Raw genomic sequence first — 209,440 nt, forward strand, 5'->3', positions numbered from 1 at the left:
ATCGTCGCGGAGGCGATGGTGGCTCTGGTGCTGGCCGACGCGGTCGTGGAGAAGTTCGGTGGCGACTCGGTCCCCGAGACCCGCCGCAACGTCCGCTCGTACCTCGACAACCTGCAGATCCGGTGACCGGCGGCCGCGCGACCGGACCCCTGGTGGTCCTCGTGGGCCCCATGGGGTCCGGCAAGTCCACCGTGGGCGAGCTGATCGCCCAGCGGCTCGGAGTTTCCTACCGGGACACCGACGCCGACATCGTCGCGGCCCAGGGCCGGGAGATCTCCGACATCTTCATCGACGAGGGCGAGCCCCACTTCCGTGAGCTGGAGCGGGAGGCGGTCGCCGCCGCCGTCGCCGGCCACGAGGGGGTCCTCGCCCTGGGCGGCGGCGCCGTCCTCGACGAGACGACGCGCGAGCTGCTGGCCGGGCTGCCCGTCGCCTACCTCTCGATGGACGTCGAGGAAGCCGTCAAGCGCGTGGGCCTCGGCGCCGCGCGCCCGCTGCTCGCCGTCAACCCGCGCCGCCAGTGGCGCGAGCTGATGGAGGCCCGGCGCCCCCTGTACACCGAAGTCGCGCGCGTCGTGGTGGCCACGGACGCCCGCACCCCCGAAGAGGTCGCCCAGGCGGTCCTCGAGGCTCTGGAGTTGAAGAACGCATGACAGACCAGGTGACGCGGATCCAGGTCGGCGCGAGCGCGGGGCACGACGCGTACGACGTGTTGGTCGGCCGGCAGTTGCTCGGCGAGCTCGGCTCCCTGATCGGTACGAAGGCCCAGCGGGTCGCCGTCATCCACCCCGAGGCCCTCGCCTCGACCGGTGAGGCGCTGCGGGACGACCTCGCCGCGCAGGGCTACGAGGCCGTCGCCATCCAGGTGCCGAACGCCGAGGAGGCCAAGACGGCCGAGGTGGCGGCGTACTGCTGGAAGGCGCTGGGACAGTCCGGCTTCACCCGCAGCGACGTCGTCGTCGGCGTCGGCGGGGGATCCACCACCGACCTCGCGGGCTTCGTAGCGGCCTCCTGGCTGCGCGGGGTGCGGTGGATCGCCGTCCCGACCACCATCCTGGCGATGGTGGACGCGGCCGTCGGCGGCAAGACCGGCATCAACACCGCCGAGGGCAAGAACCTCGTCGGCGCCTTCCACCCGCCGGCCGGTGTGCTCTGCGACCTGGCGGCGCTGGACTCGCTGCCGGTCAACGACTACGTCAGCGGTCTCGCCGAGATCATCAAGGCCGGATTCATCTCCGACCCGGTGATCCTCGACCTGATCGAGGCGGACCCCGCGGCGGCGCGCACGCCCGACGGACCGCACACGGCCGAGCTGATCTGCCGCTCCATCCAGGTCAAGGCCGACGTGGTCTCCAGCGACCTCAAGGAGTCGGGCCTGCGGGAGATCCTCAACTACGGGCACACCCTCGCGCACGCCATCGAGAAGAACGAGCGCTACAAGTGGCGCCACGGCGCGGCCGTTTCGATCGGCATGGTCTTCGCCGCCGAACTCGGCCGGCTCGCGGGCCGGCTCGACGACGCGACGGCCGACCGGCACAAGGCCGTCCTGGCTTCGGTGGGGCTGCCGCTGACCTACCACGGCGACCAGTGGCCCAAGCTGCTGGAGACGATGAAGCTCGACAAGAAGTCCCGCGGGGACCTGCTCCGCTTCATCGTCCTGGACGGGCTGGCCAAGCCGACCGTCCTGGAGGGTCCCGACCCGGCCGTCCTCGTGGCGGCCTTCGGCGAGGTCACGGCCTGAACCGGGTGCGGGCCGGTGCGAACCGGCCCGAACCGGCCGGGGCCGGCCTCCTCGCGACCATCGCGTGACCCGGCGAGCCTCCGGGGTCATATAACGTTCTCGTATCAGTCGTGATGGAACGAGACGGAGTGGCAGCGGATGCACCAAGGAGTGGGAGACGGGGGCTGGGAGCCGCCGGAGAGTCGACACCCGGCGGCGCCCGCGCAGCCGTCGGCAGCGCCGGTGACGGGCCGGCCCGCGCCTCCCGTGCCGCCCCTGCCCTCCCCGCCCGCGGCGCCCCGGACCGCGCCGGGTCCGCCGGACGGCTTCACCGGGCACGTCCCGCTGCCGCCCGTCGCCCCCGGCACCGGCGGCGCCACCCTCGCGGTCCTGCTGATCGGCCCCGCGGGTGCCGGCAAGACCACGGTGGCCCGCCACTGGGCCGGCACCCGGCCCGTCCCCACCGCGCACATCAGCCTGGACGACGTACGGGAATGGGTGTGCTCCGGCTTCGCGGATCCGCAGGCCGGCTGGAACGACCACTCCGAGGCGCAGTACCGCCTCGCCCGTCGCACCTGCGGGTTCGCCGCCCGGAACTTCCTGGCCAACGGGATCTCCTGCATCCTCGACGACGCCGTGTTCCCGGACCGGCCGGTGGTGGGCCTCGGCGGCTGGAAGCGCCATGTGGGGCCCGCGCTCCTGCCGGTCGTGCTGCTGCCCGGCCTGGAGATCGTCCTGGAGCGCAATGCCGCCCGCTCGGGGAACCGGCGCCTCTCCGACGAGGAGGTCGCGCGGATCCACGGCCGGATGGCCGGCTGGTACGGATCCGGGCTGCCGATCATCGACAACTCCCACCTCGACGTCGAGGGCACCGCACGCGCCCTGGACGAGACCCTGGCCCGCGTCATCTCGCAGCCGGCCTACTGAATCGTCCCACCGAATCCGTAGGGGGAATCGGCCTGCGGAATCGGCCTGCGGAATCGGTTTGGCGGACCCCTGCCCGCGGTGCCCGCCGGTCCGGTCCGGCCCCGTACGGCTGCGCTCACCGGGCCGGATGGGCGCAGCGCTCGTAGGCTCGGAAACATGTCAGACGTGTACGCGGCCCGCCGGGGCCTGCTTCGCGACCGCTGTGCGGCCGCCGGAAACGCCGCCGCACTCATCACGCGTCCGGCGAACGTCCGTTACCTCTCCGGGGCGTCGCCGCTGGGTGCCGTCCTGCTGGTCGGTCCGGGCGGCGAGGACATGCTGTTCTGCGCCGGACAGCCCACCGGGGAGGCCGAAGAGGGACGGCTCGACGAGCACCTGCGGCTCTCCGTGCTGGCCGGCCCCGGCGCCGATCCCGCCGTCGCGGCGGCCGACGCGGCATTCCTCGCCCGCGCCGATTCCCTCGCCGTCGAGGAACACCACCTCACCGTCGGCCGGCACCGCGCCCTGGGCTCGGTGGCGCCGGGGCTGCGCCTGGCGGACCTGGGGACCGCCGTGGAACAGCAGCGCCTCGTCAAGGACGAGGAGGAGATCGCCTGCCTGCGGATCGCCGCCGAGATCGCCGACCAGGCCCTCGGGGAGCTGCTGGAATCGATCCTGGTGGGCCGCACCGAACGGCACCTCGCCCTGGAGCTGGAACGCCGGCTCGTGGACCACGGGGCCGACGGCCCGGCCTTCCCGACCTCCGTCGGCACCGGGCCGCATTCCGGCCGCTCCCGGCACCGGCCCTCGGACAGGCGGGTCGAGGAGGGTGATTTCCTCTCCGTCTGCCTCGGCGCGAACTACCGGGGCTACCGCTGCGAGATCGGCCGCACCTTCGTGATCGGCACGACCCCGGCCGACTGGCAGATCGAGCTCTACGACCTGGTCTTCGCCGCCCAGCGGGCGGGCCGGGAGGCCCTGCTGCCCGGGGCCGCGTACCGCGATGTGGATCACGCGGCCCGCTCCGTCCTCGACTCCGCAGGTCACGGCGAGGCCCTCGCGGCGTGGACCGGACACGGAGTCGGTCTCGAAATCGACGAGGACCCGCAGCTTGCACCTACGGCCATGGGTAAACTGGACGCTTGCGTGCCGGTCACCGTCGAACCGGGGGTTCACCTCCCTGGCCGGGGTGGTGTCCGGATCGATGACACGCTCGTCGTACGCCCCGAGGCGGACGGCGGTCCCGAGCTACTCACCATTACGACCAAGGAGCTGCTCGCGCTCTAGCCCGCGTCGGCGGGCTGTGCGCGCACCCGTGGTCTTCCAGTGCAGGAGATTCCCACACCGTGGCTTCCACGAACGACCTCAAGAACGGCATGGTGCTGAAGCTCGACGGGGGCCAGCTCTGGTCCGTCGTCGAGTTCCAGCACGTCAAGCCCGGCAAGGGCCCGGCCTTCGTGCGCACCAAGCTGAAGAGCGTCATGTCCGGCAAGGTCGTCGACAAGACGTTCAACGCCGGCACCAAGGTCGAGACGGCCACCATCGACCGCCGCGACATGCAGTTCTCCTACATGGACGGCGAGTACTTCGTCTTCATGGACATGGAGGACTTCGACCAGCTGATGGTCGACAAGAAGGCCGTCGGTGACGCCGCCAACTTCCTGATCGAGGGCTTCACCGCCTCCGTGGCCCGCCACGAGGGCGAGGTGCTCTACGTCGAGCTCCCGGCCGCCGTCGAGCTGACCATCCAGCACACCGACCCGGGCGTCCAGGGCGACCGCTCCACCGGTGGCACCAAGCCGGCGACGCTGGAGACGGGCCACGAGATCCAGGTCCCGCTCTTCATCAACACCGGCGAGAAGATCAAGGTCGACACCCGCACCAGCGACTACCTCGGCCGGGTGAACAGCTAACCGTGGCTGCCCGGAGCAACGCGCGCAAGCGCGCTTTCCAGATCCTGTTCGAGGCCGACCAGCGCGGGGTCTCCGTGCGCGAGGTCCTCGCGGACTGGGTCCGCCACTCGCGGTCGGACACCGACCGTCAGCCCGCGGTGAACGAGTTCACCATGGAACTCGTCGAGGGGTACGCCGACAAGGTGGACCGCATCGACGATCTGATCGCCACCTACGCCGTGGACTGGGACCTCGACCGCATGCCGGTCGTGGACCGGAACATCGTGCGCCTCGGTGCCTACGAGCTGATCTGGGACGACGGCACCCCGGACGCCGTGGCCATCGACGAGGCCGTCGAGCTGGCCAAGGAGTTCTCCACGGACGAGTCGCCCTCGTTCGTGAACGGGCTGCTCGGCCGCTTCAAGGACCTCAAGCCGAAGCTGCGCCGCAGCGAGAGCTGATTGGCGCCGCCGGTACGGCGTGAACGGAGGGCCCGCAGCGCACGCGCGCTGCGGGCCCTCCGTCGTCGCGGGCCGGGCCGGCATGAAAAAACCGGTGGGTGCCGGGAGCCTGTCGGCTCCCGGCACCCACCGGTAAACGTTTCTGCTGAGGCCTCGGAGGACTCGGGGACTAGATGTCCTCGTGCGCCACCGCGCGACGCGCGTCCGCGTCCAGCACGCCCCAGCTGATGAGCTGCTCGGTCAGGACCGAGGGCGACTGGTCGTAGATGACGGCGAGGGTGCGCAGGTCGTCCTGGCGGATCGAGAGCACCTTGCCGTTGTAGTCGCCGCGCTGGCTCTGGATGGTCGCCGCGTAACGCTGCAGCGGGCCGGCCTTCTCGGCGGGGACGTGGGCGAGGCGCTCCAGGTCCAGGCGCAGCTTCGGCGGCGGCTCGGCCGCTCCGCCGGGGGTCGTACCGGGCAGCAGTTCCTGCACGGGCACCCCGTAGAAGTCCGCCAGCTCGGCGAGACGCTGGACGGTCACGGCGCGGTCTCCGCGCTCGTAAGAACCGACCACCACGGCCTTCCACCGGCCCTGGGACTTCTCCTCGACACCGTGGAGGGAAAGGCCCTGCTGGGTGCGGATGGCGCGGAGCTTGGCCCCGAGCTGTTTGGCGTATTCGCTGGACATAACGCTCCCGGACGCTGTGACGACATGACCACGTGCGGCTCCGCCGCGCGGCTGGTAACTCACTGTGAGGTTACGCAGCGTTACTTGGATGCGTCAAGCCGAATGGTGTCCGACGCCCACGTAAGAGGGGTCCTGGGCTGCCCCGATGTCGGGTCGCGGGAATCCCCCTGGTACCGTGGAACGCGTAGATCCGACGTCCTTTAAGGTCCGTCCCGTGAGGCGGAGAAGGAGGTCCTTTTCATGGACACTCAGCAGGACCAGTACGACCAGCAGGATCAGAAGGCCGCCGCCGAAGTCATGCGCCCCGTTCTCGAAGCGCAGGACATCGCCCGTGTTCTGACCCGTATCGCCCACGAAATCGTCGAACGCGCCAAGGGTGCCGATGATGTGGTGCTCCTCGGCATTCCCACCCGCGGCGTTTTCCTCGCCCGCCGGCTGGCCGCCAAGCTCGAAGAGATCACCGGTGTGAAGATCCCGGTCGGCTCCCTCGACATCACCATGTACCGCGACGACCTGCGGATGAAGCCCGCCCGGGCGATCGGCCGCACCGAGATTCCCGGCGACGACATCGACGGCCGCCTGGTCGTCCTCGTCGACGACGTTCTCTTCTCCGGCCGCACCATCCGGGCCGCCCTCGACGCCCTCGGCGACCTCGGCCGCCCCCGCGCGGTGCAGCTCGCGGTCCTCGTCGACCGCGGCCACCGCGAACTGCCGATCCGCGCCGACTACGTCGGCAAGAACCTCCCCACGTCGCTGCGGGAGAACGTCCAGGTCCAGGTCCAGGAGGAGGACGGCCGCGACGCCGTGCTGCTCGGCCAGCGGACCGACCGGGCAGCCGTCGGGCAGTAGCCCCCGCCGGTGGCCGGGCCCTCGGGGTCCGCGCCGGGGTCCGCCCTGCCCGCACCCCCAGCCAGCCCGTCTGCCCTCCCACGGTTTCGGCCTCACCACGGTTTCGACCTTCCACGGCATTGACCTCACCACGGCTTTGAACTCAACGACTTACGGAGCACCCGGATGAAGCGCCACCTCATCTCGGCCGCCGATCTCACGCGCGACGACGCGGTCCTGATCCTCGACACCGCCGAGGAGATGGCCCGAGTCGCGGACCGGCCGATCAAGAAGCTGCCCACCCTGCGCGGCCGCACGATCTGCAACCTCTTCTTCGAGGACTCGACCCGGACCCGGATCTCCTTCGAGGCCGCCGAGAAGCGCCTCTCCGCCGATGTCATCAACTTCGCGGCCAAGGGCTCCAGCGTCTCCAAGGGCGAGTCCCTCAAGGACACCGCCCAGACCCTCGAGGCCATGGGCGTGGACGCGGTCGTCATCCGCCACCACGCCTCCGGCGCCCCCTACCGCCTCGCCACCTCCGGCTGGATCGACGCACCGGTGATCAACGCCGGCGACGGCACCCACGAGCACCCCACCCAGGCCCTGCTCGACGCCTTCACCATGCGCCGCCGCCTGGTCGGCAAGGACGCCGGGCTCGGCAAGGACCTGAACGGCCGCCGGATCACCATCGTCGGCGACGTCCTGCACAGCCGGGTCGCCCGCTCCAACGTCCAGCTGCTCCACACCCTCGGAGCCCAGGTCACCCTGGTGGCCCCGCCCACCCTGGTGCCCGTCGGCGTCGAGGCCTGGCCGTGCGAGATCTCGTACAGCCTGGACGAGGTGCTGCCGAAGTCCGACGCCGTGATGATGCTGCGGGTGCAGCGAGAGCGGATGAACGCCGCCTTCTTCCCCACCGAGCGCGAGTACTCCCGCCGCTACGGCCTGGACGGCGCCAGGATGGCCCGCATGCCCGAGCACGCCATCGTCATGCACCCCGGCCCGATGGTCCGCGGCATGGAGATCACCGCCGAGGTCGCCGACTCCGACCGCTGCACGGTCATCGAGCAGGTCACCAACGGCGTCTCGATCCGCATGGCCGTCCTGTACCTGCTGCTCGGAGGCTCCGAGCCCGCCGTCACCACCACCAGTACGCCCCGCACCGAGGAGAGCAAGTAAAGATGAGCAAGATCCTTATCCGTGGCGCGAAGGTACTCGGTGGCGACGTCCAGGACGTCCTGATCGACGGCGAGACGATCGCCGCCGTGGGCACCGGCCTCGATGCCGGCGACGCGACCGTCATCGAGGCCGCGGGCCAGGTCCTCCTCCCTGGCCTCGTCGACCTCCACACCCACCTGCGCGAGCCCGGCCGCGAGGACTCCGAGACGGTCCTCACCGGCACCCGCGCCGCCGCCTCCGGCGGCTACACCGCCGTCTTCGCCATGGCCAACACCTTCCCCGTCGCCGACACCGCCGGCGTCGTCGAGCAGGTGTGGCGCCTGGGCAAGGAGTCCGGCTACTGCGACGTCCAGCCCATCGGCGCCGTCACCGTCGGCCTGGAGGGCAAGCAGCTCTCCGAGCTGGGCGCCATGCACGAGTCGGCCGCCCGCGTCACCGTCTTCTCCGACGACGGCAAGTGCGTGGACGACGCGGTCATCATGCGCCGCGCCCTGGAGTACGTGAAGGCCTTCGGCGGCGTCGTCGCCCAGCACGCCCAGGAGCCCCGCCTCACCGAGGGCGCCCAGATGAACGAGGGCATCGTCTCCGCAGAGCTCGGCCTCGGCGGCTGGCCGGCCGTCGCCGAGGAATCGGTGATCGCCCGCGACGTCCTGCTCGCCGAGCACGTCGGCTCCCGCGTCCACATCTGCCACCTCTCCACCGCCGGCTCCGTCGAGATCATCCGCTGGGCCAAGTCCCGCGGCATCGACGTCACCGCCGAGGTCACCCCGCACCACCTGCTCCTCACCGACGAGCTCGTGCGCTCGTACAACCCGGTCTACAAGGTCAACCCGCCGCTGCGCACCGAGGCCGACGTGCTGGCCCTGCGCGAGGCGCTCGCCGACGGCACGATCGACATCGTCGCCACCGACCACGCCCCGCACCCGCACGAGGACAAGGACTGCGAGTGGGCCGCCGCGGCCATGGGCATGGTGGGCCTGGAGACCGCGCTCTCCGTCGTCCAGCAGACGATGGTGGAGACCGGACTGCTCGACTGGGCCGGCGTCGCCGAGCGGATGTCCTTCGCCCCGGCGCGCATCGGCGGCCTCCCGAACCACGGACGCCCCGTCTCGGCAGGTGAACCCGCGAACCTGACCTTGGTCGATACCTCGTACCGTGGTGTCGTGGACCCCGCACACTTCGCCTCCCGCAGCCGCAACACGCCTTACGAGGGCCGTGAGCTGCCGGGGCGCGTGACTCACACCTTCCTGCGGGGCCGGGCAACGGTCGTGGACGGGACGCTGGCGTGACACCTGCAGTAATCCAACTGGCCGCCGAGGCCGCCGAGCGACAGTCGGCGGAGGTGACGGACTGGGGCGCCCGCATCGCGTGGGTGATCGGCCTGCTGGTCTTCATCGCCTTCGTGTACTGGCTGATGCGGCAGGGCTGGAAATGGCGCGGCACCCTGCAGAGCGATCTGCCGGAGCTGCCCGTCGCCCCCGGCGGTCTCCCCGAGCACCGGCTGGCCCTGACCGGCCGGTACCACGGGTCCACCACCGCCGGGCAGTGGCTCGACCGGATCGTCGCCCACGGACTGGGCGTCCGCAGCCGGGTCGAGCTCGCGCTCACCGACGCGGGCCTCGACGTGGTCCGTCCGGGTGCCACCGACTTCTTCGTACCGGCCGCGCAGCTGCGCGGCGCCCGCCTCGACAAGGGAATCGCGGGCAAGGTACTCACCGAGGGCGGTCTCCTCGTCGTCACATGGGCGCACGGCGACAGGCTGATCGACTCCGGATTCCGCTCCGACCGCGCGGCGGAACACGCCGCATGGGTCGAAGCGATCAACGACATGAACCACTCAATCACCACGACGGAAGGCGCCGAACGATGACGACCTCCACCAGGGGAGCAGCCAAAGCTCCCGCCGTACTCGTCCTGGAGGACGGTCGGATCTTCCGCGGCCGCGCCTACGGCGCTGTGGGGGAGACCTTCGGCGAGGCCGTGTTCTCCACCGGCATGACCGGCTACCAGGAGACCCTCACCGACCCGTCGTACCACCGGCAGGTCGTCGTGATGACCGCCCCGCACGTGGGCAACACCGGCGTCAACGACGAGGACCCCGAGTCCTCCCGCATCTGGGTCGCCGGCTACGTCGTACGCGACCCCGCCCGCGTCCCCTCCAACTGGCGCTCCGTGCGCTCGCTGGACGAGGAGCTCGTCAAGCAGGGCGTCGTCGGGATCTCCGGCATCGACACCCGCGCCCTGACCCGCCACCTGCGCGAGCGCGGTGCCATGCGCGTCGGCATCTTCTCGGGCGAGGCCTGGGAGGGCGTCCGCGACGAGGCGCTGCTGGCCAAGGTCCAGGCCGCCCCGCAGATGAAGGGCGCCGACCTCTCCGCCGAGGTCTCCACCAAGGAGGCGTACGTCGTCCCCGCGATCGGTGAGAAGAAGTTCACCGTCGCCGCCGTGGACCTCGGCATCAAGGGCATGACCCCGCACCGGATGGCCGAGCGCGGCATCGAGGTGCACGTACTCCCCGCCACGGCCTCCGTCGAGGACGTGTACGCGGTCGCCCCCGACGGCGTGTTCTTCTCCAACGGCCCGGGCGACCCGGCCACCGCCGACCACGCGGTCTCCGTCATGCAGGGCGTCCTCGCCCGCAAGACCCCGCTCTTCGGCATCTGCTTCGGCAACCAGATCCTGGGCCGCGCGCTCGGCTTCGGCACCTACAAGCTGAAGTACGGCCACCGCGGCATCAACCAGCCGGTGCAGGACCGCACCACCGGCAAGGTCGAGATCACCGCGCACAACCACGGCTTCGCCGTGGACGCGCCCCTCGACAAGGTCTCGGAGACCGCCTACGGCCGCGCCGAGGTCTCCCACGTCTGCCTCAACGACAACGTCGTGGAAGGCCTCCAGCTGCTCGACCAGCCGGCCTTCTCGGTCCAGTACCACCCCGAGGCGGCTGCCGGCCCGCACGATGCCGCGTACCTCTTCGACCGCTTCGTTAATCTGATGGAGGCCGAGCGTGCCTAAGCGCACCGATATCCAGTCCGTCCTGGTCATCGGCTCCGGCCCGATCGTCATCGGCCAGGCCGCCGAGTTCGACTACTCCGGGACCCAGGCCTGCCGCATCCTCAAGGCCGAGGGCCTGCGGGTGATCCTGGTGAACTCCAACCCCGCCACGATCATGACCGACCCGGAGATCGCCGACGCCACGTACGTCGAGCCGATCACCCCCGAGTTCGTCGAGAAGATCATCGCGAAGGAGCGCCCCGACGCGCTGCTCCCGACCCTCGGCGGCCAGACCGCGCTGAACACCGCCATCTCCATGCACGAGCAGGGTGTGCTGGAGAAGTACAACGTCGAGCTCATCGGCGCCAACGTCGAGGCGATCAACAAGGGCGAGGACCGCGACCTCTTCAAGGGCGTCGTCGAAGCCGTCCGCGCCAAGATCGGCTACGGCGAGTCCGCCCGCTCGGTCATCTGCCACACGATGGACGACATCATCCAGGGCGTCGACACCCTCGGCGGCTACCCCGTCGTCGTGCGCCCCTCCTTCACCATGGGCGGCGCCGGCTCCGGCTTCGCCCACGACGAGGAAGAGCTGCGCCGCATCGCCGGCCAGGGCCTCATGCTCTCCCCGACCACCGAGGTGCTCCTGGAGGAGTCCATCCTCGGCTGGAAGGAGTACGAGCTGGAGCTGATGCGCGACACCAAGGACAACGTCGTCGTCGTCTGCTCCATCGAGAACTTCGACCCGATGGGCGTCCACACCGGCGACTCCATCACCGTCGCCCCGGCGATGACCCTCACCGATCGCGAGTACCAGCGGCTGCGCGACATCGGCATCGCGATCATCCGCGAGGTCGGCGTCGACACCGGCGGCTGCAACATCCAGTTCGCGATCGACCCGGTCGACGGCCGCGTCATCGTCATCGAGATGAACCCGCGCGTCTCGCGCTCCTCGGCGCTCGCGTCGAAGGCCACCGGCTTCCCGATCGCCAAGATCGCCGCCAAGCTGGCCATCGGCTACACGCTCGACGAGGTCCCCAACGACATCACCGAGAAGACGCCGGCCTCCTTCGAGCCGTCCCTCGACTACGTCGTCGTCAAGGCCCCGCGCTTCGCCTTCGAGAAGTTCCCGCTGGCCGACGCCACCCTCACCACCACCATGAAGTCGGTGGGCGAGGCCATGGCCATCGGCCGCAACTTCACCGAGGCCCTGCAGAAGGCCCTGCGCTCGCTGGAGAAGAAGGGCTCGCAGTTCACCTTCGTCGGCCCCACCGGCGACAAGGAAGAACTCCTGGCCACCGCGGTCCGCCCCACCGACGGCCGCATCAACACCGTCATGCAGGCCATCCGCGCCGGCGCCACCCAGGAAGAGGTCTTCGAGTACACGAAGATCGACCCCTGGTTCGTCGACCAGCTCTTCCTCATCAAGGAGATCGCGGACGAGCTGGCCGCCGCCGACAAGCTCTACCCCGAGCTGCTCGCCGAGGCCAAGCGCCACGGCTTCTCCGACAGCCAGATCGCCGAGATCCGCGGCCTGCGCGAGGACGTCGTCCGCGAGGTCCGTCACGCGCTCGGCGTCCGCCCGGTCTACAAGACGGTCGACACCTGCGCCGCCGAGTTCGCCGCGAAGACCCCGTACTTCTACTCCTCGTACGACGAGGAGTCCGAGGTCGCCCCGCGCGAGAAGCCCGCGGTCATCATCCTGGGCTCCGGCCCGAACCGCATCGGCCAGGGCATCGAGTTCGACTACTCCTGCGTCCACGCCTCCTTCGCCCTCAGCGACGCCGGCTACGAGACCGTGATGGTCAACTGCAACCCGGAGACCGTCTCCACCGACTACGACACCTCCGACCGCCTGTACTTCGAGCCGCTGACGCTCGAAGACGTGCTGGAGATCGTCCACGCCGAGTCGCTCGCCGGCCCGATCGCGGGCGTCATCGTCCAGCTCGGCGGCCAGACCCCGCTGGGTCTCGCCCAGGCCCTCAAGGACAACGGCGTCCCCGTCGTCGGCACCCCGCCGGAGGCCATCCACGCAGCCGAGGACCGCGGCGCCTTCGGCCAGGTCCTCGCCGAGGCCGGCCTGCCCGCCCCCAAGCACGGCACCGCCACCACCTTCGCCGGCGCCAAGGCCATCGCCGACGAGATCGGCTACCCCGTGCTCGTACGCCCGTCGTACGTGCTCGGCGGCCGCGGCATGGAGATCGTCTACGACGAGGACCGGCTGTCCTCGTACATCGCCGAGTCCACCGAGATCTCGCCGACCCGCCCGGTGCTGGTCGACCGGTTCCTCGACGACGCGATCGAGATCGACGTCGACGCCCTCTACGACGGCACCGAGCTCTACCTCGGCGGCGTCATGGAGCACATCGAGGAGGCCGGCATCCACTCCGGCGACTCGGCCTGCGCCCTGCCCCCGATCACGCTGGGCGGCTACGACATCAAGCGCCTGCGCGCCTCCACCGAGGCCATCGCCAAGGGCGTCGGCGTCCGCGGCCTGATCAACATCCAGTTCGCGATGGCGGGTGACATCCTCTACGTCCTGGAGGCCAACCCGCGCGCCTCCCGGACCGTCCCCTTCACCTCGAAGGCGACCGCGGTCCCGCTCGCGAAGGCCGCCGCCCGCATCTCGCTCGGCACCACCATCGCCGAGCTCCGCGAAGAGGGCATGCTCCCCAAGACCGGCGACGGCGGCACCCTGCCGCTCGACGCGCCGATCTCGGTCAAGGAGGCCGTCATGCCGTGGTCGCGCTTCCGCGACATCCACGGCCGCGGCGTCGACACCGTGCTGGGCCCGGAGATGCGCTCCACCGGCGAGGTCATGGGCATCGACTCCGTCTTCGGCACGGCGTACGCCAAGTCGCAGGCCGGGGCCTACGGCCCGCTGCCCACCAAGGGCCGCGCCTTCATCTCCGTCGCCAACCGCGACAAGCGCACGATGATCTTCCCGGCGCGCGAGCTCGTCGCCCACGGCTTCGAGCTGATGGCCACCTCCGGCACCGCCGAGGTCCTGCGCCGCAACGGCATCAACGCCACCGTCGTGCGCAAGCTCAGCGAGGGCGAGGGCCCCGACGGCGAGAAGACCATCGTCCAGCTCATCCACGACGGCCAGGTCGACCTGATCGTCAACACCCCGTACGGCACCGGTGGCCGCCTCGACGGCTACGAGATCCGTACGGCCGCCGTGGCGCGCGGCGTCCCGTGCCTCACCACGGTCCAGGCTCTCGCCGCGGCCGTCCAGGGCATCGACGCGCTCAACCGCGGCGACGTGGGCGTCCGCTCGCTCCAGGAGCACGCGGAGCGGCTGACGGCGGCCCGCGACTAGCAGCCCGTACGAAAGGGGGGCACCGGCGACAGCGACCGGTGTCCCCCCTTTCATGAGCGCCAAAGGGATATTTCGGACGATGTACAAACTGTTCTTCAACCTCGTCTTCAAGCGGATGGACCCGGAGCAGGCCCACTACACGGCCTTCCGCTGGATCCGCCTCGCGGCCCGCACGCCGGTGCTGCGCACCTTCGTCGCCGCCTACCTGGCCCCCCGGTACGCGTCCCTGCGCACCGAGGCCCTCGGACTGCGGATGCACGGCCCCTTCGGGCTCGCGGCCGGCTTCGACAAGAACGCCGTCGCCATCGACGGGATGTCGATGCTCGGCTTCGACCACATCGAGATCGGCACCGTCACCGCCGAGGCCCAGCCCGGCAACCCGAAGAAGCGGCTGTTCCGGCTGGTCCCGGACCGCGCGCTGATCAACCGGATGGGCTTCAACAACGAGGGCTCGGCGGCCGTCGCCGAGCGCCTGTCGGCCCGCGTACCCGTCTTCAAGACGGTCGTCGGCGTCAACATCGGCAAGACGAAGGTCGTCCCCGAGGAGGAGGCCGTCGCCGACTACGTCGCCTCCACCGAGCGCCTCGCCCGGCACGCGGACTACCTCGTCGTCAACGTCTCCTCACCGAACACCCCGGGCCTGCGCAACCTCCAGGCCACGGAGTCGCTGCGCCCCCTGCTGAGCGCCGTGCGCGAGGCGGCCGACCGCGTCGTCACCGACCGGCGGGTCCCGCTGCTCGTCAAGATCGCCCCGGACCTCGCGGACGAGGACGTGGACGCGGTCGCCGACCTGGCCCTGGAGCTGGGCCTCGACGGCATCATCGCGACGAACACGACCATCGCCCGCGAGGGCCTCGGCCTGAAGTCCGACCCCTCGCTGGTCCAGGAGACCGGCGGCCTGTCCGGCGCCCCGGTCAAGGAGCGCTCGCTGGAGGTCCTGCGCCGGCTGTACGCCCGCGTGGGCGACCGCCTGGTCCTGGTCGGCGTCGGCGGCATCGAGAACGCCGAGGACGCCTGGCAGCGGATCCTGGCGGGCGCGAGCCTGGTCCAGGGCTACAGCGCCTTCATCTACGAGGGCCCCTGCTACGCCCGCGCCATCCACAAGGGCCTGGCCGCGCGCCTGGCCGCCAGCCCGTACGCGACGCTCGCCGAAGCGGTGGGCGCGGAAACCCGAAAGGCCGCCCTGTGACCTCTGCGACTCCCGTCATCCCCTTCGGCACGCGGCTGCGCGAGGCGATGGACACCCGCGGGCCGCTGTGCGTCGGCATCGACCCGCACGCCGCCCTGCTGGCCTCCTGGGGCCTGAACGACGACATCGCGGGCCTGGAGAAGTTCTCCCGCACGGTGGTCGAGGCGCTCGCCGACTCGGTCGCCGTCTTCAAGCCGCAGGCGGCGTTCTTCGAGCGGTTCGGCTCGCGCGGGATCGCCGTGCTGGAACAGACGGTGGCCGACGCGCGGGCGGCGGGCACGCTGGTCGTCATGGACGCGAAGCGCGGTGACATCGGCTCGACGATGGCCGCCTACGCGCAGACCTTCCTCTCGCCCTCGTCCCCGCTGTTCTCGGACGCGCTGACGGTTTCCCCGTACCTCGGCTACGGCTCGCTGAAGCCGGCCGTCGACCTGGCGCGGGAGTCGGGGGCCGGTCTGTTCGTGCTGGCCCTGACCTCCAACCCGGAGGGCGCGGAGGTCCAGCGGGCGGTGCGGTCGGACGGCCGCACCATCGGGGCGACGATGCTGGCCCACCTGGCGGCGGAGAACGCGGACGCCTCCCCGATGGGCTCCTTCGGAGCGGTGGTCGGGGCGACCCTCGGGGACCTGTCCTCCTTCGACCTGGACATCAACGGGCCGCTGCTGGCCCCCGGCATCGGTGCGCAGGGCGCCACCGCGGCGGACCTCCCGGCGGTGTTCGGCGCGGCCGTCCGCAATGTCGTCCCGAACGTGTCGCGGGGCGTGCTGAAGCACGGGCCGGACGCGGCCGCGCTGCGCGCTTCCGCCCGAGCGTTCGCGGACGAGATCCGCGCGGCCGTAGCGGCGTAGCCCGTCGGCGGCGCCGCTGCGCGGGAAACCGGCGTGCCGGCAGGGGCGTACGACCCGCGGGGTCGGGGCTTCGGACCGGTGCGGTGGAGGGGGCCGCAGGGTGATCATGGGGTGGGGGGTTACGCCCCCTACCCCCCGATCGGAGCGCCCCGCGTGCCCCCAGTGCAGACCGCCGCCACCATCCGGCGCATCGACCCCGTCGGGGCGTACCGCCACCTCGTCCTCGACGCCCCAGGCGTCACGGGAGTGCGCCCCGGCCATTTCGGCGCCCTGGCCATCGGCGGCCCCGACTCCGCGATGCTCCTCCGCCGCGCCTTCTCCATCCACCGCGCCGACCCCGCCACCCGCACCGTCGAGTTCGTCTTCGCCGAGGCCGGCCGCGGGACCAGGGCGCTGGCCGCGCACCGCCCCGGCGACGCCGTGGACCTCATCGCCCCCCTGGGCACCCCTTTCCCGCTCCCCGAGGGCCCGGTCGGCGCGGTCCTCGTCGCCGGCGGGTACGGCAGCGCCCCGATGTTCGCCCTGGCCGAGGAGATCCTCGGCCGCGGCGGCCGGGTCGCCTTCGTGCTCGGCGCGTCCACCGCCGACCGGCTGTTCGGGGTCGAGCGGGCCAAGGCCCTCGCCGAGCACGTGTACGTGGTCACCGACGACGGTTCCGCCGGCCGTCGGGGCCGGGTCACGGGACCCCTGCTCGAGGCCATCAACGGGATCGGCGCCACCGAGGTCCACTCCTGCGGCCCGATGGGCATGCTCAAGGCCGTCACGGAGATCGCCACCGCGGCCGGAGCCGCCAGCCACACCGCCGTCGAGGAGGCCATGGCCTGCGGGATCGGGATCTGCATGAGCTGCGTCCTGCCCGTCACCGGCCCCGACGGAGTCACCCGTTTCCTTCGCTCCTGCACATCCGGCCCCGTTTTCGACGGCACCACCGTCCGCTGGGACGACGCCGGAACACTCCCCGAAGACCTCGAAGGCGCGGCGGCCATGACCCCGAAGGCGAGCGGCGACCGGTGAACCCCCCGAGCCCCCTCCACCCCGAAGACGTCGACATGTCCGCGCCCCTCGGCGCCCACGTCACCCTCCCCAACCCCGTCTCCACCGCCTCCGGCTGCGCCGGCTACGGCCGTGAGCTGCACCGGTTCACCCCCCTGCACGAGCTCGGCACGATCACCACCAAGACCGTGATGCCGTACGTCCGCTCCGGCCGTGCCACGCCCCGGATGGCCGAGACCCCGAGCGGGATGCTGAACTCCATCGGGCTCCAGGGCTCCGGCATCGACCACTTCGTCGAGCACGAGCTGCCCTGGCTGGCCGAGCGCGGGGCGCGGGTGCTCGTATCGGTCGCGGGGGAGCGTACGGAGGAGTTCGCCGAGGCGGCCGCCCGGCTGACCGGGCAGCCCGGCGTGGTCGGCATCGAGGCCAACATCTCCTGCCCCAACGTCGCGAACCGCGGTCTCGTCTTCGCCTGTGACACCGACGCCTCCTTCGAGGTGGTCAGGGAGGTCAAGGCGGCGGCCGGCCCCGTTCTGCCCGTTTACGCCAAGCTGACCCCCGACGTGACGCGGATCACGGACATCGCGGCCGCCTGTACGGAGGCGGGCGCCGACGGGCTGTCGATGATCAACACCGTCCTCGGGATGACCATCGACACCGACGCCATGCGCCCGGCCCTCGCCGGGGTCACCGGAGGCCTCTCCGGCCCGGCGATCCGGCCCGTCGCCGTCCGCTGCGTCTTCCAGGTCCACGGGGCGATGCTGGCGGGCGCCGTCCGGCGGGTCCCCCTCCTCGGGATGGGCGGGATCGCCTCCGGCCGGGACGCACTCGAATTCGTCCTCGCCGGGGCTTCGGGCGTCGCGGTGGGGACGGCCCTGTTCAACGATCCGTCCGCGCCCCTGCGGATCCGCGACGACCTGCGCGCGGCGCTCGCCGCACGCGGGATCGGAGCGTTCGAGGACGCCGTCGGGCTCGCTCATCGCACTCCCTGACGAAATTCGAACGTCTTTCACCGGACAAATCCGGGGTGGTTTGTCCGTGATGTACGGTTCAGTGGAGGCTGACCAGGACTTTTCGTCCGTTCTCGCTGACTGGAGCGGTCATGGCCGCTAGTCTCCGAGCAGAGTGAACGAGCAGCGATCGAGCACCACCGCTGTTCGGGCGCTCGCCTGGTGTGATGCCTTCCGGCATTTCACTGGTCCGTATCCGACAGTTCGACATCCGAGGTGACGTAGGCGTGGCTCTTCCGCCCCTTACCCCTGAACAGCGCGCAGCAGCGCTCGAAAAGGCCGCCGCGGCTCGCCGGGAGCGGGCCGAGGTGAAGAATCGACTCAAGCACTCCGGCGCCTCCCTGCACGACGTCATCAAGCTGGGGCAGGAGAACGACGTCATCGGCAAGATGAAGGTTTCCGCTCTCCTGGAGTCCCTGCCCGGCGTCGGCAAGGTGCGCGCCAAGCAGCTCATGGAGCGCCTCGGCATCTCCGAGTCCCGGCGTGTCCGAGGTCTCGGTTCCAACCAGATCGCCTCTCTGGAGCGCGAGTTCGGCGGTAACGCCGCCTAAGGCGTCGTCCGAAGTTCTCCCGGCGTTCTCAGGCAGTCCCGAGAAGCTGGATAATCGCTCTATGGCAGCAGAGGTTCGTCCGCGGCTGACCGTGCTCTCCGGCCCTTCGGGGGTCGGCAAGAGCACGGTCGTCGCGCATATGCGCAAGGTTCACCCCGAGGTCTGGCTCTCGGTGTCGGCCACCACCCGCAAGCCGCGGCCCGGTGAGCGACACGGAGTCCACTACTTCTTCGTCAACGACGACGAGTTCGACAAGCTGATCGCCAATGGCGAGCTGCTGGAGTGGGCCGAGTTCGCGGGCAACCGCTACGGCACACCGCGCGGCGCAGTACTGGAACGCCTGGAGAACGGCGAGCCGGTCCTGCTGGAGATCGACCTCCAGGGCGCACGGCTCGTACGCGAGTCCATGTCCGAGGCACAGCTGGTCTTCCTGGCTCCTCCGAGCTGGGACGAGCTGGTCCGCCGGCTCACCGGCCGGGGCACCGAAACGGCGGAGGTCGTCGAGCGCAGACTCGGCGCCGCCAAGATCGAACTTGCTGCCGAATCCGAGTTCGACACCACCCTGGTCAACACCTCGGTCGAGGACGTCGCGCGCGAGCTGCTAGCCTTGATGAATGTCGTCTGATCGTTGACCGGTGTTCAACCGGTCCGGGCGGTCCGAAATCGACACTTCTAGGTCTTACCCCATCTTCGGAAGGTAGAGCGTGTCCTCTTCCATTACTGCGCCCGAGGGCATCATCAACCCGCCGATCGACGAGCTGCTCGAGGCCACGGACTCGAAGTACAGTCTCGTGATCTACGCGGCCAAGCGCGCGCGCCAGATCAACGCGTACTACTCGCAGCTCGGTGAGGGCCTGCTGGAGTACGTCGGCCCGCTGGTGGACACCCACGTCCACGAGAAGCCGCTTTCGATCGCGCTGCGCGAGATCAACGCGGGTCTGCTGACCTCCGAGGCCATCGAGGCCCCGGCTCAGTAAGGCACGAGTGTCCTTTCACCACAGGCCCGGCAGAACATCTGCCGGGCCTGTGGTGTGTCATAGAGGTGTCGTCGCAGTCAGTCGTCGCAGTCAGCCGAAGGGGCGTGTGTGGTGGGTAAGCCGAAGGTCGTGCTCGGAGTCAGTGGCGGGATCGCCGCTTACAAGGCGTGCGAGCTGCTGCGCCGGCTGACCGAGTCCGGGCACGACGTCCGCGTGGTGCCGACGGCGGCGTCGCTGAACTTCGTCGGGGAGGCCACCTGGGCCGCCCTCTCGGGGAACCCGGCCTCCACCGAGGTCTGGGAGAGCGTCCACGAGGTGCCGCACGTGCGCATCGGGCAGACCGCCGACCTCGTCGTCGTCGCCCCGGCCACCGCCGACATGCTGGCCAAGGCCGCCCACGGGCTGGCCGACGACCTGCTCACCAACACCCTGCTCACCGCACGTTGCCCCGTGGTGTTCGCACCCGCGATGCACACCGAGATGTGGGAGCACCCGGCGACCCGGGAGAACGTGGCCACGCTGCGCCGTCGCGGCGCCGTCGTCATCGAGCCCGCCGTCGGCCGGCTCACCGGCAAGGACACCGGCAAGGGGCGGCTGCCCGACCCCGAGGAGATCTTCGAGGTGTGCGCAAACGTCTTGAGAAGGCGCGGTCTCGCCCGCGGGGTGGCCGAGCCCGACCTCGCTGGGCGGCACGTGGTGATCAGCGCGGGCGGCACCCGCGAGCCGCTGGACCCGGTCCGCTTCCTCGGCAACCGCTCCTCCGGCAAGCAGGGCTACGCCCTCGCCCGGACCGCGGTCGCCCGCGGGGCCCGGGTCACCCTGGTGTCCGCCAACACCGCGCTCGCCGACCCCGCCGGGGTGGACCTCGTACGGGTCGGGACGGCCCTGCAGCTGCGCGAGGCCGTGCTCAAGGCCGCCGCGGACGCCGACGCGGTGGTGATGGCCGCGGCCGTGGCCGACTTCCGGCCGGCCGAGTACGCGGGCGGGAAGATCAAGAAGAAGGACGGGCAGGAGCCCGCGCCGGTCACCCTCGTACGGAATCCGGACATTCTCGCGGAGATTTCCACCGACCGGGCCCGGGAGGGCCAGGTGGTGGTGGGATTCGCCGCCGAGACCGACGACGTCCTCGCCAACGGGCGGAGCAAGCTCCTCCGCAAGGGATGTGACCTTCTCGTCGTGAATGAGGTGGGTGAGACGAAGACCTTTGGTTCCGAGGAGAACGAGGCGGTCATCCTGTCCTCCGACGGGAGCGAACTCGCCGTCCCCTACGGTCCGAAGGAATCGCTGGCGGACGTGATTTGGGACCAGGTGGCACCGCGCCTCGCGGCGCGACGCGCCTGAGCGGAGGCCCTTTCCGCAGGCAGTTCCTTGGGTAAGAATGGAGTGTCGCAGGTCACGCGGCTCCCATAGGGCGAGACGGGTGGTCCGGCGAACGGTGGCGACCGATAAACTGCAGCCGGAACGTGATCGGGCGCAGCCTCCGATGTCGTTCCACCAAAATTTCAGCCAGCAGCCGCTGCAACCCCAGGGAGCGTTGTGTCCCGTCGCCTGTTCACCTCGGAGTCTGTGACCGAGGGTCACCCCGACAAGATCGCTGACCAGATCAGCGACACCATTCTCGACGCGCTCCTCACCGAGGACCCGACCTCGCGCGTCGCCGTGGAGACCCTCATCACCACCGGTCTCGTCCACATCGCGGGAGAGGTGACGACGAAGGCGTACGCGCCGATCGCGCAGCTCGTCCGCGACAAGATCCTCGAGATCGGCTACGACTCCTCGAAGAAGGGCTTCGACGGCGCCTCCTGCGGCGTGTCGGTGTCCATCGGCGCGCAGTCCCCGGACATCGCGCAGGGCGTCGACACCGCGTACGAGAAGCGGGTCGAGGGCGATGAGGACGAGCTCGACAAGCAGGGCGCCGGCGACCAGGGCCTGATGTTCGGGTACGCCTGCGACGAGACCCCCGAGCTCATGCCGCTCCCGATCCACATCGCGCACCGCCTGTCCAAGCGGCTGTCCGAGGTCCGCAAGAACGGGACCATCCCGTACCTGCGCCCCGACGGCAAGACCCAGGTCACCATCGAGTACGACGGCGACAAGGCCGTCCGCCTCGACACGGTCGTCGTGTCCTCGCAGCACGCCGCGGACATCGACCTGGACTCGCTGCTCGCCCCGGACATCCGCGAGTTCGTCGTCGAGCACGTGCTGAACCAGCTCGTCGAGGACGGCATCAAGCTCGACACCGAGGGCTACCGCCTGCTGGTCAACCCCACCGGCCGCTTCGAGATCGGCGGCCCGATGGGCGACGCCGGCCTCACCGGCCGCAAGATCATCATCGACACCTACGGCGGCATGGCCCGTCACGGTGGCGGCGCCTTCTCGGGCAAGGACCCGTCCAAGGTCGACCGCAGCGCCGCGTACGCCATGCGCTGGGTCGCCAAGAACGTGGTCGCCGCCGGTCTGGCCTCGCGCTGCGAGGTCCAGGTCGCGTACGCGATCGGCAAGGCCGAGCCCGTCGGTCTGTTCGTGGAGACCTTCGGCACGCACAAGGTCGACGTCGAGAAGATCGAGAACGCCATCGGCCAGGTCTTCGACCTGCGCCCGGCCGCGATCATCCGCGACCTCGACCTGCTGCGCCCGATCTACGCCCAGACCGCCGCCTACGGCCACTTCGGCCGCGAGCTGCCGGACTTCACCTGGGAGCGCACCGACCGCGTGGACGCCCTGCGCACCGCTGCCGGCCTGTAGGACCCCGCAGCACCCGCTCGACGGACGGCCCCGGACCTTTGTGGTCCGGGGCCGTCCGCGTGCGGCGCCCGTCCGCCGCTGTCGGCGGGGTTTGGTAAGAATGCGGGTGTGAGCAGCACCGATGACGCGGGGGAGCCGAGCGGGCCGGGAGGTCCGCCGGAGCAGCTCGCGCTGATGAGGGAGATGGTCGCCGAGGCGAAGGCCAAGGCGCCCAAGGCCAAGCCGCGGACCTGGCGCGGGGCTTCCGTGGCCGAGGAACTGCCCGTGGCCCGGGTCCTGGTCAACAAGGGCGTGCTCCACCTCGACCGGCTCTTCGACTACGCCGTCCCCGCCGAACTCTCCGCGGACGCCCAGCCCGGCGTCCGCGTCCGGGTCCGCTTCGGCGCGGGCTCCCACCGGGTGCACGGCGGCCGCCGCGAGGGCGGCGGGCTCATCGACGGCTTCGTCATCGAGCGCCGCGCCGAGTCCGACTACAACGGAGCCCTCGCCGCCCTCGCCCAGGTGGTCTCGCCCGAGGTCGTGCTCGGCCCCCGCATGCTCGCCCTCGCCCGCGCCGTCGCCGACCGGTACGCCGGCAGCCTCGCCGACGTGCTCCAGCTCGCGCTGCCCGCGCGCAGCGCCCGCGCCGAGGCCAAGCCGTCCCCCGAACCGCTGCCCCCGCCCGCCGCGCCCGAGCCCGCCGGCTGGGAGCGGTACGGAGCCGGCCCCGGCTTCCTGCGGGCCCTGGCGGGCGGCGGAACCCCGCGCGCCGTGTGGACGGCCCTGCCCGGCCCCGGCTGGGCCGACGAGCTGGCCCGCGCCATGGCCGCCACCCTCGCCTCCGGACGAGGGGCCCTCGCCGTGGTGCCCGACGGACGCACCGCCGCACGCGTCGACGCGGCGCTCACCGCCCTCCTCGGCGAGGGTCGGCACGCGCTGCTGACCGCCGACTCCGGGCCGGAGAAGCGCTACCGCCAGTGGCTGGCCGTCAGCCGGGGGTCGGTGCGGGCCGTGGTCGGCACCCGGGCCGCGATGTTCGCTCCCGTACGGGACCTCGGGCTCGTCGCCGTCTGGGACGACGGCGACTCCAGCCACAGCGACGTCCACGCCCCCTTCCCGCACGTGCGGGAGGTGCTGGAACTGCGCGCGGTCACCGACGGCTGCGCCTTCCTGGTGGGCAGCACCAGCTGCACCGTGGAGGCCGCGCAGCTCGTCGAGTCCGGCTGGGCCCGGCCGCTGGCCGCCGACCGCGAGACGGTGCGCACGTACGCACCCCGCATCCGGACCGTCGGGGACGAGCTGCTGGCCCGCGACGGGGCCGCGCGGGCCGCCCGGCTGCCGAGCCTGGCGTGGGAGACCGTACGGGAGGGACTGAAGACCGGGCCGGTGCTCGTACAGGTGCCCCGGCGGGGCTACGTGCCGCGGCTGGCGTGCGAGCGGTGCCGGACGCCCGCGCGGTGCACGGTCTGCGCGGGGCCGCTGGAGGCGCCCGACCAGCGGGACCTGCACTGCGGGTGGTGCGGAAGGGCCGAGCCGGCCTGGCACTGCGAGGAGTGCGGGTCGTTCCGGCTGCGGGCCCAGGTGGTGGGAGCGCGGCGGACCGCCGAGGAGCTGGGGCGGGCCTTCCCGGCCGTACCCGTACGCACCTCCGGGCGCGACCACATCCTGGACGAGGTACCGGACCGGCCCGCGCTGGTGGTGTCCACGCCCGGCGCCGAGCCGGTCGCGGCGGGCGCCGGGTACGCGGCGGCGCTGCTCCTGGACGGCTGGGCCATGCTGAGCCGGCCCGACCTGCGGGCGAGCGAGGACGCGCTGCGGCGGTGGATCGCGGCGGCCTCGCTGGTACGGGGGGACGGGCAGGTGGTGGTGGTCGCCGAGCCGACGCTGCGGCCGGTCCAGGCGCTGGTGCGGTGGGACCCCGTCGGGCACGCGGTGCGGGAGCTCGCGGAGCGGGCGCAGCTCGGGTTCCCACCGGTGTCCCGGATGGCGGCGGTGGCCGCGGGCAGCGCCGAACTGGTGGAGGCCTTCCTGGCGGGGGCCGGATTGCCGCCGGACGCGGAGGTGCTGGGGCCCGTGCCGCTGCCCGGGCTCCGGGGTGAGCCGTCCGCGGGGGAGCGGGCGCTGGTCCGGGTCCCGCCCGGGAGCGGGGCCGCGCTGGCGGCCGCGCTGAAGGCCGCGCAGGTGGCTCGGCTCGCGCGGGGGGTTCCGGCGGCGGAGGCGGTGCGGATCCGGATCGACCCGCTGGACATCGGCTGATCCGCTGGACACCGGCCGATGGGTGGGGCGGCCCCGCGGGTAGGGGACCCCTGCTCCTCCCCAGTGCCGGAAACGACGGAGCCCCCGGCAAAGTCGCCGGGGGCGGGGTCGTCGGGGGTCGGCGTCCCGACGGGGAGGGTCAGCCCGTGCGGGGGCCGGGGAAGGCGCCGGGGCGGGACGCGCCCGCCTCCTCGCGCACCGGCTGCGGCGGCACCGAGCGGGCCGCCGGGACGGTGGGCAGGGGGCCCAGGGTCCGGGTCGTCGTCGTGGTCGTCGCGCCCTCCGCCAGCGGCTCCCGCTCGGCGGACTCGGCGCTCTGCGCCCGCCGGGCGCCGTAGCGCCGGTGGACGGCCTGCTTGGTGACGCCGAGCGCCGAGCCGACCGCGTCCCACGAGAAGCCGAGCGAGCGGTCGAAGTCCACCGCGGCGGTGACCAGCGTCTCGACGCTGTCCCGCAGCTCCTGGGCGAGGCGGACGGTGGGCGCGGGTGCCCGGCCGTAGACGACGAAGCCCGTGGAGGGGCCTGAGCGGCGCGGGCGATAGACGTTGCCGAGCTGGGCGGTGAGCGTACGCAGGGCATCCACCTGCCGGCGAACCCGCTCGATGTCCCGCACCAGGAGGTGCAGGCTGGCCCGTGCTTGGGCGTCGTGGGTGGCGTGGTCGGCCATGAAGAAGCCTCTCGAACCGGTGCTGAAGAGCGGATAGGGCCGCAGACACCGTTCTGTTTCGCGGCCCGTTTCGGTCAATCTCTTTTGACCAACGCGCTACCGGGTGGGCAGGTCACGCTGTGGGGGCGTGTCGGCATATGCGAGGAGCGCGCGTGTGTGCGTACGCCCCCTGGGGCGGGCGGTGCGACGCAGGTGGGACCGTGGGCGGACAGACCATAGACTGATGTGCTGCTGACAGCCGAGATAGCGAGGTAGACCCCAGTGAAGCTCGTCTTCGCAGGCACCCCCGAGGTCGCCGTGCCCGCCCTGGACGCTCTGATCGCCTCCGGGCGTCACGAGGTCGCCGCCGTCGTCACCCGGCCCGACGCCCCGGCAGGCCGGGGCCGTCGCCTCGTCGCCAGCCCCGTCGCCGAGCGCGCCGAGGAAGCCGGCATCGAGGTGCTCAAGCCCGCCCGGCCGCGCGACCCGGAGTTCCAGGCCCGGTTGAGGGAGATCGGGCCCGACTGCTGCCCGGTGGTCGCGTACGGCGCGCTCATTCCCAAGGGCGCCCTGGACATGCCCAAGCACGGCTGGGTCAACCTGCACTTCTCGCTGCTGCCCGCGTGGCGCGGCGCGGCGCCCGTGCAGCAGTCGATCATGGCGGGGGACGAGGTCACCGGTGCCTCCACCTTCCGGATCGAGGAGGGGCTGGACACCGGCCCGGTCTTCGGGATCCTCACCGAGGAGATCCGGCCCACCGACACCAGCGGCGACCTGCTGACCCGCCTCGCCTTCGCCGGCTCCGGGCTGCTGGTCGCCACCATGGACGGCATCGAGGACGGCACCCTGCGCGCGGTGGAGCAGCCCGCCGACGGGATCTCGCTCGCGCCGAAGATCACCGTCGAGGACGCCCGGGTCGACTGGAAGGCGCCCGCGATGCGCGTCGACCGGCTGGTGCGCGGCTGCACCCCGGCGCCGGGCGCGTGGACGGTCTTCCGGGGGGAGCGGCTCAAGCTGGTCTCCGTCAAGCCGGTCGCGGACCGGACGGACCTCGCGCCGGGTGACCTGGGCGCGGCCAAGAACAACGTCTACGTCGGCACCGGCTCGCACGCCGTGGAACTGCTCTGGGTCCAGCCGCAGGGCAAGAAGCCCATGAAGGCCGCCGACTGGGCGCGCGGGGTGCGGATCGCCCCCGGCGAGCGGCTGGGCGGGACCGACGTAGGCTGATTTTCCGAGTTCCACCCCTGTTTTAGTCCCATAGTTTTTGTTCCATCCCAGCGGTACGTAAATCCGGAGCACCTTTCACGTGAGCGAACAGCCCAAGAGCGGCGGCAAGCCCGCCAAGACGGCCAAGCCCCACCGGAGGCCGAAGAAGGACCCCGTCCGGATGCTGGCCTTCGAGGTGCTGCGGGCGGTGGACGAGCGTGACGCGTACGCGAACCTCGTGCTGCCGCCGCTGCTGAAGAAGGCCCGCAAGGACGAGACCTTCCAGGCGCGGGACGCGGCCCTGGCCACCGAGCTCGTGTACGGAACCCTGCGCCGCCAGGGCACGTACGACGCGGTGATCAAGGCCTGCATCGACCGGCCCCTGCGCGAGGTCGACCCGCCGGTGCTCGACGTGCTCTCGCTCGGCGCGCACCAGCTGCTCGGGACCCGGATCCCCACCCATGCGGCGGTGTCCGCGAGCGTGGAGCTGGCCCGGGTGGTGCTCGGGGACGGGCGGGCGAAGTTCGTCAACGCGGTGCTGCGCAAGATCTCCGCGCACGACCTGGAGGGGTGGCTGGAGAAGGTCGCCCCGCCGTACGAGGACGATGCCGAGGAGCACCTCGCGGTCTTCCACTCGCACCCGAGGTGGGTCGTCAGCGCCCTGTGGGACTCCCTGGGCGGCGGCCGGGCCGGGATCGAGGACCTGCTGGAGGCCGACAACGAGCGGCCCGAGGTCACGCTCGTCGCACGGCCCGGGCGGTCCACGGCCCAGGAGCTGCTGGAGGCGGTGGGCGAGGACTCGGCGCTGCCGGGGCGCTGGTCCCCGTACGCGGTCCGGATGGCCGAGGGCGGCGAACCGGGCGCGCTGGAGGCGGTGCGCGAGGGGCGCGCCGGTGTCCAGGACGAAGGCAGCCAGCTGGTGGCGATGGCCCTGGCGGCCGTCCCGGTCGAGGGCCGTGACGAGCGCTGGCTGGACGGATGCGCCGGACCGGGCGGCAAGGCGGCGCTGCTCGCGGCGCTCGCCGCTCAGCGGGGGGCGTTCCTGCTGGCCTCCGAGAAGCAGCCCCACCGGGCCCGGCTGGTCGAGCGCGCGCTCGCCGGCAACCCGGGCCCCTATCAGGTCATCACGGCCGACGGAACGCGCCCGCCGTGGCTGCCGGGTTCCTTCGACCGGGTCCTGATGGACGTGCCCTGCTCGGGGCTCGGCGCTCTGCGCCGCCGCCCGGAGGCGCGCTGGCGCCGCCGCCCGGAGGACCTGGAGAGCTTCGCGCCGCTCCAGCGCGGGCTGCTGCGCGAGGCGCTCTCGGCCGTCCGGGTGGGTGGCGTCGTGGGCTACGCGACCTGCTCGCCGCACCTGGCGGAGACCCGGGTGGTGGTGGAGGACGTACTGAAGGGCCGGGGCGCGGGTGCGGCCCCGATCGCGGCGGAACTGATCGACGCGCGGCCGTACATGCAGGAGGTCCCGGCACTGGGCGACGGCCCGGACGTACAGCTGTGGCCGCACCTGCACGGGACGGACGCGATGTACCTGGCGCTGCTCCGCAGGACCGGCTGATCCGCAGGACCGGGTGGTCGGCCGGCCCGGGTGGCCGGCCGAGCCAGGGTGGGTTGGCCGAGCCCGGGTAGTTGTCCGAGCCCGGGTGGTTGGCCGAGCCGGGTGCCTTACGCGACGGCGGTTCCCTCCAGCTCGACCAGCTGGCCGGGGATCGCCAGCCGCGACACCCCGAGCATCGTGGTGGTGGGCGCCACCCCGGCGGCGCCCAGCCGTGACGCCAGCTCGCCGTAGTGCCGGAAGAGCAGGTCGACGTCGGTCGTGTAGACGTTGAGCCGGACGAGGTTCGCGAGGGACATGCCGGCCTCGGCGAGCACCGCCTCCACGTTGTCGATGCTCAGCGCCAGCTGCGCCGCCATGTCACCGTCGTGCTCGGGCTTGCCTTCGGCGCTCATCGCGGTCTGGCCCGAGATGTAGAGGGTCCGGGTGTGGCCGGAGACGACCTCGCCCTGGTTGAAGCCCATCTCGGCCGACCAGGTCACGGGGTTGACGGCGGTGCGGCTGATGTGCGTGGCCATGTCGGCTCCATCGGTTCGTTTGGTTCGTTCGTTGCGGGTAGCTGCTGCGTTGAAGAGCCTCTCAATGAATCACGACACCCTCTGTCATGTATTCCGATAGAGTTTTTCGCATGCGCGCAGATCGGTTGGTCTCGCTCGTACTGCTGCTGCGTCAGCGCGGTCAGCTGACCGCGGACGCGCTGGCCCGCGAGCTGGAAGTGTCCACCCGTACGGTGCTGCGCGACATCGAGGCGCTGTCGGCCGCGGGGGTCCCGGTCTACGCCGAACGCGGCCGGCACGGCGGCTTCGCGTTGTCGCCCGGATTCCGCACCGAGCTCACCGGCCTGAACCACGAAGAGTCCCTGGCCCTGCTGGCCGCCGGGGCACGCGGCGAGCAGGTCTTCGGCCTGGGACCGGCGCTCGCTTCGGCGATGCGGAAGGTGGTCGACGCGCTCCCGGAAAGCCATCGGGCCGTCGCCAGCGACGCGGCCCAGCGATTTCTCGTGGACCCGGAGGCCGACCTCCTCTCGCGCAGGCGGGTCGCCGAGGAAGTATCCGGCACCACGATGATCGAGGTCCGGCGCGCGGTGCTCGCCGGCCACAAGCTGCGCATCCACTACGCGGCCACGGGCGGGACGCCACAGTGGCGGACGGTGGACCCGATAGGGCTGGTCACCGTACGGGACCGGGGCTACCTGCTGGCCACGAGGTCCGGCGAGGACCGCACGTACCGGCTGTCGCGCGTGCTGGCCGCAGAGGAACTCCCCGAGGCGGCACAGCGGCCGAACCGGGTCGATCTGGACCGGATCTGGCGGGAACGCTCGGCGCAGTTCCTGTCGGGCGGCGACCACATCGCCGTGCAGCTCCGGGTGAACCCGGCGCGCCGGGAAGACCTGCTGAACACCGCACTGGCGGTCCGCGCGGAGGAGCCCGACGCGGACGCGGACGGCTGGCTGCGCCTGGAGGTGACCTTCCAGGATTCACGACATGCCCAGTGGGCCCTGTGGCAGCTCGGCACGGACGGCGAAGCCCTGGCCCCGCAGTCGCTGCGCACGCTGCTGCGGGAGCGCGCCGAGGCGGTCGCGGCGCGGTACGGGGGGTCGGGGGTGTTGGGGGAGCCGGGGGTGTTGGGGAAGCCGGGGGAGCCGGGGGTGTTGGGGTGACGGGTCGGTGGGCTTGCGCTGCGGGTGGGTCGGTGGCGTTGACGGGGTCCGGGGGGAGCCCGGGGCCAACCCGCAGCGCACGTCCACCAACGCCCCTGACGGCTCTGGTGCCCCGTCCCGGATCGCACCCTCACCCCCCACTTCCGGGGTAGTGGCCGGAAGGCGTTGGCGGCATGGCACGCTTGGGGCATGGCCGTTCAGATCAATCCCAGCATCTTGTCCGCCGACTTCGCCCGGCTCGCCGAGGAGGCGAAGGCCGTTCAGGGGGCCGACTGGCTGCATGTCGACGTCATGGACAATCACTTCGTCCCGAACCTCACGCTCGGCGTGCCGATCGTGGAGTCGCTGAGCCGGGCTACGGACATCCCGCTCGATCTGCACCTCATGATCGAGGACCCCGACCGCTGGGCCCCGCAGTACATCGAGGCCGGCGCCGGCTCGGTGACCTTCCACGCCGAGGCCGCCGCGGCGCCCGTGCGGCTCGCGCGGGAGATCCGGGCCAAGGGAGCGCGGGCGTCCATGGCGCTGAAGCCGGCGACGCCCATCGAGCAGTACGAGGACATCCTTCCCGAGCTCGACATGCTGCTGATCATGACCGTGGAGCCCGGCTTCGGCGGTCAGCCCTTCCTCGACATCATGCTGCCCAAGATCCGCCGCACCCGGGAGCTGATCTCCAAGCACGGTCTGGAGCTGTGGCTCCAGGTCGACGGAGGCGTCTCCGCCACGACCATCGAGCGGTGCGCGGAGGCCGGCGCGGACGTGTTCGTGGCGGGCAGCGCGGTCTACGGAGCGGTGGATCCGGCAGCGGCCGTACGCACGCTGCGTGACCAGGCGGGTGCGGCGATCGCCGCTGCGCCCTGGGCTTGCGACCACTGAAACAAGGCTTGGTGAACAGCTCGGTGAACGGGAGCTGTCCAGGCTGATCAACGGCCGTCGTATCTGACAGGATGAACGGCGAGTCGAGAGTGTGAACACGATGGTGTGAACAGCAGTGAGGAGAACGCGGTGTCTGCAATGTCGGCGGGACGGTCAGCCCTGCGGATGGGACCCGCGGAGCTGGTGCAGGCGGCGGCCATGGCGCGCCGCTTCTACCTGGAGGGGAAGTCCAAGATCCAGATCGCCGAGGAGTTCGGCGTGAGCCGCTTCAAGGTGGCCCGGGTCCTGGAGACGGCCCTGGAGCGCGACCTCGTGCGCATCGAGATCCGCGTACCGGCGGAGCTGGACGCGGAGCGGTCCGACGCGCTGCGCGCCCGGTACGGGCTGCGGCACGCCGTGGTCGTGGAGTCTCCCGCCGATGCCACCGAGGACGCGCCGGACCCGGAGAACCTGGGTGCCGTAGCCGCCGATCTGCTGGGTGAGCTCGTCAATGAGGGGGACGTGCTCGGTCTCGCGTGGGGGCGGTCCACCATCCACATGGCTGCCTCCCTGCACCGGCTGCCTCCCTGCACCGTCGTCCAGCTGACGGGCGTGTACGACGCCGGTACGGCCGAGCGCGGGTCCGTGGAGGCCGTGCGCAGGGCCGCGCAGGTGTCGGGCGGCGACGCCCACCCGATCTACGCGCCGATGCTGCTGCCCGATCCGGCCACCGCGGCCGCCCTGCGGAACCAGACGGGGATCGCGCGGGCCTTCGAGTACTTCGACAAGGTGACGGTCGCCGCCGTCTCCATCGGGTCCTGGGAGCCGGGCATCTCCACCGTCCACGACATGCTGAGCGACGAGGAGCGGGCGCACTACGCCTCGCTGGGTGTCGCGGCCGAAATGTCCGCCCATCTGTTCGATGCCGAAGGGCGTCGGGTCGGGCGGGACCTCGGCGAGCGGTGCATCACCGTGGAGGCGGACCGGCTGCGCCGGATCCCCGAGGTCGTCGCCATCGCCGGCGGGCTGCGCAAAGCGTCCGCGATCGGGGCGGTGCTGCGCTCGGGGCTCGTGACCAGTCTGGTCACCGACACCGCCGTCGCGGACTATCTGCTGACCGAATCGGAGCCCGGTCTGCGGCCGGCGCTGGAGCGGGCCGACCCCGACGAGTGATTGTTCGGATTGGTCCGATTGTCCGGACGAATGCCGGTCAAACGCGGGCACGCGAGGTTCGCCGATGCGGATGGTGCCGCAATTGAGATCCGAACGGCGGACCGTTCGACGGCCTGCTGGGCGCATACTGGGTGCAATGACAAAGTCCGCAGTACCTCGCCGCCATCTGCCGTCCAGCCCGTTCAAGGCCCCCGTGGAAGCGCCGCTCCGGCACTTCAGCGTCGGCGACCGGGTTTCTCACGATGAGCACGGCCTCGGCCGTGTCGTCGCCATTGAGGAGGGGATCGCTGTCCTCGTCGAATTCGGGCCTGAGGTGCGTAAGCGCATCCTGAGTCCGTACACCAAGATGTCCGCCCTCTGAAGACACCGCGCGACTCGCGGGAGAATCGGATATTTGGCACGATCGGTGCATGATCTTTCGGAACGTGCCCCGATCGTTGCTGCGTGTGCTGGGGGCCGTTTTCCTCTGCGCGGCGCTGGTCGGTGCGGTGGGTTGCAGCGGGAAGAAACCCGCGCCTGCCGCCGCCACCAGTACGAGCGCGAGTGCCGGCTCCGGCGTTGACGTTGCCCCGAGCGGGGCGGCGAGTTCCGCCGTGCCGACGCCCGCATGGGCGAAGGGCATGGCGACGGTACGGGCCTCGGCATTGCCGCAGCAGGCCCGGGACGTGCTCGCGCTGATCGACAAGGGCGGGCCGTACCAGTACCGGCAGGACGGGACCGTCTTCGGTAACTTCGAGAAGGTCCTGCCGCAGAAGAAGCGCGGCTATTACCACGAGTTCACCGTGAAGACGCCCGGTGAGCGGGACCGTGGGGCCCGGCGCATCGTGACCGGCGGGGGCGGGGAGTTCTTCTACACGGACGACCACTACGACACCTTCAAGGCGGTTCTCCGATGACCTTGGACCCGCGGCCCCTGGCCCCCGCACTCGAAGCGGCCGAGGCCGCCGGGTGGGCGACCGTACGGCTGGATCTGGACGGCGTACGGAGCAAGGCGGAGCTGATGCGGGTGTGTGGGGGCGCGCTGCGGCTGCCGCCGTGGGTCGGGGGGAACTGGGACGCGCTGGCCGATGCGCTGCGGGATCTGTCGTGGTTGCCGGCTGCGCCGGGGCGGCTCGTGGTGGTGACCTCCTGGCGGGGGTACGCGGCTGCGAGGCCCGAGGACTGGGAGACGTTGCGGGAGATCCTGGAGGAGGCCGTCGATTTCTGGCGGGCGGATGCCCAGGGGGACGGCGAGGGTGAGGGCGGCGGGCCGGCGTTGACGGTGCTGCTCGCCGACTCCGGCCCGGGGCCGGCTGCCGGGGCCCCGCGCCTCAAACGCCGGCGGGGCTGAATTTGCCCCGGCGGAGCCGAGTCGGAGTCGGCGGGGCCGAAGGATTCGGGGCTCCGCCCCGGGCCCCGCGCCTCAAACGCCGGCGGGGCTGGATCTGTCCCGGCGGGGCTGGGATGAGCACGCAGGGCTGGGATGGATCCGCGGGACCGGATGGGCCCGGCGGAGCCCAGGGGCTCCGCCGGGTTCTGGATCAGGACTTCGGGATCCAGGGTGGGGTCTGGCCCCAGGACCAGACCGGGATGTCGGCCGCGTCGACCGGGGGCGGGGTGGGGCCCGAGTAGATCAGGGCCATGCGGGTGCCCCACTCGATGTAGTACGCGAAGACCGCGCGGAACTCCGGGTCCGTGGGCAGGCCCACCTCGTCGGCCGTGTCCGTCAGGAGGTCCACCCAGCGGCGGCGCTGCTGTTCGGTGATGCCGCGGCCCAGGTGCTTGGTGGCCATGTGCTGGTGGCCGCCGTGGGACGCGGTGTACTGCTTCGGGCCGCCGAAGACCTCCGCCAGCCAGACCGCCACGTGCTGCGGGTGTTCGGAGTCCATGCCGGCGAAGACCGGGGCCAGGATCTCGTCCCGCAGGGCGTGCGCGTAGAAGGCGTCCGTGAGGCGGTTCATCGCCTCTTCGCCGCCCATCCATTCGTAGATGGTGGGCGTGGTGTCCGGTGTGGTGTCGGGTGTGGTGCTCATGACGGGGTGGAAGCCTTTCCGGGGCCGGCCACCTTGGTGACGAGGTAGTGCTGCATTTCCTCGATGGCCGTGACGTACGGGCGGATCGCGCTGAAGAACGCGGGGAAGTGCTCGCCCTTGCGGAATCCGTTCAGGTGGGCGTCGATCGAGGTCCAGCGGATGCGGAGGATGTAGCGCTCCGGCTCTTCCTCGCAGCGGGCGAGTTCGTAGTCGATGCACTCCGGCGAGGCGGCCAGGGCCTCGGAGGCCCGGACGTACGCGTCCTCGAAAGCCGGCTGTTCGTCCAATGCGATCCGGTAGCGGATGTATTCGACGGTGGTGGTCATGGTGCGGGCCTCTCCCTGGGGGCGGGCGTTGATCGCCGGTGGTCCGTGCCAGGCTTGCGCGATCTTGCGGGCTCGGGGAGATCTTTCGCCGTTATGACCCGGACTTATGGGAGTCGGACTTCTGGGAGCCGGACTTCTGGGAGTCGGCGAGGTCCGGGCCCTCGGCGCGGACCTGCTGGACCCGGTCCAGGGACTCGCGCAGGTCCGCCAGCCAGGTGTCGGTGTTGCGTCCGACCAGGCGGACGCACCAGGCCAGGGCGTCGGCGCGGCTGCGGGCGACCCCGCCCGCGACCAGGGTGTCGAGGACCTGGCGCTCGGGCTGGCGCAGGCGGGTCATGACCGGGACCGCGAGGTGGGTGAAGAGGGTCTGCTCCTCCCCCGACCGGGCCGCCCAGGACACCTTGCGGCGGTAGAGCTCCTCCGCCTCCCGGGCGACCTCCATGCGCTGTTCGCGGGTGCGCTCGCGGAAGGCCGCGACCGATTCGGTGGCGGGGATCTCACCGACGACGGTGATCTCCTCCCGGTCCACCGTGACCGAGAGGAGCGAGGCGTAGACGTCCACCGGCAGGTGCTCGGCGAACCAGGTGCGGAGCTGTTCGTTCTGCTCGGTTGTAATCATGTAATCAACGGTGCGTCCGGCTGGTCCTTGATCGCAAGGGGGCGGCTCCGTGTTCGCTCTCAGCCCATCGAGCGGTAGCGGTGGATCAGGGAGACCGCCATGGCTCCCTCGCCCACGCCCGAGGCGACGCGTTTGACCGAGTGGGCCCGTACGTCCCCGGCCGCGAAGACCCCGGGGACGCTGGTCTCCAGCGGGTACGGGGCGCGCTCCAGGCTCCATTCCTCCGGGAGCTCGCCGCCGTTGGAGATCAGGTCGGAGCCGGTGAGGACGAAGCCGTACTCGTCCCGCTCCACCACCCCGGCCAGCCAGCCCGTGTGCGGGCGGGCGCCGATGAAGGTGAACATGAAGCGGGCCGGGACCTCCTTGTCCTCGCCGGTCCCGGAGTCGTGGAGCGTCAGGCGCTCGAGGTGGTCCTCGCCGTGCAGGCTGACGACCGTCGTGCGGACCCGCACCTCGATGTTGGGGGTGCGCTCGATCTCGTCGATCAGGTAGCGGGACATGCTGTCGTCGAGCGAGGCCGCGCGGACCAGGATCGTGACCCGGGCGGCGTACTTGGCGAAGTGCACGGCGGCCTGGCCGGCCGAGTTGGCCCCGCCGACGATGAACACGTGCTGCGAGATGCACGCCGAGCTCTCCGTGGTCGCCGCGCCGTAGTAGAGCCCGGCGCCCTCGAATCGGTCGGCGCCGGGGGCGTCCAGGCGGTTGTACGAGACCCCGGTCGCCAGGAGCACCGTCTCGGCGCTGATCTCCGTGCCGTCCGCCAGCGTCAGGATCTTCGCCGGGTCGTCCCGGGTCAGCGAGGTCACCTCCACCGGGTGCAGGATCTCGGCTCCGAAGCGGGAGGCCTGGATGGTGGCGCGGCGGGTCAGGTCGCCGCCGGAGAGGCCCGAGGGGAAGCCGAGGTAGTTCTCGATCAGGCTGGAGGTGCCGGCCTGGCCGCCCGGGGCGCGGGAGTCCAGCATCAGGGTGGAGAGGCCCTCGGAGGCCGAGTAGACGCCGGCCGCGAGGCCCGCCGGGCCGGCGCCGACGATGACGCACTCGTAGTGCGGGCGCGAGGCGGTGGTGGCCAGGCCCAGGCGCTGGGCGAGCTGCGTGTCCGTCGGCGCGGAGACCACCGAGCCGTCCGGGAAGCGGACCAGGGGCAGGGCGGCGTCGGGCTGGGCGGCGGCGATCACGGTCAGCGCCTCGGGGTCCCGCTCCACGTTGAGGAAGCGGAAGGGCTGGCCGTTGCGGGTGAAGAAGTCGCGGACGGCGTGGGTGCCGGGGGAGACCAGGTGACCCGCGACGATGATCCCGTCGTACGCCGGCCGGTAGGTGGCGAGCCAGTCGGAGAGCAGGTCGTCCAGGACCGGGAAGAGCCGCTCGTGCGGGGGGTCCCATGGCTTGAGCAGGTAGTAGTCCAGGCGGACCCGGTTGATGGCGGTGATCGCCGCGTCCGTCTCGGCGTACGCGGTGAGGAGCACGCGCCGGGCGTCGGGGAAGCGGCTGACGGCCTCCAGCAGGAACTCGACCCCGGTGACGTCCGGCATCCGCTGGTCGACGAGGAAGAGCGCCGGGTCGTGGCCGCGCTCGTCGAGGGAGTCCAGGATCTTGAGCGCGTCGGCGGCCGAGGAGGCGCCGAGCACCCGATAGCGGTCGCCGTACGCGCTGCGCAGGTCGCGGCGGACGGCGCGCAGCACCTGCGGGTCGTCGTCCACGGCCAGGATGACGGGCTTGCGGTTCTCCGCGCGGGCCGCGGCTTCGGCGGTCGCGGTGGCGGTGCTCGTGGGCGCGTTGCCCGTGGGCGGGGTGCCCGCGGCGGCGCTCTCCGGGGCCGCGCTCACGCCGGGTCCAGCATCAGCTTGTCGGCGTAGCACCAGGCCCAGTCCTCGCCGGGCTCGTGGGAGGCCGCGATGGGGTGCCCGGTGCTCCCGTAGTGCCTGGTGGCGTGACGGTTCTTCGAGGAATCGCAGCAGCCGACGTGCCCGCAGCTCAGGCACATCCGCAGGTGCACCCAGGCGTCACCGGAGACGAGGCACTCCTCGCAGCCCTCGGTTCCCGGTTTCACCGGACGTATCGACTCGATGTGGGTGCACAACAGGTCCATCGTCATCGTCCCCGTCCCTCTCTCGCGCTCTCGCGCCCTCGCGCTTCGCGCCCGTGATTGCGGCGCGCCCGTGATTCCGGGGCGTCCAGACCATAAGGCGGGGCCTCGGCGGCGGTTCAGGGATTCGGACGAAGTCAGGTAGTCCGGAAGCTACTTCATGACATCGCCGGACGACTTCCTGAAGTGCCCCCATGACCTGGGCGACTACCTCACGAAGTCGCACACCAGCGCTTTGACGGGAACCCCGGGCACGGCCAGTGTGGGGGACGCCAACGACAACAGGCGGCGCCTGGAGGAATCCGTGAGCAGAAAGATTCTGGTCATTGTCTCCGAACACGGTTACTGGGCCGAAGAACTGATCGGCCCCGTATCCCAGTTCGACGAGCAGGGCTATGAAGTCGTATTCGCCACGCCGACCGGAAAGCGTGCCCACGCTCTCCCGCCGAGCCTCGACGCGAACTACATCGATCCTCCGCTGGGACGCTCGGTCACCACCGAGGAGAACGCCCGGCTGGGCCGGGAGTTCGAGCAGTCGAGCCGGCTCGACTCCCCGCTCGACATCGAGGCGTGGGCCCCCGAGCGCCCGTACACGAGCGACTCGGCCTATCTGCCCAAGCTGGAGCAGTACCACCGCGATCTGGACAAGCTCCAGGCCGACATCGCGGGCTTCGACGCGGTGCTCATCGTGGGAGGCAGCGGTCCGATCGTCGACCTCGCCAACAACGAGCGCGTGCACGCCCTGATCCTCGCCTTCAAGAACGCGGGCAAGGTCGTCGCCGCCGAGTGTTACGGCGTCGCCTGCCTGGCCTTCGCCCGGGACTGGGGCGACCGGCGCAGCATCATCTGGGGCAAGCACGTGACCGGTCACTGCAAGGAGTACGACTACAAGGACGGCACCGGATTCCTCGGTACCGATTTCAACATGGGGCCGCCGCCGTATCCGCTGGAGTACATCCTGCGCGATGCCACCGGGCCGGGCGGGGCGTACATCGGGAATTTCGGCCATCCCCTCTCGGTCATCGTCGACTTCCCCTTCGTGACCGGTCGTTCGACCCCCGACTCATGTCTCACGGGGCAGAAGATCGTGGAAGTCCTGGAGAACGGTCTCACCCGGTACGGCTGGTAATTGGCGGTAACTCCGGCACGACGGTACGCAAAGGAGGGGGAGTTCGATGAGTTCTGGAGCCACTCCCGGACGGGAAAGGCTGATCGACCAGTTCAAGGCCGACGGCCTGAACGTCATGTTCGGAAATCCGGGGACGGTGGAGCAGGGATTCCTCGACGCGGTCGACGCGGCGGAGGACTTCCACTACGTCCTCGCCCTCCAGGAGACGGTGGCCGCGGGCATCGCCGACGGCTACGCCCGCGCCACCGGCGGGGCGGCGCTGCTCCAGCTCCACTCCGGGGTGGGGCTGGGCAACGGCATCGGCATGCTCTACCAGTCGCTGCGCGGCCACACCCCGCTCGTCGTCGTCGCCGGAGACGCCGGGGTGCGCTACGACGCCATGGACGCGCAGATGGCGTCCGACCTGGTGGCGATGGCGAAGCCGGTGACCAAGTACGCGACCCGGGTCACCGACCGGCACTCGGTGCTCCGCACGATCCGCCGGGCGGTGAAGATCGCCCTGACCCCGCCGCGCGGCCCGGTGTTCGTGGCGCTGCCGATGGACGTGCTGGACGAGCTCAACTCCGAGCTCGTGCTGCCCGCGACGGTGCCGCTCACGGACGTGGCGCCCTCGCCCGCCTCGGTGGGGCGGGCGGCGGAGCTGCTGGCCTCCGCAGAGCGGCCGGTCGTCCTCGTCGGGGACGGGGTCTCGCTCTCCGGGGCGCAGCGCGAGCTCGTCGCCGTCGCCGAGCTGCTCGGCGCCGACGTGTACGAGGTCGACTCCTCCGAGGTGAACATCGCGGCCTCGCACCCGCTGCGCCGCGGTCAGACGGGCCACATGTTCGGCCCGCACAGCAAGGAGCTGATCGGGCGGGCGGACGGGGTGCTGATCGTCGGCACCTACGTCTTCCCCGAGGTGTTCCCGGAACTGGAGAGCCCCTTCCGGGCCGGCGCGCGGGTCGTGCACATCGACCTGAACGCCTACGAGATCGCCAAGAACCACCCGGTGGACCTCGGGCTCGCCGCCGATCCCCGGCAGGCGCTGCGCGCGCTGGCCGGCGTACTGGAGCACCTGCTCACCCCCGCGCAGCGGGCGGCGGCGGCCGGGCGGCTGGACGCGCGGACCCGGGAGCGGGTGCGGACGGACCAAGCCGAGCGGGAGGCCAAGGAGGCGGACGGTTCGCCGATGGCGGTCTTCCTGCGGACCCTGGCCGAGCGCACCGGAGGGGACCTGATCGTCTTCGACGAGGCGCTGACCACCTCTCCGCTGGTCACGCGGTACCTGCCGCCGGAGCGGCCGGGCGACTACCACCTCACCCGGGGCGGATCGCTGGGCGTGGGCTTCCCGGGCGCGGTCGGCGTCAAGCTGGCCCGGCCGGAGCGGCTCGTCGTCGGCTTCGCGGGCGACGGCGGCTCGATGTACACCTACCAGGCGCTGTGGACCGCGGCCCGGCACGGCATCGAGGCGAAGTTCGTGGTCTGCAACAACCGCAAGTACCGGCTGCTGGACGACAACATCGCCCAGTACTGGCGGGAGCGGGAGATTGCGCAGCACGGCTTCCCGGGCTCCTTCGACCTCTCGCACCCCGAGATCGACTTCGCCGCTCTGGCCCGGTCGCTCGGGGCGGGCGGGATGCGGGTGGAGAAGCCCGACGAGGCGATCGCCGCCGTGGGCCGGATGCTCGCCCACCCGGGGCCGTTCCTGGTCGACATACAGATCTGACACCGCCGGATCTGACACCGCCGGATCTGACACCGCCAGATCTGACACCACCACAGACAGGAGGAGACCGCATGCCCGCCGAGCGGCTGACCGAGGACGCGATCCGCGCCTTCGCCGAGCAGTGGTACGTGGCCCTGGACCAGCACGTCCAGCCGGACCAGGTGCTGGCCCTGATCACCGAGGACCTGGAGTTCAAGGTCCCGGAGGACACCTTCCTCGGCCACCAGGGCTTCGGCCGCTGGTACGAGGCGGTCACGAACCGCTTCTTCGACGAGGTGCACACGGTCACCAAGGTGGAGCCCGTCATCGAGGGGGACCGGGCGATCGTCCGGGTCCTCGTCAACTGGCAGGCCAAGATCTGGGACCCGCCGGCCGCCCGCAGCGCGTGGCTGGGCTTCGACGCCGACCAGACCTGGACCGTGGTCGCCGGCCCCGACGGGCCGCTGATCCGGCAGTACACCGTCAACGACCTGGCGCCCATGCCCGGCTCCGCCTCCCTCTGAGCGCCGAAGGAGAAGCGACGATGACCGAAGTGACGCGGGAGCGGGTCGAGGCGGCGTACCGCGCCCTCGGCTCCGGCGACCGGGCCAGGATCCTGGAGTACTACGCGGAGGACCTGCGCTGGCAGGTCCCCGGCAACCATCCGCTCGCGGGCTGGTACGAGAGCCTGGACGCCTTCCTGGAGCTGATGGGCCAGACCCACAAGCTCACGGGCGGCACCTTCCGCATGGACATCGAAGCGGTCCTCGTCGGCGAGGACTGCAGTGCGGACGTCTGCCGCAACGTCGCCGTGCGCGGTGGTGCCGACGAGTCGAGCCGGTCCCCGTACGAGCGGATGGACTACCCGGTCTTCCACTTCATGCGCTGGCGCGACGGCCGGGTGATCGAGGGCCACGACGGGCTCTTCGGCGACACGGCCACCGCCTTCAGCCAGTTCTGGGCGCCCTTCGCGCCCGACGGAACCCGCAGGGACCAGTAGGGGGTTGAGCGCCATGGACGCGCGGCAGATCTTGCAGAGGTACTACGAGTACGCCAACGCCGGTGACTGGGACAGCTGGTGCGACCTGTTCGCCGAGGACCAGGTCATGGACGAGCAGCTCGCCGGCCACATCGAGGGCCTGGAGACGCTGCGGTCGATGATGAAGGGCATGGGGACCATGTACCGGGTCTTCCGCAACGAGCCCGTGCACTTCCTCGTCGACGGGGAGAAGGCCGCGGCCGTCTCCCACCTGACCGCGGTCACTCCCTCCGGGGACGAGATCGAGGCCGAGGTCATGAACTTCTTCCGGATCGTGGACGGAAAGATCGCCTACATGGCGAACCACCACGACACGGTTCCCTTCCAGGTGCTGGGCCAGGGCTGAGGGGGCGCGCGATGGCCGTGGATGAGTACGACTACATCGTCGTGGGTTCCGGCACCGCCGGCAGCGTCCTCGCGAACCGCCTCTCCGAGGACCCGGACGTCACCGTCCTGGTCCTGGAGGCGGGGGCGGGCCGCATCCCTCCCGAGGTGGACGATCCGTCCTCCTGGTACAAGCTGCTCGGCGGGCCCGTCGACTGGGGTTACACCAGCGTCCCGCAGCCCGGCCTGGACGGCCGCCGCACGTACGAACCGCGCGGCAAGGCCCCCGGGGGCAGCAGCAACCTCTACATCATGATGCACATCCGGGGCCACGCCTCGGACTTCGACAACTGGGCCTACCAGGGCGCGGCCGGCTGGGCCCACGAGGACGTACTGCCCTACTTCTCGCTGCTGGAGGGCCAGGAGGACGCCACCGCGCCGACCACCGGCACCCGCGGGCCGCAGCGGATCACCCACGCCGGGCGGCACGGCCCCAACCCGGTCTCCCGCGCCTTCATCGACGCCGCCGTCGAGCTCGGGCACGAGGAGATCGCCGACTTCAACACCGACGGGCCGCGGCGCGGACTCTTCGGCACCGGCTGGCACCACATCGACGTGGCCGACGGCCGCCGTCAGGGCGTCCTCGCCGCGTACCTGGAGCCGGCGCTGGACCGCTCCAACCTGACCCTGCGCACCAGTGCGCAGAGCACCCGGCTGCTCTTCGACGGGGACACCTGCACGGGTGTGGAGTACGTCCAGTTCCAGGCCCCCGCCACGCTTTCGGACGGCGACGTCCCGGGGCGGACCGTGCGGGACGGGCACAGTGCGGCGGCCGAGCCCGGGCCGCACACCGTACGGGCCCGCCGGGAGGTGATCGTGGCCGCCGGGGCGATCGAATCGCCGAAGCTGCTGCTGCTCTCCGGGATTGGGCACCCCGAGCAGCTGCGCGAGCACGGCATCGCGACCGTCGCCGAACTGCCCGGGGTCGGCGAGAACTTCCACAACCACGTACTGACCGGGCTGATGGCCGAGGTCACCCAGGAACTGCCGCCGCCCGCACAGAACTTGTCGGAGAGCGCACTGTTCCTCTCGTCCCGGCCCGGGCTGCCGGCGCCGGACCTGCAGATCGCCTTCGTGCACGTGCCGTTCGACGTGATCGTCGGCCGGGACCACCCGAACACGGTGTCCATCCTGCCCGGTGTCGTCCGGCCGGTCTCGCGGGGCTGGATCAAGCTGGCGAGCGCCGACCCGCTGGCCCACCCGCTGATCCATCCGAACTACCTGGGCGACCGCTGGGACTTGGAGCGGATGGTGCAGGGCGTCAAGACCGCCCGGGAGATCTTCGCGACCTCCGCGTTCTCCCCCTGGTACAAGCAGGAGCTCCAGCCCGGACCCGGCTACGTGTCCGACGAGGACCTGCGCACCTTCGTGAAGCAGAAGTCGGAGAGCTACCACCACCAGGCCGGCTCCTGCCGGATGGGCGTCGACGACCTCTCCGTCGTCGACCCGGAACTGCGGGTGCACGGCGTACGGAACCTGCGCGTCGTCGACGCGAGCGTGATGCCCGCCGTCCCGTCGGGCAACTGCCACACCGCCATCGCGATGATCGCCGAGCGCGCGGCGGACTTCCTGAAGGGGGTGTCCCGTGCCTGATGTGGTCCTGCGCGAGGGTGCGCTGACCGGAACCCGGATCGCGGTCCTGGTCGAGAGCGACTTCTACGAGCCGGAGATCTTCTACTACGGCCACCGGTTCGCGGAGGAGGGTGCCGAGGTCGATTTCCTGACCCGGCTGTGGGGCAACGACTCCATCACCTTCGCCGGGCACGAGTACCGTGCGCCGTTCACCGCCGACAAGTCCCTGGAGGGGCTGAGCGACGAGGACCTGCGGCGCTACGCGGCGATCATCGTGCCCTCGGGCATGGTGGCCGACCGGCTGCGCTACACCGAGGACGTGGACGTACTGGCCCCGGCGACGGAGCTGCTGCGCCGGGCCTTCGAGGAGCGATCAGTCCTCAAGGGGATCATCTGCCACGGCATGTGGCTGGCCGCCTCGATCCCGGACAAGATCCGCGGCCGCAAGGTCGTCTGCCACAACAACCTCATCGGCGACGTCCGGAACATGGGCGGCGAGTACGTGGACGAGGACGTGGTGGTCGACGGCGATCTGGTCACCGGCCGGACCGGGGCCCACCACCACCTGTTCGCCCGCCGGATCATCGAGCTGATCGCCGCCGGGCGCGGTGCGCGGGCCCAGGGAGACCAGAGCCGTCAGGGCGCCGGCTGATGGCCCCGATGGTCTGGTCGCACGTAGGGCTGAACTGCGCGGACCAGAAGACCACCGAGGACTTCTACACCAGGTACTTCGGCTTCGCCCGGGCCCGGGTGGTCGACCTCGGAGACGCATCGATCATCTTTCTCCGCCAGGGGGACGTGTACCTGGAGCTCTTCGCGGCGGGTGCCGAGCCGGCCGACACGCCCCAGCACGACGGGCCGGCGGCGCCGGGCCGGATGCGCCACCTGGCCTTCCAGACCGACAGCGTGGACGGCTTCCTGGCCACGCTCGGCGACGCGGCCGAAGTGACCCTGGGCCCACTGGACTTCGACGACTTCATCTGCGGGTGGCGGACCGTGTGGGTCCGTGATCCCGACGGGGTGATCGTCGAGGTCAGCCAGGGATTCGAGGACGAACACGGTCACCACGACAAGGACGGTGTATGACATGGCGGACGCCGTGAGCTTCTCCTTCTCCGACACGATCGCCGGCTACGTAGCCCGCTTCGACTCCGGGTCCCGGCTGCTGAGGCTGAAGACCTCGGACGGCCGCGAGTTCGACGTCTCCCTGGCCGGGGACCCCAGCGCCGAGCTGGTCCGCAACCTGGACGAGCCGTACATCGACGCCTCCGGGCACATCGACGAGATGCTCTCGCCGGGACGGTTCCTCTACGTCTACGGGGTGCACTACCCCGAGCAGGGCGGCCGCTTCGAAGCCAAGCGCCTGGTCTTCCTGGGCCGCGGGGCCGAGGACTACCGCTTCGAGGAGCCCAGCTGGTGGATCAAGCAGATCGAATCGCTGGCCGACTTCTACAAGCGGGCGCAGTTCGGCGACGGCCCGGTGGACTTCACCGAGTACCGCACCGAGATCCGGCTCGGCGGTGACAAGACCGCCAGCCACGTCCAGGAGACCGACACGATCTCCCGCCTGGTCTACGGCATGGCCTCGGCCTACCTGCTGACCGGCAAGGACGAGTACCTGGAGGTCGCCGAGCGCGGCACCGAGTACCTGCGCAAGCACATGCGCGTCGTGGACAGCGAGGAGGACGTGGTCTTCTGGTACCACGGCATCAGCGTGGACGGGGACAGCGAACGCAAGCTGTTCACCTCGGAGTTCTCCGACGACTACGACGCGATCCCGATGTACGAGCAGATCTACGCGCTGGCCGGCCCGATCCAGACCTACCGGATCACCGGCGACATCCGGATCAAGAACGACGCGGACGCCACCATCCGGCTGTTCGACAAGTTCTTCAAGGACCCGGAGCAGGGCGGCTACTACTCGCACATCGACCCGATCCTCTTCAGCGCCGACCACGAGTCCCTCGGGGAGAACGCGGAGCGCAAGAACTGGAACTCGGTGGGCGACCACGCGCCGGCGTACCTGATCAACCTGTACCTGGCGACCGGCGAGCAGAGCTACGCCGACTTCCTCGAGTACACCTTCGACACGATCGCGGACAAGTTCCCGGACTACAAGAACAGCCCGTTCGTCCAGGAGCGCTTCTTCCGCGACTGGTCCCACGACACCGCGCACAGCTGGCAGCAGAACCGCGCGGTCGTCGGCCACAACCTCAAGATCGCCTGGAACCTGATGCGGATGAACTCGCTGAAGGCCAAGCCGGCCTACGAGGAGCTCGCCCGCAAGATCGGCGAGATCATGCCGGCCGTCGGCAGCGACGTGCAGCGCGGCGGCTGGTACGACGTGGTCGAGCGCGTCAAGTCCGGGGACGAGGAGACGTATCGTTTCGCCTGGCACGACCGCAAGGCCTGGTGGCAGCAGGAGCAGGCGATCCTCGCCTACCTCATCCTGAACGGCACCGTCGGCGGTGACGGATTCCTGCGCGAGGCCCGGCAGGCGGAGGCCTTCTACAACACCTTCTTCCTCGACCACGACGAGGGCGCCGTCTACTTCAACGTGCTCGCGAGCGGGACCCCGTACCTGCTCGGGACCGAGCGGCTCAAGGGCAGCCACTCGATGTCCATGTACCACTCGGCGGAGCTCTGCTACCTGTCCGCCGTCTACAACAACCTGCTCATCAACGGCCGGGAGATGGACTTCCACTTCCAGCCCGACCCGACGAACCTGCCCGACCGCCTGCTGCGCGTCTCGCCCGACCTGCTCCCCGCCGGCTCGGTGCGGATCGCGTCCGTCGAGATCGACGAGAAGCCGTACACGGACTTCGACGCCGACGCGCTCACGGTCCGGCTGCCCGACGTACAGGGCCGGGTCAAGGTCAAGGTCCGGCTGCGCCCGACCGCCCAGTAGCGCTCAACGGGGGCGCCCCACTCAGAGGGGAAAGCAATGACCCTGAACGTGAAGGAACGCCGCAACAAGGCGGGCACCGTGCTCGTCGCCACCGGCGAGATCAACAGTGAGACCTCCGGATCGCTGCTGCAGACGCTGCTGCCGCTGGTCCGCGAGGGCCGGCCGCTGCGCATCGACCTGACGGCCGTCACCTACGTCTCCAGCGCCGGGCTGCGCACCCTGCTCGTCGTCTACCGCGAGGCCCAGCACGCCGGGGTCGCCGTCACCCTCTACGGGGTGAGCGAGGAAGTCCGGTTCGTCATGTCGGCCACCGGCTTCCTCGACTTCTTCTCCACCGGCGAGGCCGCCGCGGCGGCCTCCAAGGCCAGGGCCGTCCGATGAGCCAGCCGGCCTCCGAACAGGTGCTGCGCGTCGACGCGTACCCAACCCACGAGGTGGGCGGGTACCGCGTCCGCGCCGGCAAACCGTTCCCCTTCGGGGCCAACGTGGTCCCCGGCGGGGTCAGCTTCTCCGTCTTCTCCGACCAGGCCACTTCCATGACCCTGGTCATCTTCAAGCGCGGAGAGCCCGAGCCGATGGCCGAACTGGAGTTCCCCCAGGAATTCCGCACCGGCAGCGTCTTCGCCATGACGGTCTTCGGCCTCGACCACGAGAACATCGAGTACGGGTACCGGGCCGACGGCCCCTACGACCCCGTCACCGGCCACCGCTTCGACGCCCGCCAGGTGCTCTCCGACCCGTACGCCCGGCTGATCGCCGGCCGCGACGTGTGGGGCGTGGAGCCGGACCGCAGCCGCGGCTACCAGTACCGCTCCCGCGTCTGCCTCCAGGACTTCGACTGGGGCGACGACACCCCGCTGGGCATCCCCGCCGAGGACCTCGTCGTGTACGAGACCCACGTGCGCGGCTTCACCCGGCACCCCTCCTCGCAGGTCACCGCCCCCGGCACCTTCGCGGGGCTGCGGGAGAAGATCCCGTACCTGAAGGAGCTCGGGATCAACTGCATCGAGCTGCTCCCGGTGTTCGAGTTCGACGAGAGCGACAACCCGCGCACCAACCCGGAGACGGGCGAGCAGCTCTTCGACTACTGGGGCTACAACACCGTCTCCTTCTTCGCCCCCAAGGCCGGCTACGCGGCCACCGGACGCTACGGCATGCAGGGCGACGAGTTCCGCACCCTGATCAAGGAGCTGCACGCGGCGGGCATCGAGGTCATCCTCGACGTGGTCTTCAACCACACGGCCGAGGGCAACGAGCACGGCCCGACGATCTCCTTCAAGGGGCTCGACAACGCCACGTACTACATGCTCACGCCCGAGGGGTACTACTTCAACTTCAGCGGCACCGGCAACACCGTCAACTGCAACCACCCCGTCGTGCGCAACTTCGTCCTGGACTGCCTGCGCCACTGGGTGGCCGACTACCACATCGACGGGTTCCGCTTCGACCTCGCGGCCATCCTCGGCCGCTCCCCGGACGGCACCCCGCTGCCCAACCCGCCGCTGCTGGAACTGCTCGCCTACGACCCGGTGCTGCGGCACACCAAGCTCATCGCCGAGGCCTGGGACGCCGGCGGCCTCTACGAGGTCGGCAACTTCCCGGCGTACGGCCGCTGGGCCGAGTGGAACGGCAAGTACCGCGACACCGTGCGCAGCTTCCTCAAGGGCGACCCCGGGGTCACCGGGGAGCTCGCCACCCGGCTCGCCGGCTCGCCCGACCTCTACTCCAGCCGCGGGACCTCGGCGTCGGTCAACTTCCTGACCGCGCACGACGGTTTCAGCCTGGCAGACCTGGTCTCGTACAACGACAAGCACAACGAGGCCAACGGCGAGGGCAACAACGACGGCGGCAACGACAACGCCAGCTGGAACTGCGGAGCCGAGGGACCGGCCGACGATCCCGGCGTCAACGCGCTGCGGCTGCGCCAGATGAAGAACGCCCTGGCCATCCTCTTCACCAGCCAGGGCATCCCGATGCTGCTGTCCGGGGACGAGGTGGCGCGCACCCAGCAGGGCAACAACAACACCTACTGCCAGGACAACGAACTGTCCTGGTTCGACTGGAGCCAGGTCGACGAGAACGCCGAACTGCTCCGGTTCACTCGGGAGATGATCGCCTTCCGCAAGCACCACCGCGAACTGCGCTCCACCTCCCACCCCACCGGACAGCTCCGCGACAGCCTCGGACTGCCCGACATCAGCTGGCACGGGGAACGGGCCTGGCAGCCCGACTGGTCGGCGGAGAGCCGGCTGCTGGCGGTCGCCCGCTGCGGCACCGGTGACGACGACGTGGTGTACGCGGCCATGAACTCCCACTGGGAAGCGCACGACCTGGAACTGCCCGCCCTCCCCGGCGGCCGCAGCTGGCACCTCTTCGCGGACACCGGGGCCGAGGCCCCGCACGACATCCGCACCCCCGGCGCCGAACTCGAACTGGAGAACGCCGGCAAGTACCTCATCGGTCCGCGCTCGGTCGTGATCCTGGTCGGCCGCACGCCCGACGCCGAGCTCTAGCCAGTGCTCCGGCCCACGCTCCAGCCCCCGCACCCGAAGGAGACCTGACATGCCGCTTTCCGTGTCCCTGAGCATCGAGGGCGACACCACCGTGATCGAGCTGGAGGGCGAACTCGACGCCAAGACCGCGCCGGACTTCCACCAGACCATCGAGAAGGCCGCCGGCCACGGCACCAGCACCGTCGAGATCCGCATGGCCGGCGTCGGCTACATGGCCAGCGCCGGACTGCGCTCCCTGGTCTTCGCCCAGCAGAAGGTGGGGGAGCACGTCACCATCAAGGTGGTCGGCGCCATCGAGCCCGTCGCCCGGACCATCCGGACGGCCGGGCTCGACCGCAGCATCGTGCTCTCCGACGACTGACCCCGATGGACGAGGCGGTCAAGACGGCGACGACGTCCGCCGAGCTGGAAGTGCCGGCCACCCTGGGGGCACTGGGGGACATCGCCGCGCTCGTCCTGCGGCTGGCCGGGAGCGCGGGCCTGGGCAAGGGCGCCGCGTACCGGATCCGGCTGGCCGTGGACGAGCTGGCCACCAACATCGTGATGCACGGGTACCGGGGCGGCGACGGACGGATCACCGTCCGGGGCCGCTCCGGGCCGGGCCGGGTACGGATCTCCATCGAGGACCGCGCCCCGGCCTTCGACCCGGTCCAGGGGCGACTGCCGCCCGAACCGCACACCGCTCCCGAGCGGCGCCGGATCGGCGGACTCGGCATCCACCTCGCACTGACCAGCGTGGACGAGTTCGACTACGTACGCAGGGACGGCCGCAACATCAGCACGCTGACTGTGATGGCTGAGGGGACGGACCCATGCCCTCCACGACCGTGATCATCCTCGACGAGTACCCGCCGCCTCCCCTCGAACTCCTCGGAGCACTGGAGGAGATGGGTGCGGCACTCGTCCCGCGCACGCTGGCCGAACTGCTGGCCGGCCCACTGGAGGAGCTGCCCGAAGCGGACGTACTGCTCGCCCCGGCCCAGGCCGACGGAGACTCCGTACGGACCGCCGTGCGCCGGCTGCGCCGCTCGGCCGGAGCCCCCATCGTCGTCGTCTGGACCGTGACGGAGTTCGCCGCGCTGGAGGCGCACGTCCGGATCGGACACGACTACCTCGTACCCCCCTTCCTGCCCGCCCTCGTCGGGGCCCGGCTGCACAGCTGCTCGGAGCGCGCTGGACTCGGCCGCACCCTGCGCGAAGCCGACGCCCGCGCCGAACTGATGGGCTACGAGAAGGAGTTGGAGATCGGCCGGGAGATCCAGGCCGGCTTCCTGCCGGAATCGCTGCCGGTCCCCGAAGGCTGGGAGATCGACGTGTGCTTCCGGCCCGCCCGGCAGGTCGCCGGGGACTTCTACGACGTCTTCGAGCTCTCCCGCGGCAGACGCCTGGCCTTCGTCGTCGCCGACGTCTGCGACAAGGGGGTCGGAGCCGCGCTCTTCATGGCGCTCATCCGCTCCCTGCTGCGGCACACCGCCGAGAACAGCGGCCTCCAGCACCTGGTGGCCGCCGGCCGCACCGGCAACAGCCGGCGCATACCCGTGGTCGGCGCCACCCCGCTGCTCAACGCGGTCACCGCCACCAACGGCTACCTGACCCGCAACCACCTGCGGCAGGGCTACTTCGCCACCCTCTTCTTCGGGGTGCTCGACCCGCTCACCGGATCCCTCGTCTACATCAACGGCGGCCACAACCCGCCGCTGCTGCTGGACGCGGACGGTGGCGAGCCCCGCACGCTGGAGGTCACCGGCCCCGCCGTCGGGGTGCTGCCGGACTGTGTGTACACGCTCGGTTACGCCCAGTTGAACCCGGGCGACACCCTCTTCGTGTTCACCGACGGAGTGCCCGAGGCGCGCTGCCCCAGCGGCAGCTTCCTCGGAGACGAGCGGATGCTGCAGCTGCTGTCCGGCCCCCCGGTCAGCGGCAGGGAGGTGGTCGACCGGATGGACACGGCCGTACGCGAACACACCGGAACAGCCGAACAGCACGACGACGTCACCATGCTGGCCCTGCACCGGCCACGCGCGGCGCGGGGGCCGCACGCGGGAGGCGCCGATCGCCAGGTCGTGGCCTGATGACCCTGACCATCGTGGTGCACTCGTACCGCGGCGGTACCGGAAAGTCCTCGGTGCTGGCGAACCTTGCCCTGCTCCTGGCGGGCGAGGGACGCCGGGTGGGGGTGATCGACACGGACATCCAGTCGCCCACCCTGGACCTGCTCTTCCGGCTCCGCCCCGGTCCGTCACTGGCCGACTACCTGCTCGGCCGGTGCGAGATCGAGGCCGCCGCCCAGCAGGTCACCACGAGCTGCGGCCGCGCTCTGTACGTCGTACCAGCGCGGACCGGGACGGCGGCCCTGCGGGAGCTCATGACCACCGGCTACGACGTGGGGCTGCTGCCCGAGGGCTTCGACCGGCTGGCCGTGCACCACGCCCTGGACGTCCTGCTCCTGGACACCCATGCCGGGCTCAACAACGAGTCGGTCACCGCGATGGCCAGCGCCGACGTCCTGCTGATCATGGCCCGGGCCGACCGGATCGACCTCCTCGGCGTCGAGGAGACCATCGCCCTGACCGGCCGGCTCGCCTGCCGGCGGACCCTGGTGATGAGCATGGCGCCCGAGGGCATCGACCGGGAGGCCGCCCGGCGGCGGGCCGAGGAGGTCTACCGCACGCCCCTGGCCGGAATCCTGCCCTATGTTCCGGAAATGGCCGCGCTCTTCGGGGAGCGCATATTCTCCGAAGCCCATCCCGACCATCCACTGGTCGGTGAATTCCGCACCATCATCTCGGCGTTGGACGCACGTGACGAAGTATCACGGGCCTGGCGCCTCCCCCTTACGCCCCTAGCGGGGGGCGTGTTGAATCGGCAGCGAATCCAGACAGACCAAGGAGAAGAGTCATGAAGATTCTCGTCGTCATGACGGCCAAGGCCACGCTTCATCTGCTGGACGGGGAACAACACCCCTCGGGTTTCTGGGCCGAGGAATTCGCCGTTCCCTACACCCTCTTCAAGAACGCGGGCCACACCGTGGACGTGGCGACGATCGCGGGCCGGACCCCGACGGTCGACGCGACCAGCATCGACCCCCAGTTCCTCCAGTGGGTCCGCCCCCAGGGCTCCGCCGACACGGACACGGCCAGCGCCCTGGAGTACAGCCGCGTCATAGAGAACACCCCGCAGCTGAGCGACCCGATCGCCCTGGAGACCCTGGGCGAGAAGGACATCGCCGCCTACGACGGCATCTACATCAGCGGTGGCCACGGGGCCATCGGGGACCTGCCCAAGTCCGACGAGCTCGCGCAGATCCTGCGCTGGGCCATCGCCCAGGACAAGCCCCTGGCCACGGTCTGCCACGGGCACACCGCCCTGCTGGCCCTGCGCGACGGCGAGGGCCAGTGGCCCTTCGCGGGCTACCGGATGACCGCCTTCTCGCACAGCGAGGAGCTCGTCACCAACATGGCCGGCCGGCTCCCGCTGATCCTGGAGGCCGAACTCACCCGGCTCGGCGCCCGCTACGAGAAGGCCGACGTGATCTGGGACTCGCACGTGGTGGTGGACCGCAAGCTCACCACCGGCCAGAACCCCTACTCCTCCAAGGCCCTCGCGGAGACGTTCTTACGTCAGCTCGCGCAGGGCTAGCCGAAGCGCTCTGCCCCTCGCACCCGAAACCGGAAGGCAGCGACAGCCATGACCCAGCGCGCGCTCAGCGACCAGCCCTTGGCCAACCCCGGGAAACTGTTCATCGGCGGCACCTGGGTCGAGGCCCGGGACGGCCGTACCGAACCGGACATCAGCCCCGTGGACGGCCAGGAGATCGTGCCGGTGGCCCAGGCCGCCGCCGCCGACGCGGACGCGGCGGTGGCCGCCGCCCGCACGGCGTACGAGGAAGGTCCCTGGAGCAGACTGTCCGCCCAGGAACGCGCACTGCGGCTGAACCGGGTCGGGGAGCTCATCGAGCGCGACCTGGAGGAGATCGCCCTGCTGGAGACGGTGGACATGGGCAAGCCGTTCGCCTTCTCCTCCACGGTCGACGCCCCCATGGCCGCCCAGCTCATGCACTACTACGCCGGCGCCGTGACCCGGGTGGACGGCTCCTCCCGGGCCCCGGCCGGCGGGCAGCTCGCGTACACCCTGCGCGAACCGCTGGGCGTGGTCTGCGCAATCACCCCCTTCAACTTCCCGCTGCTCCTGTCGATGACGAAGATCGCCCCGGCGCTCGCGGCCGGGAACACCGTGGTCCACAAGCCCTCGCCCGCCACCCCGCTCACCGCACTGAAGATCGCCGAGCTGTTCCAGGAGGCGGAGATTCCGGACGGGGTGCTGAACGTCATCACCGGTCCGGGCGTGGAACTGGGCGAGACCCTCACCGGACACCCCGGCATCGACAAGATCGCCTTCACCGGCTCCACCTCGGTCGGCCAGTCGATCATCCGCAAGGCGGCCGGCACCCTGAAGAAGGTGACGATGGAGCTCGGCGGCAAGTCCGCCAACATCGTCTTCGCCGACGCCGACCTCGACGCCGCCGAGGAACTCGCCTTCTTCGGCATCTACTACAACAAGGGCGAGATCTGCACCGCCGGCTCCCGGCTGCTGCTGCACCGCCCGATCCACGACGAGATGGTCGAACGGCTCGTGGCCCGCGCCGCCGCCCTGCTGCCCGGAGACCCGCGCGACCCGGCCACCCTCTTCGGACCGCTCGCCCACCGCGGCCAGTTCGACAAGGTCAGCTCGTACATCGAGGTCGGCGAGAAGGAAGGCGCCGTCCTGCGCACCGGCGGCACCGGCTGGACCCCCGAAGGGGGCTCGTCCGAAGGCCTGTACTTCCTGCCGACCATCTTCACCGGCGTCGACAACTCCATGCGGATCGCCCAGGAAGAGATCTTCGGGCCCGTCCTGTCGATCATCCCCTTCGACACCGAGGAGGACGCCGTGCGCATCGCCAACGACAGCGCGTACGGCCTCGCCGCCGGGGTCCACACGAAGGACCTGCGGCGCGCCCACCGGGTCGCCTCGCAGATCAAGGCCGGCACGGTCTGGGTCAATTGCTACAACCAGTACGACCCCGCCGTGCCCTACGGCGGCTACAAGGCCTCCGGCTACGGGCGCGAGTGCGGCCCCGAGTCCCTGGAGAGCTACACCCAGACCAAGTCGGTCTGGATCGGAATGGACTGACACCGGCACCCGGCCGACAGCCCGCTCGCACCGAGACCACCTGAGGAGTCCCCATGCGGATCGGCATCATCGGAACGGGCCGGATCGGATCGACCCTGGCCAGGATCCTCGTGGCGGCGGACCACCAGGTCGTGCTCGCCAACGCCCGCGGCCCGCGGAGCCTTTCGGACCTGCTGGCCGAACTGGGCCCCGCGGCCTCGGCGGCGTACCCCGCCGAGGCCGCGGACCGCTCCGAAGTCCTCGTCCTGATGGTGCCGTTCGACGGCGTCCAGGGGCTGCTGCCGCGGGAAGCCGTACGGGACACCGTGCTGGTGGACGCCACGAATGCGTTCGACGGCCCGGGGAACGCCCGGGATCTCGGCGGCCGGGGATCCAGCGAACTCGTCGCCGAATGGTATCCGGGGACCCGGATCGTGAAATCCCTGAACACCATGCATTTCGAGACGCTCGCCGTCGCCGGCACCGAACAGGGCCCGCGTCTGGCCCATTTCACGGCGGGCGACGACGGGAAAGCCAAAGAAATAGTCGCGGGAATCATCACGGATCTCGGATTCGCTCCCGTGGACACCGGTCCGCTGCACTCCGGAGGAATTCTCCAGCAGCCCGGCGGGCCCCTCTTCAACCGGCCGCTCACGGAAGCGCAGGCGCTGGCATGGACCTCTCACTGAACGTCAACGGAAGACCCGAGCAGTTCTCGGCGCAGCCGAACGAACTGCTCGTGGAACGGCTCCGCGAAGGCCTCGGACTGACCGGCACCAAGGTCGGCTGCGACACCGGCCAGTGCGGAACCTGCGTCGTCCGGCTCGACGGCCGCTCCGTCAAGAGCTGCCTGATCCTGACCGCGGCGGCCGCCGGCTCCGCGGTGACCACCATCGAGGGGGTCACCACCCCCGGCGGTGAACTCACCGGCCTCCAGGAGGCCCTGCGCCAGGAACACGGCACCCAGTGCGGCTTCTGCACCCCCGGGATGGTCATGGCCCTGGGGGAGCTCGTGGAGAACACCGAGCACCGCGAGCCGCCCACCGAGCCCGAGATCCGCGAGTGGCTCACCGGCAACCTGTGCCGCTGCACGGGCTACCACAGCGTCGTACGGGGAGTGCAGCGCGCCTGCTCCGTGGCCCGCGCGCAGGTGCCCGTGGAGCAGGGCACCGCGCAGCCCGCCACCGCCGCGTCCGGACAGGAGGGGTGAGGGAGATGACCGCAGTCACGGGGGAGACCCCGCTCCAGGGCAACGGCCTGCTCGGACAGCCGCTGGACAGCCGCGAGGACCCGCAGCTCCTGCGCGGAGAAGCCACGTACGTCGGGGACATCGACCTGCCGGGCACCGCCCACATGGCGATCCTCGGCAGCCCCGTGGCCCACGCGAAGGTCCTCTCCATCGACACCAAGGCCGCCGAGCAGCTGCCGGGCGTACTGAAGGTGGCCACCGCGGCCGACTTCACCGAGGTCATGCCGCTGCCCTGCATCTGGATACCCGGCGGGGTCGAGAGCCACTTCCCGCCCCACCCCTACGGACTTCCCGGCTCCCGCCCGGTGCTCTCCGGCGACACCGTGCGCCACGTGGGCGACCCCGTCGCCGTGGTCGTCGCCGAGACCCCGCGCCAGGCGGCCGCCGCGCTCGCCGCCATCTCCGTCGCGTACGAGCCGCTGCCCGTGGTGACCCGCGCCGACGAGGCCCTCGCCGAAGGCGCCCCCCAGCTCCACGAGGCCGTCCCCGGCAACCTGAACGCGTACTGGACCTGCGGCGACAAGGACCGCACCGACGCCGCCATCGCCGCGGCCGAGGTCACCGTCGAGCTGGACCTCGTCAACCAGCGCACGATCAACAGCCCCATCGAGCCGCGCGGCGCGGTGGGCGACTACGACGCCGCCACCGGCGAGTACACGCTGTACGCCTCCACCCAGGGCCCGCACAACCACCGCTTCCTGCTCTCCGCGCTGGTCCTCGGCATCCCCTTCAACAAGCTCCGGGTCGTCGCCCCGACCGTCGGCGGCAGCTTCGGCACCAAGGGGTACCTGTACCCCGACATGCCGCTGGTCCTGCTGCTCTCCAAGGCGCTCGGCCGGCCCGTGAAATGGGTCGACACCCGCACCGGGCTGATGAACTCCACCGTCCAGGGCCGCGACCACCGCCAGCACGTCACCCTGGCCGGCACCCGCGACGGCCGGATCACCGCCGTGCGCTGCACGAGTTACGCCAACCTCGGCGCCTACCCCTCCACCATCGGCCCCGGCGTCGCCACCGCCCTGATGGGCCGCTCCATCAGCGGCATGTACGACATCGACGCGGCCTTCTGCGAGGTCTACGCGGCCTTCACCAACACCGTCTCGCTCGGCGCCCAGCGCGGCAGCGGGCGGGCCGAGGCCGCGTTCCTGATGGAGCGGCTCGTGGACCGTTACGCCTGCGAGATCGGCATGGACCCGGCGGCGGTGCGCCGCAAGAACCTGGTGCCGAAGGAGAAGTTCCCGTACGACAACGGCCTCGGCTGGACCTACGACTCGGGCGACTACCAGCTCAACTTCGACCGGGCCATCGAGCTCTCGGGCTACGCCGACATGCCCGCCCGCAAGACCGAGGCCCGCGCCCGCGGCAAGCGGCTCGGCGTCGGCATCGCCTCCTACGTGGCGATCTGCGGGGTCGGCCCCTCCACCCGGATGTCCAAGGAGGGCATGCTCGGCGGCACCTGGGAGAGCGCGAACATCCGCGTCCACCCCACCGGCGAGGTCACCGTCACCGTAGGCTCCGCCTCCACCGGCCAGAGCCACGGCACCGTCTTCGCGCAGGTCGCCGCCGACGAGCTCGGCATCGACCCGGCGACGGTCCAGGTGTACGAGGGGGACACCCTCAAAGCCCCGTACGGGCAGGGCACTTACGGCTCGCGCTCCTACAGCATGGCCGCGCCGGCCATCGCCCTCACCGCCCGGAAGATCAAGAGCAAGCTGGTCAAGGCCGGCGCCGTCTTCCTCGGCGTCCCCGAGGACAAGGTCGTCTACGCCGACGGCAAGGTCTTCGAAGCGGGTCACGAAGACGACACCGAGAACACCAAGACCTTCGCCGAGCTGGCGATGGCCATGTGGTACGGCTGGGGCCTGCCGCCCGAGATCGAGCCCGCCCTCGACGAGACCACCCACTTCGACCCGCCGGACTTCAACTACCCCTTCGGGACCCACGTGGCGGTCGTCGAGATCGACGAACTGACCGGCGAGACCGAGGTGGTGGCCTACACCGCCGTCGACGACGCCGGGAACATCGGCAACCCGAAGATCGTGCTCGGCCAGATCGAGGGCAGCATCCTGCACGGCCTCGGCCAGGCCCTCATGGAACACGCCGAGTACGCCCCGGACGGGCAGCTCGTCAGCCGCGACCTGAACCACTACGCCCTGCCGCGCGCCATCGACGCGCCCTTCTTCACCCTCGACAAGACCACCACGCCCTCCCCGCACAACCCGCTGGGAGCCAAGGGCGCGGGCGAGATCGCCACCGTGCCGCCCGCCGCGGCCGTCGTCAACGCCGTCGTCGACGCCCTGTCCGACCTGGGCGTCCGGCACATCGACATGCCCGTCACCCCCGAGAAGGTCTGGCGCCGCCTGAGAGGGGAAGCCCAGTGATCCTCGCCGACTTCGACTACGTACGCCCCGTCGGCCTCGACGAGGCGCTGACCCTGCTGGCCGGCCGGCCCGGCGCCCGGGTGCTGGCCGGCGGGCAGAGCCTGCTGCCCGGCCTGCGCACGGGGGAGGAGCGGGCCTCCCTGCTCGTCGACCTGCGCCGGCTGGAGGAGCTCCGGGGGATCGGGCCGGTGCCCGGGGGGCTCCGGATCGGTGCGCTGACCACCCTGGCCGAGCTGGCCACGGACCCCCTGGTACTGGCCGGGGCGCCGGAGATCGCCGCCGCGGCCCGCGCCAACGGAGACCCCCAGGTCCGCAACCTCGGCACCGCCGGGGGCAACCTCGCCGCCACCGGCCGGGCCACCGACCTGCCCGTCGCCGCCATCGCCGCGGGCGCCACGGCCGAACTGGCCGGTCCCGGCGGGGTGTCGACGCTCACCGCCGAGGAGCTGGCCGCCTCCGGGGTTCCGGCGGGCACCGTCATCACCGCCCTGCTCGTCCCGGTGGTCACCGGCGGCGGCGCCGCCTTCGAGAAGACCGCCGACCGGGCCACCCGCTACCCGGTCTGCGCCGCCGCCGTACGGATCACCCCCGACGGGCCGTGCATCGCGGTCACCGGGGCCACCGCCCGTGCGCTGCGCCTGCGCCGGGTCGAGGAACGGATCGGGGAGGGCCCGTACAGCACGCAGCACGTGCTCGCGGCCTTCCGCGCCGAACCCCGGGAGCTGTTCGTCCCGGGTCGCGGCACCTCGGCCGAGTACCTCGGCCACCTCGCGGGCGTACTCACCGCCCGCGCGCTCACGAGGGCCGTGCAGGCACCCGCCTGACCGCCCACGACGGGGGAGTTGAAGCAGTGGAACCGTTGCCCACGACAGCACGGACCGCGCCGTCCGCGACCACCACGGGGGTCACCTCGCGTCCAGCCGCCGGCTCCGCGGGCGCACCGGGGAGCTCCGGCTTCTGGGTGGTGGGCGCGGTCCTCGTCCTGCTGATGCTCTCCTCCTCCGTCCCCTCGGCCCTCTACGTGCTCTACCAGCAGGAGTGGGGCCTGTCCTCCGGCATGATCACGGTGGTCTTCGCCCTGTACGCCGTCACCGTGCTCGCCGGACTCCTGCTGTTCGGCTCGCTGTCCGACACCCTCGGCCGGCGGCCCGTACTCGCCGCGGGGCTGGTCCTCGCGATCGTCGCCATGGGCCTGTTCGCGGCGGCCCAGGGGCTCGGCCTGCTGCTCGCCGCCCGCGCCGTGCAGGGGCTGGCGGTGGGCCTGGCCACGGGGGCCATGGGCGCCGCCCTGCTGGAACTCAGCCCCGGTTCGCGGCCCGCGCTCGGCGCCCAGGTCAACAGTGCCGGCCCGACGGTGGGCATCGGCCTCGGCGGCATCGGGGCCGGGCTGCTGGTGCAGTACGCACCCGCTCCGACCGTCCTGACCTACCTGCTGCTCGTGGGGGCCTTCGCCGTCTCCCTGGTCGGCGTGGCCCGGATGGCCGAGAGCGCGCCGGGGCGGGCGACCGGTGCGGCTGGTGCGGCTGGGGTGACCGGTGCGGCCGGTGCGGCCAGGGGTCGCTTCAAGCTGGCCCCGCACCGGATCCACATCCCCGCCGCCGTGCGCGGCCGCTTCGCGGTGCTGATCCTGACCATCGTGGCCGTCTGGTCGGTCGGCGGGTTCTACCTCTCGCTCGGCCCGCACCTGGCCCTGTCCCTGCTCCAGAGCACCAACTACCTCGTCGGCGGCGCCACCGTGGCCCTCCTCGCCGGAGCCGCCACCGCCGCCCAGCTCCTGCTGGGCCGCACCGAGGCCCTGCGCACCGCCGTCCTCGGCCTGCTCGGGCTGCTGGGCGGGCTGACCCTGGTGCTCCTCGCGCTCGGGCTCGGCTCGGCCCCCGTGTTCCTCCTGGCCACCGCCGTCCTCGGAGCCGGCTGGGGCGCCGCCTTCCTCGGCTCCTTCCGTGCCCTGAGCGCACTGGCCGAGCCGGCCCACCGGGGCGAACTGACCGCGGCCGTCTACGTGTTCGCCTACCTCGCGATGAGCGTGCCGGCGGTGCTGGCCGGACTGCTCACCAACATCCACGGACTGCACCGCACCTCGGTCGGCTTCATGGCCACCGTCGCCGCGGTGTGCGCCCTCGCCCTGCTGGCCACCCTGCGGCTGGCGGCCCGGAACAGGACGGAAGGGAGCACCGCATGACCGGGGCCCCGGGCAACGCCGCGCTGCGCACCGCCCTGTGCGGGCTGGAGATCTTCGAGGGCCTCACCGAGGAGCAGCTGGACTGGCTGGTCTCGGTGTCCGAACCGAGGGTGCTCGCCGACGGCGAGGTCCTGTTCCGGGACGGGGAGGAGGCCACCGGCTTCCACGTCCTGCTCGCCGGGGGCCTCGTGGTCACCAAGGTCGTCGACGGCCGCGAGGAGGTCCTGACCCGGCACTCCACCGAGGAGGAGAGCGCGGCCGCGGAGGACCACGACGGCAAACCCTCGGCCGCGCACCGGTTCACCGGCGAGCTGCCCCTGCTGACGGACGGGTCGTACGTGGCCACGGCCGCGGCGAGCGGGCCGGCCACCACCGTGGTGGCGTACGCGAAGCCGGTCTTCTTCGAGATGCTGACCCGCTGCCACGGGGTGGCCGCCGTACTGATCCCCGTGCTGGCCTGGCGCATCAAGTCCTCCGAGGTCCAGGCCCGCAAACGGGCCACCGTCGAAGCGCTGGGCACCCTGGCGGCCGGCCTCGCGCACGAGCTGAACAATCCCGCCGCCGCCGTGGCCCGGGCCGCGCAGGAACTGGCGCCCGCCCTGGACCAGCTCACGCGCACCGCCCAGGCCTGGGGCGCGGCCGCCACGGCCGCCGAGCGCTCCGTGTTCGACCAGCTCGCCGACGAGCTGGACAAGGTGGCGCCGCCGGAGGTCACCGATCCGCTGGCCCAGGCGGACGCCGAGGAGGAGATCGCCGACTGGGCCGAGGAGGCGGGCGCCGAGCGGGCCGGGCTGCTCGGCTCGGGGGTCTCCGACCTCGGACTGAACCTGGGCGGGCTCCTGGAGCGGCTGGAGGGGGTCGGCGAAGGGGCGCTGCCGGCGGCGCTGGACCATCTGGCGGCCCTCCTGGAGATCCGCTCGCTCGCCGCCGAGCTGCGGGCGGCCGGTCCGCGGATCTCCCAACTCGTGTCGGCGACCCGGGATTACGCCAATCTCGACCGGGCCCCCGAGCAGCGCTTCGCGGTGACCGACGGGCTCGAGAACACGCTGGTCGTGCTGCGTGCCAAGCTCGCGGGGATCGGGATCGTGCGCTCGTACGACCCGGACCTGCCCGAACTGACGGGCTATCCGAGCGAGCTGAACCAGGTGTGGACCAACCTGGTCGACAACGCGGCGGCGGCCATGGAGGGCGCCGGAACCCTCACCCTGCGGGCCCGGGTCGAAGGCGTCTGCATGGTGGTGGAGATCGCCGACACCGGCTCGGGCATCCCCGCGGAATCCCTGCCGAGGATCTTCGAACCCTTCTACACGACCAAGGACGTGGGCAAGGGCACGGGCCTCGGTCTCCACCTCAGCTACCGCATCGTGACCCAGCGCCACCACGGTTCGATCACGGCCCGCTCGAGGCCGGGGGAGACCCGGATGACCGTCCGGCTGCCGCTGTCCGGGACCGATCCGTCCTGCGCGGTGCCGGCCGTACCCATCGCACCATCTCCATCGAAGAGTTGAAAGGGAGTCGACATGCCCAAGTACGACATCTCCACGCTGCACCCGGTGTTCGTCCGGCAGATGGACGCGCTCGCCGCGCTGGACATCGAGGCCGTCATGAAGAACTACACCGACGACGCGGTGCTGTTGCGCTTCGAGGGTGTCTCCGTAGGCATCGACGCGGTGCGCGAGACCTTCACCGGGTACCTGACGGTGAAGCCCACCCTCGTGGAGCTCCAGGAATACGTCGAGACCGACGACACGATCTTCTACCGGGCGATCATGAATCTGAACGGGGAACCGGAGCACGCGTTCGGAACGCTCGTCGTCCGGGATGGCCGGATCTGGCGCCAGACTGCCGGATTCGGCGGCTGATTGAGGAAATCTGGGTAGCGTGTGCGGGGAGGGTGGGGATGTGCACCCTCCCCGTATGTGCGACAGCCGTAGATATATGCAAGAAGCGTGAAGGGGAGGTCATGGAAACGGAAACCGGCCGGGTCGAGGCATTCAGTGATGGTGTATTCGCGGTCATCATCACGATCCTTGTCCTGGAATTGAAAGTTCCGGAAGAAACCGGCTCGGACTTCTGGCACGGAGTGCGCGAGCAGTGGCCGCACTACGCCGCCTATGTGGTGAGTTTCCTCATCATCGGTGTGATGTGGGTGAACCACCACACCATCTTCAGTCACATCAAGCGCGTGGACCGTCCTTTGCTGTTCCTGAACCTCCTGGTGCTGATGGTCGTGTCGGTGGTCCCGTACACGACCAATGTGCTCGCCGAACACCTCATGGAGGAAGGGGGGTCGGCCAACGCGGCCGCCGTCCTCTACAGCCTGGTCACCGTGGCCTACGCCCTGGCCTTCATGGCCTTCTGGTGGTACGTCACCCGGGTCGGACACCTTTTCCACGACCAGGTGGACAAGGACGGCGCACGGGCCACCAGGGTCCGCTTCGGTCTCGGCGCCATCGCCTACCCGTGCACCGTCGTCCTGGCCTTCTTCTCGGCTCCGCTCACTCTCGTCGCACACTTCCTGATCGCGCTCTACTATGCGGCGAACCAGATCCCCATCCCCCTCGTGGTAGAGGAAGAGTGGCTCGAAACTGCGAGCGACCTCAGGAAGTAGCCGCCCGGACCTACGGCCGTTCTTCGCGGTCAAGTAGGGTAATGGATCTAGCTGGTCGCGGGGGAGGCCCAGATGGCTCGCGTAGTCCTGCCGGAGGAATCCACGAAGGAAATCTCCGAATTGATCGACGTTCTGATCTCGCTCTTCTTCGAGTCGTTACCCCGGCGGGACCAGCGAAACTGGGCCCGCGTATACCTGAACGGCCTGGTGCGGACGAACGGCAAGAAAACAATTCGTAACATCGCCGGAACCGGGGCCAGTTCCGTCGAGCAGAGCCTCCAGCAGTTCATCAGCAAATCCCCCTGGGACTGGACCCCGGTCCGCCGCTCCCTCGCCCAGCACCTGGAACGCACCGCGCAGCGCCCGCTGGCCTGGGTGGTGCAGCCCATGGTCATCGAGAAGGCCGGCGACCGGTCGGTCGGCGTGGGACGGCAGTTCGTCCCCCAGCTGGGCCGCACCGCCAACTGTCAGCAGGCCAGCGGGATCTGGCTCACCTCCAGCGATGCGGGCTTCCCCGTCGAATGGACCCTCACCCTCCCCGGGCCCTGGACGGCGGAACTCCTGCGGCGCCGGAGGGCCGGCATCCCCGACACGGCCCGCTCGCTCACCCCCGCCCAGGACGCGGTACACGCGGTCCAGCGGATGGCCGCCACCTGGCAACTCCAGCGCCGGCCCGTGGTGATGGAAGTCTCCAACACCGAACTGCCCCAGTGCATCGAATCGTTCGCGATGCAGGACATCCCCTTCGTATTCAAAGTGGACGGCACCCTGCCCGTCTCCTTCGGCGGGGCCGGCCGGCACAAGCCCGGACCGCACACCGCGCCGGCCCGCGAGCTCATCGACTCCCTGCGCTCCCAGCGGAGGGTCGTCGAATGGACCCGGCACGGCCGCGCCGAGGGAGCGGTCACCCTGCTCACCTCGGCCGCCATCTTCGCCACCCCCGGTGAGGACCGCCTCGTTCCGGCGCCGCCCACCCCGCTGCTGCTCGTCGGGGCCTGGACCGAAGCCGCCCTGCTGCCCACGGAGTTCTGGATCACCAACATCGGGGACCGGCCGCTCGCGCAGCTGTTCCTCCTCGCCAAACTCACCGACCGGGTCGCGCTCGATTTCACCGAGGTCTGCGAGCCCGCCGGAATCCGGGACTTCGAGGGCCGCTCCTTCCGCGGCTGGCACCACCACGCCACCCTCGCCAGCGTCGCCCACGCCGCGATGCTGCTGGGCGCGCGCGGCCGGGGGCCCCACCCGGCACAGCCCGACCAGTACCCCGGCCCCGTCCGGACCGCCCCCACCCGCGCGGTCGCCGCCGCCCACGCCGCCGGACCTCCCGCGCTGCCGCCGAGACCGGTCATCCCCGGGCAGAGCCCGCGCCGCGAGTACATCCGCTGATGCTCAACATCGCCGAAGAGCTACGCGCGTGGTGCGCCGCCGGACGGGACTTCGCCGTGGCCACGGTGGTGGCCGTCAGCGGCAGCGCGCCGCGCGGTCCGGGCGCCTCGCTGGCCGTCGACACCGGGGGCACCGCCCTCGGCTCCCTCTCCGGGGGCTGTGTGGAATCCGCCGTGCACGAACTGTGCCTGGAGGCGATCACCTCCGGGCGCAGCAGCGTGCACCGCTTCGGATACAGCGACGACGACGCCTTCGCGGTCGGGCTGACCTGCGGGGGAGTCCTCGACGTCCTGATCACCCCGGTGCGCCGGCACGACCCCGTGCGGCCCGTCATCGGCGCCGTGCTCGACGCTGCCTGCGGCGGGGCCCGCTCCGCGCTGGGCCGGGTGGTCTGCGGGCCGCCCGAGCAGCTGGGCCGGGCCATCGCCGTGCACGCCGACGGTTCCTACGAGGGCCGCCTCGGCGGGGGCGCCGCGCTGGACCGGGCCGCCGCCGCGCGGGTCCGGGACTGGCTCGCGGCCGGCCGCACCGGCACCGCCGAGCTGGGCACCGCGGGCGGGCTCTGCGGGCAGCCCCTGACCCTCCTGGTCGAATCGGCCGCGGAGCCGCCCCGGCTGCTGGTCTACGGGGCCATCGACTTCGCCGCCGCCCTCACCCGGGTCGGCGCCTTCCTGGGCTACCGGGTCACGGTGTGCGACGCCCGGCCCGTCTTCGTCACGGCCGCCCGGTTCCCCGACGCCGACGAGGTGGTCGTGGACTGGCCGCACCGGCACCTGGCCGCGGAGTGGGAGGGCGGCCGCCTGGATTCCCGTACGACGGTGTGCGTACTGACCCACGACGCCAAGTTCGACGTCCCGCTGCTCGCGCTCGCGCTGGGCCTGCCGCTCGGGTACGTCGGAGCCATGGGCTCGCGCCGCACCCACGAGGACCGGGCCCGCCGGCTGCGGGCCGAGGGGGTGGCGCCGGCCGCGCTGGCCCGGCTGCGCTCGCCGATCGGCCTGGACCTCGGCGGGGGAACCCCCGAGGAGACCGCGCTCGCCATCGCCGCCGAGTTCACCGCAGTGCGGTACGGGGGAACGATTCTGCCGCTGGCCCGGAGCCGGGGCCCCGTCCACGGTCCCGCCCACCTCCCCGTTCACGGCCCCGCCCACCTCCCCGTTCACGGCCCCGCTCTCGGCCGGGCGGACCCGGCCGACCCGCCGCTGCCCGTACGGAGGGCCAAGGTCCCGTAGGAACCGACCATCCGGCCCCAAATGTCCTGGACGATCGGCCGGGGCGGTGTGAACTCCAGGTCGTGTGAGAATGAAGTACGTGCGTTCCTCGACTGCCCTGTCGGGGTCACCTCCGAACGACTGGGATGTTCAGCACGTGCGTTTTCTCAATGACCTGAAGCCGCCGTACGACCTGACGTACGACGACGTATTCATGGTGCCGAGCCGTTCCGCGGTCGGTTCCCGCCAGGGCGTCGACCTTTCCGCGCCTGACGGCACCGGCACCACCATTCCGCTGGTCGTGGCCAACATGACCGCCATCGCCGGCCGCCGGATGGCCGAGACGGTCGCCCGCCGCGGCGGCATCGTCGTCATCCCGCAGGACATCCCGATCGACGTCGTCACCGACGTGATCTCCTGGGTGAAGACCCGCCACCTCGTGCTCGACACCCCGATCACGCTGGCTCCCACCCAGACCGTCGCCGACGCGCTGTCCCTGCTGCCCAAGCGCGCGCACGGCGCCGGCGTCGTCGTCGACGCGGACGGCCGCCCGGTGGGCGTCGTCACCGACCACGACCTGACCGGCGTGGACCGCTTCACCCAGCTCTCCGAGGTCATGTCGAAGGAGCTCCTGCTCATCGACGCCGACATCGACCCCCGCGAGGCCTTCACCAAGCTCGACGCCGGCCACCGCAAGCTGGCCCCGGCAGTCGACAAGGACGGCAGGCTCGTCGGCATCCTCACCCGCAAGGCCGCGCTGCGCGCGACCCTGTACACCCCCGCCACCGACGCCAACGGCAAGCTGCGCATCGCCGCCGCCGTCGGCATCAACGGGGACTTCGTGTCGAAGGCCAAGCAGCTGCTCGACGCGGGCGTCGACACGCTCGTCATCGACACCGCGCACGGCCACCAGGAATCGATGATCAGCGCGATCAAGGCCGTCCGCGCCCTTGACCCGCAGGTCCCGATCGTGGCCGGCAACATCGTCGCCGCCGAGGGCGTCAAGGACCTGATCGACGCCGGCGCCGACATCATCAAGGTCGGTGTGGGCCCCGGCGCCATGTGCACCACCCGCATGATGACCGGTGTGGGCCGCCCGCAGTTCTCCGCGGTCCTGGAGTGCGCGGCCGAGGCGAAGAAGCACGGCAAGCACGTCTGGGCCGACGGCGGCGTCCGTCACCCGCGCGACGTGGCGATGGCGCTGGCCGCCGGTGCGTCCAACGTCATGATCGGCTCCTGGTTCGCCGGTACGTACGAGTCCCCGGGCGACCTGCAGCAGTCGGCCGACGGCCGCCTGTACAAGGAGTCCTTCGGCATGGCCTCCGCGCGCGCGGTCCAGAACCGCACCTCGGAGGAGTCCTCCTACGACCGGGCCCGCAAGGGTCTCTTCGAGGAGGGCATCTCCACCTCGCGGATGTTCCTGGACCCGGCCCGTCCGGGCGTCGAGGACCTGATCGACTCGATCATCGCGGGCGTCCGCTCCTCCTGCACCTACGCCGGTGCGGCCTCCCTCGCGGAGTTCGAGGAGAAGGCCGTCGTCGGCATCCAGTCCGCGGCGGGCTACGCCGAGGGCAAGCCGCTGCACGCCAGCTGGAGCTAGTCGCTCCTCCTGGAGCCGGTCGCTCCTTCTGGGGCCGGTCACTCCTCCTGGAGCCGACACTCCTCACCACTGCGCCGGGGTCCCCTTGGGGGCCCCGGCGCAGTGCTGTCCGCAGCCCGTCCGAGTGCTGCGCTAGCGACCCGGCCCACACTGTCGACCGCCGACGACGCGTCGCGCTGCCCCAGGCCGTGGAAAGGTGAAGACAGGTGGACACATTCAGCCGGGACTTCGGGCGGACTTCCGTCGTTCCTCCCGAGGCGGTGGTGCGGGAGGACGAGGGCGACACCGTGGCGCAGGCGATGCGGGAGGCGGCCGCGGCGGGCCGGGACATGACCGTCCGGGGAGCGGGGCGCTCGACCAACGGCCAGACGCTGTCCCCCGGGGTGGTCATCGACAACTACCGCCCCGAGGCGACTCCGCGGTTCGTCGGGAACGGCCACCTCGTGGAAGTCCCGAGCGGGATCACCTGGCTCGAACTGGAGAAGTGGCTCAACCGCCACGGCCGCTCCAACCCCGTCCTCCCCAGCTACCTGAACATCACCGTGGGCGGGAACCTCTCCATCGGAGGCTTCGGCCTCGCCTCCTGCCGTTCCGGGATCCAGAGCGACCAGGTGCACGAGATCGAGCTCGTGGACGGAACGGGCCGCTCGCGCCGGTGCTCCGACCGGGAGAACCCCGAGCTGTTCCGGTACGCCCTCGGCGGCCTGGGACAGGTGGGGTTCATCAAGAAGGTGATCCTGAAGACGGTTCCGTACCAGCCCGTCACCCGTGCGGCCAGGGTCGAGCACACCGGCCTCGCCGACCTCACGGAATTCATGATGAAGGACGTGCGGGAACCGTGGGTGTCGAGCTACTTCGGCATGTACGACCGGGCCGCCTGGTACTCGCACGTATCGCTCACCGACGACGCACCCGCGCCCGCGGACCCGGAGCGGGAGTTCCTGGTTCCGGACTACATGCTCTTCAGCCACGGCGAAACCGCGAAGCACCTCCACCACCTGCTCGAAGAGGACTCCCACGCGAACATGTGGGTGGACCACATCTTCGACGAGGAGGGCTTCGGGCTCTTCACGAAGAAGGTGGAGGGCATGCTCGACGAGTATCCGCTCTCCGAGACCCTGGTCGCCCTGTACTTCCTGGTGATCCGGCGCCCCGAACCGGCCACGCCCTTCGTCCTGGCACCCGTGGTCGACGCGCCGGTCCAGTACCTGATCGGCATCTTCACGGCGGCCGCGGCGGCCGATGCCCGCGGGATCTCGGAGACCAGGCGCGTCCTGCGGGAACTGCTGGAGGCCTGCGCCGAGGCGGGCGGCCGTCCGTACCTCTACGGCACCCACGACTTCGACACGGACCTGCTGGAGCGCATCTACGGAGCCCCGGCCCTCCAGCGGCTGCGGGAACTGCGCGAGGAGCACGCGCTGACCCACTTCGCCCGCCGGGCCTTCGGGGACGTACGGCCGTAGCGGCGTAGCGCCGGAGTGCCGTAGTGCCGGAGCGCCGTAACGGCACCCGCCTCCGCCCGTGGACCGACGGGCGGGGGCGGGTGCCGGATGCCACGCTGGTCGTACCCCGATCCGCGAAAGGCAGTCGTCATGATCACTACTGACTTCGTCCCCGGCTCCCCCTGCTGGCTCGACCTCGGCGCCCCCGACGTCCCCGCGGCCACGGCCTTCTACGGAGCCGTCCTCGGGTGGGACTTCGAGTCCATGGGCGAGGGCGAGGGCGAGGGGGAGGGCATGGAAGGCGGCATGTTCCGGAAGGACGGAAAGATCGTCGCCGGGCTGGGCAAGCTCACCGAGGAGGGCGCCCGATCCGCCTGGATGATCTACTACAGCGTCCCCGACGCCGAGGCCACCACCCGCGCCGTCCGGGACGCCGGCGGCACCGTCCGGGTCGAGCCGAGGAAGCTCGACGCGTGGGGCACGATGGCGCAGTTCAGCGACCCGCTGGGCGGTCAGTTCGCCGTCTGGCAGCCCGGGGACAACAAGGGCGTCGACCTCGTGGATCAGCCGGGATCGCTGTCCTGGACCGAGCTGTACACGAGTGACGCCACGGCCGCCCGGGAGTTCTACGGGAGCGTCTTCGGCTGGCGGTTCAGCGATATGCCGATGCCGGGCGGCGAGGGCACGTACACCCTCATCACCCCCGCCGGGCAGCCCGAGGGGAGCATGCAGGGCGGGCTCATGGAACTCTCCGCTGAGGACCTCGCGGTGGCGGGCGGGCGGCCGTACTGGCACCCGGTCTTCCACGTCACCGACTGTGACGCGGCGGTCGCCGAGGTCACCGGGCACGGGGGCAGCGTGCAGATGGGGCCCGCGGACGCCAAGGGCGTGGGCCGGCTGGCCGTCTGCCTCGACCCGGCGAACGCCGACTTCGTGGTGCTGGACCCGTCCGAGGACTGAGCCCCCGTTCCGGCACCCGTCCCTCTCGCCCCTCCACCCCTGCCGCGGCCCCGCCGCCGTCCACCCGGACGGTGAGCGGGGCCGTTCGCGTTCCGCCCCGCCCGCCGCCGCGCCCCCCGCCGCGCCCCGGGGACGACCGTTCACCGACGGGGGACGACCGGTGGGCGCAGGGTGCGGCGGGATACGTCAGGCGGCGGATAACTCCGCGCGCGCGGTCGGGCACGCTCGGTGTATCCCACCGCATCCCACCGCATCCCACCGCATCCCGACGAGCATCCCGACGCGCATTCCGACCCGCACCCCGACCCGGAAGGGGCAGCCCATGTCGCCCATGTTCGCGACCTCCGGCATCGTCACGGTCCCCCGCCGCCGCACCGACGCGTACGCCCTCGCCCGGCTGGAGCGGGAGCACGGCAAGGCTCTCCACGGATTCCTCCTCGGGCTCACGTTCGGTGACCGCCACCGGGCCGAGGACCTCGTCCAGGAGACCCTCTTCCGCGCCTGGAAGAACCCGGAAGCCCTGGAGAACGGCGCCCACGCGTCCATGCGGCCCTGGCTGTACACCGTCGCCCGCCGCGTGGCCATCGACGCCCGCCGGGCCCGCCTGTCGCGTCCCGCCGAGGTCGGGCCCGACGGGCTCGACCAGTCGCCTGCCGACGAGGACCGCACCGAGCGCTCCGTCGCCGTCCTCGACGTCCGCGAAGCCCTGCGCTCACTCAGCCCCGATCACCGGGCCGTCCTCCTCCACATCTACTTCCGCGGGGCCAGCGTCTGCGAGGCCGCGGAGGCGCTCGGAATACCCGCCGGGACGGTCAGGTCCCGTACGTACTACGCCCTGCGGGCCCTGCGCGCCCTCCTGCCCGGCTACGATGACGGCCACCTCCGCGCGTGAGCGGACCTCAAGCTTCGCCAGGATGTGCGAGACGTGGGTCTGGACGGTCCGGCGGGACAGGAAGAGCGCCGAGGCGATCTCCGGGTTCGTCCGGCCCCGCGCGACCAGCAGCGCCACCTTCAGCTCCGCCGGAGTCAGCGCCTCCCACCCCCGCGCCGGCCGCCGCCGGGCCGCCCGGCTGCCCCGCCGCACCCCCAGGCTCCGCAGCCGCGCGTCGGCCCGCGCGATGTCCCACCGGGCGCCGAGGAGCTCGTACGAGGCCACCGCGCCGGTCAGCGCCGACCGCGCGCCCGGCAGGTCCCCGCGCCAGGCCCGGGCCACCGCCAGGTCCTCCAGGGTCTGGCCCGCCACCAGCCCGCCGCCCGCCAGCGCCGCCGCCCGCTCCAGCAGCTCCGGGTCCTGCGCGAACAGCCCGCGGGAGCGCAGCAGCGCCAGCGCCGGACCCGGCTGATCCGGCAGGGCCGCCGCCGTGCGGGCGCAGGCGGCCAGCGCCGACCGGGCCGTACCGGTGTCCCGGTCCTCCAGCGCGAGCCGGACGGCCTCCGACAGCGCCCAGGGACGGTCGAAGGCCACCGCCTCGTCCACCCCGTCCTCCAGCGCGGGCAGCAGCGCCTCCAGCGCCTCGCGGGGGCTCCCGTCGCGCTCCGCCAGCAGGGCGCGGGCCAGCAGCACGTGCGCGGTGTGCCGGCGGGCCGCGGGCGGCTCGTACGCGTCCGGGCCGAGCGCGGCCAACTCCGCCCGGGCCGAATCCTGTTCGCCCCGGTGGCCCAGGATCAGGGCGCGCAGCCCGCGGGTCAGCACCGGCAGCCAGACGTCCGAGACGGGCATGCGCCGTGCCCGGGCGAGGCCGGCCAACGCGGCGTCCCAGTCGCCGAACCGGTAGCGCAGATCGGCCAGCAGGGCCTCCGTCACCACGAGCCGGCCCGTCGAACCGGTCCGGGCCGCCAGCTGCCGGGCCTCGCGCAGCGCCGCCGCGGCGGCGTGCGGTTCGCCGCACCGCAGGTGGCCCTCGGCCTGGTTGGCGAGCAGCAGCAGCCGCATGTCGTTCGCGGCCGGGCTGCGGCGGGCGTGCGCGATCCCGGCCGCGACGTGGCGCAGCGACTCCCGGCCCCGGTTCAGGTGGAACAGTGCGAAGGACATGGCGTGTTCGGCCTCCGCGCCGCAGAGCGGGTCGCCGAGCAGTCGTGCCCGGGCGACCAGCGGCCCGGCGAGCGCGTACGCCTCCTCGGGCCGGCGCAGATCGGCCAGCGCCAGCACCCGACACGCCTCCAGCCGCAACCGCATGCCCGCGCCGCCCGCGTCACCGACGGGCACGGCCCCGACGGCTGCGGCCTCGGCGGGTGCGTCCCCGACCGGTACCGCCCGGGCGGGTGCGGCCTCGGCCGGCACCGCCCCGGCGGGTGTCGCCTCGGCCCGTGCCGCATCGGCCGGTACCGCCTCGGCGGGTGCTTCCCCGGCGGGTGTCGCCTCGGCTCGTATCGCCTCGGCCGGTACCGCCCCGGCGGGTGCGGCCTCGGCATGTGCCGCTTCGGTCAGGGCTTCCTCGGTGACCTCCAGGGAGCGGGCCATGTCACCCTGGATCATCAGCGCCGACACCAGCTTGAAGGCGAGCGCGGCCCGCCGCTCGGGATCCCGCGCCCGCCGGCGCAGGGTGCGGAGCAGTTCCACGGACTCGGGTCGCCGCAGCATCAGCGCGGCATCGGCGAGCCCGTCCTCCAGGGCCTCGTGGTACGCACCCCCGGTCCGGTCGGCGAACCGGTCCTCGCCCTGTCGCCGGACCGGCCCCGTACCGTGCGCCGGGGTCCGCCCCGCGGTTCGTTCCGTGTCCTGCGCCGGGGTCCGCCCCGCGGTCCGTTCCGTGTCCTGTTCCGGTGCCCACCCCGTGGGCTGGTTCCCGGGTTGTCCCGGGTTCTGTACCGGGCCCTGTTCCGTGCTCTGTTCCACGGCCCGGGCCAGCAGGGCCGCCGCGGCTTCGGGTGCCACCGCGATCAGGGCCTGCGCCGACTCCGCCGTCCAGCGCACCGCCCAGGGATCCAGTACCCCGCCGGCGAGCAGCTGTCCCGCGGTCCGGGCGGGATCGAGCCCGGCCTCGGCGAAGGCCCGTGCGGCGTCCTGGTGGAGGGCGCTGCGGGCGGCCCGCGGCAGCTCCGCGTACAGGGCGAGGCGCACGGCCGGCTGCCGGAACCGCAGGGCGTCGCCGTCGGCCGGGAGCCCGGCGGGCAGGGTGCCCGGTTCCAGGACCCCGGCCAGGAGGGGGGCCTCCAGGTCCGCGAGCAGGTCCCGGACCCGGAGCGTCCGTACGAGGGCCAGCTCGCGCGCCGTGAAGGCCGGTCCGAGCAGGGCGGCCTGCCGGAGCGTGGCCACGGCCGCCGCGGGGAGCCGGGTCAGTTCCCGGGTCGCCGCCTCCGGGGGCGGCGGCAAGTCCCGGACGGGGAGGGTGAGTTCGGCGCGGTCGCCGTGGACCTCGATGATGCCGGACCAGTGCGCGAGCAACTCCCGCAGCAGCCGGGGATTGCCGCCCGCGTGCCCCGCGGCCTCCCGGAGCCGGGGGCCGGGCGACGCCCCCAGCACCTCCCGGACCAGTGCGGCCGATTCCGCCCCGGTCAGCGGCTCCAGCCGCAGCGTGCGCCCGCCCGGCCCGCCGCCCAGGGAGGCGCACAGCTCCTCCGCCTCCGGCCGCCGGGGCAGCCGCCGCCGGGCCGTCAGGAGCAGCAGCGGCAGCCGCTGCGCGGCCCGCGCGAGGTGGCGCCACAGCAGCAGGGAGGCCGGATCCGCCCACTGGAGGTCGTCCAGGGCCAGCAGCAGCGGCCGTCGCGCGCACCACTCCTCCACGTCGGCGGCCAGCAGGTCCACGGCCGCCAGCAGCGCCCCGCCGGGTTCGGCCGACCGGGCGGCCTCCCGGAGCAGGGCCAGGGCCCGTGCCCGCCCGGGGCCGGCCGGATGCAGGCAGTCCAGCGCCGCGCGCAGCGGCAGCCCGGTGCCCAGGGATTCGGCGGCCCCGTACCGGACCCGGCAGCCGAGCGCGGCCGCGTCCGCCAGCGCCTCGTGCAGGAAGGAGGTGCGGCCCGCACCCGGCTCCCCTTCCACGAGCAGGCAGGCTCCGCCGCCCTCCGCGCCTGCCCGCACCCATGCCCGTAACGCCGCACGGCACTCGTCGCGGTGTTGTTCTCGCCCGACCCGCACGTCGGCGATCCCTCCGGTCGTTCGCGCGCCCCCTCCAGGATGGCAGGCCGCGGGCCGGTCAGCGCCGGGGAATTCGGCCAGGCGGGGCCGAACTGTGCACACCCGCGCGGTATTTGGGAATCCGGACCGTTATCTTCATGCCCGCGCCCACGCCCGTCTCGATGACGAGCCCGTGGCCGTCCCCGTAGACCTGGCGCAGCCGCTCGTCCACATTGGGCAGCCCGATGCCGGAGGAGGAGCCCGGCTGTTCCCCGGCCAGGATGCGGCGCAGCAGGGACGGATCCATGCCGACGCCGTTGTCCTCGATGGTGATCAGCGCCTCCGCGCCCGCGTCCCGGGCCGCGATGGTGATCCGGCACTCCTCGGTGGAGTCCTCCAGCCCGTGCTTGACGGCGTTCTCCACCAGCGGCTGCAGGCACAGGAAGGGCAGCGCCACCGGCAGCACCTCGGGCGCCACCTGCAAGGTCAGCTTGAGCCGCTCCCCGAACCGGGCCCCGGCCAGCGCCAGGTACTGCTCGATGGACCGCAACTCCTCGGCCAGCGTGGTGAACTCCCCGTGCCGCCGGAAGGAGTAGCGGGTGAAGTCCGCGAACTCCAGCAGCAGGTCCCGCGCCCGCTCCGGATCGGTGCGCACGAACGAGGCGATCGCCGCCAGGGAGTTGAAGATGAAGTGCGGGGAGATCTGCGCGCGCAGCGCCTTGATCTCCGCCTCCATCAGCCGGGTCCGCGAACGGTCCAGCTCGGACAGCTCCAGCTGTACGGACACCCAGCGCGCGACCTCGGTGGCGGCCCGCACCAGGACCGCCGACTCCCGCGACCCGTAGGCCACCAGCGCGCCCAGCATCCCGTCCTCGCCGGTCAGCGGTGCCACCACGGCCCACTTGAGGGGGCAGCCGGGCCGCTCGCACTCGGTGCGCACGCTCTGGCTGCGCCCGGAGTCGAGCATCACCGCGACCCGGGCCATCGCACGGCGCTCGTGGTGATCGGCGCCCGGGCCGTCCCAGGCGAGCACGTGTGTGCGGTCGGTGAGGCACAGGGCCTCGGTGCCGAGGAGGGAGCGCAGCCGCTTGGCGGCCTTGCGGGCGGCGTCCTCGGTGAGGCCGGCGCGCAGCGGGGGAGCGGCGAGGGAGGCGGTGTGCAGGGTGTGGAAGGTGGCCCGTTCGACGGGGGTGCCGAGGTCGAGGCCGAGGGCCCGCTCACCGCGCCGGGCCTGCCGGAGCCCCGCCGCCCACCCGAGTCCCACCAGCAACACGGCGCCGGCCGCGGCCAGTACGGAGAGCAGTGCTCCGGTCATGCTGCGACCGCCCGTCCTGTGAGTGCCGCTCCGCAAAGGGAGCACCGCGCTGTCACGAGAGCACTGCTTCCGATCCGGTCTGCCGCTCCGGTCACAGCGCACCGCCCTTGTCTGCCGGGGAGGCCGACGCGGCCACCGTGCCCCCGGGCGCCGTGCCCCCGGGCGCCGTGCCCCCGGCCCCCGCGCCTCCGGGCGCCGACCCCGCCACGTCCTCCGGCAGGTGCAGCCGCGCCAGCGTCGCCGCCGTGCCCGGCGGGATCCGCCCGCGCGTGCCCAGCGACACCACCACCATCGTCAGGAAGCCCAGCGGGACCGACCACACCGCCGGCCACGCCAGCAGCGTGTTCACCCACCCCGCCGGCGCCAGCCCGGCCCGCGTCGCCAGCACCGCGCCGAGCGCCGCCCCGCCCCCCGTCACCAGCCCGGCCACCGCCCCCGGCGGCGTCAGCCCCCGCCACCAGATGCCCAGCACGAGCAGCGGGCAGAACGAGGACGCCGACACCGCGAAGGCCAGCCCCACCGCGTCCGCCACCGGCACCTCCGTCACCGCCACGCTCCCCGCCAGCGGCACCAGGATCGCCACCAGCACCGCGACCCGGAAGCTCCGTACCCCGCGCGCGGGCAGCACGTCCTGGTGCAGCACCCCCGCCACCGCCATCGTCAGTCCCGAAGCCGTGGACAGGAACGCCGCGAACGCGCCCCCCGCCAGCAGCGCCCCCAGCAGCTCCCCGGCGAGCCCGCCCACCACCCGGGCCGGCAGCACCAGCACCACCGCGTCCCCCTCCCCGGTCAGGGCCAGCTCCGGGGCGTAGATCCGGCCCAGCGCCCCGTACACCGGCGGCAGCAGGTAGAAGGCGCCGACCAGGCCGAGCACCACCAGCGTGGTGCGCCGCGCCGCCCGGCCGTTCGGGCTCGTGTAGAAGCGCACCGCGACGTGCGGCAGGCCCATGGTCCCGAGGAAGGTGGCCAGGATCAGCCCGTACGTCGCGTACAGCCGCAGCTCGGGCCGGTCCCCGGACAGCGGCTCCGACCAGCTCGACACCCCGGGCCCGGCCTCCGCCCGGCCCTGCGGCACCGCGGAGTCCGGGGCGAACTCCAGCCGCGCGTGCGCCCGTACGGAATGCTGCCCGGCGCCGAGGGTCACGGACTGCCCCGCGTACGCCCGCCCGTCCACCTGCCCGGTCACCGTCACCGTCAGCGGCGCGTCCAGGGAGAGCCGTACGTCCTCGGCCAGGGTGACGGCGGTGTGCTCGCGGAACACCGCCGGGGCGTCGAAGGAGGCGCGCGGGGCGCCGTCCCCGGCCCAGGCCGCCAGCAGGAAGAAGGCGGGCACGAGCAGGGCGGTGAACTTCAGCCAGTACTGGAAGGCCTGCACGAAGGTGATGGACCGCATCCCGCCGGCCGCCACCGCCGCCGTCACCACACAGGCGACGACCACCCCGCCCACCCAGTGCGGGGCCCCGGTCAGGATCTCCAGGGTCAGCCCCGCGCCCTGGAGTTGCGGCAGCAGGTACAGCCAGCCGACGCCGAGCACGAACAGCACCGCGATCCGGCGCACCGCCTGCGATTCGAGCCGGGCCTCGGCGAAGTCGGGCAGCGTGTACGCGCCCGAGCGGCGCAGCGGGGCCGCGACCAGTACCAGCAGCACCAGGTACCCGGCGGTGTAGCCCACCGGGTACCAGAGCATCTGCGGCCCCTGGAGCAGCACCAGCCCGGCCACGCCGAGGAAGGAGGCCGCCGAGAGGTACTCGCCGCCGATGGCCGCCGCGTTGAGGCGCGGGCCGACGGTGCGCGAAGCCACGTAGAAGTCCGAGGTGGTACGGGAGATCCGCAGGCCCAGCGCGCCGACCAGGACCGTGACCAGGACGACGACGGCGACCGCGGTCAGCGCGTACGTCTGGTTCACCGGCGGTCCTTCGGCTGGGGCGCGGGCGCGGGGCACGGCCCGGCGGGGATGTCGGGTCCCGGCCGTGTGCCGGGGCTCCGGGAGTCTACGCACGCCCCCGGACCGGGCGACAGGCCCTCTGGAGCCGAGCCTGTCGCCAAACGCCCGCCCGCCCTTCGGGCGACGACGGGAGTTCGACGACGGGAGTTCGACGACGGGCCCCGGCAGGTCAGGCCGGATAGGGCTCAGCGGGCGGGATCGCGGTGCTCCGCGCAGTCCCGCAGGGCGATCTCCAGCTCCACGTACGATTCCTCGGCGCGCCGGAAGGCCAGCGTCAGGGCCGCTTCGGCCCGGGGCGGCAGATGTCCGTACGCGCCCTCGTGGGCCTCGTACAGGACGTCGGCCCAGCGGGCGGCCGCGCTCCGGAGCCGGGCCAGCAGCACTTCGGCCTCGGCGGGACCGGCCGGGCGGGTGCGCGGCAGTCCGGTCAACGCGCCGAGCAGCGCCTGGATTTCGGACATCTGCCACCTCCCAGGGCCGAAGATCCACGATACCCGCGGGGGTCCGCGCGGGCGGCCGGTCCGGCCACCGCTGCGGCCGACGGCCCGGGTGGATCGCCGTACGCCCCTGTCCGCACGGTGAACGGTCCGTCGCCACGCCGGACGGCCGGCGCGCTCCCGCCCCTTCCCGAAATCGGGGCTGGTTCAGCCCATTGCCTGGCGCATCAGCAGGTCCCGCAGCTCCCGTGTGTGTCTGCGGCTCACCTGGAGCTCGGCCGAACCGACGCGGACCGTGGTGGTCCCGGAGTCCAGGCGCAGTTCGTCGATGCGGGCCAGGGCCACCAGGTGGCGCCGGTGGATGCGGACGAACCCGCGGGCCGCCCACCGCTCCTCCAGGGTGGCCAGCGGGATCCGCACCAGGTGGCTGGTGCCCTCGTCGGTGTGCAGCCGGGCGTAGTCGCCCTGGGCCTCCACGTAGGCGATGTCCGCGATCGCCACGAAGCGGGTGACGCCGCCCAGTTCGACGGCGATCTGGTCGGGCGCGCGCTCGGGGGCCCGCTCGGGGGCCCGCTCCCCGCCGCGCGCGGCGGGGAGCGCCGCCACGGGGGCCACGGGGGCTCCGGGGGCTCCGGGGGACTCGGGGGCGGACACGGCCTCGGGTGCGGCCGTCGTGGGCCGCTCCCCGGTCCGGCCGGACTGCTCCCAGGCCCGCCGCACGGCCTCGGCGAGCCGCTCCGGCCGGACGGGCTTGAGCACGTAGTCCACGGCCTTGAGGTCGAAGGCCTGTACGGCGAACCCCTCGTGCGCGGTGACGAAGACGATCAGCGGCGGCCGCGCGAACCCGGCCAGCAGCCGGGCGATGTCCAGGCCGGTCAGTCCCGCCATGTGGATGTCGAGGAAGACCACGTCGATGACGTCGGCCCCGTCCGGGCCGCTCTCCAGCGCCCGGGTGATCCGGCGCAGTGCCTCGGTGGCGTCCGAGGCGCCCTCGGCGCTGAGCACCCGGGGGTCCGAGCGCAACAGGTAGAGGAGCTCTTCGAGCAGGGGCTTCTCGTCGTCGACGGCCAGTACGCGCAGCATGATGCGGAGTTTAAGAGGTGTTCTCGTCCCGGGGGAGCGGGCGGTTCCGGCCCGGCTCGGCGGGCGCCGGCGAACCTCAGGAACCCGGAGTCCCGCGCATGACCTTGCCGGTCTCCGCGTCCACCATGGCGATCGCCGTTTCCCGGCCCGCGGTCGCCGGTCCGAGAACGGGGAACCTCCACACGGGGCGCCACGTGTCGTGCACCGGAAGCGCCGCCAGGAAGGGGTCGCCCAGATTCGGGGAGGCCGGGGCGGCTGCCTCCATGACGATCGACCGGGCGGCGGCCGCGTCGACGAGGACGGGCGCGAGCCGCGGGTCGGGGATGTCGCGAGACGAGAAGGAGGCGATCCTCCCCCGCGCGTCCACGACGAGATCGAGACGCAGGGGCATCAGCACACCGGCGGCCGTCTTCTTCCAGCTGATGTGCCAGTCGCCCATGTCGCCGCTCGGCTCGGCCTTCACCGCGGCATCCCGGGCCCACGGGAAATGCTGCCGCATGTACGCGACGGCGGCCGCCGTCGCCGGCTCCTTCCCCATGCGCTGAGCCTCGGGTACGGATTCCACGGGCAGGGAGCTGGACATCCGCAGCTCCCGCCGGTCGGGCCAGGAGAACTGCAGGGAAGCCGAATCCGCGGCCACGGTGATGAACTCGATCCCCACGTGACGGCCAGCGCCACCGACACGACGACGGCTGCCGCGGCGTACCGGCGTGGTGCGCGCGAATGCCGAGGAGGCGGCGGAGGAGGCGGCGGAGGAGGCGGCGAGGCCGGTTCTCCGGTGCGGCTGCGTCCGATGGAGCGAGCCACGAACCATAGGGCGGGCGCGAGGGCGGCGACGCCCAACGCGAAGGCGGCCCACAGCGCATTGCTTTCAATGATTACCGTGTCAGACATCCGAATCCATCCGGCCTTCGCGAAGACTCAACGGAAAATCGGGGTGGGGAACGAATTCGCCACCCCGACCGGTCAGCAAAGGTTCATCGGCGGAACTCGATGGATGCCGGTGTTGGCTTCCATCATGCCAACGACCGTCGAGCAGTTGTACTGTGCGAGGTCCCACAGCTTCAGGTACCGGGTCCCCGCGGGCTGCCTACGCCAGTCGGGATCCCAGTAGTTGGCGTTCCAGACGTTGTGGCCCGATCGCATGTCGACGGTCGCACCACTGTTCTTCTTGTAGCTGACCTCGATGCGCCCCCAATGCGCCGTGATATTCGTCCATTGGCGGTGCGCGGAACGGTGCGCGGCCCCCGCCCCCGGGGGAGGGGGCCGGGGGCCGCGCGGTCGGGGGGCGGATGGGCACCGGTCAGCGGGCTGGGGCTACGGGACCGTGATGAGCTTGCCGTCGGGGGCGACCGCGTACCAAGTGCCGCCGACGCCCTGGCCGTTGATGTCGCCAGCCTTCTTGTCGCCGGTGAAGGTGTAGACCGGCCAGCAGTTCACCGTCTGCTGCTTCTTGCCGTCGGGGCGGTCGAGGACCAGGTAGTTCTTCTCGATGATCCCCTTGGCGTTCGCCCGGTCCACCGGCGGCACGACCGGCCACTTGGCCACGCAGGCGCCCTCGCACTTGGAGGCCATCGGCCACGCGGTGTCCGGCTTGAACCGGTAGACGGTCATCCCGTTGCCGTCGACGATGTGCTCGCCGAGCTTCGGGTCCTTGGCCACGGTCAGCGCGCCGGCGGTCTGGCCCGCACCGCCCGGCGCGGGGGCCGCCTTCGCCGCCTTCTTGCCGTCGGGGGCCGCCGCGAACCAGGTCCCGCCGACGCCCTGCCCGTTGGTGTCACCCGCCTTGGTGTCCTTGCTGAACCGGTACACGGGCCAGCCCGCCACCGTCAGCTGCTTGCTGCCGTCCGTACGGACCACCTCGCCCAGCAGCGCCGGGTCCATGCCCGCGGCCGCGGTGGCGTCGCCGGCCGCGACCACCGGCCAGGTCTTCGCGCAGTCCCCGTCGCAGGTGGACTTCGACGGCTTGGCGGTGTCCTTGTCGAAGCGGTAGAGGGTGAAGCCGGCGCTGTCGGTGAGGACCGAGCCGAGCTTCTCGTCCTGGGCGATGGCCAGTTGACCGCCCGGCTTGGCGTCGCCGGCCGAGGCCGCCGCGTCGGACCCGGACCCGGATCCGTAGGCGTCGCCCGAGGAGGGAGCCTGAGAGGGAGCGGCGACCGCTCCGGCCGGCTGGGTGGTCTCGCCCGCCGTGTCGTTTCCGCCGCACGCGGTCGCGGTGAGTGCGACGACGACCGCCACGGCCGCCAGGGTGGTTCCGCGCTTGATGCCCATCTTGATCTCTCCCACGTGTGTGTCCCTGCCTGCGCCGCCGCGTCCGTCCGCCGGAGCGGAGTGGAGCGGCGGCAACTGTGTGCAGGACACGACCCGTCGGAGCCGATCTGTTCAATTCCTCCGATGTGGGCTGTTTCACTCACCCCGAGCCGAACCCGGCCCGCTTCATGGCCGTGGCCACAGCGAGGCCGAGCGTGCGGTGTCCCGCGTCGTTGGGGTGCAGTCCGTCCGCCAAGTGCTCGGGGCCCAGCAGCTCCCGCCCCGGGAGCAGCACCAGCCGCTCGTCCCCGGCGGCGATCCGCTCCCGGGTGGCCCGCTCCATCGCGTCGCGCAGGGCGCCCAGGGTGGCGCCCAGCTTGTTCGGGGTGCGCTCCGCGTCGGGGCGCAGCACGGGGGAGAGGAGCAGCAGCGGGGTCCGGGGGTGGCCCTGGCGGACCAGTTCGAGGAACGCGCGGGTGGTCTCGTACAGCAGGGGGGCCGAAAAAGGTACGCGGGACCAGCAGTTGGTGCCGAAGGCGAGGGTGAGGGCGTCGGCGGGGAGTCCGGCGAGCTGCTCGGCGCAGGCCAGCTCCCCGCGCGCGGCGCCCGCGTAGCCGAGGTTGACGGTGTCCCAGCCGAGCGCCCGGCCGGCCACCGAGGGCCAGCCGTGCGCGGGCCGGGTGGACCACCAGCCCTCGGTGATGGAGTCGCCGTGCACCACCCAGCGGGTGGCGGGCGGGGCGGGGGCGAGGGGGCCGCCGATCCCGCGCAGGCCGAGGATCAGCGGGGACTGGGTCTCGGGCGGGTGGATGGTGAACGGGCCGGACCCGCCGGGCAGTTCGAGGCGAACGACGGCTTCGGCAGCCGGCTCGGTGTACAGCTCGCCGACCACCCCGTGCCGGTCCCACAGGGCGAACCCGTGCGCGAGGTCGCGGAGCGCGTCGGTGGGGCCGGGCACGGTCGCCCGGTAGTGGATCTCCACCGCCCGGGTGCCGGGCGCGGTGAACTCCAGGCGCACCCCGATGGGCAGGGTGGCCCGCTCGCCGGTGTCCCAGGGCAGCCGCATGGTGTCGGCCGGGTCGGCCCGCACGGGGCGGCCCCCGTCCAGCCAGGCCACACCGCGCAGGAAGGGCCCGGGGTCCAGCCAGGGCCCGGCGTCCGCGCCGGGGTGCGCGGCCGGGGACGTACTCGGGTCCGCGCCGGTGTGCGCGTCCGCGTCCGCGCCAGTGTGTGTGCCCGCGTCCACGTCCAGGTCCACGTCCACGTCCACGTCCACGTCCGCGTCCGCGTCCGGTCCGGCTTCCCGTGTGCTCATCGTGCGCCTCCGACCGTCGGGTACGGGAACTTCACGCCGACGCCGCCGTCCACCACCAGCGTCTGGCCCGTCATGTACGAGGACTGCGGCGAAGCCAGGAAGTACAGCGCGGCCGCGATGTCCCGGGTCTCCGCGACCCGGCCCAGCGGAGCGTTCTCCGCGTTGAGCCGGCGCCCCTCGGGACCCAGCAGGGCGGCGACCCGCGGGGTCCACACCACCCCCGGTGCCACCGCGTTGACCCGTACCCCGCGCGGGCCCAGCTCTACCGCCGCCGAGCGCACCAAGGACATCAGGCCGGCCTTCGCGGCCCCGTACGCGGCGTGCAGCGGTGCCGCGGTGAGCCCGGAGACGGAGGCGACGAAGACCAGCGGCCCGCCGCCGGCCGCCGCGACGGCCTCGCCGCCGTACTGGACGGCCAGCCAGGCGTGCCGAAGCACCAGGTCGAAGTGCCAGTCCCAGCCCTCGTCGTCCAGCTCGGGCAGCGCGGCGTACCGGGCCATGCCGACGATGTCGACGACCCCGCCGACCGGGCGGCCGCCGAGCAGCCGCGGCGCCGCGGTGAAGAGCTCCCGGACCGCCTCGCGCCGCGTGACGTCGGCGGCGTACGGGACGCCCCCGGTCTCGGCGGCGACCGCCCGGGCCCGCTCCTCGTCCAGGTCCACGCACAGCACGCGGGCGCCGCCCGCGGCCAGCGCGTGGGCGGTCTGGCGGCCGATGCCGTTGCCGGCGCCGAGCAGGACGAGGGCGCGGCCGTCGAGGCGGTGCAGGGCGGCGTAATCGGGGACCGGGGAGGTGTCGGGGGAGGTGTAGAGGGCGGCGGCGGGGACGAAGGCGGCGGAGGGGACGCCGGCGCCGTCGGGGCCGTCCTTCACGCCGAGGCCTTCCGGGGGGTGTGGCGGGCCAGCTCCGGGATGACTTCCTTGCCCAGGATCTCCAGGGTCCGCAGGATCTCCCGGTGCTCCAGGTATCCCCACTGGACGTAGCAGATGAGCTGGTCGACGCCGAGGTCCGCGTACCGCTTGGCCTTGGTGACGATCGTCTCCGCGTCCCCGATGAGGATCATGTCCCCGTCGCTGAACTCCCTTACGGGTACATTCCCTTCGAGGATCGGGGTGAGCAGCGGGAAGGTCCGCTCCCGCTCCTCGGGGCTCAGGTGCGGCAGTTCCCAGTCCAGGGTGAACCGGGCCAGGTTGGAGTACCACCAGGCGACCGACTCCCAGACCCGGGGGCCCGGCTCGGCGCGCGGTCCGGTGGCGTGGACCAGGGTGTACGCGGCGACCCGGTCCGTGGTGACGTCGGTGAGGGGGCTCGGGGCGGTGGCCGCGGCCCGGTAGGCGGCCACCTGGGCGGCCATCGCCTCCAGCGGCTGCATGATCGAGAAGGACAGCAGACCGAGGCCGTGCGCGCCCGCGACCTCGGCGGAGCCGGGGGAGGTGGCCGCCATCCAGGCGGGCGGGTGCGGATCCTGCACCGGCTTGGGGGTGACCATGCGGCGCGGGAAGCGGAAGCGCTCCGACTCGTACGCGAAGTACTCCTCGCGCCACATTCCGGTCACGATCTCGATGGCCTCGCGCCAGTCCTCGCGGGACTTCTCCCGGTCCACCCCGAAGGCCGCCTGTTCCATGGGCGTGGACCGGCCGGTGCCCCATTCCACCCGGCCGCCGGAGAGCACGTCGACGGTGGCGACCTTCTCCGCGATGCGCTGCGGCGGGGTGAAGGCGAAGGGGGTCAGGGTCACGCCGAAGCCCAGCCGGATCTGCTCGGTGAGCCCGGCCAGGTGTCCGAGGAGCACCTCGGGGGCCGGGCAGTGCGAGCGGCCCTCGCGGAAGTGGTGTTCGACCGCCCAGACGGTACGGAAGCCCATCCGGTCGGCGAGCCGGATCTGTTCCACCGCCTCCCGGTAAGCGCGCTGCTCAGCGGCCCGCTGGCCGTGCGGGTGGGCTCCCCGCCAGGGCCGCGGCACGTCGATCTCGTAGAGCACGTCCAGGTCCATGGCGGCACGCTGCGGCAGATCTGACGAAGTGTCAAGAATGCCGGTCGAGGTCGCTCGCGCACTGATCGATCATCCCCGCGCAACAAAGGACCATCCAGGACAGATCCGCGCAACGATCAGTCGCCAATGTGCAAGGATGGTGCATTACGGGCGGTATCACTCAGCTCGTAGGCTCACTCGCTGTACGTGGAGTGGCGTGGACCGCCTGCTCGCGGTCCCCCATGCCCAGGCCTTCCCGGCCTGCTCCTGCTCCGGACCGCTGCGGTCGACGCCTGAAACCCCACCCGCAGTGACAAAGGAGTCCCCTCGTGCTCGACCACGGCCAGGCGCCACCGCTCACCCCCGCGCGCCCCAAGGCGGCCCACCCCCTGCTGCGCCGCAAGCCGGTGGAGCAGCTGGTCGCCGAGGGCGGCCAGGGCGAGGGCGGCGCGCTGAAGCGTTCGCTCACCATGTGGCAGCTGACCATGATCAGCATCGGCGCGACCCTGGGCACCGGCATCTTCGTCGTCCTCGGCGAGGCCACCCCGATCGCCGGTCCGGCCGTCTTCATCGCCTTCATCGTGGCGGGCCTGACCGCGCTCTTCTCCGCGCTCTCCTACGCCGAGCTGGCCGGTTCCATACCGGTCTCGGGCTCCTCGTACTCCTACGCGTACGCCACCATGGGCGAGCTCGTCGCCTGGGTCTGCGGCTGGTGTCTGGTCCTGGAGTACGGAGTCTCGGTCGCGGCCGTCGCCGTCGGCTGGGGCCAGTACCTCAACGAGTTCCTCGACGGCACCATCGGGTACACCATCCCCGAAGGCTTCTCCGCCCCGCTGGGCGAGGGCGGCTACATCAACATGCCCGCCCTGGTCGTGGTGCTGCTCTGCATGGTCTTCCTGCTCCGCGGGGCCAAGGAGAGCGCACGGATCAACTCGATCATGGTCGCCGTCAAGATCGTCACGCTGGTGATGTTCTGCGTCATCGGCTTCCTCGGCATCAAGGCCGGCAACTACACCCCGCTGGCCCCGCTCGGCGTCACCGCCATCAGCACCGCCGCCTCCATGCTCTTCTTCTCCTACATCGGCTTCGACGCCGCCTCCACCGCCGGTGAGGAGGCCAAGAACCCGAAGAAGGACCTGCCGCGCGCGATCATGCTCTCGCTGGCCATCGTCACCGCCCTGTACTGCCTCGTCGCCCTGGTCGCCGTCGGCGCCATGCCGTGGCAGGAGTTCGAGGGCAGCGAGGCCGCCCTGGCCAAGATCATGGAGAACGTGACGGGGCACGCCTTCTGGAGCGTCATCCTCGCGGCCGGCGCGATCGTCGCCATCGCCAGCGTCGTCTTCGCCGTCCTCTACGGCCAGACCCGCATCCTCTTCGCGATGTCCCGCGACGGCCTGATGCCCAGGGCCTTCGCCAAGGTCGACCCGAAGACCGGCACCCCCCGCGTCAACACGATCATCGTCTGCCTCTTCTGCGGACTCCTGGCCGCCTTCATCCCGCTGGGCGAGCTGGCGAACGCCACCAGCATCGGCACGCTCTTCGCCTTCGGCCTGGTCAACATCGCCGTCGTCATCCTGCGCTACACCCGCCCGGACATGAACCGCACCTTCCGGGTCATGCTCTTCCCGGTCACCCCCATCCTGGGCTTCCTCTGCTGCGCCTACCTCATGACCGAGCTGCCGGGCACCACCTGGTTGGTCTTCGGTGGCTGGATGGCCGTCGGGCTCGTGATCTACTTCCTGTACGGCATCCGCCGCTCCCGTCTGGCCGCCGCCCAGCAGACCGCTGTACAGCCGGCCGCAGCAGAGAAGTGATCCACGCGCAGTGCGACTGAACGATCTCGACGAACGCATCGTGCACGCCCTGGCCAAGGACGCCCGCCGCTCCTTCGCGGACATCGGCTCCGAGGTCGGACTCTCGGCCCCCGCCGTCAAACGGCGGGTGGACCGGCTGCGCGCCGAAGGAGCCATCACCGGCTTCACCGTCCGCGTGGACCCCGCCTCGATGGGCTGGGAGACCGAGGGCTTCATCGAGATGTACTGCCGCCACAACACCTCGCCGGACGACATCCGGCGGGGCCTGGAGCGCTACCCCGAGGTGGTGTCCGCGTCGACCGTCACCGGCGACGCGGACGCCCTCGTCCAGATCTTCGCCTCCGACATGCGGCACTTCGAGCGGGTTCTGGAGCGGATCGCGGGCGAGCCCTTCGTGGAGCGCACCAAGTCCGTCCTCGTCCTCTCCCCGCTGCTGCGCCGCTTCACCTCCGGGGCGCCCGCGTAGCCGGGCCGCTCCGTCCGGTCCGCCCCTCCGGCGCGGTGGCCGGCGCGGCCGCACCGGAGGCCTGGCCCCGGCCGGTCCTGCGGGAGCGGACGAGCAGCGCGCGGCGCTCCTCCTCGGTCAGGCCGCCCCACACTCCGTACGGCTCCCGTGTGCGCAGGGCGTGCTCCAGGCAGGCGGCGCGCACCGGGCAGTCGGCGCAGACCCGCTTCGCCGCCGCGTCGCGCTCCTCCCGGTCCTCGCCCCGCTCGCCCGCGGGGTGGAAGAACCGGTTCGAGCCGAGCGCGCGGCAGGCCGCCCGCAGCTGCCACTGCCAGTGGTGGGAGCCCAGACCGGGCTGGGTGGCACCGGACGATATCCGGGGGGTCGGGGGCGCGGGGGTCGCGGAGGTCGCGGTGGTCGTGGCGGCCTGGGAGGCCCTGTGGGTCATGACGGATCCTTTCGCGCTGCGGTCGCCGGATGGTCTCCTGCGCGTGTGACCGCTCCGCACGGCACCAAACCGTTCCTACTCAGTGAGCAGGAATGAGTCTTGGACCCATTCCTGCTCACTGCGCGCATCCCGAACGGTTTTGGATGCGCTGGTCTCCCGCGTTCGCTGTGTCCCTGTCCGGGGGCGTCCATCGTGTGCACGTTCCGTGACGGGTGGGCGGGTTTCCTCACGCCCTCGTGCCTCCGGCCCGGCCTGGACGGTCCGATGCCCACGACGATCGCTCTGGTCGTCGTGGGGCGGTACCGTCCGTCGCCGGATCGGGTGCCCGAGGGCGCGTCGTCCGATCGCGATACCTGCGGCATCGTGACGGGACATCTTGCGTCGCGGGGAGGTCAGCGGCTTGCGCCAGTGCTGGTCTCCCCACATCGAGGTGTAGGCCGGGTCCACGGCCACGATGGACAAGTCCATCTCGGCGGCCATCGACACCAGCCGGGCCTTGAGCTTCCCGGTCGGGATACCGGAGATGAGCTGCCGGAACCGCGTCTTGCGGCCGTGCTTCTCGCGGGTCTTCTCCGCGGTGAAGTCCAGGTTCTCCATCGCGATGGCCTGCGCGTCGGCCTGCTTCGTCCAGTGCAGAAGCCGGGTGATGGCGTGGCGGATCTGGGCGTCGCGGTGGTCGGCGGTGCCGGACAGGTCGTAGAAGAACCGCTTCGGGTCACCGACCGGGTTCCCGCAGGCGTCGAGCCGGTAGGCGGCGAGGTGATCGGCGTTCGTGTCCACGCCGACCATGCCCTTCGCGCGGGCGGTCTCCAGCGGGATCGTCTGCACGACGGGCCGTTGCCAGGCCGCGGTGAGGTACCAGCGTCCGCGCTGCACGTCCAGGTGGATGCGGTAGGCCACGGCCCGATTCGCTTCGATCCGGTCGGCCCACTCCTGCCCCCGGTGCGCGAAGGCGATCTTGGAGGCGAGGGCGTACCGACCGCGCGGGGCGTTCGCCAGATCGGCGAGCGGCGTCGGCAGCTTGAGGGAGACCTCACCGTCCGGGGTGACGCGGATCGTCTCGTTCCCGAACCGCTTCCCCGACTCGCCGTCAGCGGCGAGGAACCAGCGCTCGGCTTCCCAGCGTTCCCGCCACTCGGGTTCGGTCAGCTGCGCCGCGGACAGGTTGTGCCGGGTGTTCAGCAGGCGCCGGCCGCCGCGCACCACGTGCACGATCCCGGCTTCCCGCTCGGCACGGGCAACATCGAGCCGGTGCTCCAGGATCGCCAGGCGTCGGGTTTTTTGGAACCACTCGCCCTTCGACCGGTAGCCGCCGGGTGCCCGCTTGCTGCCCTTCTCCCCGATCGGGAGGGACAGCCGGTGCATCAGCGTGCGCACACCGGCCTCAAGCCCTTGTATGTGCGCGAGCTGGCAGCGACGGGACAGCGCCCACTGATCGTGGGTGGCCTTGGTGATCGAGCCGGCCCACCGCGACGAAGAGGAAGCGGTCAGGCACTGCTTCCTGGCCGCCCACCTTTGCGCGTCATGGTCGGCGCCGTCACGGCAGCGGGACGCCAGATCGCGGGACGCGAGCGTGCCCAGGTGCTCGCCGACCAGACGCAACACCTTCTCGTCCTCGGGCGTGAGGCCCTTGAGCCGGTCGCGTATCGCCACACCGGACGGGCCGAGGGAGACGAATGGTACGTCGATGGTGCGGAGCTGCTTCTTCTTCGGCTGCTCAGTCATCGGCAGCCGCCGCTTCCAGGGCTTTCTCCGCACGGTTCTTCGCCGAGCGGCGCCCGTACAGGCGGGCACAGAATGAGGTCAGTACCTCGATCATGTCGCGCACCAGGTCGTCATCGACCTCCCCGTCATCGAGGACGACAAGGCGTCGGCCCGACGCGGACAGGGCGGCTTCGATCAGCTCGACGTTCATCCGGCCGAGCCGGTCCTTGTGCTCGACCACCACGGCGGTCACCTTCGGATCGGCCAGCAGCCGACGGGCCTTCGTGCGTGCCCCGTTCATGCCCGAGGCGACCTCGGACTCGATACGCGCCACCGGCTGGCCGTGCTTCATCGCCCAGGCGGCCAGTCGGGCGACCTGGCGTTCCAGGTCCGCCTTCTGGGCATGCGAGGAAACGCGGGCGTACAGCCCAACACCCCCGACCATCACGGATGGTGACGAGTTCGCCTCAATGTTGACCAGGATCGTGCGTGGTCCCACACGCTCAGCGGGGACCGGCAACGTGCCCTCGCGGAACCAGCGGTACGCGGTATGCGGATGCACACCGTTCGCTATCGCCCACTCCTTGAGGTTCATGCACTGATCGTAATACCCACTCAGAGGCTCTAATGGGCACTAAAGTTCACTCAATTAGCGGCAGTTCGACACCCCCGCAGTCCGATCCCCATCCCACCGCCGGCCGCATGCCCGATCCCGCATCCCCGCGGCCACCGTAAGGGTCCGCCCTACCAGCGCAGATGCCCCCGGCGGGCCCACTCCCCGGCCAGCAGCCGGTACGAGCGCACCCGGTCGGCGTGCCCGTGCGTGATCGTGGTGATCAGCAGCTCGTCCGCGCCGGTCGCCTCCCACAGCCGCTCCAGCGTGTCGGCGACGGTGGCCGGGGAGCCGGCGAACTGGGTCTCGACCCGGTCCGCCACCAGCTCGTGGTCGGCCGCCGACCAGTCCCGGGTCAGCGCGCGGGCCTCCCCGGGCGAGGGGAAGGGAATCGCGCCGTCGCCCGTCCTGATGCCGTGCACCCAGGGCGCGTACCCGGTGGCCAGTTCCCGCGCCTCGGCGTCGTCCGGAGCCACCACCACGTCGGCGGACACGCTCAGGTACGGCCGGTCCAGCCCGCCCGGCTCCCCGGACGGCTTGAAGGCCGCCCGGTAGGCCTCGGCCGCTTCCAGCACGCTCGCCGGGCTCACGTGGTAGTTCGCGGTGAACCGCAGCCCGCCCGCCCCGGCAGTCTCCGCGCTCACCCCCGCGCTGCTGCCCAGGATCCACACCTGCACCTCGGCGCCCTCGCCGGGCACGGCGTGCCCCTCCACGCCCTCCGGCGATCGGTACTCCCCGCGCAACAGGGCCAGTACGTCGCCCACTTGCTCGGTGTACTCCTGCGGCGTGGCACCCGGCAGCTGCAGCAGCCGGTTGTGGAGCGCGATGCGGGGGTGATCGCGCAGGTGGGCCCAGGAGAACGGCTTCGGGATGCGCAGCCCGTTCGCCGTGGTGTACGCCACCGGCGGCTCGGCGCCGGCCCGGCGCGCGGGCGGACCGCCCGCCGAGCGGCCCAGACCGAGGTCGATCCGTCCGGGGTGCGCCGCGTCCAGCAGGCCGAACTCCTCGACCGTGGACAGGGCCGTGCGGTGCCCGAGCTGGACCGCCCCCGAGCCGATCCGGATCGTGGAGGTGGCCGACGCGGTCAGCGCCAGCACGACGGCGGGCGAGGTCCCGGCGACCCCCGTGTTCAGGTGGTGCTCGGCGAACCAGTAGCGGGTGTACCCGAAGCGCTCGGCCTGCCGGGCCAGGTCGACGCTGGAGCGCAGGGCCTCGGCCGCCGTGGAGCCGGACGGGATCGGGATGAGGTCGAGGACTCCGAGCGGGATACCGGGCATGGTGTCGCCCCTTCTCTGTGACGGCTTCGGATACGGGTCTGCGGGCCCGGACGCATGTGCTGTTCCGCGCGCTTCAGCCGCGGACCGGGGCGAGCGCGCGCGGCGCGCCCAGCCCGAGGTGGTCGCGCAGCGTCGGGCCTTCGTACTCCCGGCGGAACACCCCGCGCTCCTGGAGCAGCGGGACGACGGTGTCCGCGAAGCCGTCGAGTCCGCCCGGCGTCAGGTGCGGGACCAGGATGAAACCGTCGGCCGCGTCCGCCTGGACCAGACCGTCGATGGCCTGGGCGACGGTGAGGGGCGAGCCGACGAAGGACTGCCGGGCGGTCGTCCGTATCACCAGCTCCCGGATCGACAGGCCCTCGGCGGCGGCCAGTTCCCGCCACTCCCGCGCGACGGCCACCGGGTCCCCGTGCATGCGCACGCTCGCCCGCCCCAGCGCGATGGTGTTCTCCCCGGGCTCGGGATCGACGTCCGGCAGCGGCCCGTCCGGGTCGTAGCCGGACAGGTCCCGGTTCCACACGTGCTCCAGGTGCTTGATCGCGGTCGCCCCGCTGACCTGCTGGAGCCGCACCTCGTGGGCCAGTTCCCGCGCCTCGGCGTCGGTGTCGCCGAGTACGAAGCTCGCCGCCGGCAGGATCTTCAGCTCGTCGGGGGTGCGTCCGTACCGGGACATGCGCCCCTTCACGTCCGCGTAGAAGGCGCGGCCCTCCTCCAGCGTGCGGTACCGGCCGAAGATGGCGTCGGCGGAGGCCGCGGCGAACTCCCGGCCCTCGTCCGAATCGCCCGCCTGGAAGATCACCGGCCGCCCCTGGGGGCTGCGCGGCACGTTGAAGTGCCCGGAGATGTCGAACTGCTCGCCCCCGTGGGCGAAGGCGCCGGGGCCCGCGTCGCGCAGGAACTCCCCGGAGACCGCGTCGGCGAGGATCTCGCCGCCGTCCCAGGAGTCGAACAGCTCGTGAGCGGTGTCGAGGAACTCCCTTGCCCGCTCGTAGCGTTCCTCGCGCGGCAGGAAGCCGCCGCGACGGAAGTTCTCCCCGGTGAAGGCGTCCCAGGAGGTGACCACGTTCCAGGCGGCGCGGCCCCCCGACAGGTGGTCGAGGGAGGCGAACTGGCGGGCCACCTCGTACGGTTCGTTGAAGGTGGAGTTGATGGTGCCGGTCAGCCCGAGGTGCTCGGTGACGGCGGCGAGTGCCGCCAGCACGGTGAAGGTGTCCGGGCGGCCCACCACGTCCAAGTCGTAGATCTCGCCTCCCTGTTCGCGCAGGCGCAGGCCTTCGGCGAGGAAGAGGAAGTCGAATTTCGCGCGCTCGGCGGTCCGTGCGAAACGGAGGAAGGAATCGAAGTCGATCTGGCTCCCGGCGGCCGGGTCGCTCCACACGGTGGTGCTGTTGACCCCGGGGAAGTGCGCTGCGAGATGGATCTGCTTGAGCGGCTTGCTCATGGCTGCTGTCGGTCCTTCCTGGGGGATCAGGCGGCGGGGGATGCGGAGGAAGCGGAGGAGACGGGTGCGGCGGGTGCGGCGGCGTACCGGTTCGCCGGGCGCGCCAGGCCCAGCAGGCCGCGGAGCGAGGAGGCCTCGTAGGCCCGCCGGAACGCCCCGCGCCGCTGGAGCTCCGGGACCAGTCCGCGGGTGATCGCCGGCAGGTCGTGGGCGAGCACCCCCGGCCGCAGCCGGAAGCCGGTCAGCCCGGCCTCCCGCCACTCCAGCAGCAGGTCGGCGAGGTCCGCCGGAGTCCCCGCGAACACGCGGGCGTCACTCGTGTACGCGGCCCCGTGCGCGGCGTCCAGCCGCTGGAGCCGTCGCTCCGCCGCGGCCGGCCGCTCGTCGAGGAAGACCGTCAGCTCGCCGAACAGGTGCGGGGTGGCGGGGAGCGCGGCGACGGCGGTACGGACCCCGGCGGCGTCGTGCGCCGTCACGTAGCCGATGTCGGCCGAGCGGGCGAGGAAGGGGTACACGGCGGCGTCGGAGGCCAGTGCGCTGACCGGGGGCAGCCCCTGGGGCGGCCGGGGGGTGATGGAGGGGCCCTTCACGCTGAACCGGGGGCCCTCGAAGTCGATGTAGTGCAGCTTGGCGCGATCGATGAACCGCCCGGTGGCCGCGTCCCGGATCTCGGCGTCGTCCTCCCAGCTGTCCCACAGCCGCCGCACCACCTCGACGTGGTCGGCGGCCTCCGCGTACAGCTCGGCTGGATCCAGGGGTGTCGTACGGCGCCCGAAGTGGCGTACCTCGTCCGGCCGTTCGGAGATCTGGATGCGCAGCCCGGCGCGCCCGCGGCTGACGTAGTCCAGGGTGGCGAGCGCCTTGGAGACGTGGAAGGGCTCCGTGTGGGTGGCCACCACGCTCGGCACCAGCCCGATGTGCCGGCTGAGCGGCGCCACCCGGGCCGCGACCAGCACCGCGTCGAGCCGGCCCCGCACCAGGTCGGTGCGGCCGTCGGGCCCCGCCGGATCGGTGGACTGCAGGCTCAGCGAGTCCTCGAAGGTGACGAAGTCCAGCAGCCCGGCCTCGGCCTCGGCTACGAGCGCGGCCCAGTACCCGGCGGTGAACAACCGGTCGGCTCCGGCCCCCGGTTCGCGCCAGGCGGCGGGATGCCAGCCCGCACCGTCGAGGGCGACGGCGAGGTGGAGCGCGGGGGAGGGGGAAGAGGGTGAAGGGTGCACGGGCATGACGGAACTGTCTCCTGATCGGACGGCGCGGCGAAGAACGAATCGGATCGCGGAACGCTGATCAGGAACGACAGAGGGAACCGGCGACGCGCAGGAGGTCGATGTGCGCGCGGGAGTGCAGGTGGACGGAGCGGCCCCGGGTGAGGGCGTCACCGGCGGTTCGTACGGTCATGCCCGGTCACCCCCTTTCGCCTCGTGCTCCGGTCACCTCGTGCTCCGGTCGTCCCTCCGACGCTAGATCAGGGGGGACCGGGCCACAACGGGTGGAATGTCAATCCGTGTTAACGCTTCGTGTCGGGCGTGCGAAGCCCGATGAAGACCGGCTCGCGGCGCAGGGTGAATCCCATCGACAGGTACAGCCCCACGGCCTGGGTGTTCTGCGCCGCGGCGTGCAGGAACGGGGTGTCCCCGCGCTCCTCCACCGCGGCCGCGACCGCGCGGACCAGCCGCCCGGCGAGCCCCTCGCCACGGTGACCGGGGTGCGTGCACACCGCGCTGATCTCCGACCAGCCCGGCGGCCGCATCCGCTCGCCCGCCATCGCGACGAGCCGGCCGCCCCGGCGGATCCCGAGGTACGTGCCCAGCTCCACGGTGCGCTCCCCGAACGGGCCGGGCCGGGTCAGCCCGACCAGCTCCAGCATCTCGGGCACGTCGGCGGGCCCCAGCGGGACCGCCTCCGGCTCCTCCTTGCCGCGGACCGCCCTGCCGTCGAGCTGCACGCCCGGTATCGACATCAGGGTCTCCCAGCCCGCCGGCGGGGTCGGCAGCCCGGTCACCCAGACCTCCCGGCCGGGGCCGACGAGCTCGGCCAGATCCGCCCAGGCACGCGGATCCTCCGGGTCGTGGAGCGCGGCGAAGGGCGATGCGCCGGCCGCGTACCGGGCGGCGAGTCCGGCGGGACCGGCCTCGGCGAAGCCCCGGTGCGGGCCGTCGAGCGCGGCCCAGACGGGATTGTCGAGGACTGCGTCGGGCCGGGACTCGCGGGACATGGGGAGCTTCCTTCCATCGGGCGCAGGCACTCGTGCGGGCGGTCTTGACGGCCCCTGGCGGTGCCACGAGACTGCGAACGCCAGCCTAACGGGGGCAGCGGACAGGAAAGGGGGCCCGGTGGACCAGCTCACCGCACCCTCCTCCTCGACCACCCCGCTGCGCCGCTCCTGGCTCACCCGCCGGCTGCACATAGATCTCCTCCGCGTCTGCAGTGCCACGGCCCCGGCCTCCTGAGGCCCCGCCGAGCACGCACGTACGTACGCAGTCAGACCGAGGAGAGCCATGCCCCAGACCCCCGTGCAGACCCATGCCCATGCCCATGCCCCTGTGCAGACCCATGCCCAGCCCCCTGTCCTCCAGCCCGCAGTCCTCCAGCCCCCCGTCCTCCAGCCCCCCGTCCTCCAGGGCCGCGGCCGGGCCGCCGTCCTCCGGGGCCGGATCGGGACCGGCTTCTCGCCGGAACCGCACCGGTACCGGCTCTACGTCGCCGCCGACGACTGTCCGAGCTGCCTCGGCGTCACCGCCGCCTTCGCCGATCTGGGTCTGCGGGACACCGTGGCCCTGACCGTCCTGCGGCCCGGCTCCGACCCCGCCGGGCACGAGGCGCTGCGCCGCGCCTACGAGGCCGCCGGGCACGACCACGACGGGACGCTCACGGTCCCCGCGCTCTGTGACGGCTGGAGCGGCCGGGTGGTCTCCAACCACGCTCCCGACATCCTGGAAGACCTCCGCAGGCTGAGCGTGCACCCGGCCTTCCGTCCGGGCCGGTAGGCCCCCCGAAAAGGTCATTCGGACCGTTCCCAGGGCCCTCGCGCAACGAATCGCCGCCTTCACCCGCCGATGCGCAACGAATCGATGCGCGGAGCGCAACGGTCGCGCCTTGTCCCCGTCGAACGCACGAACGTACCGTTGAGGGACCCCCACCCCTCCTGCCACAGAGGTCCGCCCATGCCCCCGTTGCGCACCGCCCTCCTCCAGAGTTCCGGACGGCTCGGCGACACCGCCGGCAACCTGAAGGCGCTCGAAGAGGCCGCGGCACGCGCCGCACAGGCGGGGGCCGGGCTCCTCGTGACCTCGGAGATGTTCCTGACCGGCTACGCGCTGGAGCTCGAGGACATCGCCCGGCTCGCCGAACCGGCCGACGGCATGTCCGCCCGCGCCATCGCCGAGATCGCCCGCCGCCACGGGCTGGCCGTGCTCTACGGCTACCCCGAGCGGGACGGCGACGCCGTCTACAACGCGGCCCAGCTCGTCGGCCCCGACGGGGAACGGCTCGCGAACTACCGCAAGACCCACCTCTTCGGCTGCTTCGAGCAGGCGGCCTTCACCCCGGGCGACACCCCGGTGGTCCAGGCGGACCTCGGCGGCCTGCGCGTCGGCGTCATGATCTGCTACGACGTGGAGTTCCCCGAGAACGTCCGGGCGCACGCCCTCGCCGGCACCGACCTCCTCCTGGTGCCGACCGCGCAGATGCACCCGTTCCAATTCGTCGCCGAACAGCTGGTCCCCGTACGGGCCTTCGAGAACCAGATGTACATCGCGTACGTCAACCGCACCGGCCCGGAAGGCGAGTTCGAGTTCGTCGGTCTCAGCTGCCTGGCCGGCCCGGACGGGGTCACCCGGACCCGGGCGGGCCGCGGCGAGGAGCTGGTCTTCGGCGAGGCCGACCCCGAGCTGCTGCGCGTCTCGCGCGAGACCAACCCGTACCTGCGCGACCGCCGCCCCGGGCTGTACGCCTCGCTCGTCTGACCGAGGCCCCGCGCCCGCCGCCGCGCCCCCTCCGGCTTGCCCTTCCCCCCTGCCCCACCCCGCTAGGAGTCGTACCCCATGACGTCCACGGTGCCCACCACCGCCGTCCCGCACAGCGACGGACAGCTGCCGATCACGATGTTCGGCCCGGACTTCCCCTACGCGTACGACGACTTCCTCGCCCACCCGGCGGGCCTCGGGCAGGTACCGGCGACCGAGCACGGCACCGAGGTCGCCGTCATCGGCGGCGGGCTGTCGGGCATCATCTCCGCCTACGAGCTGATGAAGATGGGCCTCAAGCCCGTCGTCTACGAGGCCGACCAGATCGGCGGCCGGCTGCGCACGGTGGGCTTCGAGGGAGCGGGCACCGAGGAGCTGACCGCGGAGATGGGCGCCATGCGCTTCCCGCCGTCCTCCACGGCCCTCCAGCACTACATCGATCTCGTCGGACTGGTCACCGAGCCCTTCCCGAACCCGCTCGCCGAGGCCACCCCCTCGACGGTGGTCGACCTCAAGGGCGAGACCCACTACGCCGAGACCATCGCCGACCTCCCGCAGGTCTACCGCGACGTGTCCGCCGCGTGGAACGCCTGCCTGGACGAGGGCGCCGACTTCTCCGACATGAACACCGCGATGCGCGAGCGGGACGTCCCGCGCATCCGGGAGATCTGGGCGAAGCTCGTCGAGAAGCTCGACGACGAGACCTTCTACGGGTTCCTCTGCAAGTCCGAGGCCTTCAAGTCCTTCCGCAAGCGCGAGATCTTCGGCCAGGTCGGCTTCGGCACGGGCGGCTGGGACACCGACTTCCCGAACTCCATCCTGGAGATCCTGCGCGTCGTCTATACCGAGGCCGACGACCACCACCGCGGCATCGTGGGCGGCTCGCAGCAGCTCCCGCTGCGCATGTGGGACCGCGAGCCCGAGAAGATCGTGCACTGGGCGCAGGGCACCTCGCTCTCCTCCCTGCACGGCGGCACCCCGCGCCCGGCGGTCACCCGCCTGCACCGCACGGCGGGCAACCGCATCACGGTCACGGACGCCTCGGGCGACATCCGCACGTACCGCGCCGCGATCTTCACGGCCCAGTCCTGGATGCTGCTGTCGAAGATCGCGTGCGACGACACGCTCTTCCCGATCGACCACTGGACGGCGATCGAGCGCACCCACTACATGGAGTCCTCGAAGCTCTTCATCCCGGTCGACCGCCCCTTCTGGCTGGACAAGGACGAGGAAACGGGCCGCGACGTCATGTCGATGACCCTGACCGACCGGATGACCCGCGGCACGTACCTGCTGGACAACGGCCCCGACAAGCCGGCCGTCATCTGCCTGTCCTACACCTGGTGCGACGACAGCCTGAAGTGGCTGCCGCTGTCCGCGAACGAGCGGATGGAGGTCATGCTGAAGTCCCTCGGCGAGATCTATCCGAAGGTCGACATCCGCCGGCACATCATCGGCAACCCGGTGACCGTGTCCTGGGAGAACGAGCCCTACTTCATGGGCGCGTTCAAGGCCAACCTGCCGGGCCACTACCGCTACCAGCGCCGCCTGTTCACCCACTTCATGCAGGAGCGCCTCCCCGAGGACAAGCGCGGCATCTTCCTCGCGGGCGACGACATCTCCTGGACGGCGGGCTGGGCGGAGGGCGCGGTCCAGACGGCCCTCAACGCCGTCTGGGGCGTCATGCACCACCTCGGCGGCGCCACGGACTCCACCAACCCCGGCCCGGGCGACGTCTACGACGAGATAGCCCCGGTGGAACTCCCGGAGGACTGATTTCCAACGCGCCGGCTCCGCGCAGCGGGGCAGCCCGCCGGGGTCAGCCCGTAGGCGTCAGCAGGCAGCGGCCGACCAGGCCGACGCCCGCGTCGAGGGACTCGGTGAACTCCTCCGCCAGGTCGGGGGAGCGGCGCAGCGACCAGAGCAGGCGGGCCGAGGCCCAGGCTCCCGCTCGGGCCCGCTCCAGGCTCCAGGCGCCGAGGAGGTGCGTCAGGGGGTCCGCGATCTCCAGCAGGTCCGGGCCCGGCATCAGGTCCTCCCGGATGTGTTCCTCCAGGGAGACCAGGGTGTCGCCGACCCGGTCGAAGTCCGCTTCGAGCGCCGCCGGCTCGCAGTCGAGCGAGCGGCAGGTGGCGACCACCGCCAGCGCCAGGTCGTGGCCGATGTGCGCGTTGATCCCGGCCAGTGCGTGCTGGAGCGGCCGGATCCCGGGGTGGCGGCGGTACTGGAGGAGCGGCCGCCAGCACGCCGGGGCCCGGTCGGCCTCCACCGCCGTCAGGTAGCGCTCGGCGAAGCGGACGCTGAGGGCTTCGGCCCGGCGGGGCGAGGGGAAAGCGCCGTGCGCGATCCCCTCGTGCAGGGTCTGCGTCACCGTGAGGTACACCCGGTTGAAGACGGCGACGCCGTCCCGCTCGGGGAGCCGCTCGTCCAGGGCGCGCATCCGCGCCAGCACCGCTTCCATGGGGGCCATGGGACGCAGCGTCGCAGCCGCGGGCCGGGATCAGGGGAACTTGGCCGTACGCTTCGCCGGTTCGGGCGAAACTCCGTCAACCCCGCTTGTCGCCGCGCTCCCCGGCAGGGCTGTCGCCGGCCCCGCCGGCCCCGTCGGCCGTGTCGTCGTACGCCGACGTGCCGGAGTCCAGTAGCGGTTCCTGCTGCTTCAGGTGCGGCGGGGCGAAGTACCGCAGCGCGTGGTAGCCCGTGATCACGACGATCGTGCCGAGCGCGATCCCGCCCAGCTCGAAGCTGTCGGTGATGTTCAGCTTGACCCCGCCCACGCCGATGATGATGCCCGCCGCGGCCGGCACCAGGTTCAGCGGATTGCGCAGGTCCACCCGGCCGTTGATCCAGATCTGCGCGCCGAGCAGGCCGATCATGCCGTACAGGATCACGGTGATCCCGCCCAGCACCCCGCCGGGGATCGCGGCGACGACCGCGCCGAACTTGGGGCACAGGCCGAAGAGGAGGGCGAAGCCGGCCGCCGCCCAGTAGGCCGCAGTGGAGTAGACGCGGGTGGCCGCCATGACGCCGATGTTCTCGGAGTACGTGGTGTTCGGCGGGCCGCCCACCGCCGTGGACAGCATCGAGGCGGCGCCGTCGGCCGCGATGGCCGTGCCGAGCTTGTCGTCGAGGGAGTCGCCGGTCATCTCGCCGACGGCCTTGATGTGTCCGGCGTTCTCCGCGATCAGTGCGATGACCACCGGCAGCGCGATCAGGATCGCCGACCACTCGAAGGCCGGCGCGTGGAAGGTCGGCAGCCCCACCCAGTCGGCCTTGCCGACGCCCGACAGGTCGAGCCGCCAGTGGTCGACGGCATCCGGCCCGCCCACCGTCGAGTGGATCTTGCCGAAGGCGAGGTCGAAGATCCAGGAGATGCCGTACCCGAAGATCAGGCCGAGGAAGATCGCGATCCGCGACCAGAAGCCCCGCAGGCAGACCACGGCCAGCCCGGTGAACAGCATCGTCAGCAGGGCCGTCCACTGGTCCTGCGGCCAGTACGTGGACGCCGTCACGGGCGCCAGGTTGAAGCCGATCAGCATCACGACCGCGCCCGTCACCACCGGCGGCATCGCCGCGTGGATGATCCGGGCCCCGAACCGCTGGACCGCCAGCCCCGCCAGGAACAGTGCCGCGCCGACCACGAAGACCGCGCCCGTGACGACCGCGCTGTCCCCGCCGCTCGCCCGGATCGCCGCGGCGACCCCCACGAAGGAGAGCGAGCAGCCCAGGTAGGAGGGGACCCGCCCGCGGGTCGCCAGCAGGAAGATGACGGTGGCGACACCGGACATCATGATGGCGAGGTTCGGGTCCAGCCCCATCAGGACCGGCGCCACGAAGCTGGCTCCGAACATCGCCACGACGTGCTGGGCCCCCAGCCCGGCGGTCCGCGGCCACGACAGCCGCTCGTCCGGCCGCACCACCGCGCCGGGGGCGGGGGTCCGCCCGTCTCCGTGCAGGGTCCAGCGCACGCCGAGGCCCATGTTCCACCGCTTTTCGTTCGTACCGCGTCGTTCGTCGGGAGCGTGGTCACCTACGAGGGCGTAGGTGACCAGGCGACATATTACGGCCGGATAGGTGCAGGTTCGTCCCGGTTGACGGTCGGGACCTCCGCCGCCACCGGCCGCTGCCGCAGTACGGTCGCCCCCACGATCAGCGCGAACGACAGCAGCGTGACCAGCCCGAACGACACCACCAGGGAGGTCGCGTCGGCCACCGCGCCGATCGCCGAAGGGGCGATCAGCCCCGAGGTGTACGTGATCGTCGCGACACCGGCGATGGCCTGCGCCGGGGCCGGACCGCTGCGCGCGGCCGCCGCGAAGGCCAGCGGGACCACCACCGCGATGCCGAGCCCGATCAGCCCGAAGCCGGTCAGGGCCGCGGCCGGATGGTGGACCGCGACCACGAGCAGCCCGCCCGCGGTGGCCAGCGCACCGCCCGCGCGGACCGTGCGTACGGCCCCGAAGCGGTCCACGACCTTGTCCCCGACCAGCCGGGCCAGGGCCATCGTCAGGGCGAAGGCGGTGGTCGAGGCGGCGGCGAGACCGGCGTCCGTGTGCAGCACGTCCCGCAGGTACACCGCGGACCAGTCCAGGCTCGCGCCCTCCGCGAAGACCGCGCAGAAACCGATCGCGCCGATGAACAGGGCGGACTTGGGGGGCAGCGCGAAGTGCGGCGGCGCCTCCTCCCCGCCGGTGTCGGTGCGCAGGTCCAGGACGCCCCGTACGGCGATCAGCCCGAACAGGGTCAGGGTGAGCGCGGCGACCAGGTGGTGCAAGCGGGCATCGGCGCCGGCGTGCGCGGCGACGGTGCCCGCGGCCGAGCCGATCAGGGCGCCCACGCTCCACATGCCGTGCAGCGAGGACATGATCGAGCGCTTCAGCCGGTTCTCGGTCTCCACGCCCAGCGCGTTCATCGCCACGTCCGACATGCCGGCGGTGGCCCCGTAGACGAAGAGCACGAAGCAGAGCGTCCACAGGTTCGGGGCGAGGCTCGGGAGGATGAGGGCGAGCGTCCACAGGCTCAGCAGCATCCGCAGGGCGGTGCGCGCGCCGAAGCGGTGGTTGATGCGGCCGGCCAGCGGCATCGTGAGCGCCGCGCCGAGCGCGGGGAAGGCGAGGGCCAGGCCCAGGGTGCCCGCGCTGAGCTGCGCGTGGTCCTGGATCCAGGGGATGCGGGTCGCGAAGGAGCCGGTGACCGCGCCGTGAGCGCAGAAGACGCCGGCGATGGCGAAGCGGGCATGGCGCAGTCGCGCCGGGCTGAGGTCGGTTTCCCCGGTCATGACACGTAAACTATCAGGGACCCTGCCTGATAGTTAGTCCCCGGAGCTCCTAGGATGGGCGACGTGACTCCTGCCAAGGCCCTGACCGCCCTCACCCGCGCCGCGTCCCACGCCCCGTCCCCCGCGTCGCCGAGCACGGCCCGGGCCATCAACGACCGGCTCGCCCTCGAACTCCTCCAGGAAGAGGGCCCCCTGACGGCGCCCCAGCTGAAGGAGCTGACCGGCCTGTCCCGCCCCTCCGTCGCCGACCTGGTGGAACGCCTCACCGGAGCCGGACTGATCGAGGTCGTCGGGGAATCCGGCGAACAGCGGCGCGGACCCAACGCCAAGCTCTACGGGATCGTCGCGGGGCGGGCCCACCTCGCCGCGCTCGACGTGCGGACGGACAGCGTCGAGGCGGTCGTCGCCGACCTCCTCGGCCGGCCGCTGGCGCAGGCGGCCCTGCCGGCCGGCGCGGTGGAGGAAGCGGTGGACCGGCTGGAGGAGCTGGTCCGCGAGGCGGGCGCCGACCGGCTCCACACGGTCGTGATCGGGGCGCCGGGGCTGGTGGCCCCGGGCACCGGAGAGCTCCGCGACACCGCCGGGCTGCCCGCCTGGCACCGGGACCTGGTGGCGGCGGTGCAGCGGCGGCTGCCGGCGGTGGTCGTGGTGGAGAACGAGACCAACCTGGCGGCCCTGGCCGAACAGCGCGTCGGAGCCGCCCGGGACCTGGACTCCTTCGTGCTGCTCTGGCTCGGCGACGGGGTCGGCGCCGCCGTGGTCCTGGACGGGCGGCTGCGCCGGGGCGCCTCCGGCGGAGCGGGGGAGATCGGCTTCCTGCCGGTGCCCGGTACGGGCGGCCTCCCGGCGGCCACGAACTGCGACGGCGGCTTCCACCAGCTGGCCGGGCGGACCGGGGTGAGCGCCCTCGCCGCCGCCCACGGCTACGAGGGTCCGGCCGAGGAGGCCGTCGCGGGCGCGGCCGGTCCGGAGTTCCTCGACGCCCTGGCCGACCGGCTGGCCCTCGGGGCGGCGGCCGTCGCGGCGATCCTGGACCCCGGCTGCGTCGTGCTCGGCGGGGAACTCGGCCGCGCGGGCGGACCCGCCCTGGCGGCCCGGGTCGCCCGCCGCCTCACCGCCCTGAGCCCGGTCCCGACCGAGGTCCGCGCCGGCGCGCTCGGCGACACCGCGGTGCTCACGGGTGCGCGGCTCGCGGCCCGCGAATCGGCGCAGGCCGTCCTCTTCACGGCCTGACCCCTGCGAAGGGGGTCCGGGGGCCGCCCGTGCCGGGGAGCCGGCCCGCCGGACGGTCCGGGGAACGCGAGGACCCGGTGGCCGCCGGGCCACCGGGTCCTCACGTTCCTTCACCTGCGCGGTCACCTACCCGGTCACCGCGCGGGGGTCAGCAGGCGCCCTGGTCCTTCCAGACGCCCCACTCGCCCGTGGTGCCGGGCGTCTCGTTCTGCGTCCACCACTGGGCCTTCCAGTTGCGGCCCTGGTGCGAGACGACGTTGCCGCTGTTGTAGACCGTGCCCGCCACGTACGCGGGGTTGGTGCACGTGCCGCCCGGAGGAGTCGTGGGCGGGGTGGTCGGCGGCGTGGTCGGGGGAGTCGTCGGCGGGGTGGTGGGCGGCGTGGTCGGCGGGGTCGTGGGCGGGGTGGTGCTGCCCGGCTGGACCACCGTGGTGCCGCGCGCCAGGTCGCCGGCGAGGGCGTACGTCGTGCCGGAGATGTTCACCGTCCAGTTGGAGGGCGTGGACACCGGCAGGTAGTAGTTGAAGGCCAGGTCGACCGAGGCGCCCGGGGCGAGCGTCTGCCACGCCGGGAGCTTCAGCGAGGCCCGGTGGAAGTCGCCCTTCAGACCGCCGACGTTGCTGCCGGTGTGGTCGCTCTTGATCACCTTGGTGCCGAAGCCCGACTGGTCGGAGGCGTTGGCCGGAGCCGCCGTCGCGTAGTCGAACTGGAACTCCGTGCCGCCCGGAAGCGTCGCGTTCGTGTTGTTGGTGATCTTGAGCTTCGGGGTGATCGGGTAGTTGGAGTCACCGAGCTTGAACTCGTTGAACTCCGTCTTGATGTCCACGGCCTGCGTCGGCAGCGCGGTGTTGGACTTCTTGGCGCCGTACGGGGAGGCCGCCTTGAACTTGTTGTACATCACGGAGGTCAGCGTGTCGCCGATCTCGTACTGGCCCTTCGCGGCGTTCCAGGCGTAGTCGCCGGCCATCTCCCAGACCATGGTGCCGCCGATGCCGCGGTCGACCACGTAGTCGGCCTTGGCCGCCACCGACTGCTCGTCCTCCGTGGAGAGGAAGACCTTCTTCTGCGCGTTCCACAGCCACGGCGCGACCAGGGTCGCGTCGTACTTGCGGGCGTAGGTGCCGGTCAGCGTGGTGTTCGCGGGGAAGCCGTACTTGGTGACGTAGTCGCCGACGATCCCCTTCTCCAGGTTCTTGGCGTGCCACATCGGGTTGGAACCGGCCGGCGACTCGACGCCGTTGGTGTCCTTGTCGTGCCACAGGTTGTCGATGCCGGTCGCGCCGTCACCGCACTTGGTCAGGCCGGCGCCGGCCGGGCAGGTGGTCGCGGAGGCCTTGCCCCACAGACCGTCGGTGCCGCCCTGGACGTTCTTGTGGCCGCGGGTGTAGTACGGCAGGCCGATGTTGATGCGGCCGGCCGGCATGGAGCCGCGGAAGTAGTGGTAGGCCCAGTCGGTGTTGAGGTAACCGATGCCGCCGTACTGGGAGCTGCCGTAGACGTTGGCGGCCGCCAGCTCGGCGTCCTTGCCGTCGTCGAAGAGCGAGGCGTTGGGGCCGGCGTACTCGTTCCAGGCGCCGTGCAGGTCGTAGGACATGATGTTGACGTAGTCCAGATACTTCTGCATCTGGAAGGTCTCCATGCCGCGCAGCAGGTAGCCGGAGGAGGGGGCGGCGACGGTCAGCAGGTAGTGCTTGCCGTCGGCGGCGCCGGCCCGGTCGAGCTTCTCGCGCAGGGACTTCATCAAGGCGTCGTAGCCCTGGACCAGCCCGGCCCGGCGGGCGTTGGACAGCTGCCAGTCGAGCGGGTTGCCCGCGTCCTTCATCGTGGTCGGGTACTCGTAGTCGATGTCGACGCCGTTGAACCCGTACTTGCGGATGAACTCGACCGAGGAGTCCGCGAAGGTGTTGATGCCGGCCGTGTTCACCGAGCCGTCGGCGTTGGTGGCCATCGAGTAGAAGCCGCCCGACGCGACGCGGTTGCCATCGGCGCCGAAGTAGCCGCCGGTCTCCGCCCAGCCGCCGACCGAGATCAGCGTCTTGACGTTCGGATTCTGCTTCTTGAATTTGTTCAGAAGATTGAAGTTGCCCTTGTAAGGGAGGGCGGGGTCCATCTCGGCACCCGCGACGCCCGGCCAGGTCATCCCGGTGGCGGAGTTGTTCGCGTTGTCCGCGCCGACCGAGATCTTGTTGCTGCCGTCGACGTGGGCGAAGGCGTAGTTCAGGTGGGTGACCTTGGACCACGGGATGTTGCCGGGCAGGTAGGCGGGGGTGCCGTCCTTGCCCGTGCGCCAGCCCGTGAAGTAGCCGATGACGCGGCGCTGGTGGTCGGCGCCCATCTTCTCGCGGCCCTCGGTGTCGTAGACCGAGCAGTACGGGACGTCCACGCCCGCGGTCTTGTACAGACCGTCGGGGCGACAGGACTCGTTGTCGGCGGCGTGCGAGACGCCCGTCGAGAGCCCTGCGACCAGCAGACCGGCGATTGCGGCGCCGGACGTCAGGAGCATGGCCCGCGTCTTGGTGGGGGACAGCATTGTGCCTCCTGGGGAGGGGAGGATGGCAGGACACAACAGGCTGGAACGTGGTGCGTGTTGGCCCGTGACGTGCGCACATCTGACGGGCTGTCTCCCGGGGAAGATGAAGGGAACGTTAAGAGGACTAGACCAACCCGTCAATAGGTCTGGACCAAAGTGCGCGATCCGGCAAGGTTCGGAGCGGGTTCCGTCAAGCCCCGCTCACGCCCCGCTCGAGCCTGCTCGAGCCTGCTCGAGCCCCCGTCAGGCTCCCGGCCGGGATCCGGCGAGGGGGAGGGGATCGGCCGAACGGCGCAATCGGCGCGCCCGGGAACGGCCCCATGTGTGACCCAGGCCACATTGACTCACCCGCATGGCCGCCGATCACCCGTGGCACACTGGCTTCAGTACCAGTAGCAGCGCACTCCGGGGTCGGTGTAATTCCGAACCGGCGGTTATAGTCCGCGACCCGTCCGCAGCCAGCGGCCGGTTGACCAGGTGAAATTCCTGGACCGACGGTTAAAGTCCGGATGGGAGGCAGTGCGCGGCGGGCCAGTCACCGGTACGCCGCCGTCGGCGGTCCACCGGCACATCCCTCGGGACGTGCCGTCGAACGGACCGTGTTTCCGGCCTCGGCGTCCCCGCGTGTGCTACCCGCTTCATCTGTCGTATCCCGACAGGCCCCGGAGTCCGTGCCCGATGAGGCAGGAGGACCCGGTGGCGACACACGCCGCGCACGCAGCACCCGACGCGGGCATCCGCGCCATGCGCCGAGCCATCGAGCTCGCCGCCCGCGGACTCGGCTCCACCAGCCCCAACCCCGTCGTCGGCTGCGTCATCACCGACGCCTCGGGCGCCGTCGTGGGCGAAGGCTGGCACGAGCGGGCCGGCGGCCCGCACGCCGAGATCCACGCCCTGAACGCGGCAGGCCCGGCCGCCCGCGGCGGCACCGCCTACGTCACCCTCGAACCCTGCAACCACACCGGCCGTACGGGACCCTGCGCCCGCGCCCTCATCGCCGCCGGGATCACCCGCGTGGTCTACGCCGTCTCCGACCCGAACCCGCAGGCCAGCGGAGGCGGAGCCACCCTGCGCGAGGCCGGGATCGACACCGCGGCCGGGCTGCTCGCCGAGGAGGCCGAAGCGGGCAACGCCGCCTGGCTGACCTCCGTACGCCTGGGCCGTCCGTACATCCTGTGGAAGTACGCCGCGACCCTCGACGGCCGCATCGCCGCCGCCGACGGCACCAGCCAGTGGATCAGCTCCCCCGAATCCCGCGCCGACGTCCACCGGCTGCGCGCCGAGTCCGACGCCGTCGTCGTGGGCTCCGGCACCCTGCGCGCCGACGACCCGCACCTCGCGGTACGGGGGATCGACGGTTTCACCGCCGCCGACCAGCCCCTGCGCGTGGTCCTGGACACCCACGCCACCATCCGGCCCACCGCCCGGGTGCTGGACGAGGCCGCGCCCACCCTGATCGCCGTCGCCGAGGATGCGGACACCCGCCACCTCGCCGGAGTGGAGCTGGCCCGGCTCCCGTACGACAAGTACGGGATCTCCGTGGACGCCCTGCTGCGCGAGCTGTACGGGCGCGGCATCCGCTCCGTCCTCCTCGAGGGCGGCCCCACCCTGGCCGGCGCCTTCGTCGCCGCCGGGGCCGTCGACAAGGTCGTCGGCTACCTCGCCCCCGTCCTCCTCGGCGCGGGCCCCCTCGCCCTCGCCGACGCCGGCATCGGCACCCTCGCCGACGCGCTCCGGCTCCGCATCACCGAAACCGTCCGCATCGGCACGGACATCCGCGTCACCGCCGTCCCCGCGTCGGCCCCCTCCGCCCCCACCGTCCTCACAGCCCTCAAGGAGCACTGAGTGTTCACCGGAATCGTCGAAGAACTGGGCGAGGTCGTCGCCGTCGAGGAGCTCGCCGAAGCCTCCCGCTTCCGCCTGCGCGGCCCGGTCGTCACCGAGGACGCCAAGCACGGGGACTCCATCGCCGTGAACGGCGTCTGTCTGACGGTCGTGGAGACCGGTGACGGCGAGTTCACCGCCGACGTCATGCAGGAGACCCTGAACCGCTCCAGCCTCGGCGCCCTCACCCACGGCTCCCGGGTCAACCTGGAGCGCCCGATGGCGCTCGGCGGACGGCTCGGCGGCCACCTGGTGCAGGGGCACGTGGACGGAACCGGCGAGATCCTCGACCGGACCCCCTCCGAGCACTGGGAGATCGTCAAGGTCGCCCTCCCGGAGAACCTCTCCCGCTACGTGGTCGAGAAGGGCTCCATCACGGTCGACGGCGTCAGCCTCACCGTGGTCGAGGCCGCCGCCGACTGGTTCACGATCAGCCTCATCCCCACCACCCTCGCGCTGACCACCCTGGGCATCAAGAAGCCCGGCGACCCGGTCAACCTGGAGGTCGACGTCCTGGCGAAGTACGTGGAGCGGCTGCTCGCCGCCGGCGTCACCCCCCTGGCCCCGGACGCGCCGCACCGGACGGGGGAGCCGCAGTGAGCGCCCTGACCTGGCTCAACACCGAGGCCTTCGAGGTCTTCGGCCAGAAGGTCATCTGGTCCGACATGATCGGCAACCTGATCGGCCTGGGCGCCCTCGCGCTCGGCTGGCGGCGCTCCATATGGACCTGGCCCGCCCAGCTCCTCTCCGGCCTGATCCTCGTCGGCGCCTACGCCTCCGCCCACCTCGCCGGCGGGGTCGGCAAGCAGCTCCTCGTCATCGGCGTGGCCGCGTGGGGCTGGCGCGCCTGGCAGCGCGGCAAGCAGGACGCCCAGGACGGCTCCATCGCCGTCCGCACCGCCTCCTGGAAGGAGCGCGGGCTGCTGCTGGCCGGCGCGGCCGCCGGGACCCTGGCCGTCGGCGGACTGTTCACCCTCTTCCCGAGCCTGTCGTGGAGCCCGTGGGCCGACGCCTACATCTTCGTCGGCACCATCGTCGCGATGGTCGCCCAGGCCCGCGGTCTGGTCGAGTTCTGGTTCGCCTGGCTCCTCGTCGACCTGGTCGGCGTCCCCCTCGCCTTCAACAGCGGACTGGCCTTCTCCGGCCTCGTCTACGTCGTGTACTTCGCCCTCGTCGTCTGGGGCGCCTACGACTGGTACCAGCGCTCGCGCACCACCACCGCCCCGGCTCTGGAAGGAGCAACGGCATGACCTCCCCGAACCCGAACCCGAACCCCGTCCTGAAGCCCGTGCCCGACGTCGAGCTGGAGACGTTCCGGCTCGACCCCGTCGAGCAGGCCATCCGCGACATCGCGGCCGGCCGTCCGGTGGTCGTCGTGGACGACGAGGACCGCGAGAACGAGGGCGACCTCGTCATCGCGGCCGAGAAGGCCACCCCCGAGATCATCGCGTTCATGATGAGCGAGTGCCGCGGCCTGATCTGCGCCCCCCTGGAGGGCGACGAGCTGGAGCGGCTCGAACTCCCGCAGATGGTCCAGCACAACACCGAGTCGATGCAGACGGCCTTCACCGTCTCCGTCGACGCGAGCGGTGCCCACGGAGTCACCACCGGCATCTCGGCCGCCGACCGCGCCACCACCCTGCGGCTGCTGGCCGACGGGGTCTCGGGTCCCGAGGACTTCGTGCGCCCCGGGCACGTGTTCCCGCTGCGCGCCAAGCCCGGCGGCGTGCTGGTCCGCAACGGCCACACCGAGGCCGCCGTCGACCTCGCCCGCCTCGCGGGCCTGCGCCCGGCCGGCGCCATCGTGGAGATCGCCGGCGAGGACGGGGTGATGCTGCGGCTGCCCGAGCTGATCCCCTTCGCCCGCAAGCACGGCCTGACGATCATCTCCATCGAGGACCTGATCGCCTACCGCCGCTCCGCCGAGCCGACCGTGCGCCGCGAGGCCCGGGTCAGCCTGCCGACCTCCTTCGGTCACTTCACCGCGTACGGGTTCCGCTCCACCGTCGACGGCGTCGAGCACGTCGCCCTCGTCCACGGCGAGATCGGCGACGGCGAGGACGTCTTGGTCCGCATGCACTCCGAGTGCCTGACCGGGGACATCTTCCAGTCGCAGCGCTGCGACTGCGGCCCCCAGCTGCACACCGCCATGGAGCGGGTCCAGGCGGCCGGCCGCGGTGTGATCGTCTACCTGCGCGGCCACGAGGGCCGCGGCATCGGCCTGCTGTCCAAGCTGCGCGCGTACGAGCTCCAGGAGCGCGGCCGCGACACCCTCGACGCCAACCTGGAACTGGGCCTGCCCGCCGACGCCCGCGACTACGGCGCCGGCGCGCAGATGCTCGCCGACCTCGGCGTCCACAGCGTCCGGCTGCTGACCAACAACCCCGAGAAGTCGGCGGCCCTGATCAGCCACGGCATCAAGGTTTCCGACCGGGAGTCGATGCCCATGGAAGCGGGCGAGCACAACCTGCGCTACCTGCGCACCAAGCGGGACCGGATGGGGCACGACCTGCCCTGGCTGGACGGGGCCGCGACCACGTCGGCCTGCGGCAACCAGTAACACCGCGACACCACACGCGGTACCACCACAGGCAGTAACACCACACGGCAGTAACACCACACGCAGTAACACCACACGAATCGCAACGAGGAGCAGAGCTGTGAGCGGCAAGGGCGCACCCGAACTGAGCGTGAAGAACTGCGGAGACCTGCGCGTCGCCGTGATCGCGGCCCAGTGGCACGAGAAGGTCATGGACGGCCTGGTGGACGGCGCCCTGCGGGCCCTGCACGAGCTGGGGATCGACGAGCCCACCCTGCTGCGCGTCCCGGGCAGCTTCGAGCTCCCGGTCGTCGCGAAGGTACTGGCCGGTCGCGGTTACGATGCGATCGTCGCCCTCGGCGTGGTCATCCGCGGCGGCACCCCGCACTTCGACTACGTCTGCCAGGGCGTCACCCAGGGCCTGGTACAGGTGTCGATCGACACCGGAGTCCCCGTCGGCTTCGGCGTACTGACCTGCGACAACGACGAGCAGGCGCTGGACCGCGCCGGGCTCGAGGGGTCGAACGAGGACAAGGGGCACGAAGCGGTCACCGCCGCCGTCTCCACCGCCATGACCCTGCGGACCGTCAGCGAACCCTGGCGCCAGTAGGCGGCCGCGGACCCCGTATTCTGAGGACCATCATGGCGAACAAAACCCCCAAGAGCTTCGAAGAGCTCTTCACCGAGCTCCAGCTCAAGGCCAACGGCGACCCCAGCACCTCCCGTACCGCAGAGCTGGTCGGCAAGGGTGTCCATGCCATCGGCAAGAAGGTCGTCGAGGAGGCCGCCGAAGTCTGGATGGCCGCCGAGTACGAGGGCAAGGAAGCCGCCGCGGAGGAGATCTCCCAGCTGCTCTACCACGTCCAGGTGATGATGGTGGCGCGCGGGATCTCCCTCGAAGACGTCTACGCGCACCTCTAGGCCGCGCCGGTTCTCAGGCCGCGGCAGTTCCGCGCGAGCCCCGGCCCACGGTGCCGGGGCGTCCGCGCGTCCTCACCCGTACCAGCACCCCTTTCACACCTACGCACCCAAGGAAGCCCCATGCTGCGCATCGCCGTCCCCAACAAGGGTTCACTCTCCGGACCGGCGTCGGCGATGCTCCATGAGGCCGGCTACCGGATGCGCAAGGAGTCCAAGGAGCTCGTGGTCGTCGACCCCGAGAACGAGGTGGAGTTCTTCTACCTCCGCCCCAAGGACATCGCGATCTACGTGTCCTCCGGCAAGCTCGACATCGGCATCACCGGCCGCGACCTGCTGCTCGACTCCGGCGCCAGCGCCGAGGAGATCCTGCCGCTGAACTTCGGCCGGTCCACCTTCCGCTACGCCACCATCCCCGGCACCGCGAAGGGCCCCGAGGACTTCCACGGGATGACCATCGCGACCTCGTACGAGGGAATCGTCGCGAAGCACCTCGCCGACCAGGGCATCGAGGCCTCCGTCGTCCACCTCGACGGCGCGGTCGAGACCGCCATCCAGCTCGGCGTCGCCCAGATCATCGCCGACGTCGTCGAGACCGGCACCAGCCTGCGCAACGCCGGACTGGAGGTCATCGGCGAGCCGATCATGACCTCCGAGGCCGTCGTCATCCGCGGCAACGGCACCGACCCGGAGGACCCCCGGGCCCAGCAGTTCCTGCGCCGCCTCCAGGGCGTCCTGGTCGCCCGCAGCTACGTGATGATGGACTACGACTGCCGCGCCGAGCACCTGGAGCGCGCGGTCGCCCTCACCCCGGGCCTGGAGTCGCCGACCGTCTCCCCGCTGCACAACGAGGGCTGGGTCGCCGTCCGCGCCATGGTCCCCGCCAAGGAGGCCCAGCGGATCATGGACGACCTGTACGAGCTCGGCGCCCGCGCGATCCTCACCACCTCGATCCACGCCTGCCGCCTCTGACGGGTCCGCCCGGCGCTCCGCCGGGCACCTCCCTCACCATCCGGCACCATCCGGCACCATCCGAAGGCACCTGACGCACATGGCCGACGCCACCGCCCAGTCCGCACCGCCCGCCCTGCCGGTCACCTTCCGGCCGACCCGCACGCGGGCCGTCCTGCTGGGCGTGGGCGTCGCCATGTTCGTCACGATCTCGGCGATCGCGCTGACCCTCGAAACCCTGCACCCCGGTGAGCGGATCGCCTTCGTCTTCACCGCGGCCCTGCTCTCCTCCGTCCTCGTCCTGCTCAGCCGCCCCAAGGTGGTCGCCGACGAGACCGGGGTCACGGTCGTCAACCTCACCACCACCCGCCGCCTGGAGTGGGCGCAGATCCTGCGCGTCAACCTCCGCCCCGGCGACGCGTGGGTGTTCCTCGACCTGAACGACGGCACCAGCCTGCCCGCCCTCGGCATCCAGCCGGGGGTCGCCAAGGCCCAGGCGATCGCCGACGCCCGCGCCCTGCGCGCCCTGGCCGAAGCCCACGGAACCGGCTCGAAGAACGACTGAGCCCGGCCGACCTCGTCGCTGCGTCCCATTGCGGCGGCGGTCCCAATGACTAATCTGGTGGGCGGGGCGCGCACGTGCGTGCCCTCCCACACGCCCCGGGATCCCGTGGCCCGTGGGCACCATCGACCTGAGGAGTGACTCCCTCCAGCAATGGACGGATCGTCCGGTAGTACACGCGCCGCCCTCCCTCCGGAGGCGGCGGCATGACCATCCCGCTACTCCTGCTCGTGGCGGCATTCGCCCTGATCCTCGCCAACGGTTTCTTCGTGGCAGCCGAATTCGGCCTCGTCACCGTCGAGAGACCCGAGGCCGAACGCGCCGCGGCCGAGGGCGACCGCCGTGCCCGCAGGGTCGTCGCAGCCCTTCGGGAGCTGTCCTTCCAGCTCTCCGGCACCCAGCTCGGCATCACCATCACCTCCCTCGTGGTCGGCATGCTCGCCGAGCCCGCCCTCGCCGCCCTGCTGGCCGGGCCGCTCGAAGCGACCGGCCTCCCCAAGGGCGCCGTACCCGGCGTCGCCGTCGTCATCGGCATGCTGCTCGCCTCCGCCGTCCAGATGGTCGTCGGCGAGCTCGTCCCGAAGAACTGGGCCGTCTCCCGGCCGCTCCAGGTGGCCCGTTTCGTGGCCGGCCCGCAGCACGTCTTCTCCCGGGTGTTCCGGCCGGTCATCGCGGGCCTCAACGCCGTCGCCAACCGGCTCGTCCGGGCCCTCGGCGTGGAGCCCACCGAAGAGATGGCCTCCGCCCGCACCCCCGGCGAGCTGGTCTCCCTGGTCCGCCATTCGGCCCAGGCCGGCGCCCTGGAACAGGACACCGCCGACCTCTTCGTACGGACCATCTCGCTGGGCGAGCTCACGGCGCAGCTGGTCATGACCCCCCGGGTCAAGGTCAGCGCCCTGCAGCACACTGCCACCGCGGCCGACGTGCTGAACCTGACCCGCGCCACCGGCCTGTCCCGCTTCCCCGTCTACCGCGAGCGCATCGACGAGATCACCGGGGTCGTCCACCTCAAGGACGCCCTCGCCGTGCCCGAGTCCGAGCGCGCCCGCACCAGCGTCAGCGGGATCTGCGTGGCTCCGATGCTGGTGCCCGGCTCCCTGCCGGTGCAGCCGCTGCTGGAACGGCTGCGCAGCGAGCAGCCCATGGCCGTGGTCGTCGACGAGTACGGCGGCACCGCCGGGGTCGTCACCCTGGAGGACATCGTGGAGGAGCTCGTCGGCGAAGTCCGCGACGAGCACGACCTCGCGGAGGACGGCAGCCCCGAACTGGCCGCCGTACCCGCCGAGGACGGCCGCCCCTCCTGGGAGGCCGACGGGAGCTGCCGCGTGCAGACCCTGCGCCGGATAGGCCTGGAGGTCCCCGAAGGGCCGTACGAGACCGTCGCCGGGCTCGTCGCCGACCTGCTCGGCCGCATTCCCGCCCCCGGGGACCGCGCCGAACTGCCCGGCTGGAAGCTTTCGGTGCGCCAGGTCCGGCGCTACCGCGCCGAGCGGGTCCGCCTCGTGCGCACCGCCCCCGCGGGCCCCGGCGTGCCGGGCTCCGAGGGGCTCGCTCCGGTGCCGTCCGCTTCCGTTTCCGCCTCGGCGGAGCTGGCACAGGTGGGTGGCCGGTGAACGCGCTCCAACTGCTGTTCGCCCTGCTCCTCGTCCTGGCCAACGGCTTCTTCGTCGGTGCCGAGTTCGCGCTCGTCTCCGTCCGCCGCAGCCAGATCGAACCCCTGGCGCCCGGCTCCAAGCGGGCCCGCCAGGTGCTCCACGGCCTGGAGAACCTGCCGCGCATGATGGCCGCCGCGCAGTTCGGCATCACCATGTGCTCGCTCACCCTCGGCGCCGTGGCCGAACCCACCGTGGCCCGGCTCCTGGAGCCGGTCTTCCACGCCGCCCACGTGCCCGAGGGCCTGATCCACCCGCTGGGCTACGCGGTGGCCCTCACCGCGGTGATCTTCCTGCACCTGGTCATCGGCGAGATGGTCCCCAAGAACCTCGCCATGGCCGCCCCAGAGAAGACGGCCCTGTGGTTCAGCCCGGGCCTGGTCGCCTTCGCCCGGGTCTGCGGACCGGTCACCACCGCCCTGGGCGCCTGCGCCACGCTGATCCTGCGGCTCTTCAAGGTCGAGCCCAAGGACGAGGTCGAGGCCGTCTACACCTCCGCCCAGCTCGGCCGCCTGCTCAGGGACTCCCGGCAGGCCGGTCTCCTGGAGCCGGTCGAACAGGAGCGCCTGGAGGACGCGCTGGAACTGGGCAGCCGCCCGGTCACCGACGTCCTGCTCGCCCCGGACCGGCTGGTCACCGTCGGCCCGGCCGTCACCCCGCGCCAGATCGAGCAGCTGACGGTCCGCACCGGGTACTCCCGGTTCCCCGTCCGCACCGACAGCGGCGCCTTCATGGGCTACCTGCACGTGAAGGACGTCCTGGACCTGGAGGACCGGGAACGGGCCGTGCCCCAGCGGGTCTGGCGCCGGATGACCACGGTCTGCTCCACGCTCCCGCTGGACGACGCCCTGACCGTGATGCGCCGCGATGCGACCCACTTGGCGCAGGTCGCGGACCCCTCCGGGCGGGTGCTCGGCCTGGTCGCCATGGAGGACGTCCTGGAGACGTTGGTCGGGGAGGTCCGCGACCCGGCCCACCGGGGGTACGCGAGGAGCGCGTAGCGGAGTCGGGCCCTGCGGGGCTGGATATATCCAGCCCCGCAGGCGATTGAGGCGATCTTTTCACGCTACAGCGGCGGCGGCTCCGGCCGTTCCTGGGGGCCGCGGCCCGACAGGACCTCCCCGTACGCCTGCATCAGGTCCGCCAGCCGCAGGGTGGAGAGGTCCTCCCGGGACGGATCACCGGCGAAGCCGGACAGCCGCAGGTCCCGGTACGCGCAGCTCTTCTCGTACAGCGTGCGCAGGAACCGCCCGTTGCCCAGCTCGTCGATCCACCCCTGCTCCACCACGTGCCCGCTGATGCTCCGCAGCTCCTCCATCGCCTCCTCGTCCCACCGGTCCCCGTTCGCGTCGGCCAGCACCCCGCCGATCGAGGTGAGTTCCAGCGGCCGGTAGCTGGGGAAGTCCACCCGGGTGGTGAACCGCGAGGACAGCCCCGGATTGGTGGCGAGCAGCCGGTCCATGCCCGCCGGGTAGCCCGCGAGGATCACGACCAGGTGGTCCCGGTTGTCCTCCGCCCGCTTCAGCAGCACCTGCAGGGCCTCGTCGCCGTACGCGTCGCCCTTGCTGTAGCCGGAGTTGGAGAGGCTGTACGCCTCGTCCACGAACAGCACCCCGCCGATCGCCGAGTCGATCAGCTCGTTCGCCTTCACGGCGGTCTGCCCGAGGAACTCGCCGACCAGGTCCGCGCGCCCGGCCTCGACGAGGTGGTCGCCGCCGAGCAGGCCCAGCGCGTAGAAGACCCGGCCCAGGATCCGCGCCACCGTGGTCTTGCCGGTGCCCGAAGGCCCGGAGAAGACGAAGTGCCGTTTCGGCGGCTGCACCGGCAGCCCCTGACCCGTCCGCAGCCTGGCCATGTGCAGCTGCGCGGAGAGCGCCTTCACCTGCCGTTTGACCGGCTCCAGCCCCACCATCCGCTCCAGCTCCGCGAGCGCCTCGGCCAGCGCCGCCGGATCCGCCGGCCCGGCCGGCAGTCCCACGGGTCCCGGCTGCGCGGGCAGCGAGGCCTTGTGCCGTACCCCGGCCGGCAGCCCCGCGCCGGGCCCCGGTGCGCCCGGGCCGTGCCGCGGCTCCGGCGGGTCGGCCGCGGCGAGGGGGTCCGCGTCCGGCAGCCCGTCGGCGGCGATCCCCTGGACCGGACCGCCGCCGCCCAGCGCCACCGCCGCGAAGTCCCCGCCCGACGGGGCCGGTCCGTGCCCGCCGACGGCTTCGTAGCCGGCGCCGCTCGCGTACCCGGCCAGCCCGTCGGCGTCCTCGCTGTCCTCGATGGCCGTCAGCCGGGCCGCGGTGTCCATGAACGCCGGGTCCACCCGGTGCACCGCCCGGTACAGCGGCAGGGCCGCGGCGCTGCGCCCGGTCCCCTCGTGCGCCCGCGCGAGCCAGTACCGCAGCTCCTTGCGCTGGGGCTGCTCGCTGCGGCAGCGCATCAGCGAGGCCGACAGCAGCGGCTCGGCCTGCCCGTACATCTCCAGCCGGACCCGGGCCATCCCGCCGAACAGGCCGGCCTCGATGCCCAGGAGCGGATCGTCGACCAGCGATTCGGTGGAGCGGACCAACTGCTCCCAGTCCTTGACCAGGTAGGCCCGGCAGGCGTGCAGGAAGCGCACCTGGGGGTCGGTGTCCACGGGTGGCAGGGCCGCCAGCGCCTGGTCCAGCTCGGGGACGTGACGTCCGTCGAGCCAGTGCGAGGCGTGCGCCAGCAGCAGGTCCCGCCGGGTCTCCAGAACCGGCTGCACCCACCAGCCCAGCCAGTACCAGGAGTTCAGCGTCCGCCGGTGGCGGGCCCGCTGCTCCCCGAAACGGTCCCGGTGGGCGTACATGCGCAATAACGCGTTCGTGGTGTCGACGCGGAGCGCGTGCAGCCCGAGCCAGGCATCGGCCATGGCGGGATCGAGTCGTACGGCCGCCCGGAACTCCTCCTCGGCCTGCGGGTAGGCGCCCATCGTGCAGGCGTCCACTCCCCGCAGCCAGGCGAGTTCGGCCGGGGCGTGCGCGCTGCTGCCGTGCGCGGCGAAGTCCATCACATCCCCCACAAGCGTGCCCCCGTGGTGCCCAGCAACCCCCGCGACGCATACGCGAGTTGTCCCTGAGCCGATGAAATCAGGGGTGCATCGTACCTGCGGTTACGCACCTTACGTAGGGTGCGTCGAAGACCTGCCGGGTGCGCATCCGAGCCGTCCGGGGTGACTCAGGGTGAGAATTCGGCCGCGATGTGCCCCGTGCGACGACGCGACGAAGGAGTGCCGGGCGGGATTCCGAGGGGGATCGGTACGACACGAAGCCCCCGATCACGGGGGAACAATCGGGGGCTTCGCGTCCGCGGCGGCCGGTGAGAGCCGCTTCTACAGAACGTAGGGCCGTCCCGGCCCCGGGTCAAGCGGCCGGGAGGCACCCGCGGAGAGACCCGTTCCCCCGCCCTTCAGGCCTGGGGGACCCCGTCACCCTCAGTCATGAAGGCGCCGGTTTCCGCCGCCCCGGCAGCCCCGGAAGTCCACTCGTATCCCGTACCGCTCTGCCGCACCAGGGTGTCCGCGAAGGGGCGCGAAGGGTCATCCGAGAAGTGCGCGAGCTCCGCGCGCTCCCATCCGTCCCAGAAGTCGGACAGTTCGCGCCCGTCCCGGTCGCGCCCGCGCCCCCAGGACTTCGCACGCGGGGTCTCCATCCACAGCAGCCGCGCCAGGTGCGGGCGCAGGGCGCGCCGTCCGGCACCGACCCCCTCGACCAGCAGCACCGGACCGGGCTCCAGGACCCGCTCCGGACCGAACCGCCGCTCGACCCAGTCGTACGGAGCCCAGTGCGCGGCCCGCCCCGCGGCGAGCGGCTCCAGCACCTGCGCGCGCAGCCGCCCCACCCAGCCGAACAGCTCCTCGTGGGTGGCCACATCGTCCAGCCGCAGCACGGGAACCCCGCCCAGCGCCTCGGCGAGCACCCCGGCGAAGGTGGTCTTCCCCGAACCGGCGTGCCCGTCGATCCCGACGAGGCGGACGGGTCCCAGGGAGGGCGGCAGCGCGGCGATCTCGCGCGCGAGGGCCTGAAGCGACGACTGATGTTCCACGCCCCCACCGTATGACCTCCGCCCCCGAAGGAGGGACGGCCCCGCAGGGCCGCCCCCCCGGGACGGGGGAGAGGGGGCCGGGTCCTGTCACCCCGACACGGCGGCCCGGCTTCACGGTCCCGTGGGCGGGAACTGGAAGGGTGGGCGGGAGCCGACCCGCCGCACCGACCCCTGGGGGCCACGCCGATGACCGCACCCACACCCCGCCGCGCCCTGCTGGCCGTGGTCCTCGCGGCCGCCACCGCGGCCACCGTCCCCGGCGGCCGAGCCTCCGCGGCGGAGCCGAAGCCCGCCCCCGGGGGGCCGGGGCAGGACACCCCGGGCACTCCGGCCGCCCAGGCCCCGGCCCCGGAAGGGGTCGCCGCCGGAGCCGCCCGCAAGACGGTGGACAACCGCTTCTGGTACTCGTACGCCCACTGGACCGCCGGCCTCCACCAGGGCACCACCGCCATCGGCGGCGCCCGCCCCGGCCTGGAGATCAAGACCCCGGCGGGCCGCAGGGAGTACGCCGACCCGCACACCGGCAAGAAGAGCACCTGGGAGTACGCCACCTGGACCTCCCCGGTCCACACCTCCACCGTGCCCGCCACCGAGGCCATCGCCTCCTGGAACGCCCGCACCCCGGCCGGCACCTGGATCCAGATCGAGCTGCGCGGCACCTACACCGACGGCGCCGCCACCCCCTGGTACGTGATGGGCCGCTGGGCCGCCGGCGACGGGGACATCCGGCGCACCTCCGTGGACGGACAGACCGACGGCAAGTCCACCGTCTGGACCGACACCCTCGCCGTGGACGCCCCCGCGAGCGGCCTGCGGATCAAGGACTGGCGGCTGCGCCTGACCCTGTACCGCAAGCCCGGCGCGAGCCGCGGCCCCACGGTGTGGCTGGCCGGAGCCATGGCCTCGGACGTCCCGGACCGGTTCTCGGTCCCGGCCACCGCCGCCTCCGGCGGGGCCCACGAGCTGAAGGTGCCGAGGTACTCGCAGGAGACGCACGCCGGCCAGTACCCGGAGTACGACAACGGCGGCGAGGCCTGGTGCAGCCCCACCTCCTCACAGATGATCATCGAGTTCTGGGGCCGCAGGGCCAGCGCCACCTCCTTGGCCTGGGTCAGGAAGGACTACGCGGACCCGCAGGTCTGCCACGCCGCCCGGTCCACCTACGACGCGGCGTACAAGGGCTGCGGAAACTGGCCCTTCAACGCCGCTTACGCCGCCACCTACCGGCAGCTCGCGGGAGTCGTCACCCGCCTCGGCTCCCTGACCGACGTGGAGACCCTGGTCCGGGCCGGCGTCCCGGTCATCACCTCCCAGTCCTTCACGGCCGAGGAGCTCACGGGCGCGGGCTACGGCACGGCCGGCCACCTGATGACCGTCATCGGCTTCACCGCCTCGGGCGACGTGATCGCCAACGACCCGAACTCGGCCGACAACACCGCCGTGCGCCGCGTCTACCGGCGCCGGCAATTCGAGAACAACTGGCTGCGGACCAAGCGGTACAACGCGGCCGGCAAGGTCGTCTCCGGCACCGGAGGCGTCTGCTACCTCTACGGTCCGATCCGGCCGAGCGCAGGTCAGATCGCTGCACTCCGCTCTGTGGGTGTCTTGTAGGGCCAAACGAGAGGCCCCCGGCTCTGGATGCCAGGGGCCTTCGATCATCGCCCACACGGGGACTGGGGGGCGTCTGGGGAGATCTTTTACGCGGTGGTGAACCAGGCTTCCATCGCGGACCTTCCCCGGCCGTCAGCCTCGGGCATCATGTGGGCGTAGATCTTGAGTGTGATCGACGCGTCCTTGTGGCCCAGCCACTTTGAGACTGCCACGATCGGCTCGCGGGCGTCGAGCTGCACCGACGTAAAGGTGTGCCGCAGGGCGTGGAATCCGTGCTCACGGCTCTCCGCGTATTTGATCACCGTTCGGTTTACCTTCGGCCTGCTCTTGATCGGCTGCTTCGTCCTCTTCGGCTCGGGAATCAGGCCGGCGGCTACGAGCGCCGGCTTCCATGCGCGGGTATCCCAGGAGTCGCGCCGGACCGCCCCGCCCATCGCTCCGGTAAAGATCAAATTGAACGTCTGAGGCGCCCGATCCTTGAGCTCCTTCTCGGTCTCGCCCGCTTCCGGATCTCCCCAGGGAAGCGTTACGGACCGCGGCGGGAACTGGGCCGAATGCTCCCGCACTGCCCTGGCGAGGTACGGCGGGATCGGCACGGTCCGCGTCTTCCGGTTCTTCGGAAGCGCGAACACGAGCTTGGAGCCGATCTTCTTGACCTGGCGGCGAACGTGAATGACCCCGGCCTTCGCGTCGACGTCCTCAACGGCCAGCCCGAACACCTCGCCCTGCCGCAGGCCGGCCCCGACACCAATGTCCAGCATGGCCGCGAACCGGTCCGGAAGACCCTTCCGGACGGCCAGCACCGTGTCCTTGTCCCAGGACCGCGGCTTGCTCTCCGGGCGTGCGGGCGGACGCACAGTGGACTGCGACCGGCAGTAGTTCTTGGTGATCCGCTCGTCATCCACGGCTGACTGAAGGATGGACGAGAGGTACCCCCACACCTCGGCGATGGTGCCCGGACCGAGGGTGGTTTTGAGCTTCGCGAGCAACGTCCGCAGCTGGGGAGTCTTCACCGAGTTCAGGGGCAGGGAGCCCAGGTGAGGGATGACGTGGTTCCAGACCCGCCCCTTGACCGTCCGCCGGGTTCCAGGGTCCTCGTAGACCTGACCGGGCCACCACTCATCGACGATGTACTTCTCGAGGAGGATGGCGCCCCGGCGCGGGTCTACGAACTCACCTGCAGCGGACTGGTGCTGCGCCTTGGCCAGCCAAGCATTCGCGCCTTCAGGCCCAGTCAGCCGCTCGAAGCTCCGGTCCCTGACGCCGGGGATACCGGCGACTCGGTACCGCTTACCCTGCCCGTGACGGTCTGTTTGCCGTTTCTCCCCTGTCTTGGGGTCGGGGCGCTTCGTGTACCAGCGGTCCTCGATGTAGCCGGGCAACGGTTCCTCCGTCTCGCGGGTCCTGGGGCGAATCGATAGTGACGATCTCCCCCTTCCAGACCTGGAACCATGCGCCGCCGGCGAAGAACTCCTCCGCCACGGGGTTCAGGGCGGCGATAACGTCTTCCAGCCTGGCGTTCCGGTCGATCCGTATAACGACCGTGCCCCGCTTCTCGCGGAGATCCACGACCTGACCAGGCTCCAAGTCGTCCAGTTCGTAGATGGCGCGCAGCATGTGCCCTCCCCGAGTCAGCACAACTGGGGCTGGTGCGATCAGTTGTGCACGGTGGGTGAAGACTTTACGACTGAGTCGGACCGGCCACAATCAGTTCGGGTCGGATGACCGCAAATAGTCTTTACGGCTCAGTAGGTAGTTGCTAAAGGCGTCCACTTAGTCCTCGCGCTGTGAGCGCTCCGCGGCCTCGATCATCGCGCGCCACTGGCGCAGCTCCGCCTTCGACTTGCCCGCAAGGTGCCCGACGATGATGCGGACCTCTTCGTCGTATCCGGACAGCTCGGTGGCCTCATAGCCGAGCCACTGCTGAGCGGCTGCCTCTTTGACCCGCCGCTCGGAACGACGGATGCCGACGGCGATGGCCTGAAGCTGTGCTGCAGACGGCGGGTTGGCTGGGGGAGTCTTCACCAGCTTGTTGAGGTACTGCTTGGAGATGGTGGCGCGGGTGACCGGGTCGACGCTGCGGTCGGCGATCTGCTGGTACGAGAAGCCTTCGTCCAAGGCGTCCTGGATCAGGCGGGAGAGTGCCCCGTAGGCAGAGGTACCTGACTCTGGAACCGTCGCCGGCACCGTCATCTCGGCGTCCTTTCGATCCGCGTTCACGTGGTCTGTCTCCATTGCTGCCCGATTCAACCAGAGAAGTCGCAGGTCAGGCCGTACAACCATCCCGGATCGCAGACGAATCGTCTACAGACCAAGGGTATCCATACCTGACCTTTGCAGATACTGCACATCCAGCCGTCCTGTTTTGTGGACAACCTGTCCTGTGTGTGGTTAGCTCATCTCAGTCAAAGCAACTCCATCTCACTGGAGATCCATTGAGCCGCCGCTACGCCCTTCGCGACCGCAGCATCCTCAAGTGGGTCATGGAACATCCCGGATCCGGAGTGCCTCTCTCGGTCCGCACCCTCGCTCAGGCGGGCGGGTGCGGCAAGGGGGTCATAGAGGGACTCCTCTCGGGTCGCCAGAAGACCGCATCCATGGACGACGCGCACGCCATCTCGGGGGCCGTCGGAGTGGCCCTGCTGGTCCTTTTTGCACCCTCTCCATCCCCAGAACAGGACGATCCGTCCACGCAAGCGAATCCTCATGGAGGAGAACCCCGTGAAGTACCGCCCTCGTAAGTACGTCGCCCCGCCGGAGGGGAGCCTCTGGTCCGCCGAAGCGGCCCGCTACATCGGCGTAGCCCTGACGACGCTCTACAAGTGGCGCCAGAACGGCTACGGGCCGGAGCCGCACACCGTGGGCCGCAAGCTCGCCTACGAACTGATCGTGCTTGACGCCTGGCTCCACGGCCAGGGCCGCACGGATCGCAAGTCTCTCGCCTCCGCCGCCTGACTGCGGCATGCGGCCACTGACCGCCGGTGACCTGGCAGAAACCGGCAAGTCAGGGCCTCCCGAAGCCCCATCCCTCACTGCACCTGAATGCAGAAGAGAAGAGGACCCCGATGTCCCACATCATCGCCGGTGATCCGGCTCCCACCAACACCGCCGCCGCAATCCGCGCCGACATCCTGGCCGGTCTGCGGATCGCCGAGTCCGGCTCGATCGGCGACGAGACGCCCGAAGACCTGCTCGCCCGGTATGACGCCCTGAAGCGCGCCGAGGTGCTGGCCGAGGCCATCGAGGCTGCCGACGCGGAGTACGAGCCGCAGGACATCACGGCCCCGCGCAGCCCGTACAACGAGGGCGTGTCCGACGCCGTATCGGCCCTGTACCGGCTCGCCCAGGGCGGTACCCGATGACCGCGCCGACGCCTGACATCGCCCGCCTGGACGTCCCGCTGGCCCAGCTGGATGCGGACCTGCAGCAGATGCTCCGCCTGAAGCGTGAGGCCGCCGACCGTCAGCGCGCCGGCGAACTGGCCGAGCAGTGGCACCAGATGTACGACCTCGACGCCGACTCGATCCCCTTCCCGGGCGCCGTCTACGGCTCCTACCTGCAGCTCGGAGGCACCCAGTGACGCTCCTGAAGGCGGCGGCTGGCCCGCTGATGGCCAAGGCCAACAAGCCCGCCCGTACCAAGGTCCGCCGGGCGCTGGTCGCTCTGATGGGTGACCGGGTGTACCGGGTGCGGATCACCCCGGTGATGTGGGACGTCGATGGCGGGCCGCGTATGGCCCGGGTGGCGCTGCTGCTGGATGGCCTGGGGCGTGAACTGCCGACGCCGAAGGGCGGCCACCAGATCGTCGTGGGGGCGCTTCGGCTGGCGTTCCCCGACCAGTGGTTCGACATGGCGTGTGAGTACGACGTCGCTTCGGGTGAGCTGCACCGCTACGACGTGCCGGTCCCATCGTTCCTGCGGGCGTCGTGATGGCACGTACCGAGACCGTGGTGTCGGTCCTGCTGTCTGACCCGCCCGCCGTGCTCGTCGCCCCCGCGCTGCTGCGAGGCCTCGGCCTCATCGCCCGGGACCCGGACTTCGAGGAGTCCGTCCGCCTGAACCTGACCGAGTCCCTTGACGCATGGGACGCGCGGATCGGGAGCCGATCGTGAACTCGCATCCGATGAACGACCGCATCGAGGTCATGGCGATGCCCCCGCAGGAGGCCGTCGCCCGCGAGGCCGAGCAGCGTGACGCTGCCGCCTACGTGGCCCGCCGCGCCCAGGGGGACGCCGACCGTGACCTGCTGATGGACATCCTCGGGCTGGTCGTGACTCGCGCAGGCGGTACCGCTCTGGCCGTCACCGGCCTCCTGCTCCTCGCCCTCGGGCACCGCATCTCTAGGGGGAACCCGTGAGCACTCTCCTCGTCCAGATCGAAGACCAAACCCTGCCGCTCGCGAAGTGCGTCTGGGTCCACTACAGGCCTTGTGGCTGCGCGTGCAGCGTGATGGAAGCCGACTGGGGCGACGACGAGGTCTTCGCGACTGAGGACCAGGCCCATCGGGAGCTGACGCCGCTGAAGCGGGACCGGGACCGGGAGATCAGGAAGGGCTTCACGTTGAAGCTCGTCACGTTCGCCTACTACCGGGAGTCCGTCGACATCACGGCCAACTGCCAGCTCTGCAAGCCGGCGAAGGCGGTGGCCTTCGATGGACGCTGACCCCCGCCTCGCCGAGATCACCGCCCGCGTTCACGCCGCCAGCAAGGGGCCTTGGACCGTTGAGGCGCACCAGCCGACCCTCACTCGCCGGGTCGTTAGCGACGACTTCGTGCTCGACGCCAACCTCGGATACCTGGGCAACGCCAACCAGCCGGACGCGGCCTTCATTGCCGCAGCCCGCGAAGACGTCCCCTGGCTGGTGGCCGAGCTGACCGAGGCCCGCGTCAAGCTGGAGGCCGACGGGAAGGCCATCGACGACCTGCGGGCCGTGCTCGTCGAGCGCGACAAGCAGATCGCCGAGCTCATCGCGGCCGAGCCCACCCTCGACGACGACCAGCCGGGAGCCCCCAGGTGAGCGTCGCCACCGCGATAGCGGCGATAGCCCACCCCACGGGGAAGCGCCGCGCGGTAGACGAGGTGCTGCGGTTGCGGTCCCAGCTGGTGCCGCTGCTGATCCTGATCTGCGACCTGTCCCGCCGACTGGCCGTAGCAGTGGCCGGCTGGGACGCGGCGAACGCGAAGGTCAACCGCCTCTCCGGCATCGAGGAGACCGCGGCCGAGACCACGCGACAGCTGCGCGAACAGACCGCCGAACTCCTTGAGCTCCGCGCTTTCAAGGCCAACGCCACCGCGGTCTCCGACCTCGGCCAGCACCCGGCGGTCACGGAGACGCAGCCCATCCCGGTCCTGCCGCTGCACCTTTCGCCGCTCGCCGGCACCAGCCCGAGCTACATCCCTGGCAGGCCGTGATGGCCGACGAATGGAACGCCTTCGAACGCCTGCGGCACGCGGTCCTGACCGAAGTTCCTTCCTTCATGGGAGACGGCACGTGGTGCCTATCCGAGGCGGCAATGGTCATGAAGGACGCACCTGATCACGTCCGGCAGCTCAGCTTCTGCCAGAAGCAGCTCAACCGGCTGGTGCAGCTGAGGCTCCTCCGCTTTGAGCGCGGCGTGTACGTGCCCGTCAAGCCGGTCCACCGCCCGGCTCTCTGAAACTGCCGGGCCGGCGGATGACACCGGCCCCCGAGCCCGGCCACCAACCACACGCAGGACGCCCCCGCCGAGGTGAATTCGGCAGGGGCGCACCCCAAGCATCCCAGGAGTGCAACTGTGAGTACCAGCCTGACCGCCGACTACCTCCGCCGAATGCTCGCCCAAGTTGCCCCCCACGTGGGCAGCGAAGACACCCTCCCCGCCATCAACGCCGTCCACATCGAGGCGCGCCATGGATGGTTGTACGCCGTCGCTACCGACCGCTTCACGATGGGCATCGCCAGGAAATCCGTCGTCGACGAAGGATCCTGGAAGACCGCGATCCGGGGCAGCGACCTGCCCACAGTCGAAGCCTGGCTGAAGAGGGCAACCGGCTACGTAGTCACCCTCACTCCGGGGACTGCTGGCGATGACCTCGCCCTCACTCTGTCCACCGGCACCAACGTGCTGGCCATCGCCGCCAGCTCCGGAATCGGCGCCCTCCCGGACTGGCGCAAGATCCTCCGCAAGTACCTGGAAGAGGAGCTGCAGCCCGTACCGCTGACGGGCCTGACATCCCGCTACCTGGCCCGATGGAAGGACGCCGACGAGATCCTCCACGTCTGGCAGTCCGCACCCAAGGCTCCCTTCGTTCTCATGGGCGACAACGAGGACTTCGCCGGCCTGCAGATGCCCGTCGACAACGGCCACCTGACCCGCGACAAGCTGATCGACATCTGGCAGAGCAGCCTGCGGCAGATCGCCTTCGTGGAGGGCCTTCCCTACGACCTCGGTTCCGAGTGGACCGATTTCGAAGGCGACCCGTGGAAGTACACCGGCCGTGATCGGGATGGCGAGCCCCTGATGAGGCTCGGCGACATCGACGAGGACTACACGCTCGCCGAAGTGATCGCCGAGTTCGGGCCGATCAGCATCCTGCCTTCCTGACCCACCCCCAACCACAGCCGCGGACGGGCGACCACCGCCCGCCCGCGGCCCGCCACACCCTGAAAGGCCCGCAATGGCCCGCATCCAGTGCATCAACGACAGCTGCCGAGACGAGGGCGGACCCTTCGTCCGCACCCCCGACGGCCCCCTGTGCGAAGACTGCTGGGACGCACAGAACGGCGAGCAGTGACCGCCGCCACGCTCCTCGCCCCGGAGATCCGGGACGGCATGAGCGCCGACGACTACCACGCCGACCGCACCTCGGTCTCCTCGACCGGCCTCCGGAAACTCCTCAACCCGGGTTGCCCTGCCCAGTTCAAGTACGACCTCGACCACCCACAGGCCCCGAAGCGCGAGTTCGACCTCGGACACGCAGCGCACCTACTCGTTCTCGGGGAGGGTCCGGAGCTTGAGGTCATCGACTTCCCCGACTGGAAGAAGACCGCGGCCCGTGAGCTGCGGGACCTGGCCTACGACGAGGGCAAGGTGCCGCTCCTCACCAAGGACCACGAGATGGTCCAAGCGATGGCCGCGGCAATCCGCCAGCACCCCATAGCCGGCGGCCTCTTCGCCCCCGGTACCGGGATCGCCGAGCGGTCGATCTTCTTCACCAATCCGGCGACCGGCGTCCGCTGCAGGGTCCGCCCCGACTGGCTGAAGCTCCTCGGCCCGATGAACCTGTGCGTCGACTACAAGACCTGCGCCGACGCCAGCCCCGACGCGATCTCCCGAGCCATCCGAGACCGCGCCTACCACCAGCAAGACGCCCTCTACACCGACGGCATCGACGCCGCCATGCCAGCCGACGAGGGCACCCGCTTCCTCTTCGTCTTCCAATCCAAGCAGGCGCCGTACCTGATCACCGTGCGGGAGCTCAACCCCCAGGACCGGGACATCGGCCGCGCCCGCAACGACCGGGCCCTCCGCATCTACGCCGACTGCACCACCACCGGCGTGTGGCCCGACTGGACCGGCACGGTCACCGAAATCCCCACCATCTCCATGCCCAGCTGGGACGTCCTGCGTCAGACCGAGGAGTACCTCAAGTGACCGAACTCGCCGTCGCCGAGCCCCGCAACCAGCTCGCGCCCCGCCAGCCCGACGAGCCCAGCGAGCTCATGAAGTGGGTCGAGGACGCCCGCCAGGCCAACCTCGTCGCCCAGTCCCTCGCAGCCACCAACTTCGCCGGCCCGTTCCGCGGCAAGCCCGACGAGATCACCGCCGCGATCCTCGCCGGCCAGGAACTCGGGCTGAAGCCGATGGCCTCCCTCAAGTCCATCGACGTCATCCAAGGGCAGCCCGCTCTCCGAGCCCATGCCATGCGCGCCATCCTCCAGGGCCAGGGCCACGAGATCGAACTCGTCGAGTCCACCGACACCTACTGCAAGATGCGAGGCCGCCGGAAGGGCGCCGAAGCCTGGCAGTACGTCGAGTGGAACATCGCCCGCGCCGAGCGCCTCGGGCTCCTCGGCAAGGACCAGTGGAAGAAGCAGCCCAAGACCATGCTCATCGCCCGAGCCACGGGCGAACTCTGCCGGCTGGTCGCCTCCGACGCCCTCCACGGCCTGCCCTACGCGGCGGAAGAGATCGACGGCTACATCAGCGGCGAAATCGTTCCGGCACGCGCCCCGCTCAGCGTTGCCGCGCTGACCGCGCCGACCCCGGCCCAGCCGGTGGCCAGCACTGAAGCCGCGTACACGGTCAGCCAAGACACAAGCGGCGGCAACGACGGCACCTGGGACGAGGACGTCGTCACGGACTCCGTCGACTGGCCCGAGGCCGCACAGCCCGGCGGTGCCGCGTGAACGACTACCCCGAGAACGCCACCCTCGACCTGACCGCCTACCGCGCCGGCCTCGCCGCCTACAGGCAGCTCGTCTCCACCTACGTCGCAGAGGCCCTGCTCCGCAGCGACGACGACGAACACCGCCGACTCCTGCGCTTCGCCCGCGGCCTCGACGAGGCGGGCCTCAGCATCCGCAGCGAAGTCGACCTCCACCTCGAGACCTTCCACGAGCGCGACGCCGCGAGCGCCTGGAAATCCCCCATCGCCCGCAAGACCGTCGACACCCCCAACCCGTGGGACGACACCCCGCCGTTCTAGCAGCACTCGGGCCTCCCCGCGGCAATCGGGGAGGCCCACCCCCAGAGTCCCACACCGAGGAGCAGTCATGACCGCTGTGCAGCCCGCCCTCGACGGCACCATCCCGACCAGCCGCGCCCGCCAGCGCGCCGACGACTACGACTCCTGGGTCGACGCAGTACGGCCCGCCCTGATCAAGGCCGCCAAGACTGACAAGCCGTTCCTGTTCTGGCACATACTCCGCGACCCCAGCCTCCCGCTCGCCCCGGACCCCGCCCACGACCCCGGCCGGCTGGCCGCCAGCCTCCACCGTGACGGGATAACCCGCTGCGCGGGCTACGGCAAGACCCTCGACAGGTCCTGTGTGCAGCGGTGGCGCGGCAGCCGCGCCCTCCTCGAAGGACGCGTCGCATGAGCCCCTGGGAGACCGTCGGCGCCTGCATCGCCACCGCGGTCGGCCTGTACCTCATCGCCACCTACGGCTGGGACGCCTGGCACAAGCGCCGCCCCGACCGCCGCTTCCAGGCCACCGCCAAGCAGGCCGCCCGCGCACCCCGCGACGAGGACGCCGTCCGCCGCGACCGCGCGAAGGCCAAGGCAGCACGCGACCTCGTCGAACAGCAGGCCTTCGACCTGACCTTCACCCAGATCATCGCCGCCGAGTTCCCCACCATCCCCCACCAGACCCGCCGAACGGAGGAAGACCAGTGACCACCGCGACCGCCCCCCGAGTACGCCAGCCCGGACCGCTCCCCGACCACGGCGACGCACGCCGCTACCGCCGCGGCTGCGTCTGCCGCCCCTGCACTGACGCGGCCACCGCCGAAGCCAAGAAGTGGGAGTACCTCCGCAGCATCGGCCGCAGCTCCTACGTCGCACCCGGCCCGGCCATCGCCCGGATCTGGGCGCTCCGAGCCGCAGGCATGACCGACCGGGAAATCGATGCCGCCGCTGGCCTCAAGTCCGGCCGCCTCAACTTCATCATCCGGACCGGCAAGCCCATCCGGTACTACACGGCGGCCCGGATCCTCGCCGTCCCCGTCCCCGACAACGCGGGTGAACCCACCCGCAACGGCGCCTTCGTGCCCCGCCTGGGAACGGACCGCCGCCTCCAGGCCCTCACCGCCGACGGCTGGCCCGCAAGAGAACTCGAGCAGCTGCTCGGTACCGGCCAGGGATACGTCTCGTACTTCCTGCGAGGCCAGGGCGGCGACATCGTCCGGCTCTTTACCGCCGCCTCCGTCCGCCACCTGTGCCACGACCTCCAGGGGGCCGAACCGCACGGCAACCGAGGAGCCATCACGGCAGCCCGGAAACGCGCCGCCCGCAACGGCTGGGCAGGCACCGCCTACTGGGACGACGACGACTACGACAACCCGGACTTCACGCCGGCCGTAAACGAGCCACCCCGCTATGTGGTCCTCGCCGAGAACGGCCTCGAGCTGGAACGCCTCGGCCACACCAGGCAGCAGGCAGCGGACCGGCTCGGCGTCACCAAGGACGCCCTCCAGCACGCCTACGGCTACCACCGCGCCGCCGCCGCGGCCTAGCCCACCACCCGCACACGACAAAGCCCCGCGGTGAACGCGGGGCTTGAGGAGAGGAGGAGCTATGGAGTCAGGACGACGCAGCAGCCTTGCGCTGAGCAGTGCGCCACGCCTTGACCCGAGCGTGCACGTGCCGGCGGATGTCGTCAGCGCGGGACGTGCCCTCCTCGGTGCACAGCTCGCCGTAGGCGGCCCACATCTCGTCGTCGATGCGGACCATGCGGCCGGGCGTCCCCTTCGTAGTCATATCGCCAGCGTAGCTGACCGTGCACTGACTAGTCACTGCGTCCACCTCTCGCGTGTCTCTCATGTATTGCGGGTGACTATACACCCTGGGGTAGAATCAGAGAGCACCGGAGGCCGCAACACGGCCCCACCGAAGCCTCCATGAGGGCTGCCCGCAGACATCGCCAGCAGATGCGTCGCCGCCCTCCCGAGAGAAGAGACCCGTGAGCACCGAGGCCATGAACTGGGCTATGGATGACGCGCCCATGCCCCGCACCGAGAAGGGCAAGCCGGACACGACGGCACGGCACGTCCTCCAGGTGCTCGCCGAGCACGCACGCTCCGACGGTTCGAACTCCCACCCGTCGGTCCTCCGGGTCCAGTACCGCAGCGGCTACGACCGGACGACGGTGCAGCGTGCGTTCCGCCGTCTCGAGAAGGCTGGACTGATCCGAAAGGACGGATCGGTCGACGGCCGGACTCGCTGGCAGCTGGCCATGGAACTGGTGCGGCCGGCAACGGACTGGAAGGAGCTCGAGCGCGAGGAAGACGAGTTCCGCGCTGCCGCTGCGGAGCGCAAGCGCAGGTCCCGCTCGAAAGATGTCACGGACGCAGAGTCCGTGACCGTCACGGACGGAAAAGGCGTGACTGTCACGCACTCAAAGTCCGTGACAGGCGATGTCACGGACTCTGCGCCTAGCCGTCACGCACTTAACGCCTCGCCGTCACGCACTCAACGCCGCCCTAACCATCAACAACCGTCAGTTCAACCAAAGACATATATCTCTCCTCCCGCCGCCTCGAGCTCAGCCAGCCAGCAGAACCATCACCTCGAGGCCTTCGGCGCCTTCTGGAGCAACTACCCGCTCAAGAAGGCCCGCGAAGAAGCCAAGAAGGCCTGGATCGCCGCCATTGAGCGCGGAGCCGACCCCGCCGTGATGGTGACCGGCGCCCAGGCCTACGCCCGAGAGCGCCGCGACCAGGACCCCCAGTTCACGAAGCACCCCGCCACGTGGCTGAACAAGGGCTGCTACGACGACGAGCCCTCACCTGCCGGCCAGCCCAGCCTCCATGTCGTCCGCGGCGGCCAGAAGCACCAGCCGTTCCAGCCCAACCCGAAAGCCAACTACCACAAGGGATTCGGATCGTGAGAGAGCACCTGGAAGACCCAATCCGCGTCGGAGGCGACCGCGCCCTCAGCCGCGTACAGGCCGTCCTCGCAGCCCGCGGCCTGCCCCCAGTCGAAGGAGGACCTGTGGACAACACGCCGACCGGCGAACCCGGCGACCCGGAGTTCCACCGCCAGCGCCGCGCCGAATGGGCGTTGAAGCGCTGGCAGGCCGCCACCCCGTACCGCTACCAGCAGGCCGTCAGCAGCAACCCCGGCGTCCAGCAGTGGGCCCACCGCGTCGCCACTGACCCGCGCACCGCGGGCTTCCTGCTTCTCACCGGCTCGTTCGGTACCGGCAAAACCCACGAGGCCTACGGGGCACTCCGCCTCATCGCTGATGCCGGGCCCGAGAAGTACGAGTTCATCGCCGTCACCGCCCCCGACATGTACGCCCTGCTCCGGCCCGGCGGCAGTGAGCGCGGCACCGAGTACGAGGTGAAGCGGCTGAAGCGAATCCCGCTGCTCCTGATCGACGACCTCGGCACCGAGAAGATCACCGAGTTCACGGAGGAAGCCACCTATCGGCTGCTGAACGAGCGCTACAACGAGAGCCTCCCGACGATCATCACCAGCAACCTTGAGGCGGACTCCCGGGATGACAAGGGCGTGCGGCAGGGACCTGACCTCACCACCACCCTCGGCGCACGGATCACCGACCGGCTCCGGCAGATGACCACCGTCATCGGCATGGACGGCCCGAGCCGACGAGGTGCCGCATGACCGACAGGACCCGTTCCGCGCCGATGCCCGCCGGCCTCCGCCGTGTCGCCCGGCACCCCGCCTACGACATCCGCTGCCCCCACTGCGGCGCCGCCGAGAAAGCCCGCTGCACCACCATCTCCGGCCGCCACACCAAGACCGCCCCCTGCCCCGCCAGGTTGGCCGCCCACGCCATAGCCACCGCCGTCTGCACCACCTGCCAGGTGACACCCGGCACCCCCTGCCACGACGACGGCGTGCTGCGACCCGACAGCAGCCCCGTCCACACCGCCCGGTACACCGAAGCCAACGGAGACGCAGCATGAAGCCGTACTACGCCGACGAGCAGGTCCAGCTGTTCCACGGCGACATGCGGGAGGTTCTCCCCGCCCTCGGGCTGCAGGCCGACCTCGTCTGCACCGATCCTCCCTACGGTGAGACGTCTCTCGCCTGGGACCGGTGGCCCGCGGCCTGGCCCGCCATTGCCGCCACGGTCGCGTCGTCGATGTGGTGCTTCGGGTCGATGCGGATGTTCCTCGACCAGCGCGGCGACTTCGACGGCTGGAAGCTCAGCCAGGACGTCGTCTGGGAGAAGCACAACGGGAGCAGCCGCGCCGCCGACAGGTTCCGCCGCGTCCACGAGATCGCCACCCACTGGTACCGCGGCAAGTGGTCCGACATCCACCACGAAGCCCAGCGCGCCACAACCGGCGTAGACCCCCGTAGCCGGGTCGGAGCAAGCCCCGACGTCCGCTCGCCCCACCTCGGCCAGTACCGGTCACACACCAGCTGGACCGACGACGGAACCCGGCTCTTGAAGTCGGTCCTCAAGGCCCGGTCCATGCACCACGGGGCCGTCCATCCGACGGAGAAGCCGATCGTTGGCCTCCTTGACCCGCTGATCCGCTACGCCTGCCCGCCAGGCGGCCTCGTCGTCGACCCGTTCGCCGGCTCCGGCAGCACCCTCGATGCGGCCCGCCAGTCGGGCCGCCGCGCGATAGGCATCGAAGCGAATGAGGCGTACTGCGAGGCGGCGGCCCGTCGGCTGTCGAACCTGACGCTGGAGGCGATGTGACCGCCCTCGAGCTCGAACGCCTCCTCGCCGAGGAGTGGCCCGACGGCAGCTTCGGCGGCCCCCGACCCGCCACCCGCCGGTACATCCCCCGCACCAGCCCCGTCTCCGCCGCCCGACACCGCGCCGACCTCGAGACCGCCATCAACCGCACACGACGCCCCCGAAAGGCCACCTGATGCTCGACACCGAATACGCCCCAGCCGACCCCCGGCCCGACATCACCTGCCACCACTGCCAGGGCCGCGCCGAGTGGATCGACTGCCCGACCGGCGGCTGGTGGGCCCACCACACACACCCCGCCGACGGACACGACGCCACACCCGCCGCCTGACCTGCCCGCCCAGACAACTCGCGCCCGAAACCACCGGAGGACCACATGACCGATCAGCCGCACGACCCGTACATCACCGCCGTCATCGACGCGCTCACCGCTGCCGGCCTCGAACCGACCGGATGGTGGCAGTCCGACCTTGACGGCAACCCCTACGGCGAAGGCGAGATGCTCAACGCCCTCCTCACCTGGGACGGAGGCCACCCCGCCGCATCCGGCCGTATCGCCGACCGCGGCATGATCCTCCTCTGGGAGCACCCCGCCGAGGCGTGGCAGTTCGCCCGCCGGCGTAGCGGTGGCGGCAACGAAGAGCCGCAGTCTGTGCCCGCACTGCCCCTCTGGGCGAGCCCGACCGGCGTCGTCGAGATCGTCAGGCAGCTGCTCTCGGAAGGCCCCGTCCCGACCGACGCGCACCTCCGCTGGAGCCGGCACGCCGAAATGCAGGCGGCCGTGACCGCCTGGGAGGACAGCCAGTGAACCGGGCCACCGGCGTCGGAGCCATGAACAGGGCCTGCGACCAGTGGATCAGGAACGCCACCCAGGGAGAACGCCAGCTGTACGTCCGCACCGGTGCCTACGGCGACTCAGGGCTGACGGACATGCGGTCCCAGGCGCAACGCCGAGCTGATGTCCTGCGGGTCATCGGCCGGCAGCGATCGGCCCGCCCCACCCCGTGACATGGCTGGCCAGCCGCGAGAAGGGCGGCTGGCCAGCTGGACCGATCCTCTCGCACCGCAAGGAGACCGTGATGGCCCTCACCCCCGCTGAAGAGCACGCTGATCTGGTCGAGCGCTTCATCGAACTGCAGAAGCAGATGGCGGCGCCGCTCCCGACCGCCGAGGAACTGGCCGCGTGGGCCGCTGAAGACCGGGCGATGGTGCCCAAGGTGAGGGCGATCCGGCCCGGCGTCCCAGCCCATCACGTCTTCGCCGTGCTCCAAGCCCTGCACGTCATCAACCGGGCCGCGTCGTGACCGCGCCCGCCCGCCCGGTGCAGCCGTGGCTGTCGCCGAAGGACCTCACGATCGTCTGCCTGGCGGCGAACGGTGACACCGACGAGACCATCAGCCGCGCCATCGGGATCAGCCTGTACGGCATCCACGAGCGCTGGCGGTCCTTCATCCGCCCCAACCTCGGGGCCGTGAACCGGACTCATGCGGTCGCCATCGCGATCACCGCCGGCCTGGTGCCGTCCGAGGTGATTCGCCCACTCGGGCAGCAGCACCCGCCAGAAGCGGCCTGAGGCGTCCGCTGAGCCGCTTTCAGGGTTCCGGCGCCCCTCGCGACGCCGGAGCCCGCCACAGAGCCTCACGCAGACGCACAGCCCCGCCACCCCGAACCGACACAAGGAGACCCGCCCCGCATGAAGATCACCCTCGATCTGCCCGACTTCCCCATCGACCCTGACGACGACGGTGGCCGAGACGAGTACGGCGCCCCCAACGGATTTCCGGACTGCCCGCATTGCCACGCCGAGTACGACGGCCAGATGGCCCACACCGCCGACGGCCGGGTGCACGAACGCTGCCTTACAGGCTGGCTGTCCCGCCGTGATGAGCGGGACGCGTGGAAGACGTTGGCCGCACAGGTGGCCAAGTACCCATCTCGACAGTCCGCTGCGGCCGTGCGAGCCGTGATCCGGGCGCTCCTGGACATGCAGCCGCGAGCCGACCGCGTTCGGCCCCGCCAGCTGACCGAGCTGGAGCACTCGGCCGCCTGGCACGCCATCGAAGGCACCGCCGCCAAGGAAGGCGCCGATCCCGACACCGTCCTCAACGCCGTCCTCGCCGCACTCGACATCGACCCGCCCGAGGTCGACGAGATGGCCGCCAGCCTCCGCCGCGACGGTTTCGGCGACGACGAGATCGCGAAAATCCTGGCCGACCCCACCGACACCGCTGCGCTCTGTGGCCTGTGTGGCGTACCGCAAAGCAGCCACCACCACCCGTGGGCCAGTGCCGCCGACGCCATCGCCAACGCCCCGCAGAACGCCGCCTGACCCCCGCCACGGCCGGCCCGTCACCCCCGCGGGCCGGCCGCCCCGAACCGAACCCCGGAGGAACCCCGTGACCGCCATCCAACCCGGCCAGACGTACCGCTCAACCAGCAACCGGCATCACCCCGTCGACGGGCCGACCCGCGTCAAGGTCGTCAGCAAGCCGTACCCCGGTGCGCTCGGCTACGGGCAGGTCGACATCGTCACCCTCACCAAGTCTGGCCGTGAAGTGCGCCACCGTCGCATCGAGGCCAGCCAGCTCCACGCCACGGCGACCACCCGCGACGGGCAGCCCCGCCGCACCGGATACGTGCTGGAGGCCGGGCAGTGACCGCCGTGCCGCTCGACACCGAGGTCGAAGTGCGCGCCTTCGTGGAGATGTGCCTGCGTACCCGCACCGTCGGCAAGCTGGCGAAGGTCATGCCGGACTGGCTACGCGGTCCCGTCGAAAGCCATGCCCCCGACCTGGCCGAGCTGCGGCTGACTGCCGAACGAGCCGAAGCCGAGGCGGCCAATGCCCGCCGCGCTTACACGAAATCGCTCGGGGCTTGGATCAACAGCGAGCCCAAGCCGTGACCGGCCAGCTCGAGCTGTGGCCCGGCTGGGACGTCGAACCGTGCGACACCGCCGAACCGCCGCCCACCAACCGAGGCCGGCAAGGCAACCCCTACGCCAACGTCGCCGACGAGCCGCGTGCCTACCGGACCACCAAGACCGTGAAGATCAAAGGAGACCTGCTGTGACCGACCAGCCGCGCCGCTTCTACCTCCTCCGCCACCAAGACATCTCCGGCGTCTCCGGAACCGGCATCGTCGCCAACGGCGTGCTCTGGCCCGACGGGACCGCGTCGCTGCGCTGGACGGGCGAACGGCCGTCGACCGTCCACTGGGACCGGATCGCCGACGCCGAAGCCGTACACGGGCATGGGGGCGCCACCGAGATCAAGTGGACGGACTTCGATCTCCCCGTCGCGGACTACGCCTCCGCTTGGACCGAGCTCACCGGCTACGTGCAGGAGGCCGTGGACGACGGCGGCACGATCGCCCCGGCCGACCTGCTCGCGTACATGAGCGAGCTGCGGGGCAAGGCCCTCGCCCCGGCCCGCGAATGGATGCGCCGGATGACCGGTGAGGACCCCACCCCGTGACCCCCGACCAGCTCCGTGCCGCGATAGCCGCCGACTGCCCGCACCGGCTCCCCGACTACGACGGCCACCTCGCCGGCCGCCAACCCACCACTGCGTTCCTGCGGCTGTGGCGGATCGAGCACGCCATCAGCAGCCGGCCCCGCCTCGAGGCCCGCATCGACCGCCTGTACCGCCGGGCCCAGAAGACCCGCTCCGTCTGGCGCTCCCAACGACTCATCGCCAAGGCCAGCCGCATCCGCCACCAGATCACGAGGGGACTCAAGTGACCGACCAGCCCACTCTCCGCGACCGGGCCATCGACGCCGCCAAGCAGACCATCAACGCCCTCGGGATGTGGCTGCCACCCGCCGGACGGGAAGCCGTCGTCGACGCGGTCGCCGCCGTGCACGAGGCCGAGCTTCACACCGCCCGCCAGCGCGCGGTCACCTTCCAGCACCGCCTCGACGACGCCCGCATCTGGGCCCGCACAAACCTGCCCGCAGATCAGCAGTACGACCTTCTCGCCATCCTCGGCGGGCGCGAAGGACGGACCACACCAGCGATCCCCGCCACCCTCGAACCGCCGAAGGAGACCCCCGATGCCTGACGCGTTCCCCAACGTCCAAGGCCACTGCCCCGCCTGCCGAGGCGAGTCCCTGTTCCTCGGCTCCGGCGGCTACATCACCTGCGCCCGCCTCGAATGCCCCAACCCCGAAGCCGCCACCGAGATCCTTGAGCAGAAGGAGCAGCCCGATGCCTGACCTGCACGGCTGGATCAGCCAGCAGATCGACCACGCGGAGGCTCGAGCCCGTGCAGCGTCCGCGTGGGGCAGCAACTGGTACCACGACGACTTCGTCCACGAGATCAGGGACGAAGGCAACGGCAACACCATCGCCCACGTCTACCAGCCCGAATACGCGGCGCACATCGTTGGTCAGGATCCGGCTGCCGCCCTCCGTCGGTGCGCCGCCGACCGGAAGCTCCTGGAGATCCACGCCTACGCCGGCGGTACCTACGAGCCCTACGCCTGTACCGGCTGCGGCGGCGATGACATGGGAGCGCTCGTCGACCACGCCAACGACTGTGAGACGTTGCTCGCGCTCGCCGCCGGCTACGGGATCACCGCCGACGAACTGGCCGCCCTGGAGCGGCCGGAGCCGCCGCGGCGCGAGACGTCCGGCAAGTCGTTCAGCAAGCTCCTCGCGGAAGGCTTCGACCGGTTCGCCGCCGAGCAGCTGGAGGAGCGGTACCTCGGCGACATCACGGCGCACAAGTGGCAGGGGCTCATGCCCATAGCCACCTCGCTGCTCCAGCCCACGCCCCTCGAGCGGGCCCTCGACATCCTCGGCCCGCACCTGCGGGACCAGCCGCTCTACCGCGAGGAGCCCCAGTCGTGAGCTACGACATCAGCCTCTACCTCAACGTCGACAGCGGAGGAGCCGAGCCCCTCGAAGTCTGCGTCGCCGAGGTCGGCAACTACACGTCGAACGTGGCCCGCATGTGGGGTCAGGCCCTCGGGCACAGCCTCGGCGAGCTGAAGGACAAGAACGCCGGCGACAGCCTCCCTGCGTTGACTGCGGCCGTCGACAAGCTGCAAGCCGACCCCGACCACTACCGCACGCTCGAGCCGTCCAACGGGTGGGGCGACTACGAAGGCGCCGTCGCCTACCTCACCGCGCTACGAGACGCGTGCGCCGCACACCCCAAGGCCAGCATCCACATCTGGCACTGACCCACCGCGCCGCCCAGCAGCCCGGCATGATGCCCCCACCACAACCCTGGGGGCTCCATGCGTACCCGCACCACCACCGTCATCCTCGCCACCACCGCCGCCCTGCTCGCCGGCTGCGGCGGACCCAGCTACGACGAAGCTGCCGAGCAGTGCATGGCAGCCGTCAAAGCACTGCCCGCTGGCGCGCAGCGCGACGACAAGCCGAAGGCCTGCGAGCGGATGACCGAGAAGGACTACAGCATGATCTTCATGAGCAAGATCTTCGACGACAAAGGCTGGACCGACGAGAACGGCAAGCCCGACCTCAACCGCATCCTGCAACCCACACCCAACCCATGACACAGCGAAGCCCCCGACCTCGAGAGAGGCGGGGGCTCCTGCGCGTACAGGTCAGCCGGCCAGGGCGCCGTCGAGGTACTCCTGCACCGGCTCGAACAGGCCGTAGGGCACGCGCTCGGCGATCTCCCCATGGGACACCCACTCCACCTCAGCAATCTCCTCGGCGTCCCCGATGATGGCCACTCCCTCGAGCAGCGAGCACGCCGTGTACGACATCAGCCGGCCGGTCTTCGGGTGCACCCGCTCGCCGAGCAGCTTGACGGCTTCGACGGTCAGGCCCGTCTCCTCGAGCGTCTCCCGCACCGCGGCCTGCTCGGGGGTCTCGCCGGTCTCGATGCCGCCGGCAGGGAACTGCCACATCAGCTCACCCTCGCTGATCCTGCGGCGGATCATGAGCACACGGCCACCGTCCACGATGATCGCGGCGGAGATGCCCTGCTCAGTCGTCTCGGTCATGCGTGCGCCTCCAGTGCGGTGAGGATCGGCGGGTAGATGCGGTCGGTCGGGATGAAGCGGGTCAGCGCGGAGATCGGTACCCACTTGGCCGCCGAGTTCTCCACCGGATCCAGGTTGGCGGGCTCGCCGTCGAGGTGCTCCGCCAGGTGGTATTCACACTGGGCCCCGGTCACAGGGTGGAGCCGACTGCCGAGGTGCTGCCGTACCGCGCAGTGAACACCGGTCTCGCCGAGCGTCTCCTGTACGGCCACTGTCTCCGGCACCGCGCCCGGCTTCACGATCCCAGCTGGAAACTGCCAGGCCGCCGCGCCACCATCGCGCCGGCAGACGAGCAGCACCTCGCCGCGGCGCTGAACGACAGCGATGGCGACGCGCAGAGCCTGCGCCGCGGTGTCGGCGGGCGGCTGGGCGAGGCGGGCGAAGCGAGTGCGCACAGGAGGCAGGGCCCTCTCGTAGACGGTGTCGAGAGCGGCTTGCATTTCGGCGCGGGGAATGGTGCCCGGCTTCAGGTGCCAGCTGGCCACGGTCTGCGGGTGCACGCCGAGGCGTCCGGCGAACTCGTCCCGCGTCATCCGGTGGGCGGCCTGTAGGTGGCAGGCCAGCGCGCCGGTCCAGGTGGTGACGTCCACAATCGCGCCTCCCGGCGTCGGGGGTCCGGCGATCTATACGGCGACTGATCGTCTCCTGTACGCGGGCTGTACGGGAGCCGCTCGTCGGCCACGCTCACACGTCGTTGACTCGAAGCATGCAGACGAGACGCCTATCTGGCGGCGCGGGAGATCTGCTCGGCCCGGGATCCGGTTACGCCGAGCAGCTTGCCGACGGCCGCCCACGATCGCCCGGTGTACAGGGACTTGGCGACCTCAGCCTTGACCGACTTGACCTCAAGATCGACGCGCACCTTCAGCGCCTCGGCAGCTTTGTACCGCTCGACATCGTCGTGAATATCGTCGAGCGCGCGGATCAGGGCCGTGGTCGCAGTGTCGAGGGCTTCGGTCATGACCTGAGAGTAGGGGCGATTTCCGACCACTTCAAGCAGTTGCTTGACGAGGGTTCGCCGGGGGCCTACTGTCGTACTCAGCGGTTCCAAGCGGCGCTTGGAATGGTCGCTCACTCCTACCGGGCTTGCCCGCGAGCGTCCAGCCGTACAACTAAAAACGGGCTGGCCGGCGACTCCTACATCGCAGACCAGCCCTACCACCAGGATCTTTGAGAGGACCCCTGATGGCACAGCAGAAGCTTACCGTCGTGATCCCCGCGACCCGCACCGAGCGTCTCGCCTCCCTGGAGCACAAGTACCAGCTCGGCCAGCTGCTCGACCTGACCCTGCCGAACCTGCTGCAGGCCGCCGCGGACCTCGCGGCCGACACCACGCTCCCCGCGGCCACGCTGGTCGACGACCGGATCGCCCGCATGTTCATCCGCCGAGCCAGCAGTAACGCCGCCGCCCAGCAGCGGGAGGCCGCCCGCAGGGCCGAGGCCCGTCGCGACTCGCTGCTCTTCGCGGCCCAGTCCCCGGCCCGACACGAGCTCCTCAACAAGGCCGAGCAGAAGCTGGCCACCGCCCGCACCCGCGCTGTCGTTGCCGCCGAGCAGGTCGACTACCTGATCGAGGAGGCGGTCGCCGAGGTCGAGCCGCTGCTGCCCGGGATCGCGATCGGCGACCTGCCCGGTCTGCTCCGCCTCGTTGCCGCCGAGCTGGCCGCGCACGCCGCCTCGTCCCACGTCCGCCGCCCGGCGATGACGTGATGACGGACTTCCGGATCAGCCACGAAGCCACCACCAAGACGGCCCGCGAGGCCTTGGCGGCTTCGCGGGCCATGACCGGCGCCGCCAGCGATAGCGAAATCTGGCGGACCCTCGGAGCCCTCGAGTACACGGTTGAGGCCCTGCTGCGGGTCATCGACGAACTGACTGGGGCGGCGAAGTGATGGCCGCCTCCGCCCAGTCGGGCCACAGCATCATCGACCAGCCGGCCACCGCCCAGACCTGCGGCTCTGACTACAAGGCCGCCCGACAGGACGCCGACGCCCGCAAGACGGACTCGACCAACGCCGTCGCCGCCGTCCGCAGCCACACCGGCCGCGCCCCGCACCGCCGCTAGCACCCTCCCGGCACGACCAACCGAGGAGCACAGCCATGCCCGAAACCGCCACGACCCCCGCCGACACCGACCCGATCATGCAGTTCCTCACAATCGGCGGGGCCGTCGTCGAGCTCCGCGCCCACCGCTTCATGACTCGGTACTCGTGGAAGGGCCGCCCCTACGTCGGCGACACCCAGTACGAGACGGACGGCTTCCGCTGGTCCTGCCTGGGATGCGACAAGCAGGGCGGCCCCAACATCTTCGAACACGACTACCTGTCGACCGAGCGCGACGAGGCCCGTAACGACGCCAACGACCATGCCGAGACGTGCCGGGCCATGCCCCGACCCACCGCCTGAACCCCATCCCGCCTGACCACCGGAAGGACCACCGTCATGAACGCCACCGCCCCCAGCCTTGAGCAGCCCGACGAGATCGAAACCGCATGGGCCCAGCACGAGGACCGCCAGCGCATCATCGACGCCTACGACCGGGCCACCACCAAGGCCGCGCGTACCGCCGCCCGATGGGCCGCCATCGAGTACGACATGGCCAACCCCGGGACCAGCCGTCTCGTCGACGAGCTCGACGGCGACACCGCCCAGGCCGCCTGATGGGTTCCGTGTGGCGGGACGCTCGCAGCATCGCCGACCTCGGCCAGAACATGGCCGGCTGGCTGGAGGGAACCGTCCCCTCCTGGCCCGGATACGGGGCCGACTTCGGCTACGAGGAGGATGTCGACGTCCGGCACCTCATCCCCGTCCTGGCCGCCGCGAACCGGGCCGGTTTCGTCACCACCTGCTCCCAGCCGGCGACCGACAACGGCCGCGGATCCCGGCAGCGCGCTTTTGTCGAGGGCATCGTCCACGACCGCAGTCCTCTCCTCAGCAGGCTCCTCGGCCTGGAGCGGCAGGGCTTCACCGTCATCCGAGGCTCCCGTACCCCGCACGTGGTGCTCACTGAGCAGGACGGCCAGCCGTTCACGACCCTCGGCTACCGGCTTCCGCGCGACTGGAAGGCCCGCGAGTGGCAGGGCGTCGGACGCCACGCACTCCGCGAACTCCGCCAACACGGCACCACGCTGAACATCGTCGACATGACCTGGGGCCGCGACGACCGCCTGTGGCCCGCCCTCGCCAACGCGATCCGCTAGGAGACCTGATGTCCAAGCTCGGCAAGAAGGCCCACAACGCCGCCAACCAGGCCTCCGGGGCGATCGTCAAGGCTGGCGCCCGGCACGGTCGGGTCGGGATGGCCGTCGCCAACGCCGTGTCCTACACCCTGCTCGGCCGGTACGTGCAGCTGTGCGACGACGGCCTCGACTGCGCCGACCCGGACCACGAGCACGTCGAGTTCAAGCTCCGCTGACCGGTTGCCCGATCCGCCCGACAGGTGCGGGCGGTGAGGGGAACCGGGACAGCCCCGGCCAGACAAGGAGATCTAAATGGCCCGCTTCAGCCCTCGTACCCAGCACCACGCCGACCAGTCCGCAGCCGCGTCCGAGGACCACAACTACGGCGAGGCGTACCGCCAGTACAAGAAGGTCGTCGCCGAGGACCCCGAGAACGCTACCGCGGCTCTCGCCCGTGCGCACCTCGCTGACCGCGACAACCGCCGCTAGCCAGTAGCCCACGCCAGTCGTCTCGCACGACTGGCCTGGAGATCCGGCCAGCACCACCCCACCCCGTCAGCCAAGGAGCTTTGCCATGCCCCTCTTCCGCCGCCCGGCCAAGTCCGTAGGCGTCCGCCCCACCGAGCAGGAGGTCAAGGACGTGGCCGCCGCCCTCAACGCCGGCGACCAAGGCCCGGCCGACCTGCTCGCCATCAGCTCGGGCAAGTACCGCCAGGAGACCGCCATGCGGATCTTCCGCTACATCGACGTGGAGGGGCCGTGATCACCAGCCTGACGGCCGCGGCCCGACGGGCCCGGATCTTCGCCTTCTTCGTGACCCTCGCCTGGATCTTCGGCATGACGCCGACGGCCGGCAGCCGGATCCTCCTCGCCGTTCTCGCCGCGGCAGCCATCGCCGCCGACGTGTACCTCGACGAACACAAGGCCCGAGCGCCCCGCCCCCGCTTCGACACCGCCGCCTAACCCCACCACCACGAAGGGACCACGACCGTGAGCGCCGACTACCGCTCCTGGGACGACCGCGAGGCAGACCGCCGCCGGCGGGACGCCCTGGACGCGCCGAAGATCGCCGCCGCGCTCGCCAAGGCCGAGGAGATCGAGCGAGCCGCCCGGCGGGCCCGCGATGCCGACGACGCCGAGAGCGCGGAGCAGAAGGCGGCCAAGGCCAAGACCGACGCGGACACCCTCGCCTCTGAGCAGGCCGAGCACCGCCGCCAGATCGAGGCCAAGAAGCTCGATCGCCACGCGGCCGACGGCGTCAAGAAGTTCGCCGCCCTCTGCTTCCTCGTCGCCGTCCCGCTCCAGCTTCGCGCCTTCTGGGACCCCGATCGGCCGTGGAACGCAGCGGTCCCGATCATGCTTGAGGTGGCGGCCTGGGCGGTCATGCGCCTGGCTCACGCTGCGATCGTGAACCGTCGGGTGGCGTGGCCCTTCCTCGCCCTGACGTTCCTCTTTGCCTCCATCGCCGCCGGGATCAACATCGCTGACGGCTTCCTCCACCCCGACATCGGCGCCATCTTCGGCCTCGCAGGAGGCTTCGCTTCGCTGGCCGGCCCGGGACTATGGGCAGTCCACCAGTTCGGGGCCCGGGCCAAGGAGACCAACGCGACGCGGGCCGAGCGGAAGCTGGCCGAGTCGCAGGCGAAGCAGGCTGAGGCTGAGCTGGAAGCCATCAAGGTGAAGGCCGCAGCGGACCTCGAGGCCAAGAAGTTGGAGGCCGAGACCCGCCAGAAGGTTGAGGCTGACAAGCGGGCGGCCCACGAAGCGAAGGTCTCCGCGGACAAGGCCGCAGCCGACGCGGAGCTGGCCATCCAGGACCAGAACCGACAGAGCCTGTTCCCCGAGGCCTGGGAGAAGTACGAGCAGATTCTCGCCGCGGCGCCCCTCGGATCCGTCAGTCGGGATCACGCATGGGACGAAGCGCGTCGCGCCGTCGCCCATCCCGCGGTGTGGGCCCGATACGAAATCCTCGCCCTCAACGCCCCCGCCAACACCAAGCAGTCCGATCTATGGGCCGAGGCATGGGCGATCGAACATGGCCTGCCGCAGGGCCGGACCATCGAGTTCCTTGCCGCCAAGTTGGCTTCTCGCGAGTACGTCGACCAGACCCTTGCCGAGCACCTTGGGGCCGCCCAGCACCTTGCGGTTGAGGAACTCCTCGCAGACATCTTCGGGCCCGGCGGTGAGGGTGGCGCTAGCCCTGCGAAGGGGCGCCCCAGGAAGCCGTCCAGCGGCCCGGCTCAGGGCCTCGGAGGCCTTGGGAGCATTGGCGAGGAGCCCGATTCAAACGGGCGCTATAAGGACGTCACGGAGCCCCTCGATGAGGCGGACGTCGAGGCCGCTCGCAGGCTGCGCGATGCCGCACCAGACCAGTTCTCCACCCCAGCCGTCCAGAAGCTCCTGGGCCGCTCCAGCCGCTACGCCAAGCGGATCCGTGACGCCGTCAACAACGTGAAGGAGGAGCAGTGAGCACCGCCGCCGTACACCCGCACCTGGCCGTCGTACCCGACCAGCCGGCCGCCCCGCTCGAGGGCGCCATCGAGAAGACCGCGGCTGCGGTGAAGGCGCCCGTGTGGGCCCGCGCCGCCGAGCACGTGAAGGAGAACCACGGCTACGCGCCGCTCGTCGGCCGCGGCTACGCCCGGCTCGCGCAGCGCTGGCTCGACGACCACCGCGACGACTACGACCACATGATCGGCACCGCACGGCGGGCCCTCATCGCCACCGAAGACGTCGGCGAGCAGCAGGCCCTCAAGGCGGTAGTTGCCGGACTTCGCGCCGACTCCCGCCGCCACCGGATCATCCACTCGACCAAGACCGGCATGTGGGCAACAACCGCAGCCACCGCGGCCACCGCCAGCACCCTGTCCGGCGGGCTGTGGGGCATCGCCCTCACCGCTCTCGGCACCTACCTCTACGGCATCCGTCACGGCATCGGCGACGAGACCATCATCCCCAGCAGTACGGCCGCCCTCACGCTGGCCCCCGGCAACGACGCACCCACCCCCGACTCCATCGCCCCCCTCGACGAGGAGGAACTCCGAGCCGCCCTGCGCGCGGCCGGCTTCGCCCACCCCATCACCGTCATCAGCTCCACCCCGATGGCCGGCGACGGCACCCGCACCATCACCTTCGACCTCGGCGGCGCCACCACCGTCACCGAACTCCAGAAGAAGACCGAAGCCATCGCCGCCGCCCTAGGCCGCGACGTCACCATGGTCGACATCAGCAAGGTCGCTGGGAAGGCCGGCCGGGCCTCGCTGTGGATGAGCGGCGCCGACCCCTTCGAAGCCACCCGACCGTCCCCGCTCCTGAGCAACCCCGGCCCGATCGACGCCTGGTCCGAGGGCGTGCCGGTCGGCTGGAGCAAGCGCGGCCACGTCGTCTGCCTGCCCATCTACAACTCGCACTTCCTGATCGGAGGAACCACCCGCTCAGGCAAGGGCGTCGGCATGGCCAACCTCATGGCCGGCGCCGCCATGGACGTCCGCATCAACCTGCGACTCGCCGCAGGGAAGGAGAACGGCGAGTTCGACGCCTACGCCCGGTCCGGGGTCGCCGCCACCTACTTCAAGCCCAACCCGAAGCGACTCCTCGCCCTCGTCAACGCCCTGCTCGCCGACATGGACCGCCGCAACCGGATCCTCGGCAAGCTGGGGAAGTCGAAGATGACAGTCCAGACGATCATGGAGCTGGGTGGCATCGAGCTCGTGGTCATCGACGAGCTCGCCACCTTCACAGCATCCGGCAGCCACGAAGACCGCGACGAGCTGACCGAGAAGCTCATGCAGCTCGCCGCCGTCTGCGCCGGCGCCGGAATCATCCTGGTCCTCACCACCCAGCTGCCCCAGGTCGACGTCGTGCCCAGTCGCCTGGCCATGAACTGCCTCACCAAGTGGGCCATGAAGGTCGACTCCGCCACCCAGTCCAACACCATCCTCGGCTCCGGGCTCGCAGGAGCCGGCGGCCCCGACGCCTCCAAGTTCGACCCGCCCCGCCCCGGCCTGGGCTGGATGGCCAACCCCTTCGCCGGGGTCATCGACCTGGCACGCAGCTTCGACCTCGACGAGGACGAGCGCGGTGAGATCACCAAGCTCATGAAGCAGGCCGCCATCATGCGGAAGCTCGCCGGTCGCCTGACTGGCGAGTGGGATGACCCGATCGAGAAGTACCTCCTCAACGCCACCGGCCTTTCGTCGGCGGCCGGCGGCCCGAAGAACGACGGCGTGCCCGGCCGGTCCGTCACACACCTGACCGGCGAGCAGCGCCTGCAGATGGACGCCCTTCGCGGCGCCCTGGCCGCCATGGACCAGCTCAGCCGGTCTGAGGCGCAGACGGACGAGATGGCCGAGATCATCGGCGGCTCCATGACCGGGGACGGCCTCGGCGCCCTGCTCCGGGCCGGCGGCGCCGGCGGCACGGTCAAGGTCTCCGTTCCGCACAAGGAAGGCCGCGTGAACGGCTACCGCCGGGCGGACATCGAGGAAGCGCTGAAGTTCCTCAACGGGGCCTGACCGACCCCGGACAGCACCCAGTTCATCCCGGTATACCCCCTGGCCAGAGGGCGGACGGGCCCCGGACACAACCCGGACCCGTCCGCCCCGTGTCCACCTGCCTGTCCGGGGTTCAAACCGCCGCAAACTAGGGCCAAGTTCGGCCCGCAAACCATCCCATATTCACTGAAGGAGTCGTCATGCCTAAGACCTGGACCACCCGCCGCCGCGGAGACGAGAAGGACCTCAGCCGCTGGCTCAGCAAAGGCAAGACCATCTACATCATCGAGACCCCCAACTACGCCGGAAACTCGGGCCTCTGGAACCACCGCCAGATGTGGAGCGCGCACACCTGCACCAAGCGGCACCCCCTGATCGGCAACTGGTACTTCGACGGGGACCCCACCAAGAGCGTCAGCAGTCTCTTCGGGCAGGGCGGCGGCATCATCTACGACACCCAGCCGCGCGGCATCCCGCACGTCTCCGACCTCGGCCCCCGAGTCGCCGGTCCGCTCCGCGAGGAGATCTACGAGATGAGCCTGAAGGAGATGGAGTACCTGGCCGACGAGGCGAAAGATCGCGCCGACGCCGACCTTAAGGCCGGACGACGCAAGCGGACCTCGTGGTTCTAATGGCCACCCTCGCACCGGCCGCCGCCCCCACCCGGACGGCGACACCCGCCCTCACCCTCGAAGAGCGCCTCACCCTAAGTGGCCTGGCCATGAACGACCGGCTCGGTGGCGCCGGCGTGCAGTACGACGTCCGCACCGCCCACATCGAGATCCCCGACGTCGAGATCAGCCCGCCCATCCTCGTCGCCAACGGGCAGCCGATCGCCCGCCTCCTCGAGCGGGCCGCCCACCGACTCGCCACCGGACGCTGGAGCCGACACACCGCCACCGACAGCACCGGCGCCATCTGCCCGCTGCACGCCATCCACCTCGAAGCCGGCAGTGACCGGGAGGAGGGGGAAGCGCGGACGCTGCTCCTGCAGGCCATCCGCGTCGAGGACCGGAACGTCGTCAGCATCCCGTACTGGAACTCCCGACAGAGCGGATCCGCGGCGCCGATCCGGATGCTGCAGGCCGCCGCACGACTCGCCTGACCTACCGCTCGACCAGGCCCTCGCCACCCGCGGGGGCCTCCGGCATGGGTACGGCGCGCGCGATCCAGCCGGCGCCATGCCGGTCGGTGGGCAGGATCGTCGGTACCGCCCCCAGCAGTTCACAGATCCGGTCCAGCTCGAGGCGGCACGCCTGCTCGGAACCGGCGCGGATCATGTACGAAACGGCGGAGACCCCCATGCAGGCATCATGCCGCGCACAGGGGTCTCAGTGCTGCTGGTTGGGGCGGGTTAGCTCCTGAAGGGGTCGATCAACTCGGCCGCTTCCTGGAATGCCAGGTGCACCGGACCGACCTCGCCGGGGTCGTAGTCGTGCGCACGGATCTGCTCCGCCAGCTCGTGGGCGTAGGCGGCGACCAGCTCTTCGGCCCGCTCGTCGGTCATGTACAGGTGGTTGTGCGTCATCTCCCGCAGCAGGTCATCCCGGGCGGTCACGGCTTCCACTCCTCGCGGTAGTCGGGATGGTCGGCGTAGGGAAGGGCGAGCGCACGGAGGATCGGGCACTCGCTGACGTCTGGGGTGATCGGGTCGTCCATGGAGTCCAGGCCACATCCGGCGCACCGGCGGTCGTCTTCCGGTGACTCACCCTTGCGCAGGCCGAAGGCGGCCATCTTGGGGGACACGACGGCGGGGATGTTGTGCAGGAGGAGGATGCGCCGCTTGGCGTCGACCTCGGCGAGGACGCGCGCCGGATCGTGGCGGACGATGTGTTGCGCGGCGAACAGGCCGTCGTATGACTGATTCCAACGTTGGGCTAGGCGGCGCCGCTTCCCCAAGAGGATGGGGTGCGGATCGCCCACAGTGATGATCCGCCCGTCTTCCTCGTCGTCCCCGTCGCGGAACGTCCAGGACGGAGCGGCCGGGTGGCAGCCGCACAGCGCCGCAGCCTTGCGGGCCGCCTCGTTGTCCTCGTCGAGGCGGGCGCGGAGGAACTGCACCAGGTCGGTGGTCACGACGCCCCCTCAGGCTTGTCGGTGCCCGGCCACTCGGTCGGATCGCCGCCCTGCGCGATCCAGTCCCGGCGGCGCTCGACATCCGTCCGTTCCATCGCCCGCCTCAGCATCGAGTCATCACTGTCCGGGTGGAGCTGAAGGACCCACGAGAGTGCCCGAGCGGCGCCGTCCACGGTGGAGTCCCATCCGTGCTTACGAATGTTGTCGTCGAGGCGCTCCCACAGGTCGGCGATCTCCTGTGCGCTCCTCATGTGGCCTGCCCCTCTCGTTCGGCGCGGGTGCGGGAGTCGCCGTTGATGCGGATGGCGATGGTGCGGGCGCGCTCGTGGTTGACGCCGGCCCAGCGTCCGATCTCGCGGAAGCTCTTGCCGTCGAGGCGTGCGGCGGCGATGTCCTCGTCGAGGTCTGTCTTGGCGCGGTCTACGGTCGCGGCCTTCCGTTGCAGCTGCTTCTCCCAGTCGGTCATGAGCCCATGGTCCCAGGTTCCGCGTCTGATTCCTAGACGCATTTCGTCTAATCCGTAGACATGGCGGCCCGATCCTGCGATGCTTCTCGTGTCTAGAAAATAGACAGCATCGAACGAGGGGACCCCGATGAACGCCAAGGCCCGCACCGCCCGCCAGACCCTCCGCGACCGCACCCGCACCCAGCGCGCCGCCGCCCGCATCAACCGCCGCGGCACCGGCACCCTCGCCACCCACTGCATCGCCGCCGGCCTCGGCCCCCGCGAAGCTCGCACCGTCGCCAGCAGCCTCCGGAAGAACGCCGCCAAGGCGAACGTCACCGGCACCCCCGGCATCAGCTACACCCACGGTCGCGCCCGCACCTGCACCCGCTTCACCCCCGCCGAGGTCGCCCGCATCGCCGTCATCTACCGGCCCCGCAAGCCCGCCTACAAGGCCGTCGCCGCCCGCCTCGCACTCGCCGCCTAGGAGGCATCGTGAACAACCTCGCCCCCGACGCGAACCCAGAGCCCCTCCCGGCCTGGGAACTCACCGGCTGGCAGCTCGCCCAGGAAGACCGCCGCTGGGACCGATTCGAGCAGGACTACCCCGACGACAACGACGACTGAGAGGATGGCCACATGGCCCTCACTGACGACATCGAGTTCTACGGACGCGCCGTCGAGGCTGGAGAGATGACACGCGACGATGCCGTGCGGCTGCTCGTTGAAGCGTCCGCAGGCGGACTCACTGAGTCGGGGGCAAGCCACCTCATCGTCACCTGGGAGACTGCTCGCGCCAGTTACGTGGATGAAGCGCGCCTGACTCTCCAGCGCCTCGCGGACCTCAAGCGGCGGCTCTAGCCACCGATTGGCCCATCCCTGGCCCGCCATTCCCTACCCGGGAGGCGGGCCAATTACCTGCCCTCCATGCCACCATGGCGTCAGGAGGGAGGCCAATCATGGGAAGCGACAGTCTCCGAAACGGCCGCAACCGGTTCACGAAGAGCATCACCGACGCCGAGAAGCGGGCCGCAGCCGCCCGACTCCGCGCCCAAGGCTGGACCTACCCCCGCATCGCCGAAGAGCTCGGCTACTCCGGCAGAGCCGCCGCCTGCAAAGCCGTACAGCAAGTCCTCCGCGAGACAGCCCAGGATGCCGGCGACGAATTCCGGGCGATCAAACGCGAGCAGCTCCGCCTCCTGACCGAAGCGACCTGGGAGATCCTCGAGCGGGAACACATCATGGTCTCCAACGGACGCGTCGTCTCCTTGAACGAGGAACCCCTCAAGGACCCCGGTCCGGCGCTGAATGCGGTCGGCCTCCTGCTGAGGATCAACGAGTCGGAGCGCAAGCTTGAAGGCGCCGACGAGCCGGTGCGCGTATCCGTCGAGGCCCAGCAGATCGGCGCTGAGATAGCGAACATCCTCGACCAGCTGTCCGGTCCCCGCAGTGACAGCACCACCTGACCTCGCCACCCTCCGCGCCCAGGTCGAAGCCCTGGTGAAAGCGGGGGACTCGAAGCAGCTGAAGGTGGTCCGCGACCGCCTCAAGGCCGGATTGGATCGCCGGAACCTCGCCGAGCGCGCGGCCCGCTACCAGGGCGACCCGGTCGGCTGGGTGCGGGAACGCCTGCGGCAGACGGTGTGGTCGAAGCAGCGGGAGATCCTTGCCGCAGTCCGGGACCACCGCCGGGTCGCCGTCCGCTCCGGGCATGGCGTCGGCAAGTCCTGGACTGCGGCCCTCGTCGTCTGCTGGTGGCTGGACACGCACCCGCCTGGCACGGCTTTCGTCGTCTCCACCGCCCCGACGTTTTCCCAAGTCCGGGCGATCCTGTGGCGGTACATCCGTAAGCACCACCGCGCCGGCGAGCTCGCTGGCCGGGTCAACCAGACCGAGTGGCTGATCGACGATGAGCTCGTCGGCTACGGACGCAAGCCCGCCGATCACGACGAGTCCGGCTTCCAGGGCATCCACGCCCGCTACGTCCTCGTCGTCCTCGATGAGGCCTGCGGGATCCCCGAGCAGCTGTGGATCGCCGCCGACGCCCTCGCCACCGGACCCGACTGCCGGATCCTCGCCATCGGCAACCCCGACAACCCGGCCAGCCACTTCCGGAAGGTGTGCACGCCCGGCTCGAGCTGGCACCAGATCAGCATCAGCGCCTTCGACTCCCCGAACCTCACCGGCGAGGAAGTCCCGGAGGAGATGGCACTCTCCCTCGTCGGCGCCGAGTGGGTAGCCGAGAAGGCGGCCGAGTGGGGCGAGGACAACCCCGTCTACAAGTCGAAGGTGCTGGGCGAGTTCACCGCGGACTCGCCCAACCAGGTGGTGCGGGCGAGCGACATCGCGAAGTGCCGGGCCGAACCCAACGCGCCCGTGCCTGCTGATGCCCTGCTACCGGTCGAGCTTGGCGTTGACGTTGGTGGTGGCGGTGACGAGACCGTCATCCGGGAGCGCCGAGGGCGGCGGGCTGGCAGGGAGTGGCGGGCGCATACGGACCGGCCGGAGAAGATCGCCCCTCTGATCTTGCAGGCGATCCGGGAGACCGGCGCCACCGCCGTGAAGATCGACAGCATCGGTGTGGGCTTTGGTGTCATTGGTGAACTCCGGAACGCTGCCAACCGCGGCGAGCACAAGGCCGCCATCATGGGCGTCAACGTCGCCACCGCCGCATCGGACAGCGCCAAGTTCATCAACTTGCGCGCCGAGATGTGGTGGGAGATCGGCCGCGGTCTCTCCGCCGACGCCGGCTGGGACCTCGCCCGCATGGACAACGCCGACACCACCATCGCCCAACTCCTCGAGCCGCGCTGGGACGTCGACCCCAAGGGGCGGATCAGGGTTGAGCCGAAGGACGAAATCATCAAACGGCTTGGTCGGAGCCCCGACAATGCCGACGCACTGCTGCTCGCCTTCTACTCGGCGGGCCGGACTCGGGTGAGGTGGCTGTGAAGCGCATGACGGTCTTGGGGCTCCTGAATAAAGTCCTACCTTCCGCTTTGTCATTGACTGGAACTATGCTTGTGGCAATTGGCATAGGCATGGCCTATGAACCGGCGGGCTGGGTTGCTGCCGGGCTGGGGGCTTGGCTCCTCGAGTGGCGTCACTACGGCGGCCCCGAGGCGTAGCGCTAGGAGGTGGCCATGGGCAGGACAATGCTCGGCGCCATCCGCGACAGCGTGGCGGCCCGCACCAACACGCCTGTCCCCTTCGCCTCCCGCGCCCAGTCCTACGCCCTGGGCGGCTTCGGCCGCCGCGGTACCACGGCGGAGCTGGAAAGCATGGGCTCCGTCAGCACCCTCTTCGCCATCGTCAACCGAACAGCCAAAGCCGAAGCGCAGGTCGACTGGAAGCTGCTGCGCAAGTCCGCATCCGGCAAGGATGAGGACCGAGTCGAGGTCGTCTCGCATGCCGCACTCGACCTGTGGAACCGGCCCAACGCCTTCTACACACAGAGCGTGCTCGTCGAGGCTGGCGCCCAGCACAAGCAGCTGACCGGCGAGCAGTGGTGGATCATCGCCCGCGACGAACGGTCGTCGATACCCCTGGAGCTGTGGCCGGTCCGCCCGGACCGAATGCGGCCGGTGCCGGACCCTGAGAAGTTCATCAGCGGCTACATGTACACGGGCCCCAGCGGTGAGCAGGTGGCCCTGCGCGTCGAGGACGTCATCTTCATCCGGACTCCGCACCCCACGGACCCGTACCGCGGTATCGGGCCCGTGCAGGCGCTGCTCACCGATCTCGATGCGGTGCGGTACTCCGCCGAGTGGAACCGCAACTTCTTCCTCAACTCGGCCGAGCCGGGCGGCATCATCGAAGTCCCCAACGCGCTGTCCGACCCGGACTTCGACCAGCTTCGCGAACGCTGGAATGAACAGCACCGCGGTGTTGCCAACGCCCACCGCGTAGCGATCCTCGAGCACGGGGTGTGGAAGGACCGCAAGTACAGCCAACGCGACATGCAGTTCGTCGAACTGCGGCACGTCGGACAAGAGATCATCCGCGAGGCCTTCGGGTTCCCCAAGCCCATGCTCGGCACCGTCGACGACGTCAACCGCGCCAACGCCGAAGCCGGCGAGGTCATGTTCGCGCGCTGGCTCGTAGTCCCGGACCTTGAGGCCGTCAAGGACGCGCTCAACAACCAGCTCCTGCCGCTCTTCGGCCCGGCTGCACGCGGCCTCGAGTTCGACTTCGAAAGCCCCGTGCCCGAGGACCGCGAGCTGGCAGCCAAGGAGCTGGCCGCCAAGGCCGCGGCAGTGCGCGAACTCGTCGACGCCGGCGTGTACGGGCCCGAAGCCCTCGAGGCCGTCGGCCTTCCGGTGATGGCGTTTGGTCAGCCGGGCGCCGACCAAGACCGTGAGCTGCTCATCAAGCTGGTGACAGGGGCCCCGCTTCTGGCGCCAACGATCCTGCCAATGCTGGGCTTCACCATGCCCGACCCGCCTGCCGCACCCAAGGATCCGGCCGCGCCAGAGGAGCCTGAGGCCCCGGCCAACGCGCTGCCGCTCGGCCCCGAGATGGCCGCGCTCCTCGGCGTCCCCGACGTGCAGGCAGCACAGAAGTGGGTGGCCGTCTCCGAGGACGACGACAACACGTGCGAGCCCTGCCGCGACAACCAGGGCCAGACGTACCGCAACCGGGCCGCCGCCTACCGGGACTACCCGGGCGGGTCCGGCTACATCCACTGCGCCGGCGCCGAGTTCGGCAACGACTGTCGCTGCAAGGTCGTCAAGCGCGGCAAGGCCGACAAGGGGGACGACGAATGAGCAAGGACGGGCGCCGCCCGGGCTCGCTGCGAATCAGCGGGAGCGGCCTGCCGGGTGGGACCGAAGTGCAGCTCGACGGCCAGAACATCGAGCGGGCCCTGGCGGGAGTGACCCTTCGGGTTGCGCTCGACGAGGTACCGACCGCTGTCCTCGACGTGGTCCTGCATGACCTCTCGACCGAGGTCGAGAACCCGCGGCTCGTCGTTCCGGGTGAGACCCACAAGCTCCTCGTTCTGATGGGCTGGACGCCTCCTGAGGGGGATGGTGCATCATGAGTCGTAGCTCGTGGGGAGTTGCGGAGTCCGCTGTGCGCAGGCTGGGGCCTCTCCCGCGCCGTCTGTTCAACATGTCGACCCTGTCGCAGGGCGCCACCCGGGAGCTCCTCGCTGGCGCACTCCGTGGATCGACAGAGGCTGACAACGTTGTCAGGCCTGGGGTGGACCTGAAGGCGTCAATCGCGGAGCGCCGGGACTGGTACCGCATCACCAACCAGGCCGGCGGCCCTGTCGTCGTCGACATCTTCGACGAAATCGGCTTCTGGGGCGTCAACGCCGCCAACTTCCAGCGGGAACTCGCCCAGGTCAACGCCAGCGAGATCACAGTGAACCTCAGCTCTCCCGGCGGGGAGATCTTCGAGGGGATCGCGATCTACAACGCGCTTCGCAGCCACCCGGCGAACATCACCGTCCGGGTCTCCGCCCTCGCCGCATCCATCGCCAGCGTCATCGCCCAGGCCGGCGACCGGATCGTCATGCTGTCGGGCTCGCAGATGATGATCCACGAAGGCTCCGGACTCTGCATGGGCAACGCCCAGGACATGCAGCAGATGGCAGAGCTCCTCGACCGCCAGTCCGACAACATCGCCACCATCTACGCCGAGCGCGCCGGCGGCACGCCCAACGAGTGGCGCGAGCGGATGAAGGCCGAGACCTGGTTCAACGCCGAAGAGGCAGTGGCGAGCGGCCTGGCCGACGAGGTCGAAGCCCTGCCCCGCAAGGGCGAGCCGGCCGAAGAGACCGTGACCGCACGCTGGGACCTCAGCGTCTTCAACTACGCCGGCCGCGACCAGGCACCAGCGCCAGCCATCAACGAGGCCGAGCCCGAGGCGCAGACAGGCGGCCTCGTCCAAGGCATACGCGCTGTCGGCGAGGGCGGTACGGACTGCATCGTGCCCAAGTCGCCCGCAGCGCCCGTCATGGAGATGACCGTGCAGGGCGAGCAGGGGCCAGAGGTCATCGACCTACTGCCCCACGCCGCAGAGCTGCCGGAACCCGCCGCCGAGCCTGAGCCGGATGGCTGGGCTGCCTTGACCGCACACCTCTTCACCCCAGCCCCCGACTCGTGGGCTGCGCACGTCGCTCATCTGCTCGACAACCCGTCGTCCAGCGCGGCGACCGCTCACGCCTGAAGGAGGCACCCGTGACCACTGCACTTCCCACGCCGCGCAACGCCGATGAACTGGCTGAGGCGCTCGGCGACACCGCGTCGCTCCGCACCATCGTCAAGGACGCCGAGTCCCTGTCTGAGTTCGTGACGAACTACGCCAAGAACCAGTCCCGCTCGGACGACTCGATCGCACAGCAGGTCCGCGAGGAAGCTCAGAAGGCGGTCGGCGACTACCTGCGCACGGACCAGATCGAGAACATCAACCGCCTCAACCTGACCCCCGACGGCCAGCCCGCCGCCCGGTCGAAGCACTACAACGCCAAGGCCCCCGGAGCGAAGCTCGACAAGCAGTTCGGGAACTGGACCGACTACCTCTCGGCGACCTGGGCCGGCGCGAACTCGCAGGAAGCGTTCGCCGCCCGCTCCGAGCTTCAGAAGATCCAGAACTCGTTCGGGTCCACCGTGCCGGCCGACGGCGGGTTCCTGATCCCCGAGAGCCTCCGCTCCGAGCTGCTGCGCGTCTCCCTCGAGCAGTCCCTGGTCCGCTCCCGGGCCCGCGTCGTACCGATGGAGACGCTGACCGTCCCGTACCCGACGATCGACTCCACGTCGAACGCGTCCAGCGTGCAGGGCGGCATCCTCGGCTACTGGACTGAGGAGTCGGGAAGCCTCACGGACAGCGCGCCGTCCTTCGGGCGGATCGAGCTGACCGCGAAGAAGCTCACCCTGTACTCGGAGATCCCCAACGAACTGTTCCAGGACTCGATCGTCTCCCTGCAGCAGTTCATGAACGAGTCGTACCCCGAGGCCCTCGCCTGGTTCGAAGACGTCGCGTTCATCGAGGGCAACGGAGTCGGCCAGCCGACCGGCTTCCTCAACGCGACCGCCGCAGTGTCCGTCGCCAAAGAGGCCGGTCAGACCGCGGGCACGATCGTGTGGGAGAACATCGTCAAGTCCTACGCCCGGATGCTCCCCAGCTCCATCGCGCGCGCCGTGTGGATCGCCCACATCGACACGTTCCCCGAGCTCGCCACCATGGCCCTGTCCGTCGGCACCGGCGGCTCCGCCGTATGGATGGGCAACGGAGACGGCGCCGGCGCCCCGCCGATGACGATCCTCGGCCGCCCGGTCGTCTTCACCGAGAAGGTGTCCACCGTCGGCACCGTCGGCGACATCAACTTCGTCGACCTCGGCTACTACCTCGTCGGTGACCGGCAGGCCATGCAGATGACCACCAGCACCGAGTACAAGTTCGGCAACGACAAGACCGCCATGCGCCTCATCGAGCGTGTCGACGGCACCCCCTGGATCAAGAACGCCATCACCCCGCGCAAGGGCTCCAACACCCTTTCGCCGTTCGTCAAGGTGGCGACCCGAGCCTGATCCGCCAGCCCCGGAGGGCAATCAACCCCCCGCCGGGGTCACATCCGCAGAGGCAATCAACCCCCTCAAGGAGGGCACTGTGAAGGGACTCGGAAGGGTCTACAACGTGGTCGCGGCAGCAAGCGGCGTCCACATCCCGCTCACCAACGCAACCGCAGTCAGCTTCGTGACGTTCCTCGACGCCGGCACGCAGATCGCCACCATCAAGGAATCCGTCGACGGGGCGTCTGAGCAGGCGCTCGACTGCAACGTGTACCCGCACAAGGGCCCCGGGGTCGGTGGCACCTGGACGGCGATGGCCGAGCAGGACGACACCCTCGACCTGGGTACCGACGCCACGAATGACTGCATGGTCTTCACCGTCGACGCCGCCCAGCTGTCCGACGGCTTCAACTGCGTCGAGGTCACCGTCTCCGGCGGCATCTGCATCGCGATCGTCCACGACCTCGCACAGCAGCGGAAGCCCGCCAACCTGCCGCGCAACGTGGTCTGAGGGGACTGACCATGACGACCATCATCCAAGGAAGCCAGGTCCGCTCCATCGTCCTCGGCACGCGCGTCGAGAAGGCCACCGGCACCCTCGCCGCAGAGACGAAGGCGCTCTTCACCGTTGCCGGCGGCAAGGTGCTGATCACGTCGCTCATCGGCGAGGTCACGACGGCCATCACGGTCGCCAACAGCTACAAGCTGCAGCACAACCCGACGACGGGCACAACGAAGGATCTGTGCGCGGCCACCGACATCGGCACGACCGACACCCCCGCGGGCAACCTCCTCGGGTTCCAGGGCCTGACGGGGGACTCCATCCTCACGGGCCCCGGTGCGGCGCCGACGATCAAGCAGCCGATCGCGCTGACGGCCGGAAGTGTCGAGCACGTCAGTGCTGGCACGGATGGGGCGATCACGTGGGTGCTGACCTACGTGGCGCTCGACGACGGCGCGACCGTGACGGCGGCCTGACATGGCGGTGTGGGTGTGCGCGGAGTGTACGACCACCTACTCGGTGGGTGCTCCGCGCTGCCCGCACTGCCAGGCCACGGACTACATGGAGGAAGGCGCAATGCCGAAGATCACCCGTCATGGCGGGGCAACCAACGCCGACGGCCCGCACGGCATCAGCGCGGCCTGGGGCGACGAGCCCCCCGAGACAGCCGGTGCCGTTGAGCCCCCCGCGAGCACGGCACCGGCCCCCGACGACGGAGGTGCGTCATCTCCTGGGAGCAGCTCCTCAGCATCGTCAAAGACATCCGAGCTGAGCAGCGAGCCGAGCGAGAGCAGCGCCCCATCGCCTGCCCGAACGACGGCGAGCCGCTCGAAGAAGGCCCAGACGGCGGCCTCTTCTGCCCCTACGACGGCTGGCGACCCGACGGCCGACACATCTGACGCCTGACCCACCCACCCGGCAGCAACGGAAGGAGGTGACCAGTGAGCACACTCAACTCAGCAGTGGTGGGCCGCGCCGAGCTCGGGCTTGGCGGCGCGGCGATCCTAGACGTCGGGACAACGGCCGGCACGGTTGCGGCGGGCGATGACGACCGGTTCTCTGCTGCGGCGCCGTGGGTCTTTGACATCGCCACCTACGGTGCGGTCGGCGACGTCCGAACCGCCACTGACGGCGCCATGACCTCGAGCAGCGCTGTGCTCACCTGCGCCTCCGGTCCGTTCACTGCCGCCTCGAGCCCGGTCGGTAAATATGTGATTGTCAAGGGCGCCGCGGCGAACGGCGTGACCAGCCTGGTCACCACGATTCTCAGTCGGCAGAGCAACACCCAGGTCACCCTCGCCGCCAACGCTGCGACGACCGTCAGCGGCGCCCTGGTCGTCTGGGGCACCGACAACACCGACGCCATCCAGGACGCAACCGACGCGGCCGAGGCCTACCTCGCCGCCGGCAACACCTACGCGCAGGTCTACACCCCGCCGAAGCCGCACCTCATCGCCGGACCGCTCAACAACACCAAGAGCGGCAACGGACAGATCGTCTTCGGCGTGTACTCCACCGCCGCCAACAAGCCGATCCTCGAGTTCCGCGGCGAAAGCGACGGCGCTGCGGCAGTCCGGCACTGGCAGCAGACCGTCCCGCAGATCTCCGGTAGCGCTTGGATCTCCGCCGGGGTGTTCGCCTCGACCGGCGCGCAGACCACCAACATCAACGCCGACGGCAACCCGGCCGTTCTGTCCGGGCCCACTGAGGGATTCGGCTACGGCGTTGCCGCTCTGTACAGCAACATCATGCCGGTCATCCGCAACATGACGATCATGACGACGCACAGCAGTTTCGGGTTGACCTACGGCGCCGCGAACCTCTACGGCTGCGCGAACGCGCACGTGGAGAACTTGGGCGTCGGCACGCTCGGCACTGTGGCCAGCCCGTCCACCGACTACAGCTCCCCGGGCACCTTCGGGACCGGCCTGTCCGTCGGTCTCCTACTGCCAGCGCCGGGGAACAACGCCAACGTCATCGCCAAAAACATCAGCGTCGGCGGCGGCTACACCTACGCGATGTTCATCACCGAACACGCGGTCGTCGACCGGTACATGGCCCTCTACTGCTGGGCAGGCCTGGTCGCGGTCGGCACCTACGCCGGGTCGGTCGGCTCCGTCCACGCAATGCTGGTGCTCTCAGCCAGCATCGAGGCGTGCACGAACGAGCTGTACATCATGGGCGCCGGGTCGAGCGGCATCGGCCCGATCATCGACATCAACCAGCTCAGCACCGAATCCGGGACCCCCAACATCGCGGGCAGCAGCGCGGCGGCCATGCTGGCAGCCCGCGGGATCGTGCGCCTGACCGGCCTGTTTACCGAGTCGGGCGTGACCGTCGGCAATCCGTGCGGCATCAAGCTGATCAACGGGCAGGTGCCCTACCCGGTCCGCACCGTGACGGCGAGCACAACGGTCCGCGTCATCGACGAAGTGCTGCTGGTCGACGCCACCGCCGGGGCGATCACCATCACCCTGATTTCCGCCGCGTCCACTCCGAACCAGTACACGATCAAGAAGGTGGATGCGTCGGTCAACACCGTCACCATCGACGGCGCCGGCTCCGAGACCATCGACGGCGCCGCCACCAAAGTCCTCACCACGCAGTGGGAGACCGTCACGGTCATACCCTCCGGCGGCAACTGGTACGTGGTGAGCTGACATGGGCACCTGGTACGCCACCCGCGAAGACGTCATGCGGGCCGCCGACAGCAAGGAAACCGCCCGCAACGCGGCGCAGATCGACCGGGGCCTCGAGGCAGCCAGCCGGAATATCGACGCGCTGTGTCACCGTCGGTTCTACCCGGAGATCGCCACCCGCAGTTTCGACTGGCCGAACTCCCAGCATGCGGCGCCGTGGCGGCTGTGGCTGGACGCCTCCGAGCTGGTCTCCGTCAGCGCCGTCTCCTCCGGCGGAACCACCATCTCGACGGCAGACGTTCTCCTCGAGCCGGCCCAATACGGGCCGCCGTACAACCGCCTCGAGCTGAACCTCGGCAGCAGCGCGGCCTTCGGCGGCGGGCAGACCCATCAGCGGGACATCACCATCACCGGCCTGTACGGCTACCGCAACGATGAGTCCGAAGTCGGCACCCTCGCCGAGGCTCTCGACACGTCCGAGACCGGTGTGACCGTGGACGGCGCCACCTCGGCCACCGTCGGCGTCGGCAGCGTCCTCAGGGTCGACTCCGAGCGGATGACCGTCACCGGCCGGACGATGCTCGACACCGGCCAGAACCTCGGCGCCAACCTCGACGCCAAGGCCAGCACGGTCACGGTGCCCGTCGCCTCCGCCGCCGGCTTCGCCGTCAACGAGACCATCCTCATTGACGCCGAACGCATGCTCATCGTCGACATCGCCGGGACGAACTTGATCGTCAAGCGCGGCTGGGACGGCAGCGTCCTTGCCGCACACACCGCCAGCGCCGACGTCTATGCCTCCCGCACCCTCACCGTCCGCCGCGGCGCCCTCGGCACGACGGCCGCCACCCACACCACCGCGGCCCCCGTCTACCGCTGGGATCCGCCCGGCCCTCTCCAGACCCTGGCCATCGCGGAAGTCCTCAACATGCTCGGCCTGGAGCAGGCCTCGTACTCGGTCGTCCTTCGGGCCAGCGAGTCGGGCGGCGAACGCACCCGCGACCTGCGTGGCCTCGCCGCCCTCCGCGCTCAGGTCTACGACGGCTACGGGCGCAAAGCAAGGCTGAGGGGGGTCTGATGGCCGACGTCGATATCACCGTCAGCGGCCCTCTGTTCGACGACCGGGCGGCCCGCGAGTTCGCGGCCTACGCCAACGACGCACGCGAGCAGATAGCCGAGTTCGCCGAAGAGCACGTCCTCAACCTGAACGGGCAGGACTTCCGCCACCCGACCGGCTACTACGAGTCCAACGTCATGACGGAAAGGGCCAGCGCTGACGTGTCCCGAGTCCATGACTCGGGTGTCGTCTACGGCCCGTGGCTTGAGGGTGTCGGCACCCGCAACCGGGAGCGGCCCGGCTTCCCTGGCTACTTCCACTGGCGTCGGACCAAGGCCCTGCTTGCCCTCCGCGCACCGGAGATGGCCGAGCGGCTCCTGCAGCGGTACCTGCCGAGGGTGAGGTGACCCGATGACCCTTAACATCACCGGCATCCTCGACGGAGTCGTCTCCCACGCCATGGCGTCCGGGCAGTTCGAGCAGGTCAACGGCCACGAGCCGGCCAATGCGCCCGCACACGGGCTGACCGCCGCGGTGTGGACGGACACTGTTCAGGCCGTCCGCTCGTCTGGTCTGTCCTCGACGACGGCCCTGCTGGTCTTCAACGTGCGGGTCTACACCTCGAGCCAGGCCGAGCCTGCTGACGCGATCGACCCGAACATGTTGGCCGCCATCGATGACCTGTGCGCCGCCTACATCGGCGACTTCACCCTCGGCGGGCTCGTCCGTCAAATCGACGTCCTAGGCGCCCACGGGCAGCCCCTCCTCGTCCGCGCCGGCTACATCCAGCAGTCCGGCGCAATCCTCCGGGTGATGACGATCACCCTGCCCGTCATCGTCAACGACCTTTGGGAGCAGGTGGCATGAGCAAGCAAAGCGGCCTGGGCGACAACCTGTACGTGTCGGGCTACAACGTCAGCGGAGACATCAACTCCCTCGGCCGTATCGGGGGAGGCCCGGCCGCGCTCGAGGTCACCGGCATCGATAAATTGGCCTTCGAGCGCATCGGTGGCGTCCGAGACGGTGGCATCGACTGGGTGTCGTACTTCAACCCGGCGACTGACAAGGCCCACGATAGGTTCTCCGCCCTGCCCACCACAGACGTCCAGATCACGTACTGCCGAGGGACCGTCCTTGGGTCGCCTGCGGCGAACCTGATCGCCAAGCAGATCGACTACGCGGCGACCCGCGGGGACGACGGAGCTTTCACCTTCGCTGTGCAAGCGCAGGCCAACGGCTACGGCCTTGAGTGGTGCACTCAGCTCACAGCTGGCCAACGGACAGACACCACCGCCACCAGCGGCACAGGTGTCGACTTCGGCACCGGGTCGACGGCACACGGGTTGCAGGCCTACCTGCACGTCTTCGCCTTCACCGGCACCAGCGTCACGGTCAAGCTCCAGGAGTCCAGCGACAACGGGGTCGGCGACGCCTGGGCAGACGTGACTGGCGGCGGCTTCACGGCGGCGACCGGCATTACCACGCAGCGGATCGCCACCACGGCCGGCCAGACCGTCGAGCGCTACCTACGGGCCGTCTCCACCGGCACCTTCACCGAAGCCGTGTTCGCCGTCTCCGTCTGCCGCAACGACACCGCCACCAACTTCTAGGGGATGACATGCAACTGAACCGCATCGCGCCTGCCCTCCCCGCCCACACGTTTCGAACCTTCCGGATCTCGGCCCCGGTCTCGTCGCACTTCCGGCACGCGACGTGCGCCGAGGTCGAATGCCCGAACTGGCTGAGCGGCTGGCAGGTCCGCGTGGAGAGCTTGGCCCCGGACCTCCTCCACGCGGCGAAGACCAGTGGTCGCCGCTACCGCGAGCAGTCGCTGGCGGCGGGCGAGACGTGGTTGGTGTTCGAGCCGGGCCAGGCCTGCTTCCGGGCCGGCCAGCACCGGACACCCATCGGCCGACCCGAGCTGTACCTGGTCCAGGACGGCGACTGGCGCCAGTCCTTCGGGCAGGCCCGCCAGCACACCCGCCCGGAGCACTGGGTCGAGGAGATGTCCGAGAACCAGCAGCGCCTCATCGACGCCAAGCAGAGGGGCTAGCCATGGACGTGCGGGTGGTAATCGACGGCGTGGACTACACCGACGACTGCGACGAAGTTCGTTGCGCGACACCTCGCGTCCTCTACGACGAGGACGACGGCCAGCACGTCAAGCGGTTCGCCGGGCCTCAGGGCTTCCAACTGACGCTGGTCGGGCCCAGCGAGCGGTTGCTTGCCCTGGTGGATGGCGGCCGAACTACCCACTCGGTGACCATCCGGGCTGAAGGCGTGGCCATCACCCACACAACGCGGTTCGTCGCCGAGTGGACCTGCAGCAATGGCCTTCGGAAGATGTTCGGCTGCCTTGCATGGGACCCGCAGAACGACGCCCGGTGGGTCGAGGAGTCTCAGCTCGCCAGCACGTAGCCGAACAAGGATAGAAAGGGATAAACCATGGCAAAGGAATCAGGCCTCGGCTGGACCACCCTGTCGGTCGACGACAGCGCGGGCAGCCCCCAGGCAATCAAGAACGACATCACCAACCTCGCGATCGCCACCCCGCGTGCCGTCCAGGACGTGACCGGCATCGACAAGAGCGCGATGGAGCGACTGCTGCTCGTCGCGGATGCGAGCTTCACCCTCAACGGCGTCTTCAACGACGCCGCCGGCGCAAGCCACGTCGTGTTCAAGACGGTGCCCTCGACCTCCGTGGCCCGTACCACCACGGCAACCATCTCCGGTCAGACGCTCGCCCCGGAGCTCCTCTTCACCGACTACCAGCTCAACCGCTCCGACTCCGGCGAGCTGACCTGGTCGGCGCCTGGTGTCCTTGCGGACGGCACCGTTCCGGCCTGGAGCTAGGACCACATCCACTACAACAAGGGGGCTCACATGGGCTACAGGCACCAGATCCCGCGTATCAATGTCACCTTCGATGAGGGCCATGAGTACCACGGCTGCGAGGTCACACTCCGACGGCTGAAGCTCGGCGAATGGCTCGACATCACTGGCCTGGGCGGCGAGGAAGATCCCGGTGTCCGTCACATTGGCGACCAGCTGAAGAAGATGGCGGACAAGCTGATCGCCTGGAACCTCGAGGGAGAGGACGGCGCCCCGGTACCCACTACGGCCGAGGCCGTCCTCGAGCAGGACCGGGACCTCATGGTCGCCGTCCTCGGGGCGTGGCTCGACACGCTCAACGGAGTGTCGGCCCCTTTGGAGCCGAGCTCGACAGGTGGCGATCCGTCCCTGGTGGAGTCGATTCCGATGGACACCCTGTCCGCGAGCCTCGTGAGCTGACCCGGGCCCGCATCGTCCTCGGGTTGTGCAGGCAGTTCAACTGCCTGCCCAGCGCCTTGTACGAGGAAGACACCGAACTACTCCAGCTCCTAGAGATCGAACGCCGAGGTACGCCGGAAGGAGGCGCAGACGATGGCCAATGACATCGAGATCAACGTCCGCGTCTCCAACCAGACCACAGCGGGACTGGCGACGGTCACCCAGTCCCTGAACCGACTGAAAGCGGCCGCCCGCTCTACCAACACTTCAGTGGAACAGCTCCGCGCATCGCTGAGCCGCGACTTGACCCTGCGGGCCAGACTCGACGACACCACGGATACGGCACTCACGCGCCTAAAGGAGGCGGTACGAGAGCTGCGTAGTACGGCTCCGATTCGCCTCAAGGTCCGCATGGACAGTGATGCAGATGCGGCCCTGCGTCGCATCCAAGAGACGGTTCGGGACCTCAGAGACTCGGCGCCTATACGTCTCAAGGTGCGGCTGGACAGCGAAGCGCAGACGGCCATGGCGCGGATCAAAACGACACTGCGAGATCTGCGGGACTCCGCGCCGATCCAGCTGCGTGTGCGCCTCGACAGCAACGCCACGGCCGCAGTGACACAGATCAAAACGATGCTGCGGGAACTGAAGGAAACGGGCCCCGTGCGCTTGAGCGTGCGCCTCGATGACCGTACTCAAGGAGGCCTTGCCAGCGTCCGGGCTGCAATCCGAAGCCTGAAGGCGGAAAGCCCGGTACGACTCGAAGCCCGCTTCACGGGGGACGCCGCGCAGGTCGTGGCAGCAGCCCGGGCAATGCAGAACCTCCGCACAAATGCTACCCACGCCGGTACCGCCCTGGGGGCCCTCGCAGGACGAGCAACGGCGGCTGCCGCTGCTCTCGTAGTGCTTCAGACGGCAGCCCAGAGCGCGTCAAATGCCCTACGTACCCTGCGAGGCCGGGCAGCCGCCACATCGACGGCCCTGCAGGAACTCCGCACATCCTCAACGTCGGCTTCGTCGGCACTGCGAACCCTGTCGACGCGAGCAGGTAGCGCGGATGGCCGCCTGGAAACGCTGTCGACCCGCACGAACGCGCTGACCACGAACATGGACGGCCTGGACGGCAGCCTCCGGCGTGTGGGCGGCGGCATGGCCGGCTTGCGGGGAAGCCTCGGGGGGTTGGGCTCGTCGTCGGGTGGCGCCGCCGATGGCTCGAAGAAGCTGATGATGGCGGCTATCGGTCTGGCTCCGGCCCTGGTCCCGATCGCGGCTGTGGTTGCCCCACTGGTGCCCGCTCTCGGCGCAGCTGGCGTGGCGATGGCCGCCTTCGGCGCAGCCATAGCCCCGCAGATCCTCACCATGGGCAAGCTAGGCGAGGCACAGAAGGCCCACAAGAAGGCGATGGAGGACAGCGGCCGTACCTCGAAGGAGGCGGCCGAAGCCGAGAAGGCCTGGCTGAAGGAAGTCTCCAAGGCGTCCCCAGAGGTCCGTAAAGCTGCGGCGTCGCTCGGCGTGATGCAGGACCAGTACAAGGGCTGGACCGACAGCCTTGCAGGGGACACCCTTCCTGTCGCCACGAAGGGCTTCGCCGTGCTCGGGGCGCTGTTCCCGAAGCTGACGCCGCTGGTCAAGGGCACGTCGGCCGAGATGGGCCGCCTCATGAACATCCTGGCCGTCGGAGTGCAGTCGAAAGGCTTCGACGACTTCATGGTCAAAATGAGCGACTTCAGCCGGCGGACGCTACGGGCAGCGATCGACGGCATGGTCTCCTTCGGGCAGGCCATGAACCGCGGCATCCAGTCCGACGGCTTCCGCCAGTTCCTCGCCTACGTGCGTGAGAGCGGGCCGGTCGTAGCCGAGACTCTCGGCAACCTGACGCGGGCGCTCGGCAAGATCGTGGTGGCGGCGGCTGATACGGGTGTTGGCGTCCTGACCATCGTCAACGCGCTCGCCCAGCTGGTGAATGCTGTACCGACCGAGCTGCTGAGCGTGCTCCTGCAGGTGGCTTTCGCCATGAAGGCGCTGCAACTGGTGTCGATGGGGTTGGGGCCGGCGCTGGGCGCGGCCGCCACGGGCGCGACCGGCTTCATTCGGGCGGCACGATTCGGGGGTGTGTCTACGGCCATCGCCGGCGTGACTGCGAGCCTTACCGCAATGCAGCGGGCGTCCATCGTCCTGGCTGTCCTGACGGCCGTGGTCGTTGGCATCAACGCGCTCGCGGACGAAGCGAAGGGCGCACCGCCGGATGTGGACCGGCTCACGACGTCGCTGAAGAATCTCGGTGCTGCCGGGAAGTTCACTGGCGAGCTGAAGAAGACGTTCGGTGACATGGACGGATTCGTGGCGAAGGTCAAGCTGATGCATGCCTCGACTGCGTCCTTCGACACGCTGAAGAAGTTCACGAGCCTCATACCCATGGGCGCCCTCTTCGACAAGATCTCCCCGAAAATTGACCAGCTCGCGAACGGCACCAAGAGCCTGGCCGCTCTCAAGGACGACTTCAAAGCATTCGACGACGCTTTCGCCTCCCTCGCCAAGGGGGGTCACGCAGATGAAGCTGCGGCCCAGTTCGGTCGCTTCCAGGAAGCCCTCACGGCGTCGGGGATGACGGCGGCGCAGGTAGCGGAGATGTTCCCGCAGTACCAGGCGGCAGTATCGGCCCTTGCCGCTGATCAGGAGATGGCTGCCCGCTCGATGGGTTTGTTCGGCGAGCAGGCTGTGTCTGTCCAAGGCAAGCTCAACCTGCAGAAGCAGTCAGCTGACGGGTTGCGGCAATCCATCCAGGCCCTCAACGACGTCAACCGGAGCGCCCTGGACGGAATGATCGGCTTCGAGGCTGCGATCGATGCGGCAGCGAAGGCCGCAGCGGACAACAAGGACCAACTCCACATGGTCGGCGGGGTCCTGGACCTCAACAGTGAGAAGGCCCGTGCAGCGGCAAGCTCTCTCAGCGCTCTCGCGGACAAGACCGACGAGGCCGCGGCGGCGGCCCGGGAGAACGGCGAGTCGTGGTCATCCATCAGCGGGATCTACGAGCGAGGCCGTCAGCAGCTGATTGCTAACGCTGACGCGATGGGGCTGACCAGGGAGCAGGCGGCGGCGCTGGCGGCCCAGATTCTCGCCACGCCGGACAAGACGGCATACCTGACCGGCGACATCAGCGACCTGCAGGCAAAGCTCGTTGACGCGCGGGCTCGGCTGGCAGCAGCGCCGGCGACGAAGAAGGTGGCCGTCCGTGCGGAGATCTCTGATCTCCTCGAAAAGATGCGGCGGGCCAACGCAGCGGTCAACGCGGTGCACGACAAGACCGTGTATATCCGCACCATCTACCAAAACTTCACGTCGAACCACCCGGGCGGTCAGGCGCAGGCCCACGGCGGGATTATCGGCGCTGCGGGTGGCGGGCCGCGGTCACGGATGACGCTCGTTGGTGAGCAGGGACCTGAGCTGGTCAACCTGGCTCCCGGCTCTCGGGTCCGGTCGAACCCTGACTCGAAGCGGATCGCGGCGGGCATGGCCGGAGGCGGCGGCATCTCGGGCCCGATCGTTGTGCAGGTCATGCTCGACGGCCGTCAGGTCGCCGAAGCCCTGATCGACCCGCTGCAGTACGAGATCGGCCTGCGCGGAGGAAACGTTCAGTCAGTCATCGGAAGGGGGTCGGCGTAATGGTCTTTCCCGATCCGGGCGTGGAGCTCCAGATAGGTGGGGTGTGGACGACCGTCACGAGTGACGCTCTTCGCGAGGGTGGCGGCATCCGCTACCGATGGGGCCGGCGGTCCGAGGGCGCGCGCACAGATCCCGCCACGGCGGTGTTCAGCCTGTTCAACCCTGATGGTAAGTACTCCAGCCGTAACCCCAACAGCCCCTACTTCGGGCAGCTTGGCCGTAACACTCCCGTTCGGATCAGTCACGGCGGCGCGAACGTGGCGCTCGTCATCCCCAGCGGCGTGCGTGGGCGCGCCACCACTGCCGACACTGCCGCTTTGGATATCACTGGGGACCTTGATGTCCGGGCTGATCTGACCCCCAGCGTGTGGGCTTGCAGTACCGGGGTGTTCGGATGGTCCGTGTTCGGAAAGTACAACAGCACTACCAACCAGCGTTCGTGGCTTATGGCGATACGCGACGACGGTGCGATCGAGTTCCGCTGGTCTGCCGACGGAACAGCCTTCATCTTCGCTCTGTCCACGCTGCCGGTTGCTTTCGGCCCCGGAGAGCGCGGAGCTGTCCGGGCGACTCTGGACGTCAACAATGGCGGCGGTGGCTACACGGTCGCCTTCTATACCGCGCCCACTCTGGCCGGCCAGTGGACACAGCTCGGGACGTCGGTTGCGACCACAGGGGGCACAACGTCGATCTTCAACTCGACGTCTGGTGTCGAGGTGGGGGACATCGCCAGCAACACCTACGCGCCCGTATCCCGCCAGTACCACGCGATTGAGATTCGAAGCGGCATCAGCGGCTCCGTTGTAGCGGACCCCGATTTCAGTGCGCAGGCTAGCGGCACAACGAGCTTTGCCGACGATGCCGGCCGTACCTGGACGACCGCGAACGGCGGCGAGCTCACCTCGCGTCGGATCCGTGCCGTCCTTGAGGCTTCGGCATGGTCCCCTCGCTGGAGTTCCGGGGGGCTCGACGTCACTACCCCCGTTGAGGCGGCCGGAATACTGCGGCGCCTAGGGCAGGGTGACAAGGCGTTGGCGTCCACGCTGCGCCGCCGGCTGCCGAGTATGGGGCCGATCGCGTACTGGCCTATGGAGGATGGCCGGGACGCGCTTCAGGCGTCCTCGCCGATTCCCGGCTGTCCGCCGCTTTCGGTCGGTGATCTTGCGTTTGCCCAGGACGACACGTGCCCGGGGTCGTCGCCGCTGCCTGTGGTGGGGGACGCGGCCTTCATGCATGGCTTGGTGCCCACCTACACCAGCCCCACCGACGGATACATGGTGTCGCTGCTGTATCAGATCGACACCATGCCGGCCTCGTCGATGTCGTGGCTGGCCTTCTCCACAACGGGAACCGCCCGGGGCCTCGTCATGCGATTTACGAGCACCACGGTGGTCGCGGACTTGTACGCCCTGGGCGGGTCGATCATCACAACCGAAGTCTTCGCTAACTCGGCGGTGTACGCGCCAGGGAAATGGTTCCGGTTTGACTGCACCGCCCAGCTCAACGGGGCGAATACGGACTTCCATTTCGGCTTCGTCGATGTCGACGCCGCTGGCGTCCAATGGAACTTCACCATTGCCGGCGCGCCCGGGAACGTGATCGACATCCAGACGGGCTTTGGCGCGCTCTTGGCCGGCATGAAGATCGGACACGTGGGGGTGTTCCCCTCCTCTGACACGAGCGTCTGGGGGACCGCCGACAACGGCTACCGGGGGGAGACCGCCGCTGATCGGATGCTCCGCCTCGGAACCGAGGAGGTGCTGCCCATCGTCATCGCCCCCTCCAGCGCTGGCTCGTCCTCAGAGATGGGCCCGCAGCGGCCGAGTGCACTCCGGGCTCTCCTGTACGAGTGCGAGGACGCTGACGGAGGGATCCTCTACGAGGACCGGGAACGGGCGGGCCTCTGCTACCGCAGCCGGTCGACTCTCTACAACCAGGCCCCGAAGGCCACCCTCACGTACTCGCAGCTGGTGGCGCCTCTGGAGCCGGTCGACGATGACACGACGGTCCGCAACGACATCACGGTGGCGCGGACCGGCGGATCGTCTGCACGCGCCATCCTGACGAGTGGCGCGCTGTCGGTCTCAGCGCCACCGAATGGTGTGGGGACCTACGACGACTCCCAGACCCTGAATTTGAACACGGACAGCCAGTGCGATGACATTGCTTACTGGCTGCTCCACCGAGGCACCCACGACGAGGCCCGCTATCCGCGGGTGCGGATCCTGCTGCACAAGTTCCCGACCCTCGTGCCGACTGTGTCCGCCCTGCGGTCCGGCGACATCATCCGCATCACCGACCTACCGGCCTTCCTGCCTCCGGGGCCCCTGGACCTGATGGTGGAGGGGGCGGAGGAGGAGATCCGTAGCCTCGAGTGGACGATCACGCTGACGTGCTCTCCGGCCGGCCCGTGGATCGTGGGCGTGATGGATGATCCGGTCCGCGGGCGGGCGGATACCTCGGGCACGGTCCTGTCGTCGAGTGTGGACGCTGACGACACCGTTCTATCCCTCACGACTACTGCGGGCCGGCCGTGGACTACGGACTCTCTGGAGATGCCCATCGACGTTCGGGTTGGCGGCGAGGTCATGACCGTGACGCAGATCAACGGCAGCCGGCAGGACCGCTTCCAGCGCACTGTCTCGTCCGGCTGGGGAACGTCCGATGCCGGGCAGGCCTGGACCGCCACGGGCGGCAGTGCCTCCGACTACAGCGTGCAGGGGGATTGACATGGTTTATACCAGCTATGCCGACCTCGCGGCAGCCGAGACGGAAGGGGTGGACTACAGCCGCACGGCCGTCACCCCGACCGGGGCGACCTATGCGGCGATCGCGATCCACGGCGGCGGCATCGAGGCCGGCACGAGCGAGATGGCCTACGAGGTGTCCGGCGGCGGCACCACCATGGCGTACTCCGACTTCAAGGGACTGAAGACCAGCGGCAACACGGCCCTCCACATCACGAGCACCCTTTTCGACGAGCCGCTCGCCGTCGCGCTCGTGGCAGCCAGCAGCCGCACCATCAGTTTCCACGGGTACGCGGGGGTCGACGGGTATGCGGAGACGGCGCTCGGCGGCCTGGACGAGGAGCTGGGCGCCCGAATCCGGAAGGCCCTTCTGTCAGCCGGATTCCGAGTCACCGACGCTCCGTCGGAGATCGCCGGTTCCGACCCGACGAACATCTGCAACGAAAACCTTAGGACCGCGGGCGTTCAGCTGGAAATCTCCCGGGCGCAGCGTGAGGCGTTCTTCCCTAACGGTGATCTGTCCCGGACGATGCGTGACTCCGGCCAGCGGACAGCCACGTTCTATCGGTACGCCGCGGCTGTACAGAACGCGGTCATCGGATACGGCCTGGTGTCCCTCACCAGCATCAACGTCGCCCGGTACGTAACGCTCGACTCGCCCGGCGCGAACGCGGACATCATGGCAACGGTCGCGACCGACAAACTCGCGACGGGCGGCGGGCATTTCTGCTCCCTCGCAGCCCGGTGGACGGACAGCAACAACATGTACCTCGCCAGGGTGGAATTCAGTACCACGCAGACAGTCCTGCTGACGCTCCGGAAGCGAGTCAGCGGTACCGAGACGAGCCTCGCAGGCACGTTCACCACCCCGTACACCCACGCGGTCGACCGCCGCTTCTGGATCAGATTCGAGGTCGCCGGCACCACCCTGCAGGCCCGCGTCTGGCCGGTCACCCACCCAGATCCAGGGGCGTGGCAGCTGACAGCCACGGACACGGATATCAGCGCCGATGCGGAAATCGGCACCCGCTCCATCCTGTCCAGCGCGAACTCCAACACGTTGCCGGTGACAGTGGCGTGGGGTGACTTTCAGGTGCCGACTCCGCAGCGAATGACCGTCACTCGCAGCACCAACGGCATCACCAAGTCCCATGCATCCGGGGCGGATCTCCGTCTCGCTCAGCCCGCAATAGCGGCTCTTTAGAAGGAGGTGTTCATGGCTGTCTACGCTGGCCAAACGATCGAGGCCGAGCTCCTCGACAAAGTGGAGAGTCCGCCGCTCGCGATTCTCCAGCAGACGGTAGTGCAGTCCGTCGCACACGGGGCGTGGGGCGTGATCACCTTCGACACGGAGATCAAGGACACCTATAACGGGCACTCCACCACGTCCAATACGAGCCGCTACGTGTGCCAGCTTGCGGGCACCTACCGCATCACCGGCAGGGCGGCCTTTGCCACCAACAGCACAGGATCCAGAGGCGCCCGTATCCACCTGAACGGCACCTACATCCAAGGCGCCGCGAACCTAGGCGCCGCCGGAACCCTGGCCGGAATCTTCGAGGCTAGCCACCTGCTCGACCTGGCCGTCGGCGACTACGTCGAGGTCGCCGGCGGACAGAACAGTGGCGGCGCTCTATCGACCGCCTACGCCGGCGAGTCCGCATCGATGATGTACGTCGAATGGATCCACGCATGAGGGCGGCCTGTGAGTGCGGAGCTGACGCGGTCGTGCAGTGGCGCCGTCGAGCCTCGGATAAGGGCGACACCACGGTGGCCGTGTACGCGTGCGCCGACCACGCCCTGTCGCCCGAGGCGGCTGCCTACGTCCACGAGTCCTGGTGCGCCGGACCGGGCAAGGACGGCGACTGCTCATGCCCGGCGCCGACTGAGCCCGAGTTCCCCTTCATCGCCCCGGACGATCCGAAGCGGCCCCGGAAGCGGCTCCCACCCGGCTGGTAGCCACCTCTGAACCTCTCGCTGGACGACAGCGAACCACTCGACATAGGAGACCTGATGGCTGATCCTCTGCCCGCAGACCGGTTCCTGGCCGCGCTCCTCGCTGAAGGCGTCCGGGTCCAGGAGCACGACGGTTGGCGCACCCACAACCGCAACCACAAGGGCGCCTGGGGACCCGTCCACGGCGTGATCGTTCACCACACGGTGAGCTCCGGATCCGATGCCACCGTCCGGATCTGCAGAGACGGATACTCAGGGCTCCCCGGGCCGCTCTGCCAGGGAGTCATCACCAAGGACGGCACCTTCCACCTGATCGGCCACGGCCGTTGCAACCATGCCGGCGGCGGCGACCCCGACGTGCTGAAGGCCGTGCAGGACGAGAGCTACAGCGAGCGCCCGCCCGTCCCCAACGTCGGAAACACGGACGGCATCGACGGCAACGCCAGTTTCTACGGCTGGGAGTGCGAGAACCTCGGCGACGGCAAGGACCCGTGGACCGCCGCGCAGCTCGACACGATCGAGCGGGCGTCGGCTGCGGTGTGCCGGGCGCACGGCTGGTCGGCGAAGAGCGTGATCGGCCACAAGGAGTGGTCCGACGACAAGTCCGACCCCACCTTCGCCATGCCAGGCATGCGGCAGCGCATCACCGCACGCCTCGCCGGCGTCTCGACCTCACCCCCTCAGCAGGAGGACATCGTGACCCCTGACGACATCCAGAAGATCGCGGCTGCTGCGGCTGCCGCCACCTGGAACTACCAGCTCCCCAACGTGCAGCCCGACGGCACCCGGGACGGCACCAAGAAGGCGGCGTTCTGGTGGCTGGTCTGGCAGGACGTGTTCCAGGCCCAGCTCATGGCGGCGATCAGCGACGCCAAGATGACGCCCGACGAGGTCCGGGAGGCCCTCGCTGACGGCACCCTCCAAGTCCAGCTCACCGTAAAGGCGGCATGACCATGACCGTGTCCCTCGACCGTGCCTACTGGCTCGGCCTCCTCGTCTCCGTGATCCTGCCGGTCCTTGTCGGCCTGGTCACCACCCGCGTCACCTCCGCCGGCACCAAGGCCGTGCTGCTGCTCGCGCTCAGCACCGCCAACGGGCTCGTCGTTGAGATAGCCAACCCCGGGCCGGGCTTCGACCTCGGCACCGCGGCCATCCTCGCCGCCGTCAGCTTCGGCAGCGCTGTCCTCGCCCACTTCGGCTTCTGGAAACCGGCCGGCGTGAGCGGCAAGATGCAGGACAGTCTGGTCACGGCCGGCTCGCCCCGGAGCGTCTAGTGAGGTGCCGCACGGTCCGGCGGCTCCGCAAGCAGCTGGGCCGCCGCGGCCACTTCCTCCTCATCCTGGGCATCGGCAAGATCTGCTGGGGTGCAGGCATGATCGTCGATCCACCTTCAACAACCGGCCTCGGCCTGCTCACGCGCACTGCCCCGCTTCACTGCTGGGCCTGGCTGTGGGTCATCGCCGGGATCATCACCACCGCCTCGGCCTTCCTTCAGGTAGGCCGGGACCGGTTCGGATACGTCGCCGCCATGGTTCCGCCGGCCGTGTGGGCGATCTCTTACCTTGTCGCCGTCATCTCAGGCGACTACTCCCGCGGCGCCTGGGTCGCGGTCTGGTACCTCACCTCTCACGTGGGGGTGATCATGTGGGCCGCGACGGTGCCCGAGCACTCCGTGCCCAAGACTCCTCGCGCCCGGAGAGCTGAGGGCGGATGAACGTGTGGGCGGCGGTAGCAACGGTCAGCGGAGCCGTGCTGACCTTGATAGGGGTCGTGCTCACAGCACGCTCGTCACGAGCAGCGGTGGCGGCCACCGCGCGGGCAACAGAGGTTGCCGCGGTTGTACAGAGCGAGCCAGCGCAACGGGCTGCGGACCTGCAGGCGTTCCGTGAGATCCGCGCGGAGCAGAACGCCGACCTGGCGGAGACCCGCGAGGAAGTCCGCTCGCTCCGGTCACTGGTCCGCGCGTTCGTCTTCCACGTGAATGACCTCACGGCCCAGATGCGGCAGGCCGGCATCGAACCCCCGGCGCCCCCCGAGCGGATCACCGAGTACAACCGAACTGGAGTCTGACCCGCCCCCTCCTTCGGGAGGGGGCTTTCGTCATACCATCAACTGCCGTGCGACCTCGATAAGATGCCATACGGATGTTCGCCCCATCGCACAAGCGGTGGGGCTTCTTTATGCCCTGGCATGGCCTTCGCTGAACGGCTGACACAGCCCAACCCGCTAGTGAATAATGACAGTTATCCACTACAAGGAGACTCTGTGAAATCCGTCAGTGATGTCGACCTCATGGCCGACTGCGCGCACGCCGGACAGGTCGACAAGATCGGCGTGCCGTACATCGAGCACGTTCGTGCAGTCGCCGCGGGTCTCGCCCCGTTCGGCGATCAGCTCGTTATGGCCGGGCTGCTGCACGACATCATCGAGGACACCGACTGGACTGCCGAGCGACTGCGCGACGCCGGAATCCCAGAACGCGTCATCAGCGCCGTCGAGGCAGTGACCAACCAGAAGGGCGTGCCCTACGAAGAGAAGATCCGTCGCATCATGACGAACAGCGACGCCACCCTCGTGAAGATCTCGGACAATGCGCACAACAGCCACCCCGACCGGGCAGCGCAGCTACCCGAGGAGAGTCGGACACGGCTGGCCGCGAAGTACCGGGCCGCCCGCGACGTCCTCTGGGCCGCCGCCGACTTCCGCGACATCAAAGCCATCGTCACGATCGTCAACCCGCTTCTCCTGGTGGAGCTTCGAGAGCGCATGGCGGCATGACGGCCCTCGTCCCGCGCCAGTCGGCCGAGGTCTCCACCCACCGGCACGACCCCCGCGACGACTGGCCCGACGAAGCCCGGAAGCTCCGCGTACAGCTCGTCGAGCTATACGGCGATCGAGACCCCCTGCCAACGGTCGCCGGAGCTTGGTGCGCCCGGCAGAGGTCTCGCCACACCCGCACCGCCTACGCCCGGAACTTTCTCCGCTGGGAGGCCTACGCCCGCAGCGGCGGCATCCACCCGCTGGATGCGAAACTGCCGCTCGCTGACGCCTACGCCAACCACCTCGCGCTGCGTCCCGGCCGCAAGCAAGGCAGCCTGCTCTCCCCATCCGCCGTCGCCCAAGCCCTCGCCGCCGCCGGATCCTTCTACACCTACGCCGTCCGCGTTGAAGCCATCCCCGCAGACCCGTTCGCCAGCGTCGACCGACCCCGCATCGACGCCGACTACTCGCCGACCGAGGGCATGCTGCCCGCCGAGACTGAGAAGCTCATCGCCACCGCCCGCGACTGGGCACCCCGCAGCTACGCCCTCGTCGCACTCCTCTACCTCCTCGGCCCCCGCATCGACGAAGTCCTCGCCCTCAACGCCGACCAGCTCGGCTACGACCGCGGCCACCACACGCTGCCCCTGCGGCTCAAGGGCGGGAAGCGCAAGCGCGTACCCCTGCCCCCGCTCGCCTACGACGCGCTCATCACCTACCTCGGCGATCGCCGCGAAGGCCCACTCTTCCAGACCGAAACCGGCGCCCGCTGGACCCAGCCCCAGGTCTGGACACACCTCCGCGTCCTCGCCAAGCACGCCGGCATCCCGCAGGCCGCCACCATGAAGCCCCACATGCTGCGGCACGCCTTCATCACCGACAGCCTCGACGCCAAAGTCCCGCTCCAAGACGTCCAGGACGCGGCCGGCCACAGCGACTCCCGCACCACCCAGCGGTACAACCGGCGCCGGCGACAGCTCGACAACCACCCCGCGTACACCCTCGCCGCCGGTCTCGCCGAACGGCTCCAACCCGAAGGAGACCAGCGTGGCTGACATCAACGGCGCCCGCGAGTACGAGCTCCAGGCCCTGATCTCGGATCTGACGGCAGACGGTCCGGTCCAGTACAAGGCTGAGACCGCGCTCGCCCAGCTGCTCGCGTCCTACGAGCAGCGGATCGCAGACCTCGAAGCTCAGCTCGCCAGCAAGTAGTCAGTCGTTATGCGCTGCCACCTGACCACAGAAGGGACGTAGACATGCCAGCCTTCAAGCGGCTGACCCGCGAGGACTTGACAAAGCTCACGCGCGCCGAGCTCTTGGACCGAATCAGGATGGAGAGCGACTACTGGGACCGCAAGTGCAAGCGCGGCCTGAACGAGGCCGACGCTGCCGCCCATCAGGAGTTCAGCTCGATCCTCCACGCCGCCCTCGACCCGGGCGCCGCCCTGAACCACGCCATCGTCTACATCGAGGGGCGTGGGGACAACGGCTACTGGAACGAGAAGCCGGGCGTCTGACCGCCCTGGCCGCTGTCGGCGCCGCGTGCAACACTGGCCGGAGTCCTTCGTAGCTCAGCGGCAGAGTGCTCGGTGCACCGCCCCTCGGGGTCTTGGAGAGTGGTCGCGGGTTCGAATCCCGCCGAAGGATCTAACGCCCGTCCCTGACATACGCGGGGGCGGGCGTCTTCACGTCCGGCCCGTTGTCAGTACCCCCTGAGACAATGAGGCCATCACATCGGCTCTAGCTAGCGGGGATGCTGCTGGGCCTCACTCCGCCCCGCCGGCTGCGTGCCCGGCGGGGCGGACTGCTGTCAGGCCGCCGGTTCGACCGCGTCCCGGATCGCCGCGGACCACTCCTCGAGGAGCTCCTCGTACCGCGCCGTAGCCGCCCCGCCCGCGGCGACGAGCGCCCGGATCTCCGCGTTGATCTCCGCGAGAGGGCGCACAGGACCAGGGGCGGAAGGGGCGGGGGACATGTCGCACAGGATATCGGGCGGCACCCGCAGATGGGCCGTCTCTTCTGATCAACGCCTGGACGCAGAACCGGCCTCACCCCCTACGCTGACAGTGTCGAGCTGCAGGAAAGGGGCAAGGCCGCTATGCCAGTTGATGCTACTCCCGAACCCATCAGGTTCGGGCAGCGCGTACAAATCCTCCGCACCCGCCGCGGCATGAGCCGCCCAGTCCTCGCTGGCCTCCTCGGCAAGTCGCCGTCGTGGCTCAAGCAGATTGAGACAGGTCAGATCCAGGTGCCCAAGCTGCCGACGATCCTGCGCATCGCGGAAGCCCTCCGCGTGCGTGACCTCGCCGACCTCACAGGCGACCAGTCCATGGCCATCGAGCTGTTCATCGGCCCCGGCCACTCCAGCCTTCCCGCCGTGAAGGCCGCCATCGACACCTTCCCGCTCGTTGCTGACCGGCAAGCACCCAGCGCCCAGCACCTGCTGCATCGGCTCGCCAAGGCATGGAGCGCAAGACACACGGCCCCCAACCACCGCGAAGTCATCGGCGCCCTCCTCCCGGCCCTGATCCGGGACGCCCAGCTCTCCGTGCGCCAAGCCGACACCGCAGTCGCCAGGAGGGCAGCACAGGCCACGCTTGCCGAGGTGTACTTCCTGGCCCAGTTCTTCTGCGCCTACCAGCCCGACTCGGCCCTGCTGTGGCGGGTTGCCGAGCGTGGCATGGTCGCCGCTCAGGACAGCGAGGACCCGCACGCCATCGGAGTCGCCGCCTGGCTCGCCGCACAAGCCCACCGGGACAGCGGGCCGGCCCACTTCGAAGCTGCCGACATGGTCGTCCATGAAGCGCTCCGCTACCTCGAGCCCCACCTCAACGCTGGGCCCGAGCCGGTCCTTGCCATCTCGGGAGCACTCCAGCACGAGGCCGGCTACACGGCTGCCCGCCGCGGCGACACCGCGACCGCCTGGTCGTGGTGGGACAAGGCCAGCAAGGCCGCGAAGAAGCTGGACCCCGGCTACTTCCACCCCATCACGAGCTTCGGCCCGGCCATCATGGGCGCCCACGCCGTGACCATCGCCGTCGAACTGCGAGCGGGTGGGGAATCGGTGCGGCAGGCGGTACGCGCGGACCGAACAGCGATCCCTTCCCGGCCCCGACTGGCGCGCCACCGCATTGAGGAGGCCCGCGGCTACCAGCTCGACGGACAGCCTGAGGTGGCCCTCGACACCCTCGACCGCGCTCACGCCGCAGCCCCCGAGACGATCCGCTACAACGGCTACGCCCGGCGGATCATCCTCGAGGAGACCGAAGCGAGGTCGCCGGAGCGCCGGCAGAAGGCGTCGGAGCTGGCGGTGAAGGTCGGGCTGCTCGCGGCCTGAGTCCGAGCATGTGGGCGAGGGGCAGGATTCCTGCCCCTCGTTCCTGTTCGCTCCCCATACGGTCGTGCTCACGCCCCCTCACCTGGAGCCGCCGTGAACGATGTACGGGAAGTGCCACCCCTCAGCGACCTGTCCGAGCAGCAGGTCCGCGGGACCGCCTGCGTGTACTGCGGGATCCATCTCGACAACGGGGATGCCGTCGACCTCGGCGAGCGCCCTGTCTCCCGAGCCGGACAGCGCAGCCGCTGGTTCCCCCGCGCCTGTCCCCAGCACGGGTCCGCCTCGTGACCGCCGGCCGGATCTGCTGCGAGTGCCAGCAGGCCATCATTGGCGAGGCGCGCGAGATCGTGCGGCACAGCGCAAGCGCGGTTCGCCCCAACGACTTCGTCTACGCTGGCCCGTGCCCGCCGCGGCAGCCGCGCCGGTCCCGCGTGGCCCGCTACCTGCCGCGGCGCCCCTAGACCCCCGCCTCTCCGGCCGCGGCGGCAGCGGGAGGGGCGGGAACTGTCCGTCAGTCACATGAGATCGGCGCGAACTGCAGTTTGGCCGATTTGCGCTCATGAATCCGGGGCACAGGACAGGAGTGAGTCCGCTGTAAGTCCTGGCCGGAGGCGGCTGGTTCGTGACGGATGCGCACGGGGTGCGAACTCTGCGTATGCATATATGCAGACAACACCTTCCCTGAACGGCATATGCCGGGCAGGATGAGTATCGAGCATGTGGCCGAAACCGGTCGTGCGCTCAGCGTTACGGCATGAGGTCCCGCGCCGGGAGGCGTAGGGCGCGGGCCAACCTGAGGATCAAGCTGAACTTGGGGTCAACAGCTCCGGCTTCGGCGTTCTGAACGGACCGCCGGTCGACGCCGGCGAGTTCGGCGAGCTTCTCTTGCGTGAGGTCCGCATGGATCCGGGCATCGCGGATTCGGTTGCCCAGCTCGTACCGGGCTTGCTGGATCCATGGAGGTGTTGCAGGTTGCACCCCTTGAACACTTGAACATCAAGATCGTTTTGTCTGCGCAATACATTGCGCTTTTTGTGATCAATGCTGGCCGGTCATCTGCGTCGACCGGCCGCCTAAGGCGTGACATCGCGCGTGAACGGGGGAACCGGCATGGAGGAGGACGAGATCCTTGCGCAGTACGAATGGGCCCTGGGGGTCTGCTTTCGTCATCCCGGGCTGGGTGAGGTCGTGACGGCGGAACTTGAGACGCTGCACCCGCGGGGTGAACCTGATGTGGCGGTTCGCGCGTGCCGCGAGTGTGTGAGCGTTCTGGAGGCGGACCGTCGACGGCGCGGCGGCTCTGCGGGTGGGCGCTGAATGCCTGGCTGGGGGCGGTCGGCCGGGGGGCGGCTGGGGAGTATTTGGGGGGCGGGGAGTGGTGGGGGAGCGTCAGATCCCTCGGCCAATCTCATTCGGTCTTACTCAATCCAGCTGAATCTCACCTGGTGAGAGCCCTGTGCGGTTCCCGCGAGTACTGCTCGGCAGGTGAGACGGGGTGTAGTAGCCAAAGCGAGAACAACTGGCTGCGGACCAAGCGGTACAACGCGGCCGGCAAGGTCGTCTCCGGCACCGGAGGCGTCTGCTACCTCTACGGTCCGATCCGGCCGAGCCCCGCCCAGGTCCTCGCGCTGCGGGCGGTCGGCGTGCTCTGAGAGCTCGCGTTGCCCCGAAAGGCGTGTAAGCGCAAGATAAAGGACACAAGGGCAAGAGGAGCTTCTCATAGGAGGCAGCCCGCCATGACCACCCAACCGAGAATCGAACACCACCCCGACCTCGCTGAGATGCGCTCGCGGTTCGAGCGGGTCACCAGCACTCCGAGTGCCCAGATCGTCGAGGCGCTGGCCCTGATGACGGGCCTCTACATCGCCGCCTCACCGTGGATCGCCGGATTCAGCGGGCTCGGCTCGCTGGCGATCAACAACCTGATCGCGGGCCTGGCGTACTGCCTGTGCATGAGCGGACTCGGCTCCGCTTACGAGCGCACCCATGCCATGGCCTGGACGGCGGTCGGTCTCGCCGCCTGGACGATCGTCGCGCCCTTCGTCATCTCCGGCGACGTCAGCACCACCCGCACGGTGTGGAGCAACGTCCTCGCCGGCGGTATCGCCCTGTGCCTGGCCCTGGCCATGGCGGGCATGGCGGGCCGCGACCGCACCACCCGATCCGGCGCGTGAGCGCACCCCCTGCACGCCCCCGGTCCGCATCGCGCGGCCGGGGGCGTGAGACATGCCACCCGTGACCGTCGTCTCTACCGCGAGGGCCGCCCCCGCTGTCACATTGGAGGCATGACCGCACACAGCGCCGCCCTGACCGCCCGCGCCCGCAACCTGGTCCGCACCGGCGGACCCGAGGACGATTCCTCCTCCTGGCTGGAGCACGTGCTCGGCTGGACCCTGGTCGTGGTCGTGGCCATGTTCGTCACCCAGGTCGGCTGGTTCTTCTAACCTCCGCCCCGGCGGCCGGCCCCGGCCTCCGCCTCCGCCCCGGCCTCCGGCTCGGCCTCCCCCTCCGCCCCGGCCTCCGGCTCCACCCGCCAGTGCCGGTCCGGAATGCCCACCAGCCCGTACAGCGCCCGTACGGGCGACCGCGCCGGCAGCAGCACCACCCCGGCCAGCAGGGCGAACGCCCCGGCCCCGGCCCACCACCCCAGCAGCCGGACGAGGACGCTCGCGCCCACCGCCCCCGCGAACGGCAGCCCGTAGACCCCCGCCCCGGCGATCGCCACCGCGATCACCCTCGGCACCTTGAGGTCCGCCGCGGCTCCCGGCAGCCGCCAGCCCTCCACCAGCCAGCCGATCTCGGCGAGCAGCATCGTGCCGATGACGGCCGTCCCGAAGACCAGCACGGCCAGGAAGGTGCCCGAGGTCGCGAAGGCCAGCACGCCGTTCACGACACCCTCCCCGGACCAGTCGGCCAACGCCCGCGGATCGGCGCTCAGGAGCCGCTCGTACCCCCTGCCGTCCCACCCGTGGATCAGGGTGAAGAACAGCAGGAAGTACCCGGCCACCGCCTGGAGGTACCCCCAGTACCCGGCCCCGACCAGCAGGAACAGCCGCGCCGTCAGGAACCCGAGCAGCGCGCCGGCCACCACCGAGGCCCCGTAGAAGAGGGCGAAGCCGGCCCACACCCCGTCGTGGTCGCGGGCCGCGTGCATCGTCGACCAGGCCGGGTTCTGCCAGAGCAGGTACGCCCCCGTGGGGGCGGGCAGCAGGGCCGCGTAGAGCAGGGTGAGCGCCAGGTACGGATTGGCCGCGCGGCTCCTCGTACGGACGCCCTCGCCCCGGACCGACCGCTCCCACCACTGGAGCTGGCGCGCGGCGGCCACCGCGAAGGTGGCGCCGATGCCGTACGCCCACAGCGGCGCGGCCTGTACGGGGATCACGAGGCCACCAGCCGCAGATCGTCGGTCCGGATCACGTCGGAGGTGACGAGCGCCTGCTCCGCGCTGACCCGGGTCATGAAGACGAACGGCGGGATGACCGGGGGAGCGGGCAGCCCGTCCGGGCTGAAGGTCACGCACAGCAGCCCCTCGATGCACCCGCTGAACCTCGTCAGGTACAAGGTCACCTCGCCGCTCAGGTCGAGCCTCTTCGCGGCGAGCCCGTACTCCTCGCCGCCGTCGCGGGTGCGCAGCTCGTAGTCGGTGAGCGTGGCGGCCCGCATGCGCAGCACCAGCACCTTCAGCGGGCCGTCCGCCGTGGGCACGTACGTGACCCCCGCGAAGGCGAACCCCTGGGGAGCGAAGAGCGAGGTGGTCACGGTCGGGGGAGTGCGCGCGGCCATCGGCGGACCGGCCGTGGCGGCCCTCGCCTCCCCGGTGCCCGCCACCAGCGAGGCGAGCAGCACCACCGGCAGCGCGGCGGCCAGCGTGCGCGGCCCGCTGCCGTCCAGGCTCGGGATGTACGGGCCCTCCTCGCCCGCCTCCGGATCGGGCACCGGGGTCCAGCCGAAGGCCAGCGCGCTGCCCGCGATGCCGAGCAGCATCCCGACGAGGAAGCCCCCGAGATTGGTCGCCACGAAGGACAGCACCGAGAGCAGCAGCGCGTGGACCGAGACGTAGGCCCGGGCCTGCGGCAGCAGCCATAGGAACAGGCCGGCGGCGATCAGCGCGAGGCCGATCCCGATGGCCGCGATCCCGCCGAGGCCCAGGCTGACCAGCACGGTGAGCGGGGAGAGCGGTACCAGCAGTAGCTCGGTCCCGCCCAGGATCACCAGCAGCCCGCCCCAGAAGGGGCGGGTGCGGCGCCAGGTGCGCAGCCGCCGCCGGGGGCCGGGCAGCGGGAGGCGGCGTTCCAGCCACCCGCTGCCCGGCCCCGCGGGCCCGCGCAGGCCTAGAAGCACTTCTTGCCGTCCAGGCTGACGTTCAGCTTCAGGCCCTTGAGGTGGAAGTTGCCGCCGGTCGCCGACCAGGCGTGCGACTTCACGTCCACGACCTCGATGTCCCCGGCCTGGAGGCCGAACTTTCCGGCCTCGCCCTTGATCCCGCCGACCTGGTCGAGGGTGGAGGCGTCGCGGCCGATCTGGGCGGTCCCGAAGACGGCGTCGCCGGCCAGGTCCTCGCCGTCGATGACGAGATTGCTGGCGGTGACGTTCCCGGCCGGGCCGCCGGCGGTCAGTTTGAAGACCACCTTGCCCACCGGGGTGTCCACTTCGGCGGCCTGGCAGATGTCGGTGAGGGTGGCCTCGCCGATGCCGAGCAGGGCGACGGGATGTCCCTTGCCGTCGACGGATCGGTCGGTGTGCACGTAGGAGGACAGGCCCTTGCTGCTCAGCTTGGAGGAGGAGACCTGGAAACTGGTCCCCGAGACGGCGAAGGAGGCGGCGAGCGCGCCCTGCGCCATGACCATGGCCATCGCCCCGACCGCGACGATCGCGGGCATCGCGACGGCGGCGGTCTTCTTCCAGTCGGCCCGGCCCTCTGGCGCGTTCCTGGTCGTGTTGGTCCTGCTGGTGCCCATGATGTGGTCCTCCCGTACGTCGTCCGGTGCGCAGGGGGAGTGCAAAGGGGGGTGCCAGGGGGTCTGCCATACTGCGGGCATCCTGTGGCAGTTCGAGGCTAGGGCTGAATTTGAATAATAGTCAACAGCGGGGAACCACCGGACGTTCGCAGGTTCGGCGGGCCGAACTCATAGCGATCGGGCGCAAGTTGTTCGCCGACACCTCGTACGACGCGCTCTCCATGGACGACATCGCCAAGCACGCGGGCGTGGCCAAGGGGCTCATCTACTACTACTTCAAGAGCAAGCGCGGCTATTACCTGGCCATCGTCGAGGACTCGGTGGCCGAGCTCGTGGCCCGCGCCGCGGGCGAGAGCGAACTGCCCAACGCGCAGCGGGTGCGGACCACCATCGACGGCTACCTGTACTACGCCGAGCACCACCAGGCCGCCTACCGGACCATCGTCACCGGCGGCGTCGGCTCGGACTCCGAGGTCCTCGCCATCCGCGACGCCGTCCGCGAGGAACTCATCGCGACCATCGCCGAAGGCGCGTACGGCCGCCGCGAGATCCCGCCGGTCGCCCGGCTCGCACTGGTCGGCTGGCTCGCGGGCGTCGAGGGCAGCACCCTCGACTGGATCGGCCCGGCGGAGGCCGCGGCGCGAGCCCCCGCCAAGGTCCCCGCGCAGGCCCGGGAGGGCCGCGGGCCCGGGGCTCCCGGCGACCCGGGTCACCCCGACCGGGCCGAGGTCGGAGCCCTGCTGGTGCGCACGCTGCGCGCGACGCTGACGGTGATCGAGGAGTTCGTCCCGGAGTGCCCGGCCCCGCCCGTCCCCGAGGAGGATCTGCTGCCCGTGACGGGAAGCCCCTGATCGGGCATACTCAACCGCCGCAGCCCCTTGAACAGGACCTTCCCGCGATCCGGGAGGGCACCATCGGTTGTGAGCCCCGAGACCCGGCGACGCGTACCACCCTCACGCGCCGCCCCGTGCTTGAACGTGAGGAGAGCGCCGCCATGACCGACCGCGCGCCGCAGGTGGACCGATCGCTGCCCACCGAGGAGTCCCGAGACCTGCTCGCGCTCGTGCGCGAGATCGCGCAGCGGGAGATCCGCCCCCGGGCCGCCGAGGAGGAGGACACCGGCCGCTTCCCCCGTGAGGTCTTCGCGCTGCTCTCCGAGGCCGGACTGCTCGGGCTCCCGTACGCCGGCGAGTTCGGCGGCGGCGACCAGCCGTACGAGGTCTACCTCCAGGTGCTGGAGGAGCTGGCCGCGGCCCGCCTGACCGTCGGGCTCGGCGTCAGCGTGCACTCGCTGGCCTGTCACGGCCTGGCCGGCTACGGAACCAAGGAGCAGCAGGGCGTCCACCTGCCCGCCATGCTCGGCGGCGGACTGCTCGGCGCGTACTGCCTCTCCGAGCCGTCCTCGGGCTCCGACGCGGCCTCCCTGACCACCAAGGCGGTCCGCGACGGCGAGGACTGGCTGATCAGCGGTACCAAGGCCTGGATCACGCACGGCGGCGTCGCCGACTTCTACACGGTGCTGGCCCGCACGGGCGTGGACGGCCCGAAGGGCATCACGGCCTTCCTGGTCCCGGGCGACGCGCAGGGCCTCACGGCGGCGGTCCCCGAGAAGAAGATGGGCATGAAGGGCTCGCCCACCGCCCAGCTGCACTTCGACGGGGTACGGGTCCCCGACTCGCGCCGCATCGGCGAGGAGGGCCAGGGCTTCACCATCGCCCTGGCCGCGCTGGACGCGGGCCGCCTCGGCATCGCCGCCTGTGCGATCGGCGTGGCCCAGGCCGCCCTGGACGAGGCCCTGGCCTACGCGCTGGACCGCAAGCAGTTCGGACACCCCATCGCGGACTTCCAGGGCCTGCGGTTCATGCTGGCCGACATGGCGACGAAGATCGAGGCGGGCCGCGCGCTGTACCTGGCGGCGGCGCGGCTGCGGGACGCGGGCAAGCCCTTCTCCCGCCAGGCGGCGATGGCCAAGCTCTTCTGCACCGACGCGGCGATGGCCGTCACGACGGACGCGGTCCAGGTCCTGGGCGGCTACGGCTACACGGCCGACTTCCCGGTCGAGCGGCTGATGCGCGAAGCGAAGGTCCTCCAGATCGTGGAGGGCACGAACCAGATCCAGCGCATGGTGATCGCCCGCCACCTGGCGGGCCCGGAATCCCGCTGACCCACCGGCCCGGGGCGGCGGGCCTGCTCGCTCCGTGAGCGGTCAGCCGCCGAAGAGGGGGCCGGTCGGCCAGATGGGGGAGGAGGCGATCCGGGACCACTCCGGGTCGCGCTGTCCCGGCACGGTCCGGCCGTCCTCCTCCCACCGGGTGAGCAGTGCACGGTAGATGGGCGGGTCGGGGGCCTGCCGAACCGATTCTTCGTACCCTGCGGCAGGCGCCCGCCGCCGGCGCCCCACCTTCGGCGTGGAAGTCTCCATCGTGGTCATACCGGGCCAACGCGCCACCGGACCCACGGGTAACCCCGCCCATCCGTTCGACCCATCCCCTCGGGCTCCCTCCGGCGCCGGGACCGCGATCCGTCACGCCGGTTCGACGGGCAGCCACAGCTCGCAGGTCGCGGTGCTGAAATCGTCGGCGCGTTCGAGGACCGTGACGATCGAGGGACCGGGCCGCAGCCGCCACGGGTTGGAGGGGAACCAGTCGGTCGCGGTCGCGGCCCAGGCCGTCTGCAGGGCCTGCGGATGGGGTCCGGCGGTGCGGAACACTGCCCACGTGCCGGCCGGCACCTCGATGGCGTCCAGGCCGTCGGGAGCCGCGGTCTCCCGGGACAGGGCGACTCCGTGCAGGTAGGTCAGTTCGCTCCCCTCCGTGCCGTCGGGGTCGACGTCGTCGGAGACCTGCAACAGGCCCGCCGGTGCGGTGTCGCCGAGGGCCTTCAGCCGGAGGTGCTCCTCCCGCGGCAGCGCGGTGATGTGCCGCTGGATGTGCGGGTTGACGCCCTGGTGGACGAGCGGAACCCGGACGGCGTGTCCGACCAGCCGGAACGCGGGGCGGTCGAGGAGGCGGGTGTCCATGGGGGTGCTCCCTTCGACGGTCAGGCGGATCCTGAGCCGTGGTTGTGTGCGCAGGGGGCCTCCGTCGCGGCGCACGTCGCTGGGGCCGGCGCCGTGGACCGCGCGGAACGCGCGTCCGAACGCCTCGGTCGAGCCGTATCCGTAGCGGACGGCGATGCTCAGCAGATCGGCTTCGCCCCGCACGACGTCGGCGGCGGCGACGGTCATGCGGCGCCGGCGCACGTACTCCGACAGCGGCATGCCGGTCAGGGACGAGAACATCCGGCGCAGGTGGTACCCGGTCGTGCCGAGCTCCGCGGCCAGTCCGTGGACGTCGAGTTCCTCCGCTTCCTCCGCGAGGTGCTCCTCGACGAGATCGACGAGCCGGTTGAGTGCCGAGATCACGAGGCCTCCTTTCGATGCCAACCCTGCCCGGTCGCGCCCCGCCGGGACCCGACCGTTGCGATCCGGTCCGGTCCGGTCCGATCCGATCCGGTCCGATCCGGTCCGATCCGGTCCCCGGTCCCCGGTCCCTGGTCCCATCCGGTCCGATCACGAGGCCGCGCTGACGCCGGGCCCGGAACCGAGGGGAAGTGCGGCGAGCGTCAGTGCCGAGTCCGCGTGCAGGGTGATGCGTACCGGTGCGAAGGAGGTGGCGTCCAACGGCGACTCCCCGGTCCCGGGACTGCGGGCGTAGCGCGGATGGGCGCCCCCGCTGATCTGCCAGCGGACGCGGTGGCCGACTGCGAAGCGGTGGGCGGTGGAGCCCATCGGCACGCTGATCCGCGAGGGCTCCCGCCCGTCCGTCCGAAGCCGGCCCAGCCCGTCGCAGACGTTCACCGAGCGGCCCTGTGCGTCCACGTCGCAGAGGCGGGTGAAGACGTCGGCGTGGCCGGTGTCCGTGGAGACGCTCAGCCGTGCGGAAACCGGGCCGAGGACGTCCAGGGGCTCGGTCAGCGGCGGACCGGTGAAGGTCAGTACGTCGTCCCGGGCCTCCAGGGCGCTGTTGTCGCGGGGGCCGGCCGTACGGGAGAGCAGCGGGCCGCCGAGGGACGGGGTGGGGTCGGCCGGGTCGTAGCGGAACGAGATCAGGGGCTCCGACTCCGCGGGAGCCTGCCGGATCAGGTGCCCCTGCGCGGTGGGGAACCACGGGCCGGCGACCGCGGCCGGCGGCCAGTCCTCGACGTCCCGCCAGTCGTCTTCGCCGCCGACGTGCACGCGCACCCTCGTGGGACGCAGGGCCGAGGGGTCGGCGCACAGGTGTGCGCGCAGCCAGCCGAGCGTCTCGGCGAACACCTCGGGCCACCCCTGCTGCAGCGCCGACGTATGGGTCCAGGGGCCGACGAGCAAGGAGGTCTCGCACCCGGCCTCACGGAGCCGGCGGTACTGCTCGAACGTCTGGTCGCCCAGCACGTCGTGCCATCCGGTGATCAGGCCGGTCGGCACCTTCAGCCGCCGCGCCACCGCCGCCAGCGACGCGCCGTCCCAGTACGGGTCCTCGGCGTCCGGGTGCGCCATCACCTCGTCCAGCCAGGGCGCGTCGCCCCCGAGGGCGGACGCGTGCGCCCCGCGCAGCGGCTGCGCGGTGGTGACCTCGCGCAGGCGCCGCCGCAGGCGCAGGGTCGCCTTCACGAACGGTGCCAACCCCCGGTGCTGATACGTCATGCCGACGCCGACCGCGAGCGCGTTCTCCAGGCGGAGCGCTCCGTCCGCGTGGAACAGGGCGTGCGGATCGTGCAGCCCCACCTGCACCACCATCGCCTTCAGCTCCGGCGGCGGGTCCGCGGCGAGGGCCCACTGCGCGTATCCCAGGTAGCTGGGGCCGACGGTCCCCAGCGTTCCGTTGAACCAGGGCTGCCCGCGCAGCCAGGACACGGCGGCCCGGCCGTCGGCGGCCTCGTTGCGCCACAGGTCGAACGCGCCGCCGGAACCACCGGTGCCGCGACAGCTCTGCAGCACCACGTGGAAGCCCTGCTCGGCGAAGAGCACGCCGTACATGGGGGACCAGGGCAGAGCCCTGCCGTACGGAGAGCGGACCAGGAGGGTGGGGAAGTCGCCCTCGGCGCGCGGGAAGTAGTGGTCCGTGATCAGCGGGCTGCCATCGGCGGCCGGCACCGGCAGCCCCGGCTCCCACCCGACGGCGTGCCGCCGGGCCGGCAGGCCCTTCCAGGTCGCCCTCATGATCCGTGAGCTCAGTGGCGGCTTGCCGGAAGGCGGTGTCCAGGACGTCCTCGTCGCAGGACCGTGCGGGTGCGCTGCCATCGTTCGCCTCATCGTTAACCTCACTCGTTCCCCTCCTCGCTATCCGTACGCTGTACGAGAATAGCCCATGCTTGGATGGGACCCGCAAGGGCCGGCTCGATCAAGGGAGGGGGTGCGGACCGTGCCCCGTACGGGAGAGACCGGCGCGCCGGGCGTCGACCCCGAGCAGCTCTGGCTGGGCTCCGCAAAGCCCCGCAGGGGCCGCAAGCCCTCCTTCAGTCGAGAGGCGATCACGGCGGCGGCCGTCGCCCTGGCGGACGCGGAGGGGCTCGAAGCGGTCACCATCCGGAGGGTCGCGGCCGAGGTCGGCGCCGGCGCCATGTCGCTCTACAGCTACGCCCCCGACAAGGAGACGCTGCTGGAGCTGATGGTCGACCACGTCAGCGGCGAACTGCCGACCGCGGGCGCGCCCGCCGGCGACTGGCGCGCCGAGCTGAAGGCCATTGCGCACCTCCAGCGCGCCCACATGCTGCGACACCCCTGGCTGCCCGCCGCGCTGGCCGCCCGCCGCGTCCCGGGCCCCCACACCCTGGCCTTCCTGGAGCGGGCGCTGGCCGCCCTGCGGCCCACCGGACTGGACGGTGCGGCGAAGCTGGAGGTCTTCGCGCAGCTCACCGCGTTCGTGGCCGGGCACGTCACCCATGAGATCGCGGCGGCTGCGGCCCTGCGTTCCCCCGACCGCCTCGCGGCCGAAGCCCGCTACCTCGCCGCTGTGGCAGCGGACGGCCGTCACCCGGAACTCGCCGAAGCCCTCGCCGCCCCGGGACGCCCCCTCACGCCCGAAGCCACCTTCACCCGATTCCTCAACCGCCTCGTAGACGGCCTGGACACCGCCTGACCCCGCTACGGCCCCGGGCCACTCGCCGAGGCCGAACAACCGTCGAGCCGAACCCCACCCAACACGCCCCCACCCCGGCGAACCACCCACCCCCACCCCCGCCCCGACCCTGACGGCCCGCGCTGCGCCTGGAGCCGGGCGGCCCGTGCTGCGCCCGGTGCCGGGCGGCCCGCGCTGCGCGCTACGGCCCTGGCCCCGTGCCTTACGGCCTGTGCCCCGGGCCCCGCGGTGCGGCCCCGCGCCCCGCCCGCGCCCCGGGCCCTGCGCCTCACGGCCCGGGCCTCACGCCCCGCGTCCCTGCCTCGGAACCCGGGCCCCGCGGTCCGGGGCCGGTGACCCCCGACCCGCAAGGCGGGCCCGGGGTGGCCCCGGCGGAGCGGGGCGGCCCCGGCGGGCCAGGGGTGGCTCCGGGTCCGTGCGGTCCCGGAGCGGAGGCACGGTGTCCGAGGCCCGCGCCCCGCCCGGGCCTCCGCACGATGTGTCTCCCTGCCAGTTCGTGCCACAACCCTGTTCCCCGGACCGTGATCTGACGTACCGTCATCTCCGCCCAGGTGTCACCCCCCCGCACCCGTCCACGGAGGTTCGCCATGCCCGCCGACCGGCCCGTACCGCTCGACGAATACCCCATCCACCAGGCCCCGTTGTCGATGAAGCACCTCGTCACCGGCGACCGCAACGCCTACGACCGCTGCATCTTCCACGTCTTCGACCACGCGGGCCGCGCCGTCCTGATCCTCGGCCTCGGGGTCTACCCCAACGCCGGGGTCATAGACGCCTATGCCACCCTCCGCCTCGGCGACGAACTCCTCGCGGTCCGCGCCTCCGACGCCCTCACCGACGACCGCATGAACCTCTCCGTCGGCCCGCTCCGCATCACCGTCGACGAACCCCTCCGCCGGCTCACCCTCTCCTGCGCCGCCGACCCGGAGGACCCCGACGGGCTCTCGTACGACATCACCTGGACCGCCGGGTTCCCCGCCGTCTGGGAGCCGCACCACACCCAGCGCCGGGGCGACCGCCTCATCCTCGAAGGCCGCCGCTTCGTCCAGGCCGGCAGCGTCACCGGCACCATCCGCGCCAAGGGGGAGGAGTTCGCCCTCGACGCCGACTGGACCGGCACCCGCGACCGGAGCTGGGGCGTGCGCCCCATCCCCGGCGAAGAGGGCGGCCGCGCCGCCGAGGAGCACCGCCCCGAAGGGTTCCACTGGCTCTGGATCCCGGTCCGGTTCGAGGACCGCTTCCTGATGGTCATCACCCAGGAGGACGCCGACGGCCACCGGGCGCTCAGCGAGGCCGTCCAGGTGTTCCCCGAAGACAGCGGCCGCCACGACGTCCAGCTCGGCTGGCCGCACACCGACATCCGCTACCGCCCGGGCGGCCGTCACCCCGTGAGCGCCGTCGTCCACCTCACCGACCCGGCCGGCCGCAAACCGCTGGAACTCGGCGTGGAGATCCTGAACTCCTCCCCGCTCGCCGTCGGGGCCGGCTACCCGCCCGCCTCCGACTGGCAGCACGGCACCTGGCAGGGCCGCGCCTGGACCGACCGTCGCACCTACGACCTCTCCGACCCCGCGGCCCACCCCATGGCCGCCTTCGGGGTCACCGACCACTCGGCCCGCTTCACCCTCGAAGGCCGCAGCGGCTACGGCATCTTCGAGCACGGCAGCTTCGGCCGCCACGACCCCAGCGGCTTCGCCGACTACGGCTCGGTCGCCCCGTAGCCCCGGCCCGGCACCTCACGCCCGGCACCGCACGCCCGACGCCTCACACCTCAACGGCCAATCCAGAGAACGGGTTTCCCATGGCAGGACCGGCACCGCGCCCCCGTACCTCCACCCGCGAACCCGAGGAGCTGGGCCGGCGCCTCGCCGCCTGGCTCGACGCCGAGCTCCCCGGCGCCAAGGTCACCAACATCTCCGTCCCGGGCTCCAACGGCATGTCCAGCGAGACCCTGCTCTTCGACATAGAGCACCCCGACGCCCCCCTCCACGCCTGCGCCCTGCGCCTCGCCGCCGACCCGGCCGCCTACACCGTCTTCCCGACGTACGACATGCCCCGCCAGCACCGGGTCATGAGCCTGGTCGCCGCCCACACCGACCTGCCGGTCCCGCGCGTGCAGTGGCTGGAAGAGGACCCCGGCCCGCTCGGAGCCCCGTTCTTCGTGATGGCCCGCGCCGAAGGGCGCGTACCGCCCGACGTGATGCCCTACACCTACGAGGGGAACTGGCTGCACGCCGCGACCGACGCGCAACGCGCCGCGCTCCAGGAGTCGAGCATCGCGCTGCTCGCCCGGCTGCACGACCAGTTCCCGCCCGAGGAGGCCCGGTTCCTCCTCCCGGAGGGCGACGGCAGCCCGCTGCGCCGCCACGTCGAGTCCCAACGCGCCTACTACGACTGGGTGGTTGAGGGAAAGCCCCGATCACCCCTCCTGGAGCGGGCGTTCGCCCGCCTCGAAGAGCTCTGGCCGGCCGACGAGGGCGGCCCGGCCGTCCTCAACTGGGGCGACGCGCGCATCGGCAACGTCATCTTCGAGGCCGACGGCTTCGAACCCGTGGCCGTCCTCGACTGGGAGATGGCGGCCTGCGCCCCGCGCGAGGTCGACCTCGGCTGGACCGTCTACCTGCACCGGTTCTTCCAGGACCTGACGGTCGGTTTCGGCCAGCCGGGCCTGCCGGACTTCCTGCGCCGCGAGGACATCGAACGCCGGTACGCCGAACTCACCGGGCACGCGCCGCGGGACATGGAGTTCCACACGCTCTACGCCGCCCTGCGGCACGGGATCGTGATGCTGCGCATCGCCTACCGGCAGGCGCACTTCGGTGAGGTGGAGATCCCGGCGGATCCCGACAGCCTGATCCTGCACCATGCCAGCCTCACCGCCATGGTGCAGGGAACGTACTGGTAGCCGCCCCGGTACCGCTCGGCCCGTGCTCAGGCGGCCTGCGCGTGCTGGCGCATCTGCGGCATCACCGCGGGCGCCGGCACCCGCACGGGCCGCGAGCCGGGGCCGCCGACGTGCGAGAAGGGCTGCGTCCGCCAGTCCAGGCCCTGCGGCAGCGCCAGGTGGACGACGGGCTCCAGCTCCGTGGCCTCGCCGTCACCGAAGTCGAGGGTGGGCAGCGCGTCGGAGGCGGGCCGCCCGGTGCCCGCGCACACCGTGAGCCCGAAGGGGTTCCACGGGCTCGGGCAGAGGGCGTGCTCCGGCAGGAACTCCTCGTCCGCGACGAGGGCGATCGACTGGCCGCAGTCGGGGCAGGTCGCGTGGTGGATCTCGAAGCCCTCGGCGTATTCGAGGTAGTCGTCGTCGTCGGCGTAACCGCTCTCGACGATTTCCAGGGGCTCCGGTTCGGTGCGACCGGCGCGCTTGGTGTTCAGCATGGATGTACTCCCCCTTGGGTGGGCCGGGCGGGCAGGTTCTTCGGCCACGGCCACCCCAAGCACTTCCCGTCGCGCGGCACGAGTAACCACATCCGGCCGCCGTACGCCCGCGTACCCCTGTGGCCTTGGTCACATGCCCGCCGCAGGTGCCACCTCAATCCGTGGACACGGCTGGGCCTGAACGGTTCGGGGCCGTAAGTTGTGCGGCTATGAGCGCAATGGAGGAGCTGGACCGCCAGATCGTGGATCTGCTCGTACGGGACGGGCGGATGAGCTACACGGACTTGGGCAAGGCCACCGGACTGTCCACGTCGGCGGTCCATCAGCGAGTACGCCGGCTGGAGCAGCGCGGGGTCATCCGCGGTTACGCGGCGGTCGTCGACCCCGAGGCCGTCGGCCTTCCCCTCACGGCCTTCATCTCGGTCAAGCCCTTCGACCCGAGCGATCCGGACGACATCGCGGAGCGGCTGGCGGGTGTCCCCGAGATCGAGGCCTGCCACAGCGTCGCGGGCGACGAGAACTACATCCTCAAGGTCCGCGTGGCCACCCCGCTGGAGCTGGAGGACCTCTTGGGCCGCCTCCGCGCCCTGGCCCACGTCTCCACCCGCACGACGGTGGTCCTCTCCACCCCGTACGAGGCCCGCCCGCCCCGGGTCTGAGCAACTCCACCCCCGCCGGCCAACTCCACCCCCGCCGCCCGACTCCAGCCCCTCCGGCATTCGAGGAGCGGGGTCCGGGGTCCGGCCCCGGGGAACGGGCGAAGGGCGGGTAGGGGATCCCCCCGGGCCCCCGGGCCCCCGGGCCCGCCGCGGAGGGGCCGCGGTCCGCGGAGCGCACCGCACCCGCCAGACTGTCGGCATGACAGACCGCACCATCGCCTACTCCGCCAACGCCGCCGGAAGGCCCGCCCCCGCCCCCACAGCCGGAGGCCCCCGCACGGTCCTCCTCCGCGGCGGAGAGGTCCACAGCCCCGCCGATCCCTTCGCCACCGCGATGGTCGTCGAGCGCGGCCACATCGCCTGGGTCGGCTCCGAGGGCGCCGCCGACGCCTTCGCGCAGGGCGTGGACGAGGTCGTCGACCTCGGCGGGGCGCTCGTCACCCCCGCCTTCACCGACGCCCACGTGCACACCACCTCCGCGGGCCTCGCCCTGACCGGCCTGGACCTGTCCACGGCCGCCTCCCTCGCCGAAGCCCTCCAGCGCGTGCGCGCGTACGCCGGGGCCCGCCCCGGCGACCGGGTGCTCCTGGGCCACGGCTGGGACGCCGCCCGCTGGCCCGAACGCCGCGCCCCGCGCAGGCAGGAGCTCGACGAGGCCACCGGCGGCCGCCCGCTCTACCTCAGCCGCATCGACGCGCATTCCGCCGTGGTGACCACGGCCATGCTCCGGCTCGTCCCCGAGGTGAGTGCGGCCGCCGACGAACCGCTGACCCGCGACGCCCACCACGCCGTACGCCGCGCCGCGCTCGGGGCCCTCACCCCGGCCCAGCGCGCCGAGGCCCAGCGGGCCGCCCTCGACCGGGCGGCCTCCCTCGGGATCGGCTCCGTCCACGAGTGCGGCGGCCCGGAGATCTCCTCCCCGGAGGACTTCACCGCCCTCATGGAGCTGGCGCGGACCCACCCGGGCCCGCGGGTCTTCGGCTACTGGGCCGACCGGGACCTCGCCCTGGTCAAGGAACTCGGCGCCGTCGGGGCGGCCGGCGACCTCTTCGTCGACGGCGCCCTCGGCTCGCACACCGCCTGTCTGCACGACCCGTACGCCGACGCGGAGCACACCGGCACGGACTACCTCGACGCGCGGGCCGTCGCCGAACACGTCGCCGCCTGCACCGAGGCGGGCCTCCAGGCGGGCTTCCACGCCATCGGGGACGCCGCGATCACCGCCGTGGTCACCGGGGTCCGGGCCGCCGCCGACAAGGTCGGCCTGGACCGCGTCCGCGCCGCCCGGCACCGCGTGGAGCACGCCGAGATGATGACCCCGGCCACCATCGCCGCCTTCGCGGAGCTTGGCCTCACGGCCTCCGTGCAGCCCGCCTTCGACGCGCTGTGGGGCGGTGAGCGGGGCATGTACGCCGACCGGCTCGGCGCCGAGCGCGCCCGCACCCTCAACCCGTACGCGGCCATGCTCAAGGCCGGCGTCCCGCTGGCCTTCGGCTCCGACGCCCCGGTCACCCCGCTCGACCCCTGGGGCACCGTCCGGGCGGCCGCCTTCCACCACACCCCCGCCCACCGCATCTCCGCACGGGCTGCCTTCGCCGCCCACACGCGCGGCGGCTGGCGGGCCCTGGGCCGCGACGACGCGGGCATCCTCGTCCCCGGCGCCCCGGCCGACTACGCGGTGTGGGACACGGCCGAACTGGTCGTCCAGGCCCCCGACGACCGGGTCGCCCGCTGGTCCACGGACCCCCGCTCCGGGACCCCCGGACTGCCGGACCTGACCCCCGGCGGCGAGCTGCCGGTCTGCCTGGCCACCGTGGTCGGCGGCCGGGAGGTATTCGTACGGCCACAGGGGTGATGCGGGTGGCCGTGGTTCGGCGAGGGCGGCCGGACCCGGATAGGTTCGGCCGGGTCCACCACCGGACGTCCGAACCGGACGGAGCCGATCGCTCAGCCGCGCCCGCGCCTCGGGGGCGAGGGAAGGTTTCGCCGCAAGGGCGTCCCCCCTGCTCCGCAGGAGAATTGGGGGCCGGTGGCCTCAGATCGGGGCCCCGCGGTCCAGTAGACAACGGTCAGGCGGCCCGCAGCCAGCGGGAGCCGGTCCGGCCCGAAGGACCGCGGGCCCCGATCGCTGTTCTAAAATCATCCTCTGCGACACGACGTACTGGATGTACGAGAACGCAAAAGGGGAATCAGTGAGCGACGGCGGACAGCGAAGCTACGGACCGCTCGGCACGGCCTTGGTGATCATTCCGACCTACAACGAGGCGGAGAACATCGGGCTGATCGTCGGCCGCGTCCGCGCGGCTGTACCCGGGGCCCACGTCCTGGTGGCCGACGACAACAGCCCGGACGGCACCGGAAAGCTCGCCGACGAGCTGGCGGCCGCGGACGACCAGGTCCACGTCCTGCACCGCAAGGGCAAGGAGGGCCTCGGGGCCGCCTACCTGGCCGGCTTCGGGTGGGGCCTGGAGAACGGCTACGGCGTCATCATCGAGATGGACGCCGACGGCTCCCACCAGCCCGAGGAGCTGCCCCGGCTGCTCACCGCCCTGGAGGGCGCCGACCTGGTGCTGGGCTCCCGCTGGGTGCCGGGCGGCCGGGTCGTCAACTGGCCCAAGAGCCGCGAGTTCCTCTCCCGGGGCGGGTCCACGTACTCCCGGCTGATGCTGGGCGTCCCGATCCGCGACGTGACCGGCGGCTACCGCGCCTTCCGCCGGGAGACCCTCGAAGGCCTGGGCCTGGCCGACGTGGCCTCGGCGGGCTACTGCTTCCAGGTCGACCTGGCCCGCCGGGCCGTGCGGAAGGGCTTCCGCGTGGTCGAGGTGCCCATCACCTTCGTCGAGCGCGAGTTCGGCGACAGCAAGATGAGCAAGGACATCGTGGTGGAGGCCCTCTGGAGGGTCACCCAGTGGGGCCTGAAGGAGCACGCGGGCAAGCTCTCGGACAAGCTGACGGACAAGCTGACGGGCAAGCCCCGGGGCAAGTAGGCGCGCCCCCTAGGGGATGTCCGGTACCTCCGGCTGAGGACGTCTTTACGCCGGCCCAGGCACACTGGGGATATGACGACCGGAGTTCCGACCTCTACGGCCCCCCGGCGGCGTTCGCCCGCCCGTACGTACCTCCCCCTGGCCATCGCGGCCTGGCTGATCCTGGAGATCTGGCTGCTCGGCCAGGTCGCCGGAGTGGTCGGCGCCGGCGGTGTCGCCCTGCTGCTCGCGGGCGGCCTGGTGCTGGGTGCGGTGGTCATCAAGCGGGCCGGGCGACGCGCCTTCAAGAACCTGGCGGAGACCTTCCAGCAGGCCCAGGAGGGCCGTCAGCCGACGCCGCCGCAGCCCGGCAAGCCCGGCACGGGCAACGGCCTGACCATGCTGGCCGGTCTGCTCCTGATGATGCCGGGCCTGATCTCCGACGCCGCCGGTCTGCTGCTCCTGCTCCCGCCCGTCCGCGCCTGGATCGGCCGCCGGGCCGCCGGCTCCCTGGAGCGGAAGATGGCCTCCGCACCGGCCGGTTCCTTCGGCGACGCCTTCCAGCAGGCCCGGATCCACTACCCGGACGGCAAGGTCGTCCCGGGTGAGGTCATCCACGGCGAGGTCATCCGCGAGGACGCTCCGCAGCGCACCGACAACGGCCACCGGCCGCCGCTGACCCCCTGAGTCGTCAGCCTGACCTCCTGACCGGCCGACAGCCAGACCGGACAGCACGAAGCGGAGGGGCCCACCACACGCTGTGTGGTGGGCCCCTCCGCTTCGTGCTGTCTTACTGCGCCGCTGTGGCGTCCGGCTGTCAGGCGGACTTGCGGCTGTCCCGCGGATGCACGGCAATGTTCATGGCGCCGGAACGAAGGACCGCCAGCCTCTCGGCCAGCACTTCCTCCAGCTCCTCGCGGGTGCGCCGCTCCATGAGCATGTCCCAGTGCGTTCGCGCAGGCTTGCCCTTCTTCTCTTCGGGCCCATCCCCGTCAACCAGGAGTGCCATGGCGCCACACGCCTTGCACTCCCACTCCGGCGGAATTTCTGCCTCAACCGAGAACGGCATCTCAAATCGATGTCCGTTCTGGCATGCGTACTCCACCGCCTGGCGCGGGGCCAGATCGATGCCGCGGTCCGTCTCGTAGCTGGTAACCACGAGCCGCGTACCGCGGAGAGCTCGCTCACTCATGAATCGTGCCTCCCGGGCTTGTCGCCCACAGGACAGGTGTCGCTGTCGTCGTCATCCGGTCAACGTCCGGTCGGCGGTATAGATTCCCGCTCCGGGTCATGCGTCGCCCGTCGTACCGCCCCTTGTTGTACCCACCAGTGCCCGTTTTGTCACATCTGGCAGCAGATGTCACCCAACGTCTTCACTTCATAAGCACGCAGTAACGGTCCGCCTGGCAGGCCAAAGGCGTACACTACCGGCCCTTAGCTTGAACGTCGAAATTCGTTCCGAATTCGCGCGCCCGTAGCCCCTCGCATCCGTCGGATCCCTGGTCAGATCCGCTCGGGTACAGGATTCCCCGCCGCCTTCACGGCGCGCCGCACCGGCACTCGGGCGAGCAGCACGAAACCCAGTGCGAAGAAGACCACCAACGAGATGATCGCGTCCCGGTAACTGCCCGTGACCTGGTACGTCAGCCCGAAAACCAGGGGGCCCACCCAGCTCAGCCCCCGGTCGCTCATCTCGTACGCCGAGAAGTACTCGGCCTCCTTGCCCGCCGGGACCATGTGCGAGAACAGCGAACGCGACAGCGCCTGACTGCCGCCCAGCACCAGTCCGATCATCGCGGCGAGTGCGAAGAACCACACCGGGGTCCGGGCCGGCAGGAAGTACCCGGCGGCCAGCGTCACGCCCCAGGCCACCAGCGATCCGAGAATCGTCCGCTTGGCGCCGTACCGGACGGCCAGCCGGCCCATCCCCAGCGCACCCGCCACCGCCAGGATCTGCACCAGCAGAACGGCCACGATCAGCGTGGACTGATCCAGCTCCAGCTCCTCGGAGCCGTAGACGGAGGCCTGGGAGATCACGGTCTGCACGCCGTCGTTGTAGATCAGGTACGCCAGCAGGAACGACAGGGTCAGCGGGTAGCGCCGCATGTCCTTCAGCGTGGCCACGAGCTGCTTCCAGCCGCTGACCGGCGGACCCTCCCCGGGCTCCCGGACCACGGCCCGGTCCCGGAGCCGGCGCAGCGGGACGATCGTGAAGGCGCCCCACCACAGCCCCGCCGAGGCCAGGCAGATCCGTACGGCCTCGCCCTCGGAGAGCCCGAAGGAGTCGTGGCCCTGGTAGAGCACCAGGTTCAGTACGAGCACGAAGGCGCCCGAGGTGTACCCGAAGGCCCAGCCGCGCGAGGAGACGCTGTCCCGCTCCCCGGGGGTGGAGATCTGCGGCAGATAGGAGTTGTAGACCACCACGGAGCACGACAGCGAGGCGTTCGCGACGATCAGCAGCAGCCCGCCCAGCAGGTACCGGTCGCCGCCCAGGAAGAACATCCCGGCGGTGGCCGTCGCGCCCGTGTACGCGGCCGCCGCCAGCAGCGGCTTCTTGCGGCCGGTCCGGTCGGCCAGGGCGCCCACCAGCGGCATGATCAGGACGGCCACGATCACCGAGGCCGACACGGTGTACGCGAAGTACGAGCCCGCCCGCACCGGGATGCCCAGCGGGTGGACGTATCCGTCGGAGTCGGCGGCCGCCTTGGCCACCGCCGTCAGGTACGGCCCGAGGAACACCGTGAGCACGCTCGTCGAGTAGACCGAGCTGGCGAAGTCGTAGAAGTACCAGCCGTGCTGTTCGCGCTTGCGCGCCGCCGCCGCGGCCTCGGCCCCGGCGGCCTCCGGTCCGCCGTCCCCGGCCCCCGGTTCCGCGTCTTCCGTCGTCCGCGCACTCATCGGTGCCCCCTCGCTGGTCCCCGTACCGCTTCGGCCGCCGCCACCGGGCGCGCAGCCGTTCGGGCCGGTCAGGCCCAGGCTCCGCGCCGGTCCAGCACCGTGCGCAAGATGTCGATCCGGTCGGTCATGATGCCATCGACGCCGAGGTCCAGGAGGGCCTCCATGCGTTCCGGTTCGTTCACGGTCCACACGTGCACCTGGAGCCCCCGCTCGTGGGCCGCCCGCACGAACCTGCGGTCCACCACGCGGATGCCCGCCTGGGTCTCCGGAACCTGCGCCGCCACCGCGCCCGCGCGCAGCGCCGCGGGGATCGCGAGCGACCGCAGCCGCAGCCCGACCACCCCCGCGACCCCGTAGGAGGTCGCCAGCCGGGGGCCGGCGATCTTCTGGGCCCGGGCGACCCGGCGCTCGGAGAAGGAGCCCACGCACACCCGGTCCCAGACCCCGGTCCGCGCGATCAGGCCGACCAGCGGGTGCACGGCGGACTCGTCCTTGATGTCCACGTTCCACCGGGCGTCCGGGAACTCCTCCAGCAGGTCCTCGAAGAGCGCGAGGGGCTCGCTCCCGCCGGCCCGGACCTCGCGGATCCGGCTCCACGGCAGCTCCCGGATGCGGCCCCGCCCGTCGGTGATCCGGTCCAGGGTGGCGTCGTGGAAGGCGACCAGTTTCCCGTCGGCGCTGGCGTGCACGTCGGTCTCGAAGTACCGGTAGCCCGCGGCGGCGGCCCGCCGGAAGGCCGCGGCGGTGTTCTCCAGCCCGTCCGAGGACCCGCCGCGGTGCGCGAAGGGGATCGGACCGGGGTGGTCGAGGTAAGGGTGGGGGAGGCGTCCGTGTGTCACCGCGGCAGTATGCCCCCTGCTCCCGCCTGCGCGGGAGCGGCCCGGTGGCCGCCCGGTGAACGGCCCGCCGGCTCAGGCCCGCAGCGCCCGGGAATCGAGGCCGGAGCACACGCAGGCGGTCCGGTGGCCCGGGGCGGAGTGCTACCGGGCCACCGGGCCGGGGTGGACCGCCGCCGGCGAGGAGCGGGCGCGCCGTGTCAGGTCCGGGATGCCGCGGGGAGGAGGTCGAGGGGCATCCTCCGGACGCTGCAGGCGGGCCCGATCCCGGGGCCTCCCTGCTTCGCGCGGGGCGCTCCGTGGCACCCTGGACCCCGCAGAACCAATCCAATGCCGGCCCCCGCGGGCCGGCAGGGGCCAATTCGACGAAGGTGGACCGGACGACATGGCGCAGTGGACCTCGGCCGTCGGTGCCGCACAGCTCGGCCGGCTCATCACCTCCCAGCAGGGCCGGACCGCCCCGCCCGGCGGGCGCAAGCTGCCCGCGTACCGCACGCTCGCGGACGGGATCCGCCTGCTCGTCCTGGAGGGCCGCATCCCCGTCGCCGCCCGCCTCCCCGCCGAGCGGGAGCTGGCGGTGTCCCTCTCCGTCAGCCGCACCACCGTCGCCGCCGCCTACGAGGCCCTGCGCGGCGAGGGGTTCCTGGAATCCCGCCGGGGCGCGGGCAGCTGGACCTCCGTGCCCGCCGGCAACCCCATGCCGGCCCGCGGCCTGGAGCCGCTGCCCCCCGAGTCCCTCGGCTCGATGATCGACCTCGGCTGCGCCGCCCTCCCGGCCCCCGAGCCCTGGCTCACCAAGGCCGTCCAGGGCGCCCTGGAGGAACTCCCGCCGTACGCCCACACCCATGGGGACTACCCGGCCGGCCTGCCCGCGCTGCGCCGCATGCTCGCCGACCGCTACACCGAGCGCGGCATCCCGACCATGCCCGAGCAGATCATGGTCACCACGGGCGCGATGGGGGCCATCGACGCCATCTGCAGCCTCTTCGCGGGGCGCGGCGAGCGGATCGCCGTCGAATCCCCGTCCTACGCCAACATCCTCCAGCTCATGCGCGCCGCCGGGGTCCGCCTCGTGCCCGTCGCCATGGGTGAGGGGCTGACCGGCTGGGACATGGACGTCTGGCGCCAGGTCCTGCGGGACTCGGCCCCCCGCCTCGCCTACGTGGTCGCCGACTTCCACAATCCGACCGGGGCCCTGGCCTCCGACGAGCAGCGCCGCGCGATGGTGGAGGCCGCCCGCTCGGCCGGCACCGTCCTCGTCGCCGACGAGACCATGGTCGAGCTCCAGCTCGACCCGGCGCTGGAGATGCCCCGCCCGGTCTGTTCCTTCGACCCGGCCGGCTCCACCGTCATCACGGTCGGCTCCGCCAGCAAGGCCTTCTGGGCCGGCATGCGCATCGGCTGGGTCCGCGCGGCGCCCGACGTCATCCGCAGCCTGGTGGCCGCGCGCGCTTACGCCGACCTGGGCACGCCCGTGCTGGAACAGCTCGCGGTGGACTGGCTGATGCGCACCGGCGGCTGGGAGCGGGCCGTGGAGATCCGCCGCGACCAGGCCCGGGAGAACCGGGACGCGCTGGTGGCGGCGGTCCGCAGGGAGCTGCCGGAGTGGGAGTTCCGGGTCCCGCTCGGCGGCCTGACCCTGTGGGCCCGCGCGGGCGGGCTCTCCGGCTCCCGGCTGGCCGAGGTGGGGGAGCGGGTGGGCGTACGGGTCCCCTCGGGACCCCGGTTCGGTGTCGACGGGGCCTTCGAGGGATACGTCCGGCTCCCCTTCACCGTCGGCGGCCCGGTGGCCGAGGAGGCGGCGGCCCGGCTGGCCGCCGCGGCCCGGCTGGTGGCCACCGGAGCGGGCGGCGGCGGGGCGGAGCCGCCGCGCACCTTCGTCGCGTAGGAGCGGAAGCGGGAACAGAAGGGTCTACGGGGCGTCCGCCGGGACCTCGGGGATCTCCGAGGCGTCGATCGCCGGGCCCTGCGCCTGGGCGGGCGGCTGCACGATGTGCAGCGGCTTGCCCAGCGTGACGTGGTCCGGGGCCGGCTTGGGCGGCGCCTGCCGCTCGGGCAGCAGGTCCAGTACCGCCTGGCGGTGTCCCGGGTGGGTGGCCTCGTCGTACGGGTCCGGCGTGGCCGGGACCTGGAGCCGGTGCACGGGACCGGCGCCGAGCCGGGCGTACCCGCGCCCCGGCGGCAGTACGGCCGTCGGCGTGGTGTGCGGGGGCAGTCCCAGCACATCGGCGATCTGCTGGATCGTGGCGGCTCCGAGCACCACCCGGGCCCGCGTGTGCTGCCAGACGTAGTCGCCCAGCAGCTCCAGGTGGTCGAACTGCTCGGCCACCACCACGGTGACGTGCGCGGCGCGCCCGTGCCGCAGCGGCACCTGGAGCTGCGCGATCGGGTCGGGGGCGCCCTCGGCGGCGGCCAGGTGGGCCAGCACGCTGGGCCGGTCGAGCAGGATCCACAGCGGACGCCGGGTGTCCTCGGGCGCGGGCCGGCCGGCTTCGCGGGCCCGGTGGGTGGCGATCAGGCGCCGCTCGGTCTCGCGGGCGGCCCATTCCAGGGTGGCCAGCGCCCCGGTCGGCCCGCATTCCACGGCGAGGACGCCGGCGCGGCCGGAGAGGCAGGAGTACTCGCCGGTGCCGCCGCCCTCCACGATCAGTACGTCACCGCCGTGCCGCAGGGCCTGCAGGGCGATGGAGCGCAGCAGCGTGGACGTCCCGCTGCCGGGCTGGCCCACGGCGAGCAGATGGGGTTCGGCGGAGCGGGATCCGGTGCGCCAGATGACCGGCGGCACGTCCCGGGGCCCGTCCCCGTCGAGGACGGGCAGGGTGCGCTGCACGCTGCCGGGGTCGGTGAAGCCGAGCACGGTCTCACCCGGGGAGGTGACGAAAGGCTGGGCGGCGATGCCCGTGGGCAGCGCCGCCAGCACGCTCAGGTCGAGCTGGTTGCCCTCCTCGTCCCAGTCGAAGAGATACTCCCGTCCGCGCCCGGACTTGGCGTGCAGCAGTGCCTCGATCCGGGCCCGTGACGCGGCCTCGCCATCGGTGAAGTAGGCCGGGTAGCGGATGTGGAGCCGGGTGACGCGGCCCGCCTCGTCGAACTCGTAGCCGCTGAAGGCCTTGTCCCACTCCCCGCCGTGGGCGTAGAGGGGGCTCGGGTCCTCCGGGATGGAGAAGTACGGCACGAGTGCTTCGTAGAGGGAGCCGAGCCGTTCGGTCTCGGCATCGCTGGGTCCGGTCTTCACCGGGGTGCGGTCGCGTCCCTGCCAGGCCGCCGCCGCCATGAGGGTGATCAGGGCGGTGAGGGGGCCATAGGGGATGAGCGCGACCACGAGGACGCAGGCGGCCCCCAGGAACAGCGCGGGACCACGCTTGTCCTTGGGGGTGTCGCACCATTTGCGCCGCCCGGCCGAGGCCAGGACTCGCAGGCCGCGCCCGATGGTGAGGAGCGGATGGAGGACGTCCGTGGCGCTGTCGGCGGCCGTGCGAGCGAAGTCGCGGCCCCGGGTCAGCGACACGGTGCCGCTGCTGAGAATGCGGGGAAGTGGGCGCCGGGCCACGGGCGTCTCCTGGAGTTGTGGATGCTTCGGGTGGGTGCCGGGGCCGGGCGCTAGAGCTTGATCCCGCCGAGAAGGCTCGCGAGGCTCGCCGTGCTCGCCGTGATGCTGGGGGCGATGGCGGAGCCGGCGAGGAAGAAGCCGAAGAGCGCGCACACGAACGCGTGCGTCAGCTTCATGCCGTCCTTCTTGAAGAACAGGAAGCAGATGATGCCGAGCAGGACGACACCTGAGATGGACAGGACCATGAGTCAGCTCTCCTGGTGGGTGGGGACAGTCACCATCAGTTCTTCCAGGCTCACAGGAAGTATCAATGCGATAAAAGGTGCATACGGGTGAATCCAGCAATTTTTCACTTGACCGGCCCATCCCGGCTGGCGCGCCTGGCGGGTTGGGTGCATGCGGGCCGCAAGGTGATCATTGCCTCGGCCCGCGCCTCTCATGTGCAGGTCCGGGCGCTACTCTGGCGCTTCACCCGTACGGACGCAGTGCCGTGCGCAGCCCTGCCCGTGAAAGGCGGTACGACCGATGAGTGAGCACGTCGAGAACGGCTCCCAGGACTCCCGGGCCCCTCAGGCCCCTCAGGCATCCCAGGACTCTCCGGGCGTTCCTCCGGGCGTTGCTCCGGGCGTTCCCGACGAGGACGTCATCGAGCTGGCCACCAAGATCTTCGACCTTGCCCGCAGGGGTGAGACCGAGGCCCTCGCCGCGTACGTCGACGCGGGCGTCCCGGCGAACCTCACCAACGACCGCGGCGACACCCTCGTCATGCTCGCCGCCTACCACGGCCACGCCGAAGCGGTCGCGGCCCTGCTGGCCCGCGGAGCCGAGGCGGACCGCGCCAACGACCGCGGCCAGACCCCGCTCGCCGGGGCCGTCTTCAAGGGCGAGGAGGCCGTCATTCGCGCACTGCTCGCCGGCGGAGCCGACCCGGACGCCGGAACGCCCTCGGCGGTGGACACGGCCCGCATGTTCGCCAAGGCCGACCTGCTGGAACTTTTCGGAGCCAAGTAGTCCGCTTCTGGCCGGTCCCTGCCCGGTCCCTGCCCGGTCCCTGGCCGGTACTTGGCCGGTTCTTGGCCGGTTCTTCGGCCGGTCCAGACCTCACGGGTTGGTCACGGCGGCCTTAAATGTGGTCGCGGCGCACAAACCGCCTGGGTCATCATGGCGTCGGATTCGATTCGCGGACAGGACGGACGGGCAGGAGCGGGCAGGACACAACGGGTGTCCGACCCCCACTCCTGCCGGGGGACCGCCGCCCTGGCCGAGAAGCACCGACGAGAGTGAGAAGGCAATGGTCTACATCGAGCGGAACCTGACGGCGGACGTCCTCACATGCTGTTACGCGGCCCTGTGAATTCCGATTCCCGGTTGCGTCCCCAGCTTGATTTGAGGCCATTCCCATGTTCGAACCAGTCATAGCGCCGAGCGGCACCCTGCTCGGTCTCCTCCAGCGCGGCCGCGGCGACGGCACGCTGCACGCACTCGCGGCGCCCAGGGCCGAGGCCCTCGCGGCGCTCAACCACTGCGTGGCCGGCGATCCGCGCCAGGACTGGCAGGTCGAGAACCGCTCCCTGTACTACGCACGCTTGTACCTGGATCTCGACGGCCCCCTGGGCGAGATCGAGGCCCACCTCTTCAGCGTCGACGACCTGCTCGACGAGGACGACCACCGCACGGGCCTCGCCCTGTCCGTCCTGGGCCACCTGGCCTCGTACGGCCGGGACGACGCGCTCATGCTGCTGCGCCGGTACGCCGCCACGGGTGCCAACTGGGCCTGGGCCCTCGACGAGCTCGCCCTGCGCGACGACGACGAGGGACTGCGGTCACTGGCCGCCCCCGTCCTCGCCCGCTTCCCCGCCACCCCCGAGGGCGAGGCGCTGCTCGCCGCCGCCGTCCGCGACGCCTACGAGCCCAGGCCCTGGTGCCTGTGGGAGGAGGCGGCGCAGCCCAACGAGTACGCCGAGCGGCTGCGCGCCGCCCGGCAGCAGGGCTCCTTCGACCGCTGGCAGCGCCAGCTCACCCCGCGCGGCCCCCAGCCCGGCTGGGGCGTCCAGGCCGTCTTCGACTGGGCCGCCGACGGACTGCGCAGGGGCACCCCCCTGCACGTCCCGGCCGCCCGCTGCCTCGCCGCCGTGGCCACCCCCGAGGACCGCTCCGCGATCCTGGCGGCCGCCGCCGGCGCGTCCGGCGAGGCCGCCCGCGCCACCGCGCTGCACCACCTGGTCCTCGCCGAGCCGGAGAACCCGGCCGTACTGGACCTCATCGAAGCCGCCGGCGACGAGCCGGCCGTAGCCGCCTACGAGCGCATGTGCGGCCCCGCCGCCGTCGAACGGGCCCGGCGCTGGGTCCAGCGCCCCGACGCCCTCGGAACGGCCGCGGCGACCCTCCTGGCCGCCCGGGGCGGAGCGGGCGACGCCGCCCTCGTCCTCGGAGCCCTCCGCTCCACCGTCCGCGGCTCCGGCCCGGACGCCACCCCGCTGTTCACCCTGGTCGACGGAGCGGGCCGGCTCCGCATCGCCTGCGCCGCCCCCGTCCTGCGCCACGTCTACCGCGAGACGGCCTCCTCCGCCCTGCGCGGCCGCGCCGCGCGCGCCTTGGCGGCGACGGACCCCTCCTTCGCGGCCGGCTTCGCCGTCGAATGCCTCTGGGACTGCGAGGAGACCACCCGAGAGGTGGCCGCCCGCCATGCGGAAACGGCCGACGCCCGAGTCGCCCCGCGCCTACGCCGCCTGGCGGCAGACCCGGCGGAAGAAGAAGACGTCCAGTCGGCCGTCCGAAGCCGCATGACCCCGGAGTCAACGGTGTAACCCCCACCCCCGCCGGCGTCACCCCGGCGGGGCTGCACCTGCCAGCCCCGCCGGCGCTTGGGTTTTTCAGCCGTCCGGCGCTTGAGGACCGGGGTCCGGGGCGGGAGCCCCAGAGGGGTCCCAGAGGGGTCCCAGAGGGGTCCCAGAGGGGTCCGGGCACAGCCCGGTACCCCTTCCCCGCCCGTCCGGCGTCAGAGCCGAACGAACCGCACCGCACACCCCGGCCCCACCTGCGCCACCGCGTCGAGTGCGGCCCCCGCCACCACCCCCACCACCGGATACCCCCCGGTCACGGGGTGATCGGCGAGGAACACCACCGGCTGCCCGTCCGGCGGCACCTGCACCGCACCCAGCACCATCCCCTCGCTGGGCAGCTCCCGCTCAAGCTCCCCGCCCCCCGCCCCACCCCGCGCGCGCACCAGCGCCGGCCCCTCCGTGCGCAGCCCGATGCGGTTGGACGCGGCCGAGACCCGGTACGTCGCCCGCAGCAGCCGCCCCGTCACCGATTCCGCCGTGAACCAGTCGGCCCGCGGCCCCAGCCGCAGCGGCAGCACCAGCTCCGAAGGCGGACCCGGCGCCGCCAAAGCATCGACCCCGGCCACCGGATCCGGCCCGGCCGCGCCCACCGGCAGCAGCGCCCCCGCCGCCAGGACCGGCGGGCCGAGCCCCGACAGCAGATCGGTCGAGCGACTGCCCAGCACCGGCTCGACCGCGAAACCTCCCCGCACCGCGACGTAGCCGCGCACCCCCGACTCCGCCCGGCCCACCTCCAGCTCCGCCCCGGCGCGCAGCAGAACAGGCGCGCCCCAGGCCGCCGGGCGCCCGCAGACCCGTACCGCGCACGGCGCCCCGGTGACCGCCACCGTCACCGCGCCGCCCACCGCCCGCAGCCCCACGCCGTCCACGGTCGTCTCCAGGACGGCCGCCCCGGGCGGATTGCCGAGCAACCGGTTCGCCAGCCCCCGCGCGCCCGAGTCGAGGGCCCCCGACCGGGGGACGCCGAGGTGGGCGTACCCGGGCCGCCCCAGATCCTGGACGGTGGTCAGCGCACCCGCCCGCACGACCTCCAGCCCCCTCACAGCGCGGCCCCCGCTCCGACCGGGGCGAACCGCACTCGCGCCCCGGGCACGAACAGCGCCGCCGGCTCGCGTGCCGGGTCCCACAGCACCGCGTCGGTGGACCCGATGAGCTGCCAGCCGCCGGGGGAGGAGCGCGGGTAGACCCCCGCGTACTCGCCCGCGAGGGCCAGCGAGCCCGCCGGTACCGCCGTACGGGGCGTCGCGCGCCGGGGCAGGTGGAGGCGGGCGGGGAGTCCCGTGAGGTAGCCGAAGCCCGGGGCGAAGCCGCAGAACGCCACCCGGAAGGTGATCGCGCCGACGATCCCGGGCACCTCGCCGGGGGCCACCCCCCACAGCCCGGCCACCTCCGCCAGGTCCGGGCCGTCGTAGCGCACGGCGACCGTCACCGGGGGCGGCCCGTCGGCCGGCGCGAGCGGGGGGATCCGCCAGCGGGCGATCCGGGCCGCGAGGGCGCGCGGCTCCCGTACCCCGTCCAGCAGGACGGTCCGCGCCGCCGGCACGATCTCCCGTACGCCGTCCAGCTCGCCCGCGTCCCGGCGGCGCAGCAGCTCCGCGTGGAGCGCGGCCACCTCCTCGGCGGAGTCCACTTCCAGCAGCAGCGCGTCGGCGCCCGCCTCCAGCGCCCTCACGCGAAGGCCTCCACCCGGACCCCGGCCCCGCCGAGCGCCCCGCGCACGCGCCGGGCCAGGTCCGCGGCGCCCGGGGTGTCCCCGTGCAGGCACAGGGAGCGCGCGGCCACCGGGATCCGGGAGCCGTCGGCGGCCGTCACGGCGTGCCCGGCGGCCATGTCCACCGCGCGGGCCACCACCGCGTCCGGGTCGTGGACCACGGCGCCCGGCTCGCCGCGCGGTACGAGGGTGCCCGCCGGGGTGTAGGCGCGGTCGGCGAAGGCCTCCGGGACGCCACGCAGCCCGGCCCGCTCCGCCGCGTCGAGCAGCAGCGAGCCGGGCAGCCCGAGCACCGGGAGCCCGCCGGGACCGGCCGCGAGCAGCACGCCGGCCACCACGGCGCCGGCCTGGTCCTCGTCGCGGACGGTGCGGTTGTAGAGCGCGCCGTGCGGTTTCACGTAGGACACCCGGGACCCGGCGGCCCGCGCGAAGACCTCGAGCGCCCCGATCTGGTAGGCCACCTCGTCGGCCAGCTCACCGGCCGGCACGTCCATGGAGCGGCGGCCGAAGCCCGCCAGGTCCCGGTACGAGACCTGCGCGCCGATCCGTACCCCGCGCGCGGCCGCCAGCTCGCAGACGCGGCGCATGATGGACGGGTCGCCGGCGTGGAAGCCGCAGGCGACGTTGGCGCTCGTGACGACGGACAGCAGGGCCTCGTCGTCGGTCAGTGTCCACCGTCCGAAGCCTTCGCCGAGGTCGGCGTTGAGATCGATCACGGGTCCGGCCGCCGGGGTGCCCGGCGTGATCATGGAAGCCATGCGGTGAGCGTAGAACAGGCCGCGGACCCCCTGCGGGCGGCCGGTCGGGAGGATCGGGCGAACCATCCCGTTTGGGATGTTGTCAGGGTCAGCGCCTAGTCTTTGTCCGTGACTCTCCCCGCCCCGGCGAAGACCCTTCCCTCCCCGGCGTCGGGCCCGGCCGCCGACGAGGGCCTGGCCCGGCGGCTGCGCGCGCTCGCCTGCACCGCCCCGCTCCACGACCTCGACGTGCGCAAGGCCAATCTGGCCGGCGAGTACGGGGTCTACGCGATGGCGGAGGTCGCGCTCGCCGCGATCGACCTGGTCACGCTCAACATGGACTTCGACACCGGCGCGGACCACGAGCAGATAGTGGCCCGCCTGCTGCCGCGCGTCGCCGCCCAGGCGCCGGCGCGCCCCGCGGCCGAGCACGAGCGGGTGGCCCGCTGGGTGCTGGAGAACCTGATCAACGTCGGCAGCGTGGACCGCGGATTCCGCGCGATCTACGGCACGTTCGGCCCGGACGGGGTGTACGTCCGCCGCGACTACGACTTCAAGCTCATCGAGGAAGTCCCGGGATACGGCGGCGCGGTGTACCTGCGCACGACGGACGAGGCCGTCAACGTCCTGGTCGGCGCCCTCGACACGGACGTCACCAGCGCGCAGATCGCCGCCGAGGTCAAGCTGGAGGTGCTGATCAGCCGGGGCCGGCTCGCCGACGCCCAACTCGCCGCCGAACAGGCCCGCTACCGCACCGTCCAGTACGCCGAGACCCTGCGCCGCACGCTGGACGCGACCCGGCGCAACGTGCGGGCGGTGGACTGGCTGGTGACGGTCCCCGACATGATCGCGGAGGCCCTCGATCACGTCGCCGACCGCTACCGCCACGAGAACGCGATCCTGACCAACATCCGCAAGGCCCGTGACGAGGCGGAAGAGCCGGACAACAAACGGCGCGCCGCCGAACTGGTCGACATCGTCAAGGACTGCATCCGCCGCCACACCCAGCTCCAGTCCCGGCTCCTGGACGCCGGACCGCTCTTCCGCGCCGAACAGGACCGCCAGGCCTTCGCGGCCCCCGCGCCGCGCTCCGGCATCGACCTGTACGGACAGCTCGTGGCCCCCACGCTGCCGCTTCCGGTCGCGTCGGCCATCCGGGTCACGGACGCCTTCTTCGCGTCGGGCGCGGGCCTGCGCACCCCCGTCTCGGTCCGCGTCGCGGACCTGGTGGAGATCCTCCTCACCCCGCCGGTGGAGCGTGAGCACCTGGGTCTGGAAATGCCGGAGCCGGACCTGATCGCCACCCCGGACGACAGCCGCTTCAGCGAGGAGCAGCTCGCCGCCGCGATGACACTCCTCGAACTCCCGCACGACGCCCCGCGCCGCCTGTCCGGCCTCCTGGCGGAGGCCCGCCGCTCCGACCCGGACCTGCCCTACCTGGTCGCCCTGCTGGCCGTCCACGCCGCGAGCCCGGCGGTGGGCACGGCGTACCGCCAGGGCGAGGAGCGGCTCCTCTTCGCGGTGGACGACGGCACGGAACTCGAGGACCCCGAATTCGGCGGCGCGGACCTGATCGTCGGCACCGCCCTGCTGGACGCGGCAGCCATGACGGCGGACCGCACGGAGGCGGCATGACCCGGCCCATGCCCTCGCCCTGGCCGGGCGACGAACCGGGCCCCTGCGGAGCCGTCCGCTACGGAGCCGTCCGCTACGGTGCGGCTCCGTACGGTGCGGCCTCGTGTGGTGCGGCCTCGTGTGGTGCGGCTCCGTGTGGTGCGGCCTCGTGTGGTGCGGCTCCGTGTGGTGCGGCTCCGTGTGGAGTGGCCTCGTGTAGTGCGGCCTCGTACGGAGCGGCCCCGTGGGGAGCAGCTCCCCACGGAAGGGCCCTGCACGGAAGGGCCCCGTGTGGACCGGCCCTGCAGCGAGCGGATCCCCGCGGTGCGGGCCGTACGCATGCGCACCGCCATGCGGCCATGCCGGGCGGTTCTGCCGCGCGGGGCGCCGGCCGTACGGTCCCGCTCGGTCGAGGCGTTGCTTCGAGCTCCGTTCGTACGGCCGCGTCCGGCCGGGGCCGGGAACTTGCCCGGGTGGACGGCCGAGCGGCCATGGTCCTCGGCGGCAGCATCCCTGAGGCCCGTCGCCCCGCACCCGACGGGGCCCCGGCCCCGAACGTCGTCCAGTGCCCGGGTGTCCCGTCCCCGACGCGGGTGACGACCCCCGTCACCAGGGCGGAGCCCCTGGTGACACCGTCCCACCCGGGGGTGTGGGGGCTCGCCCCTGCTTTCGGGAAGGGGCGGGGTGGGGGAAAACTCCTTGCTGCCGGGCCTGCCGGGCCTGCCGGGCCTGCCGGGCCTGCCGGGCCTGCCGGGCCTGCCGGGCCTGCCGGGCCTGCCGGGCCTGCCGGGCCTGCCGGGCCTGCCGG

At 71.1% G+C, this 209,440-nt stretch carries 238 protein-coding genes, 4 pseudogenes and 1 riboswitch; of the genes and pseudogenes, 183 read left to right on the forward strand and 59 right to left on the reverse strand.

Going from position 1 to position 209,440, the window contains the following annotated elements; translation table 11 throughout:
- From ACIQV3_RS21800 to nusB, 7 genes and pseudogenes are all read left to right on the forward strand, one after another.
- Positions 1 to 126: pseudogene (locus ACIQV3_RS21800) on the forward strand (chorismate synthase); the annotation flags it as partial.
- Positions 127 to 170: 44 nt separating this feature from the next.
- Complete coding sequence (locus ACIQV3_RS21805; RefSeq protein ID WP_403714592.1) at positions 171 to 653, forward strand: shikimate kinase; 483 nt, start codon at positions 171 to 173, stop codon at positions 651 to 653.
- On the forward strand, positions 650 to 1,741 hold the full coding sequence (gene aroB, locus ACIQV3_RS21810) for a 3-dehydroquinate synthase (RefSeq protein WP_403714149.1): 1,092 nt from the start codon (positions 650 to 652) through the stop codon (positions 1,739 to 1,741). The genes ACIQV3_RS21805 and aroB overlap by 4 nt, the downstream gene beginning before the upstream one ends.
- A gap of 138 nt (positions 1,742 to 1,879) precedes the next feature.
- Positions 1,880 to 2,647, forward strand: a complete 768-nt coding sequence (locus ACIQV3_RS21815; protein WP_403714151.1) for an AAA family ATPase — start codon at positions 1,880 to 1,882, stop codon at positions 2,645 to 2,647.
- A gap of 156 nt (positions 2,648 to 2,803) precedes the next feature.
- Positions 2,804 to 3,913 (forward strand): M24 family metallopeptidase, encoded by a 1,110-nt coding sequence (locus tag ACIQV3_RS21820; protein WP_403714152.1) that lies wholly within the window; start codon positions 2,804 to 2,806, stop codon positions 3,911 to 3,913.
- 59 nt (positions 3,914 to 3,972) lie between these two features.
- Positions 3,973 to 4,539, forward strand: coding sequence for an elongation factor P (gene efp, locus ACIQV3_RS21825; RefSeq protein WP_389697108.1), 567 nt, complete (start codon positions 3,973 to 3,975; stop codon positions 4,537 to 4,539).
- 2 nt (positions 4,540 to 4,541) lie between these two features.
- Complete coding sequence (gene nusB / locus ACIQV3_RS21830; RefSeq protein ID WP_403714154.1) at positions 4,542 to 4,979, forward strand: transcription antitermination factor NusB; 438 nt, start codon at positions 4,542 to 4,544, stop codon at positions 4,977 to 4,979.
- A 169-nt stretch (positions 4,980 to 5,148) separates the two neighbouring features.
- Here the strand turns inward: nusB and bldD are convergent, their stop codons facing one another.
- Positions 5,149 to 5,649, reverse strand: a complete 501-nt coding sequence (bldD, locus tag ACIQV3_RS21835; protein WP_069929708.1) for a transcriptional regulator BldD — start codon at positions 5,647 to 5,649, stop codon at positions 5,149 to 5,151.
- A gap of 240 nt (positions 5,650 to 5,889) precedes the next feature.
- Here bldD and pyrR point away from each other — a divergent pair, with 240 nt between their 5' ends.
- The 16 genes from pyrR (at position 5,890) to ACIQV3_RS21915 (ending at position 24,517) form a co-directional block, all read left to right on the forward strand.
- Positions 5,890 to 6,498 (forward strand): bifunctional pyr operon transcriptional regulator/uracil phosphoribosyltransferase PyrR, encoded by a 609-nt coding sequence (pyrR, locus tag ACIQV3_RS21840; protein ID WP_403714156.1) that lies wholly within the window; start codon positions 5,890 to 5,892, stop codon positions 6,496 to 6,498.
- A gap of 165 nt (positions 6,499 to 6,663) precedes the next feature.
- On the forward strand, positions 6,664 to 7,653 hold the full coding sequence (locus tag ACIQV3_RS21845) for an aspartate carbamoyltransferase catalytic subunit (RefSeq protein WP_403714158.1): 990 nt from the start codon (positions 6,664 to 6,666) through the stop codon (positions 7,651 to 7,653).
- Positions 7,654 to 7,655: 2 nt separating this feature from the next.
- Positions 7,656 to 8,942 (forward strand): dihydroorotase, encoded by a 1,287-nt coding sequence (locus ACIQV3_RS21850; protein ID WP_403714160.1) that lies wholly within the window; start codon positions 7,656 to 7,658, stop codon positions 8,940 to 8,942.
- Complete coding sequence (locus ACIQV3_RS21855; RefSeq protein WP_403714161.1) at positions 8,939 to 9,523, forward strand: hypothetical protein; 585 nt, start codon at positions 8,939 to 8,941, stop codon at positions 9,521 to 9,523. The genes ACIQV3_RS21850 and ACIQV3_RS21855 overlap by 4 nt, the downstream gene beginning before the upstream one ends.
- The gene (gene carA, locus ACIQV3_RS21860) at positions 9,520 to 10,668 is read left to right on the forward strand and encodes a glutamine-hydrolyzing carbamoyl-phosphate synthase small subunit (RefSeq protein WP_403714163.1); all 1,149 of its coding nucleotides are present in this window, start codon (positions 9,520 to 9,522) and stop codon (positions 10,666 to 10,668) included. The genes ACIQV3_RS21855 and carA overlap by 4 nt, the downstream gene beginning before the upstream one ends.
- Positions 10,661 to 13,969, forward strand: coding sequence for a carbamoyl-phosphate synthase large subunit (gene carB, locus ACIQV3_RS21865; RefSeq protein ID WP_403714165.1), 3,309 nt, complete (start codon positions 10,661 to 10,663; stop codon positions 13,967 to 13,969). The genes carA and carB overlap by 8 nt, the downstream gene beginning before the upstream one ends.
- Before the next feature lie 79 nt (positions 13,970 to 14,048).
- Positions 14,049 to 15,158 (forward strand): quinone-dependent dihydroorotate dehydrogenase, encoded by a 1,110-nt coding sequence (locus ACIQV3_RS21870; RefSeq protein ID WP_403714167.1) that lies wholly within the window; start codon positions 14,049 to 14,051, stop codon positions 15,156 to 15,158.
- Complete coding sequence (gene pyrF, locus ACIQV3_RS21875; RefSeq protein ID WP_403714169.1) at positions 15,155 to 16,006, forward strand: orotidine-5'-phosphate decarboxylase; 852 nt, start codon at positions 15,155 to 15,157, stop codon at positions 16,004 to 16,006. The genes ACIQV3_RS21870 and pyrF overlap by 4 nt, the downstream gene beginning before the upstream one ends.
- A 153-nt stretch (positions 16,007 to 16,159) precedes the next feature.
- Complete coding sequence (locus ACIQV3_RS21880; RefSeq protein ID WP_403714171.1) at positions 16,160 to 17,020, forward strand: dihydroorotate dehydrogenase electron transfer subunit; 861 nt, start codon at positions 16,160 to 16,162, stop codon at positions 17,018 to 17,020.
- Complete coding sequence (locus ACIQV3_RS21885) at positions 17,017 to 17,991, forward strand: dihydroorotate dehydrogenase (RefSeq protein ID WP_403714173.1); 975 nt, start codon at positions 17,017 to 17,019, stop codon at positions 17,989 to 17,991. Before ACIQV3_RS21880 ends, ACIQV3_RS21885 begins: the two co-directional genes overlap by 4 nt.
- Before the next feature lie 245 nt (positions 17,992 to 18,236).
- Positions 18,237 to 18,560, forward strand: a complete 324-nt coding sequence (mihF, locus tag ACIQV3_RS21890) for an integration host factor, actinobacterial type (RefSeq protein ID WP_243334344.1) — start codon at positions 18,237 to 18,239, stop codon at positions 18,558 to 18,560.
- Between the two features lie 61 nt (positions 18,561 to 18,621).
- Positions 18,622 to 19,185: a guanylate kinase gene (gene gmk, locus ACIQV3_RS21895; RefSeq protein WP_243334346.1), complete on the forward strand. Its 564-nt coding sequence runs from the start codon at positions 18,622 to 18,624 to the stop codon at positions 19,183 to 19,185.
- A 79-nt stretch (positions 19,186 to 19,264) separates the two neighbouring features.
- On the forward strand, positions 19,265 to 19,537 hold the full coding sequence (gene rpoZ, locus ACIQV3_RS21900; protein WP_004948662.1) for a DNA-directed RNA polymerase subunit omega: 273 nt from the start codon (positions 19,265 to 19,267) through the stop codon (positions 19,535 to 19,537).
- A 111-nt stretch (positions 19,538 to 19,648) separates the two neighbouring features.
- Positions 19,649 to 20,878, forward strand: coding sequence for a bifunctional phosphopantothenoylcysteine decarboxylase/phosphopantothenate--cysteine ligase CoaBC (gene coaBC / locus ACIQV3_RS21905; RefSeq protein ID WP_403714176.1), 1,230 nt, complete (start codon positions 19,649 to 19,651; stop codon positions 20,876 to 20,878).
- A 195-nt stretch (positions 20,879 to 21,073) separates the two neighbouring features.
- The gene (gene metK, locus ACIQV3_RS21910; protein WP_243334350.1) at positions 21,074 to 22,282 is read left to right on the forward strand and encodes a methionine adenosyltransferase; all 1,209 of its coding nucleotides are present in this window, start codon (positions 21,074 to 21,076) and stop codon (positions 22,280 to 22,282) included.
- 108 nt (positions 22,283 to 22,390) lie between these two features.
- Entirely contained in the window at positions 22,391 to 24,517 is a 2,127-nt protein-coding gene (locus ACIQV3_RS21915; protein ID WP_403714178.1) for a primosomal protein N', read from the forward strand.
- 139 nt (positions 24,518 to 24,656) lie between these two features.
- Here the strand turns inward: ACIQV3_RS21915 and ACIQV3_RS21920 are convergent, their stop codons facing one another.
- Positions 24,657 to 25,184: a hypothetical protein gene (locus tag ACIQV3_RS21920; RefSeq protein WP_403714180.1), complete on the reverse strand. Its 528-nt coding sequence runs from the start codon at positions 25,182 to 25,184 to the stop codon at positions 24,657 to 24,659.
- A gap of 261 nt (positions 25,185 to 25,445) precedes the next feature.
- Between ACIQV3_RS21920 and fmt the strand changes: the two genes are divergently transcribed.
- Complete coding sequence (gene fmt, locus ACIQV3_RS21925) at positions 25,446 to 26,390, forward strand: methionyl-tRNA formyltransferase (protein WP_403714182.1); 945 nt, start codon at positions 25,446 to 25,448, stop codon at positions 26,388 to 26,390.
- Positions 26,391 to 26,469: 79 nt separating this feature from the next.
- Entirely contained in the window at positions 26,470 to 27,924 is a 1,455-nt protein-coding gene (locus tag ACIQV3_RS21930) for an RsmB/NOP family class I SAM-dependent RNA methyltransferase (protein ID WP_403714184.1), read from the forward strand.
- 107 nt (positions 27,925 to 28,031) lie between these two features.
- Here ACIQV3_RS21930 and ACIQV3_RS21935 read toward each other — a convergent pair whose 3' ends face one another.
- Complete coding sequence (locus ACIQV3_RS21935) at positions 28,032 to 28,427, reverse strand: RidA family protein (RefSeq protein ID WP_403714594.1); 396 nt, start codon at positions 28,425 to 28,427, stop codon at positions 28,032 to 28,034.
- Positions 28,428 to 28,549: 122 nt separating this feature from the next.
- On the opposite strand from ACIQV3_RS21935, the gene ACIQV3_RS21940 reads away from it, so the two are divergent.
- The 6 genes from ACIQV3_RS21940 (at position 28,550) to ACIQV3_RS21965 (ending at position 32,939) form a co-directional block, all read left to right on the forward strand.
- Complete coding sequence (locus tag ACIQV3_RS21940; protein WP_403714186.1) at positions 28,550 to 29,581, forward strand: helix-turn-helix transcriptional regulator; 1,032 nt, start codon at positions 28,550 to 28,552, stop codon at positions 29,579 to 29,581.
- Between the two features lie 189 nt (positions 29,582 to 29,770).
- Complete coding sequence (rpe, locus tag ACIQV3_RS21945; RefSeq protein ID WP_266910447.1) at positions 29,771 to 30,457, forward strand: ribulose-phosphate 3-epimerase; 687 nt, start codon at positions 29,771 to 29,773, stop codon at positions 30,455 to 30,457.
- Between the two features lie 138 nt (positions 30,458 to 30,595).
- A complete protein-coding gene (locus ACIQV3_RS21950) occupies positions 30,596 to 31,609 on the forward strand; it encodes a sugar-binding transcriptional regulator (protein ID WP_243334549.1) in 1,014 nt (337 codons plus the stop codon).
- 136 nt (positions 31,610 to 31,745) lie between these two features.
- Positions 31,746 to 31,970, forward strand: coding sequence for a hypothetical protein (locus ACIQV3_RS21955; RefSeq protein ID WP_250741347.1), 225 nt, complete (start codon positions 31,746 to 31,748; stop codon positions 31,968 to 31,970).
- Positions 31,971 to 32,019: 49 nt separating this feature from the next.
- A complete protein-coding gene (locus tag ACIQV3_RS21960) occupies positions 32,020 to 32,505 on the forward strand; it encodes a ribonuclease domain-containing protein (protein WP_403714188.1) in 486 nt (161 codons plus the stop codon).
- Positions 32,502 to 32,939, forward strand: coding sequence for a barstar family protein (locus ACIQV3_RS21965; RefSeq protein ID WP_403714190.1), 438 nt, complete (start codon positions 32,502 to 32,504; stop codon positions 32,937 to 32,939). Before ACIQV3_RS21960 ends, ACIQV3_RS21965 begins: the two co-directional genes overlap by 4 nt.
- Positions 32,940 to 33,129: 190 nt before the next feature.
- Here ACIQV3_RS21965 and ACIQV3_RS21970 read toward each other — a convergent pair whose 3' ends face one another.
- The 5 genes from ACIQV3_RS21970 to ACIQV3_RS21990 all read right to left on the reverse strand — a co-directional run bounded on the left by ACIQV3_RS21970 (position 33,130) and on the right by ACIQV3_RS21990 (position 36,658).
- The gene (locus tag ACIQV3_RS21970; protein ID WP_403714192.1) at positions 33,130 to 33,621 is read right to left on the reverse strand and encodes a group II truncated hemoglobin; all 492 of its coding nucleotides are present in this window, start codon (positions 33,619 to 33,621) and stop codon (positions 33,130 to 33,132) included.
- Positions 33,618 to 33,947: a putative quinol monooxygenase gene (locus tag ACIQV3_RS21975; RefSeq protein ID WP_403714194.1), complete on the reverse strand. Its 330-nt coding sequence runs from the start codon at positions 33,945 to 33,947 to the stop codon at positions 33,618 to 33,620. The genes ACIQV3_RS21970 and ACIQV3_RS21975 overlap by 4 nt, the downstream gene beginning before the upstream one ends.
- Before the next feature lie 91 nt (positions 33,948 to 34,038).
- On the reverse strand, positions 34,039 to 34,566 hold the full coding sequence (locus tag ACIQV3_RS21980; RefSeq protein WP_403714196.1) for a hypothetical protein: 528 nt from the start codon (positions 34,564 to 34,566) through the stop codon (positions 34,039 to 34,041).
- A 59-nt stretch (positions 34,567 to 34,625) separates the two neighbouring features.
- Positions 34,626 to 36,269: an FAD-dependent oxidoreductase gene (locus tag ACIQV3_RS21985; protein ID WP_403714596.1), complete on the reverse strand. Its 1,644-nt coding sequence runs from the start codon at positions 36,267 to 36,269 to the stop codon at positions 34,626 to 34,628.
- Positions 36,270 to 36,385: 116 nt separating this feature from the next.
- Entirely contained in the window at positions 36,386 to 36,658 is a 273-nt protein-coding gene (locus ACIQV3_RS21990) for a UBP-type zinc finger domain-containing protein (RefSeq protein ID WP_403714198.1), read from the reverse strand.
- Between the two features lie 295 nt (positions 36,659 to 36,953).
- Between ACIQV3_RS21990 and ACIQV3_RS21995 the strand changes: the two genes are divergently transcribed.
- The 31 genes from ACIQV3_RS21995 to ACIQV3_RS22145 all read left to right on the forward strand — a co-directional run bounded on the left by ACIQV3_RS21995 (position 36,954) and on the right by ACIQV3_RS22145 (position 68,940).
- Complete coding sequence (locus ACIQV3_RS21995; RefSeq protein WP_403714200.1) at positions 36,954 to 37,778, forward strand: type 1 glutamine amidotransferase domain-containing protein; 825 nt, start codon at positions 36,954 to 36,956, stop codon at positions 37,776 to 37,778.
- A gap of 46 nt (positions 37,779 to 37,824) precedes the next feature.
- Positions 37,825 to 39,480 carry a thiamine pyrophosphate-binding protein gene (locus tag ACIQV3_RS22000; protein ID WP_403714201.1) on the forward strand — a complete coding sequence of 552 codons (1,656 nt, stop codon included), beginning with the start codon at positions 37,825 to 37,827 and terminating at the stop codon, positions 39,478 to 39,480.
- A gap of 71 nt (positions 39,481 to 39,551) precedes the next feature.
- Positions 39,552 to 39,983, forward strand: coding sequence for a nuclear transport factor 2 family protein (locus ACIQV3_RS22005; RefSeq protein WP_403714202.1), 432 nt, complete (start codon positions 39,552 to 39,554; stop codon positions 39,981 to 39,983).
- 20 nt (positions 39,984 to 40,003) lie between these two features.
- Positions 40,004 to 40,459, forward strand: coding sequence for a nuclear transport factor 2 family protein (locus ACIQV3_RS22010; protein WP_403714204.1), 456 nt, complete (start codon positions 40,004 to 40,006; stop codon positions 40,457 to 40,459).
- Positions 40,460 to 40,472: 13 nt separating this feature from the next.
- A complete protein-coding gene (locus ACIQV3_RS22015) occupies positions 40,473 to 40,844 on the forward strand; it encodes a nuclear transport factor 2 family protein (protein ID WP_403714205.1) in 372 nt (123 codons plus the stop codon).
- Between the two features lie 11 nt (positions 40,845 to 40,855).
- A complete protein-coding gene (locus ACIQV3_RS22020; protein WP_403714207.1) occupies positions 40,856 to 42,475 on the forward strand; it encodes a GMC family oxidoreductase in 1,620 nt (539 codons plus the stop codon).
- The gene (locus tag ACIQV3_RS22025; protein WP_403714209.1) at positions 42,468 to 43,106 is read left to right on the forward strand and encodes a DJ-1/PfpI family protein; all 639 of its coding nucleotides are present in this window, start codon (positions 42,468 to 42,470) and stop codon (positions 43,104 to 43,106) included. Before ACIQV3_RS22020 ends, ACIQV3_RS22025 begins: the two co-directional genes overlap by 8 nt.
- Positions 43,106 to 43,540 (forward strand): VOC family protein, encoded by a 435-nt coding sequence (locus tag ACIQV3_RS22030; protein WP_403714211.1) that lies wholly within the window; start codon positions 43,106 to 43,108, stop codon positions 43,538 to 43,540. Before ACIQV3_RS22025 ends, ACIQV3_RS22030 begins: the two co-directional genes overlap by 1 nt.
- A gap of 1 nt (position 43,541) precedes the next feature.
- Entirely contained in the window at positions 43,542 to 45,362 is a 1,821-nt protein-coding gene (locus ACIQV3_RS22035) for an AGE family epimerase/isomerase (protein WP_403714213.1), read from the forward strand.
- A 36-nt stretch (positions 45,363 to 45,398) separates the two neighbouring features.
- Positions 45,399 to 45,743, forward strand: coding sequence for an STAS domain-containing protein (locus tag ACIQV3_RS22040; RefSeq protein ID WP_403714215.1), 345 nt, complete (start codon positions 45,399 to 45,401; stop codon positions 45,741 to 45,743).
- On the forward strand, positions 45,740 to 47,875 hold the full coding sequence (gene glgX / locus ACIQV3_RS22045) for a glycogen debranching protein GlgX (protein ID WP_403714217.1): 2,136 nt from the start codon (positions 45,740 to 45,742) through the stop codon (positions 47,873 to 47,875). The genes ACIQV3_RS22040 and glgX overlap by 4 nt, the downstream gene beginning before the upstream one ends.
- 49 nt (positions 47,876 to 47,924) lie before the next feature.
- Positions 47,925 to 48,236: an STAS domain-containing protein gene (locus ACIQV3_RS22050; RefSeq protein WP_327307745.1), complete on the forward strand. Its 312-nt coding sequence runs from the start codon at positions 47,925 to 47,927 to the stop codon at positions 48,234 to 48,236.
- 5 nt (positions 48,237 to 48,241) lie between these two features.
- Complete coding sequence (locus ACIQV3_RS22055) at positions 48,242 to 48,706, forward strand: ATP-binding protein (RefSeq protein ID WP_403714218.1); 465 nt, start codon at positions 48,242 to 48,244, stop codon at positions 48,704 to 48,706.
- Positions 48,688 to 49,947, forward strand: coding sequence for a PP2C family protein-serine/threonine phosphatase (locus ACIQV3_RS22060; protein ID WP_403714220.1), 1,260 nt, complete (start codon positions 48,688 to 48,690; stop codon positions 49,945 to 49,947). Before ACIQV3_RS22055 ends, ACIQV3_RS22060 begins: the two co-directional genes overlap by 19 nt.
- Positions 49,947 to 50,777 (forward strand): AAA family ATPase, encoded by an 831-nt coding sequence (locus ACIQV3_RS22065; protein ID WP_403714221.1) that lies wholly within the window; start codon positions 49,947 to 49,949, stop codon positions 50,775 to 50,777. Before ACIQV3_RS22060 ends, ACIQV3_RS22065 begins: the two co-directional genes overlap by 1 nt.
- Positions 50,774 to 51,514 (forward strand): type 1 glutamine amidotransferase domain-containing protein, encoded by a 741-nt coding sequence (locus ACIQV3_RS22070; RefSeq protein ID WP_403714223.1) that lies wholly within the window; start codon positions 50,774 to 50,776, stop codon positions 51,512 to 51,514. The genes ACIQV3_RS22065 and ACIQV3_RS22070 overlap by 4 nt, the downstream gene beginning before the upstream one ends.
- Positions 51,515 to 51,562: 48 nt before the next feature.
- Positions 51,563 to 53,047: an aldehyde dehydrogenase family protein gene (locus ACIQV3_RS22075; RefSeq protein WP_403714226.1), complete on the forward strand. Its 1,485-nt coding sequence runs from the start codon at positions 51,563 to 51,565 to the stop codon at positions 53,045 to 53,047.
- Positions 53,048 to 53,100: 53 nt separating this feature from the next.
- A complete protein-coding gene (locus ACIQV3_RS22080; RefSeq protein ID WP_403714227.1) occupies positions 53,101 to 53,715 on the forward strand; it encodes an NADPH-dependent F420 reductase in 615 nt (204 codons plus the stop codon).
- The gene (locus tag ACIQV3_RS22085; protein ID WP_403714229.1) at positions 53,700 to 54,236 is read left to right on the forward strand and encodes a (2Fe-2S)-binding protein; all 537 of its coding nucleotides are present in this window, start codon (positions 53,700 to 53,702) and stop codon (positions 54,234 to 54,236) included. The genes ACIQV3_RS22080 and ACIQV3_RS22085 overlap by 16 nt, the downstream gene beginning before the upstream one ends.
- 5 nt (positions 54,237 to 54,241) lie before the next feature.
- A complete protein-coding gene (locus ACIQV3_RS22090; protein ID WP_403714231.1) occupies positions 54,242 to 56,656 on the forward strand; it encodes a xanthine dehydrogenase family protein molybdopterin-binding subunit in 2,415 nt (804 codons plus the stop codon).
- Entirely contained in the window at positions 56,653 to 57,480 is an 828-nt protein-coding gene (locus ACIQV3_RS22095; RefSeq protein ID WP_403714233.1) for an FAD binding domain-containing protein, read from the forward strand. Before ACIQV3_RS22090 ends, ACIQV3_RS22095 begins: the two co-directional genes overlap by 4 nt.
- Positions 57,481 to 57,515: 35 nt before the next feature.
- Positions 57,516 to 58,838, forward strand: a complete 1,323-nt coding sequence (locus ACIQV3_RS22100) for an MFS transporter (RefSeq protein WP_403714235.1) — start codon at positions 57,516 to 57,518, stop codon at positions 58,836 to 58,838.
- A gap of 407 nt (positions 58,839 to 59,245) precedes the next feature.
- Positions 59,246 to 60,346, forward strand: a complete 1,101-nt coding sequence (locus ACIQV3_RS22105) for a sensor histidine kinase (RefSeq protein ID WP_403714598.1) — start codon at positions 59,246 to 59,248, stop codon at positions 60,344 to 60,346.
- A 12-nt stretch (positions 60,347 to 60,358) separates the two neighbouring features.
- Positions 60,359 to 60,700 (forward strand): nuclear transport factor 2 family protein, encoded by a 342-nt coding sequence (locus tag ACIQV3_RS22110; RefSeq protein ID WP_243334431.1) that lies wholly within the window; start codon positions 60,359 to 60,361, stop codon positions 60,698 to 60,700.
- A gap of 101 nt (positions 60,701 to 60,801) precedes the next feature.
- Positions 60,802 to 61,449, forward strand: coding sequence for a TMEM175 family protein (locus tag ACIQV3_RS22115; protein WP_403714237.1), 648 nt, complete (start codon positions 60,802 to 60,804; stop codon positions 61,447 to 61,449).
- 72 nt (positions 61,450 to 61,521) lie between these two features.
- Positions 61,522 to 62,835, forward strand: coding sequence for an IS701 family transposase (locus ACIQV3_RS22120; RefSeq protein WP_403714238.1), 1,314 nt, complete (start codon positions 61,522 to 61,524; stop codon positions 62,833 to 62,835).
- Entirely contained in the window at positions 62,835 to 64,067 is a 1,233-nt protein-coding gene (locus ACIQV3_RS22125) for an XdhC family protein (protein ID WP_403714240.1), read from the forward strand. The genes ACIQV3_RS22120 and ACIQV3_RS22125 overlap by 1 nt, the downstream gene beginning before the upstream one ends.
- Positions 64,068 to 64,203: 136 nt before the next feature.
- Positions 64,204 to 65,646, forward strand: coding sequence for a GuaB1 family IMP dehydrogenase-related protein (locus ACIQV3_RS22130; protein WP_327307760.1), 1,443 nt, complete (start codon positions 64,204 to 64,206; stop codon positions 65,644 to 65,646).
- A 206-nt stretch (positions 65,647 to 65,852) separates the two neighbouring features.
- Positions 65,853 to 67,109 (forward strand): FAD-binding protein, encoded by a 1,257-nt coding sequence (locus ACIQV3_RS22135; RefSeq protein ID WP_403714242.1) that lies wholly within the window; start codon positions 65,853 to 65,855, stop codon positions 67,107 to 67,109.
- A 129-nt stretch (positions 67,110 to 67,238) separates the two neighbouring features.
- A complete protein-coding gene (locus ACIQV3_RS22140; RefSeq protein ID WP_403714244.1) occupies positions 67,239 to 68,048 on the forward strand; it encodes a VOC family protein in 810 nt (269 codons plus the stop codon).
- Between the two features lie 331 nt (positions 68,049 to 68,379).
- Complete coding sequence (locus tag ACIQV3_RS22145) at positions 68,380 to 68,940, forward strand: sigma-70 family RNA polymerase sigma factor (protein ID WP_403714600.1); 561 nt, start codon at positions 68,380 to 68,382, stop codon at positions 68,938 to 68,940.
- 36 nt (positions 68,941 to 68,976) lie between these two features.
- Here the strand turns inward: ACIQV3_RS22145 and ACIQV3_RS22150 are convergent.
- The 10 genes and pseudogenes from ACIQV3_RS22150 to ACIQV3_RS22195 form a co-directional block, all read right to left on the reverse strand.
- Positions 68,977 to 72,225 (reverse strand): annotated as a pseudogene (locus tag ACIQV3_RS22150) (AAA family ATPase); the annotation flags it as partial.
- Positions 72,182 to 73,417, reverse strand: coding sequence for a histidine kinase (locus ACIQV3_RS22155; RefSeq protein WP_403714246.1), 1,236 nt, complete (start codon positions 73,415 to 73,417; stop codon positions 72,182 to 72,184). The pseudogene ACIQV3_RS22150 and the gene ACIQV3_RS22155, both read right to left, overlap by 44 nt.
- Positions 73,418 to 73,508: 91 nt before the next feature.
- Positions 73,509 to 75,323 carry a cation acetate symporter gene (locus ACIQV3_RS22160; protein WP_403714248.1) on the reverse strand — a complete coding sequence of 605 codons (1,815 nt, stop codon included), beginning with the start codon at positions 75,321 to 75,323 and terminating at the stop codon, positions 73,509 to 73,511.
- Positions 75,324 to 75,547: 224 nt separating this feature from the next.
- Positions 75,548 to 75,823: a hypothetical protein gene (locus ACIQV3_RS22165; RefSeq protein ID WP_403714250.1), complete on the reverse strand. Its 276-nt coding sequence runs from the start codon at positions 75,821 to 75,823 to the stop codon at positions 75,548 to 75,550.
- A gap of 183 nt (positions 75,824 to 76,006) precedes the next feature.
- On the reverse strand, positions 76,007 to 76,882 hold the full coding sequence (locus ACIQV3_RS22170; RefSeq protein WP_403714252.1) for a LytR/AlgR family response regulator transcription factor: 876 nt from the start codon (positions 76,880 to 76,882) through the stop codon (positions 76,007 to 76,009).
- Positions 76,883 to 76,958: 76 nt separating this feature from the next.
- Positions 76,959 to 77,543 (reverse strand): hypothetical protein, encoded by a 585-nt coding sequence (locus ACIQV3_RS22175; RefSeq protein WP_403714254.1) that lies wholly within the window; start codon positions 77,541 to 77,543, stop codon positions 76,959 to 76,961.
- Positions 77,544 to 78,199: 656 nt separating this feature from the next.
- Positions 78,200 to 79,153: an SCO0930 family lipoprotein gene (locus tag ACIQV3_RS22180; protein ID WP_403714601.1), complete on the reverse strand. Its 954-nt coding sequence runs from the start codon at positions 79,151 to 79,153 to the stop codon at positions 78,200 to 78,202.
- A 139-nt stretch (positions 79,154 to 79,292) separates the two neighbouring features.
- Positions 79,293 to 80,447 carry a GDSL-type esterase/lipase family protein gene (locus ACIQV3_RS22185; protein ID WP_403714256.1) on the reverse strand — a complete coding sequence of 385 codons (1,155 nt, stop codon included), beginning with the start codon at positions 80,445 to 80,447 and terminating at the stop codon, positions 79,293 to 79,295.
- Positions 80,444 to 81,319, reverse strand: coding sequence for an SDR family NAD(P)-dependent oxidoreductase (locus ACIQV3_RS22190; protein ID WP_403714258.1), 876 nt, complete (start codon positions 81,317 to 81,319; stop codon positions 80,444 to 80,446). The genes ACIQV3_RS22185 and ACIQV3_RS22190 overlap by 4 nt, the downstream gene beginning before the upstream one ends.
- Positions 81,316 to 82,440, reverse strand: a complete 1,125-nt coding sequence (locus ACIQV3_RS22195) for an LLM class flavin-dependent oxidoreductase (RefSeq protein ID WP_403714260.1) — start codon at positions 82,438 to 82,440, stop codon at positions 81,316 to 81,318. Before ACIQV3_RS22195 ends, ACIQV3_RS22190 begins: the two co-directional genes overlap by 4 nt.
- Positions 82,441 to 82,748: 308 nt before the next feature.
- On the opposite strand from ACIQV3_RS22195, the gene ACIQV3_RS22200 reads away from it, so the two are divergent.
- Both ACIQV3_RS22200 and ACIQV3_RS22205 read left to right on the forward strand, forming a co-directional pair.
- Positions 82,749 to 84,233, forward strand: coding sequence for an amino acid permease (locus tag ACIQV3_RS22200; RefSeq protein ID WP_403714262.1), 1,485 nt, complete (start codon positions 82,749 to 82,751; stop codon positions 84,231 to 84,233).
- A 10-nt stretch (positions 84,234 to 84,243) separates the two neighbouring features.
- On the forward strand, positions 84,244 to 84,699 hold the full coding sequence (locus ACIQV3_RS22205) for an Lrp/AsnC family transcriptional regulator (RefSeq protein WP_243334460.1): 456 nt from the start codon (positions 84,244 to 84,246) through the stop codon (positions 84,697 to 84,699).
- Here the strand turns inward: ACIQV3_RS22205 and ACIQV3_RS22210 are convergent.
- The 8 genes from ACIQV3_RS22210 to ACIQV3_RS22245 form a co-directional block, all read right to left on the reverse strand.
- On the reverse strand, positions 84,677 to 85,126 hold the full coding sequence (locus tag ACIQV3_RS22210; RefSeq protein WP_403714264.1) for a WhiB family transcriptional regulator: 450 nt from the start codon (positions 85,124 to 85,126) through the stop codon (positions 84,677 to 84,679). The two genes, ACIQV3_RS22205 and ACIQV3_RS22210, sit on opposite strands and share 23 nt — an antisense overlap.
- Positions 85,127 to 85,201: 75 nt before the next feature.
- Positions 85,202 to 86,851 carry an IS200/IS605 family accessory protein TnpB-related protein gene (locus ACIQV3_RS22215; protein ID WP_403714266.1) on the reverse strand — a complete coding sequence of 550 codons (1,650 nt, stop codon included), beginning with the start codon at positions 86,849 to 86,851 and terminating at the stop codon, positions 85,202 to 85,204.
- Positions 86,844 to 87,425: an IS607 family transposase gene (locus ACIQV3_RS22220; RefSeq protein WP_403714268.1), complete on the reverse strand. Its 582-nt coding sequence runs from the start codon at positions 87,423 to 87,425 to the stop codon at positions 86,844 to 86,846. The genes ACIQV3_RS22215 and ACIQV3_RS22220 overlap by 8 nt, the downstream gene beginning before the upstream one ends.
- Positions 87,426 to 87,574: 149 nt before the next feature.
- The gene (locus ACIQV3_RS22225; RefSeq protein ID WP_403714270.1) at positions 87,575 to 88,720 is read right to left on the reverse strand and encodes an LLM class flavin-dependent oxidoreductase; all 1,146 of its coding nucleotides are present in this window, start codon (positions 88,718 to 88,720) and stop codon (positions 87,575 to 87,577) included.
- A 73-nt stretch (positions 88,721 to 88,793) separates the two neighbouring features.
- A complete protein-coding gene (locus ACIQV3_RS22230) occupies positions 88,794 to 90,161 on the reverse strand; it encodes an NtaA/DmoA family FMN-dependent monooxygenase (protein WP_403714272.1) in 1,368 nt (455 codons plus the stop codon).
- A gap of 26 nt (positions 90,162 to 90,187) precedes the next feature.
- Complete coding sequence (locus tag ACIQV3_RS22235; RefSeq protein ID WP_403714274.1) at positions 90,188 to 91,387, reverse strand: LLM class flavin-dependent oxidoreductase; 1,200 nt, start codon at positions 91,385 to 91,387, stop codon at positions 90,188 to 90,190.
- A gap of 61 nt (positions 91,388 to 91,448) precedes the next feature.
- Complete coding sequence (locus ACIQV3_RS22240) at positions 91,449 to 91,559, reverse strand: putative leader peptide (protein ID WP_403714277.1); 111 nt, start codon at positions 91,557 to 91,559, stop codon at positions 91,449 to 91,451.
- Between the two features lie 109 nt (positions 91,560 to 91,668).
- Positions 91,669 to 92,376 (reverse strand): GNAT family N-acetyltransferase, encoded by a 708-nt coding sequence (locus ACIQV3_RS22245; protein ID WP_403714279.1) that lies wholly within the window; start codon positions 92,374 to 92,376, stop codon positions 91,669 to 91,671.
- Between the two features lie 283 nt (positions 92,377 to 92,659).
- Here ACIQV3_RS22245 and ACIQV3_RS22250 point away from each other — a divergent pair, with 283 nt between their 5' ends.
- The 3 genes from ACIQV3_RS22250 (at position 92,660) to ACIQV3_RS22260 (ending at position 95,902) form a co-directional block, all read left to right on the forward strand.
- Positions 92,660 to 93,148 (forward strand): hypothetical protein, encoded by a 489-nt coding sequence (locus ACIQV3_RS22250; protein WP_403714281.1) that lies wholly within the window; start codon positions 92,660 to 92,662, stop codon positions 93,146 to 93,148.
- A 177-nt stretch (positions 93,149 to 93,325) separates the two neighbouring features.
- Complete coding sequence (locus ACIQV3_RS22255) at positions 93,326 to 94,126, forward strand: carbon-nitrogen hydrolase family protein (protein WP_403714283.1); 801 nt, start codon at positions 93,326 to 93,328, stop codon at positions 94,124 to 94,126.
- A gap of 78 nt (positions 94,127 to 94,204) precedes the next feature.
- Positions 94,205 to 95,902, forward strand: a complete 1,698-nt coding sequence (locus tag ACIQV3_RS22260; protein WP_403714285.1) for a flavin monoamine oxidase family protein — start codon at positions 94,205 to 94,207, stop codon at positions 95,900 to 95,902.
- A 43-nt stretch (positions 95,903 to 95,945) separates the two neighbouring features.
- Here ACIQV3_RS22260 and ACIQV3_RS22265 read toward each other — a convergent pair whose 3' ends face one another.
- The 3 genes from ACIQV3_RS22265 to ACIQV3_RS22275 form a co-directional block, all read right to left on the reverse strand.
- Complete coding sequence (locus tag ACIQV3_RS22265) at positions 95,946 to 96,596, reverse strand: DUF5995 family protein (RefSeq protein WP_403714287.1); 651 nt, start codon at positions 96,594 to 96,596, stop codon at positions 95,946 to 95,948.
- A 76-nt stretch (positions 96,597 to 96,672) separates the two neighbouring features.
- Positions 96,673 to 98,106: a uracil-xanthine permease family protein gene (locus tag ACIQV3_RS22270; RefSeq protein ID WP_403714289.1), complete on the reverse strand. Its 1,434-nt coding sequence runs from the start codon at positions 98,104 to 98,106 to the stop codon at positions 96,673 to 96,675.
- A gap of 80 nt (positions 98,107 to 98,186) precedes the next feature.
- Positions 98,187 to 99,404, reverse strand: coding sequence for an MFS transporter (locus ACIQV3_RS22275; protein ID WP_403714291.1), 1,218 nt, complete (start codon positions 99,402 to 99,404; stop codon positions 98,187 to 98,189).
- Between the two features lie 54 nt (positions 99,405 to 99,458).
- Between ACIQV3_RS22275 and ACIQV3_RS22280 the strand changes: the two genes are divergently transcribed.
- Positions 99,459 to 100,637, forward strand: a complete 1,179-nt coding sequence (locus tag ACIQV3_RS22280) for an ROK family transcriptional regulator (RefSeq protein WP_403714293.1) — start codon at positions 99,459 to 99,461, stop codon at positions 100,635 to 100,637.
- A gap of 148 nt (positions 100,638 to 100,785) precedes the next feature.
- Here the strand turns inward: ACIQV3_RS22280 and ACIQV3_RS22285 are convergent, their stop codons facing one another.
- Complete coding sequence (locus ACIQV3_RS22285) at positions 100,786 to 103,167, reverse strand: chitinase C-terminal domain-containing protein (protein WP_403714295.1); 2,382 nt, start codon at positions 103,165 to 103,167, stop codon at positions 100,786 to 100,788.
- A 396-nt stretch (positions 103,168 to 103,563) separates the two neighbouring features.
- Positions 103,564 to 103,694, forward strand: a riboswitch (FMN riboswitch).
- Positions 103,695 to 103,845: 151 nt separating this feature from the next.
- Here ACIQV3_RS22285 and ribD point away from each other — a divergent pair.
- The 10 genes from ribD (at position 103,846) to ACIQV3_RS22335 (ending at position 112,674) form a co-directional block, all read left to right on the forward strand.
- Entirely contained in the window at positions 103,846 to 105,012 is a 1,167-nt protein-coding gene (gene ribD, locus ACIQV3_RS22290) for a bifunctional diaminohydroxyphosphoribosylaminopyrimidine deaminase/5-amino-6-(5-phosphoribosylamino)uracil reductase RibD (protein WP_403714298.1), read from the forward strand.
- Positions 105,013 to 105,651 (forward strand): riboflavin synthase, encoded by a 639-nt coding sequence (locus ACIQV3_RS22295; protein ID WP_403714301.1) that lies wholly within the window; start codon positions 105,013 to 105,015, stop codon positions 105,649 to 105,651.
- On the forward strand, positions 105,648 to 106,301 hold the full coding sequence (locus ACIQV3_RS22300) for a nicotinamide riboside transporter PnuC (RefSeq protein WP_403714304.1): 654 nt from the start codon (positions 105,648 to 105,650) through the stop codon (positions 106,299 to 106,301). Before ACIQV3_RS22295 ends, ACIQV3_RS22300 begins: the two co-directional genes overlap by 4 nt.
- Positions 106,298 to 107,611, forward strand: a complete 1,314-nt coding sequence (locus tag ACIQV3_RS22305) for a bifunctional 3,4-dihydroxy-2-butanone-4-phosphate synthase/GTP cyclohydrolase II (protein ID WP_403714307.1) — start codon at positions 106,298 to 106,300, stop codon at positions 107,609 to 107,611. The genes ACIQV3_RS22300 and ACIQV3_RS22305 overlap by 4 nt, the downstream gene beginning before the upstream one ends.
- 100 nt (positions 107,612 to 107,711) lie before the next feature.
- Positions 107,712 to 108,200 (forward strand): 6,7-dimethyl-8-ribityllumazine synthase, encoded by a 489-nt coding sequence (gene ribH / locus ACIQV3_RS22310; protein WP_150520523.1) that lies wholly within the window; start codon positions 107,712 to 107,714, stop codon positions 108,198 to 108,200.
- 32 nt (positions 108,201 to 108,232) lie between these two features.
- On the forward strand, positions 108,233 to 108,511 hold the full coding sequence (locus ACIQV3_RS22315; protein ID WP_327251701.1) for a phosphoribosyl-ATP diphosphatase: 279 nt from the start codon (positions 108,233 to 108,235) through the stop codon (positions 108,509 to 108,511).
- Between the two features lie 120 nt (positions 108,512 to 108,631).
- Positions 108,632 to 109,480, forward strand: coding sequence for an ATP phosphoribosyltransferase (gene hisG, locus ACIQV3_RS22320; protein ID WP_266876436.1), 849 nt, complete (start codon positions 108,632 to 108,634; stop codon positions 109,478 to 109,480).
- Positions 109,481 to 109,559: 79 nt separating this feature from the next.
- Entirely contained in the window at positions 109,560 to 110,024 is a 465-nt protein-coding gene (locus tag ACIQV3_RS22325) for a PH domain-containing protein (RefSeq protein ID WP_403714310.1), read from the forward strand.
- A 203-nt stretch (positions 110,025 to 110,227) separates the two neighbouring features.
- A complete protein-coding gene (locus ACIQV3_RS22330) occupies positions 110,228 to 111,634 on the forward strand; it encodes a hemolysin family protein (protein WP_403714312.1) in 1,407 nt (468 codons plus the stop codon).
- Positions 111,631 to 112,674, forward strand: coding sequence for a hemolysin family protein (locus tag ACIQV3_RS22335; RefSeq protein ID WP_403714314.1), 1,044 nt, complete (start codon positions 111,631 to 111,633; stop codon positions 112,672 to 112,674). The genes ACIQV3_RS22330 and ACIQV3_RS22335 overlap by 4 nt, the downstream gene beginning before the upstream one ends.
- Before the next feature lie 65 nt (positions 112,675 to 112,739).
- Here the strand turns inward: ACIQV3_RS22335 and ACIQV3_RS22340 are convergent, their stop codons facing one another.
- Together ACIQV3_RS22340 and ACIQV3_RS22345 are read right to left on the reverse strand one after the other, a co-directional pair.
- On the reverse strand, positions 112,740 to 114,692 hold the full coding sequence (locus ACIQV3_RS22340; RefSeq protein WP_403714316.1) for an AAA family ATPase: 1,953 nt from the start codon (positions 114,690 to 114,692) through the stop codon (positions 112,740 to 112,742).
- A gap of 398 nt (positions 114,693 to 115,090) precedes the next feature.
- Positions 115,091 to 115,726 (reverse strand): uridine kinase, encoded by a 636-nt coding sequence (locus ACIQV3_RS22345; RefSeq protein WP_403714317.1) that lies wholly within the window; start codon positions 115,724 to 115,726, stop codon positions 115,091 to 115,093.
- Positions 115,727 to 115,912: 186 nt separating this feature from the next.
- On the opposite strand from ACIQV3_RS22345, the gene ACIQV3_RS22350 reads away from it, so the two are divergent.
- Positions 115,913 to 117,337: a peptidase C39 family protein gene (locus ACIQV3_RS22350; RefSeq protein WP_403714319.1), complete on the forward strand. Its 1,425-nt coding sequence runs from the start codon at positions 115,913 to 115,915 to the stop codon at positions 117,335 to 117,337.
- Positions 117,338 to 117,423: 86 nt separating this feature from the next.
- On the opposite strand, the gene xerC is transcribed toward ACIQV3_RS22350, so the two are convergent.
- Positions 117,424 to 118,719 carry a tyrosine recombinase XerC gene (xerC, locus tag ACIQV3_RS22355; RefSeq protein WP_403714321.1) on the reverse strand — a complete coding sequence of 432 codons (1,296 nt, stop codon included), beginning with the start codon at positions 118,717 to 118,719 and terminating at the stop codon, positions 117,424 to 117,426.
- 391 nt (positions 118,720 to 119,110) lie between these two features.
- Positions 119,111 to 119,557, reverse strand: a complete 447-nt coding sequence (locus ACIQV3_RS22360; protein ID WP_403714323.1) for a hypothetical protein — start codon at positions 119,555 to 119,557, stop codon at positions 119,111 to 119,113.
- A 501-nt stretch (positions 119,558 to 120,058) separates the two neighbouring features.
- On the opposite strand from ACIQV3_RS22360, the gene ACIQV3_RS22365 reads away from it, so the two are divergent.
- The 17 genes from ACIQV3_RS22365 to ACIQV3_RS22445 all read left to right on the forward strand — a co-directional run bounded on the left by ACIQV3_RS22365 (position 120,059) and on the right by ACIQV3_RS22445 (position 127,554).
- Complete coding sequence (locus tag ACIQV3_RS22365; protein ID WP_403714325.1) at positions 120,059 to 120,292, forward strand: helix-turn-helix transcriptional regulator; 234 nt, start codon at positions 120,059 to 120,061, stop codon at positions 120,290 to 120,292.
- A 110-nt stretch (positions 120,293 to 120,402) separates the two neighbouring features.
- The gene (locus tag ACIQV3_RS22370) at positions 120,403 to 120,699 is read left to right on the forward strand and encodes a hypothetical protein (RefSeq protein WP_403714326.1); all 297 of its coding nucleotides are present in this window, start codon (positions 120,403 to 120,405) and stop codon (positions 120,697 to 120,699) included.
- A complete protein-coding gene (locus ACIQV3_RS22375; RefSeq protein WP_403714328.1) occupies positions 120,696 to 120,917 on the forward strand; it encodes a hypothetical protein in 222 nt (73 codons plus the stop codon). The genes ACIQV3_RS22370 and ACIQV3_RS22375 overlap by 4 nt, the downstream gene beginning before the upstream one ends.
- Complete coding sequence (locus ACIQV3_RS22380) at positions 120,914 to 121,267, forward strand: hypothetical protein (RefSeq protein ID WP_403714330.1); 354 nt, start codon at positions 120,914 to 120,916, stop codon at positions 121,265 to 121,267. The genes ACIQV3_RS22375 and ACIQV3_RS22380 overlap by 4 nt, the downstream gene beginning before the upstream one ends.
- Positions 121,267 to 121,449 (forward strand): hypothetical protein, encoded by a 183-nt coding sequence (locus ACIQV3_RS22385; RefSeq protein WP_403714332.1) that lies wholly within the window; start codon positions 121,267 to 121,269, stop codon positions 121,447 to 121,449. Before ACIQV3_RS22380 ends, ACIQV3_RS22385 begins: the two co-directional genes overlap by 1 nt.
- A complete protein-coding gene (locus tag ACIQV3_RS22390; protein ID WP_403714334.1) occupies positions 121,446 to 121,694 on the forward strand; it encodes a hypothetical protein in 249 nt (82 codons plus the stop codon). Before ACIQV3_RS22385 ends, ACIQV3_RS22390 begins: the two co-directional genes overlap by 4 nt.
- A complete protein-coding gene (locus ACIQV3_RS22395; RefSeq protein ID WP_403714336.1) occupies positions 121,691 to 121,999 on the forward strand; it encodes a hypothetical protein in 309 nt (102 codons plus the stop codon). The genes ACIQV3_RS22390 and ACIQV3_RS22395 overlap by 4 nt, the downstream gene beginning before the upstream one ends.
- On the forward strand, positions 121,989 to 122,354 hold the full coding sequence (locus ACIQV3_RS22400) for a hypothetical protein (protein WP_403714338.1): 366 nt from the start codon (positions 121,989 to 121,991) through the stop codon (positions 122,352 to 122,354). The genes ACIQV3_RS22395 and ACIQV3_RS22400 overlap by 11 nt, the downstream gene beginning before the upstream one ends.
- On the forward strand, positions 122,351 to 122,749 hold the full coding sequence (locus ACIQV3_RS22405; RefSeq protein ID WP_403714340.1) for a hypothetical protein: 399 nt from the start codon (positions 122,351 to 122,353) through the stop codon (positions 122,747 to 122,749). The genes ACIQV3_RS22400 and ACIQV3_RS22405 overlap by 4 nt, the downstream gene beginning before the upstream one ends.
- The gene (locus ACIQV3_RS22410; RefSeq protein ID WP_403714341.1) at positions 122,749 to 122,994 is read left to right on the forward strand and encodes a hypothetical protein; all 246 of its coding nucleotides are present in this window, start codon (positions 122,749 to 122,751) and stop codon (positions 122,992 to 122,994) included. The genes ACIQV3_RS22405 and ACIQV3_RS22410 overlap by 1 nt, the downstream gene beginning before the upstream one ends.
- A gap of 117 nt (positions 122,995 to 123,111) precedes the next feature.
- A complete protein-coding gene (locus ACIQV3_RS22415) occupies positions 123,112 to 123,921 on the forward strand; it encodes a phiSA1p31-related protein (RefSeq protein WP_403714343.1) in 810 nt (269 codons plus the stop codon).
- Positions 123,922 to 124,107: 186 nt separating this feature from the next.
- Positions 124,108 to 124,971, forward strand: coding sequence for a PD-(D/E)XK nuclease-like domain-containing protein (locus tag ACIQV3_RS22420; RefSeq protein WP_403714345.1), 864 nt, complete (start codon positions 124,108 to 124,110; stop codon positions 124,969 to 124,971).
- The gene (locus ACIQV3_RS22425) at positions 124,968 to 125,726 is read left to right on the forward strand and encodes a hypothetical protein (RefSeq protein WP_403714347.1); all 759 of its coding nucleotides are present in this window, start codon (positions 124,968 to 124,970) and stop codon (positions 125,724 to 125,726) included. Before ACIQV3_RS22420 ends, ACIQV3_RS22425 begins: the two co-directional genes overlap by 4 nt.
- Positions 125,723 to 126,025, forward strand: coding sequence for a hypothetical protein (locus ACIQV3_RS22430; protein WP_403714349.1), 303 nt, complete (start codon positions 125,723 to 125,725; stop codon positions 126,023 to 126,025). The genes ACIQV3_RS22425 and ACIQV3_RS22430 overlap by 4 nt, the downstream gene beginning before the upstream one ends.
- 67 nt (positions 126,026 to 126,092) lie before the next feature.
- On the forward strand, positions 126,093 to 126,419 hold the full coding sequence (locus tag ACIQV3_RS22435; RefSeq protein ID WP_403714351.1) for a hypothetical protein: 327 nt from the start codon (positions 126,093 to 126,095) through the stop codon (positions 126,417 to 126,419).
- Positions 126,416 to 126,715, forward strand: coding sequence for a hypothetical protein (locus tag ACIQV3_RS22440; protein ID WP_403714353.1), 300 nt, complete (start codon positions 126,416 to 126,418; stop codon positions 126,713 to 126,715). The genes ACIQV3_RS22435 and ACIQV3_RS22440 overlap by 4 nt, the downstream gene beginning before the upstream one ends.
- Complete coding sequence (locus ACIQV3_RS22445; RefSeq protein WP_403714355.1) at positions 126,712 to 127,554, forward strand: hypothetical protein; 843 nt, start codon at positions 126,712 to 126,714, stop codon at positions 127,552 to 127,554. The genes ACIQV3_RS22440 and ACIQV3_RS22445 overlap by 4 nt, the downstream gene beginning before the upstream one ends.
- A 67-nt stretch (positions 127,555 to 127,621) precedes the next feature.
- On the opposite strand, the gene ACIQV3_RS22450 is transcribed toward ACIQV3_RS22445, so the two are convergent.
- Complete coding sequence (locus ACIQV3_RS22450; protein ID WP_403714357.1) at positions 127,622 to 127,798, reverse strand: hypothetical protein; 177 nt, start codon at positions 127,796 to 127,798, stop codon at positions 127,622 to 127,624.
- Positions 127,799 to 128,000: 202 nt separating this feature from the next.
- Between ACIQV3_RS22450 and ACIQV3_RS22455 the strand changes: the two genes are divergently transcribed.
- The 21 genes from ACIQV3_RS22455 (at position 128,001) to ACIQV3_RS22555 (ending at position 136,245) form a co-directional block, all read left to right on the forward strand.
- Positions 128,001 to 128,927: a helix-turn-helix domain-containing protein gene (locus tag ACIQV3_RS22455; protein WP_403714359.1), complete on the forward strand. Its 927-nt coding sequence runs from the start codon at positions 128,001 to 128,003 to the stop codon at positions 128,925 to 128,927.
- Positions 128,928 to 129,031: 104 nt separating this feature from the next.
- The gene (locus ACIQV3_RS22460; RefSeq protein ID WP_403714361.1) at positions 129,032 to 129,667 is read left to right on the forward strand and encodes an ATP-binding protein; all 636 of its coding nucleotides are present in this window, start codon (positions 129,032 to 129,034) and stop codon (positions 129,665 to 129,667) included.
- Positions 129,664 to 129,972, forward strand: a complete 309-nt coding sequence (locus ACIQV3_RS22465) for a hypothetical protein (RefSeq protein WP_403714363.1) — start codon at positions 129,664 to 129,666, stop codon at positions 129,970 to 129,972. The genes ACIQV3_RS22460 and ACIQV3_RS22465 overlap by 4 nt, the downstream gene beginning before the upstream one ends.
- The gene (locus ACIQV3_RS22470; RefSeq protein ID WP_403714364.1) at positions 129,969 to 130,721 is read left to right on the forward strand and encodes a DNA-methyltransferase; all 753 of its coding nucleotides are present in this window, start codon (positions 129,969 to 129,971) and stop codon (positions 130,719 to 130,721) included. The genes ACIQV3_RS22465 and ACIQV3_RS22470 overlap by 4 nt, the downstream gene beginning before the upstream one ends.
- On the forward strand, positions 130,718 to 130,897 hold the full coding sequence (locus ACIQV3_RS22475) for a hypothetical protein (RefSeq protein WP_403714366.1): 180 nt from the start codon (positions 130,718 to 130,720) through the stop codon (positions 130,895 to 130,897). The genes ACIQV3_RS22470 and ACIQV3_RS22475 overlap by 4 nt, the downstream gene beginning before the upstream one ends.
- The gene (locus tag ACIQV3_RS22480) at positions 130,897 to 131,052 is read left to right on the forward strand and encodes a hypothetical protein (protein WP_403714369.1); all 156 of its coding nucleotides are present in this window, start codon (positions 130,897 to 130,899) and stop codon (positions 131,050 to 131,052) included. The genes ACIQV3_RS22475 and ACIQV3_RS22480 overlap by 1 nt, the downstream gene beginning before the upstream one ends.
- 45 nt (positions 131,053 to 131,097) lie before the next feature.
- Positions 131,098 to 131,529, forward strand: coding sequence for a hypothetical protein (locus ACIQV3_RS22485; RefSeq protein WP_403714371.1), 432 nt, complete (start codon positions 131,098 to 131,100; stop codon positions 131,527 to 131,529).
- The gene (locus ACIQV3_RS22490) at positions 131,526 to 131,729 is read left to right on the forward strand and encodes a hypothetical protein (RefSeq protein WP_403714373.1); all 204 of its coding nucleotides are present in this window, start codon (positions 131,526 to 131,528) and stop codon (positions 131,727 to 131,729) included. Before ACIQV3_RS22485 ends, ACIQV3_RS22490 begins: the two co-directional genes overlap by 4 nt.
- 71 nt (positions 131,730 to 131,800) lie before the next feature.
- Entirely contained in the window at positions 131,801 to 132,025 is a 225-nt protein-coding gene (locus ACIQV3_RS22495; RefSeq protein ID WP_403714375.1) for a hypothetical protein, read from the forward strand.
- A complete protein-coding gene (locus ACIQV3_RS22500) occupies positions 132,022 to 132,294 on the forward strand; it encodes a hypothetical protein (protein WP_403714378.1) in 273 nt (90 codons plus the stop codon). Before ACIQV3_RS22495 ends, ACIQV3_RS22500 begins: the two co-directional genes overlap by 4 nt.
- A gap of 120 nt (positions 132,295 to 132,414) precedes the next feature.
- Positions 132,415 to 133,050, forward strand: coding sequence for a hypothetical protein (locus tag ACIQV3_RS22505; protein ID WP_403714380.1), 636 nt, complete (start codon positions 132,415 to 132,417; stop codon positions 133,048 to 133,050).
- 67 nt (positions 133,051 to 133,117) lie between these two features.
- A complete protein-coding gene (locus tag ACIQV3_RS22510; protein ID WP_403714382.1) occupies positions 133,118 to 133,378 on the forward strand; it encodes a hypothetical protein in 261 nt (86 codons plus the stop codon).
- A complete protein-coding gene (locus ACIQV3_RS22515) occupies positions 133,375 to 133,623 on the forward strand; it encodes a hypothetical protein (RefSeq protein ID WP_403714384.1) in 249 nt (82 codons plus the stop codon). Before ACIQV3_RS22510 ends, ACIQV3_RS22515 begins: the two co-directional genes overlap by 4 nt.
- Complete coding sequence (locus tag ACIQV3_RS22520; RefSeq protein WP_403714386.1) at positions 133,620 to 133,790, forward strand: hypothetical protein; 171 nt, start codon at positions 133,620 to 133,622, stop codon at positions 133,788 to 133,790. The genes ACIQV3_RS22515 and ACIQV3_RS22520 overlap by 4 nt, the downstream gene beginning before the upstream one ends.
- Entirely contained in the window at positions 133,787 to 134,194 is a 408-nt protein-coding gene (locus tag ACIQV3_RS22525) for a hypothetical protein (protein WP_403714388.1), read from the forward strand. The genes ACIQV3_RS22520 and ACIQV3_RS22525 overlap by 4 nt, the downstream gene beginning before the upstream one ends.
- Complete coding sequence (locus tag ACIQV3_RS22530) at positions 134,191 to 134,460, forward strand: hypothetical protein (protein ID WP_403714390.1); 270 nt, start codon at positions 134,191 to 134,193, stop codon at positions 134,458 to 134,460. The genes ACIQV3_RS22525 and ACIQV3_RS22530 overlap by 4 nt, the downstream gene beginning before the upstream one ends.
- Positions 134,457 to 134,780: a hypothetical protein gene (locus ACIQV3_RS22535; RefSeq protein ID WP_403714391.1), complete on the forward strand. Its 324-nt coding sequence runs from the start codon at positions 134,457 to 134,459 to the stop codon at positions 134,778 to 134,780. The genes ACIQV3_RS22530 and ACIQV3_RS22535 overlap by 4 nt, the downstream gene beginning before the upstream one ends.
- A complete protein-coding gene (locus ACIQV3_RS22540; protein WP_403714393.1) occupies positions 134,773 to 134,934 on the forward strand; it encodes a DUF6085 family protein in 162 nt (53 codons plus the stop codon). Before ACIQV3_RS22535 ends, ACIQV3_RS22540 begins: the two co-directional genes overlap by 8 nt.
- The gene (locus tag ACIQV3_RS22545) at positions 134,927 to 135,571 is read left to right on the forward strand and encodes a DUF6221 family protein (protein WP_403714395.1); all 645 of its coding nucleotides are present in this window, start codon (positions 134,927 to 134,929) and stop codon (positions 135,569 to 135,571) included. Before ACIQV3_RS22540 ends, ACIQV3_RS22545 begins: the two co-directional genes overlap by 8 nt.
- Positions 135,568 to 135,906, forward strand: a complete 339-nt coding sequence (locus tag ACIQV3_RS22550) for a hypothetical protein (protein WP_403714397.1) — start codon at positions 135,568 to 135,570, stop codon at positions 135,904 to 135,906. The genes ACIQV3_RS22545 and ACIQV3_RS22550 overlap by 4 nt, the downstream gene beginning before the upstream one ends.
- Before the next feature lie 57 nt (positions 135,907 to 135,963).
- A complete protein-coding gene (locus ACIQV3_RS22555; protein ID WP_403714399.1) occupies positions 135,964 to 136,245 on the forward strand; it encodes a hypothetical protein in 282 nt (93 codons plus the stop codon).
- Positions 136,246 to 136,296: 51 nt separating this feature from the next.
- Here ACIQV3_RS22555 and ACIQV3_RS22560 read toward each other — a convergent pair whose 3' ends face one another.
- The 3 genes from ACIQV3_RS22560 to ACIQV3_RS22570 form a co-directional block, all read right to left on the reverse strand.
- Positions 136,297 to 136,701, reverse strand: a complete 405-nt coding sequence (locus ACIQV3_RS22560; protein ID WP_403714401.1) for an NUDIX hydrolase — start codon at positions 136,699 to 136,701, stop codon at positions 136,297 to 136,299.
- The gene (locus tag ACIQV3_RS22565; protein WP_403714403.1) at positions 136,698 to 137,330 is read right to left on the reverse strand and encodes an NUDIX hydrolase; all 633 of its coding nucleotides are present in this window, start codon (positions 137,328 to 137,330) and stop codon (positions 136,698 to 136,700) included. Before ACIQV3_RS22565 ends, ACIQV3_RS22560 begins: the two co-directional genes overlap by 4 nt.
- A 131-nt stretch (positions 137,331 to 137,461) precedes the next feature.
- Positions 137,462 to 137,701, reverse strand: coding sequence for a hypothetical protein (locus ACIQV3_RS22570; protein WP_403714405.1), 240 nt, complete (start codon positions 137,699 to 137,701; stop codon positions 137,462 to 137,464).
- 224 nt (positions 137,702 to 137,925) lie between these two features.
- Between ACIQV3_RS22570 and ACIQV3_RS22575 the strand changes: the two genes are divergently transcribed.
- The 14 genes from ACIQV3_RS22575 (at position 137,926) to ACIQV3_RS22640 (ending at position 145,517) form a co-directional block, all read left to right on the forward strand.
- Positions 137,926 to 138,450, forward strand: a complete 525-nt coding sequence (locus ACIQV3_RS22575; RefSeq protein WP_403714406.1) for a hypothetical protein — start codon at positions 137,926 to 137,928, stop codon at positions 138,448 to 138,450.
- Positions 138,450 to 138,632 carry a hypothetical protein gene (locus tag ACIQV3_RS22580; RefSeq protein ID WP_403714408.1) on the forward strand — a complete coding sequence of 61 codons (183 nt, stop codon included), beginning with the start codon at positions 138,450 to 138,452 and terminating at the stop codon, positions 138,630 to 138,632. Before ACIQV3_RS22575 ends, ACIQV3_RS22580 begins: the two co-directional genes overlap by 1 nt.
- Positions 138,632 to 138,805 (forward strand): hypothetical protein, encoded by a 174-nt coding sequence (locus ACIQV3_RS22585; RefSeq protein WP_403714410.1) that lies wholly within the window; start codon positions 138,632 to 138,634, stop codon positions 138,803 to 138,805. The genes ACIQV3_RS22580 and ACIQV3_RS22585 overlap by 1 nt, the downstream gene beginning before the upstream one ends.
- Positions 138,806 to 138,840: 35 nt before the next feature.
- The gene (locus ACIQV3_RS22590) at positions 138,841 to 139,146 is read left to right on the forward strand and encodes a hypothetical protein (RefSeq protein WP_403714411.1); all 306 of its coding nucleotides are present in this window, start codon (positions 138,841 to 138,843) and stop codon (positions 139,144 to 139,146) included.
- Between the two features lie 36 nt (positions 139,147 to 139,182).
- Positions 139,183 to 139,401: a hypothetical protein gene (locus tag ACIQV3_RS22595; RefSeq protein WP_403714413.1), complete on the forward strand. Its 219-nt coding sequence runs from the start codon at positions 139,183 to 139,185 to the stop codon at positions 139,399 to 139,401.
- Positions 139,401 to 139,940, forward strand: coding sequence for a DUF6919 domain-containing protein (locus ACIQV3_RS22600; protein ID WP_403714415.1), 540 nt, complete (start codon positions 139,401 to 139,403; stop codon positions 139,938 to 139,940). Before ACIQV3_RS22595 ends, ACIQV3_RS22600 begins: the two co-directional genes overlap by 1 nt.
- 8 nt (positions 139,941 to 139,948) lie before the next feature.
- A complete protein-coding gene (locus ACIQV3_RS22605; protein WP_403714417.1) occupies positions 139,949 to 140,155 on the forward strand; it encodes a hypothetical protein in 207 nt (68 codons plus the stop codon).
- A gap of 76 nt (positions 140,156 to 140,231) precedes the next feature.
- Positions 140,232 to 140,408, forward strand: coding sequence for a hypothetical protein (locus ACIQV3_RS22610; RefSeq protein WP_403714419.1), 177 nt, complete (start codon positions 140,232 to 140,234; stop codon positions 140,406 to 140,408).
- An 85-nt stretch (positions 140,409 to 140,493) separates the two neighbouring features.
- Positions 140,494 to 140,682 (forward strand): hypothetical protein, encoded by a 189-nt coding sequence (locus ACIQV3_RS22615; protein WP_403714421.1) that lies wholly within the window; start codon positions 140,494 to 140,496, stop codon positions 140,680 to 140,682.
- A complete protein-coding gene (locus tag ACIQV3_RS22620; protein ID WP_403714423.1) occupies positions 140,679 to 140,882 on the forward strand; it encodes a hypothetical protein in 204 nt (67 codons plus the stop codon). The genes ACIQV3_RS22615 and ACIQV3_RS22620 overlap by 4 nt, the downstream gene beginning before the upstream one ends.
- A gap of 27 nt (positions 140,883 to 140,909) precedes the next feature.
- Positions 140,910 to 142,388, forward strand: coding sequence for a hypothetical protein (locus tag ACIQV3_RS22625; protein WP_403714425.1), 1,479 nt, complete (start codon positions 140,910 to 140,912; stop codon positions 142,386 to 142,388).
- A complete protein-coding gene (locus ACIQV3_RS22630) occupies positions 142,385 to 144,433 on the forward strand; it encodes an FtsK/SpoIIIE domain-containing protein (protein WP_403714426.1) in 2,049 nt (682 codons plus the stop codon). The genes ACIQV3_RS22625 and ACIQV3_RS22630 overlap by 4 nt, the downstream gene beginning before the upstream one ends.
- A 179-nt stretch (positions 144,434 to 144,612) precedes the next feature.
- Positions 144,613 to 145,044, forward strand: a complete 432-nt coding sequence (locus tag ACIQV3_RS22635; RefSeq protein WP_403714428.1) for a hypothetical protein — start codon at positions 144,613 to 144,615, stop codon at positions 145,042 to 145,044.
- Positions 145,044 to 145,517, forward strand: a complete 474-nt coding sequence (locus tag ACIQV3_RS22640) for a hypothetical protein (RefSeq protein WP_403714430.1) — start codon at positions 145,044 to 145,046, stop codon at positions 145,515 to 145,517. Before ACIQV3_RS22635 ends, ACIQV3_RS22640 begins: the two co-directional genes overlap by 1 nt.
- A 1-nt stretch (position 145,518) precedes the next feature.
- Here ACIQV3_RS22640 and ACIQV3_RS22645 read toward each other — a convergent pair whose 3' ends face one another.
- The 5 genes from ACIQV3_RS22645 to ACIQV3_RS22665 are packed head-to-tail and all read right to left on the reverse strand — an operon-like array spanning position 145,519 to position 146,954.
- Positions 145,519 to 145,716 (reverse strand): hypothetical protein, encoded by a 198-nt coding sequence (locus tag ACIQV3_RS22645; RefSeq protein WP_403714432.1) that lies wholly within the window; start codon positions 145,714 to 145,716, stop codon positions 145,519 to 145,521.
- A 50-nt stretch (positions 145,717 to 145,766) separates the two neighbouring features.
- A complete protein-coding gene (locus tag ACIQV3_RS22650) occupies positions 145,767 to 145,970 on the reverse strand; it encodes a hypothetical protein (RefSeq protein WP_403714433.1) in 204 nt (67 codons plus the stop codon).
- Positions 145,967 to 146,488, reverse strand: coding sequence for a DUF6221 family protein (locus tag ACIQV3_RS22655; RefSeq protein WP_403714436.1), 522 nt, complete (start codon positions 146,486 to 146,488; stop codon positions 145,967 to 145,969). The genes ACIQV3_RS22650 and ACIQV3_RS22655 overlap by 4 nt, the downstream gene beginning before the upstream one ends.
- Positions 146,485 to 146,739 (reverse strand): hypothetical protein, encoded by a 255-nt coding sequence (locus ACIQV3_RS22660; RefSeq protein WP_403714439.1) that lies wholly within the window; start codon positions 146,737 to 146,739, stop codon positions 146,485 to 146,487. The genes ACIQV3_RS22655 and ACIQV3_RS22660 overlap by 4 nt, the downstream gene beginning before the upstream one ends.
- A complete protein-coding gene (locus ACIQV3_RS22665) occupies positions 146,736 to 146,954 on the reverse strand; it encodes a hypothetical protein (protein WP_403714441.1) in 219 nt (72 codons plus the stop codon). The genes ACIQV3_RS22660 and ACIQV3_RS22665 overlap by 4 nt, the downstream gene beginning before the upstream one ends.
- Before the next feature lie 127 nt (positions 146,955 to 147,081).
- Here ACIQV3_RS22665 and ACIQV3_RS22670 point away from each other — a divergent pair, with 127 nt between their 5' ends.
- The 34 genes and pseudogenes from ACIQV3_RS22670 (at position 147,082) to ACIQV3_RS22835 (ending at position 174,694) form a co-directional block, all read left to right on the forward strand.
- On the forward strand, positions 147,082 to 147,420 hold the full coding sequence (locus ACIQV3_RS22670; protein ID WP_403714443.1) for a hypothetical protein: 339 nt from the start codon (positions 147,082 to 147,084) through the stop codon (positions 147,418 to 147,420).
- Positions 147,421 to 147,428: 8 nt separating this feature from the next.
- Positions 147,429 to 147,560 carry a hypothetical protein gene (locus ACIQV3_RS22675; RefSeq protein ID WP_403714445.1) on the forward strand — a complete coding sequence of 44 codons (132 nt, stop codon included), beginning with the start codon at positions 147,429 to 147,431 and terminating at the stop codon, positions 147,558 to 147,560.
- Positions 147,561 to 147,572: 12 nt separating this feature from the next.
- Positions 147,573 to 147,794 carry a hypothetical protein gene (locus tag ACIQV3_RS22680; RefSeq protein ID WP_403714447.1) on the forward strand — a complete coding sequence of 74 codons (222 nt, stop codon included), beginning with the start codon at positions 147,573 to 147,575 and terminating at the stop codon, positions 147,792 to 147,794.
- 98 nt (positions 147,795 to 147,892) lie between these two features.
- Positions 147,893 to 148,399: a helix-turn-helix domain-containing protein gene (locus tag ACIQV3_RS22685; RefSeq protein WP_403714449.1), complete on the forward strand. Its 507-nt coding sequence runs from the start codon at positions 147,893 to 147,895 to the stop codon at positions 148,397 to 148,399.
- Positions 148,383 to 149,885, forward strand: coding sequence for a hypothetical protein (locus ACIQV3_RS22690; protein ID WP_403714451.1), 1,503 nt, complete (start codon positions 148,383 to 148,385; stop codon positions 149,883 to 149,885). Before ACIQV3_RS22685 ends, ACIQV3_RS22690 begins: the two co-directional genes overlap by 17 nt.
- Before the next feature lie 191 nt (positions 149,886 to 150,076).
- Positions 150,077 to 151,699, forward strand: a complete 1,623-nt coding sequence (locus ACIQV3_RS22695) for a phage portal protein (protein ID WP_403714452.1) — start codon at positions 150,077 to 150,079, stop codon at positions 151,697 to 151,699.
- Entirely contained in the window at positions 151,696 to 151,974 is a 279-nt protein-coding gene (locus ACIQV3_RS22700; RefSeq protein ID WP_403714454.1) for a hypothetical protein, read from the forward strand. The genes ACIQV3_RS22695 and ACIQV3_RS22700 overlap by 4 nt, the downstream gene beginning before the upstream one ends.
- Positions 151,975 to 152,135: 161 nt before the next feature.
- On the forward strand, positions 152,136 to 153,107 hold the full coding sequence (locus ACIQV3_RS22705; RefSeq protein ID WP_403714456.1) for a head maturation protease, ClpP-related: 972 nt from the start codon (positions 152,136 to 152,138) through the stop codon (positions 153,105 to 153,107).
- Positions 153,108 to 153,118: 11 nt separating this feature from the next.
- A complete protein-coding gene (locus tag ACIQV3_RS22710) occupies positions 153,119 to 154,468 on the forward strand; it encodes a phage major capsid protein (RefSeq protein ID WP_403714458.1) in 1,350 nt (449 codons plus the stop codon).
- Between the two features lie 79 nt (positions 154,469 to 154,547).
- On the forward strand, positions 154,548 to 154,961 hold the full coding sequence (locus ACIQV3_RS22715) for a hypothetical protein (RefSeq protein WP_403714460.1): 414 nt from the start codon (positions 154,548 to 154,550) through the stop codon (positions 154,959 to 154,961).
- Positions 154,962 to 154,972: 11 nt separating this feature from the next.
- Entirely contained in the window at positions 154,973 to 155,428 is a 456-nt protein-coding gene (locus ACIQV3_RS22720; RefSeq protein WP_403714463.1) for a hypothetical protein, read from the forward strand.
- A 465-nt stretch (positions 155,429 to 155,893) separates the two neighbouring features.
- Positions 155,894 to 157,612, forward strand: coding sequence for a hypothetical protein (locus tag ACIQV3_RS22725; protein ID WP_403714465.1), 1,719 nt, complete (start codon positions 155,894 to 155,896; stop codon positions 157,610 to 157,612).
- A 1-nt stretch (position 157,613) separates the two neighbouring features.
- Positions 157,614 to 158,669, forward strand: a complete 1,056-nt coding sequence (locus ACIQV3_RS22730) for a hypothetical protein (RefSeq protein WP_403714466.1) — start codon at positions 157,614 to 157,616, stop codon at positions 158,667 to 158,669.
- Positions 158,669 to 159,055 (forward strand): hypothetical protein, encoded by a 387-nt coding sequence (locus tag ACIQV3_RS22735; protein ID WP_403714468.1) that lies wholly within the window; start codon positions 158,669 to 158,671, stop codon positions 159,053 to 159,055. Before ACIQV3_RS22730 ends, ACIQV3_RS22735 begins: the two co-directional genes overlap by 1 nt.
- Before the next feature lie 4 nt (positions 159,056 to 159,059).
- Complete coding sequence (locus ACIQV3_RS22740) at positions 159,060 to 159,515, forward strand: hypothetical protein (RefSeq protein WP_403714470.1); 456 nt, start codon at positions 159,060 to 159,062, stop codon at positions 159,513 to 159,515.
- Complete coding sequence (locus ACIQV3_RS22745; RefSeq protein ID WP_403714472.1) at positions 159,512 to 160,258, forward strand: hypothetical protein; 747 nt, start codon at positions 159,512 to 159,514, stop codon at positions 160,256 to 160,258. Before ACIQV3_RS22740 ends, ACIQV3_RS22745 begins: the two co-directional genes overlap by 4 nt.
- An 8-nt stretch (positions 160,259 to 160,266) precedes the next feature.
- A complete protein-coding gene (locus ACIQV3_RS22750) occupies positions 160,267 to 160,701 on the forward strand; it encodes a hypothetical protein (protein WP_403714474.1) in 435 nt (144 codons plus the stop codon).
- 2 nt (positions 160,702 to 160,703) lie between these two features.
- Entirely contained in the window at positions 160,704 to 161,066 is a 363-nt protein-coding gene (locus tag ACIQV3_RS22755) for a hypothetical protein (protein WP_403714476.1), read from the forward strand.
- Positions 161,067 to 161,093: 27 nt separating this feature from the next.
- Positions 161,094 to 161,501, forward strand: coding sequence for a hypothetical protein (locus ACIQV3_RS22760; RefSeq protein ID WP_403714478.1), 408 nt, complete (start codon positions 161,094 to 161,096; stop codon positions 161,499 to 161,501).
- A gap of 30 nt (positions 161,502 to 161,531) precedes the next feature.
- Positions 161,532 to 161,939 (forward strand): hypothetical protein, encoded by a 408-nt coding sequence (locus tag ACIQV3_RS22765; RefSeq protein ID WP_403714480.1) that lies wholly within the window; start codon positions 161,532 to 161,534, stop codon positions 161,937 to 161,939.
- A 132-nt stretch (positions 161,940 to 162,071) separates the two neighbouring features.
- Positions 162,072 to 165,584, forward strand: a complete 3,513-nt coding sequence (locus ACIQV3_RS22770; protein WP_403714482.1) for a hypothetical protein — start codon at positions 162,072 to 162,074, stop codon at positions 165,582 to 165,584.
- The gene (locus ACIQV3_RS22775; protein ID WP_403714484.1) at positions 165,584 to 168,313 is read left to right on the forward strand and encodes a hypothetical protein; all 2,730 of its coding nucleotides are present in this window, start codon (positions 165,584 to 165,586) and stop codon (positions 168,311 to 168,313) included. Before ACIQV3_RS22770 ends, ACIQV3_RS22775 begins: the two co-directional genes overlap by 1 nt.
- Position 168,314: 1 nt before the next feature.
- Positions 168,315 to 169,535 carry a poly-gamma-glutamate hydrolase family protein gene (locus tag ACIQV3_RS22780; RefSeq protein WP_403714486.1) on the forward strand — a complete coding sequence of 407 codons (1,221 nt, stop codon included), beginning with the start codon at positions 168,315 to 168,317 and terminating at the stop codon, positions 169,533 to 169,535.
- A gap of 12 nt (positions 169,536 to 169,547) precedes the next feature.
- Positions 169,548 to 170,027: a hypothetical protein gene (locus ACIQV3_RS22785; RefSeq protein ID WP_403714488.1), complete on the forward strand. Its 480-nt coding sequence runs from the start codon at positions 169,548 to 169,550 to the stop codon at positions 170,025 to 170,027.
- Complete coding sequence (locus ACIQV3_RS22790) at positions 170,024 to 170,290, forward strand: hypothetical protein (RefSeq protein WP_403714489.1); 267 nt, start codon at positions 170,024 to 170,026, stop codon at positions 170,288 to 170,290. The genes ACIQV3_RS22785 and ACIQV3_RS22790 overlap by 4 nt, the downstream gene beginning before the upstream one ends.
- A gap of 54 nt (positions 170,291 to 170,344) precedes the next feature.
- The gene (locus ACIQV3_RS22795) at positions 170,345 to 171,238 is read left to right on the forward strand and encodes an N-acetylmuramoyl-L-alanine amidase (protein WP_403714491.1); all 894 of its coding nucleotides are present in this window, start codon (positions 170,345 to 170,347) and stop codon (positions 171,236 to 171,238) included.
- Positions 171,235 to 171,561 carry a hypothetical protein gene (locus ACIQV3_RS22800; RefSeq protein ID WP_403714492.1) on the forward strand — a complete coding sequence of 109 codons (327 nt, stop codon included), beginning with the start codon at positions 171,235 to 171,237 and terminating at the stop codon, positions 171,559 to 171,561. Before ACIQV3_RS22795 ends, ACIQV3_RS22800 begins: the two co-directional genes overlap by 4 nt.
- A complete protein-coding gene (locus tag ACIQV3_RS22805; protein ID WP_403714494.1) occupies positions 171,561 to 172,001 on the forward strand; it encodes a hypothetical protein in 441 nt (146 codons plus the stop codon). The genes ACIQV3_RS22800 and ACIQV3_RS22805 overlap by 1 nt, the downstream gene beginning before the upstream one ends.
- A 56-nt stretch (positions 172,002 to 172,057) precedes the next feature.
- Entirely contained in the window at positions 172,058 to 172,357 is a 300-nt protein-coding gene (locus ACIQV3_RS22810; RefSeq protein ID WP_403714496.1) for a hypothetical protein, read from the forward strand.
- Positions 172,358 to 172,579: 222 nt separating this feature from the next.
- Positions 172,580 to 173,065, forward strand: coding sequence for an HD domain-containing protein (locus ACIQV3_RS22815; RefSeq protein WP_403714603.1), 486 nt, complete (start codon positions 172,580 to 172,582; stop codon positions 173,063 to 173,065).
- Positions 173,062 to 174,102, forward strand: a complete 1,041-nt coding sequence (locus tag ACIQV3_RS22820) for a tyrosine-type recombinase/integrase (protein WP_403714498.1) — start codon at positions 173,062 to 173,064, stop codon at positions 174,100 to 174,102. Before ACIQV3_RS22815 ends, ACIQV3_RS22820 begins: the two co-directional genes overlap by 4 nt.
- On the forward strand, positions 174,095 to 174,259 hold the full coding sequence (locus ACIQV3_RS22825; protein ID WP_403714500.1) for a hypothetical protein: 165 nt from the start codon (positions 174,095 to 174,097) through the stop codon (positions 174,257 to 174,259). The genes ACIQV3_RS22820 and ACIQV3_RS22825 overlap by 8 nt, the downstream gene beginning before the upstream one ends.
- Positions 174,260 to 174,303: 44 nt before the next feature.
- Positions 174,304 to 174,564 (forward strand): hypothetical protein, encoded by a 261-nt coding sequence (locus ACIQV3_RS22830; RefSeq protein ID WP_403714502.1) that lies wholly within the window; start codon positions 174,304 to 174,306, stop codon positions 174,562 to 174,564.
- A gap of 43 nt (positions 174,565 to 174,607) precedes the next feature.
- Positions 174,608 to 174,694: pseudogene (locus ACIQV3_RS22835) on the forward strand.
- A 163-nt stretch (positions 174,695 to 174,857) separates the two neighbouring features.
- On the opposite strand, the gene ACIQV3_RS22840 reads toward ACIQV3_RS22835, so the two are convergent.
- Entirely contained in the window at positions 174,858 to 175,022 is a 165-nt protein-coding gene (locus ACIQV3_RS22840) for a hypothetical protein (protein WP_403714504.1), read from the reverse strand.
- A gap of 123 nt (positions 175,023 to 175,145) precedes the next feature.
- Between ACIQV3_RS22840 and ACIQV3_RS22845 the strand changes: the two genes are divergently transcribed.
- Both ACIQV3_RS22845 and ACIQV3_RS22850 read left to right on the forward strand, forming a co-directional pair.
- Positions 175,146 to 176,384, forward strand: coding sequence for a helix-turn-helix domain-containing protein (locus ACIQV3_RS22845; RefSeq protein ID WP_403714506.1), 1,239 nt, complete (start codon positions 175,146 to 175,148; stop codon positions 176,382 to 176,384).
- 93 nt (positions 176,385 to 176,477) lie between these two features.
- Complete coding sequence (locus ACIQV3_RS22850) at positions 176,478 to 176,672, forward strand: hypothetical protein (RefSeq protein WP_403714508.1); 195 nt, start codon at positions 176,478 to 176,480, stop codon at positions 176,670 to 176,672.
- Between the two features lie 459 nt (positions 176,673 to 177,131).
- Here ACIQV3_RS22850 and ACIQV3_RS22855 read toward each other — a convergent pair whose 3' ends face one another.
- Entirely contained in the window at positions 177,132 to 177,362 is a 231-nt protein-coding gene (locus ACIQV3_RS22855; RefSeq protein ID WP_403714510.1) for a helix-turn-helix transcriptional regulator, read from the reverse strand.
- A 533-nt stretch (positions 177,363 to 177,895) separates the two neighbouring features.
- On the opposite strand from ACIQV3_RS22855, the pseudogene ACIQV3_RS22860 reads away from it, so the two are divergent.
- The 3 genes and pseudogenes from ACIQV3_RS22860 to ACIQV3_RS22870 all read left to right on the forward strand — a co-directional run.
- Positions 177,896 to 178,036: pseudogene (locus ACIQV3_RS22860) on the forward strand (peptidase C39 family protein); the annotation flags it as partial.
- Between the two features lie 84 nt (positions 178,037 to 178,120).
- Positions 178,121 to 178,558 (forward strand): SPW repeat protein, encoded by a 438-nt coding sequence (locus ACIQV3_RS22865; protein WP_403714512.1) that lies wholly within the window; start codon positions 178,121 to 178,123, stop codon positions 178,556 to 178,558.
- Positions 178,559 to 178,669: 111 nt separating this feature from the next.
- Complete coding sequence (locus ACIQV3_RS22870) at positions 178,670 to 178,828, forward strand: SCO1431 family membrane protein (protein ID WP_243341628.1); 159 nt, start codon at positions 178,670 to 178,672, stop codon at positions 178,826 to 178,828.
- On the opposite strand, the gene ACIQV3_RS22875 is transcribed toward ACIQV3_RS22870, so the two are convergent.
- Genes ACIQV3_RS22875 through ACIQV3_RS22885 form a run of 3 tightly spaced genes read right to left on the reverse strand, consistent with a single transcriptional unit; the run spans position 178,825 to position 181,264 of the window.
- Positions 178,825 to 179,766 carry a hypothetical protein gene (locus tag ACIQV3_RS22875; RefSeq protein WP_403714514.1) on the reverse strand — a complete coding sequence of 314 codons (942 nt, stop codon included), beginning with the start codon at positions 179,764 to 179,766 and terminating at the stop codon, positions 178,825 to 178,827. The two genes, ACIQV3_RS22870 and ACIQV3_RS22875, sit on opposite strands and share 4 nt — an antisense overlap.
- Positions 179,763 to 180,725: a DUF6114 domain-containing protein gene (locus ACIQV3_RS22880; RefSeq protein ID WP_403714516.1), complete on the reverse strand. Its 963-nt coding sequence runs from the start codon at positions 180,723 to 180,725 to the stop codon at positions 179,763 to 179,765. Before ACIQV3_RS22880 ends, ACIQV3_RS22875 begins: the two co-directional genes overlap by 4 nt.
- On the reverse strand, positions 180,716 to 181,264 hold the full coding sequence (locus tag ACIQV3_RS22885; protein ID WP_403714605.1) for a DUF6230 family protein: 549 nt from the start codon (positions 181,262 to 181,264) through the stop codon (positions 180,716 to 180,718). The genes ACIQV3_RS22880 and ACIQV3_RS22885 overlap by 10 nt, the downstream gene beginning before the upstream one ends.
- Before the next feature lie 188 nt (positions 181,265 to 181,452).
- On the opposite strand from ACIQV3_RS22885, the gene ACIQV3_RS22890 reads away from it, so the two are divergent.
- Together ACIQV3_RS22890 and ACIQV3_RS22895 are read left to right on the forward strand one after the other, a co-directional pair.
- Positions 181,453 to 182,193 (forward strand): TetR/AcrR family transcriptional regulator, encoded by a 741-nt coding sequence (locus ACIQV3_RS22890; RefSeq protein ID WP_403714518.1) that lies wholly within the window; start codon positions 181,453 to 181,455, stop codon positions 182,191 to 182,193.
- Between the two features lie 143 nt (positions 182,194 to 182,336).
- Entirely contained in the window at positions 182,337 to 183,506 is a 1,170-nt protein-coding gene (locus tag ACIQV3_RS22895; RefSeq protein ID WP_403714520.1) for an acyl-CoA dehydrogenase family protein, read from the forward strand.
- Positions 183,507 to 183,866: 360 nt separating this feature from the next.
- Here ACIQV3_RS22895 and ACIQV3_RS22900 read toward each other — a convergent pair whose 3' ends face one another.
- Complete coding sequence (locus tag ACIQV3_RS22900; RefSeq protein WP_403714522.1) at positions 183,867 to 184,745, reverse strand: GyrI-like domain-containing protein; 879 nt, start codon at positions 184,743 to 184,745, stop codon at positions 183,867 to 183,869.
- A gap of 147 nt (positions 184,746 to 184,892) precedes the next feature.
- Positions 184,893 to 186,521 (reverse strand): CocE/NonD family hydrolase, encoded by a 1,629-nt coding sequence (locus ACIQV3_RS22905; RefSeq protein ID WP_403714524.1) that lies wholly within the window; start codon positions 186,519 to 186,521, stop codon positions 184,893 to 184,895.
- 148 nt (positions 186,522 to 186,669) lie between these two features.
- On the opposite strand from ACIQV3_RS22905, the gene ACIQV3_RS22910 reads away from it, so the two are divergent.
- The 3 genes from ACIQV3_RS22910 to ACIQV3_RS22920 all read left to right on the forward strand — a co-directional run bounded on the left by ACIQV3_RS22910 (position 186,670) and on the right by ACIQV3_RS22920 (position 190,345).
- On the forward strand, positions 186,670 to 187,440 hold the full coding sequence (locus ACIQV3_RS22910) for a TetR/AcrR family transcriptional regulator C-terminal domain-containing protein (protein WP_403714526.1): 771 nt from the start codon (positions 186,670 to 186,672) through the stop codon (positions 187,438 to 187,440).
- A 587-nt stretch (positions 187,441 to 188,027) separates the two neighbouring features.
- The gene (locus ACIQV3_RS22915; protein ID WP_403714528.1) at positions 188,028 to 189,161 is read left to right on the forward strand and encodes a hypothetical protein; all 1,134 of its coding nucleotides are present in this window, start codon (positions 188,028 to 188,030) and stop codon (positions 189,159 to 189,161) included.
- Between the two features lie 80 nt (positions 189,162 to 189,241).
- Positions 189,242 to 190,345: a phosphotransferase family protein gene (locus ACIQV3_RS22920; RefSeq protein ID WP_403714530.1), complete on the forward strand. Its 1,104-nt coding sequence runs from the start codon at positions 189,242 to 189,244 to the stop codon at positions 190,343 to 190,345.
- A gap of 26 nt (positions 190,346 to 190,371) precedes the next feature.
- Here the strand turns inward: ACIQV3_RS22920 and ACIQV3_RS22925 are convergent, their stop codons facing one another.
- Complete coding sequence (locus ACIQV3_RS22925; protein WP_403714532.1) at positions 190,372 to 190,818, reverse strand: hypothetical protein; 447 nt, start codon at positions 190,816 to 190,818, stop codon at positions 190,372 to 190,374.
- A gap of 218 nt (positions 190,819 to 191,036) precedes the next feature.
- Between ACIQV3_RS22925 and ACIQV3_RS22930 the strand changes: the two genes are divergently transcribed.
- The 4 genes from ACIQV3_RS22930 to fxsA all read left to right on the forward strand — a co-directional run bounded on the left by ACIQV3_RS22930 (position 191,037) and on the right by fxsA (position 195,130).
- Positions 191,037 to 191,477: an Lrp/AsnC family transcriptional regulator gene (locus tag ACIQV3_RS22930; protein WP_383954949.1), complete on the forward strand. Its 441-nt coding sequence runs from the start codon at positions 191,037 to 191,039 to the stop codon at positions 191,475 to 191,477.
- A 199-nt stretch (positions 191,478 to 191,676) separates the two neighbouring features.
- The gene (locus ACIQV3_RS22935) at positions 191,677 to 193,332 is read left to right on the forward strand and encodes an amidohydrolase (RefSeq protein WP_403714534.1); all 1,656 of its coding nucleotides are present in this window, start codon (positions 191,677 to 191,679) and stop codon (positions 193,330 to 193,332) included.
- Positions 193,333 to 193,642: 310 nt separating this feature from the next.
- Entirely contained in the window at positions 193,643 to 194,464 is an 822-nt protein-coding gene (locus ACIQV3_RS22940; protein ID WP_403714535.1) for a polyprenol monophosphomannose synthase, read from the forward strand.
- A gap of 72 nt (positions 194,465 to 194,536) precedes the next feature.
- Positions 194,537 to 195,130 carry an FxsA family membrane protein gene (gene fxsA / locus ACIQV3_RS22945; RefSeq protein ID WP_403714537.1) on the forward strand — a complete coding sequence of 198 codons (594 nt, stop codon included), beginning with the start codon at positions 194,537 to 194,539 and terminating at the stop codon, positions 195,128 to 195,130.
- A gap of 130 nt (positions 195,131 to 195,260) precedes the next feature.
- Here the strand turns inward: fxsA and ACIQV3_RS22950 are convergent, their stop codons facing one another.
- The 3 genes from ACIQV3_RS22950 to ACIQV3_RS22960 form a co-directional block, all read right to left on the reverse strand.
- Positions 195,261 to 195,635 carry an RNA polymerase-binding protein RbpA gene (locus ACIQV3_RS22950; protein WP_007262928.1) on the reverse strand — a complete coding sequence of 125 codons (375 nt, stop codon included), beginning with the start codon at positions 195,633 to 195,635 and terminating at the stop codon, positions 195,261 to 195,263.
- Between the two features lie 311 nt (positions 195,636 to 195,946).
- Positions 195,947 to 197,341, reverse strand: coding sequence for an MFS transporter (locus ACIQV3_RS22955; RefSeq protein ID WP_403714540.1), 1,395 nt, complete (start codon positions 197,339 to 197,341; stop codon positions 195,947 to 195,949).
- Positions 197,342 to 197,409: 68 nt separating this feature from the next.
- A complete protein-coding gene (locus ACIQV3_RS22960) occupies positions 197,410 to 198,180 on the reverse strand; it encodes a glycerophosphodiester phosphodiesterase (RefSeq protein ID WP_403714542.1) in 771 nt (256 codons plus the stop codon).
- A gap of 382 nt (positions 198,181 to 198,562) precedes the next feature.
- Here ACIQV3_RS22960 and ACIQV3_RS22965 point away from each other — a divergent pair, with 382 nt between their 5' ends.
- Positions 198,563 to 200,065, forward strand: a complete 1,503-nt coding sequence (locus ACIQV3_RS22965; protein ID WP_403714544.1) for a PLP-dependent aminotransferase family protein — start codon at positions 198,563 to 198,565, stop codon at positions 200,063 to 200,065.
- Between the two features lie 24 nt (positions 200,066 to 200,089).
- Here ACIQV3_RS22965 and ACIQV3_RS22970 read toward each other — a convergent pair whose 3' ends face one another.
- Positions 200,090 to 201,727: a hypothetical protein gene (locus ACIQV3_RS22970; protein WP_403714546.1), complete on the reverse strand. Its 1,638-nt coding sequence runs from the start codon at positions 201,725 to 201,727 to the stop codon at positions 200,090 to 200,092.
- A 50-nt stretch (positions 201,728 to 201,777) separates the two neighbouring features.
- Positions 201,778 to 201,972, reverse strand: a complete 195-nt coding sequence (locus ACIQV3_RS22975; RefSeq protein WP_007262923.1) for a hypothetical protein — start codon at positions 201,970 to 201,972, stop codon at positions 201,778 to 201,780.
- A 280-nt stretch (positions 201,973 to 202,252) separates the two neighbouring features.
- Between ACIQV3_RS22975 and ACIQV3_RS22980 the strand changes: the two genes are divergently transcribed.
- A complete protein-coding gene (locus ACIQV3_RS22980; RefSeq protein ID WP_403714548.1) occupies positions 202,253 to 202,738 on the forward strand; it encodes an ankyrin repeat domain-containing protein in 486 nt (161 codons plus the stop codon).
- Positions 202,739 to 203,127: 389 nt separating this feature from the next.
- Entirely contained in the window at positions 203,128 to 204,534 is a 1,407-nt protein-coding gene (locus ACIQV3_RS22985) for a HEAT repeat domain-containing protein (protein ID WP_403714550.1), read from the forward strand.
- 191 nt (positions 204,535 to 204,725) lie between these two features.
- Here ACIQV3_RS22985 and ACIQV3_RS22990 read toward each other — a convergent pair whose 3' ends face one another.
- Genes ACIQV3_RS22990 through ACIQV3_RS23000 form a run of 3 tightly spaced genes read right to left on the reverse strand, consistent with a single transcriptional unit; the run spans position 204,726 to position 207,039 of the window.
- Positions 204,726 to 205,613 (reverse strand): biotin-dependent carboxyltransferase family protein, encoded by an 888-nt coding sequence (locus ACIQV3_RS22990; RefSeq protein ID WP_403714552.1) that lies wholly within the window; start codon positions 205,611 to 205,613, stop codon positions 204,726 to 204,728.
- A complete protein-coding gene (locus ACIQV3_RS22995) occupies positions 205,610 to 206,242 on the reverse strand; it encodes an allophanate hydrolase subunit 1 (protein WP_403714554.1) in 633 nt (210 codons plus the stop codon). The genes ACIQV3_RS22990 and ACIQV3_RS22995 overlap by 4 nt, the downstream gene beginning before the upstream one ends.
- Complete coding sequence (locus ACIQV3_RS23000) at positions 206,239 to 207,039, reverse strand: LamB/YcsF family protein (RefSeq protein ID WP_403714556.1); 801 nt, start codon at positions 207,037 to 207,039, stop codon at positions 206,239 to 206,241. The genes ACIQV3_RS22995 and ACIQV3_RS23000 overlap by 4 nt, the downstream gene beginning before the upstream one ends.
- Before the next feature lie 108 nt (positions 207,040 to 207,147).
- Here ACIQV3_RS23000 and ACIQV3_RS23005 point away from each other — a divergent pair, with 108 nt between their 5' ends.
- On the forward strand, positions 207,148 to 208,653 hold the full coding sequence (locus ACIQV3_RS23005; protein ID WP_403714558.1) for a hypothetical protein: 1,506 nt from the start codon (positions 207,148 to 207,150) through the stop codon (positions 208,651 to 208,653).
- Positions 208,654 to 209,440 lie beyond the last annotated feature (787 nt).

The sequence above is a fragment of the Streptomyces sp. NPDC099050 genome (genome assembly GCF_044759865.1).
Lineage (GTDB): Bacteria > Actinomycetota > Actinomycetes > Streptomycetales > Streptomycetaceae > Streptomyces.

Coding starts and splice junctions, on each gene's coding strand:
- ACIQV3_RS21805 (WP_403714592.1), top strand. CDS start 171: ATGGGGTCCGGCAAGTCCACCGTGGGCGAGCTGATCGCCCAGCGGCTC.
- aroB (WP_403714149.1), top strand. CDS start 650: ATGACAGACCAGGTGACGCGGATCCAGGTCGGCGCGAGCGCGGGGCAC.
- ACIQV3_RS21815 (WP_403714151.1), top strand. CDS start 1,880: ATGCACCAAGGAGTGGGAGACGGGGGCTGGGAGCCGCCGGAGAGTCGA.
- ACIQV3_RS21820 (WP_403714152.1), top strand. CDS start 2,804: ATGTCAGACGTGTACGCGGCCCGCCGGGGCCTGCTTCGCGACCGCTGT.
- bldD (WP_069929708.1), bottom strand. CDS start 5,649: ATGTCCAGCGAATACGCCAAACAGCTCGGGGCCAAGCTCCGCGCCATC.
- pyrR (WP_403714156.1), top strand. CDS start 5,890: ATGGACACTCAGCAGGACCAGTACGACCAGCAGGATCAGAAGGCCGCC.
- ACIQV3_RS21845 (WP_403714158.1), top strand. CDS start 6,664: ATGAAGCGCCACCTCATCTCGGCCGCCGATCTCACGCGCGACGACGCG.
- ACIQV3_RS21850 (WP_403714160.1), top strand. CDS start 7,656: ATGAGCAAGATCCTTATCCGTGGCGCGAAGGTACTCGGTGGCGACGTC.
- carA (WP_403714163.1), top strand. CDS start 9,520: ATGACGACCTCCACCAGGGGAGCAGCCAAAGCTCCCGCCGTACTCGTC.
- ACIQV3_RS21870 (WP_403714167.1), top strand. CDS start 14,049: ATGTACAAACTGTTCTTCAACCTCGTCTTCAAGCGGATGGACCCGGAG.
- gmk (WP_243334346.1), top strand. CDS start 18,622: ATGGCAGCAGAGGTTCGTCCGCGGCTGACCGTGCTCTCCGGCCCTTCG.
- ACIQV3_RS21920 (WP_403714180.1), bottom strand. CDS start 25,184: ATGGCCGACCACGCCACCCACGACGCCCAAGCACGGGCCAGCCTGCAC.
- ACIQV3_RS21940 (WP_403714186.1), top strand. CDS start 28,550: ATGCGCGCAGATCGGTTGGTCTCGCTCGTACTGCTGCTGCGTCAGCGC.
- rpe (WP_266910447.1), top strand. CDS start 29,771: ATGGCCGTTCAGATCAATCCCAGCATCTTGTCCGCCGACTTCGCCCGG.
- ACIQV3_RS21950 (WP_243334549.1), top strand. CDS start 30,596: ATGTCGGCGGGACGGTCAGCCCTGCGGATGGGACCCGCGGAGCTGGTG.
- ACIQV3_RS21955 (WP_250741347.1), top strand. CDS start 31,746: ATGACAAAGTCCGCAGTACCTCGCCGCCATCTGCCGTCCAGCCCGTTC.
- ACIQV3_RS21960 (WP_403714188.1), top strand. CDS start 32,020: ATGATCTTTCGGAACGTGCCCCGATCGTTGCTGCGTGTGCTGGGGGCC.
- ACIQV3_RS21965 (WP_403714190.1), top strand. CDS start 32,502: ATGACCTTGGACCCGCGGCCCCTGGCCCCCGCACTCGAAGCGGCCGAG.
- ACIQV3_RS21970 (WP_403714192.1), bottom strand. CDS start 33,621: ATGAGCACCACACCCGACACCACACCGGACACCACGCCCACCATCTAC.
- ACIQV3_RS21975 (WP_403714194.1), bottom strand. CDS start 33,947: ATGACCACCACCGTCGAATACATCCGCTACCGGATCGCATTGGACGAA.
- ACIQV3_RS21980 (WP_403714196.1), bottom strand. CDS start 34,566: ATGATTACAACCGAGCAGAACGAACAGCTCCGCACCTGGTTCGCCGAG.
- ACIQV3_RS21990 (WP_403714198.1), bottom strand. CDS start 36,658: ATGACGATGGACCTGTTGTGCACCCACATCGAGTCGATACGTCCGGTG.
- ACIQV3_RS22000 (WP_403714201.1), top strand. CDS start 37,825: ATGAGTTCTGGAGCCACTCCCGGACGGGAAAGGCTGATCGACCAGTTC.
- ACIQV3_RS22005 (WP_403714202.1), top strand. CDS start 39,552: ATGCCCGCCGAGCGGCTGACCGAGGACGCGATCCGCGCCTTCGCCGAG.
- ACIQV3_RS22010 (WP_403714204.1), top strand. CDS start 40,004: ATGACCGAAGTGACGCGGGAGCGGGTCGAGGCGGCGTACCGCGCCCTC.
- ACIQV3_RS22015 (WP_403714205.1), top strand. CDS start 40,473: ATGGACGCGCGGCAGATCTTGCAGAGGTACTACGAGTACGCCAACGCC.
- ACIQV3_RS22020 (WP_403714207.1), top strand. CDS start 40,856: ATGGCCGTGGATGAGTACGACTACATCGTCGTGGGTTCCGGCACCGCC.
- ACIQV3_RS22030 (WP_403714211.1), top strand. CDS start 43,106: ATGGCCCCGATGGTCTGGTCGCACGTAGGGCTGAACTGCGCGGACCAG.
- ACIQV3_RS22035 (WP_403714213.1), top strand. CDS start 43,542: ATGGCGGACGCCGTGAGCTTCTCCTTCTCCGACACGATCGCCGGCTAC.
- ACIQV3_RS22040 (WP_403714215.1), top strand. CDS start 45,399: ATGACCCTGAACGTGAAGGAACGCCGCAACAAGGCGGGCACCGTGCTC.
- glgX (WP_403714217.1), top strand. CDS start 45,740: ATGAGCCAGCCGGCCTCCGAACAGGTGCTGCGCGTCGACGCGTACCCA.
- ACIQV3_RS22050 (WP_327307745.1), top strand. CDS start 47,925: ATGCCGCTTTCCGTGTCCCTGAGCATCGAGGGCGACACCACCGTGATC.
- ACIQV3_RS22055 (WP_403714218.1), top strand. CDS start 48,242: ATGGACGAGGCGGTCAAGACGGCGACGACGTCCGCCGAGCTGGAAGTG.
- ACIQV3_RS22060 (WP_403714220.1), top strand. CDS start 48,688: ATGCCCTCCACGACCGTGATCATCCTCGACGAGTACCCGCCGCCTCCC.
- ACIQV3_RS22065 (WP_403714221.1), top strand. CDS start 49,947: ATGACCCTGACCATCGTGGTGCACTCGTACCGCGGCGGTACCGGAAAG.
- ACIQV3_RS22070 (WP_403714223.1), top strand. CDS start 50,774: ATGAAGATTCTCGTCGTCATGACGGCCAAGGCCACGCTTCATCTGCTG.
- ACIQV3_RS22075 (WP_403714226.1), top strand. CDS start 51,563: ATGACCCAGCGCGCGCTCAGCGACCAGCCCTTGGCCAACCCCGGGAAA.
- ACIQV3_RS22080 (WP_403714227.1), top strand. CDS start 53,101: ATGCGGATCGGCATCATCGGAACGGGCCGGATCGGATCGACCCTGGCC.
- ACIQV3_RS22085 (WP_403714229.1), top strand. CDS start 53,700: ATGGACCTCTCACTGAACGTCAACGGAAGACCCGAGCAGTTCTCGGCG.
- ACIQV3_RS22090 (WP_403714231.1), top strand. CDS start 54,242: ATGACCGCAGTCACGGGGGAGACCCCGCTCCAGGGCAACGGCCTGCTC.
- ACIQV3_RS22105 (WP_403714598.1), top strand. CDS start 59,246: ATGCTGACCCGCTGCCACGGGGTGGCCGCCGTACTGATCCCCGTGCTG.
- ACIQV3_RS22110 (WP_243334431.1), top strand. CDS start 60,359: ATGCCCAAGTACGACATCTCCACGCTGCACCCGGTGTTCGTCCGGCAG.
- ACIQV3_RS22115 (WP_403714237.1), top strand. CDS start 60,802: ATGGAAACGGAAACCGGCCGGGTCGAGGCATTCAGTGATGGTGTATTC.
- ACIQV3_RS22120 (WP_403714238.1), top strand. CDS start 61,522: ATGGCTCGCGTAGTCCTGCCGGAGGAATCCACGAAGGAAATCTCCGAA.
- ACIQV3_RS22125 (WP_403714240.1), top strand. CDS start 62,835: ATGCTCAACATCGCCGAAGAGCTACGCGCGTGGTGCGCCGCCGGACGG.
- ACIQV3_RS22140 (WP_403714244.1), top strand. CDS start 67,239: ATGATCACTACTGACTTCGTCCCCGGCTCCCCCTGCTGGCTCGACCTC.
- ACIQV3_RS22145 (WP_403714600.1), top strand. CDS start 68,380: ATGTTCGCGACCTCCGGCATCGTCACGGTCCCCCGCCGCCGCACCGAC.
- ACIQV3_RS22155 (WP_403714246.1), bottom strand. CDS start 73,417: ATGACCGGAGCACTGCTCTCCGTACTGGCCGCGGCCGGCGCCGTGTTG.
- ACIQV3_RS22165 (WP_403714250.1), bottom strand. CDS start 75,823: ATGTCCGAAATCCAGGCGCTGCTCGGCGCGTTGACCGGACTGCCGCGC.
- ACIQV3_RS22170 (WP_403714252.1), bottom strand. CDS start 76,882: ATGCTGCGCGTACTGGCCGTCGACGACGAGAAGCCCCTGCTCGAAGAG.
- ACIQV3_RS22180 (WP_403714601.1), bottom strand. CDS start 79,153: ATGGGCATCAAGCGCGGAACCACCCTGGCGGCCGTGGCGGTCGTCGTC.
- ACIQV3_RS22185 (WP_403714256.1), bottom strand. CDS start 80,447: ATGAGCACACGGGAAGCCGGACCGGACGCGGACGCGGACGTGGACGTG.
- ACIQV3_RS22195 (WP_403714260.1), bottom strand. CDS start 82,440: ATGGACCTGGACGTGCTCTACGAGATCGACGTGCCGCGGCCCTGGCGG.
- ACIQV3_RS22210 (WP_403714264.1), bottom strand. CDS start 85,126: ATGACCCACAGGGCCTCCCAGGCCGCCACGACCACCGCGACCTCCGCG.
- ACIQV3_RS22215 (WP_403714266.1), bottom strand. CDS start 86,851: ATGACTGAGCAGCCGAAGAAGAAGCAGCTCCGCACCATCGACGTACCA.
- ACIQV3_RS22220 (WP_403714268.1), bottom strand. CDS start 87,425: ATGAACCTCAAGGAGTGGGCGATAGCGAACGGTGTGCATCCGCATACC.
- ACIQV3_RS22225 (WP_403714270.1), bottom strand. CDS start 88,720: ATGCCCGGTATCCCGCTCGGAGTCCTCGACCTCATCCCGATCCCGTCC.
- ACIQV3_RS22230 (WP_403714272.1), bottom strand. CDS start 90,161: ATGAGCAAGCCGCTCAAGCAGATCCATCTCGCAGCGCACTTCCCCGGG.
- ACIQV3_RS22235 (WP_403714274.1), bottom strand. CDS start 91,387: ATGCCCGTGCACCCTTCACCCTCTTCCCCCTCCCCCGCGCTCCACCTC.
- ACIQV3_RS22240 (WP_403714277.1), bottom strand. CDS start 91,559: ATGACCGTACGAACCGCCGGTGACGCCCTCACCCGGGGCCGCTCCGTC.
- ACIQV3_RS22245 (WP_403714279.1), bottom strand. CDS start 92,376: ATGTCCCGCGAGTCCCGGCCCGACGCAGTCCTCGACAATCCCGTCTGG.
- ACIQV3_RS22250 (WP_403714281.1), top strand. CDS start 92,660: ATGCCCCAGACCCCCGTGCAGACCCATGCCCATGCCCATGCCCCTGTG.
- ACIQV3_RS22255 (WP_403714283.1), top strand. CDS start 93,326: ATGCCCCCGTTGCGCACCGCCCTCCTCCAGAGTTCCGGACGGCTCGGC.
- ACIQV3_RS22260 (WP_403714285.1), top strand. CDS start 94,205: ATGACGTCCACGGTGCCCACCACCGCCGTCCCGCACAGCGACGGACAG.
- ACIQV3_RS22265 (WP_403714287.1), bottom strand. CDS start 96,596: ATGGCCCCCATGGAAGCGGTGCTGGCGCGGATGCGCGCCCTGGACGAG.
- ACIQV3_RS22270 (WP_403714289.1), bottom strand. CDS start 98,106: ATGGGCCTCGGCGTGCGCTGGACCCTGCACGGAGACGGGCGGACCCCC.
- ACIQV3_RS22275 (WP_403714291.1), bottom strand. CDS start 99,404: ATGACCGGGGAAACCGACCTCAGCCCGGCGCGACTGCGCCATGCCCGC.
- ACIQV3_RS22280 (WP_403714293.1), top strand. CDS start 99,459: ATGGGCGACGTGACTCCTGCCAAGGCCCTGACCGCCCTCACCCGCGCC.
- ACIQV3_RS22285 (WP_403714295.1), bottom strand. CDS start 103,167: ATGCTGTCCCCCACCAAGACGCGGGCCATGCTCCTGACGTCCGGCGCC.
- ribD (WP_403714298.1), top strand. CDS start 103,846: ATGAGGCAGGAGGACCCGGTGGCGACACACGCCGCGCACGCAGCACCC.
- ACIQV3_RS22305 (WP_403714307.1), top strand. CDS start 106,298: ATGACCTCCCCGAACCCGAACCCGAACCCCGTCCTGAAGCCCGTGCCC.
- ACIQV3_RS22315 (WP_327251701.1), top strand. CDS start 108,233: ATGGCGAACAAAACCCCCAAGAGCTTCGAAGAGCTCTTCACCGAGCTC.
- hisG (WP_266876436.1), top strand. CDS start 108,632: ATGCTGCGCATCGCCGTCCCCAACAAGGGTTCACTCTCCGGACCGGCG.
- ACIQV3_RS22325 (WP_403714310.1), top strand. CDS start 109,560: ATGGCCGACGCCACCGCCCAGTCCGCACCGCCCGCCCTGCCGGTCACC.
- ACIQV3_RS22330 (WP_403714312.1), top strand. CDS start 110,228: ATGACCATCCCGCTACTCCTGCTCGTGGCGGCATTCGCCCTGATCCTC.
- ACIQV3_RS22340 (WP_403714316.1), bottom strand. CDS start 114,692: ATGGACTTCGCCGCGCACGGCAGCAGCGCGCACGCCCCGGCCGAACTC.
- ACIQV3_RS22350 (WP_403714319.1), top strand. CDS start 115,913: ATGACCGCACCCACACCCCGCCGCGCCCTGCTGGCCGTGGTCCTCGCG.
- ACIQV3_RS22370 (WP_403714326.1), top strand. CDS start 120,403: ATGTCCCACATCATCGCCGGTGATCCGGCTCCCACCAACACCGCCGCC.
- ACIQV3_RS22375 (WP_403714328.1), top strand. CDS start 120,696: ATGACCGCGCCGACGCCTGACATCGCCCGCCTGGACGTCCCGCTGGCC.
- ACIQV3_RS22385 (WP_403714332.1), top strand. CDS start 121,267: ATGGCACGTACCGAGACCGTGGTGTCGGTCCTGCTGTCTGACCCGCCC.
- ACIQV3_RS22400 (WP_403714338.1), top strand. CDS start 121,989: ATGGACGCTGACCCCCGCCTCGCCGAGATCACCGCCCGCGTTCACGCC.
- ACIQV3_RS22410 (WP_403714341.1), top strand. CDS start 122,749: ATGGCCGACGAATGGAACGCCTTCGAACGCCTGCGGCACGCGGTCCTG.
- ACIQV3_RS22435 (WP_403714351.1), top strand. CDS start 126,093: ATGACCGCTGTGCAGCCCGCCCTCGACGGCACCATCCCGACCAGCCGC.
- ACIQV3_RS22440 (WP_403714353.1), top strand. CDS start 126,416: ATGAGCCCCTGGGAGACCGTCGGCGCCTGCATCGCCACCGCGGTCGGC.
- ACIQV3_RS22450 (WP_403714357.1), bottom strand. CDS start 127,798: ATGACTACGAAGGGGACGCCCGGCCGCATGGTCCGCATCGACGACGAG.
- ACIQV3_RS22465 (WP_403714363.1), top strand. CDS start 129,664: ATGACCGACAGGACCCGTTCCGCGCCGATGCCCGCCGGCCTCCGCCGT.
- ACIQV3_RS22470 (WP_403714364.1), top strand. CDS start 129,969: ATGAAGCCGTACTACGCCGACGAGCAGGTCCAGCTGTTCCACGGCGAC.
- ACIQV3_RS22480 (WP_403714369.1), top strand. CDS start 130,897: ATGCTCGACACCGAATACGCCCCAGCCGACCCCCGGCCCGACATCACC.
- ACIQV3_RS22485 (WP_403714371.1), top strand. CDS start 131,098: ATGACCGATCAGCCGCACGACCCGTACATCACCGCCGTCATCGACGCG.
- ACIQV3_RS22495 (WP_403714375.1), top strand. CDS start 131,801: ATGGCCCTCACCCCCGCTGAAGAGCACGCTGATCTGGTCGAGCGCTTC.
- ACIQV3_RS22505 (WP_403714380.1), top strand. CDS start 132,415: ATGAAGATCACCCTCGATCTGCCCGACTTCCCCATCGACCCTGACGAC.
- ACIQV3_RS22540 (WP_403714393.1), top strand. CDS start 134,773: ATGCCTGACGCGTTCCCCAACGTCCAAGGCCACTGCCCCGCCTGCCGA.
- ACIQV3_RS22545 (WP_403714395.1), top strand. CDS start 134,927: ATGCCTGACCTGCACGGCTGGATCAGCCAGCAGATCGACCACGCGGAG.
- ACIQV3_RS22555 (WP_403714399.1), top strand. CDS start 135,964: ATGCGTACCCGCACCACCACCGTCATCCTCGCCACCACCGCCGCCCTG.
- ACIQV3_RS22560 (WP_403714401.1), bottom strand. CDS start 136,701: ATGACCGAGACGACTGAGCAGGGCATCTCCGCCGCGATCATCGTGGAC.
- ACIQV3_RS22570 (WP_403714405.1), bottom strand. CDS start 137,701: ATGACCGAAGCCCTCGACACTGCGACCACGGCCCTGATCCGCGCGCTC.
- ACIQV3_RS22575 (WP_403714406.1), top strand. CDS start 137,926: ATGGCACAGCAGAAGCTTACCGTCGTGATCCCCGCGACCCGCACCGAG.
- ACIQV3_RS22580 (WP_403714408.1), top strand. CDS start 138,450: ATGACGGACTTCCGGATCAGCCACGAAGCCACCACCAAGACGGCCCGC.
- ACIQV3_RS22585 (WP_403714410.1), top strand. CDS start 138,632: ATGGCCGCCTCCGCCCAGTCGGGCCACAGCATCATCGACCAGCCGGCC.
- ACIQV3_RS22590 (WP_403714411.1), top strand. CDS start 138,841: ATGCCCGAAACCGCCACGACCCCCGCCGACACCGACCCGATCATGCAG.
- ACIQV3_RS22595 (WP_403714413.1), top strand. CDS start 139,183: ATGAACGCCACCGCCCCCAGCCTTGAGCAGCCCGACGAGATCGAAACC.
- ACIQV3_RS22600 (WP_403714415.1), top strand. CDS start 139,401: ATGGGTTCCGTGTGGCGGGACGCTCGCAGCATCGCCGACCTCGGCCAG.
- ACIQV3_RS22605 (WP_403714417.1), top strand. CDS start 139,949: ATGTCCAAGCTCGGCAAGAAGGCCCACAACGCCGCCAACCAGGCCTCC.
- ACIQV3_RS22610 (WP_403714419.1), top strand. CDS start 140,232: ATGGCCCGCTTCAGCCCTCGTACCCAGCACCACGCCGACCAGTCCGCA.
- ACIQV3_RS22615 (WP_403714421.1), top strand. CDS start 140,494: ATGCCCCTCTTCCGCCGCCCGGCCAAGTCCGTAGGCGTCCGCCCCACC.
- ACIQV3_RS22635 (WP_403714428.1), top strand. CDS start 144,613: ATGCCTAAGACCTGGACCACCCGCCGCCGCGGAGACGAGAAGGACCTC.
- ACIQV3_RS22640 (WP_403714430.1), top strand. CDS start 145,044: ATGGCCACCCTCGCACCGGCCGCCGCCCCCACCCGGACGGCGACACCC.
- ACIQV3_RS22645 (WP_403714432.1), bottom strand. CDS start 145,716: ATGGGGGTCTCCGCCGTTTCGTACATGATCCGCGCCGGTTCCGAGCAG.
- ACIQV3_RS22660 (WP_403714439.1), bottom strand. CDS start 146,739: ATGAGGAGCGCACAGGAGATCGCCGACCTGTGGGAGCGCCTCGACGAC.
- ACIQV3_RS22665 (WP_403714441.1), bottom strand. CDS start 146,954: ATGACCGACTGGGAGAAGCAGCTGCAACGGAAGGCCGCGACCGTAGAC.
- ACIQV3_RS22670 (WP_403714443.1), top strand. CDS start 147,082: ATGAACGCCAAGGCCCGCACCGCCCGCCAGACCCTCCGCGACCGCACC.
- ACIQV3_RS22680 (WP_403714447.1), top strand. CDS start 147,573: ATGGCCCTCACTGACGACATCGAGTTCTACGGACGCGCCGTCGAGGCT.
- ACIQV3_RS22685 (WP_403714449.1), top strand. CDS start 147,893: ATGGGAAGCGACAGTCTCCGAAACGGCCGCAACCGGTTCACGAAGAGC.
- ACIQV3_RS22695 (WP_403714452.1), top strand. CDS start 150,077: ATGGGCAGGACAATGCTCGGCGCCATCCGCGACAGCGTGGCGGCCCGC.
- ACIQV3_RS22700 (WP_403714454.1), top strand. CDS start 151,696: ATGAGCAAGGACGGGCGCCGCCCGGGCTCGCTGCGAATCAGCGGGAGC.
- ACIQV3_RS22720 (WP_403714463.1), top strand. CDS start 154,973: ATGACGACCATCATCCAAGGAAGCCAGGTCCGCTCCATCGTCCTCGGC.
- ACIQV3_RS22730 (WP_403714466.1), top strand. CDS start 157,614: ATGGGCACCTGGTACGCCACCCGCGAAGACGTCATGCGGGCCGCCGAC.
- ACIQV3_RS22735 (WP_403714468.1), top strand. CDS start 158,669: ATGGCCGACGTCGATATCACCGTCAGCGGCCCTCTGTTCGACGACCGG.
- ACIQV3_RS22740 (WP_403714470.1), top strand. CDS start 159,060: ATGACCCTTAACATCACCGGCATCCTCGACGGAGTCGTCTCCCACGCC.
- ACIQV3_RS22745 (WP_403714472.1), top strand. CDS start 159,512: ATGAGCAAGCAAAGCGGCCTGGGCGACAACCTGTACGTGTCGGGCTAC.
- ACIQV3_RS22750 (WP_403714474.1), top strand. CDS start 160,267: ATGCAACTGAACCGCATCGCGCCTGCCCTCCCCGCCCACACGTTTCGA.
- ACIQV3_RS22755 (WP_403714476.1), top strand. CDS start 160,704: ATGGACGTGCGGGTGGTAATCGACGGCGTGGACTACACCGACGACTGC.
- ACIQV3_RS22760 (WP_403714478.1), top strand. CDS start 161,094: ATGGCAAAGGAATCAGGCCTCGGCTGGACCACCCTGTCGGTCGACGAC.
- ACIQV3_RS22765 (WP_403714480.1), top strand. CDS start 161,532: ATGGGCTACAGGCACCAGATCCCGCGTATCAATGTCACCTTCGATGAG.
- ACIQV3_RS22770 (WP_403714482.1), top strand. CDS start 162,072: ATGGCCAATGACATCGAGATCAACGTCCGCGTCTCCAACCAGACCACA.
- ACIQV3_RS22775 (WP_403714484.1), top strand. CDS start 165,584: ATGGTCTTTCCCGATCCGGGCGTGGAGCTCCAGATAGGTGGGGTGTGG.
- ACIQV3_RS22780 (WP_403714486.1), top strand. CDS start 168,315: ATGGTTTATACCAGCTATGCCGACCTCGCGGCAGCCGAGACGGAAGGG.
- ACIQV3_RS22785 (WP_403714488.1), top strand. CDS start 169,548: ATGGCTGTCTACGCTGGCCAAACGATCGAGGCCGAGCTCCTCGACAAA.
- ACIQV3_RS22790 (WP_403714489.1), top strand. CDS start 170,024: ATGAGGGCGGCCTGTGAGTGCGGAGCTGACGCGGTCGTGCAGTGGCGC.
- ACIQV3_RS22795 (WP_403714491.1), top strand. CDS start 170,345: ATGGCTGATCCTCTGCCCGCAGACCGGTTCCTGGCCGCGCTCCTCGCT.
- ACIQV3_RS22800 (WP_403714492.1), top strand. CDS start 171,235: ATGACCATGACCGTGTCCCTCGACCGTGCCTACTGGCTCGGCCTCCTC.
- ACIQV3_RS22815 (WP_403714603.1), top strand. CDS start 172,580: ATGGCCGACTGCGCGCACGCCGGACAGGTCGACAAGATCGGCGTGCCG.
- ACIQV3_RS22820 (WP_403714498.1), top strand. CDS start 173,062: ATGACGGCCCTCGTCCCGCGCCAGTCGGCCGAGGTCTCCACCCACCGG.
- ACIQV3_RS22830 (WP_403714502.1), top strand. CDS start 174,304: ATGCCAGCCTTCAAGCGGCTGACCCGCGAGGACTTGACAAAGCTCACG.
- ACIQV3_RS22840 (WP_403714504.1), bottom strand. CDS start 175,022: ATGTCCCCCGCCCCTTCCGCCCCTGGTCCTGTGCGCCCTCTCGCGGAG.
- ACIQV3_RS22845 (WP_403714506.1), top strand. CDS start 175,146: ATGCCAGTTGATGCTACTCCCGAACCCATCAGGTTCGGGCAGCGCGTA.
- ACIQV3_RS22865 (WP_403714512.1), top strand. CDS start 178,121: ATGACCACCCAACCGAGAATCGAACACCACCCCGACCTCGCTGAGATG.
- ACIQV3_RS22870 (WP_243341628.1), top strand. CDS start 178,670: ATGACCGCACACAGCGCCGCCCTGACCGCCCGCGCCCGCAACCTGGTC.
- ACIQV3_RS22885 (WP_403714605.1), bottom strand. CDS start 181,264: ATGCCCGCGATCGTCGCGGTCGGGGCGATGGCCATGGTCATGGCGCAG.
- ACIQV3_RS22895 (WP_403714520.1), top strand. CDS start 182,337: ATGACCGACCGCGCGCCGCAGGTGGACCGATCGCTGCCCACCGAGGAG.
- ACIQV3_RS22905 (WP_403714524.1), bottom strand. CDS start 186,521: ATGAGGGCGACCTGGAAGGGCCTGCCGGCCCGGCGGCACGCCGTCGGG.
- ACIQV3_RS22910 (WP_403714526.1), top strand. CDS start 186,670: ATGCTTGGATGGGACCCGCAAGGGCCGGCTCGATCAAGGGAGGGGGTG.
- ACIQV3_RS22915 (WP_403714528.1), top strand. CDS start 188,028: ATGCCCGCCGACCGGCCCGTACCGCTCGACGAATACCCCATCCACCAG.
- ACIQV3_RS22920 (WP_403714530.1), top strand. CDS start 189,242: ATGGCAGGACCGGCACCGCGCCCCCGTACCTCCACCCGCGAACCCGAG.
- ACIQV3_RS22925 (WP_403714532.1), bottom strand. CDS start 190,818: ATGCTGAACACCAAGCGCGCCGGTCGCACCGAACCGGAGCCCCTGGAA.
- ACIQV3_RS22930 (WP_383954949.1), top strand. CDS start 191,037: ATGGAGGAGCTGGACCGCCAGATCGTGGATCTGCTCGTACGGGACGGG.
- ACIQV3_RS22935 (WP_403714534.1), top strand. CDS start 191,677: ATGACAGACCGCACCATCGCCTACTCCGCCAACGCCGCCGGAAGGCCC.
- ACIQV3_RS22940 (WP_403714535.1), top strand. CDS start 193,643: ATGTACGAGAACGCAAAAGGGGAATCAGTGAGCGACGGCGGACAGCGA.
- fxsA (WP_403714537.1), top strand. CDS start 194,537: ATGACGACCGGAGTTCCGACCTCTACGGCCCCCCGGCGGCGTTCGCCC.
- ACIQV3_RS22950 (WP_007262928.1), bottom strand. CDS start 195,635: ATGAGTGAGCGAGCTCTCCGCGGTACGCGGCTCGTGGTTACCAGCTAC.
- ACIQV3_RS22955 (WP_403714540.1), bottom strand. CDS start 197,341: ATGAGTGCGCGGACGACGGAAGACGCGGAACCGGGGGCCGGGGACGGC.
- ACIQV3_RS22965 (WP_403714544.1), top strand. CDS start 198,563: ATGGCGCAGTGGACCTCGGCCGTCGGTGCCGCACAGCTCGGCCGGCTC.
- ACIQV3_RS22975 (WP_007262923.1), bottom strand. CDS start 201,972: ATGGTCCTGTCCATCTCAGGTGTCGTCCTGCTCGGCATCATCTGCTTC.
- ACIQV3_RS22980 (WP_403714548.1), top strand. CDS start 202,253: ATGAGTGAGCACGTCGAGAACGGCTCCCAGGACTCCCGGGCCCCTCAG.
- ACIQV3_RS22985 (WP_403714550.1), top strand. CDS start 203,128: ATGTTCGAACCAGTCATAGCGCCGAGCGGCACCCTGCTCGGTCTCCTC.
- ACIQV3_RS23000 (WP_403714556.1), bottom strand. CDS start 207,039: ATGGCTTCCATGATCACGCCGGGCACCCCGGCGGCCGGACCCGTGATC.